At 64.5% G+C, this 230686-nt stretch carries 198 protein-coding genes, 1 pseudogene and 1 riboswitch (1 of these 200 cut by a window edge); of the genes and pseudogenes, 110 read left to right on the plus strand and 89 right to left on the minus strand.

The window, feature by feature from the left end; genetic code table 11:
- Positions 1–120 precede the first annotated feature (120 nt).
- The 8 genes from ACXAGF_RS20350 (at position 121) to ngg (ending at position 11102) form a co-directional block, all read left to right on the plus strand.
- A complete protein-coding gene (locus ACXAGF_RS20350) occupies positions 121–1290 on the plus strand; it encodes an osmoprotectant NAGGN system M42 family peptidase (RefSeq protein ID WP_475019364.1) in 1170 nt (389 codons plus the stop codon).
- 156 nt (positions 1291–1446) lie between these two features.
- The gene (locus tag ACXAGF_RS20355; protein WP_475019365.1) at positions 1447–3012 is read left to right on the plus strand and encodes an ABC transporter substrate-binding protein; all 1566 of its coding nucleotides are present in this window, start codon (positions 1447–1449) and stop codon (positions 3010–3012) included.
- 57 nt (positions 3013–3069) lie between these two features.
- Positions 3070–4017 (plus strand): ABC transporter permease, encoded by a 948-nt coding sequence (locus ACXAGF_RS20360; protein ID WP_475019366.1) that lies wholly within the window; start codon positions 3070–3072, stop codon positions 4015–4017.
- The gene (locus tag ACXAGF_RS20365; RefSeq protein WP_475019367.1) at positions 4014–5810 is read left to right on the plus strand and encodes a dipeptide/oligopeptide/nickel ABC transporter permease/ATP-binding protein; all 1797 of its coding nucleotides are present in this window, start codon (positions 4014–4016) and stop codon (positions 5808–5810) included. The genes ACXAGF_RS20360 and ACXAGF_RS20365 overlap by 4 nt, the downstream gene beginning before the upstream one ends.
- Complete coding sequence (locus ACXAGF_RS20370) at positions 5810–6607, plus strand: ATP-binding cassette domain-containing protein (protein ID WP_475019368.1); 798 nt, start codon at positions 5810–5812, stop codon at positions 6605–6607. The genes ACXAGF_RS20365 and ACXAGF_RS20370 overlap by 1 nt, the downstream gene beginning before the upstream one ends.
- 5 nt (positions 6608–6612) lie before the next feature.
- A complete protein-coding gene (locus tag ACXAGF_RS20375) occupies positions 6613–7413 on the plus strand; it encodes a FadR/GntR family transcriptional regulator (RefSeq protein WP_475019369.1) in 801 nt (266 codons plus the stop codon).
- A gap of 121 nt (positions 7414–7534) precedes the next feature.
- Positions 7535–9310, plus strand: coding sequence for an N-acetylglutaminylglutamine amidotransferase (locus ACXAGF_RS20380; RefSeq protein ID WP_475019370.1), 1776 nt, complete (start codon positions 7535–7537; stop codon positions 9308–9310).
- Position 9311: 1 nt separating this feature from the next.
- The gene (gene ngg / locus ACXAGF_RS20385; RefSeq protein WP_475019371.1) at positions 9312–11102 is read left to right on the plus strand and encodes an N-acetylglutaminylglutamine synthetase; all 1791 of its coding nucleotides are present in this window, start codon (positions 9312–9314) and stop codon (positions 11100–11102) included.
- A gap of 16 nt (positions 11103–11118) precedes the next feature.
- Here the strand turns inward: ngg and ACXAGF_RS20390 are convergent, their stop codons facing one another.
- Positions 11119–12360, minus strand: a complete 1242-nt coding sequence (locus tag ACXAGF_RS20390) for an AGE family epimerase/isomerase (RefSeq protein WP_475019372.1) — start codon at positions 12358–12360, stop codon at positions 11119–11121.
- Between the two features lie 524 nt (positions 12361–12884).
- Here ACXAGF_RS20390 and ACXAGF_RS20395 point away from each other — a divergent pair.
- Positions 12885–13529: a hypothetical protein gene (locus ACXAGF_RS20395; protein WP_475019730.1), complete on the plus strand. Its 645-nt coding sequence runs from the start codon at positions 12885–12887 to the stop codon at positions 13527–13529.
- A gap of 76 nt (positions 13530–13605) precedes the next feature.
- Here ACXAGF_RS20395 and ACXAGF_RS20400 read toward each other — a convergent pair whose 3' ends face one another.
- The 4 genes from ACXAGF_RS20400 to ACXAGF_RS20415 all read right to left on the minus strand — a co-directional run bounded on the left by ACXAGF_RS20400 (position 13606) and on the right by ACXAGF_RS20415 (position 17931).
- Positions 13606–14040 carry a c-type cytochrome gene (locus tag ACXAGF_RS20400; RefSeq protein ID WP_475019373.1) on the minus strand — a complete coding sequence of 145 codons (435 nt, stop codon included), beginning with the start codon at positions 14038–14040 and terminating at the stop codon, positions 13606–13608.
- A 111-nt stretch (positions 14041–14151) separates the two neighbouring features.
- Positions 14152–15630 (minus strand): aldehyde dehydrogenase family protein, encoded by a 1479-nt coding sequence (locus tag ACXAGF_RS20405; protein WP_475019374.1) that lies wholly within the window; start codon positions 15628–15630, stop codon positions 14152–14154.
- 64 nt (positions 15631–15694) lie between these two features.
- The gene (locus tag ACXAGF_RS20410) at positions 15695–16993 is read right to left on the minus strand and encodes a glycosyltransferase (RefSeq protein ID WP_475019375.1); all 1299 of its coding nucleotides are present in this window, start codon (positions 16991–16993) and stop codon (positions 15695–15697) included.
- Between the two features lie 5 nt (positions 16994–16998).
- Positions 16999–17931: a GntR family transcriptional regulator gene (locus ACXAGF_RS20415; RefSeq protein WP_475019376.1), complete on the minus strand. Its 933-nt coding sequence runs from the start codon at positions 17929–17931 to the stop codon at positions 16999–17001.
- Between the two features lie 222 nt (positions 17932–18153).
- On the opposite strand from ACXAGF_RS20415, the gene ACXAGF_RS20420 reads away from it, so the two are divergent.
- The 9 genes from ACXAGF_RS20420 (at position 18154) to ACXAGF_RS20460 (ending at position 27045) form a co-directional block, all read left to right on the plus strand.
- Entirely contained in the window at positions 18154–19212 is a 1059-nt protein-coding gene (locus tag ACXAGF_RS20420; RefSeq protein ID WP_475019377.1) for a polyamine ABC transporter substrate-binding protein, read from the plus strand.
- 251 nt (positions 19213–19463) lie between these two features.
- Entirely contained in the window at positions 19464–20261 is a 798-nt protein-coding gene (locus ACXAGF_RS20425) for an ABC transporter permease (RefSeq protein ID WP_475019731.1), read from the plus strand.
- Positions 20258–21103, plus strand: a complete 846-nt coding sequence (locus ACXAGF_RS20430; RefSeq protein WP_475019378.1) for an ABC transporter permease — start codon at positions 20258–20260, stop codon at positions 21101–21103. The genes ACXAGF_RS20425 and ACXAGF_RS20430 overlap by 4 nt, the downstream gene beginning before the upstream one ends.
- Positions 21103–22161 carry an ABC transporter ATP-binding protein gene (locus ACXAGF_RS20435; RefSeq protein ID WP_475019379.1) on the plus strand — a complete coding sequence of 353 codons (1059 nt, stop codon included), beginning with the start codon at positions 21103–21105 and terminating at the stop codon, positions 22159–22161. Before ACXAGF_RS20430 ends, ACXAGF_RS20435 begins: the two co-directional genes overlap by 1 nt.
- A 65-nt stretch (positions 22162–22226) precedes the next feature.
- Positions 22227–23519, plus strand: coding sequence for a nucleotide disphospho-sugar-binding domain-containing protein (locus ACXAGF_RS20440; protein ID WP_475019380.1), 1293 nt, complete (start codon positions 22227–22229; stop codon positions 23517–23519).
- Complete coding sequence (locus tag ACXAGF_RS20445; protein ID WP_475019381.1) at positions 23512–23874, plus strand: cupin domain-containing protein; 363 nt, start codon at positions 23512–23514, stop codon at positions 23872–23874. The genes ACXAGF_RS20440 and ACXAGF_RS20445 overlap by 8 nt, the downstream gene beginning before the upstream one ends.
- A 29-nt stretch (positions 23875–23903) precedes the next feature.
- Complete coding sequence (locus ACXAGF_RS20450) at positions 23904–24251, plus strand: cupin domain-containing protein (RefSeq protein WP_475019382.1); 348 nt, start codon at positions 23904–23906, stop codon at positions 24249–24251.
- Between the two features lie 75 nt (positions 24252–24326).
- The gene (locus tag ACXAGF_RS20455; protein WP_475019383.1) at positions 24327–25832 is read left to right on the plus strand and encodes an aldehyde dehydrogenase family protein; all 1506 of its coding nucleotides are present in this window, start codon (positions 24327–24329) and stop codon (positions 25830–25832) included.
- Positions 25833–25857: 25 nt separating this feature from the next.
- Positions 25858–27045, plus strand: a complete 1188-nt coding sequence (locus tag ACXAGF_RS20460; RefSeq protein ID WP_475019384.1) for a saccharopine dehydrogenase family protein — start codon at positions 25858–25860, stop codon at positions 27043–27045.
- 69 nt (positions 27046–27114) lie between these two features.
- Here ACXAGF_RS20460 and ACXAGF_RS20465 read toward each other — a convergent pair whose 3' ends face one another.
- The 6 genes from ACXAGF_RS20465 to ACXAGF_RS20490 form a co-directional block, all read right to left on the minus strand.
- The gene (locus ACXAGF_RS20465) at positions 27115–28353 is read right to left on the minus strand and encodes a saccharopine dehydrogenase family protein (protein WP_475019385.1); all 1239 of its coding nucleotides are present in this window, start codon (positions 28351–28353) and stop codon (positions 27115–27117) included.
- Between the two features lie 51 nt (positions 28354–28404).
- Positions 28405–29502: a carboxynorspermidine decarboxylase gene (locus ACXAGF_RS20470; RefSeq protein ID WP_475019386.1), complete on the minus strand. Its 1098-nt coding sequence runs from the start codon at positions 29500–29502 to the stop codon at positions 28405–28407.
- A 353-nt stretch (positions 29503–29855) separates the two neighbouring features.
- Positions 29856–31196 carry an HlyD family type I secretion periplasmic adaptor subunit gene (locus ACXAGF_RS20475; RefSeq protein WP_475019387.1) on the minus strand — a complete coding sequence of 447 codons (1341 nt, stop codon included), beginning with the start codon at positions 31194–31196 and terminating at the stop codon, positions 29856–29858.
- Positions 31197–31210: 14 nt separating this feature from the next.
- Entirely contained in the window at positions 31211–33115 is a 1905-nt protein-coding gene (locus tag ACXAGF_RS20480) for a type I secretion system permease/ATPase (protein ID WP_475019732.1), read from the minus strand.
- A 907-nt stretch (positions 33116–34022) separates the two neighbouring features.
- On the minus strand, positions 34023–36032 hold the full coding sequence (locus tag ACXAGF_RS20485; protein ID WP_475019388.1) for a hypothetical protein: 2010 nt from the start codon (positions 36030–36032) through the stop codon (positions 34023–34025).
- 128 nt (positions 36033–36160) lie between these two features.
- The gene (locus tag ACXAGF_RS20490) at positions 36161–37918 is read right to left on the minus strand and encodes a hypothetical protein (RefSeq protein WP_475019389.1); all 1758 of its coding nucleotides are present in this window, start codon (positions 37916–37918) and stop codon (positions 36161–36163) included.
- Positions 37919–38511: 593 nt separating this feature from the next.
- On the opposite strand from ACXAGF_RS20490, the gene ACXAGF_RS20495 reads away from it, so the two are divergent.
- Positions 38512–38994, plus strand: a complete 483-nt coding sequence (locus ACXAGF_RS20495) for a hypothetical protein (protein ID WP_475019390.1) — start codon at positions 38512–38514, stop codon at positions 38992–38994.
- 24 nt (positions 38995–39018) lie between these two features.
- Here ACXAGF_RS20495 and ACXAGF_RS20500 read toward each other — a convergent pair whose 3' ends face one another.
- A complete protein-coding gene (locus tag ACXAGF_RS20500; protein WP_475019391.1) occupies positions 39019–45291 on the minus strand; it encodes a PAS domain S-box protein in 6273 nt (2090 codons plus the stop codon).
- A gap of 712 nt (positions 45292–46003) precedes the next feature.
- Between ACXAGF_RS20500 and ACXAGF_RS20505 the strand changes: the two genes are divergently transcribed.
- Positions 46004–46390 carry a response regulator transcription factor gene (locus ACXAGF_RS20505; RefSeq protein WP_475019392.1) on the plus strand — a complete coding sequence of 129 codons (387 nt, stop codon included), beginning with the start codon at positions 46004–46006 and terminating at the stop codon, positions 46388–46390.
- A gap of 387 nt (positions 46391–46777) precedes the next feature.
- On the opposite strand, the gene ACXAGF_RS20510 is transcribed toward ACXAGF_RS20505, so the two are convergent.
- The gene (locus tag ACXAGF_RS20510) at positions 46778–47257 is read right to left on the minus strand and encodes a carboxymuconolactone decarboxylase family protein (RefSeq protein ID WP_475019393.1); all 480 of its coding nucleotides are present in this window, start codon (positions 47255–47257) and stop codon (positions 46778–46780) included.
- Between the two features lie 200 nt (positions 47258–47457).
- The gene (locus ACXAGF_RS20515) at positions 47458–48090 is read right to left on the minus strand and encodes a response regulator transcription factor (protein ID WP_475019394.1); all 633 of its coding nucleotides are present in this window, start codon (positions 48088–48090) and stop codon (positions 47458–47460) included.
- Between the two features lie 371 nt (positions 48091–48461).
- On the opposite strand from ACXAGF_RS20515, the gene ACXAGF_RS20520 reads away from it, so the two are divergent.
- Positions 48462–48875, plus strand: a complete 414-nt coding sequence (locus tag ACXAGF_RS20520; RefSeq protein WP_475019395.1) for a cupin domain-containing protein — start codon at positions 48462–48464, stop codon at positions 48873–48875.
- Between the two features lie 77 nt (positions 48876–48952).
- A complete protein-coding gene (locus tag ACXAGF_RS20525) occupies positions 48953–49705 on the plus strand; it encodes an SDR family oxidoreductase (protein ID WP_475019396.1) in 753 nt (250 codons plus the stop codon).
- A gap of 452 nt (positions 49706–50157) precedes the next feature.
- On the opposite strand, the gene ACXAGF_RS20530 is transcribed toward ACXAGF_RS20525, so the two are convergent.
- Both ACXAGF_RS20530 and ACXAGF_RS20535 read right to left on the minus strand, forming a co-directional pair.
- On the minus strand, positions 50158–51735 hold the full coding sequence (locus ACXAGF_RS20530; RefSeq protein ID WP_475019397.1) for a DHA2 family efflux MFS transporter permease subunit: 1578 nt from the start codon (positions 51733–51735) through the stop codon (positions 50158–50160).
- A 41-nt stretch (positions 51736–51776) separates the two neighbouring features.
- Positions 51777–52832: an HlyD family secretion protein gene (locus ACXAGF_RS20535; RefSeq protein WP_475019398.1), complete on the minus strand. Its 1056-nt coding sequence runs from the start codon at positions 52830–52832 to the stop codon at positions 51777–51779.
- A gap of 88 nt (positions 52833–52920) precedes the next feature.
- Here ACXAGF_RS20535 and ACXAGF_RS20540 point away from each other — a divergent pair, with 88 nt between their 5' ends.
- Positions 52921–53568, plus strand: a complete 648-nt coding sequence (locus ACXAGF_RS20540) for a TetR/AcrR family transcriptional regulator (protein ID WP_475019399.1) — start codon at positions 52921–52923, stop codon at positions 53566–53568.
- Between the two features lie 55 nt (positions 53569–53623).
- Here ACXAGF_RS20540 and pdhA read toward each other — a convergent pair whose 3' ends face one another.
- The 9 genes from pdhA to uxaC form a co-directional block, all read right to left on the minus strand.
- Entirely contained in the window at positions 53624–54601 is a 978-nt protein-coding gene (gene pdhA / locus ACXAGF_RS20545) for a pyruvate dehydrogenase (acetyl-transferring) E1 component subunit alpha (RefSeq protein WP_475019400.1), read from the minus strand.
- A 775-nt stretch (positions 54602–55376) separates the two neighbouring features.
- On the minus strand, positions 55377–55724 hold the full coding sequence (locus ACXAGF_RS20550) for a cupin domain-containing protein (protein ID WP_475019401.1): 348 nt from the start codon (positions 55722–55724) through the stop codon (positions 55377–55379).
- Complete coding sequence (gene kduD, locus ACXAGF_RS20555; RefSeq protein ID WP_475019402.1) at positions 55721–56485, minus strand: 2-dehydro-3-deoxy-D-gluconate 5-dehydrogenase KduD; 765 nt, start codon at positions 56483–56485, stop codon at positions 55721–55723. The genes ACXAGF_RS20550 and kduD overlap by 4 nt, the downstream gene beginning before the upstream one ends.
- Complete coding sequence (gene kduI / locus ACXAGF_RS20560) at positions 56482–57315, minus strand: 5-dehydro-4-deoxy-D-glucuronate isomerase (RefSeq protein WP_475019403.1); 834 nt, start codon at positions 57313–57315, stop codon at positions 56482–56484. Before kduI ends, kduD begins: the two co-directional genes overlap by 4 nt.
- Positions 57312–58097, minus strand: a complete 786-nt coding sequence (locus ACXAGF_RS20565; RefSeq protein ID WP_475019404.1) for a FadR/GntR family transcriptional regulator — start codon at positions 58095–58097, stop codon at positions 57312–57314. Before ACXAGF_RS20565 ends, kduI begins: the two co-directional genes overlap by 4 nt.
- A 9-nt stretch (positions 58098–58106) precedes the next feature.
- Positions 58107–59387 (minus strand): TRAP transporter large permease, encoded by a 1281-nt coding sequence (locus tag ACXAGF_RS20570; RefSeq protein ID WP_475019405.1) that lies wholly within the window; start codon positions 59385–59387, stop codon positions 58107–58109.
- 3 nt (positions 59388–59390) lie between these two features.
- Complete coding sequence (locus ACXAGF_RS20575) at positions 59391–59972, minus strand: TRAP transporter small permease (protein ID WP_475019406.1); 582 nt, start codon at positions 59970–59972, stop codon at positions 59391–59393.
- 71 nt (positions 59973–60043) lie between these two features.
- The gene (locus ACXAGF_RS20580) at positions 60044–61021 is read right to left on the minus strand and encodes a TRAP transporter substrate-binding protein (RefSeq protein ID WP_475019407.1); all 978 of its coding nucleotides are present in this window, start codon (positions 61019–61021) and stop codon (positions 60044–60046) included.
- 38 nt (positions 61022–61059) lie between these two features.
- Positions 61060–62469, minus strand: coding sequence for a glucuronate isomerase (gene uxaC, locus ACXAGF_RS20585; protein ID WP_475019408.1), 1410 nt, complete (start codon positions 62467–62469; stop codon positions 61060–61062).
- Positions 62470–62779: 310 nt separating this feature from the next.
- Between uxaC and ACXAGF_RS20590 the strand changes: the two genes are divergently transcribed.
- The gene (locus tag ACXAGF_RS20590; protein WP_475019409.1) at positions 62780–63823 is read left to right on the plus strand and encodes a Gfo/Idh/MocA family protein; all 1044 of its coding nucleotides are present in this window, start codon (positions 62780–62782) and stop codon (positions 63821–63823) included.
- 43 nt (positions 63824–63866) lie between these two features.
- On the opposite strand, the gene ACXAGF_RS20595 is transcribed toward ACXAGF_RS20590, so the two are convergent.
- Together ACXAGF_RS20595 and ACXAGF_RS20600 are read right to left on the minus strand one after the other, a co-directional pair.
- Entirely contained in the window at positions 63867–64826 is a 960-nt protein-coding gene (locus ACXAGF_RS20595; RefSeq protein ID WP_475019410.1) for a DUF2950 domain-containing protein, read from the minus strand.
- Positions 64827–64849: 23 nt separating this feature from the next.
- Entirely contained in the window at positions 64850–66247 is a 1398-nt protein-coding gene (locus tag ACXAGF_RS20600; RefSeq protein WP_475019411.1) for a DUF3300 domain-containing protein, read from the minus strand.
- Between the two features lie 316 nt (positions 66248–66563).
- On the opposite strand from ACXAGF_RS20600, the gene ACXAGF_RS20605 reads away from it, so the two are divergent.
- Together ACXAGF_RS20605 and ACXAGF_RS20610 are read left to right on the plus strand one after the other, a co-directional pair.
- Entirely contained in the window at positions 66564–67118 is a 555-nt protein-coding gene (locus ACXAGF_RS20605) for an ankyrin repeat domain-containing protein (RefSeq protein WP_475019733.1), read from the plus strand.
- Between the two features lie 31 nt (positions 67119–67149).
- Positions 67150–67662, plus strand: a complete 513-nt coding sequence (locus ACXAGF_RS20610) for a YHS domain-containing (seleno)protein (protein WP_475019412.1) — start codon at positions 67150–67152, stop codon at positions 67660–67662.
- A 46-nt stretch (positions 67663–67708) separates the two neighbouring features.
- Here ACXAGF_RS20610 and ACXAGF_RS20615 read toward each other — a convergent pair whose 3' ends face one another.
- From ACXAGF_RS20615 to gcvA, 9 genes are all read right to left on the minus strand, one after another.
- The gene (locus tag ACXAGF_RS20615; protein ID WP_475019413.1) at positions 67709–69922 is read right to left on the minus strand and encodes an adenylate/guanylate cyclase domain-containing protein; all 2214 of its coding nucleotides are present in this window, start codon (positions 69920–69922) and stop codon (positions 67709–67711) included.
- A 188-nt stretch (positions 69923–70110) separates the two neighbouring features.
- Positions 70111–70905, minus strand: coding sequence for a transporter family protein (locus ACXAGF_RS20620; protein WP_475019734.1), 795 nt, complete (start codon positions 70903–70905; stop codon positions 70111–70113).
- Positions 70906–71142: 237 nt separating this feature from the next.
- The gene (locus tag ACXAGF_RS20625) at positions 71143–74334 is read right to left on the minus strand and encodes an efflux RND transporter permease subunit (RefSeq protein ID WP_475019414.1); all 3192 of its coding nucleotides are present in this window, start codon (positions 74332–74334) and stop codon (positions 71143–71145) included.
- Between the two features lie 4 nt (positions 74335–74338).
- On the minus strand, positions 74339–75502 hold the full coding sequence (locus ACXAGF_RS20630; RefSeq protein ID WP_475019415.1) for an efflux RND transporter periplasmic adaptor subunit: 1164 nt from the start codon (positions 75500–75502) through the stop codon (positions 74339–74341).
- A gap of 272 nt (positions 75503–75774) precedes the next feature.
- Positions 75775–76536 carry an amino acid ABC transporter ATP-binding protein gene (locus ACXAGF_RS20635; RefSeq protein ID WP_475019416.1) on the minus strand — a complete coding sequence of 254 codons (762 nt, stop codon included), beginning with the start codon at positions 76534–76536 and terminating at the stop codon, positions 75775–75777.
- Entirely contained in the window at positions 76533–77213 is a 681-nt protein-coding gene (locus tag ACXAGF_RS20640) for an ABC transporter permease subunit (RefSeq protein WP_475019417.1), read from the minus strand. Before ACXAGF_RS20640 ends, ACXAGF_RS20635 begins: the two co-directional genes overlap by 4 nt.
- A 160-nt stretch (positions 77214–77373) precedes the next feature.
- Positions 77374–78147: an amino acid ABC transporter substrate-binding protein gene (locus ACXAGF_RS20645; RefSeq protein ID WP_475019418.1), complete on the minus strand. Its 774-nt coding sequence runs from the start codon at positions 78145–78147 to the stop codon at positions 77374–77376.
- A gap of 157 nt (positions 78148–78304) precedes the next feature.
- The gene (locus ACXAGF_RS20650) at positions 78305–78742 is read right to left on the minus strand and encodes a DUF1810 domain-containing protein (protein WP_475019419.1); all 438 of its coding nucleotides are present in this window, start codon (positions 78740–78742) and stop codon (positions 78305–78307) included.
- A gap of 81 nt (positions 78743–78823) precedes the next feature.
- Positions 78824–79708, minus strand: coding sequence for a transcriptional regulator GcvA (gene gcvA / locus ACXAGF_RS20655; protein WP_475019420.1), 885 nt, complete (start codon positions 79706–79708; stop codon positions 78824–78826).
- Positions 79709–79841: 133 nt separating this feature from the next.
- On the opposite strand from gcvA, the gene ACXAGF_RS20660 reads away from it, so the two are divergent.
- From ACXAGF_RS20660 to ACXAGF_RS20675, 4 genes are all read left to right on the plus strand, one after another.
- Positions 79842–80546, plus strand: a complete 705-nt coding sequence (locus tag ACXAGF_RS20660) for an SDR family oxidoreductase (RefSeq protein ID WP_475019421.1) — start codon at positions 79842–79844, stop codon at positions 80544–80546.
- A gap of 123 nt (positions 80547–80669) precedes the next feature.
- On the plus strand, positions 80670–81266 hold the full coding sequence (locus ACXAGF_RS20665; protein ID WP_475019735.1) for a DUF922 domain-containing Zn-dependent protease: 597 nt from the start codon (positions 80670–80672) through the stop codon (positions 81264–81266).
- 139 nt (positions 81267–81405) lie between these two features.
- Positions 81406–82587, plus strand: coding sequence for a hypothetical protein (locus tag ACXAGF_RS20670; protein WP_475019422.1), 1182 nt, complete (start codon positions 81406–81408; stop codon positions 82585–82587).
- Positions 82588–82885: 298 nt separating this feature from the next.
- Positions 82886–85633, plus strand: coding sequence for a DNA translocase FtsK (locus tag ACXAGF_RS20675; RefSeq protein WP_475019736.1), 2748 nt, complete (start codon positions 82886–82888; stop codon positions 85631–85633).
- A gap of 134 nt (positions 85634–85767) precedes the next feature.
- Here ACXAGF_RS20675 and ACXAGF_RS20680 read toward each other — a convergent pair whose 3' ends face one another.
- The 6 genes from ACXAGF_RS20680 to ACXAGF_RS20705 form a co-directional block, all read right to left on the minus strand.
- The gene (locus tag ACXAGF_RS20680) at positions 85768–87201 is read right to left on the minus strand and encodes an aldehyde dehydrogenase family protein (protein ID WP_475019423.1); all 1434 of its coding nucleotides are present in this window, start codon (positions 87199–87201) and stop codon (positions 85768–85770) included.
- Between the two features lie 215 nt (positions 87202–87416).
- A complete protein-coding gene (locus ACXAGF_RS20685) occupies positions 87417–87953 on the minus strand; it encodes a glyoxalase superfamily protein (protein WP_475019424.1) in 537 nt (178 codons plus the stop codon).
- A 196-nt stretch (positions 87954–88149) separates the two neighbouring features.
- Positions 88150–89652, minus strand: coding sequence for a S10 family peptidase (locus tag ACXAGF_RS20690; RefSeq protein WP_475019425.1), 1503 nt, complete (start codon positions 89650–89652; stop codon positions 88150–88152).
- 83 nt (positions 89653–89735) lie between these two features.
- Positions 89736–90893, minus strand: a complete 1158-nt coding sequence (locus ACXAGF_RS20695) for an aromatic ring-hydroxylating oxygenase subunit alpha (RefSeq protein WP_475019426.1) — start codon at positions 90891–90893, stop codon at positions 89736–89738.
- A gap of 126 nt (positions 90894–91019) precedes the next feature.
- On the minus strand, positions 91020–91412 hold the full coding sequence (cueR, locus tag ACXAGF_RS20700) for a Cu(I)-responsive transcriptional regulator (RefSeq protein ID WP_475019427.1): 393 nt from the start codon (positions 91410–91412) through the stop codon (positions 91020–91022).
- A complete protein-coding gene (locus ACXAGF_RS20705) occupies positions 91409–93916 on the minus strand; it encodes a heavy metal translocating P-type ATPase (protein ID WP_475019428.1) in 2508 nt (835 codons plus the stop codon). The genes cueR and ACXAGF_RS20705 overlap by 4 nt, the downstream gene beginning before the upstream one ends.
- A gap of 190 nt (positions 93917–94106) precedes the next feature.
- Between ACXAGF_RS20705 and ACXAGF_RS20710 the strand changes: the two genes are divergently transcribed.
- Positions 94107–94826, plus strand: coding sequence for a membrane-anchored protein (locus tag ACXAGF_RS20710; RefSeq protein WP_475019429.1), 720 nt, complete (start codon positions 94107–94109; stop codon positions 94824–94826).
- A 10-nt stretch (positions 94827–94836) separates the two neighbouring features.
- Here ACXAGF_RS20710 and ACXAGF_RS20715 read toward each other — a convergent pair whose 3' ends face one another.
- A complete protein-coding gene (locus tag ACXAGF_RS20715) occupies positions 94837–95778 on the minus strand; it encodes a glycosyltransferase family 92 protein (RefSeq protein WP_475019430.1) in 942 nt (313 codons plus the stop codon).
- Positions 95779–96022: 244 nt separating this feature from the next.
- On the opposite strand from ACXAGF_RS20715, the gene ACXAGF_RS20720 reads away from it, so the two are divergent.
- Both ACXAGF_RS20720 and ACXAGF_RS20725 read left to right on the plus strand, forming a co-directional pair.
- Positions 96023–96709: a glycosyltransferase gene (locus tag ACXAGF_RS20720; RefSeq protein WP_475019431.1), complete on the plus strand. Its 687-nt coding sequence runs from the start codon at positions 96023–96025 to the stop codon at positions 96707–96709.
- Between the two features lie 12 nt (positions 96710–96721).
- Positions 96722–97579 carry a 3-deoxy-manno-octulosonate cytidylyltransferase gene (locus tag ACXAGF_RS20725; RefSeq protein ID WP_475019432.1) on the plus strand — a complete coding sequence of 286 codons (858 nt, stop codon included), beginning with the start codon at positions 96722–96724 and terminating at the stop codon, positions 97577–97579.
- Positions 97580–97610: 31 nt separating this feature from the next.
- On the opposite strand, the gene ACXAGF_RS20730 is transcribed toward ACXAGF_RS20725, so the two are convergent.
- The 8 genes from ACXAGF_RS20730 to ACXAGF_RS20765 all read right to left on the minus strand — a co-directional run bounded on the left by ACXAGF_RS20730 (position 97611) and on the right by ACXAGF_RS20765 (position 106260).
- A complete protein-coding gene (locus ACXAGF_RS20730) occupies positions 97611–99011 on the minus strand; it encodes a mannitol dehydrogenase family protein (RefSeq protein ID WP_475019433.1) in 1401 nt (466 codons plus the stop codon).
- A gap of 4 nt (positions 99012–99015) precedes the next feature.
- Positions 99016–100212 (minus strand): mannonate dehydratase, encoded by a 1197-nt coding sequence (uxuA, locus tag ACXAGF_RS20735; protein WP_475019434.1) that lies wholly within the window; start codon positions 100210–100212, stop codon positions 99016–99018.
- A gap of 18 nt (positions 100213–100230) precedes the next feature.
- On the minus strand, positions 100231–101280 hold the full coding sequence (locus ACXAGF_RS20740) for an L-idonate 5-dehydrogenase (protein ID WP_475019737.1): 1050 nt from the start codon (positions 101278–101280) through the stop codon (positions 100231–100233).
- Positions 101281–101294: 14 nt separating this feature from the next.
- A complete protein-coding gene (locus ACXAGF_RS20745) occupies positions 101295–102701 on the minus strand; it encodes a TRAP transporter large permease (RefSeq protein WP_475019435.1) in 1407 nt (468 codons plus the stop codon).
- 3 nt (positions 102702–102704) lie between these two features.
- Positions 102705–103277, minus strand: coding sequence for a TRAP transporter small permease (locus tag ACXAGF_RS20750; protein ID WP_475019436.1), 573 nt, complete (start codon positions 103275–103277; stop codon positions 102705–102707).
- Between the two features lie 73 nt (positions 103278–103350).
- Positions 103351–104325, minus strand: coding sequence for a sialic acid TRAP transporter substrate-binding protein SiaP (locus tag ACXAGF_RS20755; protein ID WP_475019437.1), 975 nt, complete (start codon positions 104323–104325; stop codon positions 103351–103353).
- 65 nt (positions 104326–104390) lie between these two features.
- Positions 104391–105104 (minus strand): FadR/GntR family transcriptional regulator, encoded by a 714-nt coding sequence (locus ACXAGF_RS20760; protein ID WP_475019438.1) that lies wholly within the window; start codon positions 105102–105104, stop codon positions 104391–104393.
- A gap of 88 nt (positions 105105–105192) precedes the next feature.
- Positions 105193–106260 carry an Ldh family oxidoreductase gene (locus tag ACXAGF_RS20765; RefSeq protein WP_475019439.1) on the minus strand — a complete coding sequence of 356 codons (1068 nt, stop codon included), beginning with the start codon at positions 106258–106260 and terminating at the stop codon, positions 105193–105195.
- A 157-nt stretch (positions 106261–106417) separates the two neighbouring features.
- On the opposite strand from ACXAGF_RS20765, the gene ACXAGF_RS20770 reads away from it, so the two are divergent.
- Together ACXAGF_RS20770 and hemN are read left to right on the plus strand one after the other, a co-directional pair.
- Complete coding sequence (locus ACXAGF_RS20770; protein WP_475019440.1) at positions 106418–107416, plus strand: GntR family transcriptional regulator; 999 nt, start codon at positions 106418–106420, stop codon at positions 107414–107416.
- 159 nt (positions 107417–107575) lie between these two features.
- Positions 107576–108928 carry an oxygen-independent coproporphyrinogen III oxidase gene (gene hemN, locus ACXAGF_RS20775; RefSeq protein WP_475019441.1) on the plus strand — a complete coding sequence of 451 codons (1353 nt, stop codon included), beginning with the start codon at positions 107576–107578 and terminating at the stop codon, positions 108926–108928.
- A gap of 80 nt (positions 108929–109008) precedes the next feature.
- Here hemN and katG read toward each other — a convergent pair whose 3' ends face one another.
- Positions 109009–111195, minus strand: a complete 2187-nt coding sequence (katG, locus tag ACXAGF_RS20780) for a catalase/peroxidase HPI (RefSeq protein WP_475019442.1) — start codon at positions 111193–111195, stop codon at positions 109009–109011.
- Between the two features lie 276 nt (positions 111196–111471).
- Here katG and ACXAGF_RS20785 point away from each other — a divergent pair, with 276 nt between their 5' ends.
- Both ACXAGF_RS20785 and ACXAGF_RS20790 read left to right on the plus strand, forming a co-directional pair.
- Positions 111472–112389 (plus strand): hydrogen peroxide-inducible genes activator, encoded by a 918-nt coding sequence (locus tag ACXAGF_RS20785; protein ID WP_475019443.1) that lies wholly within the window; start codon positions 111472–111474, stop codon positions 112387–112389.
- A 324-nt stretch (positions 112390–112713) separates the two neighbouring features.
- Positions 112714–113154: a CBS domain-containing protein gene (locus tag ACXAGF_RS20790; RefSeq protein WP_475019444.1), complete on the plus strand. Its 441-nt coding sequence runs from the start codon at positions 112714–112716 to the stop codon at positions 113152–113154.
- A 26-nt stretch (positions 113155–113180) separates the two neighbouring features.
- Here the strand turns inward: ACXAGF_RS20790 and ACXAGF_RS20795 are convergent, their stop codons facing one another.
- The 6 genes from ACXAGF_RS20795 to ACXAGF_RS20820 all read right to left on the minus strand — a co-directional run bounded on the left by ACXAGF_RS20795 (position 113181) and on the right by ACXAGF_RS20820 (position 119041).
- Positions 113181–114170 (minus strand): beta-ketoacyl-ACP synthase III, encoded by a 990-nt coding sequence (locus tag ACXAGF_RS20795; RefSeq protein WP_475019445.1) that lies wholly within the window; start codon positions 114168–114170, stop codon positions 113181–113183.
- Entirely contained in the window at positions 114167–115435 is a 1269-nt protein-coding gene (locus ACXAGF_RS20800; RefSeq protein WP_475019446.1) for an adenosylmethionine--8-amino-7-oxononanoate transaminase, read from the minus strand. Before ACXAGF_RS20800 ends, ACXAGF_RS20795 begins: the two co-directional genes overlap by 4 nt.
- Positions 115432–116070, minus strand: a complete 639-nt coding sequence (gene bioD / locus ACXAGF_RS20805; RefSeq protein WP_475019447.1) for a dethiobiotin synthase — start codon at positions 116068–116070, stop codon at positions 115432–115434. Before bioD ends, ACXAGF_RS20800 begins: the two co-directional genes overlap by 4 nt.
- Positions 116067–117212, minus strand: a complete 1146-nt coding sequence (locus tag ACXAGF_RS20810; RefSeq protein ID WP_475019448.1) for an 8-amino-7-oxononanoate synthase — start codon at positions 117210–117212, stop codon at positions 116067–116069. The genes bioD and ACXAGF_RS20810 overlap by 4 nt, the downstream gene beginning before the upstream one ends.
- The gene (gene bioB / locus ACXAGF_RS20815) at positions 117209–118126 is read right to left on the minus strand and encodes a biotin synthase BioB (protein WP_475019738.1); all 918 of its coding nucleotides are present in this window, start codon (positions 118124–118126) and stop codon (positions 117209–117211) included. Before bioB ends, ACXAGF_RS20810 begins: the two co-directional genes overlap by 4 nt.
- Positions 118127–118372: 246 nt before the next feature.
- Positions 118373–119041: a GntR family transcriptional regulator gene (locus ACXAGF_RS20820; RefSeq protein ID WP_475019449.1), complete on the minus strand. Its 669-nt coding sequence runs from the start codon at positions 119039–119041 to the stop codon at positions 118373–118375.
- Positions 119042–119194: 153 nt separating this feature from the next.
- A riboswitch (TPP riboswitch) is annotated at positions 119195–119335 on the plus strand.
- A gap of 91 nt (positions 119336–119426) precedes the next feature.
- Between ACXAGF_RS20820 and thiC the strand changes: the two genes are divergently transcribed.
- The 6 genes from thiC to ACXAGF_RS20850 are packed head-to-tail and all read left to right on the plus strand — an operon-like array spanning position 119427 to position 124603.
- Positions 119427–121253, plus strand: a complete 1827-nt coding sequence (thiC, locus tag ACXAGF_RS20825) for a phosphomethylpyrimidine synthase ThiC (protein ID WP_475019450.1) — start codon at positions 119427–119429, stop codon at positions 121251–121253.
- A gap of 1 nt (position 121254) precedes the next feature.
- Positions 121255–122229 (plus strand): glycine oxidase ThiO, encoded by a 975-nt coding sequence (thiO, locus tag ACXAGF_RS20830; RefSeq protein WP_475019451.1) that lies wholly within the window; start codon positions 121255–121257, stop codon positions 122227–122229.
- Positions 122226–122423: a sulfur carrier protein ThiS gene (thiS, locus tag ACXAGF_RS20835; protein ID WP_475019452.1), complete on the plus strand. Its 198-nt coding sequence runs from the start codon at positions 122226–122228 to the stop codon at positions 122421–122423. Before thiO ends, thiS begins: the two co-directional genes overlap by 4 nt.
- A 1-nt stretch (position 122424) precedes the next feature.
- Positions 122425–123198 (plus strand): thiazole synthase, encoded by a 774-nt coding sequence (locus tag ACXAGF_RS20840; RefSeq protein ID WP_475019453.1) that lies wholly within the window; start codon positions 122425–122427, stop codon positions 123196–123198.
- Positions 123195–123800 carry a thiamine phosphate synthase gene (locus ACXAGF_RS20845; RefSeq protein ID WP_475019454.1) on the plus strand — a complete coding sequence of 202 codons (606 nt, stop codon included), beginning with the start codon at positions 123195–123197 and terminating at the stop codon, positions 123798–123800. The genes ACXAGF_RS20840 and ACXAGF_RS20845 overlap by 4 nt, the downstream gene beginning before the upstream one ends.
- Positions 123797–124603, plus strand: a complete 807-nt coding sequence (locus ACXAGF_RS20850; protein WP_475019455.1) for a hydroxymethylpyrimidine/phosphomethylpyrimidine kinase — start codon at positions 123797–123799, stop codon at positions 124601–124603. The genes ACXAGF_RS20845 and ACXAGF_RS20850 overlap by 4 nt, the downstream gene beginning before the upstream one ends.
- Here ACXAGF_RS20850 and ACXAGF_RS20855 read toward each other — a convergent pair.
- On the minus strand, positions 124591–126231 hold the full coding sequence (locus tag ACXAGF_RS20855) for a vanadium-dependent haloperoxidase (protein ID WP_475019456.1): 1641 nt from the start codon (positions 126229–126231) through the stop codon (positions 124591–124593). The genes ACXAGF_RS20850 and ACXAGF_RS20855 overlap by 13 nt on opposite strands.
- A 248-nt stretch (positions 126232–126479) precedes the next feature.
- The gene (locus ACXAGF_RS20860) at positions 126480–127871 is read right to left on the minus strand and encodes an FAD-binding oxidoreductase (protein WP_475019457.1); all 1392 of its coding nucleotides are present in this window, start codon (positions 127869–127871) and stop codon (positions 126480–126482) included.
- Between the two features lie 459 nt (positions 127872–128330).
- On the opposite strand from ACXAGF_RS20860, the gene ACXAGF_RS20865 reads away from it, so the two are divergent.
- The 3 genes from ACXAGF_RS20865 (at position 128331) to ACXAGF_RS20875 (ending at position 130842) form a co-directional block, all read left to right on the plus strand.
- Positions 128331–128813 carry a hypothetical protein gene (locus ACXAGF_RS20865; RefSeq protein ID WP_475019458.1) on the plus strand — a complete coding sequence of 161 codons (483 nt, stop codon included), beginning with the start codon at positions 128331–128333 and terminating at the stop codon, positions 128811–128813.
- Positions 128810–130141, plus strand: a complete 1332-nt coding sequence (locus ACXAGF_RS20870) for a GAF domain-containing protein (RefSeq protein WP_475019459.1) — start codon at positions 128810–128812, stop codon at positions 130139–130141. Before ACXAGF_RS20865 ends, ACXAGF_RS20870 begins: the two co-directional genes overlap by 4 nt.
- A 290-nt stretch (positions 130142–130431) precedes the next feature.
- Entirely contained in the window at positions 130432–130842 is a 411-nt protein-coding gene (locus ACXAGF_RS20875; protein WP_475019460.1) for a hypothetical protein, read from the plus strand.
- Positions 130843–130975: 133 nt separating this feature from the next.
- On the opposite strand, the gene ACXAGF_RS20880 is transcribed toward ACXAGF_RS20875, so the two are convergent.
- From ACXAGF_RS20880 to ACXAGF_RS20905, 6 genes are all read right to left on the minus strand, one after another.
- Positions 130976–133045: a 3'-5' exonuclease gene (locus tag ACXAGF_RS20880; protein ID WP_475019461.1), complete on the minus strand. Its 2070-nt coding sequence runs from the start codon at positions 133043–133045 to the stop codon at positions 130976–130978.
- A gap of 13 nt (positions 133046–133058) precedes the next feature.
- On the minus strand, positions 133059–133583 hold the full coding sequence (locus tag ACXAGF_RS20885; RefSeq protein WP_475019462.1) for a hypothetical protein: 525 nt from the start codon (positions 133581–133583) through the stop codon (positions 133059–133061).
- An 11-nt stretch (positions 133584–133594) separates the two neighbouring features.
- Positions 133595–135421, minus strand: coding sequence for a DUF294 nucleotidyltransferase-like domain-containing protein (locus tag ACXAGF_RS20890; protein ID WP_475019463.1), 1827 nt, complete (start codon positions 135419–135421; stop codon positions 133595–133597).
- Between the two features lie 84 nt (positions 135422–135505).
- A complete protein-coding gene (locus tag ACXAGF_RS20895; RefSeq protein ID WP_475019464.1) occupies positions 135506–137272 on the minus strand; it encodes a sodium:solute symporter family protein in 1767 nt (588 codons plus the stop codon).
- Positions 137273–137285: 13 nt separating this feature from the next.
- Complete coding sequence (locus ACXAGF_RS20900; protein ID WP_475019465.1) at positions 137286–137546, minus strand: DUF4212 domain-containing protein; 261 nt, start codon at positions 137544–137546, stop codon at positions 137286–137288.
- A 324-nt stretch (positions 137547–137870) separates the two neighbouring features.
- Positions 137871–138773 carry a LysR substrate-binding domain-containing protein gene (locus ACXAGF_RS20905; RefSeq protein ID WP_475019466.1) on the minus strand — a complete coding sequence of 301 codons (903 nt, stop codon included), beginning with the start codon at positions 138771–138773 and terminating at the stop codon, positions 137871–137873.
- 108 nt (positions 138774–138881) lie between these two features.
- On the opposite strand from ACXAGF_RS20905, the gene ACXAGF_RS20910 reads away from it, so the two are divergent.
- Positions 138882–139898, plus strand: a complete 1017-nt coding sequence (locus tag ACXAGF_RS20910; protein WP_475019467.1) for a YeiH family protein — start codon at positions 138882–138884, stop codon at positions 139896–139898.
- Positions 139899–140084: 186 nt separating this feature from the next.
- A complete protein-coding gene (locus tag ACXAGF_RS20915) occupies positions 140085–141890 on the plus strand; it encodes a PAS domain-containing sensor histidine kinase (RefSeq protein WP_475019468.1) in 1806 nt (601 codons plus the stop codon).
- Positions 141891–141939: 49 nt separating this feature from the next.
- On the opposite strand, the gene hutC is transcribed toward ACXAGF_RS20915, so the two are convergent.
- Positions 141940–142680, minus strand: coding sequence for a histidine utilization repressor (hutC, locus tag ACXAGF_RS20920; RefSeq protein WP_475019469.1), 741 nt, complete (start codon positions 142678–142680; stop codon positions 141940–141942).
- 482 nt (positions 142681–143162) lie between these two features.
- Here hutC and ACXAGF_RS20925 point away from each other — a divergent pair, with 482 nt between their 5' ends.
- The 4 genes from ACXAGF_RS20925 to ACXAGF_RS20940 all read left to right on the plus strand — a co-directional run bounded on the left by ACXAGF_RS20925 (position 143163) and on the right by ACXAGF_RS20940 (position 147434).
- Positions 143163–144176: an ABC transporter substrate-binding protein gene (locus ACXAGF_RS20925; protein WP_475019739.1), complete on the plus strand. Its 1014-nt coding sequence runs from the start codon at positions 143163–143165 to the stop codon at positions 144174–144176.
- Positions 144177–144267: 91 nt separating this feature from the next.
- Positions 144268–145125: an ABC transporter permease gene (locus ACXAGF_RS20930; RefSeq protein ID WP_475019470.1), complete on the plus strand. Its 858-nt coding sequence runs from the start codon at positions 144268–144270 to the stop codon at positions 145123–145125.
- A complete protein-coding gene (locus tag ACXAGF_RS20935; RefSeq protein ID WP_475019471.1) occupies positions 145118–145948 on the plus strand; it encodes a quaternary amine ABC transporter ATP-binding protein in 831 nt (276 codons plus the stop codon). The genes ACXAGF_RS20930 and ACXAGF_RS20935 overlap by 8 nt, the downstream gene beginning before the upstream one ends.
- The gene (locus ACXAGF_RS20940; protein ID WP_475019472.1) at positions 145941–147434 is read left to right on the plus strand and encodes an HAL/PAL/TAL family ammonia-lyase; all 1494 of its coding nucleotides are present in this window, start codon (positions 145941–145943) and stop codon (positions 147432–147434) included. Before ACXAGF_RS20935 ends, ACXAGF_RS20940 begins: the two co-directional genes overlap by 8 nt.
- Positions 147435–147693: 259 nt before the next feature.
- Here the strand turns inward: ACXAGF_RS20940 and ACXAGF_RS20945 are convergent, their stop codons facing one another.
- Both ACXAGF_RS20945 and ACXAGF_RS20950 read right to left on the minus strand, forming a co-directional pair.
- A complete protein-coding gene (locus ACXAGF_RS20945) occupies positions 147694–147915 on the minus strand; it encodes a DUF2934 domain-containing protein (protein WP_475019473.1) in 222 nt (73 codons plus the stop codon).
- A gap of 127 nt (positions 147916–148042) precedes the next feature.
- The gene (locus ACXAGF_RS20950; protein WP_475019474.1) at positions 148043–149080 is read right to left on the minus strand and encodes a LacI family DNA-binding transcriptional regulator; all 1038 of its coding nucleotides are present in this window, start codon (positions 149078–149080) and stop codon (positions 148043–148045) included.
- A 174-nt stretch (positions 149081–149254) separates the two neighbouring features.
- Between ACXAGF_RS20950 and ACXAGF_RS20955 the strand changes: the two genes are divergently transcribed.
- The 14 genes from ACXAGF_RS20955 to ACXAGF_RS21020 all read left to right on the plus strand — a co-directional run bounded on the left by ACXAGF_RS20955 (position 149255) and on the right by ACXAGF_RS21020 (position 161828).
- A complete protein-coding gene (locus ACXAGF_RS20955; protein WP_475019475.1) occupies positions 149255–150253 on the plus strand; it encodes a Gfo/Idh/MocA family protein in 999 nt (332 codons plus the stop codon).
- Positions 150254–150263: 10 nt separating this feature from the next.
- On the plus strand, positions 150264–151166 hold the full coding sequence (locus ACXAGF_RS20960) for a sugar phosphate isomerase/epimerase family protein (RefSeq protein ID WP_475019476.1): 903 nt from the start codon (positions 150264–150266) through the stop codon (positions 151164–151166).
- A 64-nt stretch (positions 151167–151230) separates the two neighbouring features.
- A complete protein-coding gene (locus ACXAGF_RS20965) occupies positions 151231–152463 on the plus strand; it encodes an ABC transporter substrate-binding protein (RefSeq protein ID WP_475019477.1) in 1233 nt (410 codons plus the stop codon).
- A gap of 152 nt (positions 152464–152615) precedes the next feature.
- Positions 152616–153518 (plus strand): carbohydrate ABC transporter permease, encoded by a 903-nt coding sequence (locus tag ACXAGF_RS20970; RefSeq protein WP_475019478.1) that lies wholly within the window; start codon positions 152616–152618, stop codon positions 153516–153518.
- The gene (locus ACXAGF_RS20975; protein ID WP_475019479.1) at positions 153515–154342 is read left to right on the plus strand and encodes a carbohydrate ABC transporter permease; all 828 of its coding nucleotides are present in this window, start codon (positions 153515–153517) and stop codon (positions 154340–154342) included. The genes ACXAGF_RS20970 and ACXAGF_RS20975 overlap by 4 nt, the downstream gene beginning before the upstream one ends.
- Complete coding sequence (locus ACXAGF_RS20980) at positions 154339–155406, plus strand: ABC transporter ATP-binding protein (protein WP_475019480.1); 1068 nt, start codon at positions 154339–154341, stop codon at positions 155404–155406. Before ACXAGF_RS20975 ends, ACXAGF_RS20980 begins: the two co-directional genes overlap by 4 nt.
- A gap of 279 nt (positions 155407–155685) precedes the next feature.
- Positions 155686–156708 (plus strand): LacI family DNA-binding transcriptional regulator, encoded by a 1023-nt coding sequence (locus tag ACXAGF_RS20985; protein ID WP_475019481.1) that lies wholly within the window; start codon positions 155686–155688, stop codon positions 156706–156708.
- A 115-nt stretch (positions 156709–156823) separates the two neighbouring features.
- The gene (locus ACXAGF_RS20990; protein WP_475019482.1) at positions 156824–157492 is read left to right on the plus strand and encodes an amino acid ABC transporter permease; all 669 of its coding nucleotides are present in this window, start codon (positions 156824–156826) and stop codon (positions 157490–157492) included.
- An 11-nt stretch (positions 157493–157503) separates the two neighbouring features.
- Entirely contained in the window at positions 157504–158160 is a 657-nt protein-coding gene (locus ACXAGF_RS20995; protein WP_475019483.1) for an amino acid ABC transporter permease, read from the plus strand.
- A 46-nt stretch (positions 158161–158206) separates the two neighbouring features.
- Positions 158207–159004, plus strand: a complete 798-nt coding sequence (locus ACXAGF_RS21000; protein WP_475019484.1) for a transporter substrate-binding domain-containing protein — start codon at positions 158207–158209, stop codon at positions 159002–159004.
- Between the two features lie 18 nt (positions 159005–159022).
- Positions 159023–159802, plus strand: a complete 780-nt coding sequence (locus ACXAGF_RS21005; RefSeq protein WP_475019485.1) for an amino acid ABC transporter ATP-binding protein — start codon at positions 159023–159025, stop codon at positions 159800–159802.
- Between the two features lie 96 nt (positions 159803–159898).
- Positions 159899–160807 carry a 2-hydroxyacid dehydrogenase gene (locus ACXAGF_RS21010; RefSeq protein ID WP_475019740.1) on the plus strand — a complete coding sequence of 303 codons (909 nt, stop codon included), beginning with the start codon at positions 159899–159901 and terminating at the stop codon, positions 160805–160807.
- Positions 160808–160823: 16 nt separating this feature from the next.
- Entirely contained in the window at positions 160824–161147 is a 324-nt protein-coding gene (locus ACXAGF_RS21015) for an EthD family reductase (RefSeq protein WP_475019486.1), read from the plus strand.
- A 138-nt stretch (positions 161148–161285) separates the two neighbouring features.
- On the plus strand, positions 161286–161828 hold the full coding sequence (locus ACXAGF_RS21020; RefSeq protein ID WP_475019487.1) for a gluconokinase: 543 nt from the start codon (positions 161286–161288) through the stop codon (positions 161826–161828).
- Positions 161829–161859: 31 nt separating this feature from the next.
- Here the strand turns inward: ACXAGF_RS21020 and ACXAGF_RS21025 are convergent, their stop codons facing one another.
- Positions 161860–162585: a FadR/GntR family transcriptional regulator gene (locus ACXAGF_RS21025; protein WP_475019488.1), complete on the minus strand. Its 726-nt coding sequence runs from the start codon at positions 162583–162585 to the stop codon at positions 161860–161862.
- A 281-nt stretch (positions 162586–162866) separates the two neighbouring features.
- Here ACXAGF_RS21025 and ACXAGF_RS21030 point away from each other — a divergent pair, with 281 nt between their 5' ends.
- The 16 genes from ACXAGF_RS21030 to ACXAGF_RS21105 all read left to right on the plus strand — a co-directional run bounded on the left by ACXAGF_RS21030 (position 162867) and on the right by ACXAGF_RS21105 (position 180805).
- Entirely contained in the window at positions 162867–164111 is a 1245-nt protein-coding gene (locus tag ACXAGF_RS21030) for a branched-chain amino acid ABC transporter substrate-binding protein (protein WP_475019489.1), read from the plus strand.
- Positions 164112–164183: 72 nt separating this feature from the next.
- Positions 164184–165125, plus strand: coding sequence for a branched-chain amino acid ABC transporter permease (locus ACXAGF_RS21035; RefSeq protein WP_475019490.1), 942 nt, complete (start codon positions 164184–164186; stop codon positions 165123–165125).
- Between the two features lie 3 nt (positions 165126–165128).
- Positions 165129–166349 carry a branched-chain amino acid ABC transporter permease gene (locus ACXAGF_RS21040; RefSeq protein ID WP_475019491.1) on the plus strand — a complete coding sequence of 407 codons (1221 nt, stop codon included), beginning with the start codon at positions 165129–165131 and terminating at the stop codon, positions 166347–166349.
- Positions 166349–167101, plus strand: coding sequence for an ABC transporter ATP-binding protein (locus ACXAGF_RS21045; protein ID WP_475019492.1), 753 nt, complete (start codon positions 166349–166351; stop codon positions 167099–167101). The genes ACXAGF_RS21040 and ACXAGF_RS21045 overlap by 1 nt, the downstream gene beginning before the upstream one ends.
- Positions 167101–167823: an ABC transporter ATP-binding protein gene (locus tag ACXAGF_RS21050; RefSeq protein WP_475019493.1), complete on the plus strand. Its 723-nt coding sequence runs from the start codon at positions 167101–167103 to the stop codon at positions 167821–167823. The genes ACXAGF_RS21045 and ACXAGF_RS21050 overlap by 1 nt, the downstream gene beginning before the upstream one ends.
- A 24-nt stretch (positions 167824–167847) precedes the next feature.
- A complete protein-coding gene (locus ACXAGF_RS21055) occupies positions 167848–168315 on the plus strand; it encodes a VOC family protein (RefSeq protein WP_475019494.1) in 468 nt (155 codons plus the stop codon).
- A gap of 9 nt (positions 168316–168324) precedes the next feature.
- The gene (locus tag ACXAGF_RS21060; protein ID WP_475019495.1) at positions 168325–169062 is read left to right on the plus strand and encodes an SDR family NAD(P)-dependent oxidoreductase; all 738 of its coding nucleotides are present in this window, start codon (positions 168325–168327) and stop codon (positions 169060–169062) included.
- 22 nt (positions 169063–169084) lie between these two features.
- Positions 169085–169840, plus strand: a complete 756-nt coding sequence (locus ACXAGF_RS21065; RefSeq protein WP_475019496.1) for an SDR family NAD(P)-dependent oxidoreductase — start codon at positions 169085–169087, stop codon at positions 169838–169840.
- A 26-nt stretch (positions 169841–169866) separates the two neighbouring features.
- Positions 169867–172056, plus strand: a complete 2190-nt coding sequence (locus ACXAGF_RS21070) for an alpha-ketoacid dehydrogenase subunit alpha/beta (protein WP_475019497.1) — start codon at positions 169867–169869, stop codon at positions 172054–172056.
- A 16-nt stretch (positions 172057–172072) separates the two neighbouring features.
- A complete protein-coding gene (locus tag ACXAGF_RS21075; RefSeq protein WP_475019498.1) occupies positions 172073–173335 on the plus strand; it encodes a pyruvate dehydrogenase complex dihydrolipoamide acetyltransferase in 1263 nt (420 codons plus the stop codon).
- Between the two features lie 12 nt (positions 173336–173347).
- A complete protein-coding gene (locus tag ACXAGF_RS21080) occupies positions 173348–174142 on the plus strand; it encodes a shikimate dehydrogenase family protein (RefSeq protein WP_475019499.1) in 795 nt (264 codons plus the stop codon).
- 859 nt (positions 174143–175001) lie between these two features.
- Entirely contained in the window at positions 175002–175988 is a 987-nt protein-coding gene (locus tag ACXAGF_RS21085; protein ID WP_475019500.1) for a sugar ABC transporter substrate-binding protein, read from the plus strand.
- 89 nt (positions 175989–176077) lie between these two features.
- Positions 176078–177175: an ABC transporter permease gene (locus ACXAGF_RS21090; protein ID WP_475019501.1), complete on the plus strand. Its 1098-nt coding sequence runs from the start codon at positions 176078–176080 to the stop codon at positions 177173–177175.
- A gap of 99 nt (positions 177176–177274) precedes the next feature.
- On the plus strand, positions 177275–178219 hold the full coding sequence (locus ACXAGF_RS21095; RefSeq protein ID WP_475019502.1) for an NAD-dependent epimerase/dehydratase family protein: 945 nt from the start codon (positions 177275–177277) through the stop codon (positions 178217–178219).
- Between the two features lie 102 nt (positions 178220–178321).
- Positions 178322–179722 carry an amidase gene (locus ACXAGF_RS21100; protein WP_475019503.1) on the plus strand — a complete coding sequence of 467 codons (1401 nt, stop codon included), beginning with the start codon at positions 178322–178324 and terminating at the stop codon, positions 179720–179722.
- A 180-nt stretch (positions 179723–179902) separates the two neighbouring features.
- Positions 179903–180805: an NAD(P)-dependent oxidoreductase gene (locus ACXAGF_RS21105; RefSeq protein WP_475019504.1), complete on the plus strand. Its 903-nt coding sequence runs from the start codon at positions 179903–179905 to the stop codon at positions 180803–180805.
- Positions 180806–180896: 91 nt separating this feature from the next.
- Here ACXAGF_RS21105 and ACXAGF_RS21110 read toward each other — a convergent pair whose 3' ends face one another.
- On the minus strand, positions 180897–181700 hold the full coding sequence (locus ACXAGF_RS21110) for a CoA-transferase (protein WP_475019505.1): 804 nt from the start codon (positions 181698–181700) through the stop codon (positions 180897–180899).
- Positions 181697–182599, minus strand: a complete 903-nt coding sequence (locus tag ACXAGF_RS21115) for a CoA transferase subunit A (protein ID WP_475019506.1) — start codon at positions 182597–182599, stop codon at positions 181697–181699. The genes ACXAGF_RS21110 and ACXAGF_RS21115 overlap by 4 nt, the downstream gene beginning before the upstream one ends.
- 264 nt (positions 182600–182863) lie before the next feature.
- Here ACXAGF_RS21115 and ACXAGF_RS21120 point away from each other — a divergent pair, with 264 nt between their 5' ends.
- The 4 genes from ACXAGF_RS21120 to ACXAGF_RS21135 are packed head-to-tail and all read left to right on the plus strand — an operon-like array spanning position 182864 to position 187153.
- Positions 182864–184426, plus strand: coding sequence for a sugar ABC transporter ATP-binding protein (locus ACXAGF_RS21120; protein ID WP_475019507.1), 1563 nt, complete (start codon positions 182864–182866; stop codon positions 184424–184426).
- Positions 184426–185502 carry an ABC transporter permease gene (locus ACXAGF_RS21125; RefSeq protein WP_475019508.1) on the plus strand — a complete coding sequence of 359 codons (1077 nt, stop codon included), beginning with the start codon at positions 184426–184428 and terminating at the stop codon, positions 185500–185502. The genes ACXAGF_RS21120 and ACXAGF_RS21125 overlap by 1 nt, the downstream gene beginning before the upstream one ends.
- Positions 185499–185726 (plus strand): hypothetical protein, encoded by a 228-nt coding sequence (locus ACXAGF_RS21130; RefSeq protein ID WP_475019509.1) that lies wholly within the window; start codon positions 185499–185501, stop codon positions 185724–185726. Before ACXAGF_RS21125 ends, ACXAGF_RS21130 begins: the two co-directional genes overlap by 4 nt.
- A complete protein-coding gene (locus ACXAGF_RS21135; protein WP_475019510.1) occupies positions 185723–187153 on the plus strand; it encodes an amidase in 1431 nt (476 codons plus the stop codon). The genes ACXAGF_RS21130 and ACXAGF_RS21135 overlap by 4 nt, the downstream gene beginning before the upstream one ends.
- A gap of 35 nt (positions 187154–187188) precedes the next feature.
- Here ACXAGF_RS21135 and ACXAGF_RS21140 read toward each other — a convergent pair whose 3' ends face one another.
- A complete protein-coding gene (locus tag ACXAGF_RS21140; protein WP_475019511.1) occupies positions 187189–188691 on the minus strand; it encodes an aldehyde dehydrogenase family protein in 1503 nt (500 codons plus the stop codon).
- Between the two features lie 275 nt (positions 188692–188966).
- Between ACXAGF_RS21140 and ACXAGF_RS21145 the strand changes: the two genes are divergently transcribed.
- Positions 188967–189986, plus strand: a complete 1020-nt coding sequence (locus ACXAGF_RS21145) for a LacI family DNA-binding transcriptional regulator (RefSeq protein WP_475019512.1) — start codon at positions 188967–188969, stop codon at positions 189984–189986.
- Here ACXAGF_RS21145 and ACXAGF_RS21150 read toward each other — a convergent pair whose 3' ends face one another.
- Positions 189987–190745: an SDR family NAD(P)-dependent oxidoreductase gene (locus ACXAGF_RS21150; protein ID WP_475019513.1), complete on the minus strand. Its 759-nt coding sequence runs from the start codon at positions 190743–190745 to the stop codon at positions 189987–189989.
- A 251-nt stretch (positions 190746–190996) separates the two neighbouring features.
- On the opposite strand from ACXAGF_RS21150, the gene ACXAGF_RS21155 reads away from it, so the two are divergent.
- The 8 genes from ACXAGF_RS21155 to ACXAGF_RS21190 all read left to right on the plus strand — a co-directional run bounded on the left by ACXAGF_RS21155 (position 190997) and on the right by ACXAGF_RS21190 (position 198565).
- On the plus strand, positions 190997–191284 hold the full coding sequence (locus tag ACXAGF_RS21155; protein ID WP_475019514.1) for a carboxymuconolactone decarboxylase family protein: 288 nt from the start codon (positions 190997–190999) through the stop codon (positions 191282–191284).
- A gap of 87 nt (positions 191285–191371) precedes the next feature.
- The gene (locus tag ACXAGF_RS21160) at positions 191372–192100 is read left to right on the plus strand and encodes a cyclase family protein (protein WP_475019515.1); all 729 of its coding nucleotides are present in this window, start codon (positions 191372–191374) and stop codon (positions 192098–192100) included.
- A 16-nt stretch (positions 192101–192116) separates the two neighbouring features.
- Positions 192117–193016: a CoA transferase subunit A gene (locus tag ACXAGF_RS21165; RefSeq protein WP_475019516.1), complete on the plus strand. Its 900-nt coding sequence runs from the start codon at positions 192117–192119 to the stop codon at positions 193014–193016.
- Positions 193013–193834, plus strand: a complete 822-nt coding sequence (locus ACXAGF_RS21170; RefSeq protein ID WP_475019517.1) for a hypothetical protein — start codon at positions 193013–193015, stop codon at positions 193832–193834. Before ACXAGF_RS21165 ends, ACXAGF_RS21170 begins: the two co-directional genes overlap by 4 nt.
- A gap of 25 nt (positions 193835–193859) precedes the next feature.
- Positions 193860–195050: a CaiB/BaiF CoA transferase family protein gene (locus tag ACXAGF_RS21175; protein ID WP_475019518.1), complete on the plus strand. Its 1191-nt coding sequence runs from the start codon at positions 193860–193862 to the stop codon at positions 195048–195050.
- 143 nt (positions 195051–195193) lie between these two features.
- Positions 195194–196927 carry an acetolactate synthase catalytic subunit gene (locus ACXAGF_RS21180; RefSeq protein WP_475019519.1) on the plus strand — a complete coding sequence of 578 codons (1734 nt, stop codon included), beginning with the start codon at positions 195194–195196 and terminating at the stop codon, positions 196925–196927.
- Between the two features lie 19 nt (positions 196928–196946).
- Positions 196947–197942, plus strand: coding sequence for a dihydroxyacetone kinase subunit DhaK (locus ACXAGF_RS21185; RefSeq protein ID WP_475019520.1), 996 nt, complete (start codon positions 196947–196949; stop codon positions 197940–197942).
- Complete coding sequence (locus ACXAGF_RS21190) at positions 197939–198565, plus strand: dihydroxyacetone kinase subunit L (RefSeq protein WP_475019521.1); 627 nt, start codon at positions 197939–197941, stop codon at positions 198563–198565. Before ACXAGF_RS21185 ends, ACXAGF_RS21190 begins: the two co-directional genes overlap by 4 nt.
- A 141-nt stretch (positions 198566–198706) precedes the next feature.
- Here the strand turns inward: ACXAGF_RS21190 and ACXAGF_RS21195 are convergent, their stop codons facing one another.
- Positions 198707–199099 (minus strand): cupin domain-containing protein, encoded by a 393-nt coding sequence (locus ACXAGF_RS21195; protein WP_475019522.1) that lies wholly within the window; start codon positions 199097–199099, stop codon positions 198707–198709.
- 26 nt (positions 199100–199125) lie between these two features.
- A complete protein-coding gene (locus tag ACXAGF_RS21200) occupies positions 199126–200526 on the minus strand; it encodes an amidase (RefSeq protein ID WP_475019523.1) in 1401 nt (466 codons plus the stop codon).
- Positions 200527–200775: 249 nt separating this feature from the next.
- Between ACXAGF_RS21200 and ACXAGF_RS21205 the strand changes: the two genes are divergently transcribed.
- The 4 genes from ACXAGF_RS21205 to ACXAGF_RS21220 are packed head-to-tail and all read left to right on the plus strand — an operon-like array spanning position 200776 to position 205036.
- On the plus strand, positions 200776–202074 hold the full coding sequence (locus ACXAGF_RS21205) for an ABC transporter substrate-binding protein (protein ID WP_475019524.1): 1299 nt from the start codon (positions 200776–200778) through the stop codon (positions 202072–202074).
- Positions 202075–202089: 15 nt separating this feature from the next.
- Positions 202090–203082 (plus strand): carbohydrate ABC transporter permease, encoded by a 993-nt coding sequence (locus ACXAGF_RS21210; RefSeq protein WP_475019525.1) that lies wholly within the window; start codon positions 202090–202092, stop codon positions 203080–203082.
- A gap of 5 nt (positions 203083–203087) precedes the next feature.
- Positions 203088–203918: a carbohydrate ABC transporter permease gene (locus ACXAGF_RS21215; protein ID WP_475019526.1), complete on the plus strand. Its 831-nt coding sequence runs from the start codon at positions 203088–203090 to the stop codon at positions 203916–203918.
- A gap of 56 nt (positions 203919–203974) precedes the next feature.
- Positions 203975–205036 (plus strand): ABC transporter ATP-binding protein, encoded by a 1062-nt coding sequence (locus tag ACXAGF_RS21220; protein ID WP_475019527.1) that lies wholly within the window; start codon positions 203975–203977, stop codon positions 205034–205036.
- 319 nt (positions 205037–205355) lie between these two features.
- Here the strand turns inward: ACXAGF_RS21220 and ACXAGF_RS21225 are convergent, their stop codons facing one another.
- Both ACXAGF_RS21225 and ACXAGF_RS21230 read right to left on the minus strand, forming a co-directional pair.
- Positions 205356–205514, minus strand: a complete 159-nt coding sequence (locus ACXAGF_RS21225) for a hypothetical protein (protein ID WP_475019528.1) — start codon at positions 205512–205514, stop codon at positions 205356–205358.
- 83 nt (positions 205515–205597) lie between these two features.
- Positions 205598–206074 carry an Lrp/AsnC family transcriptional regulator gene (locus ACXAGF_RS21230; protein ID WP_475019529.1) on the minus strand — a complete coding sequence of 159 codons (477 nt, stop codon included), beginning with the start codon at positions 206072–206074 and terminating at the stop codon, positions 205598–205600.
- Between the two features lie 153 nt (positions 206075–206227).
- On the opposite strand from ACXAGF_RS21230, the gene ACXAGF_RS21235 reads away from it, so the two are divergent.
- Positions 206228–207247, plus strand: a complete 1020-nt coding sequence (locus ACXAGF_RS21235) for a 1-aminocyclopropane-1-carboxylate deaminase (protein WP_475019530.1) — start codon at positions 206228–206230, stop codon at positions 207245–207247.
- 52 nt (positions 207248–207299) lie between these two features.
- A complete protein-coding gene (locus ACXAGF_RS21240) occupies positions 207300–209693 on the plus strand; it encodes a 1-deoxy-D-xylulose-5-phosphate synthase N-terminal domain-containing protein (protein ID WP_475019531.1) in 2394 nt (797 codons plus the stop codon).
- Positions 209694–209845: 152 nt separating this feature from the next.
- Here ACXAGF_RS21240 and ACXAGF_RS21245 read toward each other — a convergent pair whose 3' ends face one another.
- The 9 genes and pseudogenes from ACXAGF_RS21245 to ACXAGF_RS21285 all read right to left on the minus strand — a co-directional run bounded on the left by ACXAGF_RS21245 (position 209846) and on the right by ACXAGF_RS21285 (position 218089).
- A complete protein-coding gene (locus ACXAGF_RS21245) occupies positions 209846–210217 on the minus strand; it encodes an FMN-binding negative transcriptional regulator (RefSeq protein ID WP_475019741.1) in 372 nt (123 codons plus the stop codon).
- Positions 210218–210282: 65 nt separating this feature from the next.
- Positions 210283–210423 (minus strand): annotated as a pseudogene (locus tag ACXAGF_RS21250) (FMN-binding negative transcriptional regulator); the annotation flags it as partial.
- Positions 210404–211102, minus strand: coding sequence for an FCD domain-containing protein (locus ACXAGF_RS21255; protein ID WP_475019532.1), 699 nt, complete (start codon positions 211100–211102; stop codon positions 210404–210406). The gene ACXAGF_RS21255 and the pseudogene ACXAGF_RS21250, both read right to left, overlap by 20 nt.
- 65 nt (positions 211103–211167) lie before the next feature.
- The gene (locus ACXAGF_RS21260; RefSeq protein ID WP_475019533.1) at positions 211168–212238 is read right to left on the minus strand and encodes a tartrate dehydrogenase; all 1071 of its coding nucleotides are present in this window, start codon (positions 212236–212238) and stop codon (positions 211168–211170) included.
- Entirely contained in the window at positions 212225–213328 is a 1104-nt protein-coding gene (locus ACXAGF_RS21265) for an isocitrate/isopropylmalate dehydrogenase family protein (protein ID WP_475019534.1), read from the minus strand. Before ACXAGF_RS21265 ends, ACXAGF_RS21260 begins: the two co-directional genes overlap by 14 nt.
- Positions 213325–214725 (minus strand): MmgE/PrpD family protein, encoded by a 1401-nt coding sequence (locus tag ACXAGF_RS21270; protein ID WP_475019535.1) that lies wholly within the window; start codon positions 214723–214725, stop codon positions 213325–213327. The genes ACXAGF_RS21265 and ACXAGF_RS21270 overlap by 4 nt, the downstream gene beginning before the upstream one ends.
- A gap of 17 nt (positions 214726–214742) precedes the next feature.
- Complete coding sequence (locus ACXAGF_RS21275; protein ID WP_475019536.1) at positions 214743–215534, minus strand: SDR family NAD(P)-dependent oxidoreductase; 792 nt, start codon at positions 215532–215534, stop codon at positions 214743–214745.
- On the minus strand, positions 215518–216642 hold the full coding sequence (locus ACXAGF_RS21280) for an AbrB family transcriptional regulator (RefSeq protein ID WP_475019537.1): 1125 nt from the start codon (positions 216640–216642) through the stop codon (positions 215518–215520). The genes ACXAGF_RS21275 and ACXAGF_RS21280 overlap by 17 nt, the downstream gene beginning before the upstream one ends.
- A gap of 22 nt (positions 216643–216664) precedes the next feature.
- Complete coding sequence (locus tag ACXAGF_RS21285) at positions 216665–218089, minus strand: MmgE/PrpD family protein (protein ID WP_475019538.1); 1425 nt, start codon at positions 218087–218089, stop codon at positions 216665–216667.
- Between the two features lie 378 nt (positions 218090–218467).
- On the opposite strand from ACXAGF_RS21285, the gene ACXAGF_RS21290 reads away from it, so the two are divergent.
- The 3 genes from ACXAGF_RS21290 to ACXAGF_RS21300 all read left to right on the plus strand — a co-directional run bounded on the left by ACXAGF_RS21290 (position 218468) and on the right by ACXAGF_RS21300 (position 221534).
- Positions 218468–219469, plus strand: a complete 1002-nt coding sequence (locus tag ACXAGF_RS21290) for a tripartite tricarboxylate transporter substrate-binding protein (RefSeq protein WP_475019539.1) — start codon at positions 218468–218470, stop codon at positions 219467–219469.
- Between the two features lie 66 nt (positions 219470–219535).
- Positions 219536–220003, plus strand: coding sequence for a tripartite tricarboxylate transporter TctB family protein (locus ACXAGF_RS21295; protein ID WP_475019540.1), 468 nt, complete (start codon positions 219536–219538; stop codon positions 220001–220003).
- Positions 220004–220013: 10 nt separating this feature from the next.
- Entirely contained in the window at positions 220014–221534 is a 1521-nt protein-coding gene (locus ACXAGF_RS21300; protein ID WP_475019541.1) for a tripartite tricarboxylate transporter permease, read from the plus strand.
- Positions 221535–221733: 199 nt separating this feature from the next.
- Here ACXAGF_RS21300 and ACXAGF_RS21305 read toward each other — a convergent pair whose 3' ends face one another.
- Entirely contained in the window at positions 221734–223323 is a 1590-nt protein-coding gene (locus ACXAGF_RS21305) for a rhodanese-like domain-containing protein (RefSeq protein WP_475019542.1), read from the minus strand.
- Entirely contained in the window at positions 223320–224261 is a 942-nt protein-coding gene (locus tag ACXAGF_RS21310) for an alpha/beta fold hydrolase (RefSeq protein WP_475019543.1), read from the minus strand. The genes ACXAGF_RS21305 and ACXAGF_RS21310 overlap by 4 nt, the downstream gene beginning before the upstream one ends.
- Before the next feature lie 92 nt (positions 224262–224353).
- Between ACXAGF_RS21310 and ACXAGF_RS21315 the strand changes: the two genes are divergently transcribed.
- The 6 genes from ACXAGF_RS21315 to ACXAGF_RS21340 all read left to right on the plus strand — a co-directional run.
- Complete coding sequence (locus ACXAGF_RS21315) at positions 224354–225469, plus strand: mandelate racemase/muconate lactonizing enzyme family protein (RefSeq protein WP_475019544.1); 1116 nt, start codon at positions 224354–224356, stop codon at positions 225467–225469.
- Positions 225470–225628: 159 nt separating this feature from the next.
- Positions 225629–226579 carry a Bug family tripartite tricarboxylate transporter substrate binding protein gene (locus ACXAGF_RS21320; RefSeq protein WP_475019545.1) on the plus strand — a complete coding sequence of 317 codons (951 nt, stop codon included), beginning with the start codon at positions 225629–225631 and terminating at the stop codon, positions 226577–226579.
- Between the two features lie 106 nt (positions 226580–226685).
- Positions 226686–227177 carry a tripartite tricarboxylate transporter TctB family protein gene (locus tag ACXAGF_RS21325; RefSeq protein WP_475019546.1) on the plus strand — a complete coding sequence of 164 codons (492 nt, stop codon included), beginning with the start codon at positions 226686–226688 and terminating at the stop codon, positions 227175–227177.
- A gap of 18 nt (positions 227178–227195) precedes the next feature.
- Positions 227196–228710 carry a tripartite tricarboxylate transporter permease gene (locus ACXAGF_RS21330; protein WP_475019547.1) on the plus strand — a complete coding sequence of 505 codons (1515 nt, stop codon included), beginning with the start codon at positions 227196–227198 and terminating at the stop codon, positions 228708–228710.
- A 3-nt stretch (positions 228711–228713) separates the two neighbouring features.
- Entirely contained in the window at positions 228714–230087 is a 1374-nt protein-coding gene (locus ACXAGF_RS21335) for an MmgE/PrpD family protein (protein ID WP_475019548.1), read from the plus strand.
- Positions 230084–230686, plus strand: partial view of an SDR family oxidoreductase gene (locus ACXAGF_RS21340; RefSeq protein WP_475019549.1) — the 5' portion only. 153 nt of this gene lie beyond the right edge of the window; the window shows 603 of its 756 coding nt (coding positions 1–603); it begins with the start codon at positions 230084–230086; its stop codon lies off the right edge, out of view. The genes ACXAGF_RS21335 and ACXAGF_RS21340 overlap by 4 nt, the downstream gene beginning before the upstream one ends.

Genomic DNA, 230686 nt, shown 5'->3' on the forward strand with positions numbered 1-230686 from the left:
CGTACAGCGCACGAAGACGGCCGGACCGGATCCCGTGACAAGGCTTCTCCGCCCGCGATACGGTTTATGGCCGAAGGCCGGGCGGTTGACGTTGCGGACGGCGGCTGCGACAAAAGCCGAATGCAGAATCCGATCACGATCGACCCGGACTATCTGACCAGGCAGTTGAAGGCGCTGCTCAATATCCCGAGCCCGACCGGCTTTACCGACGAGGCGGTGCGATACGCGGCGCGCGAACTGGAGCGTCTCGGGCTTGAGGTGAAGCTCACCCGCCGCGGTGCGATTCGCGCGCTTCGGCCCGGCGCGGCCAAGCGGCCGGCGCGTGGCATCGTCGCCCATCTCGACACGCTCGGCGCCCAGGTCAAGGCATTGAAGGACAACGGGCGGCTCGAACTCGTCCCCATCGGTCACTGGTCGGCACGCTTTGCCGAAGGGGCGCGCGCCTCGATCTTTTCCGGCAAGGGCATCTATCGGGGCTCCATTTTGCCGCTCAAGGCCTCGGGCCATACGTTCAACGACGAGGTCGATACGCAGCCGACGGGCTGGCGCTGCGTGCAACTGCGCGTCGACGCGCTGGCGCGCAATCGCAACGATCTGACCCAGCTCGGCATTGATGTCGGCGATATCGTCGCGGTCGATCCGCAGCCGGAATTCCTCGACAACGGCTTCATCGTCTCGCGCCACCTCGACGACAAGGCGGGCGTGGCGATCATGCTCGCCGCGCTCGAAGCAATGGGACGAGAGAAGATCGAGACGCCGGTCGATACCTACTGGCTCTTTACCATCGGCGAGGAGGTGGGTGTGGGCGCGTCTGCGGCGCTGGTGCCCGAAATCGCCTCGTTGGTGGCAATCGACAACGGCACGACGGCGGAAGGCCAGAACTCGCAGGAATTCGGCGTGACGCTGGCCATGGCCGACCAGACCGGCCCCTTCGACTACCACCTTTCCAAGAAGCTTCATGAGCTCTGCGGCGATTATGGAATCCGCGTCCAGAAGGATATCTTCCGCTACTACCGCTCTGACGCCGCCTCGGCCGTCGAGGCCGGCCATGACGTGCGAACGGCGCTGCTCACCTTCGGGGTCGATGCTTCGCACGGCTACGAGCGCATCCACCTGCACGCGTTGATCTCGCTTGCCCGTCTGACCATCCATTACGCCGCAAGCGAGGTACAGATCGAGCGCGACGCCGAGGAGGTCTCCGGTCTGCGCGGCTTCACGCATCAGAAGATGCCGCGGGCGGAGCAGGATCTGAAGGCGGGCGAGCCCGGGGATGGCGGGGGCACGTCCTGATCACCTGAAAGACGAGCCTTGCTGTCCCTTCGACCGCGGAGCCGAGGGGCGCGGCATCGACGGCTCCGTCAATTAAATCATGATAAATTGTTGCGATTGACAGATTTATAGCTATAAATGCGCCGCGAACGACGCCAAATCGAAAGGATCTTCCCCATGAAGAGGCTGTTTCGGAGCGCCCTTGCGGCAGCCGCCCTCGCGCTCTCCAGCGCTGCCGCACTGCCGGCCGCGGCACAGACCCCACCAAACGTTCTCGTTGTCGGCCAGATCGCCGAACCGCAATCGCTCGACCCGCACACCGTCACGGCGACCAACGATTTTCGGATTCTCGTCAACGTCTATGACGGCCTGGTCAGGTTCAAGGACGGCACGCTCGAGGTCGAGCCGGCGCTGGCCGAAAGCTGGGACATCTCCGAAGACGGCAAGACCTACACGTTCAAACTGCGCCAGGGCGTCAGGTTCCACGACGGCTCCGAATTCGATGCCGCGGCGGTGAAGTTCAACTTCGACCGCATGCTGCGCAAGGACCATCCGTTCTACGACACCGGCCCGTTCCCGCTGTCGTTCAACTTCTCGACCGTCGAGGCCGTCGATGTGGTCGACCCCCATACGGTCGAATTCAGGCTGAGCGAGCCGTTCGCGCCGTTTCTCTCCAATCTCGCCTATCCGACCGGCCTGATCGTCTCGCCCGCGGCGGTGGAAGAGCACGGCAAGGAATTCGGTCGCCACCCTTCGGGCACCGGTCCGTTCAAGTTCGTGGAATGGCTGTCGAACCAGCGTGTCGTCATCGATCGCAATCCGGACTACTGGGACGGTGCCGCGAAGCTCGAGGCCGTGGTGTTCCGGCCGATCACGGACGCCAACACGCGGGTCGCCGAGATGATGGCCGGCGGCATTGACGTCATGGTGGAGGTGCCGCCCGACAATCTCGCGACCTTCAAGCAGGACGCCGGCTTTGCCGTCGCCGAGCAGGCCGGGCCGCATGTCTGGTTTGCTATCCTCAACGCCAAGAACGGCCCGTTCGCGGACAAGCGGGTGCGCCAGGCCGCCAACTACGCGGTCAACAAGGAAACGCTGGTCGACGACGTGCTGCAGGGCACCGCGACGGTGGCGTCCGGCCCCATCCCGCCGGCGTTCAACTGGGTGGACAGCACGGTCCAGCCCTATCCTCATGATCCGGAGAAGGCCAAGGCGCTGCTTGCCGAGGCGGGTGTCGAGAATCCGCAACTGACGTTCTATGTCACCGAGGGCGGCTCCGGCATGCTCGATCCGGTCACGATGGGCGCGGCGATCCAGGCAGACCTGCAGGCCGTCGGGTTTGAGGTGAAGATCGAGACCTACGAGTGGAACACCTTCCTCGGCCGCGTCAATCCGGGGCTGCAGGACAAGGCCGACATGGCCGAGATGGCCTGGATGACCAACGATCCCGACACCGTGCCCTATCTCACGCTCAGGACGGATGCGATGCCGGACAAGGGCGGCTTCAATTCGGGGTACTACTCGAACCCGAAGGTCGATGCGCTGCTCGAACAGGCGCGGCGATCGACCGACCAGGCCGAGCGCGGCAAGCTCTATGGCGAGGTCCAGCAGATCGTCCATGACGACGCGCCCTGGCTGTTCGTCGCCAACTGGAAGCAGAACGCGGTGACGACCGCCGCCGTTCAGGGCTTCAAGCTGCAGCCCTCCTTCCTGCTCGATCTGCACGGCGTGGCCAAGCAGTAAAGGTGCGTCCCGAAGCGGCCATCGGCAAACTTGCCGGTGGCGTCCCGGAGGGTTTTCATGCCGGCCTACATCCTGAAACGTCTGATCGCCGTCCTGCCCGTGCTGTTCGGCCTGTCCGTCATCGTCTTCCTGGTGATGGCGCTGATCCCCGGCGACACGGCCACGGCCATTCTCGGCGCCTATGCAACGCGGGAGAACGTCGAACGCATCAACCGCGACCTCGGCCTCGACAAGCCATTGGCGCAGCAATACCTGATCTGGATCGGCAACGTTCTGCAGGGCGATTTCGGCCGGTCGTTCGCGCTGAACCGGCCGGTGCTGGACGAAGTGCTGGAACGCTTCCAGGCGACGCTGGTGCTGGCCGGCGTCTCGCTTCTGCTGTGCTCGGTCATCGGCCTTCTCGCCGGGATCGTGTCGGCCGTGCGCCAGTTCGGCTGGGCAGATCGCGCCATCACCTTCTGTGTGCTCGCCGGCATTTCCATGCCGTCCTTCTGGCTCGGGCTTCTCCTGATCTATCTCTTCGCCGTCCATTGGCGACTGCTGCCGGCGTCCGGCATGTACGCCGTTTACGGCGGCGGCGATCTTAAGGACCTGCTGCTGCACCTGATCCTGCCGGCAACGACGCTGTCCGTCGTCGCCGCCGGCGTCATCGCCCGGCTGACCCGCGGGGCGATGCTTGAGGTGCTGCGCCAGGACTATGTGCGCACCGCCCGCGCCAAGGGGCTCACCGAGCGGCGCGTGATCTACGGCCACGCCTTCCGCGCCGCGCTGGTCGGCGTCATTCCCGTCATCGGCATCCAGGCCGGTTTCGTGCTCGGCGGCGCTGTCTACATCGAAACCGTGTTCCAGTGGCCGGGCATTGGGGCGATGCTGGTCAAGGCGATCTCGACCCGCGACATCCTCCTGGTGCAGGGCGGGGTTCTCGTCGTCGCCGCCAGCTACGTGCTCTTCAACCTGGCCGCGGACGTCGTGCAGTCCGTGCTCGACCCGAGGATCCGCTCATGAGCGCGCTCGCCGGAACATCGGCGGTGGGTGCGGGAGCGGCGCGGATGACGTCCTGGCGTCTGCTGGCGAACAACCGTCTCGCGATGGCGGGTCTCGTGCTGCTGGCGACGATCGGGTTTCTGGCAGGGCTGGCGCCGCTCCTGCCTCTGCCCGATCCGGACGCCACGGCGCCGGCCGAGCGCCTGAAGCCGCTGCTGACCGCCGGCCATCCGCTCGGGACCGACCAGCTTGGCCGCGACATCGCCAGCCGGCTGCTCTGGGGCACACGCGTGTCGCTCGGCGTCGGTTTCGCGGCGACCCTGATCGCCGCGGCCATCGGATCGGTGACCGGCATTGTCGCCGCCTATGCCGGCGGGCGCACGGACAACGTCATGATGCGGGGCGTGGACATGCTGATGGCCTTTCCCTACATCCTGCTGGCGCTGGCGATCGTCGCCGCCCTCGGCCCCGGGCTGATGAATGCGCTCTATGCGATCGCCGTCGTCAACATTCCCTTCTTTGCGCGCAACGTCCGCGGCGTCACGCTCGGCTACGTGCACCGCGAATTCGTCGACGCGGCGCGCCTGTCCGGCAAGGGCCACCTGTCGATCCTCCTGACCGAAGTGCTGCCGAACGTGCTGCCGGTGATCGTCATCACCATGTCGACGACGGCCGGCTGGATGATCCTCGAGACGGCGGGGCTCAGCTTCCTTGGCCTCGGTGCCCAGCCCCCGCAGGCCGACCTGGGCTCGATGCTCGGCGAAGGGCGGGCGCAGCTCTTCACCGCGCCGCACATGTCGATCGTGCCGGGCGTGATGATCTTCCTGGTCGTGATCAGCCTCAACGTGCTCGGCGACGGCATCCGCGACGTGCTCGATCCGCGCCTGCGGTCCAGCGCGCTTTCAAGGCCTGGCCCGATCACCGAGGTGGCAAAGGACCGCAAGGTACCGGCCAACAGCGCCGCGCAGACGGCCCTTGCGGTTGAGGGCCTCGAGGTCGGTTTCCGCCACGGTGGCATGGTCGTGCCGGCCGTCCGGGACGTGTCGCTGCACGTTCGGCCGGGAGAGTGCCTCGGCGTCATCGGCGAGAGCGGCTCGGGCAAGAGCGTCACCGCCCTTTCGATCATGGGCCTGGTCGCCTCGCCGCCGGGGCTGATCCGCAACGGGGCGGTGTATCTCGACGGGGAAGACCTGCTCGCCATGCCGGCGACGAGACTGATCGCCAGCCGCGGCAGCCGCGTTGCCTACGTCTTCCAGGATCCGCTGACGACGCTGCATCCGATGTACACCATTGGCAGGCAGGTGGAGGAAGCGATTGCCGCGCACCAGCGGATCGCCGCCTCGGAATGCCGGCAGAAGGCCATCGCCCTGCTGGAAAAGGTCGGCATTCCCTCCGCGGTTGATCGCGCCTCGCACTACCCGCACCAGCTTTCGGGTGGCCAGCGCCAGCGCGTCGGCATCGCCATGGCGCTGGCCAACGATCCCGACGTCATCATCGCCGACGAACCGACCACCGCGCTCGACGTCACGGTGCAGGCCCGCATTCTCGAATTGCTGCGCGAGTTGCAGCGCGAGCGCGGCATGGCGCTTGTCTTCATCACCCATGATTTCGGCGTCGTGTCGGAGATCTGCGATCGCGTCGCGGTGATGAAGGACGGCGAGATCGTTGAGACCGGTGCGACAAGCGAGGTGCTGTCCGATCCGCAGCACCCCTACACGAAGCGGCTGATTGCCTGCGTGCCGCAACTCGGTACGGGCACCTTCTTCCTTGATCGCGTCGCCGCGCTGTTTGACGGGCGCAGGGAGGTGGCGTGATGGACGATGCCGCGATCCAGATCCTCGACGTCTCAAAGACCTTCGGCGGCGGCACCAGCCTGTTCGGACGGGCGCGGCGCGAGATCAGGGCCGTGCAATCCGTCTCGCTAAGCACCGAGCGCGGCGAGACGCTCGCCGTCGTCGGCGAAAGCGGTTCGGGCAAGAGCACGCTGGCGCGCATGCTCGTCGGGCTGGAGACCCCAACCGCAGGCGAGATCCGCATCGGCGGGCGCGATGCTGCGGCGCTGCGCCGAGATGGCCCGCGCGCCTTCGGCAAGATGATCCAGTATGTCTTCCAGGATCCGGTGGCCTCGCTGAACCCGCGAAAGGCGGTCGGCGACATTCTCGACGCGCCGCTGCGGCTGCTCTGCGGCTATGGGACGGCGCGCCGGCAGGCGCGGATGCGGGAGTTGCTGGAGTCGGTGGAAATGCCGCAGGCCACGCTGTCGCGCTACCCGCACGAACTGTCCGGAGGCCAGGTCCAGCGCATCGCCATTGCCCGGGCGCTCGCCGCAGAGGCGGAGATCATTGTCCTCGACGAACCGGTCAGCGCACTGGACGTGTCGGTTCAGGCGCAGGTCCTGCTGCTGCTTCGCGATCTGAAAAGGCGCCTTGGGCTCTCCTACCTCTTCATCAGCCACGACCTGGCGGTGGTCGAGGCCATCGCCGACCGCGTTGCCGTCATGTACGGTGGCGAGGTGGTCGAAACAGCGCCGGCCGACCGGCTCTTTGCCCATCCTGGACATGCCTATACGCAGCGGCTTGTCGCGAGCGCACCGCGCATCAGGAGAACATGACGACCATGGCCATCATCAGCGAACAGCGGAAACCCACGGGCGCGGACGGCAAGCGCCTGTTCACGCCGGCCGGCAAGACGAAACGTCGACCCGAGGCGATTGCCGAGCGCGTGAAGGACTACATCCGCTCGGAGGGGCTTGTCCCCGGCGACCGTCTGCCGCAGGAGCGCGAGCTGATCGACCAGTTCAAGGCGGCCAAGGGCACGGTGCGCGAGGCGATGAAGGCGCTGGAAACGCAGGGGCTGCTGTTCACGCGCAGCGGGCCTGGCGGCGGCGCCTTCGTGGCACAGCCGTCGGCCCAGCATGCGATGGAACTGTTGTCGACGCATTTCTTCTTTGACCAGCCTAGCCTCTCGGACATCTATGCCATCCGCAAGGCGCTCGAGCCTGAAGTCGCAGCCCTGCTGGCGGGTCGGATTACGGAGGAGCAGCTGGCGGCGCTCGAGCGCACGATCCGGGTTTACGATCATCCCGCCGGTGATCTCGCAGAGCAGTACCAGCAGCGGGTCGCCGAACTCGACTTTCATTCGCAGCTCGCGCAACTCTGCCCCAATCCCCTGCTAGGCTTCCTCTGCGGCCTGATGCACAACCTCTTGCGCGAGCTGCCGGTCGCGCGGCTGATCTATGCCGATCCGGCCGCCACCTCGCGCGAGGACGGGTTGGCCTTCCAGTACCGCCTGATGGCCGCGCTGAAGGATGGCCGCGCGGCCGATGCATGGAAAATTGCTGCGGACCATATGGCCTTCGCCGAGGCCTACATGCTGGCCCGCGCCGAGGCGATCGGAGGTAACACCGCAACCGATTGATGTGCGATGCGGAACATCTGGCCGCGTCGGGCATTGTGTTCTCATAGACGTCAGGGCCGTGGACCTCTCCACGGCCCTGACGTCATGTCCGGTACCAACAACGGAGGTTTCGACCCAGTATATGTGTGGAATTTGTGGAGAAGTCAGGTTCGACGGCGGCACGCCGTCGGTTTCGGCAGTCTCGATCATGGCGGATGTCCTCGCGCCTCGCGGGCCGGATGCCTCGGGGGTCGTGGTCCGGGGCAATGTGGGGCTGGGGCATCGGCGGTTGCGGATCCTCGACCTCTCCGACCGGTCGCAGCAGCCGATGGTCGATCCCGATCTCGGCCTGTCGCTCGTCTTCAACGGCTGCATCTACAACTTCCGCGAGCTGAGGGCCGAACTTGAGAGCAAGGGCTACCGGTTCTTCTCCGAGGGCGACACCGAGGTGATCCTCAAGGCCTGGCACGCCTGGGGCGAGGACTGCGTGTCTCGGTTCCACGGCATGTTCGCCTTCGTCATCCACGAGCGCGACACCGGCCGCGTGGTGATGGCGCGCGATCGGTTCGGCATCAAGCCGCTTTACCTGGCGGACGTGGATGGCGCGCTGCGCTTCGCCTCGGCGCTGCCGGCGATCGTCAAGGCGGGCGGGGTCGACACCGCGATCGACAAGACGGCGCTGCACCACTACATGACCTTCCATGCCGTCGTGCCGCCGCCGCACACCATTCTCGCCGGCGTGCGCAAGCTGCCGCCGGCGACGATCCGCGTCTATGAGGGCGACGGCACCTTCCGGGACCGCCGTTATTGGGATCCGCCCTATCGCCGCCAGCCCGGCGATGGCGCGTTGACGCGGGCGGAGTGGCAGGACCGGCTGCTTGATGCCCTGCGGCTCGCCGTCAAGCGCCGCATGATTGCGGACGTGCCGGTGGGCGTGCTTTTGTCCGGCGGCGTCGATTCCAGTTTGATCGTCGGCCTGCTCGCGGAGGCCGGCCAGCGGGGGCTGATGAGCTTTTCCGTCGGCTTCGAGGAGGCAAACGGCGAGAAGGGCGACGAGTTCGTCTACTCCGACCTGATCGCCGAGCACTTCGGCACCGAGCATCACAAGATCTTCGTGCCCTCCACCGACCTGATGGGGGCGCTGCCGGGCACGATCTCGGCGATGTCCGAACCGATGGTCTCCTATGACAATGTCGGCTTCTATCTTCTGTCCAAGGAGGTTTCGAAGCACATCAAGGTCGTGCAGTCGGGACAGGGCGCCGACGAGGTGTTCGGCGGCTATCACTGGTATCCGCCGCTGGTGAACTCAAACGACGTGGTCTCGGACTACAGCAAGGCCTTCCGCGACCGCACGCATGATGTGCTTGCAACGCAGCTGGCGGCGGACTGGCTCGCCGAGGAAGACGTCAGCGGCGATCTGCTGCATCGGCATCTGCGTCGGCCCGGCGCCGACACGCCGGTCGACCAGGCGCTCCGTCTCGACAGCAACGTGATGCTGGTGGACGACCCGGTCAAGCGCGTCGACAACATGACCATGGCCTGGGGGCTGGAGGCGCGCGTGCCCTTCCTCGACCACGAATTGGTTGAGCTTGCGGCGCGCATCCCGCCGGACGAAAAACTCCGGGACGGGGGCAAGGGAATCCTGAAGGACGTGGCACGCAAGGTCGTGCCGAGCGCGGTGATCGACCGCAAGAAAGGCTATTTCCCGGTGCCGCAGCTCAAATACATCGCCGGTCCCTACCTTGCCATGATCCAGGACGTCCTGGGCTCGCGGAAGGCCAAGGAGCGGGGCCTCTTCCGAAACGACTATCTGGAGCGCCTGTTCGCCAGTCCCTCGGAGCACATCACACCCTTGCGTGGCTCCGAGCTCTGGCAGGTCGGGCTTCTGGAAATGTGGCTTCAGGAACAGGGGGTGTGAGATGAAGAAGGCCGGGGAGGCGACATTGCCGCGCCAGCGCACCAAGGGAACCAAGGCCGTGACTCACCGGCTGGAGCGCTTGCGCACACGCGCCCAGCCGGGGCGGCATGTCGGCCGGACGGAGACCGCCGCCGAGCGGGAGAACGTTGTGCTGGACTGCGGCTGGGGGCGGCTGCTCTTCGCCCAGACATTCCGCGACGACGAGACGTTGCTCGCCGAACTGCGGGACGAAGCCCCGTCGAGCCGGGACATCGCCTTCTATGTGGACGAACCGCATGTGCTGCTGTCGCTGGCGCCCCAGGAGATCTTTCTCGATCCCTCGCACACCTTCCGGCTCGACCTTTCGACCTACCAGCCCAGGACACGCCACACCCGGGGGATCACGATCCGCCGTCTCGCCACGGAGGCCGACGCCGAAGGCATCAACCGCGTCTATGCCGCCTGCGGCATGGTGCAGATCAGGTCCGATTACTTCTCCTCCGACCGCGACAACCGGTCGGTGACCTATTTCGTCGCCCAGGACGATGCGACCGGCGAGATTGTCGGGACGGTGACGGGCATCGATCACCAGCGCCTGTTCGACGATCCGGAGCGCGGTGCGTCGCTCTGGTGCCTGGCCGTGCACCCGCAGGCGCGGCAGCCGGGAATCGGCGAAAAGCTCGTGCGCAAGCTGGCCGAGCATTTCCAGGCGCGCGGGCTTGCGCATGTCGACCTGTCGGTGATGCACGACAATACGCTTGCGATCAAACTCTACAACAAGCTCAATTTCCGCCGCATGCCGCTGTTTGCCATCAAGCGCAAGAACGCGATCAACGAGAAGTTCTTCGCCGTGCCGCATCAGTCCTATGAGGAGCTCAATCCCTATGCGCGGCTGATCGTCGACGAGGCGACGCGGCGCGGCATCCATGTCGAGATCACCGACGCCAAGGGCGGGTTCTTCCGGCTCTCGTACGGGGGGCGGTCGATCCATTGCCGCGAAAGCCTGTCAGAGCTGACTTCAGGCGTTGCCATGTCGATCTGCGACGACAAGGCCATCACGCGGCGGGTCGCCTCCGCTGCGGGCCTGACCGTGCCCGACCAGATCGAGGCGGACGCCGAAAAATCCGTGCTCCAGGCGTTCCTCGACAGGCACGGCAAGGTTGTCGTCAAGCCGGCCCGCGGGGAGCAGGGCCGCGGCATCTCGGTCGGCATCACGACCATGGCAGCGCTGGAGGATGCCATTGCAATGGCGCGGCAGGTTTGCGATCGCGTGCTGCTCGAAGCCTGCTTCGAGGGGGTGGATCTGCGCCTGGTGATTATCGATTACAAGCTCGTGGCCGCGGCGGTGCGCTGCCCGCCGCGCGTCGTCGGCGACGGCCGCACCACCATTCGCGAGCTGATCGAGACGCAGTCGCGCCGGCGCGAGGCGGCAACCGGCGGCGAAAGCCATATTCCGCTCGACGCGGAGACCGACCGTTGCCTCGGCGAGCAGGGGTTCGACCTCGGCTCGGTGCTGGAGGAGGGGCGCGAGATCACCGTGCGCAAGGCCGCCAACCTCCATACCGGCGGCTCGATTCACGATGTCACGGCGACCGTTCATCCGGAACTTGTGGAGGCGGCGGTCGCCGCCGCCCGCGCGATCGACATCCCGGTCGTCGGCATCGACTTCATGGTGAAGGACCCGGCCGAGCCGGGCTACGTCTTCATCGAGGCGAACGAGCGGCCCGGCCTGGCAAACCATGAGCCGCAGCCGACCGCGGAAAGCTTCGTGGACCTGCTCTTCCCCGGCAGCCGCATCGGCAAGAGAAGCTGATGCGGCGCCAGGCCGGCTACCGACCTTCCGCCTCGACAATCCCCTTTGTCAGGCTGCCGGTCGCCGGATAGAGCGGGATCAGGCAAGCCTGCAGCGCGTGATAGATGTCGCCTTTTCCGGCAAACAGCGTGTAGCTCGGTGCGAGGTCCTCGGTCAGTTCCTCGTTCCAGCCGCCGCGCTCCCGGTCGATGAAGTGGCGCGAGATGCCGTTCCAGATCCGTCGGTACCAGGTCTCGTGAAAGTCGCTCGGCATGTGTTCGCACAGGAAGGCGGCGGCGCCGACGCCCTCGGCCATCGGCCACCAAAGCTTGTGGCGCTTGTCGGGCTGGTCGTCCCAGTCAAGGGTGTAGAAGAAGCCGCCCTTGTCCTGGTCCCAGCCGAGTGCGATCGATTGGGAGAACAGCGCCTTGGCCGCCTCCGGCATCCAGGCGTGCTTCCGGCCGCCCAACGCCCAGAGCTGCAGGATCAGCCGCGCCCATTCCAGCCAGTGGCCGGGCGTGGTGCCGGACGGGCGGAACATCTCGTTGCCCCTGTAGGCCTTGTCGAGCGCCCAATTCTCGTCGAAGTGCTCCGGAACGCGAAAGCCATTTTCGCCGGCACGGCGGCGGATGATCAGGTCGGCGATCCGCTCTGCCTTGTGCAGGTAGTCGGCCTCGCCGGTCGCCTCATAGGCGGCCATCAGCGCCTCGGTCAGGTGCATGTTCGAGTTCTGGCCGCGGTAGCCGGGAACGGGCGACCAGTCGGCCGCGAATTCCTCGGCGATCGCACCATGCTTGTCGTCCCAGAAGCGGGTATTCAGGACGTCGGTGACGTCCGCGATCATCCGGTCAGCATCCGGATGGCCGGCCACCTTGGCGCTCGAGGCAGCGAGCAGCACAAAGGCGTGTCCATAACCTTGCTTGGTCGCATCGAGCAGCCCGGAATTGTCGAGCGACCAGTGGTAGCCGCCGTGCGCGGCGTCGCGATGCCGGTTCCACAGATAGGCCATGCCGTGGTCGACGACATCGTCAGAGCCCGGGCGGCCGAGCAGACTGCCGATCGAGTAGCAGTGGACCATGCGCGCGGTTGCGTGGATGCCGCGGATCGGATTTCCCGGGTTCAACGGCCGCCCCTCGACATCGAGCTCGTAGAAGCCACCGCTCGGATTGAAGGCGCGGTTCTGGAAGAAATCGTAGAGGCCGTTGGCCTGGCTCCAGAGCCAATCGCGGTGATAGGCCCGCCGGCGCCAGGGAATATCCAGTTGTCTGCTCGTGCCCATACTACCTACTCCTCGTCTTTCGTCCACCGCGATGCTGGTGATCCCCTGAGCCATGTAAGGCAGTCTTCGATGCCGTGGGGCGGGAGCCTCGCGCACGACCTGCGGCTTGTTGGGGATCCGGTTCGCCCGGTGAAGTGGGAGGCAATTTATGGCCCAGAACCGCTGGGGGGGCAAGCTGGCAGGGTCGGGAGCCTGCCCGCGCGCGCAGACAGGCGCGCCTTCCTGCAGTTCGTGGCTTCAGTTTGTTTCGGAAAATCAGTTGTGTAGGAGCTTCGAACGCTGACCTGCAAACAGGCGCGATGTTTACACTTCATGCTTGTTGCCGTAGAGTCGGAGCACTGTCGCGGTCGATACGGGCCGCGAGCAAGTCATCCTGAAATCTGCAGTCATCACGAATGCTTCGGCCTGCCGCCCGCTGTTCATACGGAACTGGCGTGACGTGCTGGATGGCGCCGACAAAATACAGGAGGAACTTGAACATGCGACGCACGGCTCGTTTTCTCTCTGCTGCTGTCTTCACGGGGATGTCTGTCATTGCCGGCGCTACTCTGGCCCAGGACGCAATGTCCGCGCCGGGGCAGAAGACGGTCGGGGTGGCACCGTCGCAACAAATGATCCCCTCGCTCGCGGTCCTCAATTCTGGCGGGGCGACGCTGGCTGACGGAAAGCTCACGATGAGCGAGGTCGGCCCGAGCACGATTGTTTTCGCCGACCGTCCCGTTCGGGCTGCCGGCCACGTGGCAACTGCCGAGTTCATCAAGCAATGGGGAGAGGGCAAGGACAGCTTTGCCGAGGACCCGCCGAACGCGACGATATCGGTGTTGAGCCGCGACGGCCAGTCCATAGAGGACGCCGTCGTGGTCTTGAAGTCGCCGAAGCTCGAGGGCGGTGCCCTTGTCTTCGACGTCGACATTCTCGAAGGTGCTCTCGTCGGCGCCGATGGCCCGGCATCCTTGTTCATCGACTGGTTCGCGGCCCGTGGCCCGCGCGGTGGCGCTGTCGTGGCCGGCGGTGGCTGGCGGGCACCCGCATGGCGCGGCGGCTGGTATGCGCACCCCTACGCGGGGGTTGCGGCCGGTGCCGCGATCGGTGCGGCGGCCGTGGCGGCCTCGCGCCCCTACACCTATCCGCCGCCGTGCGGCTACTATCCCTATCCACCCTGCTATTGAGCCGTTTTGAGCCGCTTCCGGCTGTGTCGGACGCCTTTCGGTCGGGAGGGGCAATCGAACGGCGAGGCGGCAAAGTTCAATGGTTCTCGCGCTTGAAGTAGGCAACGATATCGGCGATTTCAGAGCGGGTGAGCGCCAGATCCGGCATGCGGGAATGGGTCGGATTCGCCAGGAACGCGGCAAGCGCGTCGTCATCGAGATTTTCCGACCTGCCGATTTCGGCGAATGTGGGCACGGCGTCTGAGCCGCGCGGTTGTCCGGCCCCGACGACGTGGCATTGCGCGCACCAGCGCTGCGCTATGCGCTCGCCGTTGTCCGGATCTGCCGCTGCGCTCTGGCCAACGGACAGCAGAACCAGGATGGCGCCCCAACAGGTCTTCCCCCAGTACGTCATCGGCATCTCGCCCTCTTTCTTGCCGTCTCGAGGTCGGGACAAGTTTGCTCGTTGTGCGCCCTGGCCGCAAGGGGCGGTCCCGGATCCGGGCGGTGCGCAGGTGGCGACCGCGGTCAAGGCCGAGCCTCTGAACGCGGCCGAACGGCGTGGCGGACCCCTCGGATCATGTGCGGCCGCGTCGGGACGGCGCCCGGCTTGCGCGGCGGGCGGGGCAAGCCGTCCGCAAGTTCACCCTTTCAGGTACCATCCCCAGGGTTCGTCGGCCTCGAAGGCTGTAATCTGCTTGGTCTCGAGGTAGTTCGCGAGCCCCCAGCGGCCAAGTTCGCGGCCAATGCCGGACTGCTTGTAGCCGCCCCAGGGCGCTTCGGTGAAAGTGGGCTGCGAGCAGTTGATCCAGACGATTCCGGCGCGGAAGGCCTTTGCGACGCGCTCGCAGCGGACACGGTCCTTCGACATGACGGCGGCGGCAAGGCCAAAGCGGCTGTCATTGGCCATGCGGATGGCGTCCTTTTCGTCGGCAAATGGCTTGACGCAGACGACCGGGCCGAAAATCTCCTCCGTCCAGACGAAGCTGTCCTCGGCCACGTCGGTCAGGATGGTCGGCTCAAGGAAGTAGCCGGTGTTGAGCCCGGCCGGGCGCCGTCCTCCACCAGCAATCGTTGCGCCCTCGCTGGTGCCGCGCTCGATCGCCGCCAGTACCTTCTCGTACTGCCCCCTCGATACGAGCGGTCCGAGCAGTGTCCCTTCCTTCAGACCATTGCCGATCCGGATTTTCGCCGCTTCGGCGACCAGCCGCTCCAGAAGCCTGGGATAGACGGTCTCCTCGACCAGCACGCGCGAGGTCGCCGAGCAGACCTGGCCCTGGTTCCAGAAGATGCCGAACATGATCCACTCGACCGCCTTGTCGAGGTCGCTGTCGGCAAAGACGACGAAGGGCGATTTGCCGCCGAGTTCCAGGCTGACGTTCTTGATGTCGCGTGCCGCCGCCGCCATGATTTTCGATCCCGTCGGCACCGAACCGGTGAAGGCGAGCTTGTCGATGCCGGGATGCTCGGAAAGCGGCCGGCCGGCGTCCGCGCCGAGCCCGGTGACGATGTTGAGTACCCCTGCGGGCAGCGCCGCCTGTTCGACAATTGCCCCGAGCTCGAGTGCCGTCAGCGGCGTCAGTTCGGACGGCTTCAGCACCATCGTGCAGCCGGCGGCAAGCGCCGGGGCCACCTTCCAGGCGGCCATCAGCAGCGGGTAGTTCCAGGGAATGATCGCACCCGCAACGCCTACCGGTTCCCGTACCACTTTCGACGAGAAGCGCGGCTCGGCGAGCGCGATCGTCTCCTCCGGCTGCGCGTCCATTTCCTCTGCGAGCCCGGCGTAATAGCTGAAGCAGCCGGCGGCGTCCTCCATGTCCCAGATCGCCTCCGGAAGCGGCTTGCCGTTGTCGCGCACTTCGAGACGCGCGAGTTCCTCCTTGCGGGCGAGGATGATCTCGGCAATGCGACGTAGATATCCGGCGCGCTCGCTGCCGGCCAGCCGCGGCCACGGTCCGTGGTCGAACGCGCGGCGGGCGGCAAGTACCGCCCGGTCGATGTCGCGGGTCGTCCCCGCTGGTGCCTGCAGGATCGTCTCCTCCGTGGCCGGGTCTGTGACCGGGAAGGTGCCGCCCTCGGCTGGCGCCATCCATTGTCCGTCGATGAAAAGCTTGTCGCGCATGTCGGTTCCCACTCTCGTTCGTCTGTGCCGGATGCGACGGCTCGCTGCCGCCGGCGCGACGGGCCTAGCCTGGGCCCGGCGCCCGGCTTGCCGCGGTTGCGGTCAACTTCAGGATCTCTTCGGCGGCGCGCGTTACGCCCGCCGCCGCCTGCATCGTCTTCGCGTTCGCCTGCAGGCGAGCCTTCATCCGATCGTCGGCGATCAATGCCCCGATCGCCTCTGCAAGCTCCGCATCGGTCCAGCCATAGCGTTCAAGCTTCCGTCCGACGCCCGTCTCGGCGGCACGGGTGGCGTTGTCGTGCCCGTCCCAGCAATAGGGCATTACCAGCGAGGGCACGCCGTAGTACAGCGCCTCGCAGAAGGAGTTGTTGCCGCCGTGGTGGATGAACAGGCTGGCCTGCTCCACGACCGAGGGCTGCGGAAACCAGCTGTCGATGAAGACGTTGTCCGGGACCTCGCGATACTCTTCCCGCCAATGTCCGGCATTGACGAGAAATCGGTAGGGCAGGGCCGCAAACACCGCGATCATCCGCTTCATCATCGAAACGTCCATGGCCCCGAGCGAACCGAAGCTGGTCAGAACAAGCGGCGCGCCATTGTGGCTGGCAAAGCGCGGCGGCACGTACGGCGCCTCATGACGCACGCAACCGTCGAGGAAGACGAAGCGCTGCGGGTCAAGCGGGTCCGCGCGGGCATGGCGAATGATTGCAGGCGCCAGCAGCAGGTTGAGCCAGGGCGAGGAAGAAAGAAAGCTCGAGCTTTCGGGGGGCTTCAGCCCGCATTCGGCGAGGAAGGCGGAAAAGCGCCGGTGCGCGGACGCGGTCACGCATTCATAGGCTGCTGCGAACGCCTGCCAATCGGCTCCGGGCTGCTCGCCGCAGCCGGAGAGATAGGGCGGCACGTTCGGATCCGGCACTTCGGTCTCGGCGCAGGACACCACCCGGACCCAGGGTACGCCGGCCTTGGCGATCGCCGGAAACATGACGACGTTGTCGAGCACGATCACATCCGGCTTTAGTCGCGACAGCAGCCGGCGCAGCGGTTCCTCCACCCGGATCGCGGTGTCGACGATCGCGTCCCAGGTCGGTCCGACATAACTGTCGAGTTGGTCGAAAGGCGACTGGCGGAAGGCGTCCTGATGGCGCTCGATGAAGTCGTTCCAGTCCGTCGGCGAGCCGGCGTCGTCATCGACCAGCTGGTACTCGGGGAAGCCGTATTCGGCAAAGACGCCGGAAAAGCCCGGGTGGCAGATGAAGGCGGGCCGTGCGCCGAGCCGGCGCAGTTCCTGCGCGATGCCGACACAATTGAGGGCCGCGCCGAAGCTCGCTTCGGGAAAGAGGGCGATGGTCTTTGGCGTGGCCATGGATTTCAACGCGAGACGACCTTGAAGGCGGGTGGGACGCCGCGGCCGGCGAGGCGCGGCCGCTGCTGGCGGGACAGCTGCAAATGCACGCGCATGAGGTCGGCGGCGAGTTCCATCTGCCCGCGCTCGATCTGCTCGACAATCTGCAGATGCTCCAGGTTGGACTGCATCAGCCGGAAGATGGCGACGTGGCCGACGGCAGGGATGGCGCGCTGACGGCGATGGTGGTTGACGAGCGCTTCCGCCATGAACGGGTTGCCGCAGCCTTTGGCGATCAGCGTGTGCAGGTCGAAGTCGGTCCGCTCGAACAGCTTGCGGTCGAAGCTGGTCTCACTCATTGCCTTGAGAGCCAGCATGGACTGGCGAAGCGAGGTCAGGGCCGCCAGGTCGCGGCGGAAGTCGGGCAGGGTGAGCGCCAGCGGCTCGGTGGCGAGTCGGAACTCGTAGCTCCGGGCCGCCGCGTCGGCGCCGACGGCGAACTGCTTGAGCAGCCACTGCTGACCTGCGCCGCGCTCGGCAAGTCTCTCCTCCGCCAGCTTCATCAAGGCGTTCTGCACGGCCTGCCGGGACACGGCGTAGCGCCGCTGCAGCGCGGCGACGGTCTGCGTCTCGACGATGCGGCCGGCGGCAAGATCGCGCAGGATCGCGGCATGGACCTCGCTCTCGCCGCCGTGCCCGGAGGTGTCGTCGAGCCGGGTGATCATGACCGGATCGGCAGTCAGCACGTAGCCGCCCTCGGCTTCGGTCGTCACGAGCCCGCGCGCGGCGAGGATCTGGAGCGCCTTGCGTATCGGTGTCCGGGAGACGTTGCAGGATGACGCGAGTGTCTGTTCGGCCAGCCGCTCGCCCGGTAAAAATCCACGTTCGCTGGCGATCTCCAGTATTTTTTGCGCCAATTCGACATGGCGATGATTGGGGCGCTTCGGTTCCGTTGTCATACGCTCAAACAGGCCTCCACTGCAGTGCATGCTGCCCTTTGTCCCGGCGTTTCGCAAGCCCGGTGCGGCGTCGATTCGGTAAATCTGCAATTTTCCAGAATCCCTATTGACGTATTTTTTTTCTAATTAATACTCCTCATGGGACGCAGTGAAGAGTCCGGAGCAACCGGCGGGCTGCATCGCATAGAGGCCAGGAACAAGATCAAACAAGGGAGTTTTTTCGTGGAAACGAAAAACGGAATGGTCGCATTGCGCGCGGCCACGGCATTCGTTGCCGCAAGCCTGACCGCGGGGGCGGCCTCGGCTGCCGACCTCGTCATTTCCAACTGGGACGGCTACATGGCGAGTGACATCGCCGAAAGCTTCAAGGCGGCTACCGGGCTCGAGATCGAGGTTGTGAACCACGCCACCAACGAAGAGATCATGGGCAAGCTCATGGCCGGCGGCGGCAAGGGCTACGATCTTGTCTTCGTCTCCTCGCCCTTTGCCGAAGTCCTGAACGCGCAGGGGCTGCTCGAGCCGCTCGACAAGTCGTCGATCCCTAATCTTGCCAATCTCTATCCGGAGGCCGCGAACCTCCCCTATGATCCCGGCAACCAGTTCTCGGTGCCCTATGCCTGGGGGACGACGGGCCTTTGCTATCGCTCCGACAAGGTCAGCGGCGCGCCGGATAGCTGGATGAACCTGCTGCAACCGTCCGACGACCTGAAGGGCAAGACGACGATGCTCGCGACCGACCGCTGGCTGATGGGCGCCGGCCTCTTGGCCAAGGGCTACTCCGTCAACGAGACGGACCCGGCCAAGATCAACGAGGCACGCGACCTGCTGATCGAGGCGAAGAAGACGCTGCTTGCCTATGACGACACGACCTTCTACGCCAAGCTCGCCTCCGGCGAGGCCTCTCTGGTGCAGGCGTGGGACGGGTGGTGCAACTACGCCATTGCCGAGAACAAGGACGTCAAGTTCGTGGTGCCGAAGGAGGGTTCCGACCTCTGGGTCGACACGATGGTCGTGATCAAGGACGCGGAGAACAAGGAAAACGCGATGCGGTTCCTGGACTTCATCCTCGATGCCAAGAACCACGCCTGGGCGGCCGAGAACATCCTCTACAAGGTGCCGAACAAGGCGGCGATGGAGAGCCTGCCGGCCGAACTCGGCGAACAGTATCCGAACATGACGATGCAGCCGGCCGATCTCGCCAAGAACGAACTGCTGCGCGATCTCGGCCCGGTCCAGAAGGACTACTCGCGCGCCGTCAGTGAAATCAAGGCCGCGAACTGACGGCCTTGGCCCTCTCCCCGAGCGGGAGAGGGTCTCGACTGGCGGGAAGCGCGATGCCGCGGCGATGGACGTTCACGTGGACCGTCCCTCGTCCCGCCTCCTCGTCCCTAAACGGGGAGGGGACTTGCGACCCCGGCCACCCCACCGACGCGACCCGCACGCACCCGAGCAAGGCAGATATCGACGTGTCCTTCAATGCCACCAGACCGAACCTGCTCGCCGCTCCCGGCGTTGCCTGGCTCGTCGCCTTCATGGTGGTGCCGTGCCTTCTGGTTCTGTCCTATGCGTTCTTCCAGCGCGGTGTCTGGGGCGGAGTGGAATACACTTTCACCCTGGAAAACTTCGCCCGCGTGGCTGATCCGCTCTATGCGAAGATCTTCCTGAACTCGGCCCGCATCGCCCTGACGACCACCGTCATCGCGATCCTGATCGCCTATCCGGCCGCCTACGCGATCGCGCGGGCGCCGCGCATGCGCCAACCGATCCTGCTGTTCCTTGCAGTGCTGCCGTTCTGGAGCAACTACCTGATCCGCACCTATGCCTGGATCGTGCTGCTCAACCGCGAGGGCCTCGTCAACAATCTCCTGCGCACGTTCGGCTATACCGGCGAGCCGCTGTCGATGCTCTATACGGAAGCCGCCGTCATCACCGGCCTCGTTTACAACTATCTGCCGTTCGTCATCCTTGCGATATATTCGACGCTGTCACGGCTGAACCCGGAGCTCATGGAAGTCTCCCGCGACCTCGGCGCCGGCCCGGTGACGACGTTCTGGCGGGTCACGCTGCCGCTGACCCTGCCGGGGGTTGCCGCCGGCGGCGTCTTCGTCTTCGTGCTGTCGATCGGCAACTTCATCACGCCCGCCCTGCTTGGCGGCGGCCGGTTCCAGATGGTCGGCAACCTCGTCTACGACCAGTTCCTGACCGCCAACGATTGGCCCTTCGGCGCCGCCCTCGGCGCCGCGCTGATCGCCACGATGATCGTGCTCTTGCTGATCCAGGCACGCGCGACCTCGCATGCGAGCGGCGAGAGCAGGGGAGAGCAGGCATGATCGGCGACGCGGCGACAGGCGCAATGACCGATACCCCGGTTGCAGCAACGCCGCTTGCAGCGAGCGACTTCCGCCGCAAACTGCCGGGCCGGATCGTGCTGCTTGCCGTCTTTGGCTTCCTCTACCTGCCGATCGCGGTCCTGGTGCTGCTGTCCTTCAACGACAGCGGGCTGCCGACCAGTTGGTCGGGCTTTTCCACCCGCTGGTACGCCGCGCTGCTTGGCAATACCAACATCCTGCACGCGGCCTGGAACACGCTGGTCGTCGGGCTCTTCGCCACCCTCCTCTCCACGATCCTCGGCACGCTGCTGGCGCTGGGTATGGAGACCCGGCGCCGCAAGAGCAACGGGCTGGAGGCGCTGGCCTTCGCGCCGATGGTGATTCCCGACATCGTGCTTGCGGTCGCGCTGCTGACCTTCTTTTCCCGCCTGAACGCAACGATGGGCCTGCACACGATCGTCGTCAGTCACGTCGTCTTCGACCTCGCCTTCGTCTGCTCGGTCGTGCGTGCCCGGCTGAAGCATTTCGACTTTTCGATCGTCGAGGCCTCGCGGGATCTCGGCGCGTCCGGCTGGACGACGTTCTGGCGCATCACCTTCCCGGTGCTGCTACCCTCGATCGTCGCCGGCGGACTGCTTGCCTTCACCCTGTCGGTGGACGAATTCATCATCGCTTTCTTCACCGCCGGTGCTGGCCGCTCCTCGATCACGCTGCCCATGCAGATCTATTCGATGATCCGCTTCGGCATCACGCCCGAGGTCAATGCGCTTGCAACGATCGTCATGGGCGTCAGCGCCACCGCACTCCTGATTTCGCAATGGGTCAACAAAGAACAGGTCTGATGAACGCAGCCGAAACCCCCATCCTCCGGATCGAAAGCGTGGCCAAGCGGTTCGGCCCGATCACTGCCGTCGACGGCGTGACGCTCGACATCCGCGAGAACGAGTTCTTCGCGCTGCTCGGGCCGTCCGGCTGCGGCAAGACCACGCTCCTGCGCATGCTCGCCGGATTCGAGACGCCGAATGCCGGTCGAATCCTGCTCGAGGGGCGGGACATCTCGCCATTGCCGCCGGAGAAGCGGCCGCTCAACCTGATGTTCCAGTCCTACGCTCTGTTTCCGCACATGACCGTGCGGCAGAACCTCGCCTACGGTCTGGAGATGGAACGGCTCGGCAAGGCCGAAATCCGCAGCCGCGTCGATGAGACGCTCGCAACCACCGACCTCAGCCAGTTCGCCGACCGCAAGCCGGATCAACTTTCCGGCGGCCAGAAGCAGCGCGTGGCGCTGGCGCGCGCACTGGTCAAACGGCCGAAGGTGCTGCTTCTCGACGAGCCGCTCGGCGCGCTCGACAAGAAACTGCGCGAAAAGATGCAGCTCGAGCTCAAACGGATGCAGGACGAGGCCGGCATCACCTTCATCATCGTCACGCACGACCAGGAGGAAGCGCTGGTGATGGCGGACCGCATGGCGATCCTGAAGGATGGGCGGTTGCTGCAGTGCGGCTCGCCCGAGGAGATCTACGAGGCTCCCGCCGACCGCTTCGTCGCCAACTTCATCGGCGTGATGAACTTCATCGACGGCCGGGTGACCGGGGATGGCCTCTTCGAGGCCGAGGGACTGCGCCTGGCGCCGGTGGCCGCGCAGCCGGGGCTGGCGTCGCTTGCCGTCCGACCGGAAAACATCGCTGTCGCCCCGCCCGGCGAGCAGCTCTCGGGCAGGATCGCCGATATCGCCTATCACGGCCTCGACCGCGTGCTGCACGTGGCGACTTCCGTAGCGCCGGTGCCGTTGCAAGTGCGTATGCCCGCCAGCACCGCGCGCGGCCACAAGGTCGGCGATGCGGTGAGCCTGAAGATCGATCCGGCCAGTTGCCGGCTGTTTGCCGCAGGTGCCGCGTGAACCGCTCGGCGCTCCGTGGGACGACAGGACAAGACGAATTCCAGGACGACAGGAAGAGGGAACCCATGTCCAAGACCATCGCATTCTTTCCGGAGGCGGCCTTTGGCCCGGCGCTGAACTCGGTCGGTATCGCCCAGGCCGTCGAGGCTCTTGGCCACAAGGCCGTCTTCCTCTCCGATCCGGGCTTCGTTTCGGTTTATGAGGGATACGGTTTCGAGGCCCATCCGGTGAACCTGTCGGAGCCGATGCCGCCGGAGCAAATGGCGAAATTCTGGGAGGACTTCATCAACGGCCACATCCCGAACTTTCGCAAGTCGCCGATCGACCAGGTCGACAATTACGTCAAGGACTGCTGGACGGCGATCGTCGACAGCGCCAAGTGGGCGCAGAAAGACCTGCCGGGCGTGCTGGCGAAGATCAAGCCGGACCTGATCTGCGTCGACAACGTTGTCCTGTTCCCGGCGATCAAACAATACGGTAAACCCTGGGTTCGCATCATCTCATGCTCGGAAAACGAGATCGAGGATCCAAAGATCCCGCCGCACCTGTCCGGTTGCGGCGAGAAGGACTACGCCTGCCACAGCGCCTATCGCGACCGCTTCAATGCGGTGATCAAGCCGATCCACGACGACTTTAACGCCTTCCTGGCAGAGAACGGCGAGGATGCCTACCCGATCGGGCAGTTCTTTGAGGCCTCGCCGCACATGAACCTGCTGCTCTATCCCGAGCCGGTGAAGTTCGAGCGCGAGCATCCGCTCGATCCGGACCGGTTCCAGTATCTCGAGGGCTGCGTTCGCAAGGAGAAGCCCTACGAGGTGCCCGCCTTTGCGCTGAACAACGACAAGCCGCTTCTCTACATTTCGTTCGGCTCGCTCGGCGCCGGCGATACCGACCTGTTGAAGCGGCTGATCGCGACGATCGGCCGGTTGCCTTATCGCGCGCTGGTCAATGTCGGCGACTACAAGGACCAGTACGGCGACCTGCCCGGAAACGTCATCATCGACAGCTGGTTTCCCCAGCCTTCGGTCATCCCCCAGGTCGACGCCGTCATCCACCACGGCGGCAACAACTCGTTCACCGAGTGCCTCTACTTCGGCAAGCCGGCGATCATCATGCCCTATGTCTGGGACGGGCACGACAATGCCACCCGCGTGGAGGAGACGGGCCACGGCTTCAAGATGCCGCGCTACGACTGGAGCGATGCGGACCTTGCCGCCAAGCTCGAGGCGTGCGTGAACAGCGTGCCGATGAAGACCAGGCTCGCTGCCACCAGCGCCCACATGCAGGCCCGCAGCGGCCCGAAGAAGGCGGCGGCGATTCTCGACGAACTGGTCCGGACGGGGGTGTTCGATGGCTGACACGACGAAGTCGACCGCGCCGCATATCCACGCTGCCAGCACCTGTTCCGATCTGGTCGACTGGGGCGTTCAGTCCGATAGCCTGGAAGGGCAGTCGCGCTCGTCCGGTCGCCTGCTGTTCAAGGGACCCAACAACCAGCCCGAAACCGGCATATGGGTCTGCACGCCCGGCCGTTGGCGGCTGACTATACCGCGGGACGAGTTCTGCCACTTCGTGTCGGGCAGGGCGGTGTACCGCTGCGACGACGGCGATGTGATCGAGGTGGAACCGGGTACCGTGGTGATGTTTCCCGCCGGCTGGGCCGGCGAATGCACGGTGATCGAAACCATGCGCAACGCCTACATGCTTGTCTGACCGCAACCGGGTCTTGAAAGGAAAACCAGATGACTGCCACTCCGCTGATGCGCAAGCCGCTCGAACAGGTCGACCTGGCCGACTGGGGCGTCATTCCGACCATGCTCGAGGGCGAGAGCCGCACATCCGGCCGGGTGATGCACAAGGGACCGAACGGGGAATCGGAATGCGGGCTATGGGTCTGCACCCCGGGGAAATGGTTCTGCCACGTCACCCGCGACGAATTCTGTCACTTCCTGGAGGGGCGCTGCACCTACGTGCACGAAAGCGGCGAGGTGATCGAGATCACCCCCGACACCGCCGCCTTCTTCCCGCAGGACTGGAAAGGCGAGTGCACGGTCCATGAGACGATCAAGAAGGTCTACATGATCCGGTGAGGCAGGACCTTTTTTAGGGCGGGGCGAAGGCGAGCACCGGCACCCGGCAGCGACGACAATCAAGGAAATCAGAACATGTTCAACCCCGCCGAACCGGTCTTCTATCGCCATCCGGACTATGTGCCGGCGCGCGGCAAGCCCCAACCGGTGATCGACCCGGCACGGCTGACGGAGGTGGGCCGGTTCGCAAGCGCGACGCTCGAGGAGATCGAGACCGTTCTCGATGCGGCCACCGCCGCCCAGCGCGACTGGAGGAGGCTCGACGCCAAGACCCGGGCGACCACCCTTCACCGGATCGCCAGCAGGATCGAGGCGACCGACATGCGCCGCTGCGCCGAGTTGATGTCGCGCGAGATGGGCAAGCCCTATCCCGAAGCGATCGGAGAGGTCGCGAACTGCGCCGGCGCTTTCCGCTATTTTGCGGAAATGGCGCGCGACGAGGCCGGCAAGGTTGCCGGCACGACGCAGGCGGGCTCTTTCCAGCATGCCCGCTACGAGCCGCTCGGCATCAGTGTCCACATCATGCCGTTCAACTTCCCGATCCTTTTGATGTGCTGGACGGTCGCCGCCTCGCTTGCCGCCGGCAACGGCTGCATCGTCAAGCCGGCGCCTGCGACGACGCTGTCGACGCTGGAGTTCATGCAGGTGTTCGAGGCGCTGCCGGCTGGCCTCATCGCCTGCCTGCCGGGCGGTGCCGAACTCGCCGAGGCGCTGATCGCCTCGCCCAGGACCCATGCCGTCGCCTTCACCGGCTCGGTTGCTGCCGGCAAGGCCGTGGCGATGGCTGCAGCCGGGCAGATGAAACCGGCGGTGATCGAGGCCGGCGGCTCCGACCCGATGATCATCAGCGCCCATGCGCCACTTGATGTCGCCGCCGCCGGGGCGGTGACAGCCGCCTTCCACATGTCCGGGCAGGTCTGCACATCGGCCGAGCGTTTCTTCGTCGTCGACAGCGTGCACGACGCCTTTGTGGACATGTTCGCGGCCTCGGCCAAAAAACTGCGTATTGGCAACGGGCTTTCCAGGGCCGAGATCGGCCCGCTGGTCTCGGAGGCGGCGCGCAACAAGGTGATCCGCCTGGTCGAGGACGCAAAGGCCAGGGGTGCAAAGGTCGTCATTGGCGGCAGGGTACCGGAAAGCGAGCCGACCGGCTGGTTCTACGAGCCGACGATCCTTGCCGGATGCACGCCGGAGATGGCCGTCATGCGGGAGGAATGCTTTGGCCCGGTTGCGGCTGTCATGAGGGTCGAGGACTTCGACGAGGCAATCGAAAGGGCGAACGACAGCGAGTTCGGGCTCGGCGCCTCGGTGTTCACCACATCGCTCGAAGAGGCGATGGAGGCGGCTGACAGGCTGGAGGCCGGCATGGTCTGGGTCAACAATCCGCTGATCGACAACGACGCTCTGCCCTTTGGCGGCTGGAAGAAATCCGGTCTCGGCCGCGAACTTTCGCGGCTGGGCCTCGATGCCTTCCGCCGGTCCAAGATGGTCATCATTGACCACAAACCGGTGATCCAGGACTGGTGGTACCCCTATCCGGACGCGTGGTTCTACGACTCCGAAGGCCGCAAGCACGTCTGATACCGGAATTCAAAAAGGAAAGAACATGATCATTACCCTTCTCGGCGGCGCCGGCTTCATGGGCGCGGGCATCGTTTGCGACCTTCTTTCCGAACGCGCCATCGTCGACATCACCCAGATCCGGCTCTGCGATGCTGCCACCGACAAGATGAAGGCCCTGGCAGGCGAACTCGGCGACCCCCGCATCGAGCTCGTTGCGCTCGATGTCACCGACCCGGCGGCATTGGCTGCGGCCATTTCCGGCGCCGACATCTGCATCAATTGCGTGCCGACGCTGCTTGGGTTCCAGATGACGATCTTCGAGGCTGCGCTGACCGCCAAGGTGACCTACGTCGATCTGGGTGGGCTCGGGACCTACACCGTCAAGCAACTCGCCGAGCACGAGCGATTCAAGGCCGCGGGAGTGACCGCCGTCATCGGCGTCGGTGCGGATCCGGGCATGTCGAACGTCATCTGCCGCGCCGTTGCCGACGAGCTGGACGAGATCGACAGCATCAACCTCTATTGGGCCGCCGAACTTTCGGGTGCGGAGAACCCGGTCCTGGTGCCGCCCTACAGCGTCTCGACGGTGCTGGCCGAGTACGCTCATCCGAGCACGCAATTCTATGACGGCCGGCATGTCGAATGCCCGCCGATGAGCGGCCGCGAGGTTCTGGACCTGCCCGAGCCTTGGGGGCGCTGCGAATTCATGCATTCGCCGCATTCCGAACAGCTCACCGTGCCGCTTGCCGACGGCATTCGCGACAAGGGGATCAGGGAATTTTCTTGGAAGCTGCACCTGCCGCATCGCGAGCACGAAGCCTGGGTCGGCCTGGTCAAGGCGGGCTTTGGCGATTTCGACGAGCCCGTCGAGATCGGTGGCATCAGCGTCAGGCCGCTCGAGGTGCTGAACAAGGTGATCGAGCGCAACATCAAGAAGAACGCCAGCCGCATTCCGGCGCAGGAAAGCCACGAGATCCATTTCGCCGTCGGCAAGGGACGCAAAGACGGTCGATCCGCGACGGTGCGCATCGAGGTGACGGTTTCGCCGGACCCGATGTATGAAGCCTATCTCGATGCTTGCACGTCGATGAACGCCTCGATCGCCGCGCAACTGCTCCTCAGTCAGCCAAGGAAGCCGGGTGTCTATGCGCCCGAAGGCTATTTCGACGTGGCGAGCTATTTCCCCGAGCTGGAGAAGCGCAAGTTCCGGATCTCGAAGACGATCGCGTGACGGCAGGCGCGAGAAAGAGAAAGGCCCGCGGGGCGACCGCGGGCCTTTTGCTTTGGCGGACGGCCGGCCCTATGCGAACAGGGCGCGCTCCTTGCCGTTTTCGCGGATCCAGGTCGGCAGGCCGATCTTGCCGAGAACCTCCAGGAACGGCTTGGGCGGCAGTTCCTCGACGTTCGCCATCCGCTTCACATCCCATTCGCCGGTGGCGATCAGCATGGCGGCGGCGACCGGAGGAACGCCGGCGGTGTAGGAGATGCCCTGCGAACCGACCTCGTTATAGGCTTCCTTGTGGTCGGCGACGTTGTAGATGAAGACCTCGTGCTCCTTGCCGTCCTTGATCCCCTTAACGAAGTCGCCGATGCAGGTCTTGCCCTGGTATTCGGGGGCCAGCGAGGCCGGGTCGGGCAGGCAGGCCTTGACCACCTTGAGCGGCACAACCTCCTGGCCCTCGGCCGTCTTGATCGGCTGCTCGGAAAGCAGGCCGATGCTCTTCAGCACGGTAAACACGTTGATGTAGTGGTCGCCAAAGCCCATCCAGAAGCGGACATCCGCGCCATCCATGTTCTTCGCCAGGGAGTGCACCTCGTCGTGGCCGCAGAGATAGGCCTTGCGCTTGCCGACCACCGGCAGGTCGTATTCCTTGCCGATCTCGAACATCTTGTTCACCTGCCACTCGCCCTTCTGCCAGGAATAGACAACGCCGGTGAACTCGCGGAAGTTGATCTCCGGGTCGAAGTTGGTGGCGAAGTACTTGCCGTGGCTGCCGGCGTTGATGTCGACGATGTCGACGTCGGTCACCTTGTCGAGATACTCGTCCTTGGCGAGGCGGGCATAGGCGTTGACGACGCCCGGATCGAAGCCGGCGCCGAGAATGGCGGTTACGCCCTTCTCCTTGCACGCGTCCGCGCGCTTCCACTCGTAATTTCCATACCAGGGCGGCGTCTCGCAGATCTTGCCCGGTTCCTCGTGGATTGCCGTGTCGATGTAGGCAACGCCGGTGTCCATGCAGGCTTGCAGGACCGACATGTTGAGGAAGGCGGTGCCGACATTGATGACGATCTGTGCGTTGGTCTGCCTGATCAGTTCCTTCGTCGCCTCGATGTCGAGCGCATCGAGCGCGTGGCCCATAAGGACGCCCGGCTGCTTCATCGCCTTCTTTTCCTGGACCGACGCGATGATGGTGTCGCATTTCGACTTGGTGCGTGAAGCGATGTGGATGTCGCCCAGCACGTCGTTGTTCTGTGCGCACTTGTGCGCCACCACCTGAGCAACGCCACCTGCGCCGATGATGAGAACGTTCTTTTTCATTTCGGGGGATATCTCCTTCGTGCCCGTGTCTGTGGGTGTCCTTCTCAAGCCTCAGGAGAGGCTCTGTTCGTAGTCCGCGTAGGTGAATTCGCGAACCGTGCGGATCGAGCCGTCCAATTCCCGGACGGCGATTGCCGGCATTTTCACGCCGTTAAACCAGTTCTTCTTGACCATTGTGTAGCCGCCCGCGTCCTGGATCGAGATTCGGTCGCCGACCTTGATCTCGTGCTCGAACGCGAACTCGCCGAAGATGTCGCCGGCCAGGCAGGACTTTCCGCAGATCATGTAGCGGTGCGGCCCCGTGTTCGGCGCGAGCTTGGCGCTCTCCCGGTAAATCAGCAGGTCCAACATGTGCGCCTCGATCGAGCTGTCGACGATGGCCAGGTTCTTGCCGTTGAACAGCGTGTCGAGGACAGTCACTTCCAACGTCGTGCTTCTGGTAATCGAGGCCTCGCCCGGCTCGAGATAGACCTGGACGCCGTATTCGCCGGAAAAGCGCTTCAGGCGCTCGGCGAGACGGTCGATCGGATAGTTGTCTCCGGTAAAATGGATTCCCCCGCCAAGGCTGATCCATTCGGCCTTCTTCAGAAGCGGCGCGAACTTCTCCTCGATCGTACCGAGCATGCGATCGAACAGGTCGAAGTCGGAATTCTCGCAGTTGTTGTGGATCATGAAGCCGGAGATCATCTCCATCGCCATCTCGACCATGCCGGCGTCCCATTCGCCGAGGCGCGAGAAGGGGCGAGCGGGGTCGGCGAGGTCGAAGCTGGACGAACTGATTTGCGGATTCAGGCGCAGGCCGCGCACGATGCCGGACGCCTTGTCGGCGAAGCGCTGCAACTGGCCGACCGAGTTGAAGATGATCTTGTCGGCGTGACTGACGACCTCGTCAATCTCGTAGTCGGCATAGGCAACCGAATAGGCGTGCGTCTCCTTGCCGAACCGCTCGTGTCCAAGGCGAACCTCGTTGAGCGAGGACGACGTGGTCCCGTCCATGTATTCGCGCATCAGATCGAACACCGCCCAGGTGGCAAAGCACTTCAGCGCCAGCAGAGCCTTGGCGCCGGATCGCTCCCGCAACTGGGCGATCTTCTCCATGTTCGGAAGCAATTTCGACTTGTCGACAAGATAATAGGGGGTCTGAATCATCGATCTTCGGGCCGTTATCGGTGGATGAGCGGGCAACAGCGGCTTCGCCAGGTGCGTCGGTCCGCGGTCTTCCGTTGGCCAAGGTTCGCCGCTGGACAAGATGGCCTGACACTGCTGAACGCATCGACCGCTGGCGTGGCCGGCGATCGGCATGACCGCATGTCTATTCCCGGCCGAGGGCGCCTGTCCTGCGGCCGGGCCACGGTCGCGCTTTGGAGCGCAAGCACCCCCGACGATTGTGAGAGAACAATGCCAGCATGGCGGCCATCTAAGGGCGGCTGCCCCCGAAGTCAAGGCGAGCACTGTGGACGGACAGCCAGAGGCCGGAGCGGACGCCGGATGCCGCCTTGGGGTCAGCGTTCCGTGAAGGCCCTCGACATGCTGTCGGTGATCGGCTTCACCAGATAGCTGAAGAAGGTACGCTTCGCCGTCTGGATCATCACTTCCGCCGGCATTCCCGGAGTCGCGTGGAAGCCTTTCACCTTTGCCAGTTCGCTCGCCGGAATGTTGATACGCGCGAGGTACACGTCGTGCGTCGGCATGCCGGGCTTGCTGTCCTCCAGGGCGTCCGCGGAAAGGTAGAAGAGTTCGCCGTGCAGCACCGGGGTCGTGCGCTGGTTGAGCGCGACCAGGCGGATGGTCGCCGTTTGGCCAACGGCGACGCTGTCGATGCTGTTGCGCGGAATCTGCGCCTCGATGATCAGCGGGACGCCCTTGGGCAGGATTTCCAGGATGCCCTTGCCGCTTTCGATGACGCCGCCGGTCGTGTGATAGAAGGTCCGGATGACGGTGCCGGCGACCGGGGCCGTGATGGTGACGCGACGCAGGATGTTTTCGGCCTGACGCGCCTGCTCACGGACGACATCGAGTTCGCCCTGGGTCGCCTGCAGTTTGTCGAGCGCGTCCTCGCGGTAGGCGACTTCGGCCCGGCTGATTTCCTGCTCGCCCTTGACGATCTGCGCCTTAGTTTCGGCGATCTCAGCCTCGAGCCGGCCGATCTGTCCCTGTGCGTCGGCCATCGCCCGCTCGATCGCCTTCATCTCGGTCAGCCGCAGAAGACCCATTCCGACCAGCTTCTTCTTGCTTTCGTGCTCCTCGGACAGCAGTTTCAGCTGCTGGGTAACCGCGTCACGCTGGCGGGTATAGCCGACGCTGCGGAATTCGAGCGCCTTGATGTTCTGGCGAAGCAGCGACAGTTCGTTGGACTGCTTCATCTTCTGGGCCTTGAAGTTGAGCTGCTGGTTGACGACGATGGACCACACTTCCGGGTCCGACCGGTACTCGTCCAGCAGTTCGGAAATCTGCATATGCTCCTCGTCATTGGCCTGCGAGGTCAGCCGCGTGGCGGTCGCCTCCAGCCTGATCCGGCGCAGGAACAGTTCGCGCTGCTTGGCCTGGGCCGCGGTTTCGTCGAGCTGGATCAGCGGCTGGCCTTCCTCGACCTCATCGCCCTCGCTGACCATCAGCTCCTTGATGATGCCGCCCTCATAGTGCTGGACCACCTTGTTGCGCCCGGTCGCCACGAAACTGCCCTGGGCGATGACGGCCGCCGCCAGCGGCGCGGTGAACGCCCAGGCGCCGAACCCGCCGAACGTCAGGCCAAGCAGCAGCAGGCCGAACACCAACTGCCTCCGGATCGAGCGCGGAACGTCCGAATACCACTCTATGTCGTGAACCTTGGCGATGTCGGACATGATTCAGGCGTCTCCTACTGCAACTGGTGGCCGAACGAGCCATTGTCGATCTGGATGCCGCGCGCCTCGAGCGCCTTCAGCACGTCCTGGCGCATGCCGAACAGGGCCACGGTCCCGTTGACCAGCAGCAGCACCTTGTCGACGTGGGTCAACAGGGACGGACGCTGCGTGATGGTGATCACGGTGATCTTGTTCTGCTTGGCATGCTGCAGCGCCCGCATCAGCGCGGCATCGCCGGCGCTGTCGAGGTTCGAATTCGGCTCGTCGAGCACCACCATGCGGGGGTCGCCGAAGAAGGCCCGGGCCAAGGCCACACGCTGCTTCTGGCCGCCGGACAAAGGTGAGCCGTCGGCAGCGACCAGGGTCTCGTAGCCGTGCGGCAGGTTCGCGATCATCTCGTGCACATCGGCCAGCATGGCGGCCTTGTAGATCTGCTCGTCGGTCGCGTCCTCGCGCATGCGGGCGATGTTCGCCTTGATCGTCCCGGGGAACAGCTGCACGTCTTGCGGCAGATAGCCGATGTTCTCGCCGAACTGGCGCTGGTCCCAGTTTCTCAGGTCCATCAGGTCGAGCCTTACATTGCCCGACGTCGGCAGGATCGAACCGACCAGCATCTTGCCGAGCGTCGTCTTGCCGGCGCCGGAATTGCCAATGACGGCAAGGGAATCGCCCGGTTGCAAATTGAACGATATGCCGTTGAGCACGACGCGCTTGGTCCCGCCCGGCACGTAGAGCAGGCGCTCGACGTCGAGCCGGCCCTCGGGGCGCGGCAGGTTCAGACGTTCGAAATTGAAGGGCGAGGCCTTGAGCAGCGTCGATATGCGGCCATACGCGGCACGCGACTGGACATATTGGTTCCACCCTTCGATCGCCCCCTCGATCGGGGCGAGCGCACGTCCGGCGATGATCGAGCCGGCAATCACCATGCCGCCCGTCAATTGCCCCTGGATCGCCAGGTGCGCGCCCCAGCCGAGCATGGCGACCTGGGCCATCAGCCGGATGCCCTTGGACATGGCCGCGACGGCGATGTTGCGGTCCTGGGCGATCACCTGGGCCCTGAGCGAGGCCGCCGTGTCCTTGCCCCAGATCTGCACGGCCTCCGGTATCATCGCGAGCGCATTGATGATCTGCGAATTGCGCGACATCGATTCCAGGTGAAGGTTGGCCTTTACCTGGGCGGCATTCGCCTCGGCGAACGGCGCTGCCGTCAGGCGCTGGTTGATCAGCGTGAACACCAGGAGCAGGATCGCGGTGGCGATGACGATGAACCCCAGATGGGGATGAATGAGAAAGACCGCCAGGATGAACAGCGGTGCAAAGGGAGCGTCCAGGAACGACAGCAAGGTCCGCGACACCAGGAACGAACGGACTTGCTGGAGGTCGCTTAGGGTCTGGTATTCCTTGCCGTTCGAGTTGAGCGAGGCGCGCGCCGCGGCGCTGAGGATCGGTGCGCCGAGTTGCGCGGCCACCTCCACCGCGGTCCGCATCAGGATGAAGCGCCGAATGGCGTCGAACACGGCCTGCAGGATGATCGCGCCAACGATGACGACCGTCAGCATGATCAGCGTGTCCATCGAGCGGCTGGTGAGGACGCGGTCCGAAATCTGGAAGAGATAGACCGGAATCGCCAGCACCAGCACGTTGCTGGCGAAGGTGAAGACCATGACCGCCGACAGGTTGAAGCGCACGGCATGGATGCCGGCCTTGAGGCTGGCGGAGAAATCGATGGGCCCGAGGCGCTTATGGAAGGTGCCGCCGCCCGAGCCCTTGCCGCCGCCGCCGCCGTTGAGGGGCTTCTTGTCAGAGGGGCGCTCAGACTTGAGCGGGCCGGTGTCGCCATCGATGGTGATCAGCCCCTCCGCGCCCTTTGCCACGGTCGGTTCCCGCTTCGTTTCCGGCCCGGTTTCGTCGAGCGGCATGCGAAGCTTGAGGGTCTCCTGCGCTGCCGCCTCGGCACGCTCGCGCAAGGGGGGCGTCGGCTGTCCCTTCGCCGGCTGTCCCTTCGCCTCTGTGGGCGCCCCCAGGTCGAGATGCTGGACATAGGGTTGGGTGAGCGGCAGGCTTTGGTCGCGCGCGCCGGGCTCTGCAGCCTTCGCCTCGACGGATGGTGCCGACGGGCCGCTAGCAGTCGCTTCCCGTTTCGGCCGCGACCGCGCTCCCTCAATCGAAGGGTGCTTTCGGTTGTGGCCCTGGGCAAATGACGGAGAGGCCTGGGCGTCTTCGTTGTGGGGCGTAGCGGCTTGCGAAGTCGGCGCGGGTTCGACCGGTCGGGCGCGGGGCCCTGCGACCGCGGGCGACGCGCTGCCCCCCGCCTCTGCGGACCTTGCCGCCTCGGGCGCCGCGGCAATAGATGCGGCGCCTGGCGTATTGGAGGCCTCGCCAGTCTTGTCCGCCGGGGAGAGCGGTTGGGAACGCGCCGTTTCAGAAGCGGCCTCGCCAGCGGCCTGGTTCGGCGTGGCCCGTTCGAAGCCCCGCCTGGACCCTCGCCAGTACGGAATCGCCGCCGCCGTTTCGTCCGCCTCCGGCGCCCCGCTCTCGGACACCGTGTCTGAGCGCGCCGACTGCAGGTCGGCCTCGGCGGCTGCGACCAGTGCGGCCTCCTCATCGGCCGGGGAGAAATCCGTGGTCGACGGCGCTAGCTGTTCCGGCTCACGGGGAAGCGGAACTGGTCGGATCTGCACCGTGCTCGACGGATCCGCATTCGATCCCGGGGTTTTTTGTTCGTTGGCCGCGATCGCACGGCATTGCCGCACCGCCTCTTCGAAGCGGGCATAGGCATCATCCGGGCCGGCAACCCTTTTGCGGTTGTCTGACATCGTCTCCCCCTCAATGCCCCAGGATGTGTTGCAGCCCGTCGTCCGTCTGCCCCTCGTGGGCAGAAGGCACATACACGCCGTCCGCCGTCTCGCCAGCGGGTTCCAGCATGGTGTCGTCGAGGAACGCCACGGCCTCATTCGCGAGCACGTTGGGGTCGCCGAAGTCGGGTTTGCTCGAGATCAGTTCGGCCTGGATCAACGTATCCTGGGAATAGGCCTGGCCGCCGACATAGGTCTTGCCGAAGGAATCGAGATCGACGATGGCGGCGTGGTTAACAAGCGTGTTGCCGCCGGTCTCAACCGTCCAGTCGGCGTCGAGATGCGGCTTCAACTGGTCCATCGCGAGCGCGATCTGATCGCTGTCGCCGAGGACGCAGGTCTGCTTGATGTACTGCAGGCTTAGTAGATCGCCCTTGATGTAGAGCACGCTTAGCCCGTTCAGGCCGGCAAAGGCGCCGTCGGTCAGTACGTCGTGCGGCGCCTTGGCCTCGTGCCCCTTCTGCTGGAGCGCCTTCGCTGCAGCCAGATAGTGCGAGGGCAGCGCCTCGAAGCCGTTCGCGTTGCCGACATTGCCGATATAGGCCTGGTTCCACAGCAGATTGCCGGCGGTGGAGGCCGTGCCGGCCCCCGTCGTCTGGAAGCCCGGGACGGCGCAGACACTGTCATTGTCGAAAAGCACGCTGATCTGCTGGATCAGGTTGGCGTCATAGACGTTGCCACCGACGATGATCAGGTCGTAGGCAAAGCCGAGGTCGAGAATGGAGGTGTGGTTGACGCCGGTGTTGTCGCCGCTGACCACGCGGGTGGTGACGCCCGAGGACGACACGATCCCGACATCGTTGTCGCTCATGAAAATGAACTGTTCGAGCCAGTTCACCATCAGAAGGTCGCCCTCGACCGTCGTTACGCTCCAGAAGTCAGGGAAGCCGGTTTCCTCGGCCGCCGTATCGTCGTCCGATGTGTCGATGCGTTCGAACTCGGCGATGTTGAATGCCTCGTTGACGAGGCCGTCGCTCTCCCAGTCTCCGACCTCGCACGCGATCTTGTCGACGTCCCAGAGCGCGGTGATCTGGACGATGGCGTTGATCTCGTAGTGATCGCCGACCACCGCCGTCACCGTGCCGCCGGTCCAGAAGCTTTTCAGGACGGCCTCGTTGACCAGCGTGTTGCCGCCGGCGGTGATGGTGACCGAGGCCTGAACGAGGAAGGATCCGTCCTCGCCAATGGTGACGTTGCCCGTAAAGATGTCACCGTCCTGTTCGTCGCTGTCGTCGTCATCCTCGGTGGGGCGGTAGTCCTCCAGCTTCGGCGCCTCGTCAACGAGTTTGCCGTTGACGTAGATGCCCTCGATGCTGGTCGCCTTGTGGACGAAGGTCTCGAACGGACTGTCGGGGTCTGGCGTAAAGTCGCTCAGGGCCGTGCCGGCCGCCTTGATTGTCGCAATGATCTCTTCGCTCGAGCCGGGCTTTTCCAGCGCGTTGAGCGGCGAGTGCGAGACTGCCATGTCTGCTGCGTCCAGCAGGGCATCATTGCTCACGAGTTTCGGTGTGAAGTAGAGACCGTGTCCGCCGACGCCGAAATAGTCGTTGTCCGACAGATATACGATCTGGTTGGCGTAGGTGACCACCGACCCGATCGGTTCGAGCTCCGGAGGCAGCGGCGACAGGACCGCGCCACTCGGGCCGGGTAGGCCCGATTTCAGCCACGGAAATCCAGCATCGCCGTAGGACCAAAGGTCGAATGGCGTCTGCGGCAGATGCGGCAGCGGCAGCTTCCAGGGTGCCATGAGAACGAGGTCCGGCCCCGATCCCAGATAACGGACCTCCGGGTCGTAGCCGAGGAACTCGAACGGTGCTGCAAAGGGCAGGTTGCCCATGGGCGGCATGTCGAGCAGCGGATCGACCGCCTTGCTTGCCAGGAATTCTTCGTAGGCGTCCCGCTGTATGGCGCGTTCCGCGGTGACCTGAAACAGGCCGATGAAATGGGCTATCTCTTCGGTGATCTTGTCCATTGCCGTCATGACACGCAACCCCTCTTTCGGCGCTGGCTTATGGGCAGCGCAGCAGGTTGGACTGGTCCGCGCAGACCGGCTGCGCGGACCAAGCGAAAGTGGCCCCGTCCGAAAACGGGCGAGGCCACCTCATGACGTCACGCTGCGTCGTCGTCTTCGCCAACGACGGTGTTGGTGAGGCTGCCGCCGACCACGGTCATGTCGATCGCGTTCTGCTGCAGGTTGGCGCCCATGACGATGTCCTGGTTGAAGGCACTGATGCTCACGGCCGAGTCGGCCGAGGCATAGCTCTCACCGGTGACAAAGCCGTCGTCACCATTGTTCGAGCCCCATGCGCCATTGTAGTGAGCAGCACCGCCGGCTCCGGTGGTCGCGGTTCCGCCCATTCCGCCGGCACCGCCTGCGCCGCTCATGGCCCAGCCGCCGTAGCCGTCGCCGCCCGTGCCGTCAGCCCAGGCGCCGCTGAGGGCATGGCCGCCCGCGCCGCCTTCGGCATAGGCATCGCCGCCGGTGGCATCACCGCTCGTTGCAGCTCCGCTGGTGGCCGCGCCGCCGGTTCCGGCACCGCCATAGCCGCCGTCACCACCGGCACCGAAGCCTGCGCCTGCGCCGAAGCCGGCACCAAGGCCAGCGCCGAGGGCGCCGCCGCCGTCGCCGCCATTGCCGGCATCCGTGGCGCTGCCGCCTGCACCGCCGCCGCCGCCTGCGCCGCCGTCGCCGCCATTGGCATTGCCGCTATCGCCGCCATTGCTGGCCTTCTCGATCTCGTTTTCCGCCGCGGCCAGCGCCGGGTTCAAGAGACCGAGGGTCAGGCCGGCTGCCGCGCCGGCATCGCCGTTCGTCGAGGCGCCACCGGCACCGGCATCGCCGGAATCGCCGTCGCCGCCGTCGCCGCCGTCGCCGCCGTTGCCACCGTCGCCGGCGTCATTGTCGCCGCCCTTGTCGCCGTCACCGGCAACCGCAAGGCCGGCACCGAGGCCGAGACCCAGGCCAAGACCCAGGCCGACGCCATCGCCGCCGCTGCCGCCACGGCCGCCTTCGCCCTTGCCGCCCTCGGCATCGGACTCGGCCTTGCCACTCTCGGCCTTGCCGCCGTCGGCATCGCCACCGTCGCCCTTGCCGCCGGCTGCCAGGCTACCGGCAAAGCCGCCGTCGCCCTTGCCGCCAAGCGCAAAGCCGCCAAGAGCCGCGCCGCCGTCTCCGCCCTTGCCGCCGTCGGCGTCGGCGTCACCGCCGCCCTTGCCGCCCTCGGAAGCGGTGGAGATGCCTTCTTCGGCCTCGGCCTTGCCGCCCTCGGACTTGACGTCGAACTTGGCGGTGCCATCGTTCTCGACCTTGGCTTCCTCGAGCTTGTCGTTGTCCTGGATGTTGGCGATCTGGGTGAAGACGTTGCCGACGTCGTTACCGCCGCCGGTCAGCGAACCGTTCAGGACGTCGTCGATCTTGATGTTGAACATCCCGTCGATCGAGTTGCCGATGCCCTTCTGGTCGATGTCGGCGAAATCGTCGTCGGTGGGCATGTAGCCCGAAAGATCAACGCCAACGCTCACGTCGACCGTGGTCGTGCTGGTGTTCGTGTTGGTGTTGGTGTTGGCGTTGTCGCTGGAGTTGTGATTGAAGTTGGCGTTGCCGTTGCCATTGAGGTTCAGGTTGCCGTTGCCATTGAGGTTCAGGCTGCCGTTTCCGTTCAGGTTCAGGTTGCCATTGCCATTGCCGTTTCCGTTCCAGTTTTCACTGGTCTGGGACTGGTCCTGGGTGGAAGTCTGGTCCTGGCTGGATTCCTGCTGCTGCTGCTGCTGTTCGCGCTGCTGCTGCTGTTGCTGCTCGCGCTGTTGCTGCTGCTGCTGTTGCTCCTGGCTCGGATCGTACCAGTTGTTGCGGCCTCTGCTACCCATTGCTTTATCCTCTGTTGCTGGGCCGCTTCGGCTTGGCCGCCATTCATCTTCTAGGGGCCTTCACCATGCGGCGGTTGAACACGAGTCTAGTCAGGCGTTGTGGCCGGTGCCGTTCCGTCACCGATCACGACTGCTGGGGAGTGGTTTTGCTGTTTCCTCCCTCCGGCTGGGCCGCGATAGAACAGGACTTGATCGTCTGTTACCGCTGGCATCGGGGCCAAGGTCCAACCGGACGCCAGTGTGGCGCGTGGCACGGCGCGTTATTAGCTGACAATTTGAGTTAGCGTGCATGGGTGCCATAGGCGTAGGGTGTAGGTAGATACATCCGTCTACCCCTGTTGACCGAAGCGGGTAGGTTGAAACGGTCCGGGATGAGCTTTTTGAGTGCGCTCGCTCCCTTGTTTGGTGGGCTGAAGAATGGTGCGCGCGACCGGATATACTTACCACATGAACGACTGGAGGAATCACTTTGTGTTAAAATGGTGATCATCTCGGGATTGTGACGATCGATGGCGGAGAAGATTGCTTCTTGTTCGGTTTCGAAATTTAAAAAACATTAAAATTGGCTGTGATTGTTGACAAGGATTGGTGGCATGTCGAAGTTTCATGAAATACTGCTTCTGGTTGGGCAGTTGAATTATACTTGGACAAATACAGAAAGCTTGTTGATCCACTTGATTGCCGGCCTTGCGAAGGTAGACAAGGAGACCGCGATCGTCATCTTTCTGACGCTGAACACCACGCGGGCGCGTACTGATCTGGTCGAGCGGTTGGCGAAAATGCAGAAAACGCCCGTTGACTGCCGCGGCGATGTGTTGGACGCGACGCGTCGGCTCTCCGATCTCGCGAAGTTGCGGAACAAGTACAACCATTGCATCTATTCGTTCGACCCCGACAGCGGTCAGGGACTGACCCAGTTGATGCGCATCGTCGACAGCAAGGACGAGGTGCGCTACGGCAAGGTCGAGGCGCTCGACAGCCTCGAAATGACGCGGATCCGGGACAGCATCAAATCGCTCGCCGAGTTGAACCGAAGGATCTGGGAAATCACCGAGAAGTACGATTTTCCCCGCTAGTGCCGTTCGGCCGACGGTAGGCCTTCAAAATGGGTCCACGGGTGCCCATGACACGGTTTCGCTTTCGACCGGCAGCATGACCCTGAAGACGGCGCCCTGCGGCTCGATCGACGTCGCCCACAGTTGCCCGCCATGGGCTTCTACCAGCGATCGGCTGATCGCCAGGCCCATGCCCAACCCTTGCGGCTTGGTCGTGTAGAAGGCATCGAAAAGCCGGTGCGCACTGTCGGGATCGAGGCCGGGTCCGGAGTCCTGAACCGAGATCAGCACATGCGCCGGTTCGGCCGTGACGGTGCGGATCTGCAACTCGCGAGCGCTCTTTTCGACTGCGTTCATCGCCTCGATGGCGTTCATGATCAGATTGAGGATGACCTGCTGCAGCTGGATGCGGTCGGCCAGGATCACCGGCATCTCGGCCTTCAGTTGGGTCTCCAACGCGACGCCGTAGCGCTGTATCTCGCCGCGCGCCAACGCTATGACCTCGAGGATCGTCTCATTGATGTCGAGCCAGTCCTTCTGTGGCGGCGCCTTCTTCGCGAGCCCGCGTATGCGGCCGACGATGTCGCTGGCGCGATGGCCTTCGGCGATGGCGCGCATGGCGGAGCGTCGCGCTTCCGGCAGCTTTCCCGCATCGAGCCAATGCAGGCACGCGTTGGCGCTGTTGACGACGGCGGCCAGCGGCTGGTTGACCTCGTGGACAATCGACGCGCTCATTTCTCCCAGCGTCGCGATACGCGTGACATGGGCGAGTTCCGCCTGCGTCCTGCGCAGCGCCTCTTCCGTCCGCCGGCGCTCGGTCACGTCGCGCAGGATTCCGCTGAAGAACCGATCGTCGCCGGCTCCCACCTCGGCAAACGAGACGTCCAGATCGAGCTCCCGTCCGTCCTTGTGCTGCCCGGGCAGCGCCACGGCATTCCAGGAGATCCGCTTCTCTCCGGTTTCCAGATAGCGGCGGATGGCAACCTCGTGGCGGTGGCGCATGCGCTCGGGCATGAGCATCGTGATCTTCTCGCCCACGATCTCCGCCGGGGTATAGCCGAAGGCCTTCTCAACCGCTCCGTTGACGAACAGGACCGTGCCGGTCTGGTCGATCGCCAGGATGACGTCCATGGCGGTTTCGGCAAGCGTGCGGTAGCGCTCCTCGCTTTGGCGCAGCGCTTGTTCCTGCCGCTTGCGCTGGGTGATGTCACGAACATAGGTTCGAAGGTAGAGAGGCGCGCCGTCGGCAGCGAGGACGACCGAGGTATTCAGATACACCCACACCACGGATCCGTCCTTGCGGTGGTACCGCTTTTCCAGATCGAACGACTTGATCTCGCCACCCATGAGCCGCCGGCACTGTTCCCCTTCCGCCTTCACGTCATCGCGGTGGGTGAAGTCCTGCATCCGCCGCCCCAGCAGCTCTTCCGCCGGGTAGCCGAGCAGTTCGCACAATGGCTGTGGTACCTTGAGCCAGTTCCCGCCAAGATCCGTGTGGGTTGCCATCACCAGGGAGAATTGCTCGGTTCGGGCCAGGTTTTCCTCGCTCTCGCGCAAGGCCTTCTCGGCGCGCTTGCGCTCGGTCAGGTCGAGCACAAACGCCACGCCCTCGCTCCCGCCGTCCTCGAACAGGGCGCCGCCAATCATCACGGGCACGCGGCTGCCGTCCTTCCTGAAATACTCCTTCTCGACCGGATGGAACGTGCCCGCGGACCGCAGGTCCGCTATGGCGCGATCGTTGGCGTCGCGCCAGGCCGCCGGCGTCAATGTTGTCCAGCGCACCCGGCCCGACAGCAGGTCGTCCCGGCTGTGCCCGACCATGCGAAGAAACGCTTCGTTGGCATCGGTTATCTCGCCTTCGAGGTTCCAGAAGCAGACCCCCATCACATTGGCGTCGACCAGGCGTCGGATCTTTGCCTCCCGGCGCTGCAGGTCAGCGTAGAGGCGCGTGTTTTCCAGCGAGATTGCGGCTTGCAGGACCAAGAGCTTGAGTACGGCTGTGCGCGATTGGGTGAAGACGCCCGGCGTCAGGCCGTTCTCAAGATAAAGCAGGCCGATGAGTTTGCCGCGGTTGACCAGCGGTAGGCAGAGGATGGAGCGCGCACGACGCCGACGCAGGTAGGCGTCGTCGGAAAACGGGGACTCGGCTGCGGCATCGTCCAGGACAACGCTCTCCTGGCTGTGCGCGGCGTAGCGAGCGATCGACTCCGGCAAAGCTGTGGCGGCCACGCTGGATTCGCCTTGGGTGACGACGACGCCGCCATCGCCGGTGATGGCCTCGGCAACGACGCGCAGCGTTTCGCCGCCCTGCAAGAGCAGCACCCCCCGTTCGGCGCCCGCGTGCTCGATCGCCGTGCGCATCAGCGTGTCGACCAGCTTTTCGAGGACGATCTCACCCCACATCGCCTGCGAAACCTTGACGACGGTTGCAAGGTCCAACTGCTCGACCGGGGTGCTGATTGTCGCAATGGCGTGGGGCTGCGCCGTCTCGGCGCGCAGATGCGCATGAAGCCGGTCAAGCTGGCGCACCTTGGCATTGGCCCCCCAGCGGAGATAGCAATACCGGGCGTTGCGCAGATAGGTGTCGGCGATCGTTTCGAAGCCGCCTGGCGCGTAGAAGCAAGCGGCAAGCTCATAGGCGAGGCCCTCGTTCTGGATGAAGCCGTGCTCGCGTGCGGACCGGATGGCCTGCTCGTACAGCCGCATGGCGTCGAGTTCCCGGCCCTCGATCCTAGCTATCTCGGCCCCGGCCAAGGCGACGCGATTGGCGAAGGTTTCCGGGCAGTTTTCCGCCCAGACCGTCAGCTGCGCGTGGTGGCCCAGCAATGCCTCGAGATGCCGGGCGCGGGCCTCGCCCTGCGAGGACCGGCAGGCTGCCGCCCGCGCCAGAGCGCCATAGAAATGATAGTCTGCGGCCTCCAGGAACGAACGTGCCGACCAGAGCAACGGGGCGGCGTTCGTGAGCGCCTCGATCGCGGCCGTGTAGTCGCGCGCCAGAACGCTCGCCTGCAGCTTGTGGATCCAGTAGCTGCAGCCGCAAAGCGCCAGCGGCGGCTCTTGCCTGATGTGACGTTCGTAGCTGCCGTCGCCATACCCGGCATTATCGGGCGATCGGAAGTCGAGAACGGGACCGAGAAGTGCCCGGATCAGCATGAGCTGTCCGGTGAACCAATCGACGGCGAAGCCGAACCGCGCCTCTCGCGCATAGGCGAGCCCCTGTTCCGCTTCGCGCAGGACCTCGCCGAGCGGCTGTCCCGAGACCAGCAGGTTCGTGATCAGGTTCTTGAAGCCGAAGACGGCATAGGTGAGGTCGCCGCTCGCATGGGCCAAATCAAAGCCGCGCCTGATCAGCGCGCGGCTGGCGGCGAGGTCCCTCATCCAGGGAAGGGCGAATGCTCCGACCGAGGCGTAAACCCGGGCCTCGAAGCGGACGATGCTCTGCTTCTGTACCAGATCGCAGGCAAGCTGCCCGAAGCGGAAGGCCGACCGGTAGTCGCCGAAGCGAAAGCCGAGAACGCGATTGATGTGTGCATAGGCATAGCAGGAGGGGCCGCAGTTGCCGTGCTCCAGGCTGAGCGTTGTCATGCGCAGGACTACGAGGTCATAGAGATTGCTATCCGTGAGCAACGTCGGCGCGAACAGGCCGGAGAGGACATCCATGGTCGCGCGCCAGCCAACGTCGTCCATCGGAGGGAGGTCTATGAGCTGTTCGATCGACTTGCCGTCGAGCAGTCGCCACATCCGTGCGAGTTCCAAGCGAACATTTTCTTCCGATGGGCGGTCCGACCAGTCGATGCCGATGCTGCGAAGGTAGGCCAGGCCGATCTCTATCGCGCGATCGGGCCGGTCGAGCGTCAGGTACAGGGCCAGCTGCAAATGCGTAACCGCGGCCCTGTCGGTCACCCCTCCCGCCCTTTCCGCCAGAGCAGCGAGCCGTCTTTCGGCGGAGAGCAGATCGCCGGTCAAAAACTCGCATTCGGCCAAATGAAATTCCAGATCGAACGCCAGGCCGTACTGGCCCTGCCACGGGTTGTCGCCCAACAAGTCGAGGCCGGCAGCGAAGTAGCGTGATGCCGATGTATAGGCCGTCGACATTCGCGCGCGCTTGCCCGCTCGCAGGTTGAGGTCGGCGACAAGTTGACGTTCCTCATCGGATTGGATCAGGGCGATGCCGCGGTCGAGCTGATTGACGATCTCGAAGACGTGGGTGTCGATGTCGGACGGCGTCGCCAGCGCGGCGAGGGCACGACCGATTTGGACATGCACCGCGCCCCGCTCGTCAGCGGGAACAAGGGCGTACGCTGCCTCTTGGACACGGTCATGGACAAAGCTGTACCCGCCATCACGGCGCAAGACGAGGCCGGCGCGTACGGCTTCCCAGAGCGCCGCATGAACCGCTTCCTCCGATCTCCCGAAGACCAGGGCCAGGACGGGCGCCTTTCCACCGCTCCCCAGACAGGCAAGTTTGCCCAGGGTGTCGCGGGTCCCTTCCGGCAGACGGCCCAGCCTTGCCGCCATGAAGGCGACGACATTTTCGGTAAATCCCTTTGCCAGAATTCCGTCAACGTCCCAGCTCCAGGCCGTCGCTTCAGGTTCGAAAACGAGGAGTCTCTCGTCGGAAAGAGCCGTCAGGAACTGGATCGTGAAGAACGGATTGCCCTCGGTCTTCTCGTGCACCAGCCGGGCAAGTGGCCGGGCATGTGCCGGGTCGCAGCGCAGCGCATCGACCAGGAGGTGTTCTACATCGGCGGGCAGCAGGGGTGCCAGCACGATCTCGGACACCCGTCGGTCGGTGTCACGGATCGCGGCCATGGTCCTTGTAAGGGCATGTGACGGGCCGATCTCGGTGTCCCGGTAGGCGCCGATCAGCAGCAGGTGGCGGACCTCCGGATGGGTGCTGAGGTGTTCGATCAACTCGAGCGTCGCCCTATCCAGCCACTGCAGATCGTCGAGAAACAGCACGAGCGGGTGTTCCTCCCGCGCAAACACGCCGAGGAAACGCCGGAAGGTCTGCTGGAAACGCTTCTGGGCGTCCTGCGGGGGCAGGTCGGCGACGGGAGGCTGTTCGCCGACGACGCGGGCGAGTTCCGGCACAAGGTTGACCATCAGCGCACCATGCGCGCCCAGCGCTTCAAGCAAAGCGAGGCGCCAACGCGCGAGCTCGAGGTCATTCTTGCACAACAACTGGCGGACAAGGATCTGGAAGGCCTGCGCAAGGGTCGCGTAAGGGATGTCCCGCTTGTATTGATCGAACTTGCCGGATGCCAACAGGCCGCGTGGCGGGACCAGGGCCTTGTTGAGCTCGTTGACGAGCGAGGACTTACCGATCCCCGGATGGCCGGAAACGAAAACCAGCTCCGCCGAGCCCTGGCGCGCAACGCGATCGAATGCCGCCACGAGGGCGTCGACCTCGGCTTCCCGTCCGTACAGCTTTTCCGAGATCAGCAGCCGGTCCGACAGGTCGTGGGTGCCCAGCGCAAACGGCTCGATGTCCCGGCATGCCTCCCATGCCCTCAGGCAATGCTCGAAATCGGCGGCGGCGCCCGCGGCGGTCTGGTAGCGATCCTCCGCCGCCTTGGCGAGGAGCTTCATCACGATCGCTGCAATCGCCTGCGGGATGTCGCGCACCCTTTCGTCTGGCGGCGCCGGCCGCAGAGCGATCTGGCAATGGATCCACTCCATGGGATCGGTGGCGGTGAAGGGCAACGCCCCCGTCAGCATTTCGTACAGCGTGACCCCGAGCGAGTAGAGATCGCTGCGCGCGTCAATGGAGCGGTTCATGCGCCCGGTCTGTTCGGGCGCCATGTAGGCAAGGGTCCCGGCGATGATCTCCGGAGGCTCGGGGGCTCTGCGTTCCCGCGGCAGGCGCGTCGAAAGGCCGAAGCCCGCCAGCCACGCTTCGCCGCTGACCATGTCGACCAGGATGTTGGAGGGCTTGATGTCCTTGTGGATCAGGCCGCGGCCATGAAAGTGGCCTAGGGCGCGCGCCAGGCCGATCGCCACGCGCAGGAACGGCGCAACCTCCCAAGGCACTCCGGTCAGGTGCGCGAGCAGTTCCCCGCCCGGATCCTCGCTCGCGAGTACCGGATTGCCGTCTCGCCTTTCTAGGGTCAAGGGTCGGGCCGCCCATGCGGGATCGAGATCGCCGCGAAGCGCATAGGCGTGATGCAGCCGCGCCAGGGTCTCCGGCGCCGGTCGCTTCGACGCCGGCGCGCTCAGCAATAGCGAGGGGTGCGCGTCGTCGGATTTGCGCCGCGACAGGACAAACTCCTCGTCTTCCCAGAGCGTCTCGACGATGTGCGCCGGCGGTTCTGTCACTTTCCGGAACTCCTCGGGCGCAGTTGGGCTCTCGACGCTGTCCCTGACGGGGGGCGGCACTTCACCTGGATCGTGAAATTACGCTTCGCCCGGCAATTCGTATAGCCCGCTCGCGCGGCGCCAGCTCGGGTTCGTTCTCGCATCGTGTACGCAGAACGCATCCGCTGGTCGGGTAAGGACACGACATGATCCGACCCGTTCGTGAGCCGCCCGCGAAAAGGGGCTGTCAGGGGAATTCCGGACATCAATTCCTGTGCGCAGCCTGTTCTTGCCTGCGATGCTGATCCGACACGCATTGCGGCCTCCATTTCATGGCCGGGTCTTGATTTGTGTCGCCCGGAAGGCGATACAGACTGGCGCGGGGCTTCACCCGGGGGTTTAGTTTCGTCAACCCATACCTTCATATAGGTGTACCGATGCGTCAGGCTCATGCTCCCTTTAGGGACATGCGGTCGCGTCGAAAGGGAGGCATACGACGCCGGGCAACAGCAACGCCGAGCCCTTTTTCGGGTTGGGCGGTGCCGCATTCGGGCGGTGGCTTCCTCGTATTCCTTGGTATGGATATCCGGTGCGAGGCGATGCATGTAGCATCGAAAGCTGAACGCGTCCGTCCCATTGTGAATTATGGCCCGGTCGGGATTTCAGCTACAGCAGTCAAGGTTTGAAGGATCAGCCTTTAGCCCAAAATAGTTTCCGATCGAGAGTTAGGTTCTTGCATCAACCATGTACCATTGCAGTTATTGATGATGACGACGCCCTCCGCGAAGCCATGAAGGATATGCTGGAGTCGTTGGGGTACGAAGCCATCGCGTTTTCTTCGGCGACCGAGTTTCTCGACTTTTATGGTCGACGCCCAATCCACATTATTGTTTCCGACGTCAAGATGGCCGGCATTGACGGCTTGCGGTTGCTGAAGATTTTGAATGAGAGGGGTATCCGAACCCCGCTTATATTCATGACGGCTTTTGGCGATCAGCGACTGAGGGCAGAGGCCAAGCGAGCCGGCGCGCTGGCTGTTCTCTCCAAGCCCGTCGACTCAGATCAACTGGTCGCCCTCTTGGAAGGTGCAATCGGCGATCGGGAAAACGGCGGACACTAGACCCAGTCGCATCGCTCCGGCGCCACCGGTGCGACGGAGCGTCATCGAACAGTTCCCCTGCATGTCTCCCCGGTGGAAGCGGTGGCTGCGCCAGCTATCGCCGGCGCGCGGGCGCGTCGAGTTAAAAAAGGGCCGCCCGTGCAACGAGGGGCGGCCAGTTGGCGGCAAGGTGTCGGCGGGGGAGGGGCAACCGCCGACAGAGCGGGAGAGAAACCATCTTGGTGGCTCACTGGGCATCCCACGTCCTGACAATACTCAAACTGGGAAGCCTGCGGAACTAAACCTAGGTTTGGGTGGGGCCTTGTCGTGTGCGAAGGTTGGCGAGCGTTTTCATGAGGACCTCCGGAGGGTGCCCAAGCCATTTGAGGTTCGAGCGGCCCTTCGCACTCAGTTCAGGCCGGCCTTGTCCAGTCCGAAGGCCTTGTCGGCGGATCCGGGCACAGCCTTGAAGCCGATGCTGGCGCGGTTCCAGGCATTGATGGCCATGACCGCAAAGGTCAGATCGGAAATCTCCTGCTCGGACAGCTGGCCGCGGACACGCTCGTAGATGTCATCCGGAACGCCGCCGGCCGGCAGGGTCGTCAGTACCTCCGTCCAGGCGAGCGCGGCGCGCTCCCGAGGGCTGAACAGGTTGGACTCGCGCCAGATGGCAACGTGGTACAGGCGCAGTTCGCTCTCGCCGTGGATCTTGGCCTCCTTGACGTGCATGTCGAGGCAGAAGCCGCAGCCGTTCATCTGCGAAGCCCGGATCTGCACCAGGTCTCGCGTCTTCCGGTCAATGACGCTGTTGTTGATCGCCTCGCTCAACTCCATCATCTTCTTGAAGAGTTGGGGGGACTGCTGGGCGTAGTTCAGGCGCTGTGTCATCCGAATTCACCTTTCTTGCCCGCCAACCGATGCCGGCCTGGGTGTCGGCGGCACGTTGGCGATGGATGCTGGAACGCCGTGAATAGTAGTCTGAACACCGGGTCTGGGGACCTACACCATGGTTTAGGCTGCGGAGCGCAGCGCCAGGGCGGTCATGGTAGCCGAGGACGGAGCGACGGCGCGGCGAGCGCGCCGCAGGGTCAGATCAGTTCGGATTTCTTCACCAGGTCGGCCAGCGAGCGGGCTTCCATCTTCCGCATGACGCTGGCGCGATGGATCTTGACCATGATCTCGCTGATCCCGAGTTCGTAGGCGATCTGCTTGTTCATCAGGCCGTTGGTGACGTGCTGCATCACCTCCTTCTCCCGGGGCGTCAGCGTTGACGCCTTCTGCTTGACCGCGTTCCTGACTTCGGCATCCTGCCGCCTGCTTCTGTCGGTCTCGAAGGCTCTGTTGACGGCGCCGAGCAGATCGTCGTTGGTGAACGGTTTCTGCAGAAAATCGACCGCGCCCGCCTTCATCGCCGTGACGCTCATCGGCACGTCGCCATAGCCGGTCACGAAGACGATCGGAATCTGGCACCCCAAATCCTCCAGCCGCGACTGAAACTCGATGCCGCTCATGCCGGGCATGCGCACATCAAGAACAATGCAGCCGGACGTGTCGAGGTAGCCGTTCTCGATGAAATCCAGGGCGTCGCGGAAAGATGTCGCCTTGATCCCGACCGATTCGAACAGGTCGGTCAGCGACAGGCGCATCTCGGCGTCGTCGTCGATCACAACGGCCACCTGCTCTTCGATCGGCGTTCCTTCGCTCGCGCGCACGGTCGACATTTGCCGTCCCTCCAACGATGACTGCATTGCGTCCTGTTTGTCCCAGCGATCCCGTTGCTTCAAAGGCATACGAAGGTATAGGTCGGCCGCCGCGAGGCGCAGGCATGTCGCGCGCACGCAAAAAGCAATGTCGGCCGCCGAGAGATCCACAGCACAGGCCTTCATTCTCGGATGGCGATGGTATCACCGCGCCCGGTCAAGATGGAGCGGAAAAATGCCAGGCAAGGCGGGCCCACCAGAGCGTTGCGTCGACACCCGGCAAACCAACGTATAGCTGGTTCCCGGCCCTTCATCGAATACGCTGGCCTTCCAGGCGCCCCCGGTTTCACCATCGCCGGCGCGCAGTGTTTATCAGTTGAAGGAGACGTTTCATGTTCAGGCCCATTGCCGCCGCCATTTCCCTTGCGCTGATCGCGATGACGTCGGCGTCCGCCGCCGACGGGGCGCATAATGCAAAGGTCACTCTGGTCTTTGATAAGGAGCTGCCGAATGTTCCCGGCAAGAGCATGCGCGGCGTCCTGGTGGAGTACGGACCCGGTGGGTACAACCCGTCGCACATGCATCCCAAGAGCGCATTCATCTATGCGACGGTGATCGAAGGGCAAGTCAAGAGCCAGGTCAATGGTGGAGAGGTGAAGGTCTACAAGACCGGCGAAAACTGGATCGAAGTTCCGGGCGACCACCACCAGGTCAGCGCAAATGCCAGCGAAACGGAAGATGCCAAGATCCTGGCAGTCTTCGTTCTCGACACGGTCGAAACGGAACTCGTTCTGCCTGACGAATGACAGTCACGGCTCAACCGCCGGCCGAAATACGGTGCGGTTCAGACAACCCGTTGCAAGCAAGCCTATAGGATAGCTCGATGAAGATCGTAATCATTGGAGGCTCCGGCCTCATCGGAACCAAGGTCGCCGAACGCCTGCGAGGTCAGGGACACGACGTTCTGCAGGCCTCCCCGCAATCCGGGGTCAACTCGGTCACGGGCGAGGGCCTGGCGCAGGCCCTTTCAGGAGCCGACGTCGTCGTGGACGTGACCAACGCCCCGTCGTGGGAGGACAGTGCCGTCCTTGCGTTCTTCGAAGCCTCGACGAAAAATCAGCTCAAGGCCGAGCAGGAGGCCGGTGTCCGCCACCACGTCGCGCTTTCCATCGTGGGAGCCGAGCGCTCCCCCGAAAACGGATACTTCCGGGCAAAGGTGGCACAGGAAGCGCTGATCAAGAACGGTGGCGTGCCATATACGATCGTGCGCTCGACGCAGTTCCTGGAATTTCTCGGCGGCATTGCCGATGCCGCGATGGTCGACGGCGCGGCGCGTGTCTCGCCCGGCGCCTTCCAGCCGATAGCCGCTGACGACGTCGCAGGCTTTGTGGCGGAGGCGGCAGTCGCCGCGCCTGTCAATGGCGCGTTCGACATCGCCGGCCCGGAGAAGAAGCCGATGAGCGACTTCATCGGCCGGCATCTGGCCGCGACCGGCGATGCCCGCAAGGTGATCGCCGATCCGTCCGCCAAATATTTCGGCACCGCCGTGGACGACCAGTCCCTGGTGCCGATCGGTTCCGCCAAGCTCGGCAACCTTGGCTTCGAAAGCTGGTTTGCAAAGCGCACGCCGGCCTAGGCGTCGGCTTGGCCGCATTCGTTTGTGAAGGCCGGTAACGGGTCGCAACGGCTCGATGCCCACCGTTCAGAAGTCAAGGCGACCCGGGCGCGAGCACGCTCGGGTCGCCTTCTTGCGCGTTGCTTTGGCGAAGCAGCGCCCTTTCGGATCACGAGCAAGGTTCACGGGCCCGGTGGTGGATGGCTCTGATCGCTGTTTGTTAGGTGTCGTGCCTGAACCGCTGGGCGAGCGCCCGGACGTCGTCGGGGGTGACTCCATCCCGCTTCATGAGCAACAGGACGATCGGATCCTGCAGCATTTCCTCTAGGTGAGGTTCGGAGGGCGCCCCGCCATGCGGCTGCTGGGTCAAGGCCGGGTCGTGCACGTTCGAGCCCAGCGCCGTCGATGGAGGCGAACCCGGCGTCGATGCCGAGAAGCAAACGGTGCGTGAGCGAGGCGCCATTCCTTGCCTGTTATCGCTTGGCGAGTCCGGCACGTGGCCGAACCGGCGGGCGCAGCCGCCCGGCGCGGATCCTGGCGTGGCGCGCGATTGCGATCTTGACGGTGACCAGCGCCGGCGCGGCAAAGACGAAGAGAAGGGCCACCGCGTAGAAGGCCGTGTTGAAGGCGATCACGGTGGCTTGACCGGTCACCGCCTTGGCAAGCAGGGTCGTGGCAGCGCGATTGGCGGACACCGCGTCCATCCCGCTCGCCGAGAACATGGCTGCGGACTTCGCCAGCCGGTCGATCACGGCGGCACCGCCCGCCGTCACATGGGCGCCAAGCACGGCGATATTGGCCGTGACGTTGTGGTCGATGAGGGTCTGGAGGGCTGCAACCCCGATCAGGCCGCCAAGCTGACGACCGGTATTGAAGAGGCCGATGCCGGAGGCGAGATTCCGGCTGTTCAAATGGCCGAAGGCAATCAGCGTGATCGACAGGAACAGGAAGCCGAGGCCGAAGCCGCGCAGCAGGATCGCGGCCATCATGTCGTTTGCGCCGCTTTCGCTGGTCGATCCCGACAGCATCCACATCGCGGCCATGATCATCAGGATGCCGAAGGGAACCGTGGCGAACGGTGGAACGCCGCGGCGCTGGACGAGGACAGCGGCAACGAGCAACGCGCCGATGAAAAACGCGCCGCTCGGCAAAAGCAGTTGTCCGGCCGCGGTCGGCGTGAAGGCGAGGACGGACACGGCAAACGTGGGAATCAGGAACGCGCTGCCGAACAGTGCGGCGCCGGCGACAAAGCTGACGATGAAGGCGAAGCAGAAGTCATCCGACCGGAACACGGTGAAGTCGATCAGGCCACGGCCGTTGGCCAGCGCCTGTTGGATGATGAAGGCCAAGAGCGCGGCCGCGCCGATCGCCGTCAGCCACAGGATGCGCGGCTCCTCGAACCAGTCCCAGCGGCTGCCCTGGCTGAGGGCATAGGTGAGGCAGAAGAGCGTGACCGAGATCAGCGAGAGGCCGGTCCAATCGAAGCGGTGCGGCACGGTCCGGTCCGCCGCCGGATCGGCCGCGATCAACAGGAGCGCGCTGGCCGTCACGGCGACCGGAACGACGCTGAGGAAGATCCATATCCAGGACTGGGTGTCGAGCAACCAGCCCTGAAGGGCCGGGGCGATCGTCGCAGGTGCGACGACGGCACCCATGGCGAACACGGCTTGGAGGATCGGCTGGTGGGACTTCGGCCAGGCGAGGAAGATGATCGTCTGCCCGGCGACAAGCAGGGTGCCGCCGCTGAAGCCCTGGACCAGGCGAAGAGCGACCAGCAGGTCCAGTCGCGTTGCAATGGCGGCTATGCCGCAGGCGGCCCCCATCGCCAGCGTCGAGCCGACGATCAGCCTGCATGGATCGAAGCGCGCCAGCAGGGACGGCGCCGCCACAAACCCGATGAGCTTGAGCGCGGTGTATCCGACGTCCAGCCAGGCGAACTCGTCGGGCGTTGCATAAGTGTCACCGATGATGTCGCCTCGTCCGAGCGAAAGGACCGTGCTGGCAACCGCCTCGGTCAACGCAGCCAGTACGATCCCCGCGAGCAGCAACATGGCTTTGGCCTCCCGGCCGCGGCCTGGTGTGACGGCCATCGTCACGAGCCACTCCCCAGATCCACCGAGACCCGAGCCGACAGGCCGGGCACCAGCTGGCCAGGCAACGGGCTGGCGGCGAAGCGGATTTTCACCGGCACGCGCTGGACGACGCGGACGAAGTTCCCCGTGGCGTTGTCAGCGGGCAGCAGGCTGAAGGCAGACCCGCTGCCGGGCGCAAAACTGTCGACCACGCCCTCGATGGGCTCGTTAGGATAGCCATCGATTGTGATGCGGGCGCGCTGGCCGGCGCGCAGGTGTTCGATCTGGGTCTCCTTGAAATTTGCCACGAGCCAAAGGTGGGCGACCGGCACGATGTCGAGCAGGGAAACACCCGGCGCGACAAGCCGGCCGATCCGGACCTGGCGGTTGCCGACGACGCCGTCGATAGGTGCTCGGACAACGGTATTTTCGAGGTCGATCTGAGCGAGTTCCCGGGCTGCTTCCGCCTGCGCCATGGCGGCAATGGCTGCCTCGCGCTGGGCGTCGAGGACGGCAATGCGCTGCTGCTGGGCCTCCAGGGTCGCAGAGGCGGCCGACAGGTTCGCCTCGGCGCGCGATCGGGCCGCGTCGCTTTCCTCAAGGTGAGCCAGGCTGACGGTATTGCTGCGGATGAGGTCGCGGCTGCGATCGTTGGCCTTGGTCGCCAGCTGCAACTCGGCTTCGGCCGAGCGCCTCTGGGCTTCGGCCTGACGTATCATGGCATGCTGCAGCTCGGCCTCTGCCTCGACGTTGGTGAGGCGTGCCTGGGCCGCCTCGACATTGGCGACGGCTTGCGCCAGCCGAGCGCGATAGTCGCGATCGTCGATGCGGAACAGCACATCGCCCGACCGGACGGCCTGGTTGTCCCCGACCTCCACTGCCGTGACATAGCCCGCGACCTTGGGCGCAAGCGCGGTGACATCGCCGCGGACATACGCGTTGTCGGTCATTTGGACATGCCGGCCTTCGGTCCACCAATGCCAACCATATCGACCGCCCAAGGCGATCGCTGCGACGGCCAGGAGGGCGAGGGTAGCGGTTCGGAGGCTTTTCCGTGCAGTCTTATTCTTTGACATGGTGACGCTCTAGGTACTGATTGGTACCCTTGATAGATAACGGCTGGTACCTTATTGTGCAAGGGCAGACGTGGAGAATGTCGATCGCATGAATGAAAATGAACAGGACGTGCCGCAGCGCCGGCAACGGCGCGGGGCCGTAGAACTGCGCGCCGCCATTTTGGAAGCGGCTTCGGAAGTGTTCTTGCAGGAGGGCTATCAGGGCGCCAGCATTGAGGCCGTCATCGATCGGGTCGGCGGCTCGAAGCGGGCGATCTACAGCCACTTCGGCGGCAAGCAGGAACTGTTTGCCGCGCTCGTTGCCGAAGCGTCGAGCAAGGTGATCGGCGCCGCCTCGCCCGGAAACGTCGAGGGCAAGGACATCGAAGATACGCTCAGGACGATCGGTTTGCAGTTGAGCCGGGTGCTGATGGCGCCGACCACGCTCGGGCTGTATCGCGCGGTGATGGCGGAGGGCCCGCGCCAGCCCGACGTCGCGCGCGCGTTTTTCGAGAATGGCCCGGGGCGGGTCAGCGCGCGCCTCGCGCAACTTCTTGAGCAGTTTGCGGCCCGCGGCGTAATTTCCATCGCGGACGGTCAACGTGCCGCCGAACGCTTCATCGGCATGTTGCGCGACGACGTTCACCTGCAGGCCGTGCTCGGCCTTCGCGCCCCGCCTGGCGAGGCCGAGATGGCAGAATCTGTGGCGCAGGTGGTGCGGATCTTCATACATGGCATCGCGATCCAGGACACATAGTCACAATTCCCGGTGCGGCCGGGGCCGGTGCAGTTGATGATGCGCGAGGCGTTGCTCAGGGCGCCGGGAGCAGGATGTCCGTATAGAGTTCGGACGTGTCCGGTTCGGGGTCCTGGCTCGCGAAATCGGCCGCTGCGTTGATGATCTCGCGCACCTTGCCGTCGATGGCCTTCAACTCCTCCTCCGGCATTTTCCAGACGGCCATCAGGCGGCTTCGCACCCTGTCGATGGGGTCGTGTTCCTCGCGCATCCGGGTCACCTCGTCCTTCGAGCGATACTTTGCCGGATCGGACATGGAGTGGCCTCGATAGCGGTAGGTCAGCATTTCGAGGATGTAGGGACCTTCGCCGCGGCGGGCATGTTCGACGGCCTTCAGACCGGCAGCGCGGACGGCCCGGACGTCCATGCCGTCAACCTGCTCGCCGGGAATGGCGAAGGACAAGCCACGTCTGGAATAGTCGGTCTGGGCGGAGGCGCGGCTCATCTCGGTGCCCATGGCGTAACGGTTGTTCTCGATCACATAGACCACCGGCAGTTTCCAGACGGCCGCCATGTTGAAGCTTTCGGAGACTTGTCCCTGGTTTGCGGCGCCCTCGCCGAAGAAGGTCAGGCAGACCTTGCCGTCGCCACGGTAGCGGTTGGCGAATGCGAGCCCGGTGCCCAGCGACACCTGGGCGCCGACGATGCCATGGCCACCATAGAAGTGCCGGGCCTTGGAGAACATGTGCATCGAGCCGCCCTTGCCTTTCGACAGGCCGCCGCGACGCCCCGTCAGTTCGGCCATCACGCCCTTCGGATCCATGCCGCAGGCCAGCATGTGACCGTGGTCACGGTAGCCCGTGATCACCTGGTCGCCCTCGTTCGCGGCCATCTGCAGGCCGACGACGACGGCCTCCTGGCCGCTGTAGAGATGACAGAAGCCGCGGATCAGGCTCATGCCGTACAACTGGCCGGCCTTCTCTTCGAAACGGCGGATCAGCAGCATTTCGCGATAGGCGTGGAGGTCTTCGTCTTTGCCGAATTTCGGTGCCATGGTGCTCTCCCGCGGCCTGTTCATCTGCCGCCGCGCCCATGGCGCGACGCGTTGAGGCCGGGCCACCATGTGCGGATCGCCTCGTCGCGGCGCCGCTGCAGGTTGGTCGGCTGCCTTTCGCTGGGTTGCACCATGACGATCTCCGCTGCTGGAATTAAAGGGTGCCGGCGCAAGCGGCGACATGCATCGGCACGATCATCGGCAATGGTCGCAGAGGGGATGGTTGGTGCTGGGCTTCCATCATCGATGTGGGTCCAGCCTAGGCGCTGCGGGGGCGCCCGTCGACTATACCTAAGAATGGATGCCGCTCGATCGAGATCGAACGCTGACAAAGCTCACAGCAGTGCCGAAACAGGGATGAGGCAGCGCCCCCATGACTTCAGTCTGTCCAAGGACCGTGTGCAATCATCAATTGATGTGGCGACAACGTCAGAATATTTTCGGTCCATAATGTATAAATTCAGAGTAATATTGGGGATTTTCGTCGAATATTGCCGTCTTAATTGAACAGGTGACTCTTTCCCGATCCGATATTGCAAGCAATGATTTTCGTGAAACTGATCATCGCGCCGGGGATCTTATTCGACGGTCACCATCGGCATCGCCGAAATGTCCGACCTGCACAAGCCCAGGCAAGTCGCGGGCAGAAGCGATGGCCTTTTTCCCGACCTGATCGACGCTGGCGCTGGGGACTGGCCTGGTCTTGCCAGCCGGATCAGCCCGGTGCCGGCAGTCGCTGGACGCACAGGCGATCGAGGCGATGAATTCTTGCGGCTCAGCCAAGAAAATCGGCGCGGTGCGGGGTGAAGCAGTCGATCAGCCGACCCCTCTTCAGCGCCTTGACGCCGTGGCGCAGGCCGGACGGCACGATGAAGCTGTCGCCCTGTTCCAACGTTTCGGTGCGGCCGTCGATCGTCACCTCAAATCGGCCCTCGGCCACATAGCTCGACTGCACGTGCGGATGCGCATGCAACCAGCCCTCGCCGCCCGCCTCGAAGGCGAATTCCACCATCATCAATTCGTCGGTGTAGACGACGATGCGGCGGCGGTTGCCGTCCGGGGTGGTGACCCACTCGCCTTCGCCGGCGCGGATGAAAATGTCGTTGCTCTGTGCCGTGGTCACCTCGCCAGCCAGCCGCCATCGACGGCCACCACCGCGCCGTGCATGTAGTCGGATGCGGGCGCGAGCAGGAAGACGGCCGTGTCGCCAATGTCCTCCGGACGCCCCCAGTGACCGGCCGGGATGCGCGCCAGAATCGCGGCACTGCGGTCGGGGTCGGCGCGCAGGGCCTCCGTGTTGTTGGTCTCGATATAGCCGGGCGCTACCGCGTTGACGTTGATGCCCTTCGCTGCCCATTCATTGGCAAGGACGCGGGTGACCCCAAGGACGCCGTGCTTGGAGGCGGTATAGGATGCCACCCGAATGCCGCCCTGGAAGGACAGCATCGAGGCGACATTGACGATCTTGCCGCGGCGCTCGGACGACATCAGCCGCCGCGCCAGCGCCTGGCTGAGAACGAAGACGGACTTGAGGTTGACGTCCATCACCTCGTCCCAGTCCTCTTCCGAAAAATCAACGGCGTGGCTGCGACGGATGATGCCGGCATTGTTGACGAGGCCGTCGATGGGGCCCTGCTCGTTCCAGGCGCGATCGAGCATGGTGCGCGCGGCGCCGGGGTCCATCAGGTCGCAGGCGATGGCCGTGAATGCCCCGCCGGCGGCGGCGACCTGTTTGGCTGTCTCGTCCATGGCCGAGCGACCGACGCCGATCACCGCGCCGCCGGCGCGGGCGATCGCGACCGCGATACCCTGACCGATGCCGGTGTTGGCGCCGGTGACGACGATGCGCTTGCCGGCAAGGCTGAAGGCGGAAAAATCGGTCATCGCAGGCTGTCCATGGTCACCGGGTCGACGTCGGTGTAGTCGACATTGTCGCCGGCCATGGCCCAGATGAAGGCGTAGTTCGACGTTCCGCAGCCGGAATGGATCGACCAGGACGGTGAAATCACCGCTTCCTCGTTGGCCATCACGACATGGCGCGTCTCGGCAGGCTCGCCCATGAAGTGGAAGACCCGGGCCGTCTCGGGCAGGTCGAAATAGAGATAGGCCTCCATGCGCCGGTCATGCACATGCGCCGGCATGGTGTTCCATACCGATCCCTTTGCCAGCTGCGTCATGCCGACGACGATCTGGCAGGTCTCGATGGTCGAGGTGAACTGATAGATGCTGCGCTCGTTCGAGGTCTCCTGGCTGCCGAGATCCAGCCGCTTTGCTTCGGCGACCGTCAGCAGCCTGGTCGGGCAGGTCTTGTGGGCCGGCGCCGACAGCAGGTAGAACTTGGCCGGTTGGCCGGGGTCCAGCGAGGCAAAGGAAACCTCTTCGCCCATGCCGACATAGAGCATGTCGCGCGCGCCGAGGTGATGCTCCTGGCCGCCTGCGACGACCGTGCCGGGGCCGCCGATGTTGACGGCGACCAGTTCACGCCGCTCCAGGAACCGCTTCGTGCCGTTCGGCTTGATCGTGTCGAGCCTGAGCGCACGCTCGAGCGGCATCGCACCGCCGACGATCATGCGGTCGTAGTGTGTGTAGGTCAGGCTGATGCTGTCGGGTTGAAAGAGGTAGCCGACATGGAAGTTCGCGCGCAGTTCGTCCGTCCCCATCGTTGCGGCGGCAAGCGGATCGACGGCGAAGCGGATGGTGTGGTCGGTGGTCATGAGTTCCCTTTCGATCCAGGCAGGGGCCTGGCTGCGTTGAAATACTGCGCCTGCTGGCCGCTGAGGCGCTTGCGGTAGCGCTCCTGCGCCGCCTGCAGATGGGCGCGCATCGCATCGCGCGCCGCCTCCGGGTTGCCGGCGGAAATGGCCTGCAGGATCCGCAGGTGTTCCCGCTGCAAGCCGCGCAGGTACTCGTCGGACAGCACCTCGACCGAATACCACGGCGAGTTGCGGTCGCAGGGGATGGTGCGGTCGCCGAGCGCATCGAGGATCTCGACATAGACCGGATTGTTGGTGGCGGCCGCAATTTCGCGGTGGAACTGGAAATCGGCCTTGCCGGTCGGCTCTCCCAGTTCGAGGCGCCGCTCGAACTCGAAGAAGGCCTCCTGGATGCGTGCCTCCTGGGCCACGCTCCGACGTTGGGCGGCCAGGCCCGCGCTTTCGATCTCGATGCCCATCCGCACCTCGAGGATGTTCACGGCCTGGCTGATGCGGTTGCCGATGTCTGCGCTGAGGGCGCTGATCTTGCTGGCGGGGTGGTCGAGCACGAAGACGCCGGCCCCGTGGCGCGATTCGACCAGCCCGTCGGCGGCCAGCGCCGCCACGGCCTCGCGGACCACCGTGCGGCTGACGCCGAAGAGCTCGGTCATCCGGCTCTCTGTCGGCAGCTTCTCGCCCACGGCAAAGTCGCCGGCCAGGATCTGGCCCCTCAGCGCTTGCGCCACGTTCTCGGACAGCTTGGGCTTTCGTTCCACCTTGAGGTCGACTGATTCAGCACCCATTGGATTGACCTATCTGAAAACTGAGGGCAGCCAGAGCGACAGCGCCGGGATGTAGGTGACGAGCAGCAGGACGAGCACTCCGGCCCCGTAGAAGGGCCAAATGGATCGCATTGCCTCCCAGACTGTGATCTTGCCAACCGCGCAGGCTACGAACTGGACGCCGCCGACCGGCGGGGTGTTGAGGCCGATACCATAGTTGAGAATCATGATCACGCCGAAATGGACCGGGTCGATGCCATAGGCCTGGGCGATCGGCAGGAAGATCGGCGTGGTGATGATGATGGTCGGCCCCATGTCCATGAATGTGCCCATCAGCAGCATGATCACGTTCAGCAGCAGAAGGATGATGATCGGGTTCTCGGAAATCGTCTGCATCCATGCGACCAGGGTGGCCGGCACGCGCAGAAACGCCATCAGCCAGGAGAATGCGGCCGCCGTGCCGATGATCAGCAGCACCATCGCCGTGGTCCGCACCGCACCCATCGTCGCGTGCACGAAGTCCGACCAGGTCATCTGTCGATAGACGAAGACGGTGATCAGCAGCGCGTAGACGACGGCGATGCACGAGCTTTCGGTCGCCGTGAAGATGCCCGAGCGCACGCCGCCGAAGATGATGGCGATCAGCAGCAGCCCGGGGATGGCGACTGCAAACAGCTGCGCCACCATGGCAAATCCCGGGAAGGTTTCCGTCGGATAGCCGCGTTTGCGCGCCACCAGATAGGCTGTCAGCATCAGCGCCGCGGCGAGCAGCAGGCCCGGCAGGATCCCGGCCGTGAACAGGTCGGCGATGGAGATCTTGCCGCCAGCGGAGATCGAATAGATGATCATGTTGTGCGAGGGCGGGAGAAGGAGGGCGATCAGCGCCGCCATCGAGGTGACGTTGACGGCATAGTCGGCGCCGTAGCCCCGCTCCTTCATCTGCGGGATCATCAGTCCGCCGACGGCGGCGGCCTCGGCCACGGCCGAGCCGGAAATGCCGCCGAACAGCGTTGCCGTCAGGATGTTGACCTGCCCCAGGCCGCCGCGCACATGGCCAACGATCGAGGCCGCGAAGGCGACGATCCGCTGGGCGATGCCGCCGCGCACCATCAGGTCGCCGGAATAGATGAAGAACGGGATGGCCAGCAGCGAGAAGATGCTCATGCCCGAGTTCAGGCGCTGGAACACCACCATCGGCGGCAGGCCCATGTAGAGCACGGTGGCGAAACTGGCGACGCCGAGGCAGAAGGCGATCGGCGTGCCGATCAGCATCAGCACGATGAAGGAGGTGAAGAGTATCCAAAGTTCCATCGATCAAGCCCTCTTCACGTATGATGCGCTGCGGTCGGCCGTCTTGTCGGCCCCGCCGACTTGGTCGGTCGCGACCTTTTGGTCCGGCTCGAAGTCGACATGAGCGCCCGACAGGCGCAGCAGGATGCGTTCCAGTGAAAACAGGACGACGAGGACGCCACCGGCGACCACGGGCGCGTAGTCCCATGCCCCCGAGATGCCGAGCGCCGGCAGTACGGTGCCCCAGGTGAGGCTGACGAGGCTGCCGCCATAGACCACCATGCCGAGGCCGAACGCGAGGATGACGCAGTCGGAGACCATCCGGAGCCATGTCTTGGCCCGCGGCGGCAACACGTACAGGAGGACGTCGAAGCCCATGTGGTTGCACTCACGTACGCCGACCGCGGCGCCGAGAAAGATGAACCAGCTCATCAGCATGACGGCGCCCGGCTCGGTCCAGCTCGGCGAGTCGTTCAGCACGTAGCGGCAGAACACCTGCCAGGCGACGAACGCGGTCATCAGCACGAGCCCGAGCCCGGCCAGCCACAGTGCTGCGGTATTGAGCCTCGTCAGGAACGGCAGCCCGTTTTTCAGTTTGGCATGCATGGTCTTGTCCTCCGGGACCAGGCGAGCGTCCGTAATCCGGACGCCCGCACTCGGTCCAATCGCTCAGCCGGTCACTGGACTGCCTGGACGTCGACAACCATCTTCTTGAGGACGTCGTCGGTGACGTGCTTCTCGTAGACCGGCTTCATTGCATCCATGAAGCCCTGCTTCTCGACCTCGTTGATCTCCGAGCCGAGCTTCTCGACATTGGCGCGCGACTCTTCGGTCTTGGCGGCCCACAGTTCACGCTGCCTGGCGACGCTGTCCTTGGCGGCCTGCCTGAAGATCTCCTGGTCCTCCGGGCTCAGCTTGTCGAAGGCGGCCTTGTTCATCACGAACACCTCCGGAAGGATGGTGTGCTGATCGAGCGAGTAGAACTTGGCGACTTCCGCGTGCTTTGCGGTGTCGTAGCTCGGATAGTTGTTCTCCGCGCCGTCGATGACGCCCGTTTCGATCGACGAATAGACTTCGCCATAGGGCATCGGCGTGGCGTTGGCGCCGAGCGCGGCGACCATGTCGACGAAAATGTCCGACTGGATGACCCTGAACTTCAGGCCCTTCATGTCGTCCACCGTCTTGATCGGCTTCTTGCTGTTGTAGAAGGAGCGGCTGCCGGCGTCATAGAAGGCGAGCACGACAAGTCCGGCCGGCTCGAACGCCGCCTTGATCTGGTCGCCGATCGGGCCGTCCATGACCTGGTGCATGTGCTCCTCGGAGCGGAAGATGTAGGGCAGGGCGGGCACGATGCTTTCCTTGACCGTGCCGTTGAACGGCGCCATGGAGACGCGGTTCAGCTCGATCACGCCGGAGCGAACCTGCTCGATGGTGTCCTTCTCCTCGCCGAGCTGCGCCGAGTGATAGACCTCCACGGCATAGCGGCCGTCGGTTCGTTCCTTCACCAGCTCGCCAAAATATTTCACGCCCTCCACCGTCGGATAGCCGTCCGGGTGCGTATCCGATGACTTCAGGACAGTCTGCGCGTTGGCAACGCCCAGCGCGAGCATGGACGCCATCACGGCGCCGCCAAGCAGCTTCGATACATTCAACATTTCTTCCTCCCACTTTTAAGGGCTCCTCGCCCCCCTTGCTAAAGTCGATAGGCCTCCTTCGCGAGCGTGTAGGCCAGTTCCCGTGCAAGCTCGAAGGCCTCGGTCTCGGTCAGCCGGTGTTCGGCGACGAGCCGGGCCAGAAAGGCGCAGTCGACCCGGCGCGCGATGTCGTGGCGGGCCGGGATCGACGGAAAGGCGCGCGTGTCGTCGTTGAAGCCGACCGTGTTGTAGAAGCCGGCGGTCTCGGTGGTCAGCTCGCGAAAGCGGCGCATGCCCTCCGGACTGTCGTGGAACCACCAGGCCGGTCCGAGCTTGAGTGCCGGATAGGCGCCGGCCAGCGGCGCCAGCTCGCGGGAATAGCTGCTTTCGTCGAGGGTGAAGAGAATGATCGAGAGATTGCGCTCCAGCCCGACCGCGTCGAGAAGCGGTTTCAGTGCGGCGACGTAGTCCGTCCGCGTCGGAATATCGAAGCCCTTGTCGCGGCCGAAGCGTGCCATGATCCCGGGTGAATGGTTGCGCCAGGAGCCGGGATGGATCTGCAGCACCAGACCGTCGTCGAGGCTCATCTTCGCCATCTCGGTCAGCATCTGGCCGCGGAAGGTCTCGCGCTCGGCCGCATCGGCCTTGCCGATCCGCACCCGCTGGAACAGGGCGGCGGCCTCGTCCACGCCCAGGTTCGCCGTGGTCGCGGTGCGGTGGCCATGGTCGGAGGACGTGGCGCCGAAGCTCTTGAAATACGCCCGGCGCTTGCGGTGGGCGGCGAGATAGCCGCTCCACGTGCCGGTGTCTTCACCCGTCATTTCGCCGAGCCGGTCGAGATTGTCGGAAAACCCCTCGAAGTCGGGGTCGACGACGCCGTCCGGCCGGTAGGCGGTAACGACGCGGCCCTTCCAGCCGCTTTCGCGGATCTTCCGGTGCCAGGAGAGCTCATCGAGCGCGCCTTCGGTGGTGGCGATAACCTCGATGTTGAAACGCTCGTACAGGGCGCGCGGGCGAAATTCCGGGCGTACCAGCTGTTCGGCGATCCGATCGTAGATCTTGTCGGCGGTATGTACGTCGAGCCGATCCTCGATGCCGAACACGGCGGATAGCACGTAGTCCATCCACAGCCGCGTTGGTGTGCCGCGGAAGAGCCGGTAGTTCTCTGCGAAAAGGCGCCAGATCGTCCGACCGTCCAACTCGGCCGCTGACCCGTCGATCGGGGTGACTCCAAGGCGCTCCAGATCCACGCCCTGGCTGAACAGCATGCGAAAAATATAGTGATCCGGTACGATCAGGAGCTGCGCCGGGTCGGGAAAGGGCTCGTCGAGCGCATACCAGCGCGGATCGGTATGGCCGTGCGGACTGACAATCGGCAGGGTCGCAATCGTGTCGTACAGCGCCCGGGCAATCGAGCGCTGCCTCGGCTCGGGCGAAAACAGGACGTCGCGGTCGATAAGTGTGTTCATCGTGTCGCCGCTCCTCCCGGCGGAAACATGGCTAAAGACGATATGAGATCATGTCAACATACAAAAAATGTTTAGTTGTATGATGACTAACTTGCGAGCCCCTTCCGGCTGGTGTAGCCATCGCATACGGGCCAAAGGAGGAGGGGCGCATGGTGGTCGACAAACGGCTGTGTCTGGCGGGGCTGGAGGCAATGCGGAACCGGGCGGGACAACCCGCGCTCGAACGGGCGCCGAATGCTGGGCCGCGCGGGACGAGATCGTCAGCCCTGGCGGAACCGATCGCCGCCACCGCGAACGGAAGGGTCGCGTGATGAAGAAGGTGCGTCTCGCTGTCGTCGGGCTTGGCATGGCCTCGACCCCACACGCGCGCAGCCTCCTCGATCTCTCCCAACAGGTGGAGGTCGCCGCGGTCTTCAGCCCGTCGCCGGAACGACGCCGGGCATTTGCCGAGCGCTGGTCCATGCCGGCGGCTGACAGCCTGGAAGCCGTGCTGGCGGACGCCTCGATCGAGGCGATCCTCGTGCTGACGCCGCCGTCGACCCATCTGGAGATCGTCAGCCGTGCGGCCCGTGCCGGCAAGCACGTGCTGCTGGAAAAGCCGCTCGAGATCAGCGCCACGCGTGCTCTCGAAATGGTGGAGACGGCCGAAGCCGCCGGGGTCACGCTCGGCGTGGTGCTGCAACATCGCTTCCGGCCCGTGAGTGTGGCGCTGCGCGAGATGGTGGCGCAGGGACGCCTTGGCGCGCTTGTCGGCGCTTCGGCGCAACTTTCGAATTGGCGTCCGCAGAGCTATTACGACCAGCCCGGCCGCGGTACCAGGGCGCGCGACGGCGGCGGCGTGCTTCTGACTCAGGGCATCCATACGCTCGACCTGCTGATCTCGCTGGCGGGCTCGCCAGCCGAGGTGTTCGCCTATGCGGCGACGACGCCGGTTCACCGCATGGAGACGGAGGATCTGGTCGCCGGCGCGCTCCGCTTCGGCAATGGTGCGCTCGGCACGCTCGGCGCCACGACCTGCGCCTATCCCGGTCTTGCCGACGTGGTCGAGTTGATCGGCACGAAGGGGACTGCGCGCATCGCCGGCCACACGCTGGTCGCCCAGTTCCACGACGGCAGCGAAGTGCGAAGCGAGGACACGGGGCCAGGCGGCGGAGCAGGGTCGGATCCGATGGCGTTCCCGCACGACCATCACCGCGCGGTGCTTGTCGACTTCATCGGCGCGGTAAGAAACGGGCGCACGCCAACGGTAAGCGGGCGGGAGGCGTTGAAAGTGCACCGGCTGATCGACGCCCTGCTCCTGTCCGCCCGGAGCGGACGGGGCGAAATGGTGGACCAGGCCGACCGCGCGCCCTGATCCAGCCGCAGGCAGGAAGGAATGGCCGGCGAGCGGCCCGCAGCTACTCCTGCACGACGTCCCACTCGTCATTCGGGTTGAACGTGCGCATCTTCGGGGCGATCTCCGCGGTATTCTCGCCGAGGTCGGCCTCGTAGAGGATGCCGTTCTTGTTGACGACAAAAGTCTTGACGCCGGTAATGCCGTAGAGCACTGGCCATGCGACCAGGCCGTGTCCGGCGATCATGTTGCCGTTGATGACATAGTCATGCTTGCCACCGGCGATGTTGTCGCCCTGGGCGGTGAGGATGCGGTAGCGATAGCCGTGGTACCCCAGACCCGCCTTTGCCCTTTCCAGCGCCTGGGCATCGACAAGATCCGGCCCGGCGGGGCTCTCCTCGCCGTCACCTTGCTCGGTCGGCCAGTAGAGGCCGTCGTGCTGGCCCTCGCTGCTGATCAGCTTCTGGGCGTATTCCAGTACGCCATCGCCGTCGCGGTCCCGGGAGGCGTAGTCCTCCTGCGCCTCGACATAGGCCTTCATCGTGTCGATCGTCGACAGTTCATTCGCCCCGACGTGACGCTCGGCGATGACCTCGAGGCCGGTGTGCGTGTCGAAGGCCCACTTGCCCTTTTCCTCTACCAGCGGAAATGGCAGCGGCCAGTTGATCTTGCCGATCTCGAGCACCTTTTCGCCGTCCTCGTCCTCGACAACCACCTTCTCCTTCACGCCGGCCTGGATGTCGGCAAAGGTATCCATCGCTCCGTCGCTTGCCCTTGCCATGGCCGCGTCGAGCCCCAGAAGCCGTGCAAGCCCGTCGAAATCGTTGCTGTTGACGGCCTCCTTGAAGGCGTCGACAGCCTGCTCGGGGGTGTCGAACTCCGGCGGGGCTTCCGCGGAAATGAAAGCGTCAAAATGTGCGTCGTCCTCCTGCGCGGTTACGGGCGCCGCGGCGAACACCAGGCCACAAAGGACGATCGCGCCTGTGGTCGAGCGTGCGATCCTGTCACGAGCAATCTTCACCATTTTTGCCTCCTGATCGCCAGAACTCAACGACGGCGTCCGCCGCCACCGCGCCTCGGCCTTGCATGGCCGCCGCCACGGCCGCCACCACGGCTTGCTTGCGGCCTGCGCTTACCGCCACCGCTCATCGACTGCCGGCCCCGCTTCGAGGAAATCTGGGTGTTGCGCTTGCTGCTGACATTCCCCAGTGCCGACTTCTTGCTTGATCGCTTGCTTGCCTGCCCGCCCGGCTTTGGCTTGTTCGCCTTGCGGCTGACATTCTTCGGCCGGGCATTCGTGGCCTTCTTGCCGACATTGGCGCTGCCGGCCCGGGCCGCGGCGCGATCGCCGGATCGCTGTACGTTGCCCGCACGCTCGCGCGCCCGCTGGGCGTCGACCTTGCTCTTGCGGACGTCGTCGACCGAGACCTTGGCGTTCGACCGGTTGGCAAGCCTGTCGCCACCGCTCTTGCGGATGTCCTTGGCCCTGTTGGCGAGATTGTTGTCGCGATTTCCCTTGAACTCGTTCTTGAGCTTGCCGCGGTCGATGTTGGCCAGCTGGTTCCTGTCGAAGTTGATCTTGGACCGGTCGATGTTCTTCCAGTCGACGTCACCCATCTTGAACTTGTCGCGGTCGATGTTGATGTCGTTGAAGCACTTGTCGCAATCGATGTCGACATCGCCGTCCCAGCGTCCGCCCCAGACGCCCCAGTCGTCCCAGTCGACGGCCGCCGCCCATATCGCAGCCCCGGTGATGGCGGCTGCAAAGTACGGTGCAGATGGGTAGTAGTAGTTCGGATAGGGATCGGCGTAGTAGGTGATCGGCTCGGGCGGATAGCCGGGATCGTAGAGCATCTGCGGCTCGTATTTGGGGACGTAGATCGTCTCCGGATTGGCCGCCTGGATGACGACATTGCTGCCCTCGTTCACCACCTTGACCTTGTCGTCGGTCTTGATGACGCCGTCTTCGACCGCCTTGTCGCGCAGGTCCTGGATTGCCAGCAGCACGTCCTTCTGCTGGTAGGACAGCGCGCTGCCAAGCGCCTGGGTCCAGTCGAGGTCCTCGCTCATCATCTTGACGATCTCGGGGTAATTCAGCAGCGAGATCACGCTGTCGTCCCAGTCGTCCTTCGGCTGCAGTTCCTTGTCCTTCGCCTTCTGTTCGAGGAAACGTTCCGCTTCCACGATCTGGAGCGGAAACAGCGAGGCCGAGGAGACCAGTGCCACGAGTTCATCCGGATAGAGCGCGATGCGCGCGACCAGCACCTCGAGTTCTTCCTTGGTCAGAAGGTCGGGTTGGGCGTCGGACCTGGAACCGGCGGTGTCGGGTGCAGTCGCCGCCTGCTGTTGCTGCTGCGCCAGGGCCGGTGCGGCCCAGGGGGCGCTCGCGGCCGCTGCCAGCAAGAGGCCGATGGCGGCGCTGGACCGCGCAAATTGCGAAAACATGAAAAAACGCATGAACTTCAGCCCTCCGCTCCGGTGCAAACCGGGTCATTCCGCTTCAGTCCGGATTATCCGCTTGGCCACGGCAATCGACGTCGCGGCATGGTTGAACCTTACCAGTATCCGACAAATGCGCACGGAAAGATAGCGGTCGCGGTGTTGCTACATGTAGGCACGCCCGAGCGTACATCTTGCCGAGGCAGCAACTTGCTCGGCGTTGTTGACACATGGTATATAAGCGTCACCGCATAAACGAGACTGACGCTGAGCCGGAGGTTGCGCGGTGAAACCCACTGTCCTTTCGCTTGCCGCTCTATTGATGGGAGCGGCCAATGCCGATGCAGGCCCCTTGCACGATGCGGCAAGAGACGGAGACGTCGTGCTCGTCACGCAGTTGCTCGACCAGGGCACGGCGATTGCCGAGCCGGATGCTTCCGGCGAACCGCCGCTTCTGATCGCAGCCCTTGCCGGAAAGCTAGACGTGGTGAAGCTCCTGCTCGACAAGGGGGCTGACATAGGGGTCCGCAACAAGGGAGGGTTGACGGCAGTTCACGCGGCCGCCTACGGCGGCGATCTTGCGGTGGTGGAACTGCTGGTCGCGCGCGGTGCCAACGTCAACGACGTCGAGAATTTCTATCACATGTCGCCGCTGCATGCGGCGGCCGAGGAGGGACACGCGGAAATCGTGGCCTTCCTCATCGGCCAGAAGGCCGACATCGAGGCAAAGGAGCGCAACGGCTACACGCCGCTTACCCAGGCCGGCTGGCGCTCATACTGGGAGGCAGCCGACCTTCTCATGAAGGCCGGCGCGACCTGCCAGAAGGCGGATCTGGTGGGCGAGTGGCTCTATGGCGAGTGCACCAAGCGGCAATGACCGCGCGTTCGCCGAACGACGGAGGCAATGCATGTACGAAAAGTGGATCGGCAGTGCCGCCATCGGCATCGCGGCAGGTGTCGTGCTCTTCGCGGGTCCAGCCCTTGGCGAGGGGCCGAGCGAGGTCAATACCGGTTACTTCGGCGATGTGGCGATCAAGGGCTACGACCCGGTCGCCTACTTCACCCAGAACGACGCGGTGCCGGGCAAACCTGCGCTCTCCTACCGCTGGCTGGGCGCGACCTGGCAGTTTGCCAGCCCGGAAAACCGTGACGTCTTCATGAAGGAGCCGGCGAAGTACGCTCCGCAATATGGCGGCTACTGCGCCGACGGCGTTTCCTTCGGCACGGTCACGACCAACATCGACCCGAAGGCCTGGCGCATCATCGATGGCAAGCTCTATCTGTCCTACGATCCAGGCGCGGCGGACGGTTTCGAGAAGATCCCCACCAAGCTTCCCGATTCGCAGAAGCATTGGACCGAGGTCCAGAACATGCTTGACGCGGAAAAGGCGGGCAAGGACTGGCAGCAAGCCGCACGCTGACGATGACGCCCTCTGCCCGGCCCGGCCGACGGGCTCGGCCGGGGGCTCACTGCGCCAACGAGAAATACTTCATCGCCTGCGGCGTGATGTGGACATAGTCCATGCCCGGTTCGGGGTCCCCGGCGACGTTGCGAAAGACGTGGCCGCACACCATGCGGTCGAGAAAGTAGCCGGAAAACTGTTCGCAAAGCCTGCCGTCGTCCTCCACCTTCACCGCCCCCGTAATGCTGGTATTGGCGCTACGATAGGCGGTGTTGCCGGCCGCGTCGAAAAACTGCATGAACTCGGTCCCGTTCCGGTGCCGGCCCTGCCAGGTCCTGTCCTCGATGATTGCTTTCAATTGCACCGCGTCAAGCCGGTCCTGCGGCCGGCCCTCGAATCCAAAGGGCCATTGCGGCACGCCGGCGGCGCGCAGATTGTCGAGATGGTATTCGATGTCCTCGGGGCGCCAGTAGTCGTAGAGATAGCCGTAGTAGGTGATGTTGGCCTCGGGGAAGAGTGACCGCAAGGCCTCGACCTGTTCGCCCGCAGCCTTTTCGTCCCCCTCCGCAGCATAGGCTGCCGCCAGAAATTCCCGGGCATGCTCGGAGGAGGGCAGTGCATTGGCTGCCGGCTCGATCAGCGAAATGGCGCGATCATGATTGCGCGCCGCATAGAGGACGATGCCCGTCAGCAGACGGAAGTTCTCTGAGGGCGACGGATCGAGCCTGAGCGCACGGTCGAGGTCCGCGATCGCCTTTTCGCGGTTGCCGGTATGGGCCAGCACCAGGGCCAGGTTGGCGAAGGCCTCCGGGTCGTTCGGCTGCGCGGCGACGGCCCGCTCGGCCGAGTCCAGCGCTTCCCGGCCATGGCCATCGACCAGTTGGAGCAAGGCGAGCACCGTTTGCGCACGGGCATTGCCGGGATCAAGCCTGAGCGCTTGGCCGGCCGCGTCGTAGGCGATCTTGCGGGCCACGGCCGCCGACCAGACGTAGTTGTAGTCGTTGCGCCAGATATCGACCGCAGCGCGCGCGATTCCCGCGTGGGCATCGGCGAAGTTTGGGTCGAGGTCGATCGCCTTCTGGTAGAAGGACAGCGCCTCGCGGTAGCTCCTGTGGTCGTTGAAGGCGACGCCGATCCGCTCGGCGCGCATATAGTTGTCGTAAGCCTCGAGGTTCTCGGTCGGGATGCGGGTCAGACGTTCCCGCTCACCCTCGCTGAGGCTGATCTCCAGCGCCGTGGTGATCTTGCCGATTACGTCGTCCTGCACCGCGAACAGGTCGGTGAACTGCCGGTCGTAGCGTTCCGCCCATAGCGACAGGCCGGACGTCGCGTCGATCAGCTTGACGTTGATGCGGAGTTGGACGCCGGCGCGCTGCAAGGTGCCTTCCAAGAGATAGCGCACGCCCAGTTCGCTGGCCACGTCCTGGAAATTGCGGGCGGCATTGTCGAGCGCAAAGACCGAGTGACGGGCGATGACGAACAGGCCGGAGACCTTGGACAGTTCGGTTATGAGGTCGTCGGTCAGGCCCTGTGCCAGATGGTCCTGGTCCTTGTCGCCGGTGACGTTGATGAACGGCAGGACCGCCACCGACGGCTTGTCGGGTATCGGGTAGACGACCCGCGATGGGGAAAGGAACGGGGTCCAGGGCTGCCACCACACCAGACCGCCGACCAGGGTCGGGAGCAGTGCGACGGCACCCGCCGCAAGCGCCCGGCGCCGGCGCCGGCGCCTTATTGCTTGCGGTGCTCGGCCCGCGGCCGAACCATCGGCGTGCACCAGATAGACTCGCACCGGCTCGTCGATGTTCTTGACCCACTGCGGCCCGAGATCGACGAAGCCCGCGGAGAGCCGGCCTCTCACCTGTTCGTATGCGCTCGCGGAAATGGCGATGCCGCCGGGCTCCGCCAGCGCCTGGAGCCGATCGGCGATATTAACGCCGGCACCGTGGATGTCGTCGCCTTCCTCGATCACGTCGCCAAGGTTGATGCCGATGCGGAACTGCAGGCGGCGATCCGGCGGGACCGCGCCGTCGCGCTCGCGCTTGGCCCGCTGCACCTCGATCGCACAGCGCAACGCGTCGACGACGCTGCGGAACTCCACCAGCAAGCCGTCGCCCATCGTCTTCACCAGCCGGCCGTGATGGATCGCGAAGGAGGGCTGAAATACCTCTGACAGGTCCTGCTTGAACCGCAGACGCGTTCCCTCCTCGTCGATCTGACTCAGGCGGCTGTAGCCAGCGACGTCGGCGATCATGACGGCGGCAAGGTGTCGCTCCATCCGCACTTTCCGGCCGTGTGCATGCTCTCGCAAGGGTCAAGGATGCTCATCGCAAGGGTGCATGCCCAATCAGTTTGTCATGCCTGTCCCTGCCCGGCGCGAGGCGCGGCGCAATCGCCCTATGCTACAGCAGGACCGGCGGCAGGGCCATGCGGCTCGCAGATCACGCCCGCGCCGGACCGGGTATCTCACTTCGGAAACAGAAAGGTGACGGCAAAGCGGAGTCCGAGGCCCTCGGGGCCACTGTCCGGCGCGGTCGCCCAGTACCGCAGGCCGGCCTGGAAGTTGACCGGCTGCTTGTCGAACTTCACTAGCTTGGCCACCATGAAATTGAGCGGCACGGACCATTGGTCGCCTTCCCAGTCGTAGGTCGATTCCGTGTTGAGCGTGAATGTCCAGGCGTCCGGGGTGGTATAGGACAGGAACGGCTGCAGGAAGGTCGAGTTCACGTCCGGGCGGTCGTCCTCACCGGCAAAGGACCAGATATGGTTGGCGAGCATGCCGTAGGTCCAGGGGCCCTCCTGCTTGAGCGCCACGCCGGTGGGGCCGGCGCCCCACTTGCCGCTGCCGGTAAGCTCGTCCGTCGCTGTCGGGATCAGGAAGGCGGGGCCGATGCCCCAGATGAGGCCGCTCGGCCCCGGTTGCTTCGGCGACAGGAACAGGCTTTGGGTGATGTCACCAAGGCCGAACTGGCTGCCGGACGGACCGGCGATGTCATCTTGCCAGATCACCGGCAGGATCGTCCGCGAGATCACGTTCCAGTCATCGTTCAACGGGATCGGTATGACGGGCTGGATGTTCAGGGTTTCCCGATGCCCGTCCTCGGGGCCAAAGCCGTGATCGTAGTTGAACTGGAACGGCACGCTGATCATCGACGCGACCGGATTGGAGAGCTTCTTGGCCAGGTCCTCGCTGGATTCCTGTGCCCAAGCGCCCCCCGCCTGAAGCCCGAGGATTCCAAGTGCCAAGCCAGCCCATCCCATCGTGTCCGCCATGCCGTTGTCCCCTCGCATCGCCGTTCGAATCGCCGTAGTAGGGCGAGCATGCCTGAGGTCCGGCGGCGTGGCAAATGACGACGACCAGACCCACCGTCAGGCTCGCCCTGCCGCCCGGCGCGGGCAGGCCGAGATGAGGCCAGCTGTTCATCCGGCGACCGCGCTCGGGTCTCCCGGCAGGCTTTCGCGACGGCCGTTAGGTTGGGCCCTGGCCGCGAACCCGTCTCAAAGGTCCGCCGCTTCGAGTGCTGCATCCTTGCGCCGCTCGGCCATGGCTTCGGCACGGTGGCGGCCGCCCGAACGCAGGGCGACGAAGAACACCGGTGTCAGGAACAGACCGAAGAAGGTCACGCCCAACATGCCCGAGAACACGGCGGTGCCGAGGGACTGGCGCATTTCGGCGCCGGGTCCGGTCGCGATCATCAGCGGCACGACGCCGAAGATGAAGGCAAATGCCGTCATCAGGATCGGGCGCAGGCGCAGGCGCGTCGCCTCGACCGCAGCTTCGACGGCGGTCTTGCCGGCGCGCTGGGCCTGCCGGCCGAACTCGACAATGAGGATCGCGTTCTTGGCCGCAAGGCCGATCAGAACGATCAGACCGATCTGCGTAAGGATGTTGTTGTCCATCCCCCGTAGATGGACGCCGATCAGCGCCGCCAGCACCGCCAGCGGCACGATCAGGATGATCGCCAGCGGCAGAACCCAGCTCTCGTACTGCGCGGCGAGCGCGAGGAAGACGAAGATCACCGAGAGCGTGAAGATGAACACCGCGGTGTTGCCCGTCGCCCGCTCCTGGAACGCCAGTTCCGTCCACTCGAACGAGGTGCCCGCCGGCAGCGTCTGCGCCGCCAGCTCCTCCATCCTGTCGAGCGCCGTTCCGGTCGAGACCCCCGGCGCCGCGTTGCCCTGGACCGGCACCGAGACAAACATGTTGTAGCGCTGGACGAGCGTGGGGCCGCTGGTGTCGTGGATTTCCACCAGCGTTCCGAGCGGCACCAGGGCCCCGGTGGCCGAGCGCACCTTCAGGGCCAGGATGTCCTGCTGGTCGAGGCGGTATTGCTGGTCTGCCTGCGCCCGCACCTGGTAGACACGGCCATAGGCGTTGAAATCGTTGACGTAGGAGGTGCCGAGGTTGATCGACAACGTCTCGAAGATGTTCGGGATCGGCACGTTCAGTGCCCGCGCCTTGTCTCGGTCGATCTGCAGGAAGTACTGCGGGCTGTTGGCCGAGAACGTCGTGAACACGCCGGTCAGCCCCTCGGTCTGGTTGGCCGTCGCCATCATCTGGTAGGCGAGGGCCAGCACCCGGCGCATGTCCGAGCTCTCCTGATCGACGAGCTGGATCTTGAAGCCTCCGGAATTGCCGACACCGCGCACGGACGGCGGGGGAATGGCGATGATGAAGGCCTCCTGAATGCCCTGGAGGCTGCCGTAGAGCTGACCGATAATCTGGCCGGCGCTCTGCCCGTGCTTCAGCCGCTCCTCGAAGCTCTCGAAGCTGGCGAAGACGACGCCGGCATTGGAGGCATTGGTGAAGGTGGCGCCAGAGAACCCGGCGAATGCCACCGCGCTCTTGACGCCGGGCGTGTCCTTGATGATCGCCGACGCGCGCTGGATGACGGCGTCGGTTCGGGCAAGCGAGGCGCCATCGGGCAACTGCACCACCACGATCGCGTAGCCCTGGTCCATCTGCGGAATGAAGCCTTGCGGCACGATCTGGCCCATGTACCAGGTGGCCCCGAGCAGGGCGGCGAACACCAACAGGCTGGCGGCGATCGCGGTCTTGGTCTGCACCAGCTTCTGCACGACCCAGGAATAGCCCTCGCTGAGCCGGTCGAAGCCATGGTTGAAGCCGTCTGCCAGTCGCCGTGCAAAGCGCGTCAGGGGGCTGCGACTGTGCTTCTCCTGGGAGTGCGGCCGCAGCAGGATGCCGGCCAGTGCCGGCGACAGCGTCAGCGAGTTGAGCGCCGAGATGGCGGTCGCCACCGCGATCGTCACGGCGAACTGCTGGTAGAACTGGCCGGAGATTCCGGGGATGAAGGCGGTCGGCACGAAGACCGCGATCAGCACCAGCGAGATCGCGATGACCGCGGTTCCGACCTCGTCCATCGTCACATGCGCCGCTTCCTTCGGCGTCATGCCGAGCGCAAGGTTGCGCTCCACGTTCTCCACCACGACGATCGCGTCATCGACGACGATGCCGATGGCCAGCACCAGGCCGAACAATGTCAGCATGTTCAGGGAGAAGCCAAAGGCGAGCAGGAAGGCGAAGGTGCCGATCAGCGAAACCGGTATCGCGATGATCGGGATCAATGCCGTGCGCCACGACTGCAGGAAGACGAGGACGACGATCGCCACCAGCACCGCCGCCTCGATGATCGTCTTGTAGACCTCGTTGATCGACTCGGAGATGAACTCGGTCGGATTGTAGACGATGCGGTACTCCAGCCCCGGCGGGAAGTTCGGCGAGACGTCGTCCATCACCTTGCCGATGTCGTCGGCGGCGGCGAGCGCATTGGTACCGGGGCGGGAGAAGATGCCGATTGCCACCGCCGGCTTGCCGTCAAGATAGCTGTTCGAGACGTAGTCCTTCGCGCCGAGTTCGATGCGCGCGACGTCCTGCAACTGGACGAGGCGGCCGGAATCGGTCGACTTGACGATGACATAGCGGAACTGGCGCGCGTCCGAGAACCGCCCCTGTGTCGTCACCGTGTATTGGAAGGCGTTGACGCCGGTGGTCGGCGGCCCGCCGATCGAGCCACCCGAGACCTGCACGTTCTGCTCGCGCAGCGCCTGCACCACATCCGCCGCCGTCATGCCATAGGCGCCGAGTTTGTCCGGATCGAGCCAGATGCGCAGCGAATACTCGCGCTCGCCGAACAGGATCACGTCCCCGACGCCGTCGAGGCGCACCAGCCGGTCGCGGATGCGGGTCTTGGCGTAGTTGGAGATGTAGAGCTGGTCGTAGCGGTCGTTCGGCGACAGCAGGTGCACGACCATCATCAGGTCGGGCGAGCTCTTTGCCGTGGTAATGCCGATGCGGCGCACCTCCTCGGGCAGGCGCGGCTCGGCGATCGCCACCCGGTTCTGCACCAGCACCTGCGCCTTGTCGAGGTCGGTGCCGAGCTTGAAGGTAATGGTCAGCGCCATCGAGCCGTCGGCGGTCGAATAGGAGGACATATACAACATGTCCTCGACGCCGTTGATCTCCTGTTCGATCGGCGTTGCCACCGTGTCGGCGATCGTCTGTGCGTCCGCGCCGGGATAGGCGGTGCGCACGACAATGGTCGGCGGCGCGATCTCCGGATACTGCGCGACCGGCAGTTGCAGGTAGGCGATGCTGCCGACGATCAGCAGGACGATGGACAGGACCGACGCGAAGATCGGCCGGTCGACGAAGAAATGGGCGAACCGCACGGATCTACTCCAGGCTGGTGACGTCGGGGGCGGTCTCTTCGCGCTCGGGCGGCAACTGGATCGTTTCGGCGGCAACCTTGATGCCCGGGCGGATGCGCATCAGGCCGTTGACGACGATCGTCTCGTCACCGGTCAATCCGTCGCGGATGACGCGGTAGCCATAGAGCCGCGGACCGGTCCGGACCGGCTTTGTGCTGACCTCGCCATCCTCGGCCAGAACGAACACGACGCGTTCGTTCTGGTCCGAGCCGATCGCCTCGTCGGGGACGAGAATGGCGGTATAGGGCTTCGAGCCGCCGATCTCGATGCGGCCGAACAGCCCCGGTTGCAGGACATAGTCTGGATTTGGGAACCGGGCGCGCACGCGCATCGTGCCGGTCTGGTCGTCAACCCGGTTCTCGGCGAAGTCGAGCCTGCCGGCAAACGAGGAGTGCTGGAAGTCGGCGATGGTGACCTTGACCTCGATGCCGCTGCCGCCCTCCTGGAGGAAGGTGCCCTCGGAGCGGGCGCGGTCGGCATAGGACAGCAGCCGGCGCTCGTCGACGTCGAAATAGAAGTCGATCGGATCGACACTGACGATCGTCGTCAGCACCGTCTGGTCGACCTGGATCAGACTGCCCGGAGAGACCAGGCGCCGGTCGATGCGGCCGGATATCGGCGCGGTGATCCTCGTATATTCGAGATCGAGTTTGGCGCGCTCGACCGCGGCCTCGGCGCCGCGGACATTGGCCTGCGTAGAGTCGAGCTCGCGGCGCCGGTCGTCGAGCGTCTGCTCGGTCTGGCTGCCGCTCCTGACCAGGGGCTCGGCCCTCCTGAACTGCGCCTCGGCAAAGGTCAGCGACGATTTCGCCGCTTCGAGCGTCGCCAGAGCCTGGTTCAATGCGGTCTGGAACGGGCGCTGGTCGATGACGAAGAGCAGGTCGCCCTTCTTCACCAGCGCGCCGTCCTTGAAATGGATCTCATCCAGATAGCCGCCAACGCGTGCGCGAACGGCAACCTCGTCCACGGCCCGGAAACGGCCGATAAATTCGTCGTTGTCGGTCACTTCCCGCACGATCGGCTTGGCGACGGTGACCGTTGGGGCGGCATTCTGGGCGAGAGCGCCCGGCGCCGCGGCCAAAATGGAAAGTGCGAACAACGTGGGAACGGGGCGGAGACTGATATGCATTGATCATTCGCCTTCTTGTCCGTGCGGGAAACCGGTGGCGGAAACGCGGACGCCCGGAAGCCTCGGCCTCCGTGGGACCTTAAGGAAATGTCTGTCTGGCTTTCAAGTTTACTTCGGTTATCACCCTTCGGCCCGGAACCGACGCGTCGGACCGGGGCCGCGATCGGCGCAGAACCGCGCGCCGACGCTGCTAAAGCTAGGGACAGGATTTGCGGATCGTCAATACCCGATCGGAAAATTGGTTGCGTCCCGCTGCCGGGCGCGTGACGCCGTCAGATCTCATAGTCGGCGGTCATGTTCAGCGAAGCGATGAAGCGCCTGGTACGCTCGCGTTCCGGCCGCGAGAAAATCTTAGCCGGCGGACCGCTCTCGACGATCACGCCGCCGTCGAGGAAGACCACCTTGTCGGCGACGCGCGAAGCAAGCCGCAGGTCGTGCGTCGCCATCATCATCGTCGTGCCTTCCCGCGCCAGCCTGCCGAGCACGTCGACCACTTCCTCGGCCAGTTCCGGGTCGAGGGCCGAGGTCGGTTCGTCGCAGAGCAGCACGCGCGGGGAGGGAGCGAGCGCGCGGGCGATCGCCACGCGCTGCTGCTGGCCGCCCGACAGCGTCGCCGGCCAGGCCTCGGCCTTGTGCGCCATGCCGACCTTCTCCAGCAGTTCCATCGCCCGCGCCCTGGCGCGTTCCTTCGGCCACTTCAGCACCGTCACGAGACCTTCCGTGACATTCTCGAGGGCGGTTCGGTGGGGGAACAGCTGGAAGTTCTGGAATACCATGCCTGTCTGCCGGCGCAGACGCTGGACATCGGCCCAGCCGACCCTGCCGCCGGGCGAAAACGACAGCGCTTCCTCGCCGATGCCAACGACACCGCGCGTCGGAATTTCCAGGAGGTTGACGCAGCGCAGCAGCGTGCTCTTGCCGCCACCCGAGGGGCCGACCAGCGCCGTCACCGTACCCTCGGGCATTTCGACGCTGACGTCGCGCAGCACGACATTGTCGCCGAACTGCTTCTCGATGTGCTCGAGGCGGATCATGCGCGTGCCTCCAGGAAACCGCCATAGCGGGCGAAGCGCTTTTCCAGCCGCACCTGTAGCGCCGACAGAACGGAGCTCATGGCGAGGTAGATCAGCGCCGCCTCGATATAGAGGATTAGCGGCTCGTAGGTGGTCGCCACGATACGCTGCGCCGTCTGGAACAGCTCTGGCACGGTGATGGCGGCCGCCAGCGAGGTGTCTTTCACCAGCGAGATGAAGGTGTTCGACAGCGGCGGCACGGCGGTGCGTCCGGCCTGCGGCAGGATGGTGCGGCGCATCGCGTGGCCCCAGCTCATGCCGATCGAGTAGGACGCCTCCCACTGCCCCCTCGGCACCGAGGCGATGACCGCGCGGATGATCTCGGAAGTGTAGGCGCCGATATTGAGGGTGAAGCCGATCAGGGCGGCGGGGAAGGCGTCGAGCAGGATTCCGAGGCTCGGCAGGCCGTAGAAGATGACGAACAGCTGTACCAGCAGCGGGGTGCCGCGGAAGATCCAGACGTAGAAGCGTGCGATCGCGACGAAGGGCCCCGGCGCAAACAGCCGGACGATCGCGACGAACAGGCCCAATGCCAGTCCGAGGGCGAAAGACAGCAGCGTCAGGGGAATGGTGAAGATCAGCCCCGCCCACAGCAGCGGGACAAGCGAATCGAGCATCAGTTGAAGCCAGTGGGGCAAGGCGGACCTCTGTGGACTGCGGCCGGCAGGCTGCCCGTCCGCGAAACGCCGTCTATCTGCAGGAATCCGCAGGCGGAGGCAATGACAACGTCATGCTCCCGTCCTTGCCGGTTTCCGATATGGCGCGACCCCGGGGCCTGACCCCGGGGTCGATGCAAACCTACCTGGACACGTCCTGACCGAAGTACTTGTCGGCGATCGTCTGATAGGTGCCGTCGGCCTTGATTTCGGCGAGCGCCTTGTTGATCGCCTCGACCAGTTCCGGATCGCCCTTGCGCATGATGATACCGGAATAGTCGGCGTCTGGCTGCTCGGCCGCGATCCTGACGTTCGCATCCGGCTTCTGCTTCTTGAAGTCGAGGAAGGACAGGCTGTCATTGATGGTCGCGTCGGCCCGACCGGTCAAGACGAGCTGGATCGACTGGTCGAAGCCGTCGGTGCCGACGAGTGCGGCGCCGTTTTCCAGCGCAAGCTTGCCGAAGTTGCTGGTCAACGACTGGGCCGCCTTCTTGCCGTTCAGGTCCGCAAAGCCCTTGATGCTGTCATCGTCGCCGCGCACGACCAGCACCGCCTTCGAGGCGATGTAGGGCTCGGAGAAATCGTATTTCTGCTTGCGTGCCTCGGTGATGCCGACCTGGTTGATCACGGCGTCGTAGCGATTGCCATCGAGGCCGGCGATCAGGCCGTCCCACTTGCCTTCAAGAAACTGGGGCGTCACGCCGAGCTTGGCAGCGACGGCCTCGCCGATCTCGACGTCGAAACCGACGAGCTTGCCGTTCTCGTCGTGATAGGTGAAGGGGGCGTAGGTGCCTTCGGTGCCGATGCGGAAGGTGCCTGAGGATTTGATCGCTTCCAGGTTCTCGCCGGCTGTGGCGGGAACGAGCATTGCCGCCTGCAGCATGGTGGCGGCGGCGAGCGTCTTGAACCAGGACATGTCGTACTCCGTTTCTGATCCTGAACCGTTTGGCGCTTGATTGCAGAATCCGAGCCGATATGGAGCGCAGAAAAGTGCGCGCAATGCCGCGAAATGCGAAATATTTTTCTTTTGGTCAAAATTCTCCGCCGAGCCGTGCTGGGGCGAGCGCGGCGCCTCATTCTCGCTGCGAGAGCAACGCCAGCGTCCTTGGGTCCGGCTCGCCGTCGTAGAAGCGGCGAAGGGCTTGCTCGAACGGCGACGGGTCGATGGCAGCGGCGGCGAATAGGGTCATAGACGACCGGAACTTCGCGTCATCCGGCGCCCCGAGGATCGCATGCGCCGACTTCTCCTTCACCGAAAGCATCGCCGCCACGCATTCGTGCAGCCGCCGACCGAGAATGGGATCGGCGAGGTAGGCACGGGCCTCTTCGGTCGAGCCGATGGCATAGCGCTGCGACATCGGCGACATCCCCAGGCCTTCGATCTGCGGAAAGATGAACCACATCCAGTGCGTTTGCTTCTGTCCGGCCCGCAACTCCGCCAATGCTTGGGAATAGACCGGGCCTTGCGCGTCGCGGAAGCGGGACAGGTCGTGGTTCGTGAGCGGCTCCATCGCAGGTCCTCCGGTGGAAAAGCGAAGAATAGCACGGTTCCGCGAGCGCCCGCCTCGTCCGCGGGACGACCGGAGCAATGCCTATTTCTGTCGCAGAAGCCAGTCACGAACCCGGTCCGTCGCCGCGGCGTGCTGCGACCGGCGCGGCGTCACCACATAAAAGCCCGAGCCGCCGCCCATCGACTGGTCAAAGGCACGCACCAGCCGTCCGGCCTCGATGTCCTCCTCGACGAAGATGCTGCTTGCCAGCGCCATGCCCTGGCCGGCGATTGCCGCCTCGATGGCATGGGAGGTCTGGTTGAAACGGACCTGCTTGAAGGTGGGTGACGGCTTGTGGTCGAGGATGCGCTCGATGAACTCTGGCCAGAGGTTGTGGGTGTCGTGCAAGAGCGTGAACCGGCCGATGTCATCGGGGCGCAGCGCCTGGTTTCCGGGGCGCAGCAGGGCCGGGCTGCAGACGGCCACCACTTGCTGCTCGAACAGCAGGGTGGCGGCAAGGCCAGGGCCGAATGGCGGCCGGCCGAGCCGCACGGCGATGTCCACGCCGTCGCCGTGAAAATTGGCGAGCCGTTCGCTGGCGAGGATCCGCAGTTCCAGGTCCGGATGCGTCGCGAGGAACGCCGGCAGGCGTGGGATCAGCCATTTCGAGGCAAAGGTCGGCGTGACGCTGACGGTGAGATGGCGCGGTGCGGGCCTAAGCGTCGCGGTTGCATCGGCGATCAGCTCGAAGGCCCGGCGTATGTTGGTGACATACGTGCGGCCAGCATCAGTGAGTTCCAGCGCGCGCGGCCGCCGCTCGAACAGCTTTATGCCCAGCGTCGCCTCCAACCCGCGCACCTGCTGGGCCACAGCGCCCTGCGTCACGCCCAGTTCCTCGGCGGCGAGCCGGAAGCTGCCGAGGCGGGCTGCGACCTCGAAGGCGCGCAGCCCGTTGAGCGGGGGAAGGCGGCGGGCAGTTTCGATCATGCGATAGTTTTTCTACTGTCAACTTGCAGCCGAATTGCCTCGACCATCGGGGCGCGCATGATATCATGTCCCCGAGATTAAGCGAGCCCCCCGCGCATGGATCGAGTGGCGGCAATCAAGGAAGGTTGGAACGATGGCAGCAGAAAAAGTGGCCCTTATCACCGCAGGCGGCAGCGGCATGGGGGCCGCAGCGGCCCGCCGTCTCGCCGGCGAGGGCTTCCGGGTGGCGATTCTCTCCTCGTCGGGCAAGGGCGAGGCCATCGCGGCGGAACTGGGCGGTATCGGCGTCACCGGCTCAAATCAATCGAACGACGACCTGAAGCGGCTGGTCGAACTGGCGATGGACAGCTGGGGTCGCATCGACGCGCTGGTCAACAGCGCCGGCCATGGCCCCCGCGCGCCGATTCTCGAGATCACCGACGAGGACTGGCACAAGGGGCTCGACGTCTATCTGATGAACGTCATCCGGGCGACCCGCCTGGTGACTCCGATCATGCAGGCACAGAAGTCCGGGGCGATCGTGAACATCTCCACCGCCTGGGCCTTCGAGCCGTCGGCGATGTTCCCGACCTCAGCGGTCTTCCGGGCGGGGCTTGCCGCCTACACCAAGATCTTCACCGACACCTTCGCGGCCGAGAACATCCGCATGAACAACGTCCTGCCGGGCTGGATCGACAGCTTGCCGGCGACGGAGGAGCGTCGCGCCGCCGTGCCGATGCAGCGCTACGGCCGCAGCGACGAAATCGCCGCAACGGTCGCGTTCCTGGTCTCGGAAGGGGCGGGCTACATCACCGGCCAGAACATCCGCGTCGACGGCGGGCTGACGCGGTCGGTCTGACGGCAAGCGTGCCGGAGCAAGGGCTAGTCACATGGCAGCCACAGGCGGGTTGAAAGCGCTGACCCGTACCGCTAGTTTCGCCCGCGAACGACACCGTGCGGGGAGATCCACTTGAACGCAGCAATGCGACGTTGCCTGCTGGCGGCCGGCTTCGTGCTGGTGCCGGCCACCGGCCAGGCAGAATGGCAGGCGGTCGAACAGGTGAAAACCTACGCGATCACCGGCCAGACCGGAATGGAGCTCTACCAGTCGATCGGCCAGCGCGGGCCGAAGGTCAGAGACAGCCGTGCCATCGCTTTCACCGACTTCACGTTGACCTGGTCGCGCAAGTACGAGCCGAGGGACGGCGGCTGCGTGCTTGCCGCCGCCAAGCCCAACCTCGTCATCACATACATGCTGCCCAAGCCGGCCGCAAAATTGCCGGAGCGCGTTCGCGCCAAATGGGAGACCTTTTTTGCGGGGGTTGAGGCCCACGAACGCGTGCACGGCGACTTCATCAAGGACATGGTGCGCCAGATCGAAGCCGTTTCCGTCGGCCTGACCGTTGCCGACGATCCCGGCTGCAAGAAGATCCGGAAGGAACTCACCCGACGGCTTGGCCCGATCTCGAAGGCAAAGGGCAAGCGCGACCGCGATTTCGATCGTGCCGAGCTAAAGAGCGGCGGCAATGTCCGCCAGCTCGTTCTCGATCTCGTCGACGACGGCCGGGGGCCGTTGTAGGGGCGGCACGCCGCGTTTTGACCTGTGCCATGCCCGATCCTCAGACAGGTACCGTTTCGCAGGGCAATGCGCTAGCATCGCCCTCGCCTCTGCCGCCGGCCGGGGAAGTGCTGGATCGGGGGGCACGATGTCCAACCAGATGACACCTACAGACGCGCCGATTGCCGACTACCTGGCCTACCGGGGCGGACCGTTCTACGAACTGCAGAGGCGGATGGGCCTGCTGCGCAAGGATGCCCTCAATGCGAGACGGCGCGCGTTGCTCTACGTCGCGATCGCCTGGCTGGTGCCGCTGGTCCTGGCTTTGCCGGAAAGCCTGCGGCTGCGGCCGTTCGGCGAGACCTATCTGACCGATGTCGCGCTCTGGGGCCGCTTCGTGCTGGCGATCGGGGCGCTCGTGCTGGCGGAAGAACAGGTCGAGGAGCGCCTGCGCGTAAAGCTGCAGCATTTCACTGCCGCCCCGCTCATCGTGCCTGGCGCGATGCCGGCCGCGGCCGCGGCCGTCAGCGAGGCCCTGCGGCTGCGCAACTCGCGCATTGCCGAGGCGGTCTGCCTTGGGGCCGGCCTTGTCTTTGCGCTCTGGGCAGTCCGCCACCAGCTGAGCGATGGCGGCTATTCCTGGGCGGGCACGGCCGGTGAGGCCGGCGTTCACATCACCCTCGCGGGCTGGTGGGCCCTGCTCGTCAGCCTGCCGCTGTTCTGGTTCCTGTTGCTGCGCGGCTTGTGGCGGCATTTCGTCTGGACGCAACTGTTGCGGAAAATCGCCCGGCTCGAGTTGCGGCTCGTCGCGAGCCATCCGGACGGCAAGGGCGGCCTTGCCTTCCTCGCCGACTATCCAAACGCCTACCGGGCCTTCATGTTCGGCCTCAGCTGCGCGCTTGCGGCCAGCTTTGCCAAGCACATCACGGCCGAAACGCTGTCATTGAAGATGCTGACCACCGTGATGGGCGTCTGGCTGGCGGTCGTCCTCGGCCTGTTCGCCTATCCGCTGTCGGCCTTCCGCGCGCCGCTACGCCGGTTGCGCGAGGAGACGATGCTGGCCACCGCGGCGCAGGCCACCCGGCGCCAGCGGCTGGACGAGCGCAAGGTCCTGTCGCGCAACATCGCCGCCGCCGGGGATGCCGAAGGGGCCGGGGATCAGGAAATCCCAGACCCGGCCAAGCTCTTCGAGAGCGCGCGGAAGCTGTCCCCGGGGCTGCTGTCGCGAACCGCCGTCCTGCCGCTATCGGCCATGGCCCTGCTGCCGTTCGCGGTTGTCGCCCTGACGCAGATCCCGTTCGACGACGTGCTTTCGCTTTTCAAGAAGTTGCTGCTGCTATAGCCGAAGCCGACGCGATGGCGGCAAGCCGGAACGGAAAATAATTACATATTTGAAATATATGCATTTTTATGAGCGACCTGGCGCATGACCGTGCGCCGCAGGGCGGTCATGGAAAGGCGCTGTTAACCTTTATTTTTTATTCCGGGGCCAGGGGTTTTCACGCCTTCCGGTCCTTCCAGAGTTGCAGGTTTTCATGCGTCCTTCCCGAACGATCTCGCCCGCCACAAATGACTCGTCCACGATCAGCCAAGGCAGCCAGGACGACGTCCGGACCGCGCGGCATGTCACTCTTCCCGGCATGACCGTGGCCGGCGAGGTCAAGGCCGATGCGGCACTGCCGGCCTGGCAAAGTGCCTTCATCCTCGGGCCCAACGTTCGCTTCACCCGCACGCCGGAAAGCGCCTATGCCCGCAAGGCTTCTGCGGTCGAAGGCAGCGAAGCGCGTGCGGCCGCGCCGGCGGCGCCTATGTCCCCGACGATCGAGCCGGCGGCAAGCATCCCCGCTGCACCCAAAGCTGCCGATCTCGATGGCGCGGCCATGCGCAAGATCGAAGGCGCCGCTCCGCGAGGTTCGGCGCCGGCCTCCGGGCCGGCGGTCATGCCGACCGCGGTGACGATCCCGCCGGCCAATACAGGGCCCGCGGGCCAAGACAATGGCGCGCTTGCGCTGTTTCTGCGCCTGAAGCGGGAAATGGCGGACGCAAGCCGTGATTCCCGTCCGGAAACGACAAAGGCAACCGACGAACTCTCACCGCCCGCCGGTGCGGCGATCGCGCCGTCATCCAAGGTCGGCAGGCGCGCCGGTGGCTTCGACCTCCATCTCTCGGACCACGTGCTGTGGGAATCGATGAGCATGGACGTCAACCTCGCCTGCCTCGCATCCGCCGAACGCGTGCCCCTGCCGAACTTCCGCCTCGTCGAGGACTCCGCCGCCTCGCTCTACCGCGAGGTCAACATTCGCAGCCGCAAGGTTGGAGCGAGCGTGGTGCATTCCCCGGCGCGCGCAACCACGACGCCAGCCCCGCTCGCCGAGGTGCCGGCGGTGGTGCAGGCTGCTGCCGCCACGACGTCGCCGGCGGGGCGAACCGCCGCTGCCGGGGCCACACCGGCAACCACCCAAAGCACCAACCCGAGGGCCGCAAGGCACACGCCGGGCGTTTGCCCGGCCGCACCGGGCTCGGCGCCCGTCGCGGCGGATGCCCGCGCGGTGTCCGCTGGGTTCATCGCGGAGGAGCTGGCATCGTCGGCCTCGCTGCCGGTGCTGTCTGCCTACCGCCTAGACACGACCTGGTCGGCGGCATCTGCGCCGCTGACAACGCCCCCGCCGGAGGCCGGCGCCGAGGCGTCATTGACGGCGGACGCGACCGCCAGCACACCGGTCGGGTCCGCCCCGGCGACGGCATTGGCCGCGCCACGGTCCGCAACGCCGTCGTCGCGCTCGCTTGCCCGTTCCGGGCTGTTTGCCGCGGCCGTCAGCAATCCCGACTACGAGTTTCCGCCGGTCGACTTCTTGCAGCAGCCCTCGGGGGAGCAGGCGCACACCATGACGCAAGAGGCGCTGGAGCAGAGCGCCGGCCTGCTCGAGAGCATCCTCGAGGATTTCGGGGTCAAGGGCGAGATCATCGACGTCCGCCCCGGTCCGGTCGTGACCCTTTACGAGTTTGAGCCGGCCCCTGGCGTGAAGTCTTCGCGCGTCATCGGCCTTGCCGACGACATTGCCCGCTCGATGTCGGCGCTGTCGGCCCGTGTCGCCGTCGTCCCCGGCCGCAATGTCATTGGCATCGAGTTGCCGAACGCGGTGCGCGAGACCGTCTATTTCCGCGAGCTGATCGAGTGCGAGAGCTACTGGGAGACCAAGTTCAAGCTGGCGCTGTGCCTCGGCAAGACGATCGGCGGCGAGCCGGTGATCGCCGAGCTCGCCAAGATGCCGCATCTGCTCGTCGCCGGCACCACCGGCTCGGGCAAGTCGGTGGCGATCAACACCATGATCCTGTCGCTGCTCTACCGGCTGCGACCGGAAGAATGCCGCCTGATCATGGTCGACCCGAAAATGCTGGAACTGTCCGTCTATGACGGCATTCCGCACCTGCTCACTCCGGTCGTCACCGATCCGAAGAAGGCGGTAATGGCGCTGAAGTGGGCGGTGCGCGAGATGGAGGACCGCTACCGGAAGATGTCTCGACTGGGCGTACGCAACATCGACGGCTTCAACGCCCGCGCCGCCAGCGCCCGCGCCAAGGGCGAGACGGTGATGTGCGACGTGCAGAAGGGCTTCGACCGCTCGACCGGCGAGCCGGTCTACGAGCAGGAGGAAATGGACCTCACGCCGATGCCGTACATCGTCGTCATCGTCGATGAGATGGCCGACCTGATGATGGTCGCCGGCAAGGAGATCGAAGGCGCGATCCAGCGGCTGGCGCAGATGGCGCGCGCCGCCGGCATCCATCTGATCATGGCGACGCAGCGGCCCTCGGTCGACGTCATCACCGGCACGATCAAGGCGAACTTCCCGACCCGCATCTCCTTCCAGGTAACCTCGAAGATCGACAGCCGCACGATTCTGGGCGAGCAGGGGGCCGAGCACCTGCTCGGGCAGGGCGACATGCTGCACATGATCGGCGGTGGCCGCATCGCCCGTGTTCATGGCCCGTTCGTGTCCGATGCCGAGGTCGAGGCCGTCGTCGCCCACCTGAAGACGCAAGGCCGCCCGGAATATCTCGGAACGGTCACCGAGGATGCCGACGAGGAGGAGGTTGCCGAGGCCGAGGACAGCGCGGTGTTCGACAAGTCGGCGACGGCCGAGGAGGATGGAAACGATCTCTACGACAAGGCCGTCAAGGTGGTCCTGCGCGATCGCAAGTGCTCGACATCCTACATCCAGCGCCGCCTTTCGGTCGGCTACAACCGCGCCGCCTCGCTGGTCGAGCGGATGGAGAAGGAAGGGCTTGTCGGCCCCGCCAACCATGTCGGCAAGCGCGAGATCCTGAGCGGCAACCGCGACTCACAGGCGAACCCGGCCATGGAGCCGGCCGACGACGACGACTGATTGCAAGGTGCACCTCACCGGTGGCAACCACCGCGAATGCAGCGAGGCGCCGCGTGCCCCGGCCAGCAGGGAACGCGGCGCCTCGAAACGCTCTACGCGAAGGCGGCCGCCGCAAGCGGCGCGCCAACGCTCAATCAGGCCGCATCCGGGCGGTGCACGGTCTTGACCTCGAGGAAGTCCTCGAGCCCGAAGATGCCGCCCTCGCGGCCATTGCCGGACTGCTTGTAGCCGCCGAACGGGCTGCCGTAGCGATGCGGACCGCCGTTGATGTGCACCATGCCGGCCCGCAGTCTTGCGGCGACGCGTTCGGCGCGCTCGGGGTCGCCGGTCTGCACATAGGCGGCAAGGCCGTAGCTCGTGTCGTTGGCGATCGCGATCGCCTCCTCCTCGGTGTCGAACGGGATGATCGCAAGAACCGGCCCGAACACCTCTTCGCGGGCGATGCGCATGTCGTTGTTGACGTCGGCGAAGATGGTGGGCTTGACGAAATAACCGGTCTCGAAGCCGGCCGGCTTGCCGGGGCCGCCGACCAGAACGCGCGCGCCTTCGGCGACGCCGGCCTCGATCAGCGCCTGCACGCGGCCGAACTGGATGTGGGAGACGAGCGGACCGATGTGATCGCCCTCTTGCTCGGGATTGCCGACCGTCGCCGCCTTGCCGGCCTCTTCGGCGATCGCCACCGCCTTGTCGTAGACCGAGCGCTGCACCAGCATCCGGGTCGGCGCGTCGCAGGACTGGCCGGAGTTGTTGAAGCACTCGGCGATGCTGCCGGCGACCCGATCTTCCAGGTTGGCATCCTCGAAGACGATGTTGGGCGACTTGCCGCCCAGTTCCAGCGTCACGCGCTTGACGGTTTCGGCCGCGTCCTTGCTGACCGCGATGCCGGCCCGGGTAGAGCCGGTGAACGACATCATGTCGACGTCCTTGTGCTTGGACAGCGCCGCCCCGCATTCGATGCCGTCGCCGTTGACGAGGTTGAAGGTGCCGGCCGGGAAGCCGGCCTCATCGATCATTTCGGCATAGAGCAGCGCGTTGAGCGGGGTAAACTCGGACGGCTTCAGCACGCAGGTGCAGCCGGTGGCAAGGGCCGGGACGACCTTGAGCGCGATCTGGTTGATCGGCCAGTTCCACGGGGTGATCAGGCCGCAAACGCCGATCGGCTCGCGCCGGACGACGTCGCCGTTCGGCAGCACTTCCCGGCTTTTCAGTCCTTTCAGCGCATCGATGAAGCCTTGCAGGTGGCCGACACCGACATGCGCCTGCTGTTCGGTGCTCATCGAGATCGGTGCGCCGAGCTCCAGCGTGATCGTGCGGGCCATCTCGTCATAGCGCCGCTTGTAGATCGAAAGCAGCTTCTCGAGCAGCGCAATGCGTTCGTCGACGCTCGTCTGGCCGTAGCTGGCAAAAGCCCTCTTGGCCGCGGCGACTGCCCGGTCGATGTCCGCCGCCGTCCCCATCGAGATCCAAGCGATCGGCCTTTCCGTCGCCGGATTGATGACCTCCAGATCGTTCGGCTTGATCGGATCGACCCATTTGCCGTCGATATAGAATTTACGCTTGTCGAGCATGCTCTTCTCCCGTCGCATGTGTTCTTTTCGTTGTTCGCCCGCCTTGGGGCCGGCGCGCCGGGGGAGAATGTCGACCGGCGCGCTGCAAAGAGCAAGACCCCCACGCGCCGATTTCTTGGCGGAAGGACCGGCCCGGCGAGTGCTTGTGCGGCCCTGCCTGGCGCGGTTCGCGGAGGGGTGGAGCCTGGTGCGGGCGCTCCACCCGCAGCTGCGGTCTAGCGCTCCTTGATTTCCATAAAGCGGATGCGGTTGTTGAACGGGTCGGTCACCATGACCTCCAGCCGGCCGTCCTCGTCCCGCAGTCCGGGCCGCATATAGCGGTACTGCTGGTCCGCCAGTTCCTTGTGAAAGGCGCGCACGCCCCTCATGTAGACGACCATGTTGCCGCCCGGCGTTGCGTCACCGGCATGCTCGGACAGGTGTAGCCGCAGCCCGCCGCGCGAGACCTGCGTGTAAAGCGGAAAATCCTCGCCGTAGCGGTGCTCCCAGTCGACCTTGAAGCCGAGGAACCCGAGATAGAACTCGTGCGCCTTCGCCACGTCGAAGATCCGCACGATCGGCACGGCCTGCTCGAACGCGATCGCCGCGCCAGCCTCGGCCTCGATTTTCGATGAGAGGATGTTCCAGGTCGCCAACCCGAACTGGCGGGCGACGATCTCAAGTGCCTCGCTGTGGGTGATCGACATGTCGCGGGCGGCAAGTGCCTCCCGCATGGCCTTGGCCATAAGCTTTGCGTCGCGATAGTCGCGCATCTCGTCTCTCCGTTGGCGAAACCTTCGTCAGTGCCCGCATTGCCGACGCCTTCGCCCGACGGTGAAACGGTCAGGAAGCCGATTGGGAGACGTTCGCCATGCCCTGTTGCAGGGCGCGGGCTGCCGGCCGCCTCCAGCCGTGGGCAAACCATAGCCGAGACTGGCGGCTTTGCAACCACCATGCTCGCCGCTGCAGCTAGTTGTTCTGAACACCGCCAAAGAAAATGCGCATGTCGGCGCTGAACCTTCGCCGCTGCTCCGCCTGCGTGTAGAACATGTGGCCGCCGCGATAGATCCTTAGCTCGGCCCGGCCGGCTGCAAGCGACGGCGGCAGATGGTCGATGACATAGCGACTGACGCCGTAGGGCGTCAGGGCATCGCTATATCCATGGGCCACCACGAGCCGAAACGACGGAATGACGGACAACAGGTTGCGCAGATCGTCGGTGGCATCGGCGCCTGCGCGCGAGCCGCCGTCGTTCCATTCCCAGCGCCGGTTCACGTCGGTGTTAAGCAGCGTATAGGTGAGGTCCGTGGCAAAGCCGAGTTCGTTGCGGGCATAGGCGGAAAAGGCGGCGCCATAGGCGCGGGTGAAGCCGTCGAGCACCGCGTCATCTCCCCGGGGGGCGGGAGTTTCCGGATACGGGTCGTCGGCAAGATGGGCTGCGTCGTACGGGCTGGCGATCTTGTCGGGCGCAGCGACGAGGTTCTTGCGATAGAGCCCGCCGACGAAGCCGCGCGCGCGCGCCACGTCGGCCTCGGCAAGCCCGGTCAGCCGCGCCACGCGGGCATAGAACGCCTTCGCCTGCTCGGCGGCCGGTGTCGGCCCGCTCAAGGCGGCAAGGTAGTCGGTCATGGCAAAAGCCTCGGCCTCCTTGACGCCAGCCTCGCTGAAGGCGCCACGTCGCTCCAGCTCGGCCGCCGCCAGCGCCGGCAGTTGCAGCGCGGCCGAAAGAGGCCGCTCGCCCTTGCCGAAGATCATGCTCCCGTCGATCAACGGCGACACCATGACGATCCCGGCGACGAGGAGGCCCTGCCGGTCCTTCAGGGCGGTTGCCACCTTCGCTGCCCGAAAGCCGCCGTAGCTTTCGCCCAGCAGGTACTTCGGCGATGCCGTGCGCCCGTTCCTCTGTGCGTAGAGCGCGATGACCTTTGCCAGGCTCTCCGCGTCCTGCTGCACCCCATAGAAGCCGGATTCATCCTCCTTGCCGGCCGCGCGGCTCCAGCCGGTGCCGACCGGGTCGAGCAGGACGAGATCGGTGAAGTCGAGCCAGCTATCGGGATTGTCGGACAGCGCGGGCCGCGTGCCGTCGCGATTGGGTCCGTCAAACTGGAGGATACGGGGCCCGACGAGGCCCAGGTGCAGGTAAGCCGAGGCGGCGCCCGGCCCGCCGTTGAAGGCGAAGGTGACCGGGCGATCGGCCCCGGCGTCCTTGGCGACATAAGCGGTGTAGAACATTCTCGCCGTCACCTTGCCGTCCTGCCCGCGCAATTCGAGGGTGCCGGCGGTGGCAGCGTAGGAAAGTTCGCGCCCCCCCAGGGCCAGTTCGCGCATCGTTGTCGAATCCGCTGGCAGGAGGCCAAGGATGCCGACGCTGGCCGGCCGTTCCGCGGGGGAGGGCGGCGACTGAGCAATGGCGAGGGATGGCCCTGCCAGCGCAAAGAGCAGCAAGGCCATCGAAAAAAGGTGGCGGCGCACGTCCGGTTCCTCGTTCTGCAACTCGGCTGCAGTCTAGGAGTGGCGGCGCCGGACCGGAACTCAACTCAAATTGATCGACCCGTTCAGGAGGATCCTTTCGCGATCGCCGCCCGGACCCATTGCTGGAAGCGGTAGACGTCGAATTCCTGCGGCATCAGCCTGCCGCGTTCGAATCGCTCGCTCTTCAGGCCGCGCTGGTTCATCTCGCAGGCCTGGCCGTCCTGGCTCATGACGAGGCCGGCAAAGTTTACGACATTGCCCATGTCGAAGCCCGGGGCGGCGAGCGTTTCGGGCAGAAACAGCCATTCGGCCCTCAGTTCCGTCAGTTCCGGTCCGAGCGGCCGCAGCGACACGGCGCGCACATAGTCGACGTGGGCGACGACGAACATGGTCGGGACCATGGTGACGAAGGTCTGACCGGCGGCCCGATCGTCGTCCGTGAGGTCGGGAAACTCCGGTCCGCAGGGCTGGCCGTTCATCGTCCAGCTCTTCGCCCCGGTCTTGAGCGCGGGGGCGTGCGGATCTGCCTCCGGGCGCCAGCCTGGCGCCTCGTTCGGCGCCATGTAGCCCTTGGAGTAGATCGGCACCATCTCCGACAGTTCCGGATGGATGCCGGGGCAGTGCAGGCACTCGTTGTAGTTCTCCCAGAAGATCTTCCAGTTGCAGGCCAGTTGCTTGACCCATGTGTGCCCGGTGACGAGATCGCGCATCGGCCAGTGATCGAGCGCGTCGACGCCAAGGTCGGGAACCGCGTCGAAGGCGGGCGGCTCGTCGGCGAGGCAGACATAGAGAAAGCCGTTCCACTCCTTGACGTGGATCCTGTAGAGCCCGTGTTCCTCCTTGCGGAAGTCGGTGGTGGCCGAGACGAACGGCGTGCGCACCAGGTCGCCGGAGAAGCTGTAGCTCCACTGGTGGTAAGGGCATGAAATCAGCTTCGACTTCAGGCTCCTTTCGTCGGTGTGGCACAACTCGGCGCCACGATGGCGGCAGGTGTTGTGGAACGCCGTGGTCTTGCCGTCGCGATCCTTGACGAGGATGAGGTTCTGCCCGCCGACGGAGATCCGCCGCATCGTCATCGCCGGCAGGTCATTGTCGCGACCGACATAGATCCAGTGCCGCCGCCAGATCGCCTTCTCCTCAGCCGTGTACCACTCTGGGTCGAAATAGGCGCTGGCGGGGAGGGAGGCCGGGCAATGGTCGAGAAGGGGAGAGCCCGGCGGCTCCGTACTGATTTCGTTCATCATTCACCTCCACTGGCATCACGTCCCATGCGAACGGCATGAATTTTGAAGGTAAATTGCGCTCATATTGAATGAACTGTCAATCAATAAGTCTCGTTGCCCGGTGTGGGTGGGGCGACCCGAGCCCTATCCTCCGACGGCGAGCCGCTCGAGAATCGGGCAGTCCGGCCGATCATCGCCGTGGCAGTTGGCGGAAAGATGCTGCAACGTCAGCACCATTTCCTGCAGCTGGCGCATCTTGGCCGTGAGTTCGTCGATATGTGCGGCGGCGATGCGCTTGACGTCGGCGGAAGCGCGGCCGCGATCCTGCCAGAGGGTCAGCAGGTCGCGGATCTGGGCGATGGAGAAGCCGAGGTCGCGTGCGCGCCGGATGAAGGTGAGCGTGGCGATGTCGTTTGGCCCGTAGGTTCGATACCCTGATCCGGTCCGGCCGGCCAGCCTGATCAGGCCGATTGCCTCATAGTGGCGGACCATCTTGGCTGTCACTCCGCTTGCGGTTGCCGCTTGACCGATGTTCATGCAAAGTCCTCCCTGACGGTGTGCGAGATTTCCGCTGGCCGGAAACGCTTCAACCGCAGCGCGTTGGTGACGACGAAGACGCTCGAGAGCGCCATAGCGCCTGCCGCGATCGCCGGCGACAGCAGCAGGCCGAGGGCCGGATAGAGCGCGCCGGCGGCGACCGGGATCAGCGCAACATTGTAGCCGAACGCCCAGAACAGGTTCTGGCGGATGTTGCGCATGGTAGCCTTCGAAAGCGCGATGCCGGTGGCGACACCACGCACGTCTCCGGCCATCAGAACGATATCGGCGCTTTCGATGGCGACATCCGTGCCGGTGCCGATGGCGATGCCGGTGTCAGCTGCGGCGAGGGCCGGGGCGTCGTTGATGCCATCGCCGACAAAGGCGACTTTCTTCCGCCCGCCATCGGCAAGTGTCCGCACGGCCTCGACCTTGCCGTCCGGCAACACCTCGGCCAGAACCGTGCCGATGCCGAGCTGGACCGCGACCGCCTCGGCCGTCCGGCGGTTGTCGCCGGTGATCATCGCCACTTCGACGCCCAGCGCCTTCAGCTGCGCTATCGCTTCCCGGCTGCTCGGTTTGAGCGGATCGGAAACGGCCAGGAGGGCGGCGAGCCTGCCGTCGAGCGCGGCGTAGAGAGGAGAGGCCCCCCTTGCCGCAAGCGCCCCGGCTTCTCCGGCAAGCGGCGCGACATCGATGCCTCGTGACGCCATGAAGGCCGCCGAACCCACCTCGACCTTTCGCTCCGTCACGGTAGCGGAAATGCCCTGGCCCGAGGTCGCTACGAAATCATCGGCGGGCTCGAGCTTCAGGCCCTCCGCCTTCGCCGCTGCATGGATCGCGCGTGCGATCGGATGCTCCGAGCGCACCTCGGCGGCGGCCACCAGCGCCAGGACGGCCTTTCGATCGAAACCGTCGACCGTCACGACCTTGGTCAGTTCCGGCCGGCCGAGCGTGAGCGTCCCGGTCTTGTCGACGGCGACGATGTCGGTCGACTCCAGCGTCTGCAGCGCCGTTCCCTGGCGAAAAAGCACGCCAAGCTCGGCCGCGCGCCCCGTCCCCGTGATGATCGAGGTCGGCGTGGCAAGCCCCATCGCACAGGGGCAGGCAATGATCAGCACCGCGACGGCCGCGACGAGCGCATGCGCGAGCGCCGGGCTCGGGCCAAGCGCGGACCAAAGCCCGAAGGTGACGAGCGCGACTGCGATAATCACCGGTACGAACCATTGCGTGACGCGATCGACGAGCGCCTGGATCGGCAGCTTGGCCGCCTGCGCATCCTCGACCATGCGGATGATCTGCGACAGCACGGTATCGGCACCAACGCGGGTGGCGCGAAAGGTGAACGATCCGGTCGTGTTGATCGTGCCGCCGGTGACCGTGTCTCCGACCTGACGCTCGACCGGCATCGGCTCACCCGTGATCATCGATTCATCGATAAAGGAGCGTCCCTCCGTGACCTCGCCGTCCACCGGCACCTTTTCGCCCGGCCGCACCAGGACGAGGTCGCCCGGCACCACTGCCTCGAGGGCGACGTCGACGGGTTCGCCTTCCTTCAGAACGCGGGCGGATGTGGCCCGCAGGCCGGCGAGATGGCGGATCGCCTCGCCGGTCCGGCCCTTGGCGCGGGCCTCAAGATACCGGCCAGCGAGGATCAGCGTGACGATAACGGCGGCGGCCTCGAAATAGACGGCGGCCGAGCCGCCGGGAAGCCAGTCGGAGGCAAAGGTGGCGACCGTGGAAAAGCCCCAGGCCGCGCTGGTGCCGATCACCACCAGCGCGTTCATGTCCGGCGCGCCGCGAAGCAGGCTCGGGATGCCCTTGCTGAAGAAGCGCCGGCCGGGTCCGGCCAGCACGAGTGTCGCCAGCACGAACTGGATGATGCGGCTCGCCTGCATGCCGAGCGTGTCGTGGATGTAGTGGCCGAAAGTCGGCACTGCATGCGCGCCCATCTCCATGACAAACAGCGGTGCGGTCAGGGCGGCCGCGAGCACCAGATCGCGGCGCAACGCCGCGATCTCGTCGGCGCGCCGACTGTCGTCGGAACTGCTTTCGGAGGCGTCCGTCTCGCGTATGGTGGTGTAGCCGATCTTCTCGACCGCTGCGGCGAGATCGTCGAAGCTGGCGCCGCCGCGCAGGAACACAACGCGCGCGTGTTCGGTGGCAAGGTTCGCCGTGGCATCGAGGACACCGGGAACCGCCTTCAGGGCGCGCTCGACCCGGCCGATGCAGGAGGCGCAGGTCATGCCCTGGATTGGAAACTCCAGCGTTTCCTCGGCGACACCGTAGCCCGCCGCGCGCACGGCCGCTGCGACGGCGGCGGCGTCCGGACGACCATCGAAGATAACGTCCGCCTTCTCGCTCGCCAGGTTGACGGCGGCGCCGGAAACGCCGGACACGCTAGTGATCGCCTTTTCCACCCGGCGCACGCAGGAGGCGCAGCTCATGTCCGCGATTGAGAGTTTAATGGTATGCCGGTTTCCCGGCTCGTTCAAAGCGTGCATGGCATACGTCCCAGTTTGACGATCCGATCTTGCACCTTCCCATCATGTCAAGGTCAAGTGCCTTGTTGGCGGCGCCACACAACGAAGTCGATCGATTTCGGCCCGTTGCGGCCAGTGCGTGCATTGACAGGCATGCCCGATCGGAGGATTAGGCTCTCCCTTCGACAGGAACGACAGCAGGCAGCCACGCGTGACCTTTACCGAAGCGAAGACGCGGCTCTATCGCCGCATCAAGTACAACCTCCTGCGGCCGCGCCCACCGGCCTCGCCGCTGAACCTTGACGGCCCGGTCGTGGTGGTCGGATCCGCACCGATTTCCCACAAGCCCGCCGGCTTCGACGCGCGCTATCGCGTGATCACCGTCAACGGGGCGCAGATGGTGACGGCGAAGTGGGGTCTCGAGAAGCCCGACATCACCTTCATGATGTTCAATCAGGTGCGCGGCACCAACACGAACGCCATCGAGGTTCGACGGGTGCTGAGGGGCCAGCGTACCGGCGCTCTCTACGTCTTGCTGTGGCGCGAGGGGCTGGCCTCGTTGAAAGAGGGGCTGGAGGCCTTCGACTATCGCTATGACAGCCTGCACATGGTCGATCGCTACCAGCGCATGGCTCTCCTCGACCGGGTCTGCGGCTTCCGCAGCGACGAACTGGAAGCCGAGGCCAAGTGCTCGAACGGCATCAACGCCGCCCTGTTTGCGCTCTTTCACGGCGCGCCCGCGGTGATCCTCACCGGGATCAGCCCGCATACCAGCGGCCATGCCTACAACCAGGAGAACCTGCCCCGCCTTCACAAGGACATGGATCAAAAGGCGCTGCAGGCGCTTCGCTCCAGGGACTATCCCATCTTCACGGCCGACCCCGACGTCGCCGAGGCCAGCGGGCTGCCGTTGTGGACAGGCAGGGTTTGACGCCCGCGCCCTAGGCCGCGGCACCGTCCGGAGCCGCAGGGCCGTCGCTCGCAAGCCGGATGCCGCGGGATTCGACGAAATCGATCATCGCGCGGTCTTCGATTTCGGCTTGCTCGATATTGCGCAGCGAGGTTCGCATCTTCTCGGCGAGCTCCTCGGCGGAGGCCGCATAGTTCGATCCGCGGGCCAGCTTTTCCGCCATCTCCTGCTCGGACTTGCTGTAGTAGTGGTTGAGCTGGAGAAAGGCGTTCGAATAGAAGCGCCGCTCCTTGCGGCCCTTGCGGCTGGTCCGGAAGCCGGCATCGTTTGACGTGACGTCGCCGAATTGGCGGGTCTTGAACTGGTGGATGCTCACCTCGACGACCTCGCAGGGGTCGACGATGCACTTGAAGTTCGTCACATGCTCGTCGAGGCTGAGCGGATCGGCGCTTCGGCGGGTGTAGTTCAGGGCGACCGGACCATCCGGCCGCGCCTTGTGGCCGCTGGTGCCGAACATGTGCCAGGGGAGCGACACGTTGGGAAAGTCACCGGTCGCGGCGAGCGCCGCCTCGATCGTGTCGCCGGTTCTCGGCAGCAGGAACTCGTCGGCGTCGATGAACGCCATCCGGCGAAAGTGGCCGCCGAAGTTGATGATCGCATGGGCGAAGGCGAGAACCTGGCCGTCGATCAGCTGGCCGGTCTTGGATGAGCAGACCCGGCCGGCCCAGGGCACGATCGTCAGAGCGTCCGGTTCGAGCACGGCCCGCAGGATGTCGCAGGTCGGATCGGTCGATCCGTTGTCATAGACGATGAAGTGGCGCACGCCGACGGCGCGGTGAAAGCACACCCACTCCTCGATGTAGCGGGCTTCGTCCTTCACGCAGAGTGCGACCGCGATGCCGTGCCGTGCCGGCTCGGGCGCGGGAGGGGTGATGGTAAGGCCCTTGATGGTGCTCTTGCGAAACCAGCGCATCTCGTCTCCGTTGTTCGCCCCGCTCCTCGACCGGACGATCCGTCGGCCATCCTTCGGCGTAATATCCCACGGTATATTGTCAGATATCGAGCCGGGCCAGCCCCCACGCGGCTGGCACTTGATGTCACGCCTTGCGAGCTTCGCCCGCATTGACATGGCTTTTGCACTCATGCACTGCTAGCCGCGCTCGCTGCCGCTTGATACGAGGCAGGCGTTGGCAAGGAAAATTTGAAAGGTGACCGGCATGAGAGATGATGTTGCACGCATTTTTGTTGGCTTCGACTCCAAGGAAATCGTCGCCTATCACGTCCTGTGCCAGAGCATCCTCGAACATTCGAGCATTCCGGTGACGTTTTCCCCGATTGTGCTGAACAATCTCGGCGACATCTTCACCCGTGAGCGCAATCCGCTGCAGTCGACGGAATTTTCGTTCTCCCGGTTCCTGGTGCCCTACCTCAGCAACTATGAGGGCTGGAGCATGTTCATGGACTGCGACATGCTTGCGCGTGCCGACATCGCCGAGCTGTGGGCGCTGCGCGACGACCGCTATGCGGCGATGTGCGTGAAGCACGACTACGTGCCGAAGATCGAGACGAAGTTCCTCGGCCAGACCCAGACGAAATACGAGAAAAAGAACTGGTCGAGCATGATCCTGTTCAACAACGCCAAGTGCCGGGCGCTGACCAAGGATTTCGTCAACACCGCGACCGGTCTGCAATTGCACCAGTTCAAGTGGCTCGACAGCGACGAGCAGATCGGCGAGATCCCGGTGGCCTGGAACTACCTCGTCAACGAGTACGACTACCGCAACGATGCGCGGATCGTGCACTTTACCGATGGCGGTCCCTATTTTGACGAGTATCGAAATGACGACTACGCGGAGGAGTGGTTCGCCGCCCGCGACCGCGTGCTGTCGGTGCAGCAGAAGTAGCGGACGATTCGCGTGGATACGCCCGGGACCCGCGCGGACAACAGCCTGCCGCCAAGGGGCGCAGCATCGGGGCTGAATGGGCCAGAGGACTGGCGCCGGCTGTTCGAGCCCTATTCGCACATCGTGCTTGTCGCCAACAGCGAAGCGATGGACGTCGCGGCGCTGCGCGCGGCGTTTCCGTCCAGTACCTTGTTCGTGTTCTTCAACAAGGTCTACAAGGTGCTGGAGCGACCCTTCGACGGACACGCCTTGCTCGTGTCGCGAGGGCAGCCGCGCGGGGCCAACATCGTCTATCGCGACGAAGTGCGGGACGTGCTGGCCTTTTTCGACACGGCCCATTTCCTTGGCATCATGAACATCCGGCTGGACGCTTCGGAGCGGCTGAACACGGCGGCCGATTTCAAGGACGCGCCGACCGGTCACCTGGACCTGATCGGCCATTTCGACGACGTCTATAGCGAGGGCAGGATTCCGACCAGCGGCTTCGGGCTGGCGCTCTGGCTGAGCGAACTGCGGCTCTCCGCCGACATCGTGCTCGCCGGCTTCACCGCACGGCGGAGCGAGAAGTGGCGGGTGGTCTCGGTCCACGACTGGACCTTCGAGCAGGTGTTCCTGCGACTCTTTGCCCGGCTCGGCAAACTCACCATCCATGGCGGCGTCGCAACCAACCCCTATGCCCGGCTCACCGCGCGCTTTCCGGAGATCCCGCCGGCGGAGATAGCCCTTGCCGCCGACGAGGTTCTCTCGGAGCGGCTGTCGAACACCGACGCCGAGGTCGACAAGCTCATCTCGCTGACCAACATCATACGGGCCGCCGACAACCTGTTGCGGCGGATCAGGCCGTCCTTTCTCAAGCGACGGCCGCGTTAGCCGGTCCGATGGGGACCACTCGTGTGGCTGGCTAGACGGTTTTCAATTCGGCATTGACCAGATCGCGCCAGGCGCGGGACTCGACGAGATCGGTCGGGAAGAGCCCGTCAAGGGCGAAGAACGAGGCGGAGTGATCGACTGGATCGACCTGCCGGGCGGCCGCGAGCAGTTCGCCCCGGCGCGGATCGTCGGCATCCATGCGCTTGCGCACGGCAGCGATCCACAGCGCGACGACGCGGGCAAAGGCGGCCCCGTCTCCGCCGGCCTTGAGCGCGTCGACGGCCGGCGCAAAGATGCGCTGCGGCAGCTTCTGGGTACTGTCCATGGCGATCTGCGCGGTGCGGTGTGCGATCGCCTTGTTGGCGAAGCGCTCGACGAGCTGCCGTCGGTATTCGTCGAGATCGATGCCCGGCACGGGATCGAGCGTCGGGACCACCGCCTCCATGTGCTTGCGCACCTGGTTCACCAGCTCGGGCACGGCCATCACGTCGCGCACGAATTCCAGGCCGTGCAGCAGCCCGAGATGGGCAATCAGCGTGTGTGAACCGTTCAGCAGGCGCAGTTTCATCTTCTCGTAGGGCTCGACATTGTCGGCGAAGATGGCCCCGCCCTGCTCCCAGGCCGGGCGTCCCGAAACGAAGTCGTCCTCGATGACCCATTGCAGGAATGGCTCGGTTTCCAGCGCCAGCATGTCCGTAGCCCCGAGCAGGGCCGTGGCGCGCGCGCGCGTTTCGTCGGTGGCCGCAGGTACGATGCGGTCGACCATGCTGCAGGGGAAGGTGCCATTCTCGGCGATCCACCGGGCCAGATCCGGATCCCGCCGCTCGGCCATGTCGAGCACGAGGCGGCGGACGACCCTGCCGTTGGCCGGCAGGTTGTCGCAGCAAAGGACGGTGTACGGCTGCAGGCCCTTGGCGCGCCGCAAAGCGAGTCCCTCGACCAGGAACCCGAGCGCGCCGACCGGTGCGTGCGGGTTGGCGAGGTCGGCGGCGACCGAAGGATGACCGTCGTCAAGACCGCCCGTCGCCGGGTGCAGGCCATAGGCCTTTTCCGAGACGGTGAGCGTCACGATGCGGATGTCGGGGCTGGCGAGATAGTCCAGCACCTTCCGGCGATCCTGTGCGGCGCAGATCCAGTCGACCGCCGCGCCGATCACCTCGGCCGTTTCGCCGTTCGGTCCACGCACGACGACCGTGTAGAGGCCGTCCTGAGCCTGCATGGCCTCGACCGGTTCGGCCGAGCGCAGGTTGACCGCGACGATGCCCCAGGGGCCAAGAGCGTGTTCAAGCGCGCGCTGGGTATAGACCGCCTGATGCGCGCGGTGAAAGGCACCGAGGCCGATGTGGACAATGCCGGGGCGTAGGGTTGTGCGGTCGTAGGCGGGCCCGGCGACGCTCGGGGGCAGGATGGTTTCGGCGGAGAGGCGTTGCATGGCGTCAGACCCGGTGGTTGCGAGGGTGGAGCAGGGCGCGTTCGATGCCGCGCAGTTCGGCCAGGCCCTTGAGCCGGCCGATGGCCGGATAGCCGGGCTGGGCGCCGCGGGTCAGGTCGTCGAGGATCTCCTGGCCGTGATCGGGGCGCATGGGAATGCGGTGGTCCTCGCGGCCCTCGGCGCGGCGGCGTTTCTCCTCTTCGAGCAGCGCGGCGATGACGGCGACCATGTCGGTGCCCCCTTCCAGATGCTCGTCCTCGAAGAACGAGCACGGCACGGTATCGGTGTCGCGGGTGACGTTGCGCAGGTGCACGAAATGGATCCGCTCTGCAAATCGGCTGGCGATCGAGGGCAGGTCGTTGTCGGCGCGCGCGCCGAGCGAGCCCGTACACAGCGTCACGCCGTTGGCGAGGCTGTCCACCTGGCTCAGCATGTGAGCATAGTCGGCCTCCGTCGAAAGGATGCGCGGCAGGCCGAGCAGCGGCCAGGGCGGATCATCGCCGTGCGCGCAGATGTTGATGCCGACGTCCTCGGCCACGGGCGTCACCTCGGACAGGAAGTCGACGAGATGGGCCTGCAGCTTCGTCCGATCGATACCCTGGTAGGACCGCAACTTCTCGAGAAGCTGGTCGAGCGTATAGCCGTCGGCAGAGCCGGGCAGACCCGCCCCGATGTTCCTGCCGAGTGCTGCGATCTTCTCCTCCGGCATCATCGAGAACCGTTTTGCGGCATCCTCCGCCAGCCATTCGGGATAGTCTTCCTTTGATTCTGGCCGGTTAAGGATGTGGATGTCGAATGCGACGAAATCGACGAGGTCAAAGCGCATCGCCCGGGCGCCGTGGCGGGTCTCCCAGCGAAGGTCAGTGCGTGTCCAGTCGAGGATCGGCATGAAGTTGTAGCAGACGGTCCGGATGCCGCAGGCGGACAGGCGCCTGAGCGTTTCCTGCCAGTTGGCGACATGGCTGCGCCACTCGCCCTTCTGGGTCTTGATGTCCTCGGACACCGGCACGCTTTCGACGACGTCCCAGACGAGGCCGCCGGCCTTGATCTCGGCCTGGCGCTTGCGGATGTCATCGATCGTCCAGGCTGTCCCGGTGGGGACGTGATGCAGGGCGCTGACGATGCCTTCCGCCCCGGCCTGCGCCGCGTCGCGCACCGTGACCTTGTCGACAGGCCCGAACCACCGCCATGTGTGTCGCATTGTCTTGTCCTCTGGTAATCAATCGGAGTCGGCAAGCGTGAGCTGGACCTTGCAGGCCACGGAGCGGTCGCCCGCCTGCTCGAACGCCTCGACCGCCGCGGCAAGCGGGAAGGCGTGGGAAATGATCGGCCGCACGTCGATGGCGCGTCCGGAAATGAGGCCGACCGCCTCGGCGAACTCGCGGTCGAACCGCTGCGAGCCGCGCCAAACGATTTCCTTGGCGACCAGCGCGTTGAGCGGAATGGTCATGTCGCCGGTCACCCCGACCTGTACGATCGTGCCGCGCGGCTTCACCACTGCAAAGGCCGATCGCAGCGCCGGACCTGCGGCCGAGCAGTCGAACACCACGTCGAAGGTGCCCTTGCCTGCCTGCCACGGGCTGAGCCCGTCGGGGTTCTGGCCGACGTTGACGGTTGACGTCGCGCCCATCGCCGGCGCACGGGCGAGGGCGGCGTCGCTGAGATCGGTGACGACGACCTCGGTCGCGCCGGCATGACGCGCTGCTGCAGTGGTCAAAAGGCCGATCGGCCCGGCGCCGGTGACAAGCACGCGCGCACCGGCGAGCGGGCCCGCCTGGGCCACGGCATGCAGGCAGACGGCGAGCGGCTCGGCGCAGGCGGCTTCGCCCGGGGTAATGTCGCTTGCCACCGGGTGGCACTGGATTGCGGGGACCACCAGCCAGTCGCGGAACATGCCCTGCTCGTGCGGCTGGCGCATGGCACTGCCCATGAAGCGCATCTCGAGACAGTGGATCGGCTGGCCGATGCTGCAGTAGTGGCATCTGCCGCAGGGCTGGGACGGGTTGACCGCCACGAGGGCGCCGGCCGCGATGCCGCTCGTGCCTTCGCCGAGCGCTTCGACATATCCCGACGCCTCGTGGCCGGCGATGATCGGCTCGCGTACCCGGACGGGGCCGAAGCCGCCGTCCTGGTAATAATGCAGGTCCGAACCGCAGATGCCGCCCGCCGCCATCCGCAGCAGTACTTCGCCCGGGCCCGGCGTCCGGACCGGCTCGCCCTCGATCCTGAGGTCACGCATTCCGTGAAGTCGTGCCACCCGTGCCAGCATATCCACGCCCCCACTCAACGGATCAGACCGAGTTGCGTCGGCAGCCAGAGCGTGACCGCCGGGACGAAGGTGATCAGAAGCAAGGCGACCAGCAGTGGGATCATCCAGGGGGTGATCGCCATGGTGGTCCGCTCCACCGACAGTTTGGAGATACGCGAGAGCACGAACAACACCATCCCGACCGGCGGCGTCAGCAGGCCGATCATCAGGTTCAGCGTGATGATCAGCCCCAGATGCACCGGGTCGATGCCGTACCGCGCAGCAACCGGCATCAGGATCGGGACCAGAATGCTGATCGCGGCGATGGTGTCGAGAAAAGCGCCGACGACCAGCAGCAGGATGTTGACGAGAATCAGAAACGTCCACCAGTTGTCCGTCAGCGAGAACATGAAGTCGGAAAAGAGCTGCGCAGCCTGGCTGACGGTCAGCAGCCACGCGAAGATCGAGGCCGCCGTCACGATGAACAGCACCGAGGCCGTCGTTTCGATCGTGTCGAAGGATGCCTTGGCGAGCGTCCTGAGCGTCATGGTGCGATATCGAACCAGGCCGAGGAACAATGACCAGATCACGGCCGCGACCGCAGCTTCCGTCGGCGTGAACCAGCCCATGGTCATGCCGCCGATCAGCAGTACCGGCGTCATCAAAGCCATGACCGCGGAAAAGTCGAAGTGCCAGTCGAGCGCGACCAGCACGGCAAGGCCGACAAGCACGGCCACGTTCACCGACAGACCCGCCAGGACGAGCAGATAGATCGCGACCGGGAAACACAGCACGATGACGACTTCCAGCGAGGCCCCAGCCAGCCGCCGCAGTTCGAACGGCGTGTCCGAGCCCCAACCCTTGCGATGGGCGAAGATGAAGACCGTCAGCATCAGGAGGGCCGCCATGACGACACCGGGCAGGATGCCGGCCATGAAAAGCGCGCCGATCGAGGCATTGGCCATCATCCCGTAGATCACGAACGGCAGAGACGGCGGAAAGATCGGGCCGAGCGTTGCCGATGCGGCCGTCACCCCGACCGCGGCTTCCACGGGGTAGCCGTGATCCTTCATGGCCTTGATTTCGATGGTGCCGATGCCGGCCGCGTCGGCGAGGGCGGTGCCGGACATGCCCGAGAAGATGACCGAGCCGATGATGTTCACCTGGGCCAGGCCGCCCTTCATCCAGCCGACCAGCGACAGGGCGAAGTGGTAGATCCGGCCGGTGACGCCGGCAATGTTCATCAGGTTCCCGACCAGGATGAAAAAGGGAACGGCCAGGAGCGGGAAGCTCTCGACGCCGGCGATCATGCGCTGGGCGGCGATGATGTCGGGGGCCACGCCGTAGACCAGGAGATAGGCGAGCGATGCTGCGCCCATGGCGACGGCGACCGGGGTGCCGATCATGAGCAGCAGCAGGAACGATCCGATGAGAAGCACCATGGTTCAGTCCCCCTGCAGGGCGGTCTCTTCCGCCAGCTCGCGCGTGGTCTTCTCGTTGACGAGATCCTTGACGAAGTTTTGCACCGCACGCAGCGCCATCAGCGCGAAGGCGGCCAGCACAGTGTAGAAGACGATGCCGCGCGGCAGGTCGACGGTGACCATGCGTTCGCTGCCGACGATCGCCATGTAGCGCCACATCAGCCAGGTCATGTAGGCGAAGAAGGCGATGACGATGACGTCGACGACGACCTGTAGCAGGCGGGCGATCCGTTTCGGGATGATCCGGTAGAGCAGGTCGACCTGTATGTGGCGCACCATCCGAACGCACATGGTCGAGCCCAGGAACACGACGACAACCAGGCAGTTGGCCGCGATTTCCTCGGTCCACGCCAGGCTGTTGTTCAAGGCATAGCGGGTGAAGAACTGCAGGAAGACGCATAGCGCCATGCCCCAGAAGACCGCCAGCGTCAGCCAGTCCTCGAGCGCATAAGGGGACAGGTCGGCCGGGGCTGCCTCCTCCTCGAAGGCATGCGCCATCTCTTCCACGCTGATCGGCGCGTGTTCTTGCTGTGTCATTTCGATGCTCCAGCGAGCGGATATCGGAAGGTGGAGCCCCCGGCGCACTGCTGTGCCGGGGGCGCGCGCGGTGCTATTGTACGGCGCGGATCGCTTCCCAGTCGGCCTTCTCGTAGCCGAACTCCTCAAAGGTGACCTTTTCGAGCACGGTCTTTTCGAAGTCGGACTTGTCGACCTCGGTGACTGTGATGCCGCGCTCCTTGAAATCGTCGACAAGGGCGTTCTCGCGCTCCTCGATGATCTTGGTGGCGCGCGCTGCGGCTTCCTGCATGACTTCGGTGAAGATCGCCTTGTCTTCGTCGGAGAGGTTGTTCCAGAGGCTCTTCGAGACGACCGTGTTGAGGTGGTCGACGATGTGGCCGGTCAGAACGATGTTCTTCTGAACCTCGTAGAACTTCTTGGCCTCGATCGTCGTCAGGGGATTTTCCTGGGCTTCGACTGTACCGTTCTGAAGGGCCAGGTAGACCTCTGCAAAGGCGATCGGCGTCGTGTTGGCGCCGCAAGCCCGCGGCATTGCCAGATAGGCCGGCACGTCCGGGACGCGGATCTTCAGGCCCTGCATGTCGGCGCAGCTTTCGATCGGCCGGTTGGACGTCGTCTGGCGCGTGCCATAGTAGGTGACGGCGGTGATGTGGTTGCCGGTGGCGTCCTCATACCCCTGCGCCAGACGCTTGAAGACGTCGCTCTTGGTGTAGGCCAGCAGGTGGCTGGGATCGCGGAAGATATAGGGGAAGTAGGTCACTCCAATCGGCTTGAAGTCGCGCGAGGCAAAGCTCGAGCCGGAAATGATGATGTCCACGGTGCCAAGCTTGAGGCCCTGGTTGATGTCGGCCTCCTTGCCAAGCTGCGAGGCCGGAAAGACTTCGACCGTGTAGCGCCCGTCGGTACGCTTGGCGATCTCCTCTGCCGCCCAGACGGACTCGGTGTGGAACGGCTCAGAGGTCTCGTAGACATGCGCCCATTTCAGCGCGGTCTGGGCCTGTGCTGCCAGCGCGGATGCCATCACCAGGGCGGTCGCGCCCAAAACTGCTTTCAATCTGAATGTCATTACTTTCCTCCCGAAATTGATGTCAGATTTCCGATGTTTCGATCCTGCGCCGGATTGCGACAGGCTCACTCTTCTCTCGGCGGCTCCTCCCCGAAGCTCTCGGAGAATCTCTTCTGCGCCAGCGTCAGATGGGCGCGCATGGCCTCACGTGCCGCCGCCGGGTCGCCGCTCGCGATCGCGTCGCGCACGACCTTGTGTTCTTCCAGCGCCAGCTTCCACGTATGCGGGCCCTCGAAATAGCTCGCGAGCTTCTCGAAGTAGGGCGACATGCGCTTGTCGTAGATCAGGCCGGTCACTTGCTTGAGTGCGGCGTTGCCGATGATGTCGGCAATGGCGGTGTGAAAGGCCCTGTCGGATGCCAGGGCGCGCTCCGGTTCGTCGAGCGCGCGCGCCATCGCATCGATGGTCTCGTCCAGCCGGGCGATGCCTTCCGGCGTGACGCGCCGGGCGGCCTCCTCGGCGATGGCGCTCTCGATGATGCAGCGGGCCTGGAGCAGCTCGAACGGACCGTCACTGTCGTCGGCAGGCAGCAGGGCGCTATCCGGCGCGGGTCTGCGCGTGATGTAGACCCCGGACCCCATGCGGATCTGGATGTAACCTTCGATTTCGAGCGCAATCAGGGCTTCGCGGACCGTGGGGCGGGAAACGCCGAGGCGCTCCGCAAGCTCGCGCTCGGCGGGTAGGCGATCACCTGCCGTCAACTCTCCGCTTTCGACGAGCGCGCGAATCTGTTCCGCGACCTGCCTGTAGAGGCGGCGCGGCTCCAACGCCACGAACATTGCTCTTCCTCCCGTGCGCCTCCTCTGGCACACATGTTGGTAAGGTGGCCTTACCAATTTCTCCATTAGAGCCGATATTTTCGAGAAGTCAACCCGCCGCCAGGCCGACCCCATAGCGGGCGGTGAGCTCGTCGAAGGAACCGCGCGTGGCGGGATCGAGCGTCACCCCCTCGACCTCGCGACGCGCCGCCTCCTTCCATTCCCGGTCTCCGGGCGCCATGATCGCGCACCCTTCCCGTGCCGGCGACTGGCACAGGACATCGAGGTAGCGATGCATGCCCGCCTCGACGGTCTTCTGGTCCGCGAAGGCGTCCGGCTTGATCGCCAAGACGAACGCACCCATGCCGCGCGGGGTCGAAAAATCGGGGCCGGGCATCGGTGCGATGTCGAAACTGAGTTTCATCCCGGTCAGAACGGCGCTGAGGATCTCGGCCACTCCGGCCAGTCCCGCCCCCTTGAAGCCGAATTCGCCGCCGAGCGGGGCGAGCATGGCCGCCCCGTCTGGGTCCTGTGTGTCGACGCCGGTCGCGTCCGACGCCACAGAAGGCGGCAGCGCCTTGCCGAGGCTGCGATAGAGCAGCACGCGGTTATAGGGAACGGCGCTCGTCGCCATGTCCAGGAGCCAGGGGTCCCGGCCCGGGGCCGGCACGCCGATGGCAATGGGGTTCGTACCGTGAAAGCGCATCGCGCCGTCGTGCAGGCGCACGAAACTGTCGGAGTTGCAGACGGTGAGGCCGACGTAGCCCTGCCGTGCCGCCTCCAGCGCGTAGGCGCCAGCCGGTCCGAAATGCGAGGTATTGCGGATGCCGACCGCGGCAATGCCGAACTGCCCGGCCAAAGCCACGGCCCGTTCCATGGCGCGGTAGGCGGCCAGCGCCCCGTGTGCATCGTCGGCGTCGAGGGTCTCCACCGCGCCGAAGCCCGAAATCCGTCGCAGCCGCGGCGTCTTGTTGATGCGGCCGCCTTCCAGGGCGGTAACGTAATGCGAAAGCAGCCGGACACCGTGGCTATCCACGCCGTGACGCGTGCCGTGCAGCATCGCGCGCGAGGCCGCGTCCGCAGTCGCAGTGTCGGCGCCGCAGGCGCGCAGAACGTCCCGGCAAAAGCGGTCGAGGGCTGCAAGCGTTACGGTCGACGGAGCACTGGAATTCGACACGATCTGGCCTCTCTCGTCCAATTGTATGGTGTGCACACTAGACAATACGGTATTGGCGTGCAATCCCGGTCGTTGCTGCCGCGATCCGTCACGGCGTCGCCGGTGGCGTGCGCCAATACCGCGGTCAGCACTTGCCAACGGGAGGCTGCACCCCGACATGCGAGAACGTACTTCCGGCATCGCGCCGAGGCTTTACCAGCGTGCGAGCGAGGCGCTTGCGGCGGACATCGCCAGCGGCGCGATCGCCGCCGGCGCCCAACTGACGGAAACCGGCGTGGCGGCGCGCTTCGGCATCAGCCGGGCGCCGGCGCGGCAGGCCCTTGCCGTGCTTGAACATCAGGGTCTGGTGCGCAAGGCCAAGACCCGGGGCTACCAAGTGCTCGCCGCCGAGGGCAGCGGGACGCCGCCGGACCGGGGGTTGCCGGTGCCGCGCGCGGAGACAGGCGGCAACATCCGATCGCAGTCGAGCTGGGAACTCATCTACCCCGGCATCGAAAGCGAGATCGTGGCGCGGACCTCGCTCGCCAGCTGGCGTATCAACGAGGCGTTGCTTGCCAGGCACCATCGCGTCAGCCGGACCGTCGCCCGCGACGTGGTCGGCCGCCTGCAGCAGCGCGGGATCGCCAGGAAGGACGACCGTGGCCGCTGGTATGCGCCGGCGCTGACGGCCAAGCACATCGACGAGCTCTATGAGCTTCGGTGGGTGCTCGAGCCGCTGGCGCTGGAAAAGGCTTTCTCCGAATTGCCGCAAGGCTTCCTGGCGCGGCTGCGGGCCAACGTCCTCGCGGCGATCGACACCGGCGGCGCGATCGACGGTGACACTTTGGACGCGCTGGAACACGAGCTTCACGTCGAAATGCTCGGCTACTGCGGCAATGAAGCACTGATGCGGGCGATCAGCCTGCCGCAGGCGCTGCTGGTCACCCATCATTTTCTGTACCGATGGACGGCGGAGCTTTTCGGCAGCGAGCCGTTTCTGCCCGAACACCTGGATATCATCGATCGCCTGCTTGCCAGCGACGTGCCCGGCGCCAAGGCTGCGCTGGTCCGCCACCTGCAGGTCTCGCGCGAACGCGCCATGCGGCGTATCGCAACCGTCGCACAGGCACTGTCGCCGGACGGTCTGCCCTATCTGGAACGGCTGGACGAAACCTGAAGGGAGCCCGGTGACGGCGGGCCTTCGGCGTGCGGCGGCCGATCTGGTCCGCCAACGAACAGACATTCGTTGTTCGGAGCCTTCGATTTGAGATTCCGCAAAGACTGGCTGCGGAAGGAGCCATAGGGTCGCGCGGACTTTAACGAGAAGGGTGGATCCATGTCGAAGGCCATCATGGAGAAATACGGCGAGGCGAGGCTCCCGCGCTATACCAGCTATCCGACCGCGCCGCATTTCGCGCCGTTGGCGGAGAGGACAACCTATGCCGACTGGCTCGCCGCCATTCCGCAAGGCGAGAGGACGTCGGTCTATCTGCACATCCCGTTCTGCCGTTCGATGTGCTGGTACTGCGGTTGCCACACCACGATCACCACGCGCGCCCGGCCGATCCTCGACTATCTCGAAGTTCTTCACCGGGAAATCGAACTGGTGTCGCGGGCGAGGGAAGGGTCATTCACCGTTGGCGAGATCCATTTCGGCGGCGGCACGCCGACGATCATCCGTCCGGACGAATTCGTGGCGCTGATGGCCGCGCTGCGAAGCCGGCTCGGCTTTGCGGATCAGGTCAATGTCGCGGTCGAGATCGACCCGCGATCGCTCACCGCCGAAATGGCCGCAGCGCTGGGGCACTCGGGCGTCACGCGGGCCAGCCTCGGCGTGCAGAGCTTCGACCCGAAGGTCCAGGGCGCGATCAACCGCGTCCAGAGCGTGGACATCACCCGTCGTGCCGTTGACGACCTGCGCCGGTCGGGCGTCGCCGCCCTCAACTTCGACCTGATCTATGGGCTGCCGCATCAAACCGTCGAGTCCTGCGTGGCGACCGTCGAGGCCGCTGTCGCGCTCCGGCCCGACCGCTTCGCTGTCTTCGGCTATGCGCATGTTCCGACTTTCAAGAAGCACCAGCGGTTGATCGACGAGGCGGCCCTGCCGGACGCCTGGCAGCGCAGCGCCCAGGCTGAGGCGATCGCGGAGACACTGGTGGCGGCGGGCTATGAACGCGTCGGGCTCGATCATTTTGCCCTGCCGGATGATGACCTGGCGCTGGCCCAGCGCGCCGGCCGCCTGCACCGAAATTTTCAAGGGTACACCACCGACGGCTGTCCGACGCTCGTCGGGCTCGGCGCCTCGGCGATCGGCCGGTTCGCGCAGGGCTACATCCAGAACGAGGTGCCGCCCGGCCGCTATGCCGGCCGGATTGCCGGCGGCGAACTTGCGGCGGCGAAAGGCTACGGCATGACCGCCGAAGACCGTTTCCGTGCGGAATTGATCGAGCGCGTGATGTGCGATTTCTCCGTAGATGTGGCGGCGGTTGCGGGGCGCCACGGCTTTGCGGTCGATTCCGTGCTTTTGGGAAACGTCGTGCTCGACGAACTCGAGCGCGACGGGCTCATTGTCGTCGACGAAGCCGTTGTACGGGTGCAGGAGCGCTATCGCTTCGTCGTCCGTTCCCTCGCCGCCGCTTTCGACGCCCACCTCGACAAGGGCGGCCGCACGTTCAGCAAGGCCGCCTGATTGAGGATCCCGCGCGGCAATTGCCGCGGCCGTATCGAAACGTCCGGGCACATCGACATGCCCGGACGCCTTCCATCAGATCAGATCAGGTCGAAGCGATCGGCGTTCATTACCTTGTTCCAGGCGGCAACAAAGTCGTTGACGAACTTCGCCTCGGCGTCCGCCTGACCGTAGACCTCGGCCAGGGCCCTGAGCTGTGAATTCGAGCCGAAGACCAGATCGGTTCGGGTTGCCGTCCACTTCAGCTCCCCCGTCTTGCGGTCGCGACCCTCATAGGCGTTCTTCGATCCTTCCACCGCTTTCCATGCCGTTCCCATGTCGAGCAGGTTCACGAAGAAGTCGTTGCTGAGCGTTTCCGGGCGAGTGGTGAACACCCCGTTCTGGGACTGGCCGAAATTGGCGTTCAATGCGCGCAGGCCGCCGACGAGGACCGTCAGTTCCGGTGCCGTCAGCTTGAGCAATTGCGCCTTGTCGACCAGCAGGGCCTCCGGCGGGAGCGGGTGCTCGCCCTTCTGGTAGTTGCGGAAGCCGTCGGCGACCGGCTCCAGGGGCGCAAAGGACTCGACATCGGTCTGTTCCTGGGTCGCGTCGGTGCGGCCCGGGGCAAACGGAACCTGAATGTGGTGGCCGCCATTTGCCGCGGCCCGTTCCACGGCGGCGGCCCCGGCCAGCACGATCAGATCCGCCAGCGACACCTTCTTGCCGCCGGTCTGGGCGTCGTTGAACGACTTCTGGATGTCTTCGAGGGCGGCGAGCACGGTCGCGAGTTGAGCGGGCTGGTTCACTTCCCAGTCCTTCTGCGGCGCGAGCCGAATGCGTGCCCCATTGGCACCGCCGCGCTTGTCGGAGCCGCGGAAGGTCGAGGCCGAAGCCCAGGCGGTGGAGACCAGCTGCGAGATCGGCAGGCCCGATGCCAGGATCCTGGCCTTGAGATCGGCAATGTCCTTCTCGTCGATCAGCACATGGTCGACGACGGGCAAAGGATCCTGCCAGATCAGATCCTCTTCCGGAACCTCGGGGCCGAGATAGCGCACCTTCGGGCCCATGTCACGGTGAGTCAGCTTGAACCAGGCACGGGCAAAGGCGTCGGCGAACTCGTCCGGGTTCTCGAAGAACCGCCGCGAGATCTTTTCGTAGGCCGGGTCGACACGGAGTGAAAGGTCGGTGGTCAGCATCGTCGGGGCATGCCGCTTGGACTTGTCGTGCGCGTCCGGAATCGTGTTGGCCCCCGCACCGTTCTTCGGCGTCCACTGATGGGCTCCCGCAGGGCTCTTCGTCAGCTCCCATTCGTAGCCGAACAGGTTCCAGAAGAAGTTGTTGCTCCATTTCGTCGGCGTGGAGGTCCAGGTGACTTCCAGGCCGGAGCCGATCGTGTCGCCGCCTCTGCCGGTTCCGAACGTGCTGGTCCAGCCCAGGCCCTGCTCCTCGATGCCGGCCGCTTCGGGCTCGGGACCGACGTGGGCAGCGTCGCCCGCGCCGTGGGTCTTGCCGAAGGTGTGGCCACCGGCAATGAGGGCCACGGTCTCTTCGTCGTTCATGGCCATGCGTGCGAAGGTCTCGCGGATGTCGCGCGCGGCGGCAAGGGGATCGGGATTGCCGTTCGGGCCTTCAGGGTTGACGTAGATCAGGCCCATCTGCACGGCCGCCAGAGGGTTTTCGAGGTCACGCTCGCCGGAATAGCGCGCGTCGCCGAGCCAGGTGTCCTCACTGCCCCAGTAGATGTTTTCCTCCGGTTCCCACACGTCGGCGCGCCCCCCGGCGAAGCCGAATGTCTTGAACCCCATCGACTCCAGGGCGACGTTGCCGGTGAGGATGATCAGATCGGCCCAGGAGATCTTGTTGCCGTATTTCTGCTTGATCGGCCAGAGCAGCCGGCGGGCCTTGTCGAGATTGACGTTGTCCGGCCAGCTGTTGAGCGGGGCGAACCGTTGCTGTCCGGCGCCCGCACCACCCCGGCCGTCGCCGATGCGGTAGGTGCCGGCGCTGTGCCACGCCATGCGGATGAAGAGCGGACCGTAATGGCCGAAGTCGGCCGGCCACCAGTCCTGCGAATCCGTCATCAGTGCCTGGAGGTCCTTCTTCAGGGCGGCCAGGTCAAGTTTCTGGAACTCTTCGGCGTAGTCGAAGGCCTCGCCCATGGGATCGGACAAGCTGGAATTCTGATGAAGCACGTTGAGGTTCAACTGGTTGGGCCACCAATCCCGGTTCGATCTGCCCGCCGTGTGGACCACCGGACATTTGCCAGCGCTTTCGACTTTCTTGTCCATATTCTTAACTCCCGTCATTGTGCGAATTGGAAGGGGCTGGCATCGCGGCCCCCTCATGATTGTCCGGTTGCTGATCGGCGCGGCGACGGCAAGGCATTCGCCCCGGCATGGGCGCGCCTGGGGCGCCGTCGTTGTGTTTGGATTCCATCGGAAATCTCGCGCCGTCGGTGGCTATGGCGTGAAGGCGGCTTTGCTGTCTCCCCACGGCGATTACCTTACTAAAACCAATCGATTAATTTAAGTTGGATTTCCTGATGTTCGCGATAAGATAAACTTATGATAAATTTCACGCTCAAGCAGCTGCGCTACTTCGAGGCGCTTGCCCGGTACGGCCATTTCGGACGCGCGGCCGATGCCTGCGCGATCTCGCAGCCGGCGTTGTCGATGCAGATCAAGGAACTCGAGGAAGCGCTCGGCACGGAGCTTTTCGAACGCAGCGCGCGCCAGGTGCGGCTCTCCAATTTCGGCGAGGTGTTCGCCCAGCGCGTTCACCATATCCTGCGCTCCGTGGACGAACTCGGGGACTTGGCGCGGGCCTCGCAGAACAGGCCGACGGGGCGGCTTCGCCTCGGTGTCATCCCGACCGTGGCGCCCTACTTGCTCCCCGCGATAATCGGCAATCTGACCCGCGCCTATGACGGGCTCGACATCAACGTGCGCGAGACGCTGACGTCCAGACTGGTTGAGGAACTGGCCGCCGGCCGGCTCGACGCCGCGATCGTGGCCTTGCCGATATCCGAGGCATGGCTGACCGAAGTGGCATTGTTCGAGGAGAAGTTTGTCCTGGTGCGACCCTGCGAGGATGAAGGCAAGCCCGTGCCCAATCGCGAGACGCTGCGCGAAATGCGGTTGCTCCTGCTCGAGGAGGGCCACTGCTTTCGCGATCAGGCGCTGTCCTTCTGCAGCATGCGATCGGTGCTGCCGCGCGAGTGGCTGGACGGTAGTTCGCTGTCGACGCTCGTCCAGATGGTCAGCGCCGGTATCGGGGTGACGCTGATTCCGGAGATGGCGGTAGCGGTCGAAACCCGCTCGGCCTCCGTCTCGGTCACCGAGTTCAAGGATCCGCAACCCTCGCGCACCATCGGCATGATCTGGCGCAAGACCAGTCCCCTCGCCAAGCAGCTGCGACAGATCTCCGATGTCGTGCGTCGGGCGCGCGAGGCCGGGCCGGGGGCGCGGACCGCTTCAGGCTGAGCGCTTCGGCCAACTGGTGGACCCGCGCGAAGGTCTTGCTTCCCCCCGCGCCGCCGAACATAATTGCCGATCGTAACCGTATTCTCGAGGGGCCGCGGGGGCACCATGGCGGGTAGCGATGTCGCAGCGGACAGGACCGGAGGATGGGTCGGCCGGGCGTTCTTTGCAGAGTTCGCACCTCCGGGCGATTTCCATTCAAGTGGAACGGTTGTTCGCCAGCGTTGCCGCGATGCGGCGGGAAAAAGGCGTCCGTCAGTTCTGCGCGCGCTTGTCCCTGCGAGCGGATTGCAATCACCTTCAGCGTCAAGGTCCGAGGAGGTCCAGATGTTCATCGGCGAAATCGTGAAGCACAAGGGTGTCGGGGTCATCTCGGTGGCGCCGCACCAGACGGTGTTAGAAGTGCTGCGGCTGTTTCGCGACGCGAGCATCGGCTTTGTGGTGGTCAGCCGCTCGCCGCGCGAGGTTCTGGGCACCGTGTCGGAACGCGATTGCTGCAACGCGATGGCTGAACACGGGGCCGAGGCGGCGACGATGCCGGTTTCCGACGTCATGAGCCGCAATGCGGCGACCTGCGCGACAGGCGATGTGCTGCCCGTGGTCATGGCGATCATGACCGAGCGGCGGACGCGGCACGTGCTGGTAATGGACGGCGACGACCTCGTCGGCGTCGTCAGCATCGGCGACCTGGTCAAGCACAGGCTCGAGGAGGCGCAGCGCACCGAGCAGGACCTGCATGCCTATATCAGCGGGGCGAGCTACCACTGACATGGCGGCCGTCGCCGCCCAACGGCTTACAGGCCGAAAACGACGGCGCCTCCGGTCAGGCCCGCGCCTGCCGCGGTCAGCAACAGCTTCTCTCCCGGGGCAAAGGGTTTGGTCCGATGCGCGAGCGAGAGCGAGAGTGCGATCGTTGCCGCCGACGAATTGCCGTAATCCTCGATCGTCCGTACGGTCTTTTGCGGATCGATGCCGAGCCGGTCCGCGACGGCATCGAATATGCGCGCATTGGCCTGATGCGGGATGAACCGATCGATGCCGGCGACCTCCATTTCGGCGCCGGCCAGCGCCCGCGACCCACAATGGGCCATCAGCTGCACCGCCTGGGCAAACATTTCGCGCCCGTCCCGCATCGTCATCAGACACTCTTGCGCAGCCATCGCGGGGGAGAATGGCCGGCTGCTGCCGCCGGCCGGGATCGAGATCAGGTCGTAGCGACTGCCATCCGAGGCCAGTTCGGCGCCGAGCACGCCGGTCGCCACATCGTCGGACGGCGCCAGAACCACGGCGCCGGCGGCATCGGCGAAGAGCACGGCGCTGGCCCGTTCGGCGGGATTGATCCGCCGGCTGAGGATGTTGGCCGCCACCACAAGGACCGGCTTTCCCTGAGCGCGGACAAAGCCGTCTGCCAGGGTGAGCGCGTAAAGGAAGCCGGAGCAGGCACCGGCGAGATCGACCGCGCCGCTGCCGCCAAGGCCGAGCCGGTGCGCCAGCAGCGGCGCCGAGGGCGGCAGCAGGTGGTCCGGCGTCGAGGTGGCCAGCAGCGTCAGCGCGACGTCGCCGGCGGCGATGCCGGAGCCTTCGAGCGCGGCGCTTCCGGCCTGCGCCGCAAGGCCGCTGAGCGTGTCGCCGTCATCGGCCCAGTGGCGTGCGCGGATCCCGGTCCGCTGTTCGATCCAGCCCGGCTCCAGCCCGAGCGAACCCTCGATTTCGGCGTTTTCGACGCGCCGGCCGGGCACCGCGTGGCCGACACCTGCCAGCCTGGACGATCGCATCGTCTTCATGGTCGCCCGACCGCGACGAGATCGGCGGCCTCGTCGATCGCGGCATAGGCTTGATCGAGATCGGCGGCGCTCACGCAGTAGGGCGGCATCAGGTAGATGACGTTGCCGAGCGGACGGATCAGGAGCCCGTATTCGCGGAAGAAGGCCCGCAGCCGCGGCCCGGCCTCGGAAAGGTAGCCACTCTCCGGAACCGCCAGATCAAGGGCGGCAATCGTGCCGATCTGGCGGACCTCGGCGAAGCGGCGATCGGCTTGGAAGCGCGCAAGCCGTGCACGGTGGCGCTGAGCGAGTCTTGCGATCCGCTCGCCGACCGGCTCGGTTTTCCAGATCGAGAGATTTGCGACCGCGGCGGCACAGGCGATCGGATTGGCGGTGTAGGAACTGGAATGGAAAAACGTCTTGCGCCGGTCGGTCGAGCTGTGCGCCTCGAAGATCGCCGCGGTGCACAGCGTCGCCGCGAGCGGCACCGCGCCCCCGGTCAGGCCCTTGGACGTGCAGAGGATGTCGGGACTGATCCCGGCCTGCTCGCAGGCGAACAGCGTTCCCGTCCGCCCCCAGCCGGTCATCACCTCGTCGACGATCATGAGAACGCCGTGGCGCTCGGCGATGCGCTTCAGCTCGGCCAGCACCGCTGCGCCATAGGTCTTCATGCCGCCCGCTCCCAGAACGAGCGGTTCGACCAGCAGCGCCGCCACATCGCCCGTTCTGCAGGCCTCTTCGAAGGCGTCGAGCGTGGCCTGCTCCTTGTTCTTTTCCGGGAATGGCAGCCGGTCGACCGCGAACAACAATGGCTCGTAGGCTGCATTGAAGACGCCACGCTCCCCGACGGACATCGTGCCGATCGTGTCGCCATGATAGCTGTGCTCCATCACGGCGATACGCCTGCGCGGCTGGCCGAGGTTGTGGAAATAGCCGAGCGCCATCTTCAGCGCCACCTCCACTGCGGTCGAGCCGCTGTCGGAGTAGAAGACGTGGCTCAGGCCCGCCGGTGCGACCTCGATCAGGCCCCGCGCCAGCACCTCCGCCGGTTCGTGGGAATATTCGGCGAAGATGATCTGGTCGTAGGTCTCGCAGGCCTGCCGGATCGCATCCATGATGACCGGATGGCGATGGCCGTGGGTGATCACCCACCAGGACGAGATCGCGTCGAGCACGGCGGTCCCGTCCTCTTGGAAAAGATGGGCACCTTCGGTCCGGGCGATCTTCTTCATCGCCGGTTCGAGCGCATGCTGCGTAAAGGGGTGCCAGACGGGGGAAGGGATCATGCCGGCTCCGTACGGAAGAGGTTCAAGTCGAAATTGTCGTGAAAGGCCTGGCGCAGGCGCTCCGGCTCCAAGGCATCGAGCCTTGGCAGCCGACCGAGCGGGCGGATTCGTCCCAATTCGGCGATGATGGCCTCCGACTCGGCCTGCGCTTCGCCGATGAAGGCGACGCCGAAGACGGGAATCGACCGGGCGCGCAACGCCTCCAGGGACAACAGGCTGTGATTGATGGTCCCGAGCGCGGTGCGGGCGCAGAGGATGACGGGGATCTGCCAGCGGGCGAAGACGTCCGCAAACACGGTGTCCTCGGTCAGCGGCACCAGCAGTCCGCCCGCGCCTTCGATGACCAGTGGCGTGTCGGTGTCGGGCGGAACCAGCCTTTCGACCTCGATGCGGACCCCGTCGATCCTGGCCGCCAGATGCGGCGAGGCCGGGGTCCGCAGGCGATAGGCTTCCGGGAGGATGCGGGCCGACGGGATCTGCGCCAGCCGGCGCACGGTCTCGCTGTCCGTCTCCTCTTCAAGGCCGGACTGCACCGGCTTCCAGTAGGTAGCGGCGAGCGCATCCGCCAGCGCGGCCGAGAAGACCGTCTTGCCGATGCCGGTATCGGTGCCGGTGACCACGAAGCGGGGCGTCATGGTCTTTCCTCCGCCATGATCGTGGCGAGTTGCGCGAACATGCGCGATATCGTCGGCCGGTCGACGTTGAGGGTGACGGCGATCCGCAGCCGGGCCGTGCCCTCGGGCACGGTCGGGGGGCGGATCGCGCGGATGTCGAAGCCGAGGCTGCGCATGCGCGCCGCGACCCGCAGGCACAGAGCATTGTCGCCGATCGATACCGGCAGGATCTGCGAGCCGCTGCCCGCAATGCCGAGCGCGCCGGCGAGTTCGGCATTGGCAAAGGCGCGCAACCCGTCAAGATCGGTGCGGCGCGCGGGCTCGTCCGCAAGCACCTTCACGGCCTCGCGCACGGCTGCGGCCGTCAGCGGCGAAGGCGCCGTCGAATAGATGAAGCCGCGCGCGCGGTTGATGAGAAAGGCGCACAGCACGGCGCTGCCGCCGATCAGCGCGCCGCTGGCGCCGAGCGCCTTGCCGCAGGTATGGATGACAATGACGTTCTCCCGGTCTTTCAATTCCGCGGCGAGACCGCGTCCGCCAGCACCAAAGACGCCCGTGGCATGGGCCTCGTCGATCACCAGGAAGCCGTCGTGTCTGTCGGCGAGGTCGGCGAGGTCCGCCAGGGGTGCGCGGTCGCCGTCCATCGAGTAGAGGCTTTCGGCGGCGATCCATGGATGGCCCGTGCCACCGGTATGCCGCCACCGGCGGATGGCGTCGGCAACGGCCTGGACGTCGTTGTGCCGCGCGGCAGACGACGGCGCCCTGCTCGCGGCAATGCCCTCGTGCATGCTGGCATGGACCAGCGCATCGTGAACGATCAGGTCGTCTCGCCGGGGCAGGGTCGCAAAGAGTGCCGCGTTCGCGGCATAGCCGCTGCCGAAAAAAAGGCAACGCTCCGTGCCGAAGTAGGCCGCGGCCTCGGCCTCGAGCGCTTCGTGCTCGGGGTGGTTGCCGCGCAGCAGCCGTGAGCCGCCGGCACCGACCGGCACGCCGCGTTCGAGCGCGGCGGAAACGGCGGCCTTCAGGCGCGGCGATCCTGCCAGCGCCAGATAGTCGTTCGAGGCGAAGTCGACACCTTTCGGCGGCAGCAATGCCCGGTATCGCCCCTTGCGCTCGAGCCCGGCCAATGTCTGCCGATAGCGTTCGAGACCAGCACAGGTCATGCCGTGTGTTCCGGGGCCATGGGCTGGAGCCCGAGGCGGCGGAACAGGCGCGCGTCGTCGTCCTCACCCGGATTGTCGGCCGTCAGCAGCGTCTCGCCGACAAAGATCGAGTTGGCCCCGGCGAAGAAGCACAGCGCCTGCGTCTCGTCGGTCATTTCGGTTCGGCCGGCCGACAGGCGAACATGGGACCGCGGCATCAGGATGCGCGCAAGCGCGACGGTACGGACAAAGTCGATAGGGTCGATCGGTGCTGCCTCGGCCAGTTTCGACCCGGGGATCGGGATGAGCATGTTGACCGGCACGCTCTCCGGCGGGGAGGGGAGATTGGCGAGCGTCACCAGCATGGCGACGCGGTCGTCGGGCGTCTCGCCCATGCCCAGGATCCCGCCGGCGCAGACCTTGATCCCGGCGTCGCGGACGTTCGCCAGCGTGTCGAGGCGGTCGGCGAAGGTGCGAGTGGTGATGATGTCGCCGTAAAAGCGCTCGGACGTGTCGATGTTGTGGTTGTAGTAGTCCAGACCGGCCTCCGCCAGCACCGCGCTCTGCTGCGGGGACAGCATTCCCAGCGTCATGCAGGTCTCCATGCCGAGCGCCTTGACGCCGTGAACCATCGCAATGAGCGCGTCCATGTCGCGCTCCTTCGGGCTGCGCCAGGCCGCGCCCATGCAATAACGCGTCGCGCCTTCCGCCTTTGCCCGGCGCGCCTCGGCGATGACGCGCTCGACCTCCATCAGCTTCGACGCCTTGAGGCCGGTGGGGTAGTGCGCCGACTGGCTGCAGTAGCCGCAATCCTCTGCGCAGCCCCCGGTCTTGATCGACAACAGCCGGCTCATCTGCACGGCGTTGGGGTCGAAATTCGCCCGATGGACGCAGTGGGCCCGGAAGAGGAGATCGTTGAATGGCAAATTATAGATTTTTTGAGTGTCGGATTGGTTCCACTGCTCGGCAACGGTGCCCGATTGCCGTGCGACCGCGTCCGTATCCCCCGAAGTTCCCTGCAAGCTCGCCCTCCAATTATGCTCGTTATCGATAGAGACTCAATATTATCTATAAATTACTTTAAGGCATGCGAACGCAAGCGCCCTAGGGTAGAAGGCAAGGAGGGTCCCTCGACCTTGAGGCGTGGTGCGTGCGCGGGAAACGACCCTAGTTGAGTTTATCTAGCCGACGATCGCGAAGCCGTCGCGGGTGGTGCCGGAGGCGCTGCGGACCGGCCTTTGCCCGATCCACTGTACATGGCGTTCAAGAACCGTCACCGCGTTCTCCGTTCGCCCCTGGCGCAGGAAAGACAGGATCGCGCGGTGGTCGTGATCGGTCCGGACTTCCCATTCGGAACGCCAGGTGGCGAACAGGAAGCGGGCGCTGGCGGCGTGCAGGTCGTCGATCGCGGCGAGCAGTCGCGGCATGTCGCACGGGGTGAGGATCAGCCGGTGAAAGCGCCGGTTCGCGTCCTCCCACGAGCGGACGTCGCGTGAATTGTCGCCGGCGACGGTCGCCTCCTCGGCCGCGTCCAGCAGGGACGGGGTCAAATGCGGTGCGGCATGCCTGAGCGCGAGGACTTCGAGCGCTGCCCGCATCTGCGCCACCTCGCGCACCGCCGCCAGATCGAACGAGGCGACACGGACCCCGCGCCGCGGTTCGCTGACGACCAGCCCCTGTGCCTCAAGCCTGCGGAAGGCCTCGCGCACCGGTACGTGGCTCGCACCGAATTCCGCGGCAAAGTGATCCTGCCGCAGTTTCATCCCCGGGGCGAGTTCGCCGGTGACGATGCGGTCGGCGAGGACGCGGCTGATGCGGCTGGCAATGGTATCGTCGTTCGCTGCGGTCATGTTTTATAGATAATTCCACGCGTTGCGTTTTGGCTACTGTCCGCCATCGATTCCCAGTGCGCATTGGAATGTGCCCGGCGGCGATGTCAACCGCGGTCCGTGATCTACGGCCCGGCATGCCTTGACCGGGGCCCGCCTATCCGCTTATCTAGCCTCATTCACCAGGGGGGTCCCGACAAGGGGCTGAGATTCTGCTGGCGCGAATGGCGGCCGATGCCGTCCCTCAAGCAGCGCAGTGACCCGTTGAACCTGATCCAGTTCATACTGGCGTAGGGACGGTGCAAGCGCTGAAGAGATTCGAAATCCGCCCGGATTGCGTATCGGCGTCTTTCCATCATTCCGGCTCAAGGACTGGGTCTCCAAACTTAACACTTGGAGCCTCACGATGAACATTGCCGCCAAGACCCCAACACCGACCGTCACCACAGGGCCGCTCCCGGCCTCGACGAAAATTCATGTCCCCGGCGAGATCCACCCCGAGATCCGCGTGCCGATGCGCGAGATCGCCCTGCACCCGACCTCGGGCGAGCCACCGGTCATGGTCTACGATTCTTCCGGTCCCTATACGGACCCGTCGCATGCGGTCTCGATCGAGGCCGGCCTGCCGCAACTGCGCCGGTCATGGATCATCGCCCGCGGCGACGCCGAGGCTTATGACGGCCGCCATGTTAGGCCCGAGGACAACGGCTTTGTGACCGGCGACCGGCTGACGCCGGAATTCCCGATCCGCAACCGGCCGCTGCGTGCCAGGGACGGCAAGGCGGTGACCCAGCTCGCCTATGCCCGCGCCGGGATCATCACCCCGGAGATGGAGTTCATCGCCATTCGCGAGAATATCGGCCGCAAGGCCGCCAGGGAGGCCCTTGTCCGCGACGGCGAAAGCTTTGGCGCCCACATCCCCGACCACGTGACCGCCGAGTTCGTCCGACAGGAGGTTGCCGCGGGTCGCGCCATCATCCCGGCCAACATCAACCACCCGGAAAGCGAACCGATGATCATCGGCCGGAACTTCCTGGTGAAGATCAACGCCAATATCGGCAATTCCGCCGTCACCTCCTCGATGGCCGAGGAAGTGGAGAAGATGGTGTGGGCGACCCGCTGGGGGGCAGACACGATCATGGACCTTTCGACGGGTCGCAACATCCACAACATCCGCGAATGGATCATCCGGAACGCACCGGTCCCGGTCGGCACGGTGCCGCTCTACCAGGCGCTGGAGAAGGTCGGCGGCATCGCCGAAGACCTGACCTGGGAAGTCTACCGCGACACGCTGATCGAGCAGGCCGAACAGGGCGTCGACTACTTCACCATCCATGCCGGCGTGCGGCTCCACTACATCCCGCTCACCGTCAGCCGCGTGACCGGCATCGTCTCGCGCGGCGGCTCGATCATGGCCAAGTGGTGTCTGCATCACCACAAGGAAAGCTTCCTCTACGAGCATTTCGAGGAGATCTGCGACATATGCCGCGCCTATGATGTCTCCTTCTCGCTTGGCGACGGCCTGCGCCCCGGCTCCATCGCGGATGCCAACGACGCCGCGCAATTCGCCGAACTGGAGACGCTGGGCGAACTGACGAAGATCGCCTGGGCCAAGGACTGCCAGGTGATGATCGAAGGCCCCGGCCATGTGCCGATGCACAAGATCAAGGAGAACATGGACAAGCAGCTGAAGGTCTGCGGCGAAGCGCCCTTCTATACGCTCGGGCCGCTGACGACGGACATTGCGCCGGGCTATGACCACATCACTTCCGGCATCGGCGCGGCGATGATCGGCTGGTTCGGCACGGCCATGCTCTGCTACGTCACGCCGAAGGAACACCTCGGCCTGCCGGATCGCAACGACGTGAAGGTGGGCGTCATCACCTACAAGATCGCCGCCCACGCCGCCGACCTTGCCAAGGGGCACCCGGCCGCGCAGGTGCGCGACGACGCGCTGTCGCGTGCCCGTTTCGAGTTCCGTTGGGAGGACCAGTTCAACCTCTCGCTCGATCCGGAGACAGCGCGGTCCTTCCACGACGAGACGCTGCCGAAAGAGGCGCACAAGGTCGCGCATTTCTGCTCCATGTGCGGCCCGAAATTCTGCTCGATGCGGATCTCGCACGATATTCGCGCCGAGGCGCAGAAGGAGGGGCTGGAGGCCATGGCCGCGAAGTATCGCGAGGGCGGGGATCTCTATATGCCGCTCGATGACGGCCGGCAGGCAGGCGAGTGACATGCGCATTCTCGTCAAGGGGGCCGGCGTCGCCGGCCTCACTGCGGCCCATGAGCTTGCCGCGCGCGGGGCGGAGGTAGCGGTCGTCGACCCGCGGCCGGGCTTCGGCCACGCTGCCTCCTGGTTTGCAGGGGGCATGCTCGCGCCCTGGTGCGAGCGCGAGAGCGCAGAAGAAATGGTGCTACTGAGAGGCCGCGACGCGGCCGATTGGTGGGATACAGCACTTCCCGGCGAAGTTCAGCGCAGGGGAACGCTGGTCGTCGCGCCGCCGCGCGATGCGGTCGAACTGAGGCGTTTTGCTTCCCGCACCTCGGGCTACGAATGGCTCGGGGAAACGGAGATTGCGGCGCTGGAGCCCGCCCTTGAGGGTCGGTTCCGGCAGGCCCTGCTCTTCCCGGGCGAGGCGCATCTGGACCCCCGCCGCGCGCTGACGGCCCTCCGGACGAAGCTCGTGGCGGCCGGCGTGCGATTTGTCGAAAAGGCGCAGGCGGAGAACGCATTCGACCGCATCCTCGACTGCACGGGGGCGGCGCGCCTTGCCGATCTTCCGGGGCTGCGCGGGGTGCGCGGCGAGATGCTCTATCTGAGAAGTGCCGAGATCGAGCTTGCCCGACCCGTCCGTCTGCTGCATCCGCGCATACCCGTCTATATCGTGCCGCGCGGCGACGGGCTCTTCATGGTCGGGGCGACGATGATCGAGGCCGACAACGACGGACCGATCACGGCACGCTCGCTGATGGAGCTGCTGAACGCGGCCTATACGCTGCACCCGGCCTTCGCGGAGGCGGCGATTGCCGAGACCGGAACGGGGGTTCGCCCCGCCTTCGCCGACAACTTCCCGCGCGTCGTCAACGCGGGAAGGACCATCACCATCAACGGCCTCTACCGCCACGGCTTCCTGCTGGCACCCGCCATGGCGCGCGAGGCGACCGAGGCCGTGTTCGCCGAACAGCCGAAAGAGAGGAATTTCCCATGAGACTGACCATCAACGGCGAGACCCGGGAGCTCGCACCCGCGACGCTTTCCGAGCTGCTGGCGCTGCTGGAATACGAGGGCGACTGGCTGGCAACGGCCGTCAATGGCGAGCTCGTTCATCGCGAGGAGCGCGCAACCTGGACGCTCAACGACAGCGACCGGATCGAGATCCTGTCGCCGATGCAAGGAGGCTGACATGCTCGAATTGTACGGCACCACGATCTCGTCGCGCCTGCTGCTCGGCACGGCCCGCTACCCCTCCCCGGCGATTCTCGCTGAAGCCACCCGGCGATCGAAGACCGCGGTCGTCACCGTCTCGTTGCGGCGGGAGACCGCCGGCGGCAAGACGGGCGGCGCCTTCTTCGAAATCATCCGCGAACTCGGCGTGCGGGTTCTGCCCAATACGGCGGGCTGCCACAGCGTCCCCGAGGCGGTGCTGACGGCAAAGATGGCGCGCGAGGTCTTTCAGACGAACTGGATCAAGCTGGAGGTGATCGGCCACCACGACACGCTGCAGCCGGATGTCTTCGCGCTCGTCGAGGCGGCGCGTATCCTGATCGCCGAGGGCTTCGAGGTCTTTCCGTACACGACGGATGATCTTGTCGTCGCTGAAAAACTGCTGGAGGCCGGCTGCAAGGTGCTGATGCCCTGGTGCGCGCCGATCGGCAGCGCTGCCGGGCCACTGAACATCACGGCCCTCCGGGCAATGCGCGGACATTTCCCCGACGTGCCGCTGATTGTCGATGCCGGTATCGGGCGTCCCTCGCACGCGGCGACGGTGATGGAACTCGGCTTCGATGCCGTGTTGCTCAACACCGCGGTCGCCGGTGCCGGCGATCCGGTCGCGATGGCGGATGCGTTCGCCAAGGCGATCGAAGCCGGCAATACGGCCCACCGCGCCGGCATGCTCGAACCGCGCGACATGGCCGTCCCCTCCACCCCGGTCATCGGAAAGGCCGTGTTCGCATGAAGCTCGACCCCTTCTATTTGATCGTCGACAGCGCCGCATGGATCGAGCGGCTCGGGCCGCTCGGGGTGAAGCAGGTGCAACTGCGCGTAAAGGACAGGCCGGAGCAAGAACTGCGCGCCGAGATCCGCCAGGCGAAGACGATCTGCGCGGCGCATGGCTGCCAGCTCATCGTCAACGACTATTGGCGGATCGCCATCGAGGAAGGATGCGATTTCGTCCATCTCGGTCAGGAGGATCTGCAGGCCGCCGATCTCGCCGCAATCCGCGCGGCCGGGCTGAAGCTGGGGCTTTCGACCCATGACGACGCGGAGCTGGAAACCGCGCTCGCCGCCCAACCCGACTATGTCGCGCTGGGGCCGGTCTATCCGACCATCCTGAAACAGATGAAGTGGAAGCCGCAGGGGCTGGAGAAGCTGCGGCAGTGGAAGGAAAGGATCGCACCGCTGCCGCTGGTGGCGATCGGCGGGCTCACCGTCGAGCGGCTGGAGGGTGTGTTTGCGCATGGCTGCGACAGCGCGGCCGTCGTCACCGACATCACCCGCCATGACGATCCGCAGGCGCGTACGCGCGAATGGATCGGGGCCACCGCAAAATGGCGATGAACATGCGGCCGCGGGTGCTGGTCGTGGCGGGCTCGGACTCCTCTGGCGGCGCCGGCATTGCCCGGGACATCGCCACGCTGGCCCATTTCGGCGTCGGCGCTTCGCTGGCCGTCACGGCAATCACGGCACAGACGCATGGCGGGGTCGTGGCCGTAGAGCCCGTGTCCGCGCGGCTGGTCGCGGCGCAGATGCGCGCGGCGCTGGCCGCAGATCCGATCGGGGCGATCAAGATCGGGATGATGGCAACCGCTGAAACGGTCGAAGCGATTTCCGAGACGCTTGCGGCACATCCGTCCGTGCCGGTCGTCCTGGATCCCGTGATCGCCAGCACCTCGGGCGCCCGCCTGCTGTCGGCGCCGGGCGTCGAGCACCTGAAGCAGGTGCTCCTGCCGGCCACCCATCTTGTGACGCCGAACCTGCCTGAACTCGCGGCCCTATCGGGCCGCGACCAGACAGAGCGGAACGAGGAAGTGGCGCGCCAGGCCGCGATCCTGCTGGCACTGGGTTGCGGCAACGTGCTGGTAAAGGGCGGGCATGCGCATGGTCCCCAGTCCATCGACACGCTCTACGTCAGGGGGGAACCGCCACGCAAGTTCATCGGCGAGCGACGTCACGCCGTCCTGCGCGGCACCGGCTGCATGCTGGCGAGCGCGATTGCCGCCAATCTGACCATGGGGCAGGATACGATAGCGGCGCTCGCCGCGGCAAAGGCCTACATGGCAGACGGCTTTTCGATCGCCGCAGGCGGGGAGGGGCAACGAGGCGGCCCGCCTGCCGCGCCCGGACCGGGTCAGACGACATAGGGCTTGGTCGAGTGCGGATCGAAACATTCCGCATATGCGTCCGACAGAACCTTGCCGACCCGCACCTGTGGCCGGAATTTCGGGCCGACCTCGATGGTGACCTTGTCGCCGTCGAAATTCTCGTAACCGAACTTCGGCGGCCGGCCCCTCTGCCGCTCGGCCACGTGGGTAAGCAGGTTGCCGAGCATCACCGTCGCCAGGATTTCGCCCATCTTCAGCGAGCGCATGTTGTCGCTTCTGAAATGGACGCCGCCCATGCTCCGGCCCATGGCGACGTTGCTTGCCAGCTTGTTGAGTTCACCCCGCACCGTCAGGCGCCCATGGTAAGCCGAGCCATCCTCGTTCATCGGATCGGGGAATTCATCCATCTCGTGGAACCAGGCCTTGAGAATCGTCACGCAGGCCCCCGCGACGGTGGCATGGCCGGCACCGTAGGCCGGATGCATCGGGCAGCCGCTCTCGTAGGCCATCGGCAGGAGAATCGTGCCGTTCCTGCCCTTCAGCCGCTGCACGCATTCGGCCTTGAACAGCGAGGCTTGAATGCTCTGGTTGTGGGTCGTGCCGGCCACGCCGAGTTCCTGGATGTGGGCCAGCCCCATAAAGGCCTCCGGCCTCAGGCGCCGGTGAATGCGCCACTTCTGGAACCATTGGAGCCGGAGCGCACGCGAGGCCACCTCCGAGACGAGCGACAACAGGTGGGGGGCGCCGAATGTGCCGAACCCACGCATTTTCCTGTAGGCGTGTGGGTTCAGCGCCCTGTTGTAAGGGTCGAGCGCCGATTTGCGCACCGTCTTTCCGCTGTGCAGCAGTTGAAGCGCGGCGTTGAAGTAGGCCTGGTGAAGGGCGTCACGGTGAACGAACGAGGCAAGGTCGCGCATGGTTTGCAGGCGACGAACGAAATTTCCAGGCTGTTGGTGATCATGGACCCGGTTTGACGTGCCGTAGTCAGGGCCGTTCGGGTACATCGCATTTGGCGCCCCCAACCCGGTTCTTTGTGCGTTCAGCCAGTCGTCGAATGTTTCAAGATAGTCCTTCCCTTCCTTGTAAACGAGAAATTCCGCCGGGATGGTCTGTGTCCCGTAGGGCGTCGGCTTCCACCAGAACTGGGACAGGTAAGGGCCGACGTCCTCGCCCGGAGCCGTTCCGCGGAAGATGTTTGCCGGGCTGATGCGCGCGTCTGGAAAGTCACCGCCGATCCGGCGGGTCATCCCCCATTTCCGGGCCGTTTGCCACCGCTCGGCGGCGGCCACGTACGTGTCGATCTCGGCGGCCGCCCTGCCGACATCGGCGTCTGCATGCCACGCCGAGAAGGGCAGATCGCGCAACAACGCCATCCAGCAGAGCTCGACGGCCTCCGCGGCGATCAATTTTGAACTGATTGGCGGGGCCTCCCGCAGCTTCACCTGGCTGAAGTCCATTGGCCCGAGATCACCGCTTCCAAAGCCCGCCAGCGGGTTGGCCAGCACGTCCCCCCCAATCTTGACGGCCTCAAACCGCAAGCCGGGATCCGGCACATGATTGTCCTGCCCGCACGCGCGAACGAGGTCCTTGAAGGCCGCAACGTCGACGCTGCCATCGCGATTATGTGGAAGTCCTTTGTGAAAATACTCCGCGTACTCGAATGCCATCGCACCCTCCTGCGACCTGATACGCTGTCATGTTCGGACCCAGTTAATCCCCAATTCGAAGCGAATGCAACTAAAAAGTTTATAAACAAAAAAAGCGTCTTTAAATTGTATTCGGCCGAGCGACAGGCGGAATCTCCTGCCAGCGGCGGTGCCCATCAGGAAAGCGACCGCGCGGCCGGGAGGACCGCGCGAGCTCCTGGCAGGGATCGGGACCCGGCGGCCCGCTCGTTCTGCCTCGTTCCCCCGTGCTACGCGGCCGGACGTCCAGAGCGGTCCGAACGGCTCTGCTGGTCCGGGCGATAGAACAGGCCTGATGGATCATATTTGGCCCGCACAGTCGCCAGCCGAGACCAGGCGGCAGGGGAAAAGGAGTTGCGCGAACGACCGGCAAGGTCGAGGTCGGCCTCGCCGAGATAATGCCCGGTGCTGACCGGGGCCACGGCGGCGCTTGCCCCTCGCAACCATGCGAGATTGCTGCCGTCTTCGGCCGGGTTCTCCCAGACCGCGTAGATGCAGCTGAACGTCGACTCAACCATCGAGAACGCAGTATCGGGCAGGGGGGTGCCGTCTGACGGAGGCAGGACAACACCCAGGGCGAATGACGCCCTTGAAGGTGACGCCTTGATCGACTCCGCGATGCTCTGCAACAGCACCCCAGAGGTCTTCGACCAGTTGGTGTCGGCCGCATAGCGCCAACCGACGGGGAAGAACTGATCGATGATGGCGTAGAGAACGTCGAACGGGGTCGGCATGGCCAGCTGGCTGTCGAGCGCGCCGGCCGGCGCACCGGAGGCCAGCTGGGAAAGCGTGGCGGCAGCCTCCTCGACCGTGTCGGCAAAGATCGTCGCCACCGCGGCGACCACCTTGTCGGCACGATCGGACAGTGGAGGCGGGGCGCTGGACAGGGCGGCGGTGAACTCCACGTTCCGTGGCGCTGCCTTCATGGTCGCGGCCATCCAGCTTTCGACGCTGGCGATCGCGTCGAGCGGATAGGTCCAGACGCTCGTCTGGATCGCGCGCGGCAGAGGGTGTAGGCGCAGCCGATAGGCGGTGACCACTCCGAAAAACTCCGGCCCGGCGCCCCGGGCCGCCCAGAAGATGTCGGCGTTCTCGGTTTCGCTTGCCTGGATGACGGATCCATCGGCGAGCACCACTTCGACGGCTTCGACATTATGGCATGCGACGCCCCAGGCGCCGGAGTTCCAGCCAAACCCGCCGCCGAGAAGATAGCCGCTCAGCGGAACGCTGGCGCAATGTCCCGTCGGGAAGGCGAGCCCGTGCTCGGCCAGGGCCGCCGCAAGCGCTCCGTTGGTCACCGCGGGGCCGGCCGTGGCCGTCCGCGCCTCCGGATCGACCGTCAGGGCCTTGAAGGCCGACAGGTCGATGATCACGCAATCCTGCAGGGCGATCGTCGACCAATGATGCCCACCGCCGCGCACCGAGACCTGAAGGTTGGCGGCGGCCGCGAACCTTACCGCCGCCTGTACGTCCTTAACGTCGTGCGCCTTGACGATCACCTCAGGAAAGCGTTCCGGCTTCCGCCCGTTCCACAACAGGTCCCGGCGCGTCGTCTCGTAATTCTCGTCATGTCGTGTGATCACGTTGCCGCTGATGGTGTCCTTCAGTTGGGGCAGGTTCATTGCGTCTTCCTCCGGTAAATTGGAATTTGTCGAGCGCCCGCGCCCGATGTGTTGGTCGTGTCAAAAATGCTGCCCCCGCCGCGGAATTGTCCCGTGCGGCATTCCAGTTCAGCCGCGCGCGGCTCGTGGTCGGGTCATGCGGACCGTCCTGTCTGGAGCGGGGTTGAAGCGCGGCCGCCATCACGTCCCGGTGGGCGGCCACGGGCGGCTGTTTAGACAGTGCGGGCTGGGGAGGCACGCTAAATGGTCCTGCACCAAACGCTAAAAGAATGCTAAAGGATCAACGGATTCGCATGAACGGTGGAGTACCGCCAACGGACAGTTGCGCCACGCATGGTTACTGGCACGCACCTTGTCGCCTTTTCGCCGACCAATCAGAGTGACTGGACAATGCCCCGTTCACCTATCCCCAGCACGCCAATCGATGACCTGGTCGACCGCAGGGGCGAGGGGGCTGGAATGGGAGCTTCGGTTGCTCTGGCGCCGGATCTGGTCGCGTTCTACCAAAGCGGCGTCAGTGTCATCATCGCCAGTTGCCTGCCGGACGGCCGGCCGGTGTCCGGGCTGGCATTCGCCTGCCGCGTGTTGCCCACCGGCACGATTCGCATCCTGTTGTCGCCAACCACCTGTGAACCCTTGTTGCAAGCCGTGAAGCAGGGGGGCGCGTTCGCAGCGACCTTCACCCAGCCGACCACGCACCGATCGATCCAGGTCAAGGCCGAAAGAGCCGAAGTGGTCTCAGCCGGCGACGAAGATCTTGAGGCCGCGCGGCTGCAATGTGGCCGCTTCTGCCAGGAGTTGGTCGAAATCGGCTACGCTCCCGCGTTCTCTGCCGCCTACTGTCATCAGGACGCATCGGACATGGTTGCCATCGACATGGAACCCGGTTGCGCCTTTGTCCAGACGCCGGGCCCCGGAGCCGGCACCGAGTTGCAGCCATGACGGTCCTGATGCTGGAAAGGATCCGCAACTGTTTCGAGGGAATCGTGCCCTCCGTCATGGCGACGAGCGACGCGGATGGCATCCCGAACGTGTCGCTGATTTCCCATGTCCAGTATGTCGACCCCCAGCATGTCGCCCTTTCCTATCAGTTCTTCAACAAGACACGGCGCAATGTGCTGGCGACGAAGCAGGCCTCGGTCGCCGTCGTCGATCCCGACACGAACGCGCAGTACCGGCTGGCCATCGACTTCGTCGAGACCCGGACCAGCGGGCCGCTGTTCGAGACCATGCGCGCCCGGCTTGCGGGCATCGCTTCTCACAGCGGCATGCAGGGGGTGTTTCGCTTGCTGGGGGCTGATGTCTACCGGGTACGTGACATCGCGCCGATTGCCACGCCGACCGTGCCGCCGCCGGTCGGGCAAAACCTTTTGTCGGACGCGCGCAAGATCTCGGCGCAGATCGCCACCGCACGCGAATTGGGCGAGCTGTTTGATTCCGTCCTGGCCGCGCTGCAGCAGCACATGGGCATCGAACATGCGATGGTGATGATGTTCGACGAGACGTCGAGCCAGCTCTACACCGTCGCCTCGCGCGGCTACATGGCTTCGGGTATCGGATCGGAGATGGGGCTCGGCGAGGGAGTCATCGGTGTGGCCGCGGCGCAGGCGGTTCCGATCCGCATCGGGCAGATGACCTCGGAGTACAACTATGGCAACGCGGTTCGGGAGAGCGCCCGACTTGTCGGGCTGGACTGGCCCACCAGGACGGTCATTCCTTATCCCGGTCTGGCCGATCCGCAAAGCCAGATCGCCATGCCGGTGTTGCGTTGCGGCAAGGTCATGGGCGTGCTCTTCGCCGAAAGCACGAAGCCCAACCAGTTCGGCTACGACGAGGAAGATGCGCTGGCGCTTGTGGTCGATCAGTTCGCATTGCTGATCACGCTGTTGCAGCAGCTGGACTTGCCGGAGCAGCAGGCGACGCCGGTCCCGGTGCGGGAAGGCTGTGGCCGCGAGATCCGGGTTCGGCATTACCTGGCCGACCACACGGTCTTCATCGACAACGAGTATCTGATCAAGGGAGTCGCCGGCGCGATCTTCTGGAAGCTTGTCAACGAAAGCAAGGCGGACGGTCGTGTCGAGTTCACGAACCGGGAACTGCGCCTCGATCCTACCCTGCGCCTTCCGGAGTTCGCCGAGAACCTTGAGGCCCGCCTCGTGCTGTTGCAGCGGCGCCTGCAGGAACGAAGCAAGCATATCCAGATGTCGAAATGCGGCCGCGGCCGATTCCGCCTGCTGGTTGAAGGCGAACTCGTGCTCGAGGAAATCTAGAACCGCGTCCTCCGCCGGTCAGGCGGCGGGCCCGGTTTAAGATTGTTTGAGGGTTTCTGGCAGGAACAATTAGCAAGCGAATGCCCGGCCCAAGCATTAAGTGCTTGAGCCGTCATAGCGATCCCGCCTGCCGGCAATCCGGGAATTGGACGACGGCCGGCCACTTCGGTCAGCACCCCAGGGAACAGGCTGGCGGGCTGGGTTGTGGCAGATTGATAGTCAGCGCAACTTAAGCCTGTGGTCACGGCGAAGCTGTGCTGCCCGACACCAGAACGAGGAGAGAGACCATCATGCCGCGCATATCGCACCTGTATTTCGGAGCAGCTGCCATCTTCCTGCTCTTCGGCATCGCGATGGGAATGCACATGTCGATCACGCACAACCACAACGTCATTCCCGCGCATGCGCATGTGAACCTGCTGGGCTGGGTCACGTGTGCCCTGTTCGGAACCTATTTCGCGCTGAACCAGGCGGGCAGCAGCACGCGGTTGGCATGGGTTCAGTTCGGGATCTATCTGGTCGGGCTGGTCCTGATGTTGCCATCGCTCTACTTCCTGATCCTCGGGAACGCCGCGATGGAGCCGCTGGTCGCCATCGGCTCGATCCTGACATCTCTGGGCGTCGTTCTGTTTGCGGTCGTTGTCCTGGCGGGCGCGCGGCGCGCACCGGTAACGGTCCTGAAGCGCTCGCCCGGCCTCTAGGCGCGCTTGAATAAACGGCCTTCGACAGAAGCTGGCCTACTGGCACGCCGTTCGCGCGTGCCGGTAGGCCTTGTACGAATAGCGACCGTCCCGCGATGGCATCGCCGACCCGGCAGACGCGACCGCGCCGGTTTCAGGACGCATGAGACCGCACGTGCCGTTCCGGCACCAATTTGCGATGCCGGCGGATTTCTGCAAGCAGGTCCCCGAAGCGGTCGAGCCCGCGCCCGGCGAGGATCGCCTTCAGTCGCAAGAAGGCTTCGGCCGTGGCGACGGCATCACCCATCGCGGTGTGGCGTACGGCTTCCGCGAGGTCGACATCGAGACGCTGACAGAGCGCGTCCAGCGTGTGCGTCTCCTGCCGCCCGAAGGCGACGGCGGAGAGCAGGACCGTGTCGAGCACCGGATTGGCGAAGCTGATGCCGAGCTCGCTTTCCCTGCGGTAGAGAAATTCCAGGTCGAAAGGCGCGTTGTGGGCGACCAGCACGGCCCCCTCGCAAAATCTGTGGAACCGCCGGACGACGTCGCTGACGCCCGGCGCATCTGCCACCATCGCATCGGTGACCCGATGGACGGCGCTTGAAGCCGGCGGAATGCGCCGCCCGGGATTGACCAGGGTCTCGAACGTTTCGCCCTCCACCCGCTTTCCATTGACGATCCGGACAGCGCCGATCTGCACCATCTCGTCGCCCTGGTCCGGCAACAGGCCGGTCGTTTCCGTGTCGAAGACGACGTAAGCCAGATCCTCAAGGCGCGCGTCCGCTATCTTGTCGTATCGCGGCAGGGACAGCAGCTCGAAGTCGTAGGTAACGGTGCGGGGCATTTGGAGCCGAACGGGCGGCACCCGCTGCGCTTTTGGAAGGCGGATGCTCAAGGACGGATTGCCGCCTGCGTTTTCGTACACGAGCTTCGACTGATGGGTACGAAGAATGGCGTCGGGCGTCAGGTCACAGTCATCGAGATGTTCCTCCAGCCATCGCCGCAGCAACTCGTCCGGAACATCGCCATCGTACCATCCCAGGCGAATCAGGCCTTCCTCCCCGCTGGCCCGGATGGCAAGGGCGAATTCTCGCCGGCTTTGGCTCTGCGCGATCCGTTGGGCAAGGTGGGCGAAAACCGAGGCGATGTCGAACGCATTGCAATAGAGCGACACGGGTTCGACCGCGAGACTGACGTTGATACGTGTCGCCGGCAGGTCGCGTTGCAAATGGTGCGCCAGTTCGCTTGCGTCCACCCAAGTCATGGACCAGCCGTCGGACTGGCAGGCCCGGACGCGTGGCTCGAGCGCTTGCACGGCGCGATCGAGCTGCAGGACCTCACGCCTGAACGCGGTTCCCGCGCCCTTGCCGGTCGCATCTTCAAGACCGTTGGCCTGCTCCTTCAGGGTCGCGACGCAGGGACGGATCGTCGTCAGGATATCGCTGAGCAGGGTGTCGCGCCTCGCATAGGCCGTGATCTGTTCGGTCACATCCCGCAGCGTCAGGACGTAGCCGCCGTAATCGTGGGCGCTTCCGCCCGTCAGCCGCATGCGACCGGCAAGGCGCCTGCGTCGTGAATTGGTGCAGACAAACTCCTGGATCGCGTCCGGCTCTCCCATGTCGAGCAGGCGCTGGTGCGCCGACCGGATCGCGCCGTCGCTCAGATAGTCGAACAGGTTGCGGCCCAGGCAGAGCGGGGTCTCGCCGGTCGACAGCATGTCCCTGCCGGAGGGATTGTAGAACACGAGGTGGTGGCGAATGGTGCACAACAGCACCGCCGGCGCGACGTCGGCCAGCAACTGCTCCAGCTTGCCGTTGTCGGCGGTCAGCCGCGCGGTCTCGCGCGCCACCGTCTCGGCCAGCGCGTTCCTGGTCTGGCTCAAGGCCGTGGTTGCCGTCGAGGCGGCCGCGGCGATGTCGCCGAGATAGCGGGTGTCGCGCTCGTCGATCTCCTGCTCCACCTTCGCATGCGTGCGGGCCCGCATCGCCGAGGCGAGCGCTTCGATCGGACGGACGATGCGATGGTCGAACAGGAACCAGATCCAGGCGACGATGGCGAAGATCCCGGCGCAGGCCACAATCGAGACCTGGAGGAGGGCGTCTAGCACCTCCGGACCGTCGGCCCGGTGGTAGGCGACCCACAAGCCGAGCCCGAGTGCCGCCATCGCGCCGGCTGCGACGGCGCAAAAGAAAAGCAGAACGCGGCTTCGTAGACCCAACTGCACGGAAATCGCCTCCTCAACTCGGGCGGCACGCGGCCCTCAAGGCGGGGTCGTCGCCCGGTACCTCGATCCAGTCTGCGCCGACGATCGTCCCGTCGTCGGCCACCGATACCTTGTCGCCCACCAGGTCCCCGCGGCGATTGCTGTTGCAATCGAACACGACCTTGATGCGAACCGGCGTCTGCCAGCGGGCGGAAAGCATGAGGTCGACCATGACCTGCCCGGGGTGGTCCGGGTGTCGCTGGGCATGGCCGAGATCGACGGCGGTGAACCGGTTCACGACGGGCGCAAAATAGGACCAGGGCCGCCACACCGCGCGCGATTCGTTCTTCCACGTTACGACCGTTTCGGGCGGCAGGACGTTGGTGGCGCGCTCGAACCAGCTGTACTCGCTCCAGATTGCATAGGACAGCACGCCAAGTCCTGCGGCCGCCGGGATGATCCAGCTCGGCAGCCGGCCGCGGCTGAGCCAGCGAACGAACATCATCACGCCCGCCAGGGCGACGCCGGCAACCAGGGCTGCCATCAACTCGAACAACATGCACATTTCCTCTATCGCGGCGCGCTGCCAGAATTGGCGAGCGCCGATTGCATCGTGCGGACGACAACGAACGCGTCCCGCAGGTGGGAGCGCTCCAGGTCCCCGAGATCATAGGGTGCCAGGTGGTTGTCCGGCTGCCGGCCAGCCTTGATCTGGGATGCCTGGTTGCGCAGCCTCAGTTCGGCGATCAGGTCGTAGGCGGCGATCAGATCGCGCGCGCCCGCCTCGGAGATCACCCCTCTTTCCTCGGCGCCCAGGAGACGCGCGCGGGTGTTGACCGGCGTGAGGCGCGCCATCATCGCATAGACCCGCCCCAGATCCACGATTGGGACGACGCCGCTGTGCTTCATGTCGATCTGGTTGCGATGTTCGCCGCTGCGGATCGTGGCAAAGCCGCGCAGAAGTCCGAGCGGCGGCGCGTGCTTCAGCGAGTTGCTGACCATGTGCGCCACGAAGATCGAGTTCCTGCTGGCCTCCTCCAGGGTCTCGGCCTGGATGCCGTGGAAGAGCGACGCCTTCCCGGCGATGGGCCGAAGGTCGAACATCACGCTGGCAAGCATCTGGGCCATCGGGTCCGGAGTCTGGATCCACTGGCGGAAATAGTCCCGCCATACGCGCACCGGCTGGCACCAGCGCTGATTGGTGGCCATCATGTCGCCGGGGCAGAAGAAATATCCGCACGCGTCCAGGCTGTCGCTGACAAAGCGCGCGAGCTTTACGTACCACGGCCTGTGGGCTTCGACGAAGCCGTCATCGATGAATATGCAGTTGTCCTGGTCGCTGACGCCGGTTTGTTCCTGCCGTCCCTGGCTGCCACACGCGAGCCAGACATAGGGGACTGGCGGCGGCCCCAGTTCCTGCTCGGCAAGTGTGATCAGTCGCCGCGTCACGGCGTCCGTCACGTCGGTGACGAGCCTTGTCACGGTTTCGTGCGGCGTGTTCCCGCCGACGAGCTGGACGAGCAGTTGCGGCACGCGCGAGACATGCTGCTGAAGTTGGCTGACCGAATCAGCCGACGAGATGTCCCGGACGAGGAACGCCGAGGACAGGGCCTGGAACCGGGTAATGTCGGTCTGGGTGATCATGCCGACGAGGCGCTTGCCGGCGACGATCGGCAGGTGACCGATGTTTCGCTCGAGCATCAGGCTGAGCACGTCGGAGCCGAGCGCGTCCTGCTGCAGGCGCACCGGCTTTCGCGTCATGATCGCCGATACTGCGGTCACGGTCGGATCCAGCGCCTCAGCCACGACCCGCGCCGCCAGGTCCTGCGTTGTCACGATGCCGACAAGCTTGTCCTCATCGACCACCGCAAGGCTTGAAACATTCAGCGTCCGCATGGTTTGCGCCACTTGCAGCACGCTGTCGGAGGGGGCGCAAAACCGCGGCGGCACCGACATCAGGTCCTTCACTTTCCGCACTGTGATGTCGTTGCGGCGCAGGCTGCCCTCGCGCCCTCGGGTGAAGAAGCGGCTGTAGACGGCATGCTCTGCCATCAGCCGTTTGAACTCGGCCTTCGGCAGCATCAGTAGAATGGAATCCTGCAACGCATAGGCGCTGGTGACGGCGCGGTCGTCGATCATCAGTCCGCGCTCGCCGAGCGAGTTGCGCGGCAGCAGTTGCGACACGACGGTGCCGGACCTGTCGCGCACCTCCACCTTGCCCTCCATCACGAGGAACAGGCCGGGAAGTGGTTCGCCGCATCGATAGATTTCGCTGCCGGCAGCGAATGCCCGCTTGCTGAATGCCCCGCCGACGCGATCCAGCTCCTCCCGCGGCAGGCTGTCATAGGGATGAACGGTCTCGAGGAACCGTCTTATGTCCAGGGCCTTGCTCGACATGATACCCCCGCATCGCCGGTTTTGGTCTTCCTGGAAAGGAAGAAGGCGGGCGGCCGAAGCCGCCCGCCGTTCCGGTTTCGCTGATCAGTGGCTCGTCGCTGCGCCCGCACCGCGCGGAACACGGACCGAGTCGACCAGATCCTGCACGTGCTGCGGCGGAGCCTGGCTGATCATCGAGACAGCATAGGCGACGCCGAAGTTCAACAGTGCGCCAATCGGGCCGAACGCCGTCGGCGGGATGCCGAACAGGTAGTTCGCCGGCACGTTTTCAAGCATGTTCGTGCCCGGGATGAAGAACCAGCCCAGGTAGGTGAACAGGTACAGGCAGGTGACCGTGAGGCCGACCAGCATGCCGATCGTCGCGCCGAGCGAGTTGATGCGCTTCGAGAAGATGCCCATCATCAGCGCCGGGAAGATGCTGGCTGCCGCCAGACCAAAGGCGAGCGCCACCGTCTGGGCCGCAAAGCCGGGCGGATTGAGGCCCAGCAGCGTGGCCACCAGAATGGCGCCGGCCATCGCGATGCGAGCGGCCATCAGTTCGCCCGCCTCCGAGATGCCGGGCTTCAACCAGTCCTTGATCAGGTCATGGCTGATTGCGGACGAGATCGCGAGCAGCAGGCCCGCCGCGGTCGACAGCGCCGCAGCCAGACCGCCGGCGGCGATCAGGCCGATGACCCAGCCCGGAAGCTGTGCGATTTCCGGATTGGCGAGCACGAGGATGTCGTTGTTGATCGTCAGCTCGTTGCCCTTCCAGCCGCGCTCGGCCGCGGTTTCGGCAAAGGCTGGTGCGGCGTCATTGTAGTACTGGATGCGGCCGTCGCCGTTCTTGTCGTCGTACTTCAAAAGGCCGGTGACTTCCCAGGTGCGCATCCATTCCGGACGGTCGTCGTAGCGAACCGCCTCGGCCTGCGGGCCGCCGGGGAAGATCGTGTCGATGATGTTGAGGCGTGCCATGGCGCCAACCGCCGGTGCCGTGAGGTAAAGCAACGCGATGAACACCAGCGCCCAGCCGGCCGACCAGCGCGCGTCCGAAACCTTCGGAACCGTGAAGAAGCGGATGATCACGTGCGGCAGGCCCGCCGTGCCGATCATCAGCGACAAGGTGAACAGGGTCATGTTGAGCATGGAGCCCTGGCCGGTATAGGCGTTGAAGCCAAGGTCGGTGACGACCTGGTCGAGTTTCTGCAAGAGCGGCAGGCCCGACTCCGTATGGGTCGAGAACAGCCCCATCCACGGCAGTGCGACGCCCGTCAGCTGCATCGAGATGAAGATCGCCGGGATCGTATAGGCGACGATCAGGACGACATACTGGGCAACCTGGGTGTAGGTGATGCCCTTCATGCCGCCGAGAACCGCATAGACGAACACGACCGCCGATGCGATCCAAAGACCGGTCGATACCTCGACCTCCAGGAAGCGCGAAAAGGCGACGCCCGCGCCCGTCATCTGGCCGATGACGTAGGTCACCGAAATGATGATCAGGCAGACGACGGCGACCAGGCGTGCGCCCTGGCTGTAGAAGCGGTCGCCGATGAACTGCGGGACCGTGTACTTGCCGAACTTGCGCAGGTACGGCGCAAGGAGCAGCGCCAGCAGCACGTAGCCGCCGGTCCATCCCATCAGGTAGGTGGAGTTGACGTAGCCGACGCCGGCAATGAGGCCGGCCATGGAGATGAAGGAGGCTGCCGACATCCAGTCGGCCGCGGTCGCCATGCCGTTCATCACCGGATGGATGCCGCGGTTGGCCGCGTAGAACTCCGCGGTCGAGCCGGCACGGCTCCAGATTGCAATGCCGATGTAGAGCGCGAAGGACGCGCCTACGATCAGCAGATTGAGCGTGTACTGATCCATTGCCCTGTCCCTCTTACTGCTCGTCGACGCCGAATTCGCGGTCGAGCCTGTTCATGTAGGCCGCGTAGAAGAAGATCAGCGCAATGAAGACGATGATCGAACCCTGCTGGGCAAACCAGAAGCCCAGGTCGGTCCCGCCGACCGCGATGCCCGAAAGCGCCGGACGCAGCAGGATGCCGAACCCGTAGGAAACGAGTGCCCAGATCGCCAGGCATATGTAGATTATTCGAATGTTGGCTGCCCAATAGGCATTAGACGAAGATTTGTCCGCCACGTGTGCTCCTCCCTTTCCTCAACCGGCGCCATCCGCGCCGCTGTTCCCACCCATCCCCCTCCACAGGAATGGCCAGACTCAACAAGTAACGCTTCCGAAACCTTTGGTATATTCTCCGTTAGTCGCAGAACGCGGACGGACGTGAGGCTCGTCGCGCCATTTCCAGTCTGACGGCGAGCGGGATCGGCATGGCGTAAAACGTCGGCCGTTAGGCACGCTACGTCATGCCCGAAGTTTGGAACTGCCATAGGGTCGTGCCGGGCTCGCGTTGTCCTGCCAACCACGGTCGGGCGGTCAGTTCTTCGCCGGCATCCCCTGGACGCCTCAAGCGCGCGGAAAACCCATCCAATCGCGACAGGCGCGCTCGAGCGCCATCGAGGCCTTGCTCGCGTGTCGTTCCTTGTGGCGCAGCAGGCGAAACTCCCGCTTCGGCAGGTCGAACGGCACCTGCACCAAGATGCCCTCCTGAAGATAGATCCCGGCGGCAGCATGCGAGAGCGCTGCGGCGCACGTGCCGACGCGGACGGCCGACAGCACCGCCTCGTTCGAGGGGAGCGCCAGCGCGATATTCAGTTCTGCCGGCGATCCGCCCGCCTTCTTGAGCGCGCTCTCGAACTCGGAGCGCGTTCCCGAGCCCTCCTCACGCATGATCCAGGGGCTGCCGCGCACCAGCTCCTCGATGCCGAGCGCGGATGCCTTGGCCCAGGGATGACCAGCACCCACGACGACCGCGAGGGCGTCCTCGGCGACCACCCGGGAGGAGAGCGCCGGCGCGTCGATCTCGCCCTCGACGAAGCCCAACTCGGCCTCGCCGTTAAGCACGGCCTCGGCGACGGTACGGGTGTTGCCGATGGCCAGATCGATATGGACGCCGGGATAGTCGCGGCGAAACCCGACGAGCACCGGAGGCAGCCAGTAGCTGGCGATGGTCTGGCTTGCGCCCACGCCGAGATTGCCGCGCTGCAGGCCGCCGAGTTCGGACAGCATCAGTTCCGCGGCGCGCACCCTTGCCAGCATCGCCTTTGCCTCCACGAGAAACGTCCTGCCGGTCTGCGTCAGTTCGATCCGCCGCCCGACGCGGTGGAACAGCTCCACGCCGTAGTAACCTTCGAGATTCTTGATCGCGGCGCTAACCGCCGACGGCGTCAGGTGAATTGCCTCGGCCGCCTGGGTGAGATGTTCGCGTTCCGCGACGGCGACGAAGATAGCAAGCTGTTCGAAGGTCATGAGAGAATCATTCTGGTTTCATGAACGAAGTGTGGAATATTATTCGATGGATGTTCACTGTTGCAGGTGAGACATTCCCGCCATCATTCATGCCGATGGCGATCACCCGTGTCTATCCCTCACCGTTTCCTCTCCTATATCCCGGGTCTGCTGCTCTGCGGCGGGGTCGCCGCGCTGGCCGCGGCGATCGAGGCGGCCGAGGTCCTCCTGTTCGGTGCCCGCTGGGTCGAAAGCATCGTGCTCGCGATTGCAATCGGCACCGCCGTGGCAACCTGGCGGCCCGCCAGCCTTCGCTTCCGGCCGGGCATCGAGCTGAGCGCCAAGGGACTTCTCGAGATTGCCATCGTTCTGCTCGGCGCTTCGGTCAGCTATTCCGCCGTCCGCAGCGCGGGCGCGGAACTGGTCGCCGGCGTTGCCGCGATCGTGTTCGTTTCGATCGGGCTGACCTATGCGATCGGGCGGGTGTTCGGTTTGTCCTCGAAGCTGGCGGTGCTGATCGCCTGCGGCAATTCGATCTGCGGCAACTCGGCCATCGTCGCGGTAGCCCCGGTGATCGAGGCGGAAGCCGAGGACGTCACGGCCGCTCTTGCCTTCACCGCAGGCCTTGGCGTCCTGGCCGTACTGTTTCTGCCGCTGTTCTACCACCACCTGGGCCTGACCCTGCCGCAATACGGCGTTGTCGCCGGCATCACGGTCTATGCCGTTCCACAGGTTCTCGCGGCGACCGCGCCGGTCGGCGCGCTCAGTGTCCAGATCGGCACACTGGTCAAGCTCATCCGCGTCTTGATGCTCGGACCGGTGGTGTTCCTGCTCGGTGTCGCGATGAAGATGAGCGGCACCAAGGCTGCGGCCAGGGAGAAGCGGCCGGCGGTGCCGTGGTTCATCCTCGGCTTCTTCGTCATGGCGACGCTGAATTCTTGCGGCCTGGTGACCGCATCGCAGGCCGACGTCATGGCTTCGCTGGCCAGCATCCTGACGACCCTCGCGATGGCCGCGCTGGGACTGTCCGTCAATCTCCGCGCTTTCCTGCATGCGGGGGGCAAGGTCATGCTGGTCGCCACCGTCTCGGTTATCCTTTTGGCCGCCATGGGCTTCGTGCTCGTCGGTCTCGTGGTGCCGGCCTGACGCGGAACTTCCTCCTCGGTTATTGGGGGGCGCTTTCCCGCTGGGTTCAACCAGGGAGTGCCACCGCCGATCGCTCTCCTTTTGCCTGTTGATCTCGCCGTGCCTGTGATAGCGTGACGCTGCTGTCGTTTGGATGCGGGGACATGCGGTTGCAGCGGCCGGAAATGGCCGTTGCCGGAGGAAGTAATGCCATTGCTCGAAACATTTTTCTCTGATGATGGTGCCACTTCGCCGTTGTCGAGCTTGCTCGACGACGGTTTCCTGCTGGAGAGCCTGCCGATCGGCCTGTACGTGTGCGACGCGGATGGCCTGATCCTCCGCTACAACCGCGCGGCTGCGGAACTCTGGGGCCGGGAGCCGCGACTGGGAGAGCCCGAGGAGCGGTTCTGCGGTTCCTATCGGCTGCTTGGCCTGGACGGCGCTCACATCCCTCATGCGGAGTGCCCCATGGCCGTGGCCCTGGCGACCGGCCAGGGCATGCGCGATCAGTACATCCAGGTCGAGCGCCCGGACGGAAGCCGGGTTATGGCGTTGGTGAACATCGAGCCTCTGAGAGATCAGGGTGGGGGGATCATCGGCGCGGTGAACGTCTTTCGCGACAGCGCGTTGCGACACCCGCCTTCAGGTACTCCTGGCGCCGGGGCCCCCTTTTTCTCGCGCCTTCTCCAGGCGCTACCCGCCGCCGTCTACACCACCGATGCCGCCGGTCGGATCACGTTTTTCAACGAGGCCGCCGTCAAAATGTGGGGCGTGCGCCCGGAGATCGGGCAGGGCGAGTTCTGTGGCTCGTGGAGGCTCTACCGGCCGGATGGGTCGCCGCTTCCGCACGATCAGTGCCCGATGGCCATCGCCCTGAAGGGAGGAAGGGCCCTCAATGGCGAGGAGGCGGTGGCCGAACGTCCCGACGGCACGCGCGTGCCGTTTCTCGCCTACCCTGCTCCCCTGTTCGGCGAGGACGGAGGACTGACCGGTGCGGTCAACATGCTGGTGGACATCAGCGAGCGCAAGGTCGCCGAACTTGCCAGCCAGCGACTGGCGGCGATCGTCGAATCCTCCGACGATGCGATCCTGTCCAAGGACATAAACGGCATCATCACCAGCTGGAACAGGGGTGCCCAGCGCATCTTCGGCTACCGCGAGGACGAGGTCCTCGGGCAACCGGTCACAATCCTCATTCCCGCCGACCGGCAGGACGAGGAGCCGACGATCCTCTCTCGCATCCGGTGCGGCAAGCGAATCGAACACTACGAGACGGTCCGGCAGAGAAAGGACGGCAGCCTCGTCGACATCTCCCTGTCGGTGTCGCCGATCTTCGGTCCGAACGGAACGGTCGTCGGGGCCTCCAAGATTGCGCGGGACATTTCGGAACGGCGGCGCGCCGAAGAGCAAAAGGATCTGCTGCTGCACGAAATGGACCACCGGATAAAGAACCTGTTCGCGCTGGCCGGAGGTCTGGTCAATGTCTGTGCCCGTGGCGCCACGTCGGTGCAGGGTCTGGTGTCCGACCTTCAGGGCAAGTTTCTGGCGCTGGCCCGGGCACATTCGCTGACGCTTGCAGTCGACACGGTCGATTCGCACCGGATCGCGTCGCTGCATGCGCTGATCGCCGAGGTGGCTGAACCCTATCGGCGCGAGGAGGCATCCGAGCAGCAGATCGTCGTGGCGGGGCCTGATTTTCCGCTGGGGCGCAACGCCGTCACCAACATCGCCTTGCTCTTCCACGAGTTCGCAACGAATGCAGTGAAGTACGGCGCCTTGGCGAACCCTGCCGGACAGGTGCTTGTCGACTGCGCAGACCTCGGCGACGACATCTGCGTCATCTGGCGGGAAGTCGGGGCAGGCTTGCGTTCGGGTGATGGATCCCGCGAGGGGTTCGGGAGCCGCCTGGCGCGTGCGACCATAGCAGCGCTCGGCGGCCGATTTGAACGGGGCTTCACAAGCCAAGGCTTCGAAATCCGGATGACGGTGCCCAAGGTGCAGTTGCGCAAGTAGGCGGTGATGCCCTCGGCGAGGCTACGGCTCAGCCGTGCCGCTCCTGCCGTCAGAAGTTGCTTTGCAGGCGGTAACGCGATCCGGGATAGAGCAATCGCACCGAGGTGACCACCCGATCCTGTGACCACGTGCGCCGGCGGATGAGGATGCAGGGGTCGGTTCGGGCGATCGCCAGCACTTTGCACTCCCAGGGTTGCGGCAGAACCGCCTCGATGAACTGCTCCGTTCTGGCAATCGGCGCGATGCTCGTGAGATAGGCGTTGGGCGTCGTTGCGGCGAAATCCTGCTCCAGGTAGTGCGGCGCCACGCCGGAATTGACGAAACGGTCCTCGAGCTGGATAGGCACGTCGTCCTCGTGATGCACGATGACGGAATGGAAGGACTGCGCGCCGACGTCGAGTTCCAGCGCGGCCGCAAGCTCAGGACCGCAGGTCTCGCTCTGGGCGAGGATGAGCTTGGTTCGGTGTATCGAACCGCGCTCCAGAATCTCGTCGGCGATGTTGCGCACACCGAAAGCCGGCGCGCTGCGCTTCTTGGGCGCCACGAACGAGCCCTTGCCCTGCACGCGGGTGATCACGCCCTCGTGGGCCAGTTCCCTCAGGGCCCGGTTCGCCGTCATGCGGCTCACGCCGAGCGTCTCCACCAGCTCGTTCTCGGACGGAACACGATGGTTGACCGGCCATTCGCCGGTTTCGATCTTCAGCCGGATCTGGGCCTTCATCCGCTCATAGATCGGCGCACTGCGCTCGCCAGCGTCCTTTTCTGGAAGGTCGGTCTCAATGCTTTCCAATGCGTTCGCTCCTCCGCACATGGCCGGCGCTGCTTGCAAGTTTTGTTCGCCCACCGTAGCCGCAGATTTTGATTTCCGCCACTTGCTTGTCTGTCAAAAAACTGCAATCTTCCATATACAACTTAATGAGGGGTGTTTCCCACGCTGCCTGGGGGCATCGCCGACGGACAGGCTCTGGCCTCGAGAAGGGTGATATTTCGAATGCGGGTGGACATCAGCGAATTTTCAGCCGGTGTAGGGTTGTTTGCGCGTACCGACAATATCGTCCCTCAATTCCTGCCAGCGGGTCGGGGCACGACATGCAAGGTCGTCCCAAGGCGCGGGCGGCCATCCAATCAGTCTTACAAGGTAACAAAGTTGTATAGTGAACTACGCAGGTAGTCCTGCGGCCCGCGGTCTGGTCGGCCGCGTCAATCCGTCTCTGGCTTCATCGTTGCAACATCAAAAGGGGAACTGAAATGCCGAACGCCAAGCTGAAATCCATGCTTCTTGCCGCCGCCGTTGTCTTCGTCGGTTCGACGGCGACCGCGCATGCCTCCTACTGCGGCGACGGCAAGACCGTCACTTTCGCCGGAATCGACTGGGAGAGCGGCGCCTTCATCACCGAGGTCATGAAGGCGATCCTTGCCAATGGCTATGACTGCAAGGTCGACTCCATCCCCGGCAATTCGGTGACGCTGGAACAGGCGACCGCCAACAACGACGTGCAGATCTTTGCCGAAGAGTGGATCGGACGCTCGGACGTCTGGAACAAGGCCGCTGCCGCAGGCCAGGTGACGTCGGTCGGCAAGACCTTCGTCGGTGCCTCGGAGGGATGGTTCGTGCCGGAATACCTGGTCAAGGGCGACGCGGAAAAGGGAATCGAGGCGAAGGCGCCGGACCTGAAGAGCGTCGAGCAGCTCTCCGATCCGAAGATCGTCGAACTGTTCCAGGATCCGGAAGAGCCATCCAAGGGCCGCTTCCTCAACTGCCCGTCGGGCTGGACCTGCGAAGGCGTCAACACGGCCAAGCTCGAGGCCTACAAGCTCGGCGACAGCTACGTGAACTTCCGCCCGGGCACCGGCACCGCGCTCGACGCGGCGATCAGCGCCGCCTATCTCCAGGGTGAGCCCATGCTGTTCTACTACTGGAGCCCGACCGCGGTGATGGGCAAATACAAGCTCGTCAAGCTGGAGGAGCCGGCCTACAGCGATGACTGCTGGAAGGAACTGACAAGCTCCAGCGGCAAGCGTGACGCCGGCTGCGCTTTCCCGTCGGTTGAAGTGGCCTACGGCGTCAACAGCACCTTTGCCGGCGAAGCCCCGGAAATCATGGAAATCCTGGAGAAGGCGACCTTCCCGCTGGAAGAGGTCAATGCCAGCCTGGCCTACATGACGGACCAGCAGGTCGACGCCGTCGCGGCCGCCAAGCATTTCCTTGAGACCAAGGCCGACGTCTGGGGCGGCTGGGTGTCCCCGGAGGCCAAGGCGCGCATCGAAGCGGCCGTGCAGCAGTAACGCCCAGGGCTGCGCGTCCCATTTCGCCGCGCAGCCTTCACCCGTCAGGCCAGGGGCGCCGCCCGTTGGGGGGCGCGCGAGGATGTCATCGATGTTTCCTGAAGCTTTTCACATTTCCATCCGGGGACCAATCAACGACTTCGTGCAGTCGCTGGTGGTGAACTACGGCTTCGTCTTCAAGGCGATCTCGCAGGCGATCCTCCAGGCAATTCTCCTCGTGGAGTGGGCCCTGCGCGGCCTGCCGTGGTGGGTCGTCTTCATCATTTTTCTCGCGCTTGCCTGGTTCGCCGTGCGAAAGGTTTCGCTCGTCGTCACCGTCGGCATCATGCTGTTCGTCGTCGGCGCGCTCGGCCTCTGGGACCTGACGATGCAGACGCTGGCGCTGATGCTGATCGCCAGCCTGATTTCCGTTGTCATCGGCGTGCCGATGGGCATCTGGCTTGCGAAAAGCGAGTTGATGCGGCGCATCACCCTGCCTGTGCTCGACGTGATGCAGACTATGCCGAGCTTCGTCTATCTGATCCCGGCGATCATGTTGTTCGGCCTCGGCAAGGTGCCGGCGGTACTCGCCACGATCATCTACGCCGTGCCGCCGTTGATCCGCCTCACCGACCTCGGCATCCGTCAGGTCGACGGTGAAGTGGTGGAGGCGGCGACGGCCTTCGGCGGCAGCCCGTCGCAGATCCTTTTCGGTGTCGAACTGCCGCTCGCAACGCCAACGATCATGGCCGGCCTGAACCAGACGATCATGATGGCCCTCTCGATGGTTGTCGTCGCCTCGATGATCGGCGCGCGCGGCCTCGGCGAGCAGGTGCTGAACGGCATCCAGACGCTCGACGTCGGCAAGGGGCTGGAGGCGGGCCTCGGTATCGTCATTCTCGCGATCGTGCTCGATCGCATCACGCAGGGGTTCGGCCGATCCAGCCGGAGGGAAATCGGCAATGACTGACATCAAGATCCGCAACGTCTCGAAGATTTTCGGCAACAACTGGAAGGCGGCGCTGGCGATGACCCAGCAGGGGGCCGACAAGAGCGAGGTCTTGGCCAAGACCGGCTGCAGCGTCGGCCTCGATAACGTCAGCCTCGACATCGCCGGCGGCCGCATCTTCGTCATCATGGGCCTGTCCGGCTCGGGCAAGTCGACGCTGGTGCGGCACATCAACCGCCTGATCGAGCCGACGAGCGGCGAAATCGTTGTCGACGGCAGCAACGTACTGGATCTCAACGCCAAGGACCTGCGCGAATTCCGCAACCGGCGCGTCAGCATGGTGTTCCAGAATTTCGGGCTGATGCCGCACCGCACCGTGTTGCAGAACGTCGTCTACGGTCAGCGCGTGCGCGGGCTCAACAAGGTGGAAGCTCGACCGATCGGGATGAAGTGGATCGAGACCGTCGGGCTTGCCGGCTACGAGAACAAGTTCCCGCACCAATTGTCCGGCGGGATGAAGCAGCGCGTCGGCCTCGCCCGGGCGCTCGCCGCCGATACGGACGTCATCCTCATGGACGAGGCGTTTTCCGCGCTTGATCCGCTGATCCGCGCCGACATGCAGGACCAACTGCTGCAGCTCGAGACGAACCTGCACAAGACGATCGTCTTCATCACCCACGACCTCGACGAGGCCCTGCGCATCGGCGCGCAGATCGCCATCCTCAAGGACGGCAAGCTTGTGCAGGTCGGCACCCCGGGCGAAATCCTCAACAGCCCCGCCAACGACTACGTGGCGCGCTTCGTGCAGCGCCGTGCCGGCGCAGGAGTAGACCATCATGCCTGACGCGGTGGTCCTCGACCGTCTCCTGACATGGCCGGAGATCGCTGCTGTCGCCAACGGCGCGGCGCTGTCCCTGTCGGACGCAGCGTGGAAGCGCATCGCTGATGCGCGCGCCGTCGTCGACGCTCTCGTGGAGCGGCGCGTGCGCGGCTACGGCATCAACACCGGCGTTGGCGCGCTCTGCGACGTGATTGTCGACATCCCCGAGCAGCGGGCGCTGTCGCGCAACATCCTGCTCAGCCATTCCTGCGGCGTCGGCGACCCCCTCGGACAGGAAGAGACGCGCGCGGTGATGGCCGCACAGATTGCCAATTTCGCCCATGGCTATTCCGGCGTGCGGGTCGAAACGGTCGAGACACTGCTGGCGCTGCTCAATGCCGGGATCCTGCCGGTCATTCCGTCGAAGGGTTCGGTCGGCTATCTGACCCATGCGGCAGCCATCGGCCTGGTGCTGATCGGGGAAGGGGAGGCCCGCCACGCCGGCGAGACCGTCTCCGGCCGGCAGGCCATGGCAAAACTCGGACGGGCGCCGCTGGTGCTCGAGGCCAAGGAGGGGCTGAGTCTTGTCAACGGCACGCCCTGCGCCACGGGCCTTGCCAGCCTCGCGCTCGCCCGGACCACTCATCTCCTCGACTGGGCCGACGCCGCCGCGGCGATGAGCTATGAAAATCTCGGCGCGCAGGCGGACCCGTTTGCGGCCGCGCCGCTGGCGCTGCGCACCTCGCCCGGCCTGCGGACGGTCGGCGACAATCTGCGCCGCCTGTTGGCCGGAAGCCCGCTTCTGGCGCAGTCGGCCGGATCGCGCACGCAGGATCCGCTCAGCCTGCGCGCCGTGCCGCAGGTTCACGGTGCGGTTCGCGACAGCGTCGCGCAGATCGCCGAGGTGGTGAACCGGGAACTCGCGAGCGTGACCGACAACCCCGTCGTCGCTGGTACGCCGTCGTCGCCGGAGGTTCATTCACAGGCGCACGCCGTCGGTGCTGCGCTCGGTCTTGCCATGGATGGCCTTGCCACCGCGGCCGCCGAACTCGCGGCCATCTCGGAACGCCGCGTCGACCGTCTCGTCAATCCGCTCGTCAGCAACTTGCCGGCGTTTCTCGCGGAGGGCAGCGGCGTCTGCTCCGGCTTCATGATCATCCAGTACACGGCCAGCGCACTTGCCGCGGAAAATCGCCGGCTTGCCGCCCCGGCAAGCCTCGACGGCGGCATCACCTCGGCGCTGCAGGAGGACATCCTCACCCACGCCACCCCGGCCGCGGACAAGGCCTTGTCGATCATCGCCAACCTGGAGACGATCCTGGCCATCGAGGTGCTGAGCGCGGTCCAGGCCTACGACATGCAGCCCGGCGCCGGCGGCAGGGCGGCTGCCACGGCCACCCTGTACAGCCGCGTGCGTAGCGCCGTTCCGACCTACCGCGACGACCGGCCGCTCAATTGGCTGGTAGCGGCGGTGCGCAACCTGCTCTCGACGACGGCCGCCATGGCATAGGCGCTGGCGGGCCGCGGCGCCCCGGATCGACCGAACGCGCCGAGACGCTGGTCCTGCGTTGTTGTCGGCCCGCGACTGGAGCGCGGCCGTGGCGGGTATCGGTAGCCCTGCCAAATCCCGGCTTGCGCCTGGCCCGGATCGGGCCTGGCAAGATTGCCACCGGCATGGTTTTTACCGCCCGGTGCTGCGCAGGTCCCGTAAATGGCCGGATCTGCGAAGGGCGGCCGCCCGCAGGCGGCCGCGTTCCAGCCTGTGGGGGCTATTTGCCGGCGGCGTTGCGGCTCGTCCGGGCCGGGGCGGCTGGCTTTTTCTTCCGTCCGGTTGCTACGGTCCGCCGTGTCTGCCTGGTCGGTTTCGAACCGGCATTCAGTTCCTCTTCGGCCTCGTGCCAATGCCGCTCGTGCTCGCCGACGGGCCTTCCGGCATTCTCCCATTTGTCGTAGGCAAGGCGGCTGATTGCTTCATGGCGATTGTCGTCCATTCCAGGCTCCTTCGTCTTCTGCCAGCGGCGGCCAACGTCGAGCGCGAGAACGGCCCGACGTTCCAATGTTGGCCAAAAGTGCGGCCTCCAGTCCAGCCCTTTTTGACCGCAGCGCATCGCAACCCCGTCAGGTGAGGCGGGGCCCCGGGCCTTCGCTTTCCCCTTCCACCAGCGTCATCGGCCATAGTCGACGGCCGGGGCGTTCTGCATAGACGCCGGCATAGGCCGGCATCGTCCCCAGCAGCATTTCGGCCAGCGCGATGCCAAGATCCCGAAGCGACAGGCTGTAGCTGGTCAGCCGCGGCGAGAGGAAGTGCGAATGCGGGCTCTGCCGTCCGATTACCGCAAGGTCGCGGCCGGGGATCACCCCGGCCTCGTTGAGCCCGCGATAGAGGCCCGTCGCGATGGCTTCGTTGACGAGCAGGATTGCGGTCGGGCGTTGCTGGCAGGCAAGGAGATCGCGAGCGATCTGGTAGCCGCCCGCCTCGTTCGGCGTGGAGCGGAAGACGTGATCGTCGGCAAGGCGGAGGCCATGACGGGCGAGCACCTCGCGGCAGCGGTCGACGAAAACGTAGCCGAGGTTCATGTCGTCATGGGGCCGCGTCACCGCGATGTGCTTGTGGCCGCGTGAGACGAGCCGCTCGATGGAGGTTTCCGCCATGCCCTCGAAGTCGAGGTCGATCCAGGGCTGGCCGACATCCGTCAGGCTGCGTCCGAGCGTGATGAAGGGGATCTTGCGTTTGGCAAGGAGCTGGAAGCGCGGGTCATGGCGGCGGGTGGCCGACAGGATCAGACCGTCGGCGAAGCCGCGGGCGACGATGCGCTTCAGGTAATCCTCCGGGTCCTCCTCGGACGAGCAGAGCAGCGCCACAAGATCGAGCTTGTGGCGGGCGAGCACCGTCTGCACGCCGTCGAAGACGCTCATGAAGAAGGTGTCGCCCTGACCGGTGATCTCGTGGCCGGTCTGCATCATGAAGCCGATGACGCCGGTCGAGCCCTTGCGCAGCGCGCGGCCTGACTGGTTGGCGACGTAGCCCATCGCTTCCGCTGCCTCGAGCACCCGCTTGCGGGTGTCCTCGTTGACGTCCGGCTTGCCGTTCAGCGCGCGGGAAACCGTGCCGATGGAGATTTCGAGGTGCTCCGCAAGCTGGCGAATTCCCTTCATTTTCGTCTCGTCCCTCCACGGTCGGCAAACGGAGCCTGATAAGCCCTATTGACATAAAACAAACTCCATACATAGTATCGTAAACGTTTACGGAAGCCAATCGAGGAGTTGCGGCTTTCGTCTTCAGGAGGAATTTCTTTGACGTACAAGGCCGTTTTGTGCGGGTGCGGAGCTATGGCCAAGGGTTGGCTCCGGGCGCTCCGGGATGCCCCAAGCCTCAGGGACGATGTGACCGTCGTCGGGCTCGTCGATCTCGACCCCGTCACCGCCCGGGCGCTTGCATCTGAGTTCGATCTCGCCGGCGTGACGATTGGCACCGACCTCGAGGCCGTGCTCACTCAAACCGCACCCGACATTCTTTTCGATGTGGTCGTGCCGGCGGCGCGCCGTTCGGTGGTCGCCAGCGGTCTCGCCCATGGCTGCCATGTGCTGAGCGAGAAGCCGATGGCCGCTTCGCTTGACGAAGCGCGCGAACTGCGCGCCCTTGCCGAGGCGGCGGGCAGACTGCACGTCGTGGTGCAGAACCGGCGCTATATCGCCGGCGTGCGGCGAATCCGGCGTCTGATCGCGGAGGGCGCGCTCGGGCGCCTGACGGGCTTACATTGCGACTTCTTCCTCGGCCCGCATTTCGGCGGCTTTCGCGAGCAGATGGACAATGTGCTGCTGCTCGACATGGCGATCCACACATTTGACGCCGCCCGCTTCATGTCGGGCAAGGATCCGCTCGCCGTCTACTGTCACGAGCACAACCCGCCGGGTTCCTGGTATCGGCACGGTGCCGCCGCCAACGCCATCTTCGAATTCTCCGACGACGTCGTTTTCACCTATCGCGGTTCCTGGTGCGCCGAAGGCGGGCCGACGAGCTGGGAAAGCGCATGGCGCATCACCGGCACGAAAGGCACGCTTCTCTGGGACGGCGCCGAGAAATTCGAGGCGAACGTCATCGCCGGAACGGACGGCTTCTTCCGCCCGCTCGAGCCCGTCGGCGTGCCCGCGGCGGAAGACGAGACCGAAACCCGTGGCCACGCCAGCGTGATCGAAAGCTTCGTTGCGGCGATCCGCGACGGCAACCGCCCGGAAACGGACGGCAGCGACAACATCAAGAGCCTCGCCATGGTCTTCGGCGCGATCGACAGCGCCCGCGACCGCAGGCGCGTCACCATTGCAGCATAGGGAAATTTCCATGACCAACCCGGCAAAATCCATCCGCATCGGCACCATGGTCAGCGCGACCAAGGGCGATGCCGCCAAGCGCATCGGCCAGATCGCCGACATGGGTTTCGAAAGTTTCGAGCCCTTCTTCTGGCAGACGACGAACGGCCAGGACCTCGCCGAACTCGGCAAGCGCTGCGTCGAGGCGATCGGCGACCGCGACATCACCATCTCGACGCTCGGCATGTTCGGCAACCCGCTGGAGGAAACCGACATCGACCTGCAGACCCTGCAGGGCTGGAAGGACTGCATCGACAATGCCCATCACTTCGGAGCGACCTGCATTGCCGGCTTTACCGGTCGCCTGCGCGGCAAGCCGTTGACCGACAGCCTGCCGCGCTACCGCAGGGTCTGGAGCGAGCTTGCCAGGCGCGCGGCCGACAAGGGCGTCAAGATCGCCTTCGAGAACTGCGCCATGGACGGCAACTGGCAGACCGGCGACTGGAACATCGCCCACAATCCCGATGCCTGGGAGCTGATGTTCAACGAGACGCCGGACGACAACATCGGCCTCGAATGGGAGCCCTGTCACCAGATGGTCTATCTGATCGAGCCGCTGCCGCAGATCCGCAAATGGGCCCCGAAGATATTCCACGTCCACGGCAAGGACGCCACGATCCGCTGGGATGTCATCCGGGAGCACGGCATCTTCGGCAAGGAGAAGTTCGTGTTCATGCGTACGCCGGGCTTCGGCGACACCAACTGGACCGACGTCATATCCGAACTGCGGCTCGCCGGCTGGTCCGGGTCCATCGACATCGAGGGCTGGCACGATCCGGTCTATCGCGACGCGCTGGAGATGACCGGCCAGGTGCACGCGCTCAATCATCTCAAATCCTGCCGCGGCGGCGAATTCATCGTCGACCCGGCTTGAGAATGGCATGCTGCCCGGGCATGGAGGATGCCGGGCGGAACGGGATAACCAACAGGAGGAGATCATGGGTATCCGCAAATATGCAATGCTTGGCGCCATCGCGCTCGCGTCCGTCTCCATGCTGGGTCTTTCGGCCAGAGCCGAGGACGTGACGATCAATGTCTGGGCGCTGGATCGCGACATCCAGCCGACGCCCAACCTCGTCAAGGACTTCAACGCGCTCAACACCGGCATCAAGGTCGAGTTCCGCCAGATCCAGTTCGACGACGTCGTCAGCGAGGCGATGCGCGCCTATTCGACCGGCCAGGCGCCGGACATCATTGCCATCGACAATCCCGAGCACGCGCTCTTTGCCTCGCGCGGAGCCTTCCTCGACCTGACCGACATGATCGCGAAGTCCGAGGTTGTGAAGACGGGCAACTACTTCCCCGGTCCGCTCGCCTCCACCATGTGGGAGGGCAAGAGCTACGGTATCCCCAAGGCGACCAACACCATCGCGCTTTACTACAACAAGGACATGTTCGAGGCGAAGGGACTCGACCCCGACAAGCCGCCGCAGACCTGGGGCGAGCTGGTCGAGACTGCCCGCAAGCTCGCCGATCCGTCCGCGAACGTCTACGGTCTCACCTTCTCGGCCAAGGCCAACGAGGAAGGCACGTTCCAGTTCCTGCCCTGGGCGCAGATGGCCGGTGCCAGCTACGACAACATCAACACTGCCGGTGCGGTGAAGGCGCTCGACACCTGGAAGGCGATCATCGACGAGAAGCTCGCTTCTCCCGACACATTGACGCGCAGCCAGTGGGACTCGACCGGCACCTTCAACTCCGGAAATGCCGCCATGGCCATCTCCGGGCCCTGGGAGCTCGATCGCATGGTGGCGGAAGCGAAGTTCGACTGGGGCGTGGCGCTTCTGCCGGTGCCGGAGGCCGGGGCCGAACGCTCATCGGCCATGGGCGACTTCAACTGGGCGATCTTCGCCAATACGGAACACCCGGACGAGGCCTTCAAGGTCATCGAGTACTTCGTCTCGCAGGACAACCGCTTGTTCAAGGATTTCGGCCAGCTGCCGGCCCGTTCCGACATCAGCATTCCGGAAACCGGCCAGCCGAAGAAGGATGCCGCGCTCAAGGTCTTTGTCGAACAGTTGCAATATGCCAAGCCGCGCGGCCCGCACCCGGAATGGCCGAAGATTTCCAAGGCCATCCAGGATGCCATCCAGGCGGCCCTGACCGGCCAGATGTCCTCCCAGGAGGCGCTTGACCAGGCGGCCGCAAAGATCAAGGCGGTCGACGGTTGACCGCCCCCCGAAACCCCAACGCCTACCGGTCCCTCGCGCAGGTCGAGGGGCGGGGCGCTGCCGGATCCGATCCGGTCGCCGTTGGATCCCTTTCCTCCCGGTCTGGCACCGCTCGCGCGAATGCGAACGGGCCAGGCGGAGGCGGAGCAGTCATGAAACGCCTCTTCTCCAGCATCATCGACGGCCGGGGGTTCGACATCGCGCTGGTTGCTGTGCCCCTGACCTTCCTGCTCGCCCTGTCGGGTCTGGCGCTGCTCTACAACGTGGTCATGAGCTTCCAGGAGGTCGACATGTTCAGCCTCGGCACGCTGTGGCGACCCTTCGTCGGCTTCAAGAACTACCACGACCTCTTCGCGCAGCCAGAAACGTTGCCGATCCTTGCGAACACGGCGATCTTCGTCACCGCCTCGATCGCCGGGCAGTTCGTCATCGGCTTCGGGCTGGCGCTGTTCTTCTGGACCAATTTCCCCGGCGCCGCGTGGCTGCGCGGCCTCTTCTTGGTCTCCTGGGTCATGCCCGGCCTTGTCGTCGGCGCGATCTGGAACTGGATCCTGTCGGGTGACTTCGGCGTGCTGAATTTCATCCTGCGCGAGAGCGGCCTGATCTCGGACAACATCTTCTGGCGCTCCGATCCGGACTTTTCGCTCTGGGCGGTCATCATCGCCAACGTCTGGCTCGGCACGTCCTTCAACATGATCCTGCTGTCGGTCGGCCTGTCATCCATCCCCGGCGATCTCTACGAGGCGGCGGAACTCGATGGCGCCAACGCCTGGCAGCGCTTCTGGACAATCACGCTGCCGATGATGCGCTCATCGATCGGCGCCATCATCGCGCTCGGCCTGATCTTCACGCTCCAGCAGTTCGACCTGTTCGCGGCGATCACCTCCGGGGGGCCGAACAATTCTTCGAACGTCACGCAGTACTGGGCCTGGGACATGTCCTTCCGCCAATATGATTTTGCCAAGGGCGCGACCATTTCGGTCATCATGATCGTCTTCGTCATGGTCGCCTCCATCGTCTACGTCCGATCGACGCGGCATGAGGTGCGGGGATGAGCGACGTGTTCCGCAACAGAGTCATGCTCGGCGTAGCGCTCGCGCTCGCCGCCGTCTATCTGTTCCCGCTCTACTGGATGTACATCACCGCACTGAAGTCCGGTTCGGCGATGTTCGCCAACCCGCCGGACTTCTGGCCGCGTGAACCGCAGTGGCAGATCTATGGCGAGGTCTGGGAAAGCCGCAACATGGGCCGCTACATCTGGAATTCGCTGGTGATCGCCTGCGGCTCGGTGTCGGTGATCGCAGTCCTCGGCACCGGCTGCGCCTATGTGCTCGCCCGCTACCGCAATGTCTGGATCGATGTCGGCCTGTTCCTGATCTTGATGCTGCAGGTGTTGCCGGCGTCGCTGATGATCACACCGATCTTCGTCGGCTTCTCGCAGGTCGGCCTGCTCGACTATCCGCGCCTGGCCGTCGTGCTGGCGATCGCCGCGAAAAGCATGCCCTTCTTCATCGTCCTGGTGCGTGCGACCTTCATGAGCGTCCCCCAGGAACTGGAGGAGGCGGCGCTCGTCGATGGCAATTCCCGCGTCGGCGCCTTCTTCAACATCGTGCTGCCGCTCGCCCGCAACGGCATCCTCGTCAGCGCCATCCTGATCTTCATGCAGGCCTTCGGCGAGTTCGTCTACTCGAAGTCGATGATCCAGGCGGTGGAGCTTCAGCCCGCCAGCGTCGGCCTCAACACCTTCATGGGGCCGAATACCAACGAGTGGAACAAGATCATGGCCTACGCCACCATCTATGTGACGCCCATCCTTGCGGCCTTCGTGCTGCTGCAGCGTCGCATCGTCTCCGGCCTTACTTCGGGAGCCCTGAAATGACCGCCCAGATCGAACTTTCCGGCGTCAACAAGTACTACGGCGCCTATCACGCCCTGAAGAACATCGACCTGTCGATCCGCAAGGGCAGCTTTACGGCGCTCGTCGGTCCCTCGGGTTGCGGCAAGTCGACATTGTTGCGCTCGCTTGCCGGTCTCGAGAGCATCTCGGCCGGGTCGCTGAAGATCGCCGGCGAGATCATGAACAAGGTGCCGCCGCGCAAGCGCGACGTCGCCATGGTGTTCCAGTCCTACGCGCTCTACCCGCATATGACGGTGGAGGAGAACCTGACCTACAGCCTGCGCATCCGCGGCACGCCCAAGGCGGAGGCAAAGAAGGCGGCGGCGGAAGTGGCGGCGACCACCGGCCTTTCCCAGCTGCTCGGCCGCTATCCGCGCGAACTGTCGGGTGGCCAGCGCCAGCGCGTCGCCATGAGCCGCGCCATCATCCGCCACCCGAAGGCCTTCCTGTTCGACGAGCCTTTGTCGAACCTCGACGCGGCGCTGCGCGTCCACATGCGCAAGGAGATCCGCGCCCTGCACGACCGGCTCGGCGCCACGTCGGTCTACGTCACCCACGACCAGATCGAGGCGATGACCATGGCCGACCACGTCGTGGTCATGCGCGCCGGCGTCATCGAGCAGCAGGGTCGGCCGCTCGACCTCTACGATCGGCCGGTCAACAAGTTCGTCGCCGGGTTCATCGGCTCGCCCGCCATGAACTTCATCCCGGCGGTCGGCGGCGAGGACGGCCACTCGATCGTGCTCGACCTCGGAAATCGCCAGAGCGTCGAGCTTGGCTATGCGGTCGAACCCGGGCGCAAGCTGATCGCGGGTCTCCGCCCCGAGCACATCACGGTGGTTCCGGCGGAAAGCGCCACGCTGAAGGTGCCGGTCGCCGTGGTCGAATCCACCGGCTCTGCGACCTACGTCACGACCGACACGACGCCGGAACTGGCGGTGGTCGTCAACGGCCGGGCGGAGATTTCCGCCGGCGAGGCGATCGGCCTCGACTTTGCGCCGGCGCAGTTGCATCTCTTCGACGCGGAGACGGAACGGCGGCTCTGAGCCCGCCGGAGTGTCGCCTCGCGCGGCGGTCCCCGAACCGCGCCCGGGGCGGGATCTCGAAGGCTTTTCGACCGGGACTGTTCTATCCATGGCACGCCCGTGCTGGAGGGAGAGACTCGGCCCGCAGCGCCGCGTCATGGCGGCTGCGGCCGGGCCGCGATCTGTCTGCCGATGCCAGCGCAGTCACATTGCCGGGCGGCGCGTTCCGCTTGCGTCGTTTGCCCAGCCGCAATTGTCGACTATATTCCCACCGCTCATCGCCTTTCCAATCGGTACTCAATGTCCTCTGAAGAACAGAAGAAGGCTCGCGTCACACTGCTCGATGTCGCGCGGCATGCGAACGTATCGCGCGCGACCGCTTCCCTTGTCCTGCGAAAGAGCCCGCTGGTCGGTGACGAAACCCGCTCGCGCGTCGAGCAGGCGATGAAGGACCTCGGCTATGTCTACAACATCGGAGCAGCCCGCCTCCGCGTCGAACGCAGCCAGATCATTGGCGCCATCGTTCCAAACCTGACCAATCCCTTCTTCGCCGAACTGCTGTCGGGCATCGAGGAGGTCATCGGGGCCACCGGAAAAGTGGTAATCCTTGCCAACAGCGGGGATCGGGTCGATCGCCAGGCGACCCTGCTGCGGCGCATGCGCGAGCATGGCGTGGATGGGGTCATCCTTTGTCCGGCCGCCGGTACCGAGGGCGCGCTGGCAGGGCAGATCGCCGATTGGGGCATGCCGGTCGTGCAGGCGCTGCGCCACATTTCCTTTGATCTTGACTATGTCGGGGCCGATTATGCGACGGGGATGCGCCAGGCGGTGGACTACCTCGCATCGCTCGGCCACGAGAGGATAGCATTTGCCGTGCACGGCCCGGTGCATTCGGCCTATCAGGAGCGCCTGGACGGCTTTCGCGATGCAATGCTGCCGCGCGGTCTCGATCCCGGCATCCTGGTCCAATTGCCGGCGCAGCTCGGCGAGATCGCAGGCGCCACGCACCGCCTGCTCGACCAACCGTCTCGCCCGACTGCCGTGATCTGTTTCAATCACCTTGTGGCGCTGGGGCTTTCCGCGGGTCTTCATGATTGCGGCCTGACGATCGGCCGCGATATTTCCCTGATCGGCTTCGATGACGTGGCCGACGCCGAGGCCATCCGGCCGAAGCTCACTTCCGTCTCGACCGGCCCGGTCGCGATCGGGGAAATGGCGGCGCGGCTGCTTGTCGAACGTATCGCAACTCCTAATCTGCCGGCCCGGCGCGTCGTCAACCAAACGACACTGAACATCCGCCAGTCCTGTGGTCGACCCGTCTGAGAATTGATGATCATTGCGTGTTGACGGCCGTCGACAAACCTTTTAGATCGATCTAATCGGCAGGTCACGGGAGGCGTGGCGTCCTGTCTCGGTCGTTTTGGGGGGAGGTCCCGGCATGTACGAGTTCAATTTCGCGCCTGTCCTGGCGTCCGTCGATCAGTTGCTGATCGGCGCCTGGCTCACGGTGCGTCTGTCGTGCGCTGCCATGCTGATCGGTCTCGTCGTCTCCATCTTTTGCGCCTGGGGCAAGACCGCCGGGCCAGCGATCCTGCGCGCGGTGATTGACGGTTACATCGAGATCATTCGCAACACGCCGTTTCTTGTGCAGATCTTCTTCATTTTCTTCGGCCTGCCGTCGCTCGGGTTGAGGCTGTCGCCGAACAGCGCGGCGCTGCTCGCGCTCGTGGTCAACTTCGGCGCCTATGGCACGGAAATCATTCGGGCCGGTATCGAGTCGATCCAGAAGGGTCAGGTGGAGGCAGGCTGGGCTCTGGGTCTGACGAGGGCCCAGATCTTCCGATACATCATCATGAAGCCGGCCCTGCGGACGGTCTACCCCGCGCTTACCAGCCAGTTCATCTACCTGATGCTGAACACCAGCGTGGTGTCGGTGATCTCTGCGGACGACCTTGCGGCCGCCGGCAACGACCTGCAATCGGCGACCTTCGCCAGCTTCGAGGTCTACATCGCGGTCACCCTGATCTATCTCGCCTTGTCGGTGAGCTTCTCGGCGCTGTTCTATGCGGTCGAGAAGGTGGCCTTCAAATACCCGCTTAGCCGCTAGGGAGCGCCGCCATGTTCAGAGCCTTCGGCTGGAATGAGTTCCTTATCATCGTCATGGCGGCGCAGTGGACGATCGCGCTGTCCGCGATCGCGTTCGCCGGCGGCAGCGTCGGCGGGTTGCTGGTGGCGTTGATGCGCGTGTCCGACGTCCGCGGTTTCCGGCTCGCCGCCACCGGCTTCATCCGGGTCTTCCAGGGAACGCCCCTGCTGATGCAGCTTTTCCTGGTGTTTTTCGGCATGAATATCTTCGGCTTTGCAATCAACCCGTGGATCGCCGCGACCATCGCTCTCGCCCTCCACGCCAGCGCCTTTCTCGGCGAGATATGGCGCGGCTGCATCGACGCCGTACCGGTCGGGCAGCGCGAGGCGGCGACGGCGCTCGGCCTGCGCTACTTCAACTCCATGCGCCATGTGATCTTGCCCCAGGCGAGCCGCATCGCGGTCGCGCCGACGGTGGGATTTCTGGTCCAGTTGATAAAGGGCACGTCGCTGGCGTCAATCATCGGGTTCACCGAGCTGACGCGCCAAGGGCAGATCATCAACAATGCCACGTTCAGCCCGTTCCTCGTCTTCAGCACGGTGGCCGCCGTCTACTTCATGCTTTGCTGGCCGCTGTCGCTGGTCGCTCGGCGAATGGAAACTCGTTTTTCCCGCGCAACGGCACGTTGACGGGCCCCGCCGGCGGGAGGGCCGGCATGTGAGAAGGGTAGGAAGAATGAAACTCTCGAGACGCATGGCAATGTCAGTTCTTGGCGCGGCACTCCTGGCCGGCTTCGTGTCCCCCGCCGCCGCGCAGACGGTGGATGCGATCAAGGCGGCCGGTACGGTCAAGGTCGGAATGCTGGTCGATTTTCCGCCATTCGGGATCATGGATGCGAACAACAATCCGGACGGCTACGATGCCGATGTCGCAAAATTGCTGGCCAAGGAACTCGGCGTCGAGGTGACGATCGTGCCGGTGACGGGTCCGAACCGGATTCCCTACCTGCAGAGCAACCAGGTGGATGTGCTCGTGGCGTCGCTCGGCATCACCGAGGAACGGGCCAAGAATGTCGACTTCTCCCAGCCCTACGCCGGCATTTCGATCGGTGTGTTCGGCGGGCAGGACGTTTCGGTCGAAACGCCGGAAGATCTTGCCGGCAAGACCATCGGCGTCGCGCGCGCCAGCACGCAGGACACTGCCATCACGAAGATCGCGCCGTCCGACGCCAACATCCAGCGGTTTGACGATGATGCCAGCGCCGTGCAGGCGTTGCTTTCCGGCCAGGTCGAACTGATCGGAGTCTCCAACGTCGTCGCCCAGCAGATCGAGACGGCGGCTCCCGGCCGGTTCAACCAGAAGCTGGTTCTCAGCCAGCAGGTCCAGGGGATTGCCGTCCGCAAGGGGGCCGGCGAAATGCTGGGGTTGGTCAACAGCTTCCTCGACAAGGTCAAGGCGAACGGCGAGCTCAACGCCATTCATGAGAAGTGGCTCGGTTCCCCGCTGCCGGAATTCGTGTCGCAGGCAAAGTAGCAGTCGGAGCCCCTCGCGATGAACATTGTAAGCGAAATCACCTCCGCCCCTGATCCGCGCGGGGCTTCCAGTCCGGCCGTGCGCATGGAGGGCGTCAACAAGTGGTATGGCGCCTTCCACGCCCTGAAGAATGTCAACCTGACCGTCGGCCGCGGCGAGCGGATCGTCATCTGCGGACCCTCGGGATCGGGCAAGTCGACGATGATCCGATGCATCAACCAGCTCGAGACCATTCATTCGGGCACGATCGTTGTCGACGGTCACGATCTGACCGCCGGCGGCAAGAACGTGGACCTGATCCGCCAGGAGACCGGCATGGTCTTCCAGCAGTTCAATCTGTTTCCCCACATGACGGTGCTCGAGAACTGTACGCTCGCGCCGATGAAGGTGCGTGGCATCTCGAAGGCAGTGGCAGAAGAGACGGCCATGAAGTTTCTTCGGCGCGTGCGTATTCCCGAGCAGGCGGCCAAATATCCAGCGCAGCTCTCGGGCGGGCAGCAGCAGCGCGTCGCGATCGCGCGCGCGCTCTGCATGAACCCGAAGATCATGCTGTTCGATGAGCCGACCTCGGCCCTTGATCCGGAAATGGTCAAGGAGGTGCTGGAAACCATGGTCGATCTCGCCAACGAAGGCATGACGATGCTCTGTGTCACCCACGAGATGGGCTTTGCGCGCAGTGTCGCCGATCGCGTCGTATTCATGGACCGTGGCGAGATCCTCGAAGTAGCGGCGCCGGAAGCGTTCTTCGACAACCCGCAACACGAGCGCACACGCTTCTTCCTCGGCCAGATCTCCTGATCGCCGACCGTTCTTGGTGTCTGCACGGGGGATGACTCCCGCCGACACGCCCAGCTGGAGATTGATGTGAAACCAGACCTATTGCTCGTCGAGCCGATGATGCCGCTCGTCATGGAGGAACTCTACCGGCGCTATGCCGTTCACAGGCTCTACGAGGCCGTCGACCGACCAGCGCTCCAGGCCGCGCTTCCGTCGGTCCGGGCGGTCGCGACCGGCGGCGGCACGGGCCTTTCCAATGACTGGATCGACAAGCTTCCTTCACTCGGAGCCATCGCGATCAACGGTGTCGGGACCGACAAGGTGGATCTGGCATACGCGCGCAGCCGCAACATCGACGTCACGACGACACCCGGTGTGCTCACCGACGATGTCGCGGACCTGGGGATCGCGCTGATGCTCGCCGTGCTGCGTCGGCTCGGGGAGGGCGACAAGCTCGTGCGCGAAGGTCACTGGGCGACGGGCCAGCAATTGCCGCTTGGCCACAGCCCGAAGGGCAAGCGGATCGGTGTCCTTGGCCTCGGTCAGATCGGCCGCGCACTCGCGCACCGCGCGGAAGCCTTCGGCATGTCGGTTCGGTACTGGAACCGTTCGGCGGTTCCTGACGTCGACTGGGCTGCCCACCAGACCCCACGCGATCTTGCGGCCGACAGCGACGTGCTGGCTGTCTGCGTGGCAGCGAATGCGGCGACGCAAAACATCGTCGATGCGGCCGTGCTGGGGGCACTCGGCCCGCAGGGCATTGTCGTCAATGTCGCGCGCGGCAGCGTCCTCGACGAAGATGCCCTGATTGCGGCGCTGACATCCCGATCGATCGCGGGCGCGGGTCTCGACGTGTTCGTCAACGAGCCGAAGATCCGTGACGAGTTTCATTCCACGCCGAACACCGTCCTCATGCCCCATCAGGGCAGCGCGACGGTTGAAACGCGGATGGCCATGGGCCGGCTCGTGCTCGACAGCCTGGCTGCCCACTTCGCCGGCCAAAGGTCGCCGAACGTCGTCAACTGAGGGAAGTGAAAACACCATGATTGTTCGCCAAGCCCTGTTCGAGGGGGTTATTCGTCCCGGCCGGGAAGCAGCATTCCGCACCTATGTTGACGAAAAGCTGATGCCGCTTTGGCTGGCCTTTCCGGGTGTCAGGGAGGTCCGGGTCCTGCATGCGGTGGAGCGCGATGAGGGCGCAACGCCGTTTGCGATGGTTCTTTCTACCGCCTACGATGATCGCGAGGCCTTGGCGCAGGCGTTGCAGTCGCCCGTGCGCTACGAGAGCCGCGAGTTGACGAAGGGGTTGCTGGAGATGTTCGAGGGTCACATCCACCACCATGTGTTCGAACTCAGCGGAGGCTAGGGGGTAGGGTAGCCCAGCCCCGGCCTTGTTGCGCGGAGCGCAGCGGGGCGGCCCGCCGGATGTGTTTCCCGCCGGGCGCGGCCAAGGGCGACCAACGTCTTGGCGGACAGAAACCTTCCATCGTCATTGGACAACGGCATGTCGACCACAGCATCTTCGATCGTACCGTGCAGCTTCGGGCCCGTGGTCGTCATGGGCGTCTCCGGCTGTGGAAAGTCATCGGTCGGAAGGCGGCTGGCCGATGCCGGCCGATGCCGCTTTGTTGAGGGCGACGCCCTGCATCCCTCCGTCAACGTGGAGAAGATGAGAAGCGGGGTTTCGCTCGACGATGCCGACCGATGGCCGTGGCTGGAAGTCCTGGGCCGAGAACTCGCGTCCCCGCTTGACGTCGTCCTGTCGTGTTCGGCATTGAAGCGGTCGTATCGGCAGCACTTGAGGGCCATTGCCGGTCGCCCCGTGACTTTTGTCTTTCTTGAGGGGACACGGGAAGTGCTGGCTTCGCGGATGGCGAGCCGTGCAGGCCATTTCATGCCCTTGTCTCTTCTCGACAGCCAACTGGCGACTCTCGAACCGCCGTCTGACGAGGGTGACGTAGTGACGATCGAAATCGATCAGCCGTTCGAGCAGGTCATGACGCTGACGATAGCGGCGCTTGCGGCCCGTGTCGGCCGTGGGGCGTAAGAGACGTCGGTTCGACGCCCCGTCCGCCTCTTCATGCAGACCGATAGATCTTCATCCGCTCGCCGGCGTTTCGAAGGTGCTGTTCCGCGGCTCGGCCAGCCCCCTCGGCATCGCCCTTTTCCAAGGCCTCGTAGATCGTCTTGTGCTCGTCCTGGACCGCGTCCATCAGGGCGGCAAGGTTCGCCTTCGTGTTGGCGCGCGCCTGACGGATCACATGACGGGCGCTGAACTCCAGATGCTTGCACAGCGCCACGAAATGCGGATTGTGGGTGGCTGCGACAATGGCGTCGTGAAAGGCATAGTCCTCCTCGTCGCCCAGTCGATCGCTGGCGATGGCGTACTCCATGCCGATCAACGCCCGCTTGATCCTCTTAAGGTCGTCCGGCGTACGGTTCAGGGCGGCAATCCGGGTCGCCGCGACCTCGATCGCCACCAGAAGTTCCATGAGCTGCTCGAGCGAGCGCGCCTCCTCGACCACAACGGGCTGTACCCGGAAGGCCTTCATCCCGCTCTTGTCGACCACATAGACGCCACTGCCGGCCCGTGCCTCGATCAGTCCTTCCAGCTTCAACTGCGAGAGCGCTTCGCGCACGACCGGACGGCTTACGGCATACTCGACCGACAGTTCGCGCTCGCTCGGCAGCTTCGAGCCCACGGGAAACTCGCCGCTGCCGATTCGTCGTTCCAGTTCACGGGCGATTTCTTCGGGCAGGTGGCCCGATGCCTTGGCGCCGCTATTGCTTGCCGCCTGCTTCATGTTCAACCTTTCCGCCCATGATCGTCCGCGCTGTTCGCGTAAACCAGAAGATGCTGTAACCGGTCTTACAAGTCAACATGAACTGGGCAAAGGCACGCGTCGTTCACTGCTAACGTCAATCTGTTGAATCTACAGTAAGTTGGTTTAAGTGACACAAAAACAGATAGATAACAGTTTTTTGTAGGTGGTCTTACTTCTTTGTTGACTGGTAAGGCCGGTTGGGTTTAGGAGTCGTGACCAATGGAGGGCGGGGGAGCTCTCCGGTCATTGAGGAGGAGATCATGACACTCAGCGCATTTCTGCGCGCAGGCGTCGCCTGCGCTTCCATCGTCCTTGCTGGCGCTGCTTCCGCCGAGCCTCTGAAGATCGGCCTGGTCGAGACCTTGTCCGGTCCGCAGGCCTCGACCGGCCTGCTCTACCGCACGGCGGTCCTCTACCAGATCGGGAAAATCAATGAGGCAGGCGGCTTCAACGGCGAAAAGATCCAGGTCCTCGAATATGACAACCAGGGAGGTCCGGTCGGGGCGGCCGACCGGGTGAAGGCGGCAATCGCCGATGGTGCACGGGTGATCCTGCAAGGCTCCTCGTCGGCGGTCGCGGGGCAGATCACCGAGGACGTGCGCAAGCACAATTTGCGCAACAAGGGCGAGGAAGTGCTTTATCTCAACCTCGGCGCCGAGGCGCTGGAGCTGACGGGTGCGAAGTGCCACTTCTATCACTTCCGCTTCAGCCCGAACGCTGCGATCCGTTTCAAGACGGTCGCGCTTGGCATGAAGGAAAACGGGATCCTCGGCTCGCGGGCCTACGCCATCGACCAGAACTACTCCTGGGGCATCGATGTCGAGAACACCGTCGTCGCCAATGCCGGGGAGATCGGCTACGAAGTGGTCGAAAAGACCTTGCATGACGTCAACAAGATCCAGGATTTTTCGCCCTATGTGGCGAAAATTCAGGCCGCCGATGTCGACACGGTCTTCACCGGCAACTGGTCGAACGACCTGCTCCTGCTGATGAAGGCGGCAAGCGGAGCCGGGCTCAAAGCAAGGTTCGCAACCGCCTTCCTCGACCAGCCAGGCAATATCGGCAATGCCGGAGCCATCGCCGAAGGCCACGTGGTCTCCACGCCCTTCAATCCGGAAGCCAACGGTGAGGCGACGATGGCGTTCGCCGAGGACTACAAGGCTGCAACCGGCCACTACCCGGCCTATGTCGAGCCGGCGGCTGTCTTCGGCCTTACGCTGTTCGGGGAGGCACTGAAGGGCGTGAACCTCGACGGCGGGCCGATCGATACGACAAAGATTGCGCTCGCGCTCGAAAATGCCACCGTGCAGACGGCGATGGGCGAGTACTCCATGCGCGCTGACGATCACCAGGCCCAGTTCCCGATGGTGGTGCAGACGGTTTCCAAGGACGCCAAGATCAAGGCCGACGGCACGGAGTTCGGATTCCTTCCGATCAAGACTTTCGCCGGCACCGAGTCGATCGATCCGGTTCAGGACGATTGCGCGATGAAGCGGCCGGGCTGATCCGCGCGGGGCGGGCCGCTCGCCTGCGCGCGGCCCGCCTCAAGAGCTGAACCCCAGATTGCGGACCGGACGATGGATCAGACTCTCTTTGCCGTCATGAATGGTGTGATCTACGGATTGCTGCTGTTCATGGTCTCGGCTGGCCTTACCCTCATCTTTGGCATGATGGGCGTTCTCAACTTCGCGCACGCCTCCTTCTACATGCTGGGCGCATATTTTGCCTATACACTGCAGCCGCTGACCGGTTTTTGGCTTGCGGTGCTGATCGCGCCGCTGATGGTCGCCGGCATCGGCATCCTCGTCGAGCGCGTCATTCTGCGCCGCGTGCACGCATTCGGCCATGCACACGAGCTACTCGTCACCTTCGGCCTGTCGGTCGTGATCGCCGAACTCATCAAGATCTTCTACGGCAACTTCCCGGTCGAGTACCGTGTACCCTCGACGCTGCAGTTTTCCGCCTTCGAGATCGGCGGCCTCAGCTATCCCTTCTACCGCCTGTTCATGGGCGGCGTCGCGCTCGCCATGTTCGCGCTGATCTATTTCCTGCTGACGCGGACCCGGATCGGCATTGTCGTCCGATCGGCAATCTACCGGCCGCGCATGGTCGAAGCGCTTGGCCACAATGTTCCGCTCGTCTTCATGGGCGTGTTCGGTGTCGGCGCCTTCCTGGCGGGGCTGGCGGGCGCGGTGGCCGGCGCGTTCTACACCACCAATCCGAACATGGCCCTCGAACTCGGTGTGATGGTCTTCGTGGTGGTGGTCGTTGGCGGCCTCGGCTCACTCGGTGGCGCGATGGTTGCCTCGCTGCTCATCGGCATCATCACCTCGCTCGCGGTCGGCGTGAAATTCTCGATCGCCAACCTGCTGGATCCGATCGGCCTGGGTGACCGGGCGCGCGAAATTGGCGGCGTGCTGGTGCTGGAGGTCTCGCAGGTCGCCGCAACGCTGCCGTTCTTCTTGATGCTCATCGTGCTCCTGGCGCGTCCGAGCGGGCTGCTTGGCGAAAAGGAGTAGTCCATGTCCCTCAAGCGATCCCTTGTGGCGGTAGCGGTGGTCGCCGTTCTCGTGGCCCTGCCTTATTTCGCCTCGCAATCCATGATCAACGCGGCGATTCAGATGCTGATTGCAGCCCTGTTCGCCACGGCCTTCAGCCTGCTGTGCGGCCAGGCGGGCATGCTCTCCTTCGGACACGCCGCATATTTCGGCCTCGGTTCCTTCGCCGCCGTGCATGCCATGAACGCCATCGATGGCGAAGGGCTGTTGCCTACGCCGCTCATTCCGCTGGCCGGCGCGGCGATCGGTCTCCTCGCCGGTATTGTCGCCGGGTGGTTTTCCACCAAGCGGACGGGGGTCTATTTCGCGATGATCACGCTGGCGCTTGCGGAACTGCTGCACTCGATGGCACCCCACCTGAAAGGCACGTTCGGTGGCGAGGCGGGCGTCTCCTCCTTCCGCATGCCGGCCTGGGGTTTCGATTTCGGCTCGACCATCGAGGTCTACTATCTCGCACTCTTCTGGGTTGTCGTCTCGGTCCTTTTGCTCTACCTGCTGACGCGGACCCCGTTCGGGCGGCTGACGCTTGGCCTGCGTGAGAACACGCACCGCCTGCGCTTCCTCGGCTACAACGTCCATGCGCTAGGCACGGCGGTGTTCGCGATCTCGGCGATGTTTGCCGGAATCGCTGGCGCCCTGCAGGCGGTCAACATCGAAGCGGCCAACTATGTGGTCTTCGACGCCGGCATTTCCACGGCGGTCGTGCTTAACAGCTTCATCGGCGGCGTCGGAACGTTCTTCGGCCCGGCCATCGGCGCGGCCGCGATGACCTTTTTCGGCCATGCCACGTCCGACATGACCCGGTCCTGGCTGCTCTATCAAGGGCTGATCTTTGTCCTGGTCATGATGTTCTTGCCGCGCGGGCTTGTCGGCGAGGCGGTGGAATGGCTGACTACCCGCAAGAAGAAGCCTTTGGCCATCGCTCCCATGGCCGGCTGGCTCGCCGGGCTGGCTGCAACGGTGGCCGGCGCCGTTCTCGGCATCGAACTGGCGCAGCGTTTCTTCTCCAGTGACTACAAGGCCCTTGTCTCGGCAGGCGACTGGCCACCCGTCACCTTTCTCGGTCGAGAATGGTTGCCCTTCGCCGCCGCTACCTGGGTACCGCCACTCCTGTTGCTGTCCATCGGGACCGGCCTGTTGCTTATCGTTAACCGCCGCAAGGCCAGGACCGGGGGAGAGGCGTGATGGCAAACGACATTCTGGTTCTCGACGGTCTGAACAAGTCTTTCGGATCCGCACACATCATCCGCGGCGTCAATCTGGCGGTGCGCGACGGTGAGCGTCACGCGGTGATCGGGCCCAACGGTGCCGGCAAGTCGACACTGTTCCACCTGATTTCCGGCCAGTTCGCCCCCTCCAGCGGCAGCATCAAGCTGAGTGGTGAGGAAATTGGCGGGCTTGCACCGGCAACGGTGAACCGCAAGGGACTGGCGCGCTCTTTCCAGATCACCAACGTATTTCCCGGCCTGACGGTGTACGAGAACATCCGCCTGGCCGTGATGCGGCGGTACAATGTCCAGTTCGTCTTCTGGCGCCCGGTTCTGGGATTGGCGAAGGTGCGCGAGGAAACGCAGCGGCTGCTCGAACAGGTCAGATTGGCGGCAAGGGCGCAAACGCTGGCCAGTCAGTTGTCCTACTCCGAGCAGCGTTCACTCGAAATCGGCATGACCCTCGCTTCCGACCCCCGCGTCATCATTCTCGACGAGCCGATGGCGGGCATGTCGCAGGAGGAGACGGATTACACAGTAGGCCTCATTCGCGAAATCACCAAGGGACGGACGCTGATGATCGTCGAGCACGACATGGACGTCGTCTTCACCCTCGCCGACCGCATCAGCGTGCTCGTCTATGGCGAAGTCATCGCTACCGGCACGCCGGGGGAAATCCGCGAGAACGCCCGCGTCCGTGAGGCCTATCTGGGCGAGGAGGTGCACTGATGTCCACTTCTTCCGACATCATCCTCAACGTTCGCGATCTGCACGCCCACTACGGCAAGAGCCATATTCTTCAGGGCGTGACGTTCGACGTTCGCAAGGGGGAGGCAATCAGTCTCCTCGGCCGCAACGGCTCGGGGCGATCGACGACGATGAAGGCGATCATGGGGCTGGTGCCGCCGACCGGCGGCGAGGTGTTGCTGAACGGCCGGAATGTCGCTGGCGAGCGTCCTTTCCGCATCTGCCGTGAGGGCATCGGCTTCGTGCCGGAGGAGCGCGAGATCTTCCTGAACCTGACCGTGGACGAGAACCTTCAGATGGGGTTCCAGCGCGGTGCCCCAGGAGCGACCAAATGGACGGTCGAGCAGATGTTCGACTACTTCCCGCGTCTTAAGGAACGCCGGAACACCCGCGCGGGCAATCTCTCCGGCGGAGAGCAGCAGATGCTGACCATGTGCCGCACGCTGCTTGGCAACCCGCTGGTGATTCTGATCGACGAACCGACGGAGGGGCTTGCCCCGAAGATTGTCGCGGTCGTCGGCGAGATGATCCGGGACATCAACCGCCAGGGCGTGTCCGTCGTGCTGGTGGAACAGAAGCTCACCATTGCGCTGAAGGTTTCCGACCGCGTTTGCGTGATGGGACACGGCCGGATCGTCTTCGAAGGCACGCCGGGCGAGCTGACCGCCAACGAGAAGCTCATGGAGGAATGGCTCGCCGTCTGAGGTCGGGCCGTCGGAGGAACAAGCATGACCAGAATGACCGCACCGCTCGAAGTCGGCCTTGCCGTAAGGGACCTGACGCGCATGCGCGCCTTCTATCAGGAGGCGCTGGGGCTCGCCTTCGTATCGGAATTCCACGTGCCCGGCGAGAAGGCTGCGGCGGCCGCCATGTGTGCCGAGGGCTATACGGTGGTGCGGCTGCAGACCCAGAGTGGCGAGCGAATCAAGCTGCTATGCCCCGACCGTCTGCCGGATGCGACGACGCAGAGTGGCCTCATCCTTGAGCGTTCCGGATCGAGCTATCTCACCTTCATCGTCGACGATCTGAAGGCGCTGCTCGACCGGCTCGTGCTGCACGGCGCGAGGCCCATGACGGGTCCGGATCCGGTTGAGGTACGCCCGGGAACCTGGCTCGCCTTCGTCAGCGATCCCGAAGGCCATGTCGTCGAGGTGGTCCAGTATGACGACATCGCAACCTATCGCAGCGATCTCTGAGGGGCGGCGATGACGTTCGATTTCGAAGGCCGCACGCTCGTCGTGACGGGGGCAAACGGGGGGATCGGCCGGGCGCTCGCCGAACTCTATCACGCCTCCGGCGCCAATCTGGTGCTGACGGATCTCGACAGGGCCGCCCTGGACGGTTTCGCCGGTACCCTCGGCGACGGGCGCCGGGTGGTGACGGCCAAGGCCGACGCCTCGAGCGGCGACAGCGCCCAGGAAACGGTCGATCTTGCCATGAGGCATTTCGGCGGCATCGACTTTCTCGTCCCGTCCGCCGGCATCTATCAGGCCAGGGCTTTCGCGGAAATGGCGGATGCCGACTGGCACCGGACGATCTCGATCAATCTCGACGGCGTCTTCTATCTTTGCAGGCGGGCGCTGCCGGCGCTGAAGGTCGGCTCCTCCATCGTCACCGTATCTTCGCTCGCCGCCTATCGCGGCGCCTTTGCCAACGTCCACTACGGCGCCACCAAGGGCGCGATGGTTTCCATGACCCGGGCGCTTGCGCGCGAACTGGCGCCGAAGACGCGGGTCAACGGCGTGGCGCCCGGCGTCATCGACACGGCGATGACGCGCGAACTCCTGCAGACGCGAATGGATGAGACCCTGTCGCAGACTCCGCTGAAGCGGCTTGGCAAACCCTCCGAGGTTGCCTCCGTGATCGCCTTCCTCTGCTCTCCCGCCGCAAGCTTCGTCACCGGCGAGACCATCCAGGTGAATGGCGGGATTTACATGGCATGACGAGCGGAAGGCGGAACGAAAAATGACGACACTTCTCAAGAGCAAACTGGCGCTGGTGACGGGCGCGGGGCGCGGCCTCGGCGCTGCAATCGCCGCGGGAATGGCCCGACAGGGCGCGCGTTTGATCCTCGCTGACATCGACGGCGATGCGGCCAGGGCCCAGGCGACGGCGATCGTGGCCGACGGCCATGAGGCGGAGGGCCATGCCCTAGACGTCACCAGCCGCGAGGCGGTGAAAGCATTCGCGGAGGATGTTCTCGCCCGGTTCGGCGGGCTTGACGTGCTGATCAACAACGCTGGTGTTGCTGGCCGCGCGGCGTTCGACCAGCCGGAGGCGGTCGAGGTCTGGGATCGCGTCATCGCGGTCAATCTCGAGGGGGCGTTCAACGTCTCCCATGCCTTCGTGCCGGCATTGAAGGCCGCGAAGGGCAATGTCGTGCATCTCTGCTCGGTTGCGGGCTTTGTGTCGGGCGGGTCCACTGCCGGTTACGTCGTGTCCAAGGGAGCGGTGCGCTCCCTGACGCAGGTGATGGCGCGCGATCTTGCGCCGCACGGCATCCGCGTCAATGCGATCGCGCCCGGCATCATGATGAGCGAGATGGCGGCAGCCCAGCTCAAGCGTCCCGGCGGTACCGACTGGTTCATGAACCGCGTGATGATGAAACGCATCGGCGAGACCGGCGAGGTCGTCGATCCCGTGATTTTCCTGGCCTCGCCGATGGCGAGCTACATAACCGGCACCATCCTGCCGGTTGATGGCGGCTTCCTCGCCGCCTGATCCCGATTGCCCCGCAGGAGAAAGACATGCCCGACTACAAAGACCTTCGCGCGCAAAGCTTCTGGCGGGAAATAACGCCGACCAGCGCCGACCGCGCCGCCCTCGACGTCAAGCTCGGGGGCACGATGCTGACCGAGATGCATCTCATCCGCGCCTTCGAGGAGAAGGTGCTGGAACTCGCCGGTCAGGGTCTTGTCCACGGCCCGGCCCACTCGGCGATCGGACAGGAGGGCGGCGCCGTCGGTTCCGCGGTTGCCATGCGCCCGACCGACCAGGTCAACGGGTCGCACCGGGCCCATCACCAGTTCCTCGCCAAGGCTCTTGGCTATATCGCTCAGGACGGCCTCAACCCGACGGACGCCTTTGGCGGCGAGGTTCGCGACCTGGCGCAACGCACGCTCGCCGAGATTCTCGGGCTATCACAGGGTTTTTGCCGCGGGCGTGGCGGCTCAATGCATTTGCGTTGGGCCGAGTCGGGCAATCTCGGCACCAACGCCATCGTCGGCGGCGGGGTGCCGATGGCGGCCGGGGCCGCCTGGGCGCACAAGCGCGCCGGCAGTGGCGACGTCGTCTATACCTACTTCGGTGACGGCGCGACCAATATCGGCTCGGTACTGGAAACCATGAACCTTGCCGCCGCCTGGAAGTTGCCGATCTGCTTCTTCATCGAGAACAACCGCTACGCGGTCTCGACCCATGTGGACGAAGTGACGGCCGAACCGCGGCTTTCCGCGCGCGGCCTCGCCTTCGGCATTCCCTCGTTCAAAGTCGACGGCATGGACGCGCTGGCCGTCCATCTCGCCTCCGAGGAGGCGAATGCGATCATGCGCGAGGGCGGTGGCCCGACCATCATCGAGGCCGACGTCTATCGCTACTTCCATCAGAATGGCCCGTTGCCGGGCAGTGCCTTCGGCTATCGCTCAAAGGAGGAGGAGGCCGAGTGGCGTGGGCGCGACCCGCTCGATACGCTGGCGAAAACGCTTCTAGAGCGCCAGGCCCTCGGCGAGGATGCGGTCAGGGCACTGCGGGAGCGCTGCGTCTCGTTGATGGACGAGGTCGCCTGCGAACTCATCGAGGTGCACGACGGAAAGCGGCGCATTATCCCCTCGCTTTGGCCGGAAGAGGGCTTCCGCGACTTCGGGTTGCGGGGGAACCTGGCCGAATTTGACGGCGTGCGCTTCGAGGAACTGTCGACATTCTCCGGCAAGGTCTCCGAGGATGCACGCTTCATCGACACGGTCGCCGATGTCATGGCGCGGCGCATGCAGGCCGACGAGCGCATCGTGGTTCTCGGCGAGGATGTCCATCGTCTCAAGGGCGGGACGAATGGCGCGACGCGCGGCCTTTCCGCCGCCTTCCCCGACCGCGTGCTGGGCACGCCGATCGCCGAGAATGCGTTCACCGGCATCGCCGGCGGGATGGCTGCCGACGGGCGTGTGTTGCCGGTCATCGAGTTCATGTACCCCGACTTCATGTGGGTGGCCGCGGACCAGGTGTTCAACCAGATCGGCAAGGCGCGCCACATGTTCGGCGGCGACAGCGACATGCCGGTCGTGCTGCGCACGAAGGTCGCGATGGGCACGGGCTACGGCTCGCAGCACTCCATGGATCCGGCGGGCATCTTCGCAACCGCGCCCGGCTGGCGCATCGTCGCGCCTTCCACGCCGTTCGACTACGTCGGCCTGATGAATTCAGCGCTGCTCTGCCGCGATCCGGTCCTGGTGCTGGAGCATGTCGATCTCTACGCCTCGAAAGGCCCGGCACCCGCCGACGACCTCGACTACTTCATCCCGCTCGGCAAGGCGAAGGTGGTTCGGCCAGGTTCGAAGGTCACGGTGCTTACCTATCTGGCGATGGTGGCAAAGACGCTTGCCGTCGTTGAAGCCCTCGGCGTCGACGCCGAAGTCATCGACCTTCGCTCACTCGACCGCGCCGGTCTCGACTGGGAAACGGTGGAGGCCTCGGTTCGCAAGACCGGCAATGTGCTGATCGTCGAGCAGGGCGCTTCCGGAACCTCCTACGGCGGCTGGCTGGCGGACGAACTGCAACGGCGCTGTTTCGACTGGCTCGACCAGCCGATCGCCCGCGTCAGCGGTGCGGAGGCCTCGCCGTCGATTTCCAAGGTCCTCGAAGCCGCCGCCGCCGCCCGTCCCCAGGATATAGAGGTGCGCCTGCGCAGTGTGATGGCGGCGCAGGGCTTGGCGATCAACGGATGATAGCAGGGAGTGTGACATGCCGATAAAAGTCGCTTTGCCCGCCCTCTCGGCGGGAATGGAAGAGGCGGTGATCGCCCGCTGGCTGAAGGCGGAAGGCGATGCGGTAGCCAAGGGCGACCTGATCGCCGAGATCGAAACCGACAAGGCGACCATGGAGCTGGAAGCGGAAGCCGACGGTCGGCTGGGCAAGCTGCTCGTCAAGGACGGTGGTCGTGCCGCGGTCAACCAGGTCATCGCACTTCTGTTGGGCGATGGCGAGGATGCTGCGGGGATCGCGGTTTCGACTCCAGCCCAAGAGGTGCCGGCCGCTGCTGCGCCATCTGCGCCTTCAACGCCGGCAGTCGCGCCGGCAGGAACGGTCTCCGCACGGCTGGACGCCGGCAGCGGTGTCCGTCACAAGGCCTCGCCGTTGGCCCGCCGGCTGGCGAAAGAGCAGGGCGTGCCACTAGAGGGCCTGGTTGGCAGTGGTCCGAAGGGGCGCATCGTCCGGATCGATGTCGAGCGGGCGGCTGCTGCGAGCGCTGTTCCGCCGGCGTCCGCATCGGGATCTGTTGCCGCAGACAGTTCGGTGATGCGCGTTCCAGCGGGAATCGGCCCCTACGAGGCCGTGCCGCACAGTTCGATGCGCCGCACGATTGCCCGTCGCCTGCTTGAGGCGAAGACCACCGTACCGCACTTCTACCTGAACGCTGACTGCAGTATCGACGCGCTGCTTGCATTGCGCAGCGCAATCAACGAGAAGCGCGAGGCCTCCGAGCGGATATCGGTGAACGATTTCATCATCAAGGCATCGGCCATTGCCCTGCGCAAGGTGCCGGATGCCAACACGATTTGGACCGACGAAGCGCTGCTGAGGCTGAAGGACGTGGATATTGCCGTCGCTGTCGCCACCGACGGCGGACTGATCACGCCGATCATCCGCAAGGCGGACCAGAAGAGCCTTGGCACGATCTCGGCGGAGATGAAATCGCTGGCGGCGCGGGCACGGGACAACCGGCTGAAGCCGGAGGAATTCCAGGGCGGCGGCTTTTCGGTCTCCAATCTCGGTATGTTCGGAATCAAGTCGTTTTCGGCGATCGTCAACCCGCCGCAGAGCGCGATCCTTGCGGTCGGCGCGGGCGAGCGTCGCCCGGTGGAGCGTGAAGGGCAACTCGCCATCGCGACGGTCCTGAGCGTCACGTTGTCGGTCGATCACCGGGCCGTTGACGGAGCGTTGGGAGCACAGCTCCTCGGCGCCTTCAAGGCTGCAGTTGAAGAACCGATGGCCTTGCTAGTTTAGGAGACGATACCGATGCTGATCACCGGGCGCACCAAAGTCTTCGCCATTCTTGCCCAACCTGTGCACCATGTCAGGACCCCGCAAGCCCTCCACGACTTGTTCCGCACACACGGCTTTGATGGCGTCGTCGTGCCGGTCGAGGTCGGGCCGGAAGAGGGTCTGGCGACTGCCGTGGCGGCGCTCCGCGCGTTCGGCAACTGGGGAGGGGCGGTCGTCACCGTGCCGCACAAGGCCATGATTGCCCCGCTATGCGACCGCCTCGGCCCCCGTGCAGCGGCCGCGGGCGCAGTGAACGTGGTGCGCCGTGAACGGGACGGCAGTCTGACAGGCGACTTGCTGGACGGCACCGGCTTCGTGAGGGGGCTGCGGGACAGCGGCGTCGACCCGGTGGGCAAGAAAGTGTACCTGGCGGGGGCAGGCGGGGCGGCATCGGCCATTGCGTTCGCACTTGCAGAGGCGCAAGTCAGCCGGCTGACGATCGTCAATCGCTCGCGCGGCAAGTCCGGCGAACTGATTGCGCGCCTTCGTGACCGCTTTCCCTCGGTATCATACGCGGCCGAGGGGACACCCGCTGGCCATGACATCGTCGTCAATGGCACCTCGCTCGGCTTGCGGGACAACGATCCGCTACCCGTCGATCCAGAACACCTGGATCCGACAATGGTGGTTGCGGAGGTAATCATGGCCCCGGAAGAAACGGCGCTTCTGCGTGCCGCGCGAGCAAGGGGGTGCGCGCTTGTTTCCGGCAAGGCCATGCTCGAAGGGCAGTTGGGAGAGATGTACGGCTTTCTCACGGCGTCGCGGTAGTGTTCGCCGTCTTCGGAGGTGCCAGTTCTGCCCGTCGGGAATGCGTTACGTGAGGCTCTTTTGCCTTCCCTCATGATCGCCGCATAGAGCTGGTGGGTGTTCAAGTTCGAAGTGAGATTGGCAAGATATTACAATGGCCTATCTTGCGCGAGGAACAGCGCATGAAACACACCTACTCCCCAGATCGACATGGACGCAGGCCGCAAGATTGGTCGGTAGCGGATTGCCGGGATCGGCATCGATAGGCGTGCCGCGAACCTCGGTCGCCAACGCTCGACGATTCTCCGCGAGGTCAAGCGCAACACTTTGGTCGATCCGCAGATGCCTATCTGATCCTTGTACTTCTTCAGTGTGCGTTCAATCACCTCTGCATCGTCGGATATGTCGTCGATGACGCTGTCCTTGGCATTGTGCGGAAAATCTGGGCATCCGAATTGCAATCAACCTCGTCGTGAGTGTCAACCTTTCTAGTCACTGATCGAAAGGACTAGCTGCGCTCGACACAACGGCTTGAACAATCGAGATCAGTTGGCGAAACGTTATTATTCTGTTGATCTGAGCGCCTTTGCCGATCGATCCGCAACGCCCTTGCAAGTTGACGACCTTGTGGCTCGGCCGCGCAGCAGTCTATTTTCAGGTCGGCTGTGGGGAAAACACAAAAAAAACAACACTTAAGGCAATTTTTCGAATTGGGGCCTCCACCTCGAATGCCATGACATTAGCAGCGCCGCGATATTTTTGAGTTCCGTCTTGAATTCGCGCAAACATTCGCTATGGTGAGAGCGTGATAAAAACGTTTCTATGGGAGATGGAAATGAAAAGTCATTTAAGAGTGGGGGCAGTCGCTGCTGTTGGGTTCATGGGTATTTTGGGTGCGGCGAACTCCGCTGAACCGGAAAAGCCGCTGATCGGCTTCACCTCCACCGCGCTGACAAACCCCTATACGATCACCTTTCACGAGCTGATTCAGGGCTATGCGAAGGACAACGGCTTCAACCTGCTGCCGACCGTGGACAGCAACAGCGACGCGGCCAAGCAAATCGATGACATGACAACGCTGATCAGCGCCGGCGTAAAGGGCATCCTGCTCGAGACGGTCGACGGCAAGGCGGTCAAGGTGGCGCTTGATCGCGCGCAGGCCGCCGGTGTCAAGGTCGTCGCGGTAGACACGGGCCCGGACGAGGGGGGTGGCCATGTCGCCATGACGGTGACGGTTTCCTCCTACGTCCTCGGTCAGCGTTCCTGTGAGCAGCTCGGCCAGATCATGGGTGGAAAAGGAAAGGTTCTGGAAATCCAGGGCCGCCTCAACAACCAGGTCGGCGTCGACCGGTCGGAGGGGTTCAACGACTGCATCAACGAGAACTTCCCCGAAATCAAGGTCGTGTCGAAGCAAGGCGAATGGATCGAGGACAAGGCGACAACCGCCGCCCAGACCGTGCTCAGCACCGACCCCGAGGTCAATGGCATCTATCTGGCGAGCGACTCGGCCTATCTTCCGGGCATTTTGAACGTGCTCAAGCGGCTAGGTCGGCTCGAAAAGGTCGGCAGCCCAGGGCACGTCCCGATCGTTGGCATCGACGGCTCTCCCTTCGCGCTCGAGCAGATCCGCGACGGCTATCTCGACGCCACAATCGGCCAACCGATGACCGACTACACGGAATGGGGGTTCAAGTATCTCGATGCGGCAATGAGAGGGGAGACGTTCGAGGTCGGGCCAACGGCTCATGGTTCGGAGATCATCGTCGACAGGAGCGGTAATCTGGCCGACATCCTGCCGCCGACCGTCATCACCGTCGAAAATGCCGCCGATCCGAAGCTCTGGGGCAATCAAGGCCACAACAACTAGGGCTCGCATAGCAGGGGGCGGTGTTGCCATCTGCCCTCTGCGGCGCCCTGCCAATGGTCGGTGCATCTATCCTCAGGGGAGAAGCCCAAGTGTCCGAACAGCAGAGCATGGAAAATTCGACGGCCGCGGCCGTGCCAGATGGTTCCGGATCCGGGAGGCCCGGCCTCCTGGCCTTGTTGGGGTTGCGTGAACTGGTCCTTCTGCCGGTGATCGCCGTCATGCTTCTCATCGGCAGCCAACTCCATCCGGCCTTCATGACGTCCTACAACATTTGGTACAACGTGCTGGGCGCTTCCGCGGTCTTGATGATCCTCGTCGTTGCCGAGTCCCTATTGATCATTTCAGGGAAGTTCGATCTCTCGCTTCAGTCGACGGTCGCGCTTGCCCCGATGGTCGGCGTTATGCTCGTCGTGCCGCAGGCGGCGGGAGGCTGGGGCCTCGAACTCAACCAATATGCCGGTATTGGCGGACTCTTCCTTGTCGGGCTTGCCGTGGGTGTCTTCAACGGTCTTCTCGTTACGCGTTTGCGGCTGAATGCGTTCATCGTCACCTTGGCGATGCTCATCCTGCTGCAGGGATTGACCATGGGTACCGGCAGTGGCCGCACCATCACCAAGCTGCCGCCCGCGTTCCAGGCCATCGGCCTGACCTCGATCTTGTCCGTTCCCGCGGAGGTCTGGATCGCCGGGACCGTCGTCCTTGGCGCGTTGCTCTTCGTGCGGTTTCACGTCGTCGGGCGGGAGATTTACGCGATCGGGGGAAATGCCGAGGCGGCGCGAGCGGCGGGCGTGCGCGTGGAAAGAGTGACGTTCGGCCTGTTCATCGCAGCCAGCCTCCTTGCCGCGCTGGCGGGGCTGCTTTTGACCTCGCGCATTGCCTCCGTCTCCGCCAACCAGGGCGCCGACCTCATCTTCACCGTCTTCGCGGCGGCCGTCATCGGCGGCATTGATCTCAATGGAGGAAAGGGGCGTCTGATGGGCGCAGCGACGGGCGTCTTTCTCATCGCGATCGTCCAGAACCTGCTCGTTCTATCGGAGGTTCCGCCCTTCTGGGTCACGGCGATATACGGAGCCGTCATCATGGTGTCGATGATTTTTGCGGCAGTCTCCGGCGCCATTGGCGACTTCATCCGCATCGCCGCTGTCACCCGGGGCGTCCGGTCGCACCAGCGGGAAGCGGCGCGCTGAGGCGTCCGCAATCTGCAAATGCTCTTGCCAGCCGCCGACAACCGAGGCGGCGGCCGCCCCAAGCAACTGGTGCCGGCAAGTCCGGCGTAGGAGGACCAAATGAAAGTGCTCGTCGTTGGCGGAAACGGCTTTCTCGGCCGCAGCCTGATCAAAAAACTGGTGGACCGGGACCACGAGGTCGTGGTGATGGACGTGGCTGTGATCCCAGATCTTTTCCAACCGTTCGGCGACGCGGTACGGGTCGTCCGGGGAGACGTCACCCAGTTCGACGAGGTGATGGAGGTGATGCAGGCGTCGGCGCCCGACCGGGCCGTGAACCTGTCCTACCATCTTGCCAGCGACGTCCCACCGCATCGCGCGCTGAAACTCAACATTGTCGGGATGGACAACTTCTTCGAGGCGGCGAGGCTGTCCAGGATCCAGCACACGATCTATGCCAGTTCGTTCATCGTGAACGGCGACCAGCGGTACTTTGGAGAGCGTCCGATCAACGAGGACGACCATCTCTACGGCGAGGATCAGTATTCGGTCCACAAGGGTTTCAACGAATGGCAGGCGCGCGACTACTGCGAAAAATACGGCATGACGATCACGGGCTTCCGCCCCGCCAACATCACCGGATTCGACAAGGTGCACGGCTCCATGGATCACGTCCGTTGCGTCGTCCTTCCAGCACGCGGTGAGGCCGTTACGTTCGGCTACAAGCAGGCGGTCTGGTGCCCGATCCACATGGAAGATGCCTCTGAGGCCCTGACGCGCATCGTCCTGGCGGAGAAGCCGAGACACCGGATCTACAACACCGGCGGCACGGCGATCCGCATGGGCGAACTGGCCGATATCGTTCGCTCGTTTCTTCCGGATGCGCAGATCAGCTTCAGGCACGAGACTGGCGGCGAGCACTCAAACCCCATCAACTATCTGATCGACAACACGCGTATTGTGGAGGAGTTCGGACTGTCCTACCCGCCATTCCGGTTGCGGGTTCTGCAGATCATCAACGACGTGCGTCGATCCGCCGGTCTCCCAGTGCTCGAGGCTGCGTAGGGAAGAACCGGCTTGCCCGGGCAGACGGCTTGTTCCGCTGCGTCCGTGCAGCGAGGTACGAACAGGCGACACCATCGACCAGTGGGGAGGCCCGCGATCCGCATGCCCGAAGAATGCCTGCACTACAGCTCGATCTCTGCTGTCGCACATGCGCTGCGAACCCGCTCGCTGACATCGGAGACGCTTTGCCGCCAACTGCTGGCTCGCATCAGCACACTGGATCCGCGTCTGAACAGCTACATCTCGGTCCTGGCCGGCTCGGCCCTTTCCGAGGCCAGGCGGGCCGATCTGGAGTTGGAGCGCGGCATTGATCGCGGCCCGCTGCAAGGCGTGCCGCTTGCCGTCAAGGATCTTCTTTTTGCCGTCGAGGGACCTACGACCGGCGGTACCGCCATCCACCGCGAACATCGGGCCGGTTTCGATGCCACGGCAGTCCGCCGGCTACGCGCAGCCGGGGCCGTCCTGCTGGGAAAGCTGGCCATGACCGAGGCGGGTGGCATGATGCATCACCCGCATTACGCCGACCCGATCAATCCCTATAATGAGCGACTTTGGACGGGCGTCTCCTCCTCTGGAGGCGGCGTGGCCACGGCGGCTGGCCTTTGCTTCGGCAGCCTCGGTTCGGATACCGGCGGCTCCATCCGATTTCCAAGCGCCTGCAATGGCCTGACCGGTCTGCGCCCGACCTGGGGGCGCGTCAGCCGCCATGGCGTCCTCCATCTGGCGCAGTCTTACGACACGATTGGCCCGATGTGCCGTAGCGCGGCGGATGCCGCGCATCTGCTGGCCGCTATCGCCGGTGGGGACGACGAAGATCCCACCTGCCTGCGGATGCCGGCTCCCGACTACGCGGCCGAGCTTCGGAGCATTGCTGGCGCCCGCGGCCTTCGGGTCGGTATCGACTGGTCCTATGTTTCGGACGGGGCCTCCGAAACGACCGTCACCATGATGCGCCACGTGGTGGAAGTCTTGTCCAGCCTTGGCGCCCACCTCATCGAGGTTGACCTGCCAGACACCAGGGAGTTCTGCCTCCGGGTTACCGATCTACACATGGCCGAACTGGCCCTGTCGCATTCGGCGTCCTTCCCCGAAAAAGCGACGCAATACGGTGACTGGTTGCGGCGGGGTATCGAGCGTGGTCGCGCGCAGAAATCGGCAGACCTCGCCGGCGCTGCGATCGCCCGCGACAAGTTCAAAGGGCAACTCGCCAGGATTTTCCTGGGTGCAGACATCATCCTTCTGCCGGTGTTCGCGCGCGGTACGCCGACCAGGGCCGAGGCAGAGTGGCTGACAGAAAACGAGCCCCAGACCTTGTTCCGCTTCACCATTCCCTCGGCCGCCGCCGGGTTGCCGAGCCTGACGCTGCCCGCGCCGATGTCCGAGGGCGTGCCGGCTGGCTTTCAGATGGTTGGGCGGGCTTGCGAGGAGCACGTGCTGCTGCGCGCGGGACATGCACTGCAACTGGCAACAGGGTGGCACCTCGAGCGGCCCGCAATTGCATGACCGGCACGACGCGGGGCGTGCTCGTCAAGGGCTTGCGCTGCGATCCTTGCCACTCACACAGCGTCGCGAGGCGGGGCCAGCGCGACAGAACTCACATGCGGCTCGTCGTCAAGGTCGGCAACAGTCTACCGATCTTGTCGATGAAGCCGACAGACATACAGCGATCGGGAGACATCTGAAATGACACAAGAACTGCCGCGCAAGATCGGGTTCATCGGCCTTGGAAACATGGGCCGCCCGATGGCTGAAAACCTCGCCCGCGCCGGCGCAAACCTCGTGGTCCGCGATGCTGACGCGAGGCGCCAAGCAGCGTTTGCCCGGGCATTCGGAGCACAAGAGGGTGGCGATCCGGCCACCTTTGCCGGTGCCGAGGTCGTCGTGACGATGCTGCCCAACGGCACCATCGTCCGCGATGCCCTCGTTGGAAGCGGCCTTGCCGACCACCTTGAAGCTGGAGCGTTGGTCATCGACACAAGCTCAGCGGAGCCGCTGCTCACGCGGAAGCTCGCGCAGCAGCTTGCCGAGCGCGGGATAGGGCTCGTCGATGCGCCGGTTTCAGGCGGTACGCCCAAAGCAATCGACGGGACCCTTTCCATCATGCTGGGAGCGGACTCTGATGAGCTTGCCCAACGGGCTTCGACCGTGCTGTCGAAAATGAGCGCGCGGATATTCCGGACCGGCGCGCTCGGTACCGGGCATGCGATGAAAGCGTTGAACAACTACGTCCTCGGTGCCGGCTTTGTCGCCGCCGCCGAGGCCTTCGTTGTCGGGGAGAAATTCGGACTCGCACCGAGGACTATTGTCGACGTCCTCAACGCCTCTTCCGGCCGCAACGTCAGCACTGAGGTGGTGTTCACCACCGAAGTGCTGACCCGCAGGTTTGCGGCAAATTTTACCTTCGGCCTGTTTTCCAAGGACGTGGGGATTGCCGCGGAACTGTCAAAGCAGCTCGAGATCGACAGCCCGCTGCTGGACGACGTCCATCGCGCGCTTTGCGAGGGAGGGCAGGCACTCGGCATGGCGACGGACTATTCCGAACTCGTTCGCCTTCTGGAGCAGCGGGCCGACGTCAGAACCGGCTGAGCTTCGCCGACGGTCGGCCGGTGTCGCGGCACGCGCCGGCCGAGCGCTGCCGGCGGTGGTGGCCGGGGGGCGGGGTGGGCGGCGCCGCGCCTTAGTGGCGAAGTAGAATTTTCCCGGGATCGATCTGCGAGCGTATCAGTTCCAGTTCCGCGTCGCTCGGGGCAGCCGTAGTCGGGATTTCTTGCGGCAGGGCAGGCGTGAACCCGAGATTATCCAGCACGTCATCGATGTGCACGCCATCGTGGAGGCTTTTGAGGCGCATGCTGCCGTCCCCGGTCTCGAAGTCGAAGATGGCTTTGTCGGTGATAACGATCGCAGGTCCCCCAGGGCCCAGGCCCCATTGTTCTCTCGAGCGGCCGTCACGCGCATGGCCGACGCTGGTGACGAAATCCACCCTGTCCACGAAGTTGCGTCGGTTGAGGTCCATCATCACAATCGGACGTCGCACGAACGCGAAATGCTCGGGCTGGGCCAGGCAGCCAACCAAGCGGACGGTCGGCCTTGCATAGTCTCCGATCGCCGTGATGTTGAGATTGCCGAAGCGATCGATCTGCGCACCTGAATCGAAGGAGACGTCGAAGCCGCGACGGGCCAGCATGTCGCACTTGTACCCGACGTCAACCGGGCTGGCGGCGGCGTGCCAGCGCGTCAGGCTGTCCTGCCGCAGATGTTCCGGGAAAGAGGAAAGGTCGGGATCAAGGAGGTTTCCCCAATAGACCGACGCTGCCGGGGCGTGTGTCATTTGCGCAAGGCGAAGTCCGGCCAGAGGTATGCCGACGGCGAGCGCGAATGCCCGGCCGTTTGTTCCCACGCCGACAAACACGAGGTCTTCGTCTCGGATGCAGTGGGCGACCTGTACGGTGAGCAGTTCGTTGGTCGTATGGGAGGTCGTCATTCCCAGGTCCCTTCCTGCGCCACGCGCAGTTGTTCGAGGGGCGCCCGCCCTCCGATTTGATCGAGGTAGTGTTCATGATCCCGCAGCTCCAGCACATATTGGCGGAGATAGTCCTGGGCGCCCTCGCGGGTCGCTGACGCCTCGATATAGGCCCGAAGGTGCCGTTCGTCCTCGTCGTAGAAGCCGTCAACGGCCGCCGGGTGGGCGCCGTAGGGGACTTCGACGATCGCCTCGACGAGGTGGCCGGGAATATAGGTCAAAGCGGGCTGCCGCGTGATCCGGTCATGCGGAACGATGGTCTCGACCGTGACGATCAGCCTGTTCGATGCCGCCGCCATCATCTGGTCGACATCGTCGCTGTCGCGCACGAGCGGCCATTGGACGTTGCCGAATTCGTCGCCTGCATAGCCGTGGAGAATGGTGAATTCCGTGCTCGCGGCCTCGACGGCAAGCAATCGCTCGCCCGAGATTGGGCATTGATACTCCCGGATCTGTTCCGGGTTTTTCAGCGCGACATCCGAACCGAACAGGGTCTTGATCGGCAAGGAAGGCAGGCCCTGCGCGGCTGCCCTGAGGCGGGCGACCATGGCCGTTTCGGAAAAGTCTCGGACCTCGATGGATCCTTCCTCCACCGCCCGCCGGAAATTTGGGGCGAGCCCATGACTGAACAGCCCGGCATAGATGCCTTCATAGTGCGCAAGAGCGCCGGCGGCGGCCAGCATGTCGACCGACGTGGTCGCGGCCCAAGTCATGACCTTGAGGTCATGGATGCGATTGCGGATGAGCCATCTGACCGCTGCGTTCGGAGGGCGGCGCAGCAGGGACCCGCCGAGGGTGAGGGAGGCGCCAGACGAGATCGGGGCCAGTGCCTGGTCGAGCGTTGCCAGCTTTCTCTTCATCGCAGTTCCGCCGCTTTGACTCTAATCTGAACAAGAAAAACGTTTCATATTCATATGTCAATAAAAATAAGCCGCAAAACAACAGGAAAATGGCCGACAATTGGCGCAGATGGTCATGTCTTGAAAAACGTTTCGATTCGAGTAATATGCGCTCCGTTGCGGTCTTCCGCGGAGCCTGCAACGCGGCTGGCGCTACCCCGCTCGCGGGCCGCGGCGACGCGCCGGTCGCATTTCTGGATGCCACACCGACCATCGGAGACCCAGATGAACGCAACATTAGAGCTTCGCGCGCCAGAAGCCTCGGCAGGTGCCGTCGGCGAAGCGGTCGAAGTCCGGGGTGTGTCGAAGAGCTTTGGCTCCACCCGGGCCCTGATTGATGTCAGCATGTCAGTGCCGGTCGGCGACGTACGCGCGCTTGTCGGCCGCAACGGGGCGGGCAAGTCAACGATGGTAAGCCTGTTGAGCGGACTTCTTACTCCCGACAGCGGTGCAGTATCCATCGGGGGGCTCGCCCCCGGTTCGTCCAGGGCCGTTGCCTGTGTCTATCAGCACTCGCGGCTCGTGCCGGCGCTCACCGTTGCCGAGAACGTCATTATCGGGAGCTATCCGCGTGGGCGTTTCGGGCGGATCGACTGGAAGGAGATCGACCGGCGCGCCCGTACGATACTGGCGCCATGGGGGTTGGAGAACTTCGCATCGATGGTAGTCGAGGACCTCGACCCGGTGCAGGCCAAGGTCGTGGAAATTTGCCGTGCCCTTGCGCGTAAGCCAAGGGTCCTGCTGCTGGACGAGCCCACCGCGGGACTCGACCGGCGCGATGCCGAACATCTCTTCGGCTTCATCGAGCAGTTGAAGCAGCAGCGGGTCACTATCCTTTATGTGTCGCACCACCTCGACGAGATCTACCGCCTTTGCCAGAGCGCAACCGTCCTGCGCGACTCGCGTCATGTGGTGAGCGCCCCGCTGGCCGAATTGCCGAAGCAGGAACTGGTGAAGGCAATGGTCGGGCCGCAGATCGGTGCCGTCTCGTCGGGGCAGAGCCTTGTCGACGCGCGAACCGCCGCGCCCCATCGGGTGGCCACAGCCGACGATGCCGGGTTGGTTGTCCAAGGGCTGTCCTATTCCGGTCGCCTGATCGACTTCCACCTCACGGTCAACAAGGGGGAATGTGTCGGCGTCGCCGGGTTGGAGGGGGCCGGCAAGGCCGAACTCGGTGCTATTTTGGCTGGCCTCGTCGAGCCGGACCAGGGCCAGGTGCTCGTGCACGGTAAGAAGCTGCGCCTTGGCGACGTTCGCCGCGCCCTCGAGGCAGGGATCGGCTACGTGCCGCAGAACCGTCACGTCCAGGGGATGGTGCTGTCGCTCCCGGTGAGCGAGAACGCGACGATGACGGCGGCACGGCGGCTTGCCCGCCCGTTGATCCCTGGCGTTCTCGACGTTCTGCTGCAATCCGATCGCGACAGGGTCTACGACAGGCTCGCGCGCATGTGGCAGATCGTTGCTGCTTCGCCGCAACAGCATATCAGTGCATTGAGCGGCGGAAACCAGCAGAAATGCGTGATGGCGCGCGGGCTGGCCACCGGGCCGAAGGTGCTCGTCCTGCAGAACCCGACCGCAGGGATCGATGTTGCTGCCAAGGCTTCGATCACCAGAACCCTGCGCCAGGTTCTGGCGGACGGGGCAAGCGTCGTTGTGATCAGCGAGGACGCCGACGACTTTGCGTTGTGTTCCCGCATCGTGGTGCTCAACAGGGGGCGTGTGGGGCGCATCCTCGGTGATCGCTGGACGGAGGATGAACTCGTGGCCGTTATGCAGGGAGTGGATTGATGACTCGACTTACGGCGGGCACCGGCCCTTTGGCAATTCCGGCTTCCGGACGAAGAAGTTCGAGCTCGAGGCAACTGTTCCTGTTGCCGGTCATGCTGCTCGTGTTTCTCGCGGGAAGTCTGATCCACCCTGTGTTTCTGACCTGGGAAAACCTGGTGACCAATGTCCTTGCTGCGTCGGCGGTGCTGGCCGTCCTGACGATGGCGGAGTCGATGCTGATCATCGCCGGCAAGTTTGACCTCTCCCTGCAGTCGCTCGTGGCACTCGCCCCGATGCTGTCGGCCTATCTGGTCGTTCCTACGATTGCAGGCGAAGTGGACACAGACCTGCACCCTGCTTTTGGCATCGCCCTGCTTTTCGCGATCGGGGCGGTCATCGGTCTGGTGAACGGGCTTCTCGTCGCGCTGTTGAAGCTCAACGCCTTCATCGTGACACTCGCGATGCTCATTCTCCTGCAGGGGATCACGCTGGGCGTGTCACGCGGCAAGACCATCTACGATCTCCCGGACGCCTACACGCTCATCGGAAGGACTGCACCGCTGGGCGTTCCGCTGGAGGTCTGGATTGCTGCCGCGGTCATTTCAGCGTCGGCATTTTTCATGCGCTACACTGTGGCTGGTCGCCAAATCTATGCGATCGGCGGCAATGTCGATGCTGCGCGCGCGGCCGGCGTCAAGGTCGAGCGGGTGCTTGTCGGGCTGTTTGTCGCTGCGGGCATGCTTGCCGCTCTGGCTGGCCTGCTGATGACGACTCGGATTGCCTCAGTGACCGCCAACCAGGGCAACGGAATCATCTTTACGGTGTTTGCGGCCGCCGTGATCGGCGGCATCGACCTGAATGGGGGGCGAGGCCGAATCATCGGGGCTGCCACAGGTGTCCTGCTGCTCGGCATGATCCAGAACCTGCTGGTGCTGTCTCAGGTGCCCTCCTTTTGGGTTATGGCGATCTACGGCGCGGTCATCCTGCTTTCGCTGATGATTGGTTCGGCTGCGGACGCGGGCAGGCTGCTGCTGGCGTTTCTTTCTCAGGCTGCGTGGTTCCCGTTCGTGCCGACCAAGGGAGATGCAGGGCGATGACCACGGACCCGGACACGACAGACGCACAATTGAAGACGCAACTGCGCAACGCCGGGCTGGTGGTGGCGAACATCGGGCCGGCAACGCTGGACCTCGCAAGGGAGTGGGTCGCCGGCGCCCGCCGCCTCCGCGAGTTGGTCGACCGCAGCCTTGGACCTGGCGTCGGGCCGGTGACAACGTTCACCCATCCGGTCAAGCCGCAGATCAAGGATACCGAGAAATGACGAACCTTCCGGATTCGCCGCAGGCGGCCCTATCGGACACGATCGCCCGCACGGCGATGGCTTTGCGGGCGGGCCGGTTCACGATCCCGCAGCTGGTCGCCGCATCGCTCGACCGCGTCGCGGCGACGGGGCACTTGAACGCGTTCATCAGCGTGTTCGCCGACGAGGCGATGCAGCTGGCTCATCTGCATCAGGGGCTCCTCGATGCCCGCTATGATCTCGGTCCCCTGCATGGAATCCCGGTCGCGCTCAAGGACAACATCGATCTGGCCGGAAAGCGGACCACCGCCGGAAGCGCCCTGATGCGGGCCAATGTCGCGGCAGAGGATGCGACGCTCACGAAGGCGCTGAAGCGCGCCGGCGCCATTGTTGTCGGCAAGAACAACCTTCACGAATTCGCCTGGGGCGGGACCACGGCCAACGCGGTGTTTGGTATTGCCCGCAATCCATGGAACGCCGATCACAGTCCTGCCGGGTCCAGCGGTGGTTCTGGCATCGCCGTCGCCGCGCGCGCGGTGTTTGCTTCGATCGGAACAGACACGGGCGGTTCGATCCGCATCCCCGCCGCCTTCAATGGCGTAAGTGGCATTCGCCCCACGATCGGCCGGGTCAGCAATGCCGGTGTCTTTCCGCTGTCCTGGGGTCTGGATACCAGTGGCCCTCTGGCCAAGAGCGCCGAGGACTGCGCCATCGTTCTGGAGGCGATTGCGGGCTACGACGCGGGGGACGCGCAGTCGGCCCCGGAAACCTCAGGCAGCCTGCTTCGCGATCTCGACCTCCCTCTCGAGGGCCTGTCGCTGGGGCTTATCGACGGCTACTCACGATCGGCCGTCCAGCCGGCCGTCCTTTCGGCCTTCGACGCCGCACTGGCGATTTTCGAGCAGCTCGGCGCATCCATCGTGCCGCTTCGTTTCGCCGATCTCGATGCGCTGATGGACGCGATGATCGTGATCGACGCGGCAGAACCAAGTGCGATCCACGGCCCGATGCTGCGGGGGCGTGCCGGAGACTATGGCGGCGACGTGCGCGCGCAACTCGAGGCCGGCTTTGTGTTTTCGGCCGTAGACTACATCCAGGCGCAGCGCTACCGGTCGCATATTCGCGATCAGTTCCACGCCGCATTTCGCCGCGTCGCGGCGGTGCTGACGCCGACTATCGCCTATACCGCGCCGCGGATCGGTCAGCTCGACGTTGAAATCGACGGCAGGCTCAAGAACATTCTGGCCAATAACATGCAGTTCACCTCCCTGGCCAGCTTGGCCGGTCTTCCAGCCATCAGCGTTCCGATCGGACTCGATCAGGCAGATCTGCCGATCGGCCTGCAAATCGTCTGCCCAGCTTTCGAAGAACGCCAGGCGCTCCGTATTGGCCATGCCTTGCAGAAGGCTTCCGGGCATCACCGGGCGGCGCCGCCCGGCTGGGCGTAACGGGCCGGCGCCGCTGTCGCGCCGACCCCGGGGCTTCATGTCAGCTTGGCCGCGACCGATTTGACCTCCGTGTAGAGATCCAGGGCATCCTTGCCCAGCTCGCGCCCCCAGCCTGATTGCTTGAAGCCACCGAAGGGCCATGCGGGCTCGGCGTAGTTGTGGGTATTGATGCCGATGCCGCCCGCCTTCAGCTTTCGCGCCATCATATGGGCGGTCTTCAGGTCCCTGGTCCATACGCTGGCGCGTAGGCCGTAAACTGTGGCGTTGGCAAGGGATGCGATGGAGTCGAGGTTGTCATCGCCATAGGGCTGGATGCAGACGACCGGGCCGAAGATTTCATCCCGCGTCACCCGCATCGAGCCACTGGTTCCGGCAAGGACCGTTGGCTGGACGAAATGCCCCTTGGTTCCGGCAGCCTGCCCGCCGGTCACGACCTGCGCGCCCTCGTCTCGGCCCGCCTCGATGTAGCCGAGCACGCGCCGGCGTTGATTGCCCGACACCAGCGGACCAAGCGTCGTCCTGGCATTCAGGCCGTGACCGAGGTTCAGCCGGTCCGCCGCGGCAGCCACGCCCGCGACGACCCGGTCGTAGATGGAATGGTGGGCGAACAGCCGCGAACCCGCGGTGCATGTCTGTCCCTGATTGTAGAAAATGGCATCCGCCGTTCCGGTGATCGCCGCTTCGAAGTCGGCATCGGGAAAGACAATCGCCGGCGACTTCCCGCCGAGTTCGAGCGAGACGCGCTTGAGATTGCCTGCGGCGGCCTGGACGATGAGCTTGCCGACGGCCGTGGATCCGGTGAAGGCGACTTTGTCGACATCGGGATGCTCGGCTAGGGCGGCGCCCGCCGAATTTCCGTACCCGGTGACAATGTTCAGGACGCCCGGCGGCACACCGGCCTCCAACGCCAGTTCGCCGAGCCGCAGCGCCGTCAGGGACGTCAATTCCGAGGGCTTGAGAACGATCGTGCAGCCTGCCGCCAGTGCCGGCGCGACCTTCCAGGACGCCATGATCAGGGGATAGTTCCAGGGGATGATCTGCCCGACGACGCCGATGGGTTCCTTGATGGTATAGGCGTGGTATTCGCCTTCCGAGGAGACCGGTATCGTCTCCCCGGTGAGCCGGGTCGGAGCGCCGGCAAAGTATCGGAAAACGGCGATCGAATCCGGGATGTCGTCCGTTTTCGCCTTCGCCAGCGGCTTTCCGACGTCGAGCGACTCGAGCTCTGCGAGTTGGTCGGCATGCCGTTCCATGAGGTCGGCCAGTCGCCAGAGGATCTTTGAACGCTCGGCGGGCTTCGTTCGCGACCACGGGCCTCGCTCGAATGCGGTTCGGGCGACGGCCACGGCGCGATCGATGTCCTTACTTCCTCCTGCCTGGATCGAGGCAATGATTTCCTCCGTCGCCGGATCCTCTACCGGGATTTCGCCGCCTTCCAGTGCCGCGACCCAGTTGCCGTCGATCAGCAATCGGTGACGCTGCTCGAGAAAGCGGGCGGTGGATGGCAGGAGGTCCGGTCTGGCACAGTCAACTCTCATAATTCCCTCCGTATGGAAAATCACGACGTGCAGTCGTTGGGATAGACTATAGAAACGTTTTTATATGAGCAAGAGCGGCAATTCTGCCGACAAATGCGGTTAACTTCTAGGAACGGCGGCGAATCGGAGGAAACGCCATTCAAATTGCACCTGATGCGAACGGCCTTGCATCCGAAAAAGTGCTTCAAAAACAACGTCTCGAAACGTTATCTTGCATTCGTTGGGCGCTTGTTGCATATCTGGCGGGTATGTATTGCCAGGGAGACTGCAATCGAATGACGAAGCAACGGCGGGTCACCATCAAGGACGTTGCGCGCGAAACGGGCCTGGCCTTTTCCACGGTGTCCAACGCGCTCTCCGGCAAGGACAATGTCCGTCCTGACACGCGCGAGTTGGTGATCAACACGGCAAAGAGGCTGGGTTACAGAACGTCGCGGGTGGCGCGCGCGCTGCGTTCGAACCGCAGCTTCGTCATCGGTGTCCTGATTGCCGACGTTGCAAATCCATCTTCTGCCGACTTTGTCAGGGGCGTCGAGGATGTTCTCAAGCAGGTCGGATGTACGATGCTTCTGTGTAACACCGACGAAGAGCTGGCGCGCCAATTGACCTACATGAACAATTTTCTCGACCATCAGGTCGATGGCATGGTGCTTATCTCCCAGCACTGCAACCAGAAAGAGGTGGTGGACCTGCTGGATGCCGTGCCGTCGGTGCTGGTACAGCGTCGCGACAGCGAGCATCGCTTTGACTATGTCGGTGCCGACAACACGAACGGCATCATTGACGCCATGCGGCACGTCTATGCGCTTGGCCACCGTCGCGTGGGCTTCGTTGCGGGCCCGCGGGATTCCAGCTCGGCGCATGAGAGGCGCGCCACCTTCGTCGATCACGCCGGCGATGTCGGATTCGACACCGACCCCGACCTGGTGTTCGATGGCGAATATACCTTCGATTCGGGCGCCAAGGCAGCTGCCTACTTCCTGCGCCGGCAGAAGCGCCCGACCTGTATACTTGCGAACAGCGACATGAACGCGCTCGGCGTGATGCAGTACCTGCTGGATGCGGGCCTGTCGGTCCCGAACGACATGTCGGTGGTGGGGCTGGACGACATCAAGCTGGCCGGATTTCGCGGCATCAACCTGACGACCATCCATCTCTCCAAGCGGGAGATTGGCGCGCGGGCGGCCGAACTTCTGCTGCAGCGTATCCGGCATCCGGACCGACCGCCCCAGACCGAGGTCCTCGACACGCGCCTGGTCATCCGCGGGACTACCGGCAAGGTGCCTGCCCCGTGATCAGGCATGCCACAGCCGAGCGGATACGCCGCCGTCCACGAGCAGGTTCGTGCCGGTGATGTAGGCCGCCTCAGCACTGGCCAAGAACGCGACGGCAGAGGCTATCTCTTCGGCCTTTCCCAACCGGCCCAGCGGCTGCTTCGCAAGCATGCTCGACAGGGCGGCATCGCGGTCCTGCACCGTGTCCAGCCATGCGTCAACCATGGCGGTGTGAACGACGCCCGGGCTAACTGCGTTGACCCGGATGCCCCGAGGGGCGAGTTCCAGCGCGCTGCTTTTGGTTAGTCCAAGCACGCCGGCCTTGGACGATGCGTAGGCGGCAAAGTTCTCGATCGTTGCGCCGGAGTGGTAGGAGGAAATGTTGACGATCGATCCATTTCCGGTCGCGGCCAATGCTTCCGTGGCTGCGCGCGTGGTCAGGTAGGCCGCGCGGAGGTTGATGGCCTGGACGTCGTCCCAGTCCTCGGGTCGCGTTTCCGCAAGCGCCTTTGGAAGGGTGATGCCCGCATTGTTCACGAGCGTGTCCAGGCGGCCAAAGTGGGAGATGCCTGACGCCACGGCGATGGCGACCTCTTCCGGTCGCCGAAGGTCGCACTGGATGAAGATAGTCGGTGCGATTGCGCCCAACCCGCCGGCTAGCTCTTGCCCCCGGGCATCCCTGTCGATGAGGACCAGCTGCTTTCCCTGCTCGGCGAATCGGGTCGCGATGGCGGTCCCGATGCCGTTCGCTGCGCCGGTGATCATGATCGTCGGCCCCATCTGCTCCTCCCGTTGGTGTCAATCAATAAAAACGTTTCTATAACGGATGAATCCTGACTTGCAAGTGAAATTGTGCGCGGCAGATCGACGTTTCTGCGCGCCCTCGGGCGATGGGGTAAATGTCGTGACTTATCGGGATTTGTCGCCGTGAAACGGTTCCTGAAAATCTCCCCTTGACATCGGCAGGAGGAATAGGTGTAAATAAAAACGTTTCTAGTAATGACCGGCTCGCATGTTAGGCAGGAGGAAAGATGACCGAGACCCCGAACCTCATGGAAAAGTTCACGTCCCTAACCGACGACGTGCTCTATGGTGATATCTGGCAGCGAGAAGGGCTGAGTGTGCGCGACCGCTGCCTTGTCACGGTTTCAGCGATCGTTGCTCTCAACCGGCTTGAGCAACTGCCGTTCCACCTCAAGCGAGCCCTGGACAATGGCGTCACGCTCCCCGAAATCGAAGAACAACTGACGCACCTTGCATTCTACGCCGGGTGGCCTTGCGTCGTCTCCGCGCGCGAAGTGCTGCGCAAGTTGATCTGAACTCCCAAGCGACCGCATGCGGCTGCGGCAATTCGGTCGCAGCCGGCAGTGGGCCGCCCAGGAAAGTCGTGCCGGGAGGAGATAGCAATGCACACTGGCAAGCCTGACGAGATCCACAGATTGGTGACCAGCATGCGGGCCGTCGACCTTGCGCCGAAGCTGGAGCCGGGAATTCCACGCTGGCCATCGCATCCCCATCTGATCGTCGATCAGACCGTCAATCACGCGCATGATGGCTATTCCTGCCAATGCCTAATGCTGCCGGAGCATGCTGGTTGCCACGTCGATGCTCCCTACCACAACCACGAGGGTCTCGAGACGGTCGAAAATCTCGACCTTTTGTCCCTGGTCGCGCCGGCGGTCCTTTACGATTTCGCCGAGCTCAATCTGCGGCCGGGCGACATGGTGACAGCCGAGATGGTTGAGAACTACGAAAAGGCGAAGGGGGTGGCGGTCGGGCGGGGCGAGATCGCTTTGGTGAATTTCGGCTGGATGCAGAAATTTTGGCGAACCGACCGCGAGGCGCAGTGGTACGCGCTCAACTGCCCGGGGATGAGCGAGGATGCCGCAATCCTCTTCAAGGAGCGCGGCATCAAGGCCATCGGTGCCGACACCGTCGCCGTGGAGATCCCGATCGTTGATGGCAGGGCAGGGGAGGCCGCAGGCCATCTCAAGCACTGGCTCCCGAACAACATCCTGATCATCGAGATGATGGCAAACCTCGAGCAGCTGAATCTCCGGAGCTATTTTATTGCGGCCCCGCTGCCGATCGCCGGCGGGTCGGGCTCTCCGCTTCGGCCGATCGGGCTCACATGAACGGATTGGTGATGCCATGACGCGGAAGTCCAAGCTTAGTTCCCTCGAGGAGGCCGCCGGCCTTGTTGCCGACGGAGACAGGGTCGCCTTCGGTGGATTTGCAATCTACCAGCGACCGATGGCGTTCGTTCGCGAACTTGCCCGGCAGGGGCGCCGTGACCTGACGGTGGTCGGCGTGGTCAATTCCATCGAGACTGATCTGCTGGTGGCCGCCGGATGTGTCCGATCGATCGAGACTTCCTACGTCGGCCTCGAAAATTTCGGGCTGGCCGCCAACTTCCGGCGGGCCGTCGAGGCGGGCGAGGTCGCCGTCGTCGACTATCCGGAGTTGCTTGCGTGGGATCGGTTCCGCGCCAGCCAGGAGGGGCTGCCGTTCTGGCCTTGCACCTTCCTCGGCGGTAGCGACGTGGCGGCGCTGAACAGCGGCATCGTCGCCTTCGACTGCCCGATTACGGGGCGACGGATGTTTGCCGTTCCGCCGGCCGACCCGGATGTCGTGGTCGTTCACGCCTTGATGGCCGACGAACTCGGCAATGTCGCGTTCCCGCCAAGACGTATGTTGCCGCAGAGCGTGGACGTCACCCTTACCCGTGCTTGCGACGTTGTTATCGTCACGGTCGAAAAGATTGTCAGCACCGAAGAAATTCGCAGGCATCCGGAGCTCACCGAGATACCGGCCTTTCGAACAACCAATGTCGTTGAGGTGCCATACGGCGCCCATCCCACATCCACGCTCGGCGCTTATGGCACAGACGTCGACCATGTCCGTAGATACGCACAGGCGAGTGCCACGGTCGAGGGAACCGGCACATATCTCGACGCGTTCGTGCGCGGGCCGAGCGACCACGCCGCCTATCTCGCGACCGTGGGCCTGCATGATCTCATTGCCCTCCGAACCGTGGAGTTGCCGCGATGACGCCCGTGGAATTCACCGTTGAGGAACTGCTCGCGATCCACCTTGCCAAGAGTTTTGCAGATGGCGAGGTGGGTTTCACCGGCCTTGCGACCGGCGGCGCGGCGGCGCTCTACATCACCGGTATCCCGCTGGCGGCGATGGAGTTTGCGCGCCGGACCCACGCCCCGAACCTGACCATCCTGCTGTCGGGCTGGGTGATCAATCCGGACATTGCGGCCTTGCGCGCGTTGCCTGACGCGGAGTTCGATCCGTCCATGCAAAGCGTGCCTTGCGAGGCGCAAATGCAGTCCTATCCGGGGCACTACGCCGTGCGGCGCGGCGACGTCGATTTTGGATTCGGTTCGGGGGTTCAGGTTGATGTCGAGGGCAATGTCAACAGCGTCTGCATCGGCGATTACGGCCGCCCGTCGGTTCGGCTGGTCGGCTCGATCCTTCTGCCCGAGCACATGACCTGCTTCGGGCGGGAATATCTAATGATGCCGCACCACAAGGCCCGCAATCTGGTGGAGCGGGTCGACTACGTGTCTGGTGTCGGCTATCCGGGTGGCAGTGAGGGCCGCGCGCATCTTGGCCTGGACCGCGGCGGTCCCAAGTGGATCGTCACCCCGAAAGCCATTTTCGATTTCGACACAAAGGCCGGCGCCGCGCGGCTGGCCAGCATCCACCCCGGCATCGCCGCAGAAGACGTGCGGGCGAACACCGGCTTTGCGATTTCGACCGACGTCCCGTCCACACCAGCGCCCACCCGCGAGGAACTGGCGATCCTGCGGCGTGAGGTCGATCCCAACGGAATACTGATACCGCACCCGGATTCTTGATGCGGCGATGAACAGGAGTTGAAACATGTCTGAGGCGCTCAAGGGGATCAAGGTTCTCGACCTCTCGCGATTCATAGCAGGTCCCCATTGTGCCATGGTCCTTGGCGACCTGGGTGCTGATGTGGTCAAGGTCGAAAAAAGCAGGGTCGGAGACGACAGCCGGCACCTTCCCCCGTTCCAGAATGGCGAAAGTCTCTACTTCATGGCGCTTAACCGCAACAAGCGCTCGATCACGTTGAATTTCAGGGAGCCCAGGGCGCAGGAATTGCTGAAGCAGTTGGCGGCTGAAGCCGATGTCCTGATCGAGAACTTCCGTCCCGGTACGCTGGAGCAGATGGGATGCGGCTGGGACGAGCTCAGCGCGATCAATCCTCGGTTGATTCTGACGCGGCTCTCCGGTTTCGGGCAGGACGGTCCCTATGCGCAAAAGCCCGGCTTCGACGGGATTGCCCAGGCAATGAGCGGTCTGATGGAACTGACCGGAAGCCCCGACGGACCGCCGACCCTCGCTGGCACCTTCTATATCGACTACATGACGGCAATGTATGGCGTCACCGCCACCCTTGGGGCGCTCCTCGCCCGCACGAAAACGGGTCGGGGCCAGATGGTCGACGTTTCGTTGCTCGATAGCGCGGTATCGCTGCTGACAACGGCGATCCCGACGCAGATGCTGATGGGGGAGACGCTCACACGCACTGGAAACCGGGACCGCTATTCCGCGCCCGCCAATGTCTTTCGCGCCGGCGATGGCGGCTACATTTTGTTGCTGGCCGGAACGGATCCGCTGTTTCGTCGGTTTTGCCGAGCGATTGGCCAGCCGCAACTGATCGAGGACCCGCGATTCGACAGCATTCCCAACCGCCTCGCCAATGCAGGCGCACTTGAACAAGTCATCCACGGCTGGTTGGAGACGCTGTCCGCCGATCAGGCGGCGCACCTCCTCGACGAGGCCGGTATCCCTTGCTCGAAGGTGGCAACCCCGCGCGATGTGGTCGAGAACCCGCAGTTGCGGCACCGTCGTCAGATCGTGGAGATGGAGCATCCAAAGTCCGGTCGGATATGCACCGCCGGCACGACGATGATGCTCTCGGATACACCATTGAGCATAAGGCGCACGCCGCCTCTGCTCGGCGAGCATACGGTGGATGTAATGACCGAATGGCTGTCGCTCGATCCCGCCGTCATCGAAGAGCTCAAGTCAAGCGAGGCGATCTAGGGGCAAGGCGATGGCGCATTCACGCGTCGAACAATAAAAACGTTTTTCTTGATCGTTGCGACGGACAGGGACTGCGTCAGCAAAACCAACCGTGCGGACCCGGATCATTCGCTCCAGGGCCGAAAACCAAGTGAGGCACGAGGATGAATTTCAACACACAGGCAGTCGCCCGAGTGAACATGACGGGAGCGGACGTATTTGCCGCAGCTCTCAAACGCCATGGCGTCGAGGTAATCTTCGGGCAGGCGATACCGGCGGCCTTGTTTCTTGCCACGCCGGCGCATGGAATCCGGCAGATCGGCTACCGTACGGAAAACGCGGGTGCCATCATGGCGGACGCCTATGCCCGGATTTCCCACAAGGTGCCCGTGGTGACCGCACAGAATGGTCCGGCCGCAACGCTTCTGGTTCCCGGTCTCGCCGAAGCCTACAAGGCATCCGTCCCGATTGTCGCGATCGTGCAGGACGTCGCGCGACCGTTCGCCGACAAGAACGCCTTCCAGGAACTGGACCACCTCGAACTGTTCAAGGGGTGCACCAAATGGGTGCGGCGGATCGCCGACGTTGAGCGGATCGACGAGTATGTGGATATGGCGTTCACGGCCGCCGCGTCCGGTCGTCCCGGACCCGTCGCCCTGATCGTCCCGATTGACCTGTTCTCCGAGAAGGCGAACAGTGAGGCGAGGCGGAGGGACGCCAACCTCGGAGCTTTCCCGCTCGATCGCATGGCTGTCGATCCGGCCAAGGTCCGGGAGGCGGCGGCTCTTCTGGCGCGTGCGGAGCGTCCGCTGGTCATCGCCGGTGGCGGGGTCCACATTTCCGGTGCAACAGCCGAGTTGGCCGCTCTGCAGGAAACCTGCCACCTGCCGGTGGCGACGACCCTGATGGGCAAAGGCGCGGTCGACGAGACGCACCCGCTGTCATTCGGCGTCGTCGGGTATTTCATGGGCGAGCGCGCGCGTTCGCAGCATCTGCGCGCGGCGGTGCAGGAGGCGGACGTCATCCTGTTGGTCGGCAACCGAACGAACCAAAATGGCACCGACAGCTGGAGTCTCTATCCCCGCAGTGCCACCTATATTCATCTGGACATCGACGGGCAGGAGGTCGGGCGGAACTATGAGGCGTTGCGGCTGGTCGGCGATGCAAAGCTTGGCCTCGCTGCCGTGGCCGCGGCCCTGTCGGAACTAGACCTCAGCAAGCGCCAAGCGGCGCGCGCCGATCTCGAGCGGACGATCGCCGACGCTTTGGCGAAAGGCAGGGCGACTGCCCTGGCGTATGAGACCTCGGACGCGTCGCCCGTTCGGCCGGAGCGGCTGATGCACGATCTGGACTCGGTGATCGAACCGGGCACCATCGTCGTCTCCGATGCAAGCTACTCGTCGATCTGGGTTGGAAGCTTCCTCACCGCACGTCGTCCCGGACAGCGTTTCGTGACGCCTCGGGGCCTTGCCGGGCTCGGCTGGGGACTGCCGTTTGCGATCGGTGCGAAAGCCGCGGCCCCGCAGTCGCCCGTCTTTGCGCTCGTCGGCGACGGTGGCTTTGCCCACGTCTGGTCGGAGTTGGAAACGGCGCGGCGGATGGGGCTCCACGTCGTCGTTGCCGTGCTGAACAATTCGATACTCGGCTATGAAAAGCACGCCGAGAAGGTGAATTTTGGCGCCTATTCCGATGCCTGCGACTTCACGCCGGTGGATCATGCAGCAATCGCAAGGGCTTCGGGTTGCCGCGGCATCCGCATCGAAAATCCCGGCGATTTTCTGCCAGCGCTGAAGGAGGCCCTCGCCGACCAAACAACGACGGTTCTCGACGTCATTACCGAGGAGCGCGCCTACCCGCCGATCTCGGTGTTCGGCGATCATCCGGCATTGGCCTACTAAGGAGCGAGGAAACCCTGGAATGAAGAAGCTGATGAACGAAGCGACCTCGTATGTGGAGGAGATGCTCGAGGGCTATGTTGCTGCCCATCCGTCTCTTCGACGGACCGGCGAATCGGGAAGGGTGATCGCGAGGACGGGCGTGGGCGGGGCCAAGGTCGGCGTGGTGTCTGGCGGCGGTTCGGGACACCTGCCCCTGTTTATGGGCTATGTCGGCAATGGACTGCTGGATGCCTGCTCCATCGGTAACGTCTTCGAGGGCCCGACCGTCGGCTCCTGCTATGATGCCATCACGGTCGCAGATACCGGAAAGGGGGTCCTGAGACTCTATGGTAACTATGGCGGCGATCGCATGAACTTCGATGCTGCCGGCGAACTCGCCGAGGAGGACGGCATCGCGACGACGACCGTGCTCGGCAATGACGACATTGCGAGCGCGTCGGCTGAGGAACGCGGCAAGCGCCGCGGCGTTGCCGGTATCATTTATGCCTACAAGGCGGCCGGTGCGGCGGCGGACTGGGGCGGTGACCTGACCGAGGTCACCGAACTCGCTCAACGCACGGTCGACAGCACCCGGTCGATCGGCGTCGCGCTCTCGCCCTGCACAATTCCCGGATCCGCTGGGCCTTCGTTCCAGTTGGCAGAAGACCAGATCGAGATGGGGATGGGCATTCACGGGGAGCCCGGCATCTGGCGCGACACGCTTCGTCCGGCAGATGCACTGGTCGACGAGATGATCGACCGGCTTCTCGCCGAGAGGCCGGCTGGCGCTGGCGCCGATGTGTCTGTGCTCGTCAACAGTCTGGGCGCGACGCCCATAGAGGAACTGTTCATTCTATATGGTCGCGCCGAGGCTCGGCTGCGGTCGGCCGGCCTGCGGGTGTTCCTGCCGCTCGTCGGCCACTTTGCTACGGCGCTCGAAATGGCTGGCGTTTCGGTCAGCCTTTGCTTTGCCGACAGCGACATGAAGCGGGCCTTCGATGCACCCGCCGCCTGCCCCTTCTGGAGGGTGGCATGACCGGGATCACGGTGCGCGAAATCGCCGCGGCCGCAGACCGGGTCAGAGTGGTGATTACCGAGCGGTATCAGGAGCTTAATGCCGCCGATGCCAGGCTCGGCGATGGCGATACCGGCACGATGCTGCTACGTCTGGCCGAGGCTGTCGCCAGTGTCGACGCGAACGCGGACGACGATGTCGGAATGCTGTTCGTCCAGATGGCGCGTGCTGCCATGAGGGCCACGGGGTCAAGCCTCGGCACCCTGATCGGCACGGCGCTAAGGGCCGTCGGCCAACAAACAAAGGGCAGGGCGGAAGTCGACGATGGGGATTGGACGGCTCTTCTGCAGGATGCGCTCGACGCGATGATGGCCCGCGGCGGAGCGTCGCTCGGTGACAAGACGATTCTCGACTCCATCAAGGCGCTGATCGACGCACCCGACACCGCTGGGGAACGGGCGGGGGCTGCCTATGTGGCCGCCTGCAGGGCTGCACTGGACGCCTTCCGCTTGCGGCCCAACAGGGTCGGTCGGGCTCGGATGTTCGGGGATGCCACGATCGGGATCGACGATCCCGGGATGCTGGCATGCTGCCTGATGCTCGAGGCGATCCTTGCGCCCGCTCCGACGCGGGCCGAGGCGTAATCGTCGACTGCTAGCGAGCCGGCGCGCATCATGCGGTGCCGGCTACTGCGTTGTCGCAGGCAGTTTATCGCGCCCGGCCGCATTCTCTCCCAAGACAACCGGTCCCTGGCGGCGCCCGTGGGCGCCGCCAGGCCTCTCGGTCTAACGCGAGACCGGCTCCATCCAGGTTGCTTCATCGTCGGCATTGATCGCGATGTGAATGAAGGCCTGGTCGGGCGCGGCGCCGTGCCAGTGCTTGACGTGGGGCTCGATCAGCACGGTGTCGCCCGGAAAGAGCGTCGCGATCTCCTCGCCCTCGCGCTGGAACTCACCGACCCCGACGATGCAATGAAGGATCTGGCCCTTGGGGTGGCTGTGCCAGACAGTTCGCGCGTTGGGCGCAAACAGCACGCGATTTGCGGCCAGCACCCCGGGCATCGGGGCGATAGCAAGGGGATTGATTGTCACGTCGCCGGTGAACCGGTCCGAAGGTCCCTTGAGATAGGCCTTGGCGTCCGCGCGGTAGACATTCGTGGCAGGTTTCAGTTCCGTCATCTGTCGCTCCTTGTAGAATTGATCGCTCATGCGATCGGACGGTTCAGGTGCCAGTCGGTGACCAACTGGTAGGCATGTACGGCGCGCAGCAGCCGCGCCTCGCTGAGATGGGGTCCGACCAACTGGGCGCCGACCGGCCGGCCGTCGCGGGTGAAGCCGCAAGGAAAGACCACTGAGGGGTTGCCGCTCGCATTGAAGGGTAGCGTGAACTTGAAGAGCTTGATGATGTTCTTGTCGGCGATTGTCTCGAACTCGTACCATGTCGGCGACTTGAACCCGAAGACCGGGATCAGCAGCGCGTCAATGGATTCGAACATGCGGCCGAGTGAACCCTTGAACTTGTCGCGCTCCACCATGGTATGAGCGAAGTCAACCGGGTCGAGCTCGGTGCCGTTCGCCAGGCCGGCCGTTATCCACTTGCCGTAGGCTTCCTTGTGCAGCGGATAGGTCGACCGGTGCGAATGCGCCAGTTCGGCCATATGCACAGCTGGCATGTGCCGGATCATCGGCTCCGGGTCGGGGAACCGTGCCTCGGTCAGTTCGGCGCCCAGCGATGCAAAAGTTGCGCGAACATCGTTCAGCAGGGAAACGACCTCGTCGTCCGTTCCGCCGTAGCTGTAGGTCTCGTCGATGCCGATCGAGAGGCCGCGGCAGCCGTTCACGCCCCTGAGCTGTCGAGCGTAGTCGGGCACGTCCGACAGCAGGGAGGTCGGGTCCCTTGCGTCGGCGCCGGCGATCGCTCCAAGGACGATCGCAGCATCTTCCGCGGACCGGGTTATCGGCCCGAGATGATCGTAGGACGGTGCGAGATCCCAAATTCCGTATCGGCTGACGCGGCCCCAGGTCGGTTTGACGCCCGTCAGATTGTTGGGGCCGCAGGGGAAGCGGATCGAGCCGCCGGTGTCGGATCCAATGCTGGCAAAGCACAGGCCAGCCGCCGTCGCTACCGCTGAGCCGGAGGACGATGCGCCGGTCCAGAGATCGGATCGCCACGGATTGACTGGCGTACCCAGATCCGGATGGTGCTCGATGCAGGCGCCTTCCGTGAGGCGATGCTTGCCGAGCAGGACGGCGCCGGCCTGATAGAGCCTTTCGACCACCGCCGCATTGAACGATGGCTTAAAAGCCTTGTGCAGGGGCATGCCCGCGGTCGTCAGGATGCCCTCGGTGAAGAACAGATCCTTCAGCCCGAACGGCACGCCGTGCAACGGGCCCCGGTAGCGGCCGGCCGATATCTCGGCCTCGGCGCGGTGCGCCTGTTCTCGGGCGAGGTCTGCTGTGACGGTATAGTAGCTGTTCAGTCTCCCGTCGACCTCCGCGATCCGCTTCAGCATGTCTTCGACCAGTTCCACTGGCGAGATGTCGCGGCGCCGCAGGCGGTCCGAGATTTCGGTGATGGACTGGTAATGGATAGGTTCTGTCGTCATTCTCTACTCCGAGGGAGCGCCGGGGGCCGGGCTGGCCGCGCCGGCGCTGTGTGATTGCACTCGAATGAGCATCGCAGAAACAGCATTATAATAGAAACGTTTTTTTGTCCATATCCAGCCATTGAGAGCTTGGCGCGCGCAGGCGTGAAAAATTTCAACTTGCAAATTCTAAAAAACGTTTTTATTGTTAATTCGTGACCGACGGGATGCGGTAACGCAGCAGCAGAAATCCAAAGGGGGAACCTGATCGTGGCAATCCAGAACAACCTCATTTCCAGTGTCTTTACCGCAGCGGCCTTGCTGGCTGGATCAACCGCGCTCGCGCAGGAGCCGGTCGAGCTGGTCTTCTGGCACCAGGAGTCGCCGTCAAATCGCGTTGCGCGCTATCAGGAGCTGATCGACGCCTTCAACGAGGCCAATCCAACGATCCGCGTCCGCCAGGAGGTGCAGGATTGGGGCACCATCTTCCAGGTCGCCCCCGCCGCCATCAGCAGCGGCACTGGTCCCGATATTCTGATGGCGATGCCTGAACTCGGGACCTATATCCGTGCGACCGGCGCAGTGCAGCCCGTGACGCCCCTGGTGGACCAGCTAGACGCGCAGTACCGCTTCCTCGACTCGGCCAAGGCGCCTTACTACGATCAGGGCGACTACTGGGGTGTCCCGCTCTGGGGCATGGTGCAGTTGTTGTGGTACCGCAAGAGTGCCTTCGCCGAGGCAGGCATCAATGAACCACCGAAGACGTGGGAGGCAGTCAAGGATTATGCTGAAAGGCTCACCAATGGCGAGCGCTACGGAATTACGCTGCCGGCCTCGAAGACCACGGCCACCGATCAGACCTTCTTCTCGTTCCTGAAGACCAATAAGGGGGAAGATCTTTTCGACAAGGACGGTCAGGTCATCTTCGACAATCCCAACTCGGTACGTGCCGTCAGAACCTACACCGACCTCCTCGCCTATGCGGCACCCGACAGCACGAGCTATGCCTGGGGCGAGCCCGAAGCCGCATTCAATAGCGGCGCTGCCGCCATGCTCGTCGACAAGGGCATCATGCTCAGCATCTATCTCAAGGATTCCGGCGCGCCGGCTGAGGATCTCGGCTGTGCCGCGATCCCGCAGCCGGCCGAGGATGGGCAGCCCGGCAGCCACTACGCATCGAATGCGGCAATGGTTCTAACCGACGATCCGGAAAAGCAGGCGGCTGCGGCCGAGTTCATACGATTTCTCCTCGAGGACGAGAACTACGGTCCGCTGCTCAATGCCGAACCCGGCCTCTTCCTGCCGGTAACGGAGGGCGGATTCGAGCTTGATTCCTGGCTTTCCGAGCCTTCGCTCACCACATGGCCGGAGTGCACCGCCCTGCTTGCCGAGCAGTCGCTTTCCGGAGGGCTCTACGGCTTCACGTCGGGCATGTACCAGATGAACATCGGCCCGATCGCCGGTCAAAACATCATTGCCCAGGTGATCCAGAAGGTGGTGGTCGACCAGGAGACGCCCGAGGCCGCAGTCGCTTGGGGTGCCAAGGAGATGGAAGCGGCGATCGAATAGAGATTTCGACGGGCCATGGCCGCGCGCTCCTGGCGCGCGGCAGCAGCAATACAAGAATGGAAGGCGATGACAGTGAGCGATGTCTACACGACCTCGAGGCGGATCGGAAACGGGGCCAAGTGGCGCCGCTTGTGGCCCGCACTTTCCCCCGCGGCCATCGGTTATCTGTTTGTCCTGCCGCTGGTTCTCTGGCTGATGGTGGTGTTGATCTATCCCATGATCAACCTCTTCTACCTCAGTCTGACCAACACGCGCATAGTCGGCGCACCAAGCGCATTCATCGGCTTCGGTAACTACATGGTCGTGCTCTCGTCCGCGGACTTCTGGTCGGCGGCGTGGAAGTCTCTGGTCTGGCTCGTCGGCAACATGATTGTGGCGACAGTGGTCGCCTTTTCGGCCGCGCTTTTGATCCGCCTCGATTGGCGGCCGGCACGCCAGGCGCGGATCTGGATCTTGTTGCCCTGGGTGATCCCGACCGTCGCCGTGGCTGTCATCTGGCAATGGATGTTCAATGCCAACTACGGAATTCTCAATTACATTCTGATCGGTCTCGGTCTCATCGCGGAGCCGCTCAACATCTTCGGCACCCGTGAGTTCGCGATGATCGGCGTGATCATCGCCAATACCTGGCACTGGTTCCCGCTGACCGCGATCGTCATGTTCGGCGCCATGCAAAACATTCCAGGCGAACTCTACGAGGCCGCCAAGCTCGATGGCGCAAACGCGTTCCAGCAGTTCCTATACATCACTCTTCCGTCGATCGCTAAGGTCATGTTCGCGCTCGGGCTGGTGGGAAGTCTCTGGACGCTCAATGTCTTCGATACGATCTACCTGACGACCCGCGGGGGGCCATCCGGAAGCACGCTGACGCTTCCGGTCCACATCTACGACACCGCATTCAAGGGTATGAGGATCGGCCGGGCCGCAGCGATGGCGGCGGTATCAATCGTGCTGCTCGGCATCTTTGCCGCGGCCTTCACGAAACTGATGGCACCGAAGAAGGATTGACCAGGATGGGAACCTCCTACCTTAACGTCTTCGTCCGGTGGGCCGTCTGGGCCGGTTTGGTATTGCTCGTCATCGGACCGCTCTACTGGATCGTGTCGGCCTCGTTCAAGGAAACGCACGAGATTATTCAGCCCGCGCCGACGCTCTTTCCGCACACGTTCACGTTGGACCACTATCGCGAGCTTTTCCAGGATACGAAGTATCCTGTCTATCTGACGAACAGCCTGATTGTGTCGATCGGGACAATGCTGATCACCGCCGCCATCAGCGTCTGCGCAGGCTATGCGATCTACCGGCTCAACATCCGTGGCGCGGCGGTGATCAGCAAGGCGATGCTTTTGATCTATCTCGTGCCGACGACCCTGCTGTTGATCCCGGTCTATTCGCTGCTTGCGAAGCTCGGCTTGGTCAATTCCCTGTTCGGCCTGGTCATCATCAACGTCGCCTTTGCCTCGCCGTTCTGCGTCTGGCTGCTGCGCGGGTTCTTCGATGCCATACCGCGGGCGCTCGACGAGGCCGCCGCGGTGGACGGCGCCGGCCCTCTGACGATCTTCTGGAAGGTCCACATTCCGCTGCTGGCACCGGGATTCGGTACGATCATGCTCTATGCTTTCGTGTTTTCGTGGACCGAATTCGCCTTCGCGTCCCAGTTGATCGTCTCCGACGACCTCAAGACGTTGCCTATGGGGCTGAACGCGGTGATGGGGGGCTACTACATTAACTGGGGGTTGCTGATGGCGGGCGCCTCCATGACGACCCTTCCCGCGGTGCTCATCTTCGCGTTCGTCGGACGGTACTTCGTTCGCGGACTGACAGCTGGCGCGGTCACGGGCTGACCGCTACTTCGACGACCTCGGCCGTGAGGCCGCCAAATTTGAAAGGATCCCGCCACATGGGTGCCGTGAGCATCAATAATGTCAAGAAGGCCTATGGTGATCTGGAGGTGATACATGGCGTTTCCCTCACTATCGAGAAGGGAGAGTTCGTCATTCTCGTCGGCCCATCCGGTTGCGGGAAGTCTACGCTTCTCAGGATGATCGCCGGTCTCGAGGACATCACGTCGGGTACGATCTCGATCAACGGAAAGGTCATGAACCGTGCGGCGCCGAAGGATCGGGATGTCGCGATGGTGTTCCAGTCCTATGCGCTCTACCCGCATATGACCGTCGAAGAGAACATGGGATTCTCGCTGAGGCTGGCGGGCGCGGATCGGGCATCGACCGCCAAACGGGTTGGCGAGGTCGCGGGAAGCCTTGGCCTGACACCCTATCTGAAACGATACCCGCGGCACCTCTCCGGCGGCCAGCGCCAGCGCGTGGCCATGGGGCGGGCGATGGTACGCGATCCGGCCGTCTACCTGTTCGACGAGCCGCTTTCTAACCTTGATGCCAAGCTGCGTGCATCGATGCGCACGGAAATCAAGCTCAATCATCAGCGGTTGGGCACGACCACGGTTCACGTTACGCACGATCAGGTCGAGGCCATGACGATGGCCGACCGGATCGTCGTGATGCGCGACGGCCATGTCGAGCAAATCGGTGCACCCCTGGAACTCTACGACCGGCCGGCAAATACCTTCGTCGCCGGCTTCATCGGATCGCCAACGATGAACCTGATCAATGGGCAGTTGTTCGGCGGCAAATTTCGTGCCGCCGACGGAACTGTCATCGCCGTCAGGGGCGGCTTGCCGGCCTCGTCCGACGGAATGCCGGTCACCCTTGGTGTCCGCCCGGAACATTTCGTCGCCGACGAGAGCGGTGTCGAGGCCGTGGTCGTGACGGTCGAGCCCACGGGGGCGGAAACCCAGGTGGTGACGCGACTGGCCGGAACGGAGGTCGTCGGGGCCTTTCGCGAGCGCTTCGATCTCGCGCCCGGGCGTCGGATCAGGCTGCGCCCGCTGCCGGGGGCGGCGCACTTCTTCGATCCGCAGACGGGCGCCAGGCTTGCCTGCTGACGATGGCTTCCAAAATGTTGCGTCTTTCAGGCGCCCGCTGGCGGGGCCCGAAATCTGCCGGTTCGGTGACGCATTCGCCAAGTCGGACTCCACAACTCGCAGCATAGTTGTGTTACCTGATTTGGCGAGTGGTTTAGATGGGGTCAAGTTTGAAGTGCGACTTGTGAGAGATAGCAACGGCCTATCTCTCGCGAGGGACAGCACATGGAACGCACCTACTCCCTACGACCGCCGCAAGATCGCCCGCTGGCGGATTGCCGGCACACTCGACGATTCTCCGCGAGGTCAAGCGCAACACTTTCATCGATCCGCAGAGCTACTATTGCGTTCCGGCCAACGATATGGCGTTGCGAACGCCGCGCCAAGCAACGATCCTGTCGATGCCGCGGCTGTAGTACCCATCGAGATTGGCCTTGAGCAGGATCGATCCGGCCGCGCTCGCGGCGAGGACGAGGGGGACGTCGTCCGTTGCGTACAAGGGAGACGTCGGCCGGGTTGAGGTCCTCAAGCGCGATCGGTTCGCCCGTTTTGCAACACCACGCAAATCCGCCGCACCGCGCCTCAGAACGGAAGGCGCGCATTGTCCTTCACGTTCTTCATGACGAAGAAGGTCCGCGTCTGCCTGACCCCCGGCAGAGCGATGAGCTTGTGCCCGTGCAGCTTGTTGAAATCCGCCATGTCTCGAACGCGGATCTTGAGAAGGTAGTCGAAGTCACCGGCCACCAGATTGCAGTCGAGCACCTCCTTCAGTTCGAGCACCGCGCCCTCGAATTCTGCAAAGCTCTCCGGTGTCGATCGATCCAACACCACGCCGACCATGACCAGTGCCCCCAAACCGACTGCGGCCGGAGCAATTTCGGCCCGAACACCGGTGATGTAACCCTCTTCGAACAGGCGTTGGGTACGTCGATGGCAGGTCGCGGGGCTGGCATTCACCCGGCTGGCGAGCTCCGCATTGGTCAGGCGCCCTTCGGCTTGGAGCGTCCGCAGAATGCGCAGATCAGTACGGTCCAGAAGGGGCGTGAAGGAATCTTCCATTTTTCATCCATTTTATAGCAAAGTTAGCCATGGAATATAGCTATCCTGCTAAAATTTGCAATTTCCAGGGCAAGTTCGGAAGCACCTTTCAAGAAGGTAGGGATACTCTGTTGAGGACATGCAAACATTGATCCACTGTCTCCGGAGACCCCGATGTCCCTTCTCGAAAAATTCGAACGCTATCCACTCACCTTCGGCCCGACCCCGATCGAGCACCTGCCCCGCCTGACCGAGGCTTTGGGCGGCAAGGTGCAGATCTACGCCAAGCGCGACGACTGCAATTCCGGTCTGGCCATGGGCGGCAACAAGCTGCGCAAGCTGGAATATATCGTGCCGGACGCAATCGCTTCAGGCGCCGACACCTTGGTCTCGATCGGCGGCGTACAATCGAACCACACGCGCATGGTTGCCGCGACCGCCGCCAAGATCGGCATGAAGTGCGTCGTGATCCAGGAAAAATGGGTGCCGCACTATGACGCCGTCTATGACCGGGTCGGCAACATCCTGATGACACGCCTGATGGGCGCCGATAGCCGCCTCGTCGACGACGGCTTCGACATCGGCATCCGCAGGAGCTGGGAAGACGCGATCCAGTCGGTCAAGGATGCCGGCGGCAGTCCCTATCCGATCCCCGCCGGCGCCTCGGTGCACAAATACGGCGCGCTCGGCTATGTCGGCTTCGCCGAGGAGGTTGCGGAGCAGGAAAAGGCGCTGGGCTTCACCTTTGACTACGTTGTCGTGTGCGTCGTCACGGGCTCTACCCAGGCCGGCATGATCGTTGGATTTGCCGCGCAGGATCGCGCCGACCGGGTGATCGGGATCGACGCCTCCGGCACGCTCGATCAGACCAGGGCACAGGTGCGGTCGATCGTCAACAACACGGCCGAACTGGTCGGGCTGGGCCGCAAGGTTCGCGAGGAAGAGATCGTCATCAATCCGGACTACGCCTATCCAGCCTATGGCGTTCCTTCTGAGGAGACCAACGACGCCATCCGGCTTGCCGCGCGCACCGAGGCGATGATCACCGACCCGGTCTATGAGGGCAAGTCGATGCAGGGCATGATCGATCTGACCCGCAAGGGCTTCTTTCCGGAAGGGTCGAGGGTGCTCTACGCGCATCTCGGTGGCGCCCCGGCGATCAACGGCTACAGCTATTATTACCGGGAGGGTTAGGCTCCTCCCGCCGTAAAGCGAAACCTCCATCCAAGTAGCTTTGGACGTATCGATGACCGACTCCCGACGCCTGTACCTCAAGACCATAGAACAGCGACTGCTTTGGCTTTCGCACTGGATGATACACCACGCCAATCATGTCCGCCCCAAGGTGGACGGCATCAAGACCGGTGGCCATCAGGCGAGCTCGGCCTCCATGGTGTCGATCATGACGGCGCTCTATTTCTCAGCGCTCAAGCCCGAGGATCGCGTGGCGGTGAAGCCGCACGCGTCACCGATTTTCCATGCGATGCACTATCTCATGGGGAACCAGACGCGGGAGAAGATGGAGAATTTCCGCGGCTATGGCGGTGTCCAGAGCTATCCGAGCCGGACCAAGGACATCGATGACGTCGATTTCTCCACCGGCTCGGTCGGGCTCGGTGTTGGCATTACCGCGCTGGCATCGATCGTCCAGGACTTCATAAAGGGCAAGGACTGGGGCGCCGACCTGACGCCTGGCCGCATGGTCGCATTGATGGGCGACGCCGAGCTGGACGAGGGCAACATCTACGAAACCCTGCAGGAAGGCTGGAAGAACGATCTGCGCAATTGCTGGTGGATCATAGACTACAATCGCCAGTCCCTCGACGGCATCGTTCGCGAGGGGCTGTTCGAGCGCGTAGAGAAGATCTTCGACGCGTTCGGTTGGGAGGTCGTGCGGGTCAAATACGGCGCCCTGCAGCGCGCAGCCTTCCAGGAGCCGGGCGGAGCCCAGTTGCGCGACTGGATCGACCGCTGCCCAAATCAGGACTATGCGGCGCTGACCTTCATGGGCGGTGCGGTGTGGCGAACGCGTTTGATGAATGATCTCGGCGACCAGGGAGAGATATCCGCTCTCATCGACCGCCGCAGCGACGCCGAGCTTGCCGCGCTGATGGAAAACCTCGGCGGCAACTGCGTGGAGACGATGTCGGACGTCTTCGCCGCCATCAACCACGATCGCCCGACATGCTTTCTCGCCTACACGATCAAGGGCTGGGGCACTCCCATCGCTGGTCACAAGGACAATCATGGCGGGCTGATGAACAGCAAGCAGTTCGCGGACTGGCAGGCACATATGGGAATTGCTGCCGGGGAAGAGTGGGACCCGTTCGCCAATGTCGGGAACACCGCCGGGCTAAAAGCTTTTCTCGCCGAAGTCCCGTTCTTCTCGCACGGGCGGCGGCGCTATGGCGATGCGCATCTGGACGTGCCGTCTTTCGAAATCGAGACGTCGCGCGAAGTCTCGACCCAGGCGGCGTTTGGCAAGATCCTCGACGATCTCGCCAAGGGTAAGAGCAAGCTGGCCGACCGCATATTGACGACGTCGCCGGACGTTACCGGAACAACCAGCCTCGGACCTTGGGTGAACCGGCGCAAGCTGTTCGCACGCGAGGCGATGGCGGACGCTTTCATCGAGCACCGCATCCCTTCGACCGCCAAGTGGGAGTTCACGCCGCAGGGGCAGCACGTTGAGCTAGGCATCGCCGAGATGAACCTCTTCCTGCTGCTCGGTGCCGCCGGCCTCAGCCATTCCCTGTTCGGCAAGCGGCTGATCCCGGTCGGCACGGTCTATGATCCGTTCGTCTGTCGCGGCCTCGATGCGCTCAACTATGTCTGCTATCAGGATGCGCGGTTCATCATAGTCGGCACGCCCTCGGGCGTGACGCTGGCGCCCGAGGGCGGCGCGCACCAGTCCATCGGGACCCCGCTGATAGGCATGAGCCAGGATGGGCTGGCCGCCTTCGAGCCGGCCTTTGCCGACGAGCTCGCCGTGATCATGGAATGGGCTTTCGACTATCTCCAGCGCGACGGCGAAGGGCAGAGAGACGAGCGGACCTGGCTGCGCGACGAGACCGGCGGGTCGGTGTATCTGCGCCTCACCACCAAGCCACTCGAGCAGCCGGTGCAGCGGATCGACAACGACTTCCGGCAGGGCGCCATCGATGGCGCCTACTGGCTGCGCAAGCCCGGGCCGAACTGTTCGGTCGTCATCGCCTATCAGGGTGCGGTCGCCGACGAGGCGATTGCCGCCGCTGGCCTGATCGGCGAGGTGAGGCGGGACATCGGGGTGCTCGCAGTAACCTCGGCGGACCGTCTCAATGCCGGATGGACGGCCGCGCAGCGGGAGCGCGCGCGAGGCAACGCCACAGCGATGAGCCATGTCGAACGGCTGCTCGATCCGCTGCCGCGCGACTGCGCGCTGGTCACCGTCGTCGACGGCCATCCGGCAACCTTGTCATGGCTGGGCGGCGTGGCCGGGCACCGGACGATCTCACACGGCGTGGAGCACTTCGGTCAGACGGGTACGATCGGTGATCTCTACCGACATTTCCGCATCGATTGCCGATCGCTGGTGCAATCAGTCAATGAGTTGACAGCCGGAAGGCGGCTTTCCGCGTCTCTCACTCTGGCTTTCCCGTAGAATGTTGCGTGGGCTACAAGAGGAAAGCGACAGCTTCGTTCGTTCAGTTCGCGGAAGCTGTTGTTGGGATGAATGCGATAGACCTGGATTGAGGCTGGATTGTACTGCATGGCGCAGATTGACGGCCGCAATCCGAGTTCAGCCTATTGCGTTCAAATGCCGGCCAGCATTTCGTTGCTTATCACGGTCTCTCCCTGATCCTTGAGTCCCTCCACCGCGCCGTGGATATCTCTGCTCTCCTTGTTCTGGCTGAGTTTCCACTTGCCGGAAAGGCGCGTGATCGCAATCTCGATGCCGACGATATTCTTCAGCATCATGTCGATGAAGTCCTTGGGTCCGTCCGTCATGCGCCAGGGCTTCGACTGGGCTGCCTCATGGGTGCGGGTCAGCCGCGCCACCATTCCGCGGACATAAGATCCACTGTCGCGGACCATCGCGCGACCGCGGGCGTGCACGACGATGTAGTTCCAGGTCGGTACCTGTCGGCCGGTCTCGCGTTTGCTCGGATACCAGCCAGGGGAGATTTAGGCATCAGCCGAGCGGAAGATGACGAGGACAGCTCCTGCCAGACGAGGTTCTTGCGTGCGACATGCGAATGCAACACACCGAACATCCCCTGCTTCCTGTCGAGCTCGAACGGGACGTGATTGGCATCGGGGCCACTGTCGACATTCGCGACGAGAATGCCGAGCGGGCTCTTCTCGATGAAATCAGACGTCAGTTTCGCCATTGCCGAGTGTCGAGCGGAAGCGGATCTTCGAGCGCTCGACGTGGCGGAAGAAGGCCTCCTGCGCGCGTTCACGGTTGCCTGAGGCCAGCGCGTCGACCATCTCGCGATGCTCGCGGTTGGACACCGAAAGCCCGCCGGCCTGGACCAGGCCGCGCGCCCGAGCCAGATGCAGCTTATTGACGAAACCCTTGTATTCCTTGACCAGGGTGCCATTGCCGGTCGCGGTGACGAGGTAGTCGTGGAAGGCAAGGTTGACAGGATAGTAGTCATCGAAGTTCTTGCTCGCGGCGATCTCGTCCATCTGGTCAAGATAGGCGTTGAGCCGGGCCAGCATATGGTCTGTCACGAGATCGGCGAGCAGGCGCCCCGCAAGGCCGAAGATCGCCGCCCGCACCTCGTAGATCTCGAGCGCCTCCGTCGGCGAGACAGCGCGCACGAACACGCCGCGGTTGCGGATGCTCTCGACCAGGCCCTTGGCCTGAAGGCTGCGCGTAGCCTCTCGCAGAGGCCCCCGGCTGGTGCCGAAACGGGTCGAAAGCTGGATCTCGTTAAGACGCTCGCCAGGTTTCAACTCGCCGGTTAGGATGAGGTGCTCGAGTTCGCGCTCTAGCACGCCTGTCAACGAAGACGTTCTCAGCACCGTGAGTTCGTTCCGTTCAACCTTCGTTTCCTGGTACATGGCATCTTCCATCGTATACGACTGCTATTGTAGGCAATAAACAATGGAATTGTAAGCTGCAATTGCTATTGGTGTCCTCGTCTTGTGGCATTCAGGACGGCGTCGGCGACCGCCCGCGTATCGGCTTGGCCGCCCAGGTCCGGCGTATGCGGTCCCGAAAGGCTGACGGCTTCGATCGCCGCCATCAGCCTTTCGGCGGCCGCCGCTTCGCCGAGACCTTCCAGCATCATCGCACCGGTCCAGAACGCACCGATCGGATTGGCGATGCCTTTGCCCATGATGTCGAAGGCCGAGCCGTGGATCGGTTCGTACATGGACGGATGCTGGCCGGACGGATCGACATTGCCGGTTGCGCCGTTGCCGAGGCTCCCCGTCAGTGCCGAGGCGAGGTCGGAGAGGATGTCGGCGTGCAGGTTGCTGGCAAGGATCGTGTCGAAATTGCCGGGCTTGGTGACCATCAGCGCCGCCATGGCGTCGACCAGCTTCCAGTCCACGTCGAGTTCCGGAAAGTCCTTGAGGACATGGCGGCAGGCCTCGTCCCAGAGCACCATGCCGTGGCGCTGGGCGTTCGACTTTGTGACGACGGTGAGCCGCTTGCGGGGCCGCGCCATGGCGGTCTCGCAGGCGAAGCGGCAGATGCGTTCGACGCCCGCCCGCGTGAAGACGGCGACATCCATGGCAAGCTCGATCGGCAGGCCGGCATGGGCGCGCCCGCCGACACCGGCATATTCGCCTTCCGAATTCTCGCGCACGATCACCCAGTCGATTTGCTCTCCGAGTTCCGGTCGCAAAGGCCCGCGCATTCCGCCGATCAGCTTGGTCGGCCGCACGTTGGCATACTGGTCGAGGCCCTGGCAGAGCGCGAGGCGGAGATCCCAGAGCGTGATATGGTCGGGAATGTCCGGATCGCCGACTGCGCCGAAATAGATGGCATCGAATTCCTTCAGCCGTTCCACCCCGTCAGCCGGCATCATCCGGCCCGTCCGACGGTAGTAGTCCGAGCCCCAGTCGAAGCGGGTGACCTCGAGCGTGAAACCGTCACGCCTGGCCAGATCCTCAAGGACCGAAAGCCCGGCCGCGATCACCTCCGGTCCGACGCCGTCGCCGCCGATTGCCGCGATCTTATGCGTGCGCATGTGCCGCCTCCATGCCGCGCAGGATGCCGTTGACCATGTCGGCCTGCGTGCCCGTGCCGCGGATATCGGGCGTGCGGGTGGCCGGATCGGCAAGGGCGGCGTCGATCCCGGCTTTCATCAGGCGCGACATCTCGGTCGCTGCGGCGATTCCGTGATGGTGCCCCATCCAGTCGAACAACATGCGGGTCGATTCGATCATGGCGAAGGGATTGGCGATGCCCTTGCCGGCGATGTCCGGTGCCGAGCCATGCGTCGCCTGCGCCATCGCAATCGATCCGCGCCCGATGCACAGCCCCGGCGCCATGCCGAGCCCGCCGACGAGACCGGCCGCCTCGTCGGTCAGGATATCGCCGAACATATTGGTGGTGACGACGGTGTCGAAGCTCTGCGGGTCGCGCACAAGCCGCATTGCCATGGTGTCGACGATCACCTCGTCGACCTCGACGTCGGGGAAGTCCTTGGACACCTGGTAGCAGCTGTCGACGAACATGCCGCAGCCGAGCTTGTACACCGTGTTCTTGTGAACGAGCGTTAGCTTCTTGCGACGAGAGCGGGCGATCTCGAAGGCGGCGCGTGCCACCTTGGACGAACCCTCGACGGTGATGACACGCACCGAGATCGTCACGTCATGCGTCGGGCGGAACTCGCCGGAGCCCATTACCACGTTGCGGTCCGGCTGGAAGCCTTCGTTGTTCTCGCGCACGATCACCATGTCGATGTCGTCGTGCAGGCAGCCGATGCCCGGGAACGAGCGCGTCGGGCGCACGTTCGCGAAGAGATCGAAGCGCTTGCGCAGGATCGGGTGCGGATTGATCGCCTCCGGCACCTTCGGATATTCGCGATGGCCAATCGGGCCGAGGATGAAGCCGTCGAGCGTGCCGAGCGTCTCGAGCGTGCCGTCTGGCATCGTATGACCATGCGTCTCGAGCGCGCGTCGGCCGATCGGGACCTCAAGCCATTCGATGGTCATGCCGGTTGCTTCCGCCGCCGCCCTGGCGATCCTGACGGAGGCCGGCACCACCTCATGGCCGATGTCGTCGCCTTCGAGGATGCCGATTCGGAGAGAGGATTTCTTCTGTACCTGGTTCATTCTGCTGCTGCCGTCTTGGAGGTGGATACGGGAATGCTGGCGCGCGCGACGTCTGCCGCGTCTGCGAGGCCCTCGAGCTTCCACGCGGCCTCAAGCAGCGCCTTCGTCACGGCCTCGCCGACGACGAGCGCCGACTGGACCGTGAACTTGTGATCGATCTGTGCGTCCGTCAGCGGCACGTCCTTCGAGCCGATTGCGCGCTCGACGCGCTTGGAGACGGTCGATCCGTCTTCGAAGGTAACGAGGATGTCGACCGAGGCTTCGTGGCAATTCTTGTCGGCGGTCGCCCTGGTGCGGTCGCGAAGGGCAATGATCTCCGGATCGTTGACCAGTTCGTCGGTAAAGGCGGTCGGCGCGCCATCACCCTTCAGAAGGGCTGCCGCTGCGGCGTGATAGACTGAAAACTTGCCTTCGAGCCCCGTCTTCGGCGCCGTCTTGCCGGTGAGTTCGAGAACGAGGGGATGCGCGGTCAGCACGACGGAGCGGATCTGGCGGACCTTTTCCTCGCCGAGTTCGTCGCGCAACTGGATGCAGCCGTCGATGGTCGGATGGATCACGATGCCACAGGCAAAGGGCTTGTAGCTGTTGAGCGCCGATTCCCAGCGGGTGCCGAGGTCGTCGAGGATCTCGCTGTAGTCCTGCTTGTCGGACATCACGTTCGCGAATCCGCGCGGCGCCTCGATCGCCCGCTCCGAGCTGTCGAAGTTCGCTTCCGCCAGCAGAGCGGCGAACATGCCGTTCTGTGCGGCACGGCCGGGGTGGAAGCTCTTCGTCATGGTGCCGAACATCTCTCGCAGGCCAGAGGACTGCGTGGCGGCAAGCCCGAAGGCCCAGCGCATCTGCTGCGGGTTGAGGCCAATCACCTTGCCGACGGCGGCGGCGGCGCCGAAGACGCCGGCCGTCCCGGTGATGTGCCAGCCGCGGTCGTAGTGGTGCGGATAGACGCAATTGCCGATCCGGCACTCGACCTCGATGCCGATGATCAGCGCCGTCAGGAGATCGTAGCCGGAGACGGGCCGCATTTCGGCCAGTGCTAGAAGCGCGGAGGCGACAGGGCCGGCCGGATGGATGATCGTCTTGAGGTGGGTGTCGTCGTAGTCGAGCACGTGGGACGTGATGCCGTTTAGCAGGGCCGCGTGCAGCGCGTCGAGCTTTTCGCTGCGGCCGAGCACGGTGGACGTTTCCTTGCCGGAAAATGGCCTCACCGCGGCAAGCGCCCGCTCGACCGTTTCGTGGCTCGCGCCGCCGACGGCGCAGCCGACCCAGTTGACGAAGGTTCTCAGTCCCTCACGGCGCACGTCGGACGCGATGTCGCTACCCTTGATGCCGACGACCCAATCGGCGAGGATCTCCGTCGCATTCGGGGTTCCGGGGGCGGTTGCCTGGTGCTGGCTCATGTCATTCTCCTTGTAACTTACAGAAGACCGCGGGCAATGCCGCCGTCCACGTTGACTGTCTGGCCGGTGACGTAGCTGGCGCGCGGGCTTGCAAGCCACACCACCATCGTCGCCACCTCGTCCGGGTCCGCGAAGCGGCCGAGCGGAATGTCCTTCGAAAAATCGCCGAGGATGTCGTCGCGCGTTCGGCCCTGTTCGCCGGCCATCTTGTCGGCCCGCTTCGTCCACAGCGGCGTCAGCGTGCGGCCGGGCGCCACGCAGTTGATACGGATCCCGCGGTCGGCCAGCTCGGCGGCGAGCGTCTTGGTCAGGCCGAGCAGGCCGGCCTTGTGCACGTTCGAGACGATCTGGTGCTGGTAAGGCATCTTGGAGGCCGCGGCTCCCAGTGTCACAATCGCGGGATTGTCGCCCCTTTCCAGCGCCGGCAGCAGCGCGCGAATGGCGCGAACGGTCGACAGGATGTTGAAGGTGTAGTTGCCGAGCCAGTCGTCGTCCGTCAGGTCCTCGAAGGAGGAGCGGATGCTGCCGCCGACAGCGGTGACGAGCAGGTCGAGCGCACCCCAGCGATTGTCGACCGCAGCGGCAAGCGTGCCGCCTGCGCTCGCCTGCGTGACGTCGCAGACAAGGGTCGCAGGCCGGCCGGCGCCGGTTGCGGCAATGCCGTCGGCGGCCTCCGCTAGATTCTCCGCGTTGCGCGAGGCGATCAGCACGTCGGCGCCTTCCGCGCCCATGATGGCGGCTGAGGCCTTGCCGATACCGTAGCTGCCGCCGACGATCAGCGCGCGGCGTCCCTTAAGTCCGAGGTCCAATGGTGCCTCCCCTCAGCCGAAGATAGAATTTGAAGACGAGCAACACCGTCGAGGAGACGACGGCAATGCGCATGACGTGGAAGGCGGTGACGACCTCCGCCTCGAGGTGCATGACTTGTGCGGTCACGACCATTTCCGTGACGGCCGCCGGCGCCAGCGAAAGGAAGCTTGTCGGATAGGGAAGGCCTGTCGCCATCGAAAGAACGATGGCGCCGGCTGCCGCGCAGCCGATCATGAAGAGCGAGATGACGAGCGCCGCGAAGGTCACGCGCGGCAACGCCGCCAGCAGCTCACGCTTGAATTGGCAGCCGAGCCAGGTCCCGAGCATGATCTGCGCGATATTGATCAGCACCGACGGGATCGTCACCGAATAGAGGTCGAGCACGCCGATGATGATGCCCATGAAGATCGGTCCGACCAGCCAGGGATTGGGCAGCGGCGTCGGCTTCAGGAGCCGCGCCATCAGGTAACCGAGCGCAAGCGAGACGATCACCAGCAGCCAGTGCGAACCGACGGCGGCGGCATCCGGCGCATTGCCCGGTTCGCCAAACAGAACCACCAGGAAAGGCACGATTGCGACGACGCCGGAAACGCGCATCGCATGTACCACGGCGACCGAACCGGCCGCCCCGCCATAGTCCTTGGCCACCGTCGCCATGTCGGCGACGCCGCCGGCCGCGGTTGCAAAGAAGGCGGTGACGTCGTCCACTCTGGCCAGGGGCTTGAACAGGAACGCCGCCGCCATGGTGAAGACGACAACATAGAGCGTGCCGAGCACCATGACCGGCAGGAGGCCGGTCATGGTGGCAAGCACGGCCGGCGTGAAGCGCATGCCGACCGCCACGCCGATCGCGACCTGGCCGAATTCCCGGCCCATCGGCACGAGCACCGAGCGAAAGCCGAAGATCGAGAGCGCGGCCATGACGAAGAACGGGCCGAGCATGAAGGGCAGCGGCATGTTGACGGCATTCGCCGCGAAACCCGCTGCCGATGCGATGGCATAGGTCAGGCCAAGCGTCAGCCACCAGCGCGACTGGCAATACGGCGCTTGCGCATCCGGTCGCTTGCCCGCCGCCACGGGCGTTGCTGATCGCGGCTTGTCATCCATCGCGGTAATCCGGACCGTTGCGTCAGTTGCTGACCAGCGCCATCAGTTTCCGGATGTCCGGAAGCTGCTCGAACTGCGCCACCATGCCGACGACCTCGCGCGCCTTGCCCATGTCCCAGCGGGCGAACTCGGCGCATTCGAGAAACTTCGTCGCCACTTCGTCGTAGCTCATCGGATTGGCGGGGCTACCCTTGCCGAAATCGGCCATGCCGGAGATGGTGCGGCCATCCTTCAGGCGGATGTCGATATAGGTCGTCATCAGATGGTAGCCGGCGGCTTCCGCGCGCTCGTCGACGACGAAATCGACCTTGGAGATCATCGCCTTGACGTCGTCGCGCAGCACCACTTCGTCGGTGAATTCGTTGAGGCCGGCACGGCCCTCGATCAGCAGGATCGCCATGCAGAACTGCATGGAGAACTTCGCCTGCAGCTCGTTTTGCGGCCGGTGGTGGATGAGGGCGTTGGGCATGTTGTGGTTGGTGCCGATCCGCACATGCTCGACCTGCGACGCCTCGATACCGTTCTCCTTGATGAGACGGAGCATCTCGGTCATCCCGGGATGGGTCAGCGAGCCCGACGGATGTGGCTTGATCGAGACGCCGGGGCTTTCGAATGTCCAGGGATTGCCGAGCTTGCCGCGGATGGCGTTCTCGTCGTAGCCGCCGCCGGCGGCGGAGAAGAAGCCGCGGGGGGCTTCAAGGATCGTCGGCGCGGCCGTCCAGCCGTAGGAGGCGAACTGCGCGGCCGCGATCCCGCTCTCCGAGGAGCGGCCGGCATGGAAGGGCTTTGTCATCGTGCCGAAGTTCTCGCGCAGGCCGGCGGACTGGCTGCCGGCGATCGACAGCGCGCGCAGCAGCTGCTCGACATCGAGGCCCATCAGGCGGCCTGCCGCGGCGGCCGAGGCATAGGTGCCGCAGGTGGCGGTCGCGTGAAATCCGGTCTGGTAGTGGCGCGGGTTGATGGCTTCCGCGATCTTGCATTCCACCTCGACGCCGATGTGATAGGCAAGCATGACGTCCGCGCCGCTGGCGCCGAGCGTCTCGCCCATGGCAAGGGCGGAGGGCAGGGCCGGCGCGGTCGGGTGGGTCAGTAGCCCGTAGACGCGGTCCTTGGCGACGGCCAGCTGCGTATCGTCATAGTCATCGGCATGGATGCCCACGCCATTTGCAAAAGCGGCGAAGCGCGGTGCGACCTTGCGATCCGTGCCGATGACGGTTGCCGTGCCATCGGCCGCGCCGATGTCGTCGAGATGCCGGCGGACATATTCGCCGGAGGTCGCGACGGATCCGGACAGCGCCAGGCCGATACCGTCAAGGATTGACTTCTTGCCGTTTTCGACAACGACCGCCGGCAGATCACCGCTCTTCGTGGCGTGAACGAACCGCGCGACGTCGTGCGTCAGTCCAGAGGTCGCGGTGGCGGGTTCAATCCTGGTCGCTGCAGTCATTGTCGTCCTCCCATTAGACATTTCGAACGGATGCCGTCCGGTCCGAACCCGGCTTTACGTCCAGGCCGACACAGTTAGGCGCTCCGTCTCCGGTGTCGCCAACAAACGTGGTTATCTGTCGATTGTCAACAACTTTGGTGATTGGCCGCGATACTGCCCGGGGATTACGCTGCGGTGCCAATCTTACGAACGCGTTTTCGGGCGCTGTCGTGGTGAATTGGGCGTTCGATGCCCAGTAAAATCGGGCATGGGGAAATATTGTTGACAGTTGACTAATTCGTTCCTAGCCTTGCCTATGCCTTGGGAGAGGCTGTCATCCCGGCAAGGACGGGCTGGCTAAGGGAGCAAGAGCCTCGGAAGGCTTTGGAGGAGAATGACATGACATCCAGTTTTTCGCGCCGAACCATTCTCAAGGCGGGTGCCGGGGGCGTTGCCTTTGCCGCGCTCGCCACGCCGTCGATCCTGCGCGCCCAGGGCGCCTACCCGGATCGTCCGATCAATGTCGTCGTTCCGTTCGATACGGGCGGCTACAATGACCGTCTGGCACGGGCCTTCGCACCGTTCCTGCAGGAAAAGCTCGGTCAGCCGCTGACGATCATCAACCGCGGCGGCGCTGGCGCGCTGCTCGGCCATACGTTCTTCCTGCAGCAACCCGACGACGGCTATACGATCCTGTGCACGTCGGCAGCGCCCTACCTGCCGCTCAACATCCTGACGCAGGATGCGGCGTTCAAGCTCGAAGACTTCTACATGGTCAACCTGCCGTCGCAGGACTACACCCTGATGGCGACCAATGCCGGTTCCGACATCAAGTCGGTCGACGAGGCCATTTCCCGGCTGAAGGCAGACCCGGGAAGCCTGTCCGTCGGCCTCCAGCCGGCATCGGCCGATCTCGTCAACTTCAGCATTCTTTGCGCGGCAAACGGGATCGACTCCAATGCCGTGCGCGTCGTCACCTTTGACGGCGGCGGGCCGGCGCGCAACGCCGTCGCCGGCGGCGTCGTCGACGTCGGTTTCGTCGGTGGCGAAGGTTTCCTGCCGCTGGCCGAACAGATCCGCCCCTTGCTCACCTTCGACACGCGCAAGCGCGACAACTGGGAAGGTGCAATCGTGACCGACGTTCTCGGTGCCGAGGCCGACTTCGTGGTCGGTTCGCAGCGCGGCTGGGGTCTGCACGGCTCAATGCAGGCCTCAAATCCCGAGGTCTTCAAGACCTTGGCCAGCGCCATCGAAGCCGCGTCCCAGAACCCGGCGGCAATCGAGGCGCTGAAGAACCAGCAACTCGCCACCGACTGGTACGGCCCGGAGGAGTCCAACAAGATGCTCGCCCGCACCGCTTCGGTGATGGAGAAGTATCTGGATCTGCTGAAAGGCAACTAACCGCCGGGAAACGTTCCGGGGGGCGGGCGATGATGGCCTGCTCCCCGGACGATGGAGAGCACTTCAATGAGCACCAATTCAGGCCGAAAGGTCGTGTGGGGTCATCTCATACTCCTGACCGTCATCGTCGGTGTCGTCGTCGCCTACCTTCTCGACGCACGCGGGGTTTCTCTACGGGTGAACAACCTGTTGCTCGTGCAGCCGGCTGCGATCTTCGCGCTTATCCTCGCCGCCTTCGTCCTGCCCGGCATCTTTCCGCGCGCCGACGCCGCGGACGAGGATGAGCCGAAGGGCGAGACGCGGGGCGATCTGCTGCGCGTCTTTATCCTGATCGCAGCACTTGCCGGCCTTGCCTTTTCGCTGGAAGTGGTCGGCTTCGACATCGCCACCTTCGCCTTCATGGTCGTCGGCCTGGCCGTCTGCGGAGAAAGGCGCTGGTGGGTCAATCTCCTGTTCAGCGCGCTCTTCACCGTGTTCCTGATCTACGGATACGGGACCATCACACCTTTCCCCTTCCCGTTGACAATTCTTTGAGTGTGACGCCGTGATCGAGCTGAATTCTGTCTCCGGAGCCTTTGCGCTGTTGACCTCAGACGTCAACGCCTGGCTCTACCTGCTTCCCGGCCTGCTGATCGGACTCGTCTTTGGCGCAATGCCCGGCATATCGATCACGATGGCCATGGCCTTCGCCCTGCCGGCCACGCTCTACATGGAGTTCCTGCCGGCCATCGTCTTCCTGACTGCGATTTATACCGGCGCCGGCTTCGGCGGATCGGTCCCGGCGGTATTGATGGGCATTCCGGGCACGTCCTCTGCGGTGGCCACCACGTTCGACGGCTATCCGATGGCGCGAAAGGGACAGCACAACCAGGCGCTCGGCGTGGCGCTCGCCTCGTCCGTCGTCGGCTGCCTCGCCAGCTACGTCATGCTCTTCCTGCTGATCGTGCCGATTTCCGGCGTCGTGTTGAAGCTCGGGCCGCTCGAGATGTTTGCCGTCGCGGTTTGGGGCATGTTGCTGCTCGGCTCTCTCGCCGGCACGCATATCAGCCGCGGCCTTCTGGCAGGCACCTTCGGCGTGCTGCTCGGAACCGTCGGCATGAATACAGCCGGTTTCGTCCGGGGGACGATGGGCATCCCGTGGCTGCTGGACGGAGTACCGCAGATCCCTGCCATGATGGGTCTCCTGGCCGCCAGCCAGTTGATCGGTCTTATCAACACGACCTATCTCATCGAGGACGAGGGTTCGCGCCAGATCAGCTTCGGCAAGATCCTCGAGGGCGTGCGGCAGACCTTTCGCTATCCGACGATCATCTTCCGCGGCTCGCTGATCGGTGTCGTCATCGGCTCGATTCCCGGCGTCGGTTCGTCGATTTCCAACCTGCTGTCCTACTCGGAGACGAAGCGGAACGCCTCAGACGGCGATACGTTCGGGCAGGGTAATCCGAAAGGCGTCATTGCGGCCGAGGCGGCGAACTCCTCCTCGGAGGGCGGCGCCATGGCGACGATGCTGGCGCTCGGCATCCCCGGCGGCGGCGCGACGGCGATCCTGCTTGCGGCCTTTGCGATGCACAACATCGTCGGCGGACCGAGCTTCATCGCCAATAACAAGGATATCGTCTACGCGGTCATCTTCTCCAACTTCGCGCAGGCCATCCTGCTGTTCGCCGTTGGCCTCGGTTTCGTCTACGTGGCGGGTTACGTCGTGCGTGTGCCGCTGCGTTTCCTGATCCCTAGCGTCCTCGTCGTCTCGACCTTCGGGGCCTATGCGATCGAGGGCAGTTCTGCGGGACCGATCACGCTCTGGGTGTTCTCGGTTCTCGGCTGGGCGATGGTGCGCTACGGTTACCCGGTGGCGGCGGCCGTCGTCGGGCTGCTGCTCGGCAGCCTGCTGGAAGGGAACCTGCTCAGGACCAACCAGATCAGCGGCGGCGACTTCATCAACTATGCGCTCGAGCGGCCCTGGGCGCTGGTGATCTTCGCGCTGATGCTCGGCTCCATCCTGCTGCAGGTGATCTCCAAGCGCCGCCGGGCAAGGGAGGCGGCGCTGTCGCCGGAACCGAACTGACGCGCGCCGCGTCTATCCGGGGCCATTCCGCCGAAGCAGGCTTTCACCTCTGGGCCAGGCGAAAACCTGTTCCGGCCTTCCGGTTGTTCCGCGAGGCGTTGCGCCGACAAGACCGATTGCAAGGGGCCGGCCGCGGTCTACGCCTGACCACAGGCCAAAATCACTCCGGGCAAGCGGTCAAAGTCCCTGCAGGTTGGTATCATGGCCGTTCCAGCCGGTATTCATCGCGCTCAATCTCGTCCATCTGGTCGATCAGGCCGGTTTCCCAGGCGAGGTAGCGTCGCGAGGATTCCAGATTGCCGTCGTGGCGATCGTGGACGAAGAAGAGATGGTCGATCGCGTCTTTGTCGCGCGGCGTGTCCGGTGTCGCGACAATTGGGGCACCGGCCTCGACGAGGGCCTTGTGGCCGCCATCGACGAGCATGATATCGCCGATTCCCGAGTCGCGCATGTCCATGGCGGCCAGTGCCGCCGCCGGCCGGTCGTCGGCGATCAGCAGCGCCGTCTTCGTTCCGAGCGCGCCGGCGATCGCCTTGGCGCGCGGGCGCACCATCCAGGTCGCGCCGTCGACATGTCCGGCACGATGGGCAAGCGATCCGCGCAGGTCGACGAAGGCCGCCGTGTTGTTCGCCACGTGCCTGAGGGCCTCTTCGGGACCCAGCGACGAAAGGGCTGGCGACGGCCACGGCGACGACATGGCGTCGTCCCGGTGCGGCCGCCGTCGCACCGCCTCGTCGATGACGGCTACATAGGGGCGGTAGCCCAGTTGCCGCAGCCAGAAGGCGGCCAGCGCCGCCCGCAGCCCGAGGTCGTCGAAGAGCACGAGCCGGGCATGGCGCACGGCAACCCATTGGTCGGTCGCCTGCACGAGTTGCCCCGACAGCGCATGGCACGCACCGGGAACGGGGTCGGCCGCGGCTTCCTCGATGGAGCGCACGTCGAGCAGGTAGGTCGTGGTTTCGTCATCCGACAGGAATGCGCCGATACCGGCGGCATCGACGGTCTCTATGCCGAAACGCTCGATCAGCGATCGCGCGGCGGTGCGGGTGTGTCCGGCGTCGGCAGTCGAAAGCGCCGGAAACGCCGCAGCGATATTGCCGCGCTCCAGTGCCTGGCCAGCGAGGGCCCAGCCCTGCGTGCCGTTTTCCAGCGCCAGCACAGGGCCCCGGTGGCCGCATAGCGTTACCCCGATCGCGCCGATGATGCCGCGGGTGCGGCCGGCGCAGGTGATGACGATCGGTGTATCGGGCCCGGCGGCGACGGGCAGCCGATGGGCCAGTTCGCCGTTCGGCAGGCAGGTGGCACCCGGCACGCGCATCTTGGCATATTCTTCGGCGGGTCGGGCATCAAAGAAGCGGAAGTCGCGCCCCTCGGCCTTCCAGTCCGCAAGCGCCGCGGGGGTTAGCATGGCGGGATGCCAGATGTGCTCGGCCAGTTCGCCGAGCATCTTCGACGGCACGTTGACGCCCTTGTAGACCGGAAACCCCTCGTCCACCCAGGCTTTCATCCCACCCGCGACGACGCTGACATCCATGTAGCCGATGGCCTCTAGACGCCGCGCCGCTCGCTCCGCCACGCCGTCGCCGGCGTCGAGGAGCATTGCCGGCGCCGTCCGCCGGGGAACGAGGCGGGGCGCGAGAATCTCAAGTCGCGAATAGGGGCAGGGCGTGGCGAAGAGCGGATGCGCCTCGCCGAACTGCCCCGCCTCGCGCACGTCGAGCAGTGCGATCTCGCCGTCGTCGTGCAGGCGCTTGCGGGCCTCGGTGACCGGGATGATCCGCGCCGTCATCGTGCGTCGTCCCAATGCGGTTCGCGGCCGGAGAAGAAATCCCAGAACAGCGGATAGACGATGTCCGGGCGGTGTTCGGCCGGGTAGTGGCCGGTCGGGATACCGAAGCCGCGCAGGTCGTCCGCCCATTCTCCCCAGGCCTCGATCGGCTTGAAATGGCGCCCGCAGTGGCTGTTGGTACCCCAGATCACCATGACCGGGCATTCGAGCCGCTGGTTGCCGTAATCCGCCGTGTCCATGGCGAGGTCCAGCGTCACTGTCGCGCGGTAGTCCTCGCAGACTGCGTGAATCTGCTCCGGCGTCGTGCAGCGCACATACTCGGCCATCGCTTCCGGCGTAAAGATCTCAAGCCCGACGCCCTTCTTGTTGAGCTTGTAGTGAATGTAATAGTCGAGATCGGCGCAGATCAGCCGCTCGGGGAAGGGCGCTTTCTGCGCCATGAAGAACCAGTGGTAGCTTTCCAGCCCCCAGCCGAGCGTGACGTTTGTCAGGACGTGATGGGTCGGCACGATGTCGAGGGCGGCGAGCCGCTCGACCCGGTCCGGCCGGTCGAGCGCCATGCGAAAGCCGACGCGCGCGCCGCGATCATGGCCGGCGAGCTGGAAGCGGTCGAAACCGAAATGGTCCATGATCTCGAAATTGTCCTCGCCCATGGCGCGGAACGTATAGGCCGCGTGGTCGTCGCCGCCGTCCGGCTTTGAACTGTCGCCATAGCCGCGCAGATCCGGCGCGATGACGGTGAAGGTCTTCGCAAGTGTCGGCGCGATCTTGTGCCAGCTGACATGGGTAAGCGGATTTCCATGGATCAGCAGGAGCGGCGGACCGTTGCCGGCGACCGCGACTTCGATCGTCGCGCCTGAGGTGCGGACCGTCTCGCGGCGGAAGCCTTCCATGAGCGAGCTGTTTCGGGTGAGAGTCGGCATTTCGATTGCATTCATTCTCAAATCCTCCCTTTTTGTAGATTGTCTACAATAATGAAATGCGCTAGACAATGCCTCGTTTGCTCCACGGCGCAGGGAGGGCGCTTTCCATGATCATTCAGGACATCAGGGCCAGTCTGCACGGCTTCTCGATCGAAATACCGCTGCTCGAAGGACGCGTGCAGGGCTACGGACGCGAGGAGCAGACCCATTTCGTCTTCTGCCAGGTGGAGACAGACGAGGGGATCGTCGGCTACGGACTGACAGGGCATTTCCTCTCCCGCGCCGTCATCGTCGCATTGGAGCAACATATCCTTCCGTGCGTGAAGGGCATGGATGTGCGCGACCTGGAGAAGATCCACCAGCGCGTCTGGCAGAAGCTCAATCCGCGCGCCATGAGCGGCACGATCTCGATGGCGCTCTCCTGCCTCGACATCGCGCTCTGGGACATCATTGGCAAGGCCGAGGGGCGTTCGATCGCAGCGATGCTCGGCGGTGCGCGCGACCGGGTGCCCTGCTACGTCACTTTCGGCTTTCCGCAATATGACCGCGATCTGCTCGGGGAGGCGGCGAAACTTCATGTTTCCAAAGGCTTCCGGGCGCTGAAATCGGTCGTTGCGGTCGACAAGGGCGGCTGGCGCGAGGATGCGCGGCGGGTCAAGGCTATTCGCGACGCGATCGGCCCCGACATCGATTTGATGATCGACGCCAACTATCTCTTCAACCCGGTCGAGGCGAATTATCTCTGCCGCGAGATCGAGGATTGCGGCATCACCTGGTTCGAGGAGCCGCTGACGCAGAACGATGCGCGCGCGCTCGCCGACCTGAGGCGCTCGACCAAGATCCCTCTGGCCGCCGGCCAGATGGAGGGGCACCGCTGGCGGATGCGCGAATTCGTCGAGCACCAGTCGCTCGATATCCTGCAGCCGAACGTCACCTATTGCGGCGGCTATACCGAGGCGCGGAAGGTCGCGCATCTCGCCCAGATCTACAACATGCCGATCGCCAACGGTGGCGGCTGGCCGCTGTTCAACATGCATCTCCTGGCCGGCATGATGAACGGCTGGATCGTCGAATGGCATCTCGGCATGGTGGCCGTCGGCGAGACGCTGTTCACCGACGCGCCGGAGCCGAAGGACGGATTCATCGACATTCCGGACCGACCGGGGCTTGGCCTGACGCTTGATCAGGACGCGTTCCGCGAGACGCGCGTGGCCCTCGGCTGACCGGCAAGCCGATGTCGGTCCCGTCGGTCATAAAATTGTTGACACTTGACAATACGCGAGCATAGGCTTGCGCGTTACATGCCGGAGAGTGTCGCAAACCCGAAGAGTTTTATAAATGCCGAACGGGAGGTTCGGCCGAAATCTGGGAGGTTTTCACCGATGAAGAAGCTGCATCTCGTCACCGCCGTCGCGGCCGCCCTCATGGCGGGGGGCACGGCCGTTCACGCACAGGAATACCCGGTTGACACGGTGACGCTGGTCACCCATTCGAGCCCCGGCGGCGGCAGCGACGTGTTCCTGCGCGAGCTGTCGCGCTACCTCACGCCCTATCTCGGCGCCAATGTCATCGTCGAGAACGTCAGCGGCGGCTCCGGCGCAAAGGCCATGGCGCAGCTTGCACAGGCGCCGGCCGACGGATCGATCTTCTATGCGACGACGCCAACCTTCATCTACACCTCTCTGCTCTCCGAACCGGAATACAAATACACCGACCTCGAGCCGCTGGTGAATTTCTTCATCGACCCGGAGGTAATCTACACGTCCGCAAAGAGCGAGTTCAAGACACTGGAGGACGTCATCCAGTTCGCGCGTGACGGTCGCGGGCAGTGGGGCGCGGCCAACCCGGCATCGCTGGAGCGCCAGGCACTGGAGCAATTGAAGGCGGCTGCCGGCGTCAATGCGGCAGTCGTCACCCATGAGGGCGGCGGCGACATGATGATCAACGTGCTGAACGGCACGCTGCAGATCGGCGTCGGCGAGGTGCAGGAAATCCAGTCGCAAATCGAGGCTGGCGAACTCAGGCTCCTTGCCACCTTCAGCGACAAGCGCCTCGATGCATTCCCGGACCTGCCGACCGTCGAGGAATCCGGCTATAATGTCGTCGTACGCAAGTTCCGTGGGCTTGCGGGACCTAAGGGTCTGCCGGACGACGTCGTCGCCGCCTGGGAGGCTGCGACGCAGAAGGTGCTGGCCGATCCGAAGTACAAGGAAACCTACGAGGGCGCCAACCTGCGCGCCGAGTTCATCGCCCACGACGACTATGTCGCGTTCATCGAGACCTTCGGCAAGGAAACGGAAGCCTTCCTGAAGGAAACCGGCGTGATCGAATAGCCGATCCACCATCGGACGCGGCACGGCATTTGCGCGTGCCGCTCCGTATTTCGCCCCAGTCCAGAGCCGCGTTTTCCGAACGCCCCGTCTTCCATGTGAGGCTGTCATGCTAACCCGGGACTTCGTCGGCGGTGTCGCGTCCATCGCAATCGGTACCGTCTATCTCTACTTCGCCTATCAGTTGCGGACCAGTGCGCTGGACGACAGCATGGGTCCGGGCGGACTGCCGCGCATCTACGGCTGGCTTCTGGTCGGTCTGGGGGCGGTGCTGACGATCCAGGCCCTGCTGGCCAGGCGCCTGGCCGCGGCCGGCGCGGTGCCGGAGAAAAAGGGCGAATGGGAAGGGCAGGGCCGGAAGGTCGCCTTCGCAGCCGGCCTGCTCGCCATCGGCATCGGCTACATCTTCGTCGTCGAGACCCTCGGCTACCTGCTCTCTGTCGCGGTGCTGCTTCTCGTCAGTGCGCTGTATCTCGGCGCCGGCAACAGGGGGCGGGTTCTTGCGGTGGCGGTGCTCGGCGCCGTCTTCCTGTGGGTGATGTTCGTCATCGTGCTGGGCGTGCGCATGCCGTCCGGTGTTCTTGCTGGCCTCGGCCTCTGAGTCCCGGAGTTCTGATCCATGGAAACCCTCACCCATACCGCGGCCTTCCTGCTCGACTGGCATGTAATCCTTCCCGCGCTGATCGGCGTCACCTGGGGCATCATGGGCGGTGCGCTGCCCGGTATCTCGCCGTCGATCACCATGGCGCTGCTTCTGCCCTTCACCTACACGCTCGATCCGACGAGCGCGATCGTGCTGCTCGCCTCCACCTATATCGGCGCAGAATATGGCGGCTCGGTTCCGGCGATCCTCATCCGAACGCCCGGTACCAATGCGGCGGCGGCAACCGTCATCGACGGCTACGAGATGAACCGGCAGGGTAAGGCGGGGCTGGCGCTCGGCATCTCGCTCTATTCGGGCGTGATCGGCAGCCTCTTCGGGCTCGCGATGCTGATAACGCTCTCCGGACCGCTGGCACAGGTGGCGCTCGCCTTCACGCCGATGGCCTATTTCGCACTCGGTATCCTCGGCCTTTCGGTCATCGCGACGCTGTCGGGCGAGAACCTCGTCAAGGGCCTGATCGCGGCGATCCTCGGGCTGATCATCGCCACCATCGGCAGCGATCCCGTCACCGGCGGCACACGCTTCGCCTTCGGCTCGGCCGAACTTCTGGGCGGCATCGAGCCGGTGATGATCATGGTGGGCCTCTTCGCCATGAGCGAGCTTCTTGTGCAGGCTTCCAAGCGCGGCGTCGACGGACGCGTCACGTCCCGGCCACGCATCCAGTTTCCCGACTGGCCGCTCGCCAAGAGGCTCATTCCGGCGCAGCTGATCGGCAACGGCATCGGCACGTTCGAGGGCGTCATGCCGGGCGCCGGCGGCACCATCGCCTCCTTCATGTCGTACAACGAGGCGCGGCGCTGGTCGCGCCGTCCGGAGGAATTCGGCAAGGGTTCGCCGGAGGGTATCGCCGCTCCCGAGACCGCCAACAACACCGTCGCCGAGACGGCGCTGGTGCCGCTCCTGTCCTTCGGCATTCCGGGCTCCAATTCGACCGCAATCCTGCTCGGCGGCTTCCTGATCCACGGTATCGTGCCGGGTCCGATGCTGTTCCAGAAATCCGGCGAGGTAGTCTACGGTCTCTATGCCGGCCTCTTCACGGCGGCCGTCGGCCAGCTCCTCATCGGCATGGCGATGCTTCCGGTCTGCATCTGGCTCGTCAACCGGCCGCGGCCCTATCTCAACGCCTTCATCTTCGCGCTCATCCTCTCCGGCATCTACTCGATCCACAACGAGGCCTTCGATCTCGGCATCATGATCGCCGCCGGCGTGCTCGGCTTCTTCATGCGGATGTTGCGCTTTCCCTTCCTGCCGACCGTGCTCGGCCTGGTGCTTGGCTATCTGGTGGAGAGCAATTTCCGCCGTTCGCTGGTGCTTTCCGGTGACGACTGGATGATCTTCGTCGACGACCGGATCTCGCTCTGCCTCCTGATCCTCGCCTTCGTCTTCATTGGCGGATCGATCGCCAAGCGCATCCATGACCTCGTGCGCCACCGCCCGTCCTCGACATTTTCCGAAAGCGCTGAAAGCTGATTCATGACGAATGATCCGAACACCCCGTCCGTTTCCGAACGCATTGCCGCCTGGGGCGCAGAACTCGGGCCGGGCGACCTGCCAGCGGCAACGCGCGCCAAGAGCCGTGACATCCTGGTCGACATCGTCGGCCTCTGCATCGCGGCGCGCGGGACCGACTATGTCGCGGCCGCCAAGGCGGCCGCCGAGCCAGGCGATCACATCATCGTCGGCCACACCGAACGGGTCTCGCCTTCGAGCGCTGCGCTCGTCAACGGCACGGCTGCGCATGGCGAGGATTTCGACGACACGTTCGAGGGCGGGCCGGTGCATTCCGGCGTTGTCATCGTTCCCGCACTTCTTGCCGCCGCGCAGAAATATCATCTGACCAATGACCGGGTCATGCTCGGCATCGCCGTCGGCACCGAACTGCTCTGCCGTCTGGCGCTGACCCTGCCGAAGGCCGTGCACAAGGCCGGCTTTCATCCGACGGCGGTGCTCGGCACCTTCGCCGCGACCTTCGGCATCGCGGTGGCGCGCGGCGCGTCCGAGAAGGTCATCGTCGACGCGCTCGGCATCGCCGGATCGATGGCCTCGGGCATCATCGAATATCTCGGCGACGGAAGCTGGACCAAGCGGATGCATCCCGGCTGGTCGGCGCAATCGGCGCTTCGGGCCGTCGCCATGGCGGAGGCCGGTTTCGCCGGCCCGCGCCTCGTCTTCGAGGGGACCCACGGCGCATTCAAGACCTTTGCTCCGTCGATCGAGCCGAAGACCGACCGGCTGTTCGACGGCCTCGGCCGGGCCTTCGTGATGGATGGCATCACCTTCAAGCCCTACCCCTGCGGCACGATGGTGCAGCCCTATATCGATGTTGCGATGACGCTCCGGGCCAGGAATGTGCCGCTCCACGGTATCAAGCGCATCGTCTGCAAGACGGCGGAAGGCATCGTGCACCGCCTCTGGGAGCCGATCGAGTTGAAGCGCCGGCCGCCGACCGCCTATGCCGCCAAGTTCTCGACCCCCTTCGGCGTGGCGCTCGGCCTTGTGCGCGGCCATGCCGACCTCGGCGATTTCACCGAAGAGGCGATCCGCGATCCGGACCTGCTGCGACTGTGCGCGCTGGTCGATTTCGAGGTCGACCCCGACAACCCCTATCCCGCCGCCTTCACCGGCCATGTCCGGATCGAGTACGCGGACGGGCGCGTCGAGGAGGCCGAGCAGGGCCACATGCGCGGCGGCGTCGAGGAGCCGCTGACGCGGGCCGAGATCGACGCGAAGTTCCGCGCCAACGTCGCCTTCGGCGGCCACGGCGATGCTGCGGCGCTGCTCGCGGCGTGCGATGCCATCGCATCGATGAAGGGCGGACATGATGTAGTTAAGGAGCTTGCGAAATGATCGAGACCGATCTTCAGGACCGCGTCGCCCTCGTCACCGGCGCGTCGCGCAACATCGGCCGGGCCATCGCCGTCGCGCTGGCCGGACGGGGCGCCGATATCGTCGTGCATGTGGCGAGCGACCGGTCGGCCGGCGGCGAGACGGTGGCCGCAGTCGAGGCGCTCGGCCGACGCGCGACCGTGGTCGGCGGCGACCTGTCTGATCCGGATACGGCAGCCCGTGTCGTGCGCGAGGCGGCAGATGCCTTCGGCCGTCTGGACGTCGTCGTCAACAATGCCGCAATCCGGCCGGAAGCAGCGTTCGCCGAGATTACCTATGCCGACTGGCGCAGGGTGATGGGCGTCGCGCTCGATGCCGTCTTCCTCGTCTCGCAGGCCGCGCTTGCGCATCTGGAGAAGAGCGACCAGGCGGCGATCGTCAATCTCGGCGGCCTGACGGGACACACGGGGGCCGCCCACCGGGCGCATGTCATCACCGCCAAGGCCGGCGTGGTCGGACTCACCAAGGCAATGGCGCACGAACTCTCGCCGAAGGGCATCACCGTCAATTGCGTCGCGCCGGGCCTCATCGAGACGGTTCGCATCAGCAACGACGGCGCG

The sequence above is a fragment of the Mycoplana sp. ABR4_002 genome (assembly GCF_056159645.1).

Bases quoted from the DNA above. Each gene is read 5' to 3' on its own strand.
- ACXAGF_RS20350 (WP_475019364.1), top strand. From the start codon at position 121: ATGCAGAATCCGATCACGATCGACCCGGACTATCTGACCAGGCAGTTG.
- ACXAGF_RS20355 (WP_475019365.1), top strand. From the start codon at position 1,447: ATGAAGAGGCTGTTTCGGAGCGCCCTTGCGGCAGCCGCCCTCGCGCTC.
- ACXAGF_RS20360 (WP_475019366.1), top strand. From the start codon at position 3,070: ATGCCGGCCTACATCCTGAAACGTCTGATCGCCGTCCTGCCCGTGCTG.
- ACXAGF_RS20365 (WP_475019367.1), top strand. From the start codon at position 4,014: ATGAGCGCGCTCGCCGGAACATCGGCGGTGGGTGCGGGAGCGGCGCGG.
- ACXAGF_RS20370 (WP_475019368.1), top strand. From the start codon at position 5,810: ATGGACGATGCCGCGATCCAGATCCTCGACGTCTCAAAGACCTTCGGC.
- ACXAGF_RS20375 (WP_475019369.1), top strand. From the start codon at position 6,613: ATGGCCATCATCAGCGAACAGCGGAAACCCACGGGCGCGGACGGCAAG.
- ACXAGF_RS20380 (WP_475019370.1), top strand. From the start codon at position 7,535: ATGTGTGGAATTTGTGGAGAAGTCAGGTTCGACGGCGGCACGCCGTCG.
- ngg (WP_475019371.1), top strand. From the start codon at position 9,312: ATGAAGAAGGCCGGGGAGGCGACATTGCCGCGCCAGCGCACCAAGGGA.
- ACXAGF_RS20390 (WP_475019372.1), bottom strand. From the start codon at position 12,360: ATGGGCACGAGCAGACAACTGGATATTCCCTGGCGCCGGCGGGCCTAT.
- ACXAGF_RS20395 (WP_475019730.1), top strand. From the start codon at position 12,885: ATGTCTGTCATTGCCGGCGCTACTCTGGCCCAGGACGCAATGTCCGCG.
- ACXAGF_RS20405 (WP_475019374.1), bottom strand. From the start codon at position 15,630: ATGCGCGACAAGCTTTTCATCGACGGACAATGGATGGCGCCAGCCGAG.
- ACXAGF_RS20410 (WP_475019375.1), bottom strand. From the start codon at position 16,993: ATGGCCACGCCAAAGACCATCGCCCTCTTTCCCGAAGCGAGCTTCGGC.
- ACXAGF_RS20415 (WP_475019376.1), bottom strand. From the start codon at position 17,931: ATGACAACGGAACCGAAGCGCCCCAATCATCGCCATGTCGAATTGGCG.
- ACXAGF_RS20425 (WP_475019731.1), top strand. From the start codon at position 19,464: ATGGTGGTGCCGTGCCTTCTGGTTCTGTCCTATGCGTTCTTCCAGCGC.
- ACXAGF_RS20430 (WP_475019378.1), top strand. From the start codon at position 20,258: ATGATCGGCGACGCGGCGACAGGCGCAATGACCGATACCCCGGTTGCA.
- ACXAGF_RS20435 (WP_475019379.1), top strand. From the start codon at position 21,103: ATGAACGCAGCCGAAACCCCCATCCTCCGGATCGAAAGCGTGGCCAAG.
- ACXAGF_RS20440 (WP_475019380.1), top strand. From the start codon at position 22,227: ATGTCCAAGACCATCGCATTCTTTCCGGAGGCGGCCTTTGGCCCGGCG.
- ACXAGF_RS20445 (WP_475019381.1), top strand. From the start codon at position 23,512: ATGGCTGACACGACGAAGTCGACCGCGCCGCATATCCACGCTGCCAGC.
- ACXAGF_RS20450 (WP_475019382.1), top strand. From the start codon at position 23,904: ATGACTGCCACTCCGCTGATGCGCAAGCCGCTCGAACAGGTCGACCTG.
- ACXAGF_RS20455 (WP_475019383.1), top strand. From the start codon at position 24,327: ATGTTCAACCCCGCCGAACCGGTCTTCTATCGCCATCCGGACTATGTG.
- ACXAGF_RS20460 (WP_475019384.1), top strand. From the start codon at position 25,858: ATGATCATTACCCTTCTCGGCGGCGCCGGCTTCATGGGCGCGGGCATC.
- ACXAGF_RS20465 (WP_475019385.1), bottom strand. From the start codon at position 28,353: ATGAAAAAGAACGTTCTCATCATCGGCGCAGGTGGCGTTGCTCAGGTG.
- ACXAGF_RS20470 (WP_475019386.1), bottom strand. From the start codon at position 29,502: ATGATTCAGACCCCCTATTATCTTGTCGACAAGTCGAAATTGCTTCCG.
- ACXAGF_RS20475 (WP_475019387.1), bottom strand. From the start codon at position 31,196: ATGTCCGACATCGCCAAGGTTCACGACATAGAGTGGTATTCGGACGTT.
- ACXAGF_RS20480 (WP_475019732.1), bottom strand. From the start codon at position 33,115: ATGCCGCTCGACGAAACCGGGCCGGAAACGAAGCGGGAACCGACCGTG.
- ACXAGF_RS20485 (WP_475019388.1), bottom strand. From the start codon at position 36,032: ATGACGGCAATGGACAAGATCACCGAAGAGATAGCCCATTTCATCGGC.
- ACXAGF_RS20490 (WP_475019389.1), bottom strand. From the start codon at position 37,918: ATGGGTAGCAGAGGCCGCAACAACTGGTACGATCCGAGCCAGGAGCAA.
- ACXAGF_RS20495 (WP_475019390.1), top strand. From the start codon at position 38,512: ATGTCGAAGTTTCATGAAATACTGCTTCTGGTTGGGCAGTTGAATTAT.
- ACXAGF_RS20510 (WP_475019393.1), bottom strand. From the start codon at position 47,257: ATGACACAGCGCCTGAACTACGCCCAGCAGTCCCCCCAACTCTTCAAG.
- ACXAGF_RS20515 (WP_475019394.1), bottom strand. From the start codon at position 48,090: ATGTCGACCGTGCGCGCGAGCGAAGGAACGCCGATCGAAGAGCAGGTG.
- ACXAGF_RS20520 (WP_475019395.1), top strand. From the start codon at position 48,462: ATGTTCAGGCCCATTGCCGCCGCCATTTCCCTTGCGCTGATCGCGATG.
- ACXAGF_RS20525 (WP_475019396.1), top strand. From the start codon at position 48,953: ATGAAGATCGTAATCATTGGAGGCTCCGGCCTCATCGGAACCAAGGTC.
- ACXAGF_RS20530 (WP_475019397.1), bottom strand. From the start codon at position 51,735: ATGTTGCTGCTCGCGGGGATCGTACTGGCTGCGTTGACCGAGGCGGTT.
- ACXAGF_RS20535 (WP_475019398.1), bottom strand. From the start codon at position 52,832: ATGTCAAAGAATAAGACTGCACGGAAAAGCCTCCGAACCGCTACCCTC.
- ACXAGF_RS20540 (WP_475019399.1), top strand. From the start codon at position 52,921: ATGAATGAAAATGAACAGGACGTGCCGCAGCGCCGGCAACGGCGCGGG.
- pdhA (WP_475019400.1), bottom strand. From the start codon at position 54,601: ATGGCACCGAAATTCGGCAAAGACGAAGACCTCCACGCCTATCGCGAA.
- kduD (WP_475019402.1), bottom strand. From the start codon at position 56,485: ATGACCGATTTTTCCGCCTTCAGCCTTGCCGGCAAGCGCATCGTCGTC.
- kduI (WP_475019403.1), bottom strand. From the start codon at position 57,315: ATGACCACCGACCACACCATCCGCTTCGCCGTCGATCCGCTTGCCGCC.
- ACXAGF_RS20565 (WP_475019404.1), bottom strand. From the start codon at position 58,097: ATGGGTGCTGAATCAGTCGACCTCAAGGTGGAACGAAAGCCCAAGCTG.
- ACXAGF_RS20570 (WP_475019405.1), bottom strand. From the start codon at position 59,387: ATGGAACTTTGGATACTCTTCACCTCCTTCATCGTGCTGATGCTGATC.
- ACXAGF_RS20575 (WP_475019406.1), bottom strand. From the start codon at position 59,972: ATGCATGCCAAACTGAAAAACGGGCTGCCGTTCCTGACGAGGCTCAAT.
- ACXAGF_RS20580 (WP_475019407.1), bottom strand. From the start codon at position 61,021: ATGTTGAATGTATCGAAGCTGCTTGGCGGCGCCGTGATGGCGTCCATG.
- uxaC (WP_475019408.1), bottom strand. From the start codon at position 62,469: ATGAACACACTTATCGACCGCGACGTCCTGTTTTCGCCCGAGCCGAGG.
- ACXAGF_RS20590 (WP_475019409.1), top strand. From the start codon at position 62,780: ATGAAGAAGGTGCGTCTCGCTGTCGTCGGGCTTGGCATGGCCTCGACC.
- ACXAGF_RS20595 (WP_475019410.1), bottom strand. From the start codon at position 64,826: ATGGTGAAGATTGCTCGTGACAGGATCGCACGCTCGACCACAGGCGCG.
- ACXAGF_RS20600 (WP_475019411.1), bottom strand. From the start codon at position 66,247: ATGTTTTCGCAATTTGCGCGGTCCAGCGCCGCCATCGGCCTCTTGCTG.
- ACXAGF_RS20605 (WP_475019733.1), top strand. From the start codon at position 66,564: ATGGGAGCGGCCAATGCCGATGCAGGCCCCTTGCACGATGCGGCAAGA.
- ACXAGF_RS20610 (WP_475019412.1), top strand. From the start codon at position 67,150: ATGTACGAAAAGTGGATCGGCAGTGCCGCCATCGGCATCGCGGCAGGT.
- ACXAGF_RS20615 (WP_475019413.1), bottom strand. From the start codon at position 69,922: ATGGAGCGACACCTTGCCGCCGTCATGATCGCCGACGTCGCTGGCTAC.
- ACXAGF_RS20620 (WP_475019734.1), bottom strand. From the start codon at position 70,905: ATGGGATGGGCTGGCTTGGCACTTGGAATCCTCGGGCTTCAGGCGGGG.
- ACXAGF_RS20630 (WP_475019415.1), bottom strand. From the start codon at position 75,502: ATGCATATCAGTCTCCGCCCCGTTCCCACGTTGTTCGCACTTTCCATT.
- ACXAGF_RS20635 (WP_475019416.1), bottom strand. From the start codon at position 76,536: ATGATCCGCCTCGAGCACATCGAGAAGCAGTTCGGCGACAATGTCGTG.
- ACXAGF_RS20645 (WP_475019418.1), bottom strand. From the start codon at position 78,147: ATGTCCTGGTTCAAGACGCTCGCCGCCGCCACCATGCTGCAGGCGGCA.
- ACXAGF_RS20650 (WP_475019419.1), bottom strand. From the start codon at position 78,742: ATGGAGCCGCTCACGAACCACGACCTGTCCCGCTTCCGCGACGCGCAA.
- gcvA (WP_475019420.1), bottom strand. From the start codon at position 79,708: ATGATCGAAACTGCCCGCCGCCTTCCCCCGCTCAACGGGCTGCGCGCC.
- ACXAGF_RS20660 (WP_475019421.1), top strand. From the start codon at position 79,842: ATGGCAGCAGAAAAAGTGGCCCTTATCACCGCAGGCGGCAGCGGCATG.
- ACXAGF_RS20665 (WP_475019735.1), top strand. From the start codon at position 80,670: ATGCGACGTTGCCTGCTGGCGGCCGGCTTCGTGCTGGTGCCGGCCACC.
- ACXAGF_RS20670 (WP_475019422.1), top strand. From the start codon at position 81,406: ATGACACCTACAGACGCGCCGATTGCCGACTACCTGGCCTACCGGGGC.
- ACXAGF_RS20675 (WP_475019736.1), top strand. From the start codon at position 82,886: ATGACCGTGGCCGGCGAGGTCAAGGCCGATGCGGCACTGCCGGCCTGG.
- ACXAGF_RS20680 (WP_475019423.1), bottom strand. From the start codon at position 87,201: ATGCTCGACAAGCGTAAATTCTATATCGACGGCAAATGGGTCGATCCG.
- ACXAGF_RS20685 (WP_475019424.1), bottom strand. From the start codon at position 87,953: ATGCGCGACTATCGCGACGCAAAGCTTATGGCCAAGGCCATGCGGGAG.
- ACXAGF_RS20695 (WP_475019426.1), bottom strand. From the start codon at position 90,893: ATGAACGAAATCAGTACGGAGCCGCCGGGCTCTCCCCTTCTCGACCAT.
- cueR (WP_475019427.1), bottom strand. From the start codon at position 91,412: ATGAACATCGGTCAAGCGGCAACCGCAAGCGGAGTGACAGCCAAGATG.
- ACXAGF_RS20705 (WP_475019428.1), bottom strand. From the start codon at position 93,916: ATGCACGCTTTGAACGAGCCGGGAAACCGGCATACCATTAAACTCTCA.
- ACXAGF_RS20715 (WP_475019430.1), bottom strand. From the start codon at position 95,778: ATGCGCTGGTTTCGCAAGAGCACCATCAAGGGCCTTACCATCACCCCT.
- ACXAGF_RS20720 (WP_475019431.1), top strand. From the start codon at position 96,023: ATGAGAGATGATGTTGCACGCATTTTTGTTGGCTTCGACTCCAAGGAA.
- ACXAGF_RS20730 (WP_475019433.1), bottom strand. From the start codon at position 99,011: ATGCAACGCCTCTCCGCCGAAACCATCCTGCCCCCGAGCGTCGCCGGG.
- uxuA (WP_475019434.1), bottom strand. From the start codon at position 100,212: ATGCGACACACATGGCGGTGGTTCGGGCCTGTCGACAAGGTCACGGTG.
- ACXAGF_RS20740 (WP_475019737.1), bottom strand. From the start codon at position 101,280: ATGCTGGCACGGGTGGCACGACTTCACGGAATGCGTGACCTCAGGATC.
- ACXAGF_RS20745 (WP_475019435.1), bottom strand. From the start codon at position 102,701: ATGGTGCTTCTCATCGGATCGTTCCTGCTGCTGCTCATGATCGGCACC.
- ACXAGF_RS20750 (WP_475019436.1), bottom strand. From the start codon at position 103,277: ATGACACAGCAAGAACACGCGCCGATCAGCGTGGAAGAGATGGCGCAT.
- ACXAGF_RS20755 (WP_475019437.1), bottom strand. From the start codon at position 104,325: ATGACATTCAGATTGAAAGCAGTTTTGGGCGCGACCGCCCTGGTGATG.
- ACXAGF_RS20760 (WP_475019438.1), bottom strand. From the start codon at position 105,104: ATGTTCGTGGCGTTGGAGCCGCGCCGCCTCTACAGGCAGGTCGCGGAA.
- ACXAGF_RS20770 (WP_475019440.1), top strand. From the start codon at position 106,418: ATGCGAGAACGTACTTCCGGCATCGCGCCGAGGCTTTACCAGCGTGCG.
- hemN (WP_475019441.1), top strand. From the start codon at position 107,576: ATGTCGAAGGCCATCATGGAGAAATACGGCGAGGCGAGGCTCCCGCGC.
- katG (WP_475019442.1), bottom strand. From the start codon at position 111,195: ATGGACAAGAAAGTCGAAAGCGCTGGCAAATGTCCGGTGGTCCACACG.
- ACXAGF_RS20785 (WP_475019443.1), top strand. From the start codon at position 111,472: ATGATAAATTTCACGCTCAAGCAGCTGCGCTACTTCGAGGCGCTTGCC.
- ACXAGF_RS20790 (WP_475019444.1), top strand. From the start codon at position 112,714: ATGTTCATCGGCGAAATCGTGAAGCACAAGGGTGTCGGGGTCATCTCG.
- ACXAGF_RS20795 (WP_475019445.1), bottom strand. From the start codon at position 114,170: ATGAAGACGATGCGATCGTCCAGGCTGGCAGGTGTCGGCCACGCGGTG.
- ACXAGF_RS20800 (WP_475019446.1), bottom strand. From the start codon at position 115,435: ATGATCCCTTCCCCCGTCTGGCACCCCTTTACGCAGCATGCGCTCGAA.
- bioD (WP_475019447.1), bottom strand. From the start codon at position 116,070: ATGACGCCCCGCTTCGTGGTCACCGGCACCGATACCGGCATCGGCAAG.
- ACXAGF_RS20810 (WP_475019448.1), bottom strand. From the start codon at position 117,212: ATGACCTGTGCTGGTCTCGAACGCTATCGGCAGACATTGGCCGGGCTC.
- ACXAGF_RS20820 (WP_475019449.1), bottom strand. From the start codon at position 119,041: ATGACCGCAGCGAACGACGATACCATTGCCAGCCGCATCAGCCGCGTC.
- thiC (WP_475019450.1), top strand. From the start codon at position 119,427: ATGAACATTGCCGCCAAGACCCCAACACCGACCGTCACCACAGGGCCG.
- thiO (WP_475019451.1), top strand. From the start codon at position 121,255: ATGCGCATTCTCGTCAAGGGGGCCGGCGTCGCCGGCCTCACTGCGGCC.
- thiS (WP_475019452.1), top strand. From the start codon at position 122,226: ATGAGACTGACCATCAACGGCGAGACCCGGGAGCTCGCACCCGCGACG.
- ACXAGF_RS20840 (WP_475019453.1), top strand. From the start codon at position 122,425: ATGCTCGAATTGTACGGCACCACGATCTCGTCGCGCCTGCTGCTCGGC.
- ACXAGF_RS20845 (WP_475019454.1), top strand. From the start codon at position 123,195: ATGAAGCTCGACCCCTTCTATTTGATCGTCGACAGCGCCGCATGGATC.
- ACXAGF_RS20850 (WP_475019455.1), top strand. From the start codon at position 123,797: ATGAACATGCGGCCGCGGGTGCTGGTCGTGGCGGGCTCGGACTCCTCT.
- ACXAGF_RS20855 (WP_475019456.1), bottom strand. From the start codon at position 126,231: ATGGCATTCGAGTACGCGGAGTATTTTCACAAAGGACTTCCACATAAT.
- ACXAGF_RS20860 (WP_475019457.1), bottom strand. From the start codon at position 127,871: ATGAACCTGCCCCAACTGAAGGACACCATCAGCGGCAACGTGATCACA.
- ACXAGF_RS20865 (WP_475019458.1), top strand. From the start codon at position 128,331: ATGGGAGCTTCGGTTGCTCTGGCGCCGGATCTGGTCGCGTTCTACCAA.
- ACXAGF_RS20870 (WP_475019459.1), top strand. From the start codon at position 128,810: ATGACGGTCCTGATGCTGGAAAGGATCCGCAACTGTTTCGAGGGAATC.
- ACXAGF_RS20875 (WP_475019460.1), top strand. From the start codon at position 130,432: ATGCCGCGCATATCGCACCTGTATTTCGGAGCAGCTGCCATCTTCCTG.
- ACXAGF_RS20885 (WP_475019462.1), bottom strand. From the start codon at position 133,583: ATGTTGTTCGAGTTGATGGCAGCCCTGGTTGCCGGCGTCGCCCTGGCG.
- ACXAGF_RS20890 (WP_475019463.1), bottom strand. From the start codon at position 135,421: ATGTCGAGCAAGGCCCTGGACATAAGACGGTTCCTCGAGACCGTTCAT.
- ACXAGF_RS20895 (WP_475019464.1), bottom strand. From the start codon at position 137,272: ATGGATCAGTACACGCTCAATCTGCTGATCGTAGGCGCGTCCTTCGCG.
- ACXAGF_RS20905 (WP_475019466.1), bottom strand. From the start codon at position 138,773: ATGACCTTCGAACAGCTTGCTATCTTCGTCGCCGTCGCGGAACGCGAA.
- ACXAGF_RS20915 (WP_475019468.1), top strand. From the start codon at position 140,085: ATGCCATTGCTCGAAACATTTTTCTCTGATGATGGTGCCACTTCGCCG.
- ACXAGF_RS20925 (WP_475019739.1), top strand. From the start codon at position 143,163: ATGCTTCTTGCCGCCGCCGTTGTCTTCGTCGGTTCGACGGCGACCGCG.
- ACXAGF_RS20930 (WP_475019470.1), top strand. From the start codon at position 144,268: ATGTTTCCTGAAGCTTTTCACATTTCCATCCGGGGACCAATCAACGAC.
- ACXAGF_RS20935 (WP_475019471.1), top strand. From the start codon at position 145,118: ATGACTGACATCAAGATCCGCAACGTCTCGAAGATTTTCGGCAACAAC.
- ACXAGF_RS20940 (WP_475019472.1), top strand. From the start codon at position 145,941: ATGCCTGACGCGGTGGTCCTCGACCGTCTCCTGACATGGCCGGAGATC.
- ACXAGF_RS20945 (WP_475019473.1), bottom strand. From the start codon at position 147,915: ATGGACGACAATCGCCATGAAGCAATCAGCCGCCTTGCCTACGACAAA.
- ACXAGF_RS20950 (WP_475019474.1), bottom strand. From the start codon at position 149,080: ATGAAGGGAATTCGCCAGCTTGCGGAGCACCTCGAAATCTCCATCGGC.
- ACXAGF_RS20955 (WP_475019475.1), top strand. From the start codon at position 149,255: ATGGCCAAGGGTTGGCTCCGGGCGCTCCGGGATGCCCCAAGCCTCAGG.
- ACXAGF_RS20960 (WP_475019476.1), top strand. From the start codon at position 150,264: ATGACCAACCCGGCAAAATCCATCCGCATCGGCACCATGGTCAGCGCG.
- ACXAGF_RS20965 (WP_475019477.1), top strand. From the start codon at position 151,231: ATGGGTATCCGCAAATATGCAATGCTTGGCGCCATCGCGCTCGCGTCC.
- ACXAGF_RS20970 (WP_475019478.1), top strand. From the start codon at position 152,616: ATGAAACGCCTCTTCTCCAGCATCATCGACGGCCGGGGGTTCGACATC.
- ACXAGF_RS20975 (WP_475019479.1), top strand. From the start codon at position 153,515: ATGAGCGACGTGTTCCGCAACAGAGTCATGCTCGGCGTAGCGCTCGCG.
- ACXAGF_RS20980 (WP_475019480.1), top strand. From the start codon at position 154,339: ATGACCGCCCAGATCGAACTTTCCGGCGTCAACAAGTACTACGGCGCC.
- ACXAGF_RS20985 (WP_475019481.1), top strand. From the start codon at position 155,686: ATGTCCTCTGAAGAACAGAAGAAGGCTCGCGTCACACTGCTCGATGTC.
- ACXAGF_RS20990 (WP_475019482.1), top strand. From the start codon at position 156,824: ATGTACGAGTTCAATTTCGCGCCTGTCCTGGCGTCCGTCGATCAGTTG.
- ACXAGF_RS20995 (WP_475019483.1), top strand. From the start codon at position 157,504: ATGTTCAGAGCCTTCGGCTGGAATGAGTTCCTTATCATCGTCATGGCG.
- ACXAGF_RS21000 (WP_475019484.1), top strand. From the start codon at position 158,207: ATGAAACTCTCGAGACGCATGGCAATGTCAGTTCTTGGCGCGGCACTC.
- ACXAGF_RS21005 (WP_475019485.1), top strand. From the start codon at position 159,023: ATGAACATTGTAAGCGAAATCACCTCCGCCCCTGATCCGCGCGGGGCT.
- ACXAGF_RS21010 (WP_475019740.1), top strand. From the start codon at position 159,899: ATGATGCCGCTCGTCATGGAGGAACTCTACCGGCGCTATGCCGTTCAC.
- ACXAGF_RS21015 (WP_475019486.1), top strand. From the start codon at position 160,824: ATGATTGTTCGCCAAGCCCTGTTCGAGGGGGTTATTCGTCCCGGCCGG.
- ACXAGF_RS21020 (WP_475019487.1), top strand. From the start codon at position 161,286: ATGTCGACCACAGCATCTTCGATCGTACCGTGCAGCTTCGGGCCCGTG.
- ACXAGF_RS21025 (WP_475019488.1), bottom strand. From the start codon at position 162,585: ATGAAGCAGGCGGCAAGCAATAGCGGCGCCAAGGCATCGGGCCACCTG.
- ACXAGF_RS21030 (WP_475019489.1), top strand. From the start codon at position 162,867: ATGACACTCAGCGCATTTCTGCGCGCAGGCGTCGCCTGCGCTTCCATC.
- ACXAGF_RS21035 (WP_475019490.1), top strand. From the start codon at position 164,184: ATGGATCAGACTCTCTTTGCCGTCATGAATGGTGTGATCTACGGATTG.
- ACXAGF_RS21040 (WP_475019491.1), top strand. From the start codon at position 165,129: ATGTCCCTCAAGCGATCCCTTGTGGCGGTAGCGGTGGTCGCCGTTCTC.
- ACXAGF_RS21045 (WP_475019492.1), top strand. From the start codon at position 166,349: ATGGCAAACGACATTCTGGTTCTCGACGGTCTGAACAAGTCTTTCGGA.
- ACXAGF_RS21050 (WP_475019493.1), top strand. From the start codon at position 167,101: ATGTCCACTTCTTCCGACATCATCCTCAACGTTCGCGATCTGCACGCC.
- ACXAGF_RS21055 (WP_475019494.1), top strand. From the start codon at position 167,848: ATGACCAGAATGACCGCACCGCTCGAAGTCGGCCTTGCCGTAAGGGAC.
- ACXAGF_RS21060 (WP_475019495.1), top strand. From the start codon at position 168,325: ATGACGTTCGATTTCGAAGGCCGCACGCTCGTCGTGACGGGGGCAAAC.
- ACXAGF_RS21065 (WP_475019496.1), top strand. From the start codon at position 169,085: ATGACGACACTTCTCAAGAGCAAACTGGCGCTGGTGACGGGCGCGGGG.
- ACXAGF_RS21070 (WP_475019497.1), top strand. From the start codon at position 169,867: ATGCCCGACTACAAAGACCTTCGCGCGCAAAGCTTCTGGCGGGAAATA.
- ACXAGF_RS21075 (WP_475019498.1), top strand. From the start codon at position 172,073: ATGCCGATAAAAGTCGCTTTGCCCGCCCTCTCGGCGGGAATGGAAGAG.
- ACXAGF_RS21080 (WP_475019499.1), top strand. From the start codon at position 173,348: ATGCTGATCACCGGGCGCACCAAAGTCTTCGCCATTCTTGCCCAACCT.
- ACXAGF_RS21085 (WP_475019500.1), top strand. From the start codon at position 175,002: ATGGGTATTTTGGGTGCGGCGAACTCCGCTGAACCGGAAAAGCCGCTG.
- ACXAGF_RS21095 (WP_475019502.1), top strand. From the start codon at position 177,275: ATGAAAGTGCTCGTCGTTGGCGGAAACGGCTTTCTCGGCCGCAGCCTG.
- ACXAGF_RS21100 (WP_475019503.1), top strand. From the start codon at position 178,322: ATGCCCGAAGAATGCCTGCACTACAGCTCGATCTCTGCTGTCGCACAT.
- ACXAGF_RS21105 (WP_475019504.1), top strand. From the start codon at position 179,903: ATGACACAAGAACTGCCGCGCAAGATCGGGTTCATCGGCCTTGGAAAC.
- ACXAGF_RS21110 (WP_475019505.1), bottom strand. From the start codon at position 181,700: ATGACGACCTCCCATACGACCAACGAACTGCTCACCGTACAGGTCGCC.
- ACXAGF_RS21115 (WP_475019506.1), bottom strand. From the start codon at position 182,599: ATGAAGAGAAAGCTGGCAACGCTCGACCAGGCACTGGCCCCGATCTCG.
- ACXAGF_RS21120 (WP_475019507.1), top strand. From the start codon at position 182,864: ATGAACGCAACATTAGAGCTTCGCGCGCCAGAAGCCTCGGCAGGTGCC.
- ACXAGF_RS21125 (WP_475019508.1), top strand. From the start codon at position 184,426: ATGACTCGACTTACGGCGGGCACCGGCCCTTTGGCAATTCCGGCTTCC.
- ACXAGF_RS21130 (WP_475019509.1), top strand. From the start codon at position 185,499: ATGACCACGGACCCGGACACGACAGACGCACAATTGAAGACGCAACTG.
- ACXAGF_RS21135 (WP_475019510.1), top strand. From the start codon at position 185,723: ATGACGAACCTTCCGGATTCGCCGCAGGCGGCCCTATCGGACACGATC.
- ACXAGF_RS21140 (WP_475019511.1), bottom strand. From the start codon at position 188,691: ATGAGAGTTGACTGTGCCAGACCGGACCTCCTGCCATCCACCGCCCGC.
- ACXAGF_RS21145 (WP_475019512.1), top strand. From the start codon at position 188,967: ATGACGAAGCAACGGCGGGTCACCATCAAGGACGTTGCGCGCGAAACG.
- ACXAGF_RS21150 (WP_475019513.1), bottom strand. From the start codon at position 190,745: ATGGGGCCGACGATCATGATCACCGGCGCAGCGAACGGCATCGGGACC.
- ACXAGF_RS21155 (WP_475019514.1), top strand. From the start codon at position 190,997: ATGACCGAGACCCCGAACCTCATGGAAAAGTTCACGTCCCTAACCGAC.
- ACXAGF_RS21160 (WP_475019515.1), top strand. From the start codon at position 191,372: ATGCACACTGGCAAGCCTGACGAGATCCACAGATTGGTGACCAGCATG.
- ACXAGF_RS21165 (WP_475019516.1), top strand. From the start codon at position 192,117: ATGACGCGGAAGTCCAAGCTTAGTTCCCTCGAGGAGGCCGCCGGCCTT.
- ACXAGF_RS21170 (WP_475019517.1), top strand. From the start codon at position 193,013: ATGACGCCCGTGGAATTCACCGTTGAGGAACTGCTCGCGATCCACCTT.
- ACXAGF_RS21175 (WP_475019518.1), top strand. From the start codon at position 193,860: ATGTCTGAGGCGCTCAAGGGGATCAAGGTTCTCGACCTCTCGCGATTC.
- ACXAGF_RS21180 (WP_475019519.1), top strand. From the start codon at position 195,194: ATGAATTTCAACACACAGGCAGTCGCCCGAGTGAACATGACGGGAGCG.
- ACXAGF_RS21185 (WP_475019520.1), top strand. From the start codon at position 196,947: ATGAAGAAGCTGATGAACGAAGCGACCTCGTATGTGGAGGAGATGCTC.
- ACXAGF_RS21190 (WP_475019521.1), top strand. From the start codon at position 197,939: ATGACCGGGATCACGGTGCGCGAAATCGCCGCGGCCGCAGACCGGGTC.
- ACXAGF_RS21195 (WP_475019522.1), bottom strand. From the start codon at position 199,099: ATGACGGAACTGAAACCTGCCACGAATGTCTACCGCGCGGACGCCAAG.
- ACXAGF_RS21200 (WP_475019523.1), bottom strand. From the start codon at position 200,526: ATGACGACAGAACCTATCCATTACCAGTCCATCACCGAAATCTCGGAC.
- ACXAGF_RS21210 (WP_475019525.1), top strand. From the start codon at position 202,090: ATGGCCGCGCGCTCCTGGCGCGCGGCAGCAGCAATACAAGAATGGAAG.
- ACXAGF_RS21215 (WP_475019526.1), top strand. From the start codon at position 203,088: ATGGGAACCTCCTACCTTAACGTCTTCGTCCGGTGGGCCGTCTGGGCC.
- ACXAGF_RS21220 (WP_475019527.1), top strand. From the start codon at position 203,975: ATGGGTGCCGTGAGCATCAATAATGTCAAGAAGGCCTATGGTGATCTG.
- ACXAGF_RS21230 (WP_475019529.1), bottom strand. From the start codon at position 206,074: ATGGAAGATTCCTTCACGCCCCTTCTGGACCGTACTGATCTGCGCATT.
- ACXAGF_RS21235 (WP_475019530.1), top strand. From the start codon at position 206,228: ATGTCCCTTCTCGAAAAATTCGAACGCTATCCACTCACCTTCGGCCCG.
- ACXAGF_RS21240 (WP_475019531.1), top strand. From the start codon at position 207,300: ATGACCGACTCCCGACGCCTGTACCTCAAGACCATAGAACAGCGACTG.
- ACXAGF_RS21255 (WP_475019532.1), bottom strand. From the start codon at position 211,102: ATGTACCAGGAAACGAAGGTTGAACGGAACGAACTCACGGTGCTGAGA.
- ACXAGF_RS21260 (WP_475019533.1), bottom strand. From the start codon at position 212,238: ATGCGCACGCATAAGATCGCGGCAATCGGCGGCGACGGCGTCGGACCG.
- ACXAGF_RS21265 (WP_475019534.1), bottom strand. From the start codon at position 213,328: ATGAACCAGGTACAGAAGAAATCCTCTCTCCGAATCGGCATCCTCGAA.
- ACXAGF_RS21270 (WP_475019535.1), bottom strand. From the start codon at position 214,725: ATGAGCCAGCACCAGGCAACCGCCCCCGGAACCCCGAATGCGACGGAG.
- ACXAGF_RS21280 (WP_475019537.1), bottom strand. From the start codon at position 216,642: ATGGATGACAAGCCGCGATCAGCAACGCCCGTGGCGGCGGGCAAGCGA.
- ACXAGF_RS21285 (WP_475019538.1), bottom strand. From the start codon at position 218,089: ATGACTGCAGCGACCAGGATTGAACCCGCCACCGCGACCTCTGGACTG.
- ACXAGF_RS21290 (WP_475019539.1), top strand. From the start codon at position 218,468: ATGACATCCAGTTTTTCGCGCCGAACCATTCTCAAGGCGGGTGCCGGG.
- ACXAGF_RS21295 (WP_475019540.1), top strand. From the start codon at position 219,536: ATGAGCACCAATTCAGGCCGAAAGGTCGTGTGGGGTCATCTCATACTC.
- ACXAGF_RS21305 (WP_475019542.1), bottom strand. From the start codon at position 223,323: ATGACGGCGCGGATCATCCCGGTCACCGAGGCCCGCAAGCGCCTGCAC.
- ACXAGF_RS21310 (WP_475019543.1), bottom strand. From the start codon at position 224,261: ATGAATGCAATCGAAATGCCGACTCTCACCCGAAACAGCTCGCTCATG.
- ACXAGF_RS21315 (WP_475019544.1), top strand. From the start codon at position 224,354: ATGATCATTCAGGACATCAGGGCCAGTCTGCACGGCTTCTCGATCGAA.
- ACXAGF_RS21320 (WP_475019545.1), top strand. From the start codon at position 225,629: ATGAAGAAGCTGCATCTCGTCACCGCCGTCGCGGCCGCCCTCATGGCG.
- ACXAGF_RS21325 (WP_475019546.1), top strand. From the start codon at position 226,686: ATGCTAACCCGGGACTTCGTCGGCGGTGTCGCGTCCATCGCAATCGGT.
- ACXAGF_RS21330 (WP_475019547.1), top strand. From the start codon at position 227,196: ATGGAAACCCTCACCCATACCGCGGCCTTCCTGCTCGACTGGCATGTA.
- ACXAGF_RS21335 (WP_475019548.1), top strand. From the start codon at position 228,714: ATGACGAATGATCCGAACACCCCGTCCGTTTCCGAACGCATTGCCGCC.